This is a genomic window from Niallia sp. MER 6 (genome assembly GCF_023714395.1).
Taxonomy (GTDB): domain Bacteria; phylum Bacillota; class Bacilli; order Bacillales; family Cytobacillaceae; genus Niallia.
The window spans coordinates 230,686-461,371 of sequence record NZ_JAMAUK010000001.1 but is presented as its reverse complement, the minus strand read 5'-3'; the positions used below and the strand labels follow the sequence as shown (position 1 = coordinate 461,371).

Annotated in this window: 208 protein-coding genes, 2 pseudogenes, 4 riboswitches and 3 other annotated features (2 of these 217 running past the window's edge); of the genes and pseudogenes, 151 read left to right on the top strand and 59 right to left on the bottom strand. The window is 39.1% G+C overall.

The window, feature by feature from the left end; translation table 11 throughout:
* The 4 genes from M3600_RS02190 to M3600_RS02175 form a co-directional block, all read left to right on the top strand.
* Positions 1-51: the end of a proline dehydrogenase family protein gene (locus tag M3600_RS02190; RefSeq protein WP_233317121.1), read on the top strand. Its footprint begins 864 nt before the window's first position; only the last 51 of its 915 coding nucleotides appear in the window; the start codon falls outside the window, past its left edge; its stop codon occupies positions 49-51.
* 54 nt (positions 52-105) lie between these two features.
* The gene (pruA, locus tag M3600_RS02185; protein ID WP_237941051.1) at positions 106-1,674 is read left to right on the top strand and encodes an L-glutamate gamma-semialdehyde dehydrogenase; all 1,569 of its coding nucleotides are present in this window, start codon (positions 106-108) and stop codon (positions 1,672-1,674) included.
* Positions 1,675-1,867: 193 nt separating this feature from the next.
* Positions 1,868-3,331 carry a sodium/proline symporter PutP gene (gene putP / locus M3600_RS02180; protein ID WP_251644669.1) on the top strand — a complete coding sequence of 488 codons (1,464 nt, stop codon included), beginning with the start codon at positions 1,868-1,870 and terminating at the stop codon, positions 3,329-3,331.
* Positions 3,332-3,475: 144 nt separating this feature from the next.
* The gene (locus M3600_RS02175) at positions 3,476-5,143 is read left to right on the top strand and encodes a sigma-54 interaction domain-containing protein (RefSeq protein WP_251644668.1); all 1,668 of its coding nucleotides are present in this window, start codon (positions 3,476-3,478) and stop codon (positions 5,141-5,143) included.
* Positions 5,144-5,196: 53 nt separating this feature from the next.
* Here M3600_RS02175 and M3600_RS02170 read toward each other — a convergent pair whose 3' ends face one another.
* Positions 5,197-6,036, bottom strand: a complete 840-nt coding sequence (locus M3600_RS02170) for a TetR/AcrR family transcriptional regulator (protein ID WP_251644667.1) — start codon at positions 6,034-6,036, stop codon at positions 5,197-5,199.
* 101 nt (positions 6,037-6,137) lie between these two features.
* Between M3600_RS02170 and M3600_RS02165 the strand changes: the two genes are divergently transcribed.
* The 12 genes from M3600_RS02165 (at position 6,138) to M3600_RS02110 (ending at position 21,446) form a co-directional block, all read left to right on the top strand.
* Positions 6,138-9,227, top strand: a complete 3,090-nt coding sequence (locus tag M3600_RS02165; RefSeq protein ID WP_251644666.1) for an efflux RND transporter permease subunit — start codon at positions 6,138-6,140, stop codon at positions 9,225-9,227.
* A 940-nt stretch (positions 9,228-10,167) separates the two neighbouring features.
* Positions 10,168-11,496, top strand: coding sequence for an ABC transporter substrate-binding protein (locus M3600_RS02160; protein ID WP_233317115.1), 1,329 nt, complete (start codon positions 10,168-10,170; stop codon positions 11,494-11,496).
* A gap of 59 nt (positions 11,497-11,555) precedes the next feature.
* Positions 11,556-12,503, top strand: a complete 948-nt coding sequence (locus M3600_RS02155) for a carbohydrate ABC transporter permease (protein ID WP_233317114.1) — start codon at positions 11,556-11,558, stop codon at positions 12,501-12,503.
* Between the two features lie 15 nt (positions 12,504-12,518).
* Positions 12,519-13,355 carry a carbohydrate ABC transporter permease gene (locus M3600_RS02150; RefSeq protein WP_127735451.1) on the top strand — a complete coding sequence of 279 codons (837 nt, stop codon included), beginning with the start codon at positions 12,519-12,521 and terminating at the stop codon, positions 13,353-13,355.
* Positions 13,356-13,375: 20 nt separating this feature from the next.
* Positions 13,376-14,638 (top strand): arabinan endo-1,5-alpha-L-arabinosidase, encoded by a 1,263-nt coding sequence (locus M3600_RS02145; RefSeq protein ID WP_251644665.1) that lies wholly within the window; start codon positions 13,376-13,378, stop codon positions 14,636-14,638.
* Positions 14,639-14,641: 3 nt separating this feature from the next.
* Complete coding sequence (locus M3600_RS02140; protein ID WP_233317112.1) at positions 14,642-15,280, top strand: YesL family protein; 639 nt, start codon at positions 14,642-14,644, stop codon at positions 15,278-15,280.
* Between the two features lie 9 nt (positions 15,281-15,289).
* The gene (locus M3600_RS02135; protein ID WP_396953773.1) at positions 15,290-16,261 is read left to right on the top strand and encodes a glycoside hydrolase family 43 protein; all 972 of its coding nucleotides are present in this window, start codon (positions 15,290-15,292) and stop codon (positions 16,259-16,261) included.
* A gap of 297 nt (positions 16,262-16,558) precedes the next feature.
* On the top strand, positions 16,559-17,539 hold the full coding sequence (locus M3600_RS02130) for an aldo/keto reductase (protein ID WP_233317110.1): 981 nt from the start codon (positions 16,559-16,561) through the stop codon (positions 17,537-17,539).
* Between the two features lie 204 nt (positions 17,540-17,743).
* Positions 17,744-19,264 (top strand): glycine betaine uptake BCCT transporter, encoded by a 1,521-nt coding sequence (locus M3600_RS02125; protein WP_237941060.1) that lies wholly within the window; start codon positions 17,744-17,746, stop codon positions 19,262-19,264.
* A gap of 83 nt (positions 19,265-19,347) precedes the next feature.
* Positions 19,348-20,085: a tRNA pseudouridine(38-40) synthase TruA gene (gene truA / locus M3600_RS02120; RefSeq protein ID WP_251644664.1), complete on the top strand. Its 738-nt coding sequence runs from the start codon at positions 19,348-19,350 to the stop codon at positions 20,083-20,085.
* Between the two features lie 186 nt (positions 20,086-20,271).
* Positions 20,272-20,517, top strand: a complete 246-nt coding sequence (locus M3600_RS02115; RefSeq protein WP_233317107.1) for a YuzB family protein — start codon at positions 20,272-20,274, stop codon at positions 20,515-20,517.
* A 41-nt stretch (positions 20,518-20,558) separates the two neighbouring features.
* Positions 20,559-21,446 carry a pirin family protein gene (locus M3600_RS02110; RefSeq protein WP_233317106.1) on the top strand — a complete coding sequence of 296 codons (888 nt, stop codon included), beginning with the start codon at positions 20,559-20,561 and terminating at the stop codon, positions 21,444-21,446.
* 84 nt (positions 21,447-21,530) lie between these two features.
* Here M3600_RS02110 and M3600_RS02105 read toward each other — a convergent pair whose 3' ends face one another.
* A complete protein-coding gene (locus M3600_RS02105; protein ID WP_233317105.1) occupies positions 21,531-22,157 on the bottom strand; it encodes a helix-turn-helix transcriptional regulator in 627 nt (208 codons plus the stop codon).
* A 246-nt stretch (positions 22,158-22,403) separates the two neighbouring features.
* Between M3600_RS02105 and M3600_RS02100 the strand changes: the two genes are divergently transcribed.
* Together M3600_RS02100 and M3600_RS02095 are read left to right on the top strand one after the other, a co-directional pair.
* Entirely contained in the window at positions 22,404-23,024 is a 621-nt protein-coding gene (locus tag M3600_RS02100; RefSeq protein ID WP_233317104.1) for a superoxide dismutase, read from the top strand.
* Positions 23,025-23,092: 68 nt separating this feature from the next.
* The gene (locus M3600_RS02095) at positions 23,093-23,632 is read left to right on the top strand and encodes an NADPH-dependent FMN reductase (RefSeq protein ID WP_251644663.1); all 540 of its coding nucleotides are present in this window, start codon (positions 23,093-23,095) and stop codon (positions 23,630-23,632) included.
* Positions 23,633-23,678: 46 nt separating this feature from the next.
* On the opposite strand, the gene M3600_RS02090 is transcribed toward M3600_RS02095, so the two are convergent.
* Positions 23,679-24,638 (bottom strand): ribose-phosphate diphosphokinase, encoded by a 960-nt coding sequence (locus M3600_RS02090; protein WP_233317102.1) that lies wholly within the window; start codon positions 24,636-24,638, stop codon positions 23,679-23,681.
* A gap of 210 nt (positions 24,639-24,848) precedes the next feature.
* Between M3600_RS02090 and M3600_RS02085 the strand changes: the two genes are divergently transcribed.
* The 4 genes from M3600_RS02085 (at position 24,849) to M3600_RS02070 (ending at position 29,912) form a co-directional block, all read left to right on the top strand.
* A complete protein-coding gene (locus M3600_RS02085) occupies positions 24,849-25,532 on the top strand; it encodes a response regulator transcription factor (RefSeq protein ID WP_233317101.1) in 684 nt (227 codons plus the stop codon).
* Positions 25,533-26,549 carry a sensor histidine kinase gene (locus tag M3600_RS02080; protein ID WP_251644662.1) on the top strand — a complete coding sequence of 339 codons (1,017 nt, stop codon included), beginning with the start codon at positions 25,533-25,535 and terminating at the stop codon, positions 26,547-26,549. It begins immediately after the preceding gene.
* Between the two features lie 85 nt (positions 26,550-26,634).
* Positions 26,635-27,318: an ABC transporter ATP-binding protein gene (locus M3600_RS02075; protein ID WP_233317099.1), complete on the top strand. Its 684-nt coding sequence runs from the start codon at positions 26,635-26,637 to the stop codon at positions 27,316-27,318.
* Positions 27,315-29,912 carry an ABC transporter permease gene (locus M3600_RS02070; RefSeq protein WP_251644661.1) on the top strand — a complete coding sequence of 866 codons (2,598 nt, stop codon included), beginning with the start codon at positions 27,315-27,317 and terminating at the stop codon, positions 29,910-29,912. Before M3600_RS02075 ends, M3600_RS02070 begins: the two co-directional genes overlap by 4 nt.
* A gap of 39 nt (positions 29,913-29,951) precedes the next feature.
* Here the strand turns inward: M3600_RS02070 and M3600_RS02065 are convergent, their stop codons facing one another.
* Together M3600_RS02065 and M3600_RS02060 are read right to left on the bottom strand one after the other, a co-directional pair.
* On the bottom strand, positions 29,952-30,548 hold the full coding sequence (locus tag M3600_RS02065) for a YflT domain-containing protein (RefSeq protein ID WP_233317097.1): 597 nt from the start codon (positions 30,546-30,548) through the stop codon (positions 29,952-29,954).
* 196 nt (positions 30,549-30,744) lie between these two features.
* Positions 30,745-31,002 carry an excalibur calcium-binding domain-containing protein gene (locus M3600_RS02060; protein ID WP_233317184.1) on the bottom strand — a complete coding sequence of 86 codons (258 nt, stop codon included), beginning with the start codon at positions 31,000-31,002 and terminating at the stop codon, positions 30,745-30,747.
* Positions 31,003-31,305: 303 nt separating this feature from the next.
* On the opposite strand from M3600_RS02060, the gene M3600_RS02055 reads away from it, so the two are divergent.
* The 4 genes from M3600_RS02055 to M3600_RS02040 all read left to right on the top strand — a co-directional run bounded on the left by M3600_RS02055 (position 31,306) and on the right by M3600_RS02040 (position 34,739).
* On the top strand, positions 31,306-32,220 hold the full coding sequence (locus M3600_RS02055) for a LysR family transcriptional regulator (protein ID WP_233317096.1): 915 nt from the start codon (positions 31,306-31,308) through the stop codon (positions 32,218-32,220).
* Positions 32,221-32,329: 109 nt separating this feature from the next.
* The gene (locus M3600_RS02050; RefSeq protein WP_233317095.1) at positions 32,330-33,445 is read left to right on the top strand and encodes a 5-methyltetrahydropteroyltriglutamate--homocysteine S-methyltransferase; all 1,116 of its coding nucleotides are present in this window, start codon (positions 32,330-32,332) and stop codon (positions 33,443-33,445) included.
* A 110-nt stretch (positions 33,446-33,555) separates the two neighbouring features.
* Complete coding sequence (locus M3600_RS02045; RefSeq protein ID WP_233317094.1) at positions 33,556-34,227, top strand: HAD family hydrolase; 672 nt, start codon at positions 33,556-33,558, stop codon at positions 34,225-34,227.
* A gap of 23 nt (positions 34,228-34,250) precedes the next feature.
* Complete coding sequence (locus tag M3600_RS02040) at positions 34,251-34,739, top strand: methylated-DNA--[protein]-cysteine S-methyltransferase (protein ID WP_233317093.1); 489 nt, start codon at positions 34,251-34,253, stop codon at positions 34,737-34,739.
* A gap of 16 nt (positions 34,740-34,755) precedes the next feature.
* Here the strand turns inward: M3600_RS02040 and M3600_RS02035 are convergent, their stop codons facing one another.
* Positions 34,756-36,468: a methyl-accepting chemotaxis protein gene (locus M3600_RS02035; RefSeq protein WP_251644660.1), complete on the bottom strand. Its 1,713-nt coding sequence runs from the start codon at positions 36,466-36,468 to the stop codon at positions 34,756-34,758.
* Between the two features lie 360 nt (positions 36,469-36,828).
* Between M3600_RS02035 and M3600_RS02030 the strand changes: the two genes are divergently transcribed.
* Positions 36,829-37,524 (top strand): glycosyltransferase domain-containing protein, encoded by a 696-nt coding sequence (locus tag M3600_RS02030; protein WP_237941077.1) that lies wholly within the window; start codon positions 36,829-36,831, stop codon positions 37,522-37,524.
* A gap of 47 nt (positions 37,525-37,571) precedes the next feature.
* On the opposite strand, the gene M3600_RS02025 is transcribed toward M3600_RS02030, so the two are convergent.
* Entirely contained in the window at positions 37,572-38,816 is a 1,245-nt protein-coding gene (locus M3600_RS02025) for an MFS transporter (RefSeq protein ID WP_251644659.1), read from the bottom strand.
* Between the two features lie 335 nt (positions 38,817-39,151).
* Here M3600_RS02025 and murQ point away from each other — a divergent pair, with 335 nt between their 5' ends.
* The 3 genes from murQ (at position 39,152) to M3600_RS02010 (ending at position 42,567) form a co-directional block, all read left to right on the top strand.
* Positions 39,152-40,069 carry an N-acetylmuramic acid 6-phosphate etherase gene (gene murQ / locus M3600_RS02020; protein WP_233317089.1) on the top strand — a complete coding sequence of 306 codons (918 nt, stop codon included), beginning with the start codon at positions 39,152-39,154 and terminating at the stop codon, positions 40,067-40,069.
* Between the two features lie 120 nt (positions 40,070-40,189).
* Entirely contained in the window at positions 40,190-41,551 is a 1,362-nt protein-coding gene (locus tag M3600_RS02015) for a PTS transporter subunit EIIC (RefSeq protein WP_251644658.1), read from the top strand.
* Positions 41,548-42,567, top strand: coding sequence for a MupG family TIM beta-alpha barrel fold protein (locus M3600_RS02010; protein ID WP_251644657.1), 1,020 nt, complete (start codon positions 41,548-41,550; stop codon positions 42,565-42,567). Before M3600_RS02015 ends, M3600_RS02010 begins: the two co-directional genes overlap by 4 nt.
* Before the next feature lie 190 nt (positions 42,568-42,757).
* Here the strand turns inward: M3600_RS02010 and M3600_RS02005 are convergent, their stop codons facing one another.
* Positions 42,758-43,228: a hypothetical protein gene (locus M3600_RS02005; protein WP_233317086.1), complete on the bottom strand. Its 471-nt coding sequence runs from the start codon at positions 43,226-43,228 to the stop codon at positions 42,758-42,760.
* 171 nt (positions 43,229-43,399) lie between these two features.
* On the opposite strand from M3600_RS02005, the gene M3600_RS02000 reads away from it, so the two are divergent.
* The 3 genes from M3600_RS02000 to thrS all read left to right on the top strand — a co-directional run bounded on the left by M3600_RS02000 (position 43,400) and on the right by thrS (position 47,835).
* The gene (locus tag M3600_RS02000; protein ID WP_237941083.1) at positions 43,400-44,161 is read left to right on the top strand and encodes a GNAT family N-acetyltransferase; all 762 of its coding nucleotides are present in this window, start codon (positions 43,400-43,402) and stop codon (positions 44,159-44,161) included.
* A 25-nt stretch (positions 44,162-44,186) separates the two neighbouring features.
* Positions 44,187-45,086, top strand: a complete 900-nt coding sequence (locus tag M3600_RS01995) for a PhzF family phenazine biosynthesis isomerase (protein WP_237941084.1) — start codon at positions 44,187-44,189, stop codon at positions 45,084-45,086.
* Positions 45,087-45,157: 71 nt separating this feature from the next.
* Positions 45,158-45,377: a binding site (T-box leader), on the top strand.
* 32 nt (positions 45,378-45,409) lie between these two features.
* Positions 45,410-45,617, top strand: a binding site (T-box leader).
* A gap of 31 nt (positions 45,618-45,648) precedes the next feature.
* Positions 45,649-45,857 (top strand) — a binding site (T-box leader).
* 55 nt (positions 45,858-45,912) lie between these two features.
* Positions 45,913-47,835 (top strand): threonine--tRNA ligase, encoded by a 1,923-nt coding sequence (thrS, locus tag M3600_RS01990; protein ID WP_237942259.1) that lies wholly within the window; start codon positions 45,913-45,915, stop codon positions 47,833-47,835.
* Between the two features lie 81 nt (positions 47,836-47,916).
* On the opposite strand, the gene M3600_RS28820 is transcribed toward thrS, so the two are convergent.
* On the bottom strand, positions 47,917-48,042 hold the full coding sequence (locus M3600_RS28820) for a hypothetical protein (protein ID WP_267913469.1): 126 nt from the start codon (positions 48,040-48,042) through the stop codon (positions 47,917-47,919).
* A 187-nt stretch (positions 48,043-48,229) separates the two neighbouring features.
* Here M3600_RS28820 and M3600_RS01985 point away from each other — a divergent pair, with 187 nt between their 5' ends.
* Positions 48,230-49,243, top strand: a complete 1,014-nt coding sequence (locus tag M3600_RS01985; RefSeq protein ID WP_233317883.1) for an asparaginase — start codon at positions 48,230-48,232, stop codon at positions 49,241-49,243.
* Positions 49,244-49,284: 41 nt separating this feature from the next.
* On the opposite strand, the gene M3600_RS01980 is transcribed toward M3600_RS01985, so the two are convergent.
* Positions 49,285-50,490, bottom strand: coding sequence for an MFS transporter (locus tag M3600_RS01980; RefSeq protein ID WP_251644656.1), 1,206 nt, complete (start codon positions 50,488-50,490; stop codon positions 49,285-49,287).
* Between the two features lie 237 nt (positions 50,491-50,727).
* On the opposite strand from M3600_RS01980, the gene M3600_RS01975 reads away from it, so the two are divergent.
* The 3 genes from M3600_RS01975 to M3600_RS01965 all read left to right on the top strand — a co-directional run bounded on the left by M3600_RS01975 (position 50,728) and on the right by M3600_RS01965 (position 54,217).
* Positions 50,728-52,707 carry a methyl-accepting chemotaxis protein gene (locus tag M3600_RS01975; RefSeq protein ID WP_237941085.1) on the top strand — a complete coding sequence of 660 codons (1,980 nt, stop codon included), beginning with the start codon at positions 50,728-50,730 and terminating at the stop codon, positions 52,705-52,707.
* Between the two features lie 218 nt (positions 52,708-52,925).
* Entirely contained in the window at positions 52,926-53,786 is an 861-nt protein-coding gene (locus tag M3600_RS01970; RefSeq protein WP_251644655.1) for a histidine kinase N-terminal 7TM domain-containing protein, read from the top strand.
* Between the two features lie 5 nt (positions 53,787-53,791).
* Entirely contained in the window at positions 53,792-54,217 is a 426-nt protein-coding gene (locus M3600_RS01965) for a GGDEF domain-containing protein (protein ID WP_251644654.1), read from the top strand.
* Positions 54,218-54,249: 32 nt separating this feature from the next.
* Here M3600_RS01965 and M3600_RS01960 read toward each other — a convergent pair whose 3' ends face one another.
* Positions 54,250-55,452 carry an MFS transporter gene (locus M3600_RS01960; RefSeq protein WP_237941087.1) on the bottom strand — a complete coding sequence of 401 codons (1,203 nt, stop codon included), beginning with the start codon at positions 55,450-55,452 and terminating at the stop codon, positions 54,250-54,252.
* Between the two features lie 331 nt (positions 55,453-55,783).
* Between M3600_RS01960 and M3600_RS01955 the strand changes: the two genes are divergently transcribed.
* From M3600_RS01955 to M3600_RS01855, 21 genes and pseudogenes are all read left to right on the top strand, one after another.
* Entirely contained in the window at positions 55,784-56,743 is a 960-nt protein-coding gene (locus tag M3600_RS01955; protein WP_233317871.1) for a S8 family peptidase, read from the top strand.
* A 142-nt stretch (positions 56,744-56,885) separates the two neighbouring features.
* On the top strand, positions 56,886-57,812 hold the full coding sequence (locus tag M3600_RS01950; RefSeq protein WP_251644653.1) for a TRM11 family SAM-dependent methyltransferase: 927 nt from the start codon (positions 56,886-56,888) through the stop codon (positions 57,810-57,812).
* 181 nt (positions 57,813-57,993) lie between these two features.
* Entirely contained in the window at positions 57,994-61,095 is a 3,102-nt protein-coding gene (locus M3600_RS01945; RefSeq protein ID WP_311315871.1) for an SNF2 helicase associated domain-containing protein, read from the top strand.
* 22 nt (positions 61,096-61,117) lie between these two features.
* Positions 61,118-61,402 carry a DUF3219 family protein gene (locus M3600_RS01940; RefSeq protein ID WP_233317866.1) on the top strand — a complete coding sequence of 95 codons (285 nt, stop codon included), beginning with the start codon at positions 61,118-61,120 and terminating at the stop codon, positions 61,400-61,402.
* A gap of 20 nt (positions 61,403-61,422) precedes the next feature.
* Positions 61,423-62,418, top strand: coding sequence for an LLM class flavin-dependent oxidoreductase (locus M3600_RS01935; RefSeq protein ID WP_233317863.1), 996 nt, complete (start codon positions 61,423-61,425; stop codon positions 62,416-62,418).
* Between the two features lie 288 nt (positions 62,419-62,706).
* Complete coding sequence (locus M3600_RS01930) at positions 62,707-64,473, top strand: sensor histidine kinase (protein ID WP_251644652.1); 1,767 nt, start codon at positions 62,707-62,709, stop codon at positions 64,471-64,473.
* Positions 64,452-65,237 (top strand): response regulator transcription factor, encoded by a 786-nt coding sequence (locus M3600_RS01925; RefSeq protein WP_233317860.1) that lies wholly within the window; start codon positions 64,452-64,454, stop codon positions 65,235-65,237. Before M3600_RS01930 ends, M3600_RS01925 begins: the two co-directional genes overlap by 22 nt.
* A gap of 131 nt (positions 65,238-65,368) precedes the next feature.
* Positions 65,369-66,638 (top strand): annotated as a pseudogene (locus M3600_RS01920) (extracellular solute-binding protein).
* Positions 66,639-66,698: 60 nt separating this feature from the next.
* Positions 66,699-67,577 (top strand): carbohydrate ABC transporter permease, encoded by an 879-nt coding sequence (locus tag M3600_RS01915; RefSeq protein WP_251644651.1) that lies wholly within the window; start codon positions 66,699-66,701, stop codon positions 67,575-67,577.
* A gap of 18 nt (positions 67,578-67,595) precedes the next feature.
* A complete protein-coding gene (locus tag M3600_RS01910) occupies positions 67,596-68,492 on the top strand; it encodes a carbohydrate ABC transporter permease (RefSeq protein ID WP_233317857.1) in 897 nt (298 codons plus the stop codon).
* Positions 68,493-68,514: 22 nt separating this feature from the next.
* Positions 68,515-70,635 carry a glycoside hydrolase family 52 protein gene (locus tag M3600_RS01905; protein WP_233317854.1) on the top strand — a complete coding sequence of 707 codons (2,121 nt, stop codon included), beginning with the start codon at positions 68,515-68,517 and terminating at the stop codon, positions 70,633-70,635.
* A gap of 20 nt (positions 70,636-70,655) precedes the next feature.
* Entirely contained in the window at positions 70,656-71,288 is a 633-nt protein-coding gene (locus M3600_RS01900) for a YesL family protein (protein WP_251644650.1), read from the top strand.
* 402 nt (positions 71,289-71,690) lie between these two features.
* Complete coding sequence (locus M3600_RS01895) at positions 71,691-72,653, top strand: ABC transporter permease (RefSeq protein ID WP_233317849.1); 963 nt, start codon at positions 71,691-71,693, stop codon at positions 72,651-72,653.
* Positions 72,654-72,665: 12 nt separating this feature from the next.
* Complete coding sequence (locus M3600_RS01890; protein WP_251644649.1) at positions 72,666-73,541, top strand: carbohydrate ABC transporter permease; 876 nt, start codon at positions 72,666-72,668, stop codon at positions 73,539-73,541.
* A gap of 83 nt (positions 73,542-73,624) precedes the next feature.
* On the top strand, positions 73,625-75,253 hold the full coding sequence (locus M3600_RS01885; protein WP_251644648.1) for an ABC transporter substrate-binding protein: 1,629 nt from the start codon (positions 73,625-73,627) through the stop codon (positions 75,251-75,253).
* A 62-nt stretch (positions 75,254-75,315) separates the two neighbouring features.
* Positions 75,316-76,005: a DUF624 domain-containing protein gene (locus M3600_RS01880; protein WP_233317843.1), complete on the top strand. Its 690-nt coding sequence runs from the start codon at positions 75,316-75,318 to the stop codon at positions 76,003-76,005.
* Between the two features lie 26 nt (positions 76,006-76,031).
* A complete protein-coding gene (locus tag M3600_RS01875; protein ID WP_233317840.1) occupies positions 76,032-78,044 on the top strand; it encodes a beta-galactosidase in 2,013 nt (670 codons plus the stop codon).
* Between the two features lie 62 nt (positions 78,045-78,106).
* The gene (locus tag M3600_RS01870) at positions 78,107-78,778 is read left to right on the top strand and encodes a GntR family transcriptional regulator (protein WP_233317838.1); all 672 of its coding nucleotides are present in this window, start codon (positions 78,107-78,109) and stop codon (positions 78,776-78,778) included.
* 67 nt (positions 78,779-78,845) lie between these two features.
* Positions 78,846-79,955 (top strand): mannonate dehydratase, encoded by a 1,110-nt coding sequence (gene uxuA, locus M3600_RS01865; protein ID WP_233317836.1) that lies wholly within the window; start codon positions 78,846-78,848, stop codon positions 79,953-79,955.
* A complete protein-coding gene (locus M3600_RS01860; RefSeq protein ID WP_251644647.1) occupies positions 79,939-80,784 on the top strand; it encodes an SDR family oxidoreductase in 846 nt (281 codons plus the stop codon). Before uxuA ends, M3600_RS01860 begins: the two co-directional genes overlap by 17 nt.
* Before the next feature lie 35 nt (positions 80,785-80,819).
* A complete protein-coding gene (locus M3600_RS01855; protein WP_251644646.1) occupies positions 80,820-82,880 on the top strand; it encodes an alpha-glucuronidase family glycosyl hydrolase in 2,061 nt (686 codons plus the stop codon).
* A 240-nt stretch (positions 82,881-83,120) separates the two neighbouring features.
* On the opposite strand, the gene M3600_RS01850 is transcribed toward M3600_RS01855, so the two are convergent.
* The gene (locus M3600_RS01850) at positions 83,121-84,302 is read right to left on the bottom strand and encodes an ROK family transcriptional regulator (protein ID WP_237941097.1); all 1,182 of its coding nucleotides are present in this window, start codon (positions 84,300-84,302) and stop codon (positions 83,121-83,123) included.
* 261 nt (positions 84,303-84,563) lie between these two features.
* Between M3600_RS01850 and xylA the strand changes: the two genes are divergently transcribed.
* The 3 genes from xylA to M3600_RS01835 all read left to right on the top strand — a co-directional run bounded on the left by xylA (position 84,564) and on the right by M3600_RS01835 (position 88,473).
* Positions 84,564-85,895, top strand: coding sequence for a xylose isomerase (gene xylA / locus M3600_RS01845; protein WP_237941098.1), 1,332 nt, complete (start codon positions 84,564-84,566; stop codon positions 85,893-85,895).
* 76 nt (positions 85,896-85,971) lie between these two features.
* Positions 85,972-87,468 carry a xylulokinase gene (gene xylB, locus M3600_RS01840; protein ID WP_237941099.1) on the top strand — a complete coding sequence of 499 codons (1,497 nt, stop codon included), beginning with the start codon at positions 85,972-85,974 and terminating at the stop codon, positions 87,466-87,468.
* A gap of 21 nt (positions 87,469-87,489) precedes the next feature.
* On the top strand, positions 87,490-88,473 hold the full coding sequence (locus M3600_RS01835) for an aldo/keto reductase (protein ID WP_233317826.1): 984 nt from the start codon (positions 87,490-87,492) through the stop codon (positions 88,471-88,473).
* A 48-nt stretch (positions 88,474-88,521) separates the two neighbouring features.
* Here M3600_RS01835 and dpsA read toward each other — a convergent pair whose 3' ends face one another.
* Positions 88,522-89,382 (bottom strand): dipicolinate synthase subunit DpsA, encoded by an 861-nt coding sequence (gene dpsA / locus M3600_RS01830; protein ID WP_233317824.1) that lies wholly within the window; start codon positions 89,380-89,382, stop codon positions 88,522-88,524.
* Positions 89,383-89,638: 256 nt separating this feature from the next.
* Between dpsA and M3600_RS01825 the strand changes: the two genes are divergently transcribed.
* A complete protein-coding gene (locus tag M3600_RS01825) occupies positions 89,639-91,231 on the top strand; it encodes an ATP-binding protein (RefSeq protein WP_237941100.1) in 1,593 nt (530 codons plus the stop codon).
* Positions 91,232-91,288: 57 nt separating this feature from the next.
* Here M3600_RS01825 and M3600_RS01820 read toward each other — a convergent pair whose 3' ends face one another.
* Positions 91,289-93,259, bottom strand: a complete 1,971-nt coding sequence (locus tag M3600_RS01820; protein WP_251644645.1) for a methyl-accepting chemotaxis protein — start codon at positions 93,257-93,259, stop codon at positions 91,289-91,291.
* A gap of 295 nt (positions 93,260-93,554) precedes the next feature.
* On the opposite strand from M3600_RS01820, the gene M3600_RS01815 reads away from it, so the two are divergent.
* The 4 genes from M3600_RS01815 (at position 93,555) to nadD (ending at position 97,138) form a co-directional block, all read left to right on the top strand.
* The gene (locus M3600_RS01815; RefSeq protein ID WP_233317817.1) at positions 93,555-94,352 is read left to right on the top strand and encodes an NUDIX domain-containing protein; all 798 of its coding nucleotides are present in this window, start codon (positions 93,555-93,557) and stop codon (positions 94,350-94,352) included.
* Positions 94,353-94,482: 130 nt separating this feature from the next.
* A complete protein-coding gene (locus M3600_RS01810; protein WP_237942261.1) occupies positions 94,483-95,049 on the top strand; it encodes a cysteine hydrolase family protein in 567 nt (188 codons plus the stop codon).
* 4 nt (positions 95,050-95,053) lie between these two features.
* On the top strand, positions 95,054-96,505 hold the full coding sequence (locus tag M3600_RS01805) for a nicotinate phosphoribosyltransferase (RefSeq protein WP_251644644.1): 1,452 nt from the start codon (positions 95,054-95,056) through the stop codon (positions 96,503-96,505).
* Positions 96,506-96,523: 18 nt separating this feature from the next.
* A complete protein-coding gene (gene nadD / locus M3600_RS01800) occupies positions 96,524-97,138 on the top strand; it encodes a nicotinate (nicotinamide) nucleotide adenylyltransferase (protein WP_233317811.1) in 615 nt (204 codons plus the stop codon).
* A 54-nt stretch (positions 97,139-97,192) separates the two neighbouring features.
* Here the strand turns inward: nadD and M3600_RS01795 are convergent, their stop codons facing one another.
* The 3 genes from M3600_RS01795 to M3600_RS01785 form a co-directional block, all read right to left on the bottom strand.
* Entirely contained in the window at positions 97,193-99,199 is a 2,007-nt protein-coding gene (locus M3600_RS01795; RefSeq protein ID WP_251644643.1) for a metallophosphoesterase family protein, read from the bottom strand.
* A 100-nt stretch (positions 99,200-99,299) separates the two neighbouring features.
* A complete protein-coding gene (locus tag M3600_RS01790) occupies positions 99,300-100,115 on the bottom strand; it encodes a hypothetical protein (protein ID WP_251644642.1) in 816 nt (271 codons plus the stop codon).
* 103 nt (positions 100,116-100,218) lie between these two features.
* Positions 100,219-101,124, bottom strand: coding sequence for an AraC family transcriptional regulator (locus tag M3600_RS01785; protein ID WP_233317801.1), 906 nt, complete (start codon positions 101,122-101,124; stop codon positions 100,219-100,221).
* Positions 101,125-101,294: 170 nt separating this feature from the next.
* Here M3600_RS01785 and M3600_RS01780 point away from each other — a divergent pair, with 170 nt between their 5' ends.
* From M3600_RS01780 to M3600_RS01725, 12 genes are all read left to right on the top strand, one after another.
* The gene (locus M3600_RS01780) at positions 101,295-102,002 is read left to right on the top strand and encodes a ThuA domain-containing protein (protein ID WP_267913468.1); all 708 of its coding nucleotides are present in this window, start codon (positions 101,295-101,297) and stop codon (positions 102,000-102,002) included.
* A gap of 25 nt (positions 102,003-102,027) precedes the next feature.
* Positions 102,028-103,059 carry a Gfo/Idh/MocA family protein gene (locus M3600_RS01775; RefSeq protein ID WP_233317796.1) on the top strand — a complete coding sequence of 344 codons (1,032 nt, stop codon included), beginning with the start codon at positions 102,028-102,030 and terminating at the stop codon, positions 103,057-103,059.
* A 29-nt stretch (positions 103,060-103,088) separates the two neighbouring features.
* Positions 103,089-104,057: a sugar phosphate isomerase/epimerase family protein gene (locus tag M3600_RS01770; protein ID WP_237941105.1), complete on the top strand. Its 969-nt coding sequence runs from the start codon at positions 103,089-103,091 to the stop codon at positions 104,055-104,057.
* A gap of 24 nt (positions 104,058-104,081) precedes the next feature.
* Complete coding sequence (locus tag M3600_RS01765) at positions 104,082-105,140, top strand: Gfo/Idh/MocA family protein (RefSeq protein ID WP_233317789.1); 1,059 nt, start codon at positions 104,082-104,084, stop codon at positions 105,138-105,140.
* A 352-nt stretch (positions 105,141-105,492) separates the two neighbouring features.
* The gene (locus M3600_RS01760) at positions 105,493-106,110 is read left to right on the top strand and encodes an SGNH/GDSL hydrolase family protein (RefSeq protein ID WP_251644641.1); all 618 of its coding nucleotides are present in this window, start codon (positions 105,493-105,495) and stop codon (positions 106,108-106,110) included.
* Positions 106,111-106,130: 20 nt separating this feature from the next.
* Positions 106,131-107,129, top strand: coding sequence for an L-glyceraldehyde 3-phosphate reductase (gene mgrA, locus M3600_RS01755; protein WP_233317785.1), 999 nt, complete (start codon positions 106,131-106,133; stop codon positions 107,127-107,129).
* 97 nt (positions 107,130-107,226) lie between these two features.
* Complete coding sequence (locus tag M3600_RS01750; protein WP_233317783.1) at positions 107,227-108,450, top strand: sugar efflux transporter; 1,224 nt, start codon at positions 107,227-107,229, stop codon at positions 108,448-108,450.
* A gap of 452 nt (positions 108,451-108,902) precedes the next feature.
* The gene (psiE, locus tag M3600_RS01745; protein WP_396953772.1) at positions 108,903-109,343 is read left to right on the top strand and encodes a phosphate-starvation-inducible protein PsiE; all 441 of its coding nucleotides are present in this window, start codon (positions 108,903-108,905) and stop codon (positions 109,341-109,343) included.
* 37 nt (positions 109,344-109,380) lie between these two features.
* Positions 109,381-109,809 (top strand): MarR family winged helix-turn-helix transcriptional regulator, encoded by a 429-nt coding sequence (locus tag M3600_RS01740; protein ID WP_233317776.1) that lies wholly within the window; start codon positions 109,381-109,383, stop codon positions 109,807-109,809.
* 124 nt (positions 109,810-109,933) lie between these two features.
* Positions 109,934-111,553, top strand: a complete 1,620-nt coding sequence (locus M3600_RS01735; protein ID WP_251644640.1) for an MFS transporter — start codon at positions 109,934-109,936, stop codon at positions 111,551-111,553.
* Positions 111,554-111,573: 20 nt separating this feature from the next.
* Positions 111,574-112,209 (top strand): biotin/lipoyl-containing protein, encoded by a 636-nt coding sequence (locus M3600_RS01730; protein ID WP_251644639.1) that lies wholly within the window; start codon positions 111,574-111,576, stop codon positions 112,207-112,209.
* Between the two features lie 141 nt (positions 112,210-112,350).
* Positions 112,351-113,628 (top strand): MDR family MFS transporter, encoded by a 1,278-nt coding sequence (locus tag M3600_RS01725; RefSeq protein ID WP_233317886.1) that lies wholly within the window; start codon positions 112,351-112,353, stop codon positions 113,626-113,628.
* Positions 113,629-113,643: 15 nt separating this feature from the next.
* On the opposite strand, the gene M3600_RS01720 is transcribed toward M3600_RS01725, so the two are convergent.
* Complete coding sequence (locus M3600_RS01720) at positions 113,644-114,408, bottom strand: DeoR/GlpR family DNA-binding transcription regulator (protein WP_237941109.1); 765 nt, start codon at positions 114,406-114,408, stop codon at positions 113,644-113,646.
* 315 nt (positions 114,409-114,723) lie between these two features.
* Positions 114,724-116,268 (bottom strand): DHA2 family efflux MFS transporter permease subunit, encoded by a 1,545-nt coding sequence (locus tag M3600_RS01715; RefSeq protein WP_233317768.1) that lies wholly within the window; start codon positions 116,266-116,268, stop codon positions 114,724-114,726.
* A 264-nt stretch (positions 116,269-116,532) separates the two neighbouring features.
* Between M3600_RS01715 and M3600_RS01710 the strand changes: the two genes are divergently transcribed.
* The 8 genes from M3600_RS01710 to M3600_RS28815 all read left to right on the top strand — a co-directional run bounded on the left by M3600_RS01710 (position 116,533) and on the right by M3600_RS28815 (position 122,762).
* Positions 116,533-117,429, top strand: a complete 897-nt coding sequence (locus tag M3600_RS01710) for a TetR/AcrR family transcriptional regulator (protein WP_233317766.1) — start codon at positions 116,533-116,535, stop codon at positions 117,427-117,429.
* Between the two features lie 144 nt (positions 117,430-117,573).
* Entirely contained in the window at positions 117,574-118,425 is an 852-nt protein-coding gene (locus tag M3600_RS01705) for a GRP family sugar transporter (RefSeq protein ID WP_233317765.1), read from the top strand.
* Positions 118,426-118,441: 16 nt separating this feature from the next.
* Positions 118,442-119,227, top strand: a complete 786-nt coding sequence (gene gdh, locus M3600_RS01700) for a glucose 1-dehydrogenase (protein ID WP_237941110.1) — start codon at positions 118,442-118,444, stop codon at positions 119,225-119,227.
* Positions 119,228-119,351: 124 nt separating this feature from the next.
* Positions 119,352-119,792, top strand: coding sequence for a MarR family winged helix-turn-helix transcriptional regulator (locus M3600_RS01695; protein ID WP_237941111.1), 441 nt, complete (start codon positions 119,352-119,354; stop codon positions 119,790-119,792).
* 115 nt (positions 119,793-119,907) lie between these two features.
* Positions 119,908-120,357, top strand: a complete 450-nt coding sequence (locus M3600_RS01690; RefSeq protein ID WP_251644638.1) for a hypothetical protein — start codon at positions 119,908-119,910, stop codon at positions 120,355-120,357.
* Positions 120,358-120,495: 138 nt separating this feature from the next.
* Positions 120,496-121,524, top strand: coding sequence for an NADH:flavin oxidoreductase/NADH oxidase (locus M3600_RS01685; protein WP_233317756.1), 1,029 nt, complete (start codon positions 120,496-120,498; stop codon positions 121,522-121,524).
* Between the two features lie 105 nt (positions 121,525-121,629).
* A complete protein-coding gene (locus tag M3600_RS01680) occupies positions 121,630-122,520 on the top strand; it encodes an NAD-dependent epimerase/dehydratase family protein (RefSeq protein ID WP_251644637.1) in 891 nt (296 codons plus the stop codon).
* A gap of 107 nt (positions 122,521-122,627) precedes the next feature.
* Positions 122,628-122,762: a hypothetical protein gene (locus tag M3600_RS28815; protein ID WP_267913467.1), complete on the top strand. Its 135-nt coding sequence runs from the start codon at positions 122,628-122,630 to the stop codon at positions 122,760-122,762.
* A gap of 32 nt (positions 122,763-122,794) precedes the next feature.
* Here M3600_RS28815 and M3600_RS01675 read toward each other — a convergent pair whose 3' ends face one another.
* Positions 122,795-124,153 carry an amino acid permease gene (locus tag M3600_RS01675; RefSeq protein ID WP_237941114.1) on the bottom strand — a complete coding sequence of 453 codons (1,359 nt, stop codon included), beginning with the start codon at positions 124,151-124,153 and terminating at the stop codon, positions 122,795-122,797.
* A gap of 262 nt (positions 124,154-124,415) precedes the next feature.
* Here M3600_RS01675 and M3600_RS01670 point away from each other — a divergent pair, with 262 nt between their 5' ends.
* The 4 genes from M3600_RS01670 to M3600_RS01655 all read left to right on the top strand — a co-directional run bounded on the left by M3600_RS01670 (position 124,416) and on the right by M3600_RS01655 (position 129,173).
* Positions 124,416-124,709 (top strand): Dabb family protein, encoded by a 294-nt coding sequence (locus M3600_RS01670; RefSeq protein ID WP_233317750.1) that lies wholly within the window; start codon positions 124,416-124,418, stop codon positions 124,707-124,709.
* A 494-nt stretch (positions 124,710-125,203) separates the two neighbouring features.
* Positions 125,204-125,635 (top strand): helical membrane plugin domain-containing protein, encoded by a 432-nt coding sequence (locus M3600_RS01665; protein ID WP_127735207.1) that lies wholly within the window; start codon positions 125,204-125,206, stop codon positions 125,633-125,635.
* Between the two features lie 39 nt (positions 125,636-125,674).
* Positions 125,675-126,859: an NAD(P)/FAD-dependent oxidoreductase gene (locus M3600_RS01660; RefSeq protein WP_233317748.1), complete on the top strand. Its 1,185-nt coding sequence runs from the start codon at positions 125,675-125,677 to the stop codon at positions 126,857-126,859.
* A gap of 227 nt (positions 126,860-127,086) precedes the next feature.
* A riboswitch (cyclic di-AMP (ydaO/yuaA leader) is annotated at positions 127,087-127,238 on the top strand.
* A 108-nt stretch (positions 127,239-127,346) separates the two neighbouring features.
* A complete protein-coding gene (locus M3600_RS01655) occupies positions 127,347-129,173 on the top strand; it encodes an APC family permease (RefSeq protein WP_233317746.1) in 1,827 nt (608 codons plus the stop codon).
* Between the two features lie 40 nt (positions 129,174-129,213).
* Here M3600_RS01655 and M3600_RS01650 read toward each other — a convergent pair whose 3' ends face one another.
* Positions 129,214-129,987, bottom strand: coding sequence for an acetoin reductase (locus M3600_RS01650; protein ID WP_237941116.1), 774 nt, complete (start codon positions 129,985-129,987; stop codon positions 129,214-129,216).
* Between the two features lie 190 nt (positions 129,988-130,177).
* On the opposite strand from M3600_RS01650, the gene M3600_RS01645 reads away from it, so the two are divergent.
* Complete coding sequence (locus M3600_RS01645) at positions 130,178-130,663, top strand: nitroreductase family protein (protein WP_233317741.1); 486 nt, start codon at positions 130,178-130,180, stop codon at positions 130,661-130,663.
* Between the two features lie 37 nt (positions 130,664-130,700).
* Here the strand turns inward: M3600_RS01645 and M3600_RS01640 are convergent, their stop codons facing one another.
* Positions 130,701-131,045 (bottom strand): helix-turn-helix domain-containing protein, encoded by a 345-nt coding sequence (locus tag M3600_RS01640; RefSeq protein WP_233317739.1) that lies wholly within the window; start codon positions 131,043-131,045, stop codon positions 130,701-130,703.
* A 179-nt stretch (positions 131,046-131,224) separates the two neighbouring features.
* Here M3600_RS01640 and M3600_RS01635 point away from each other — a divergent pair, with 179 nt between their 5' ends.
* From M3600_RS01635 to M3600_RS01625, 3 genes are all read left to right on the top strand, one after another.
* On the top strand, positions 131,225-132,223 hold the full coding sequence (locus M3600_RS01635) for an asparaginase (protein ID WP_233317737.1): 999 nt from the start codon (positions 131,225-131,227) through the stop codon (positions 132,221-132,223).
* Entirely contained in the window at positions 132,193-133,080 is an 888-nt protein-coding gene (locus tag M3600_RS01630) for a YitT family protein (RefSeq protein ID WP_233317735.1), read from the top strand. Before M3600_RS01635 ends, M3600_RS01630 begins: the two co-directional genes overlap by 31 nt.
* 330 nt (positions 133,081-133,410) lie before the next feature.
* Positions 133,411-136,404 carry an SH3 domain-containing protein gene (locus M3600_RS01625; protein ID WP_237941118.1) on the top strand — a complete coding sequence of 998 codons (2,994 nt, stop codon included), beginning with the start codon at positions 133,411-133,413 and terminating at the stop codon, positions 136,402-136,404.
* 34 nt (positions 136,405-136,438) lie between these two features.
* On the opposite strand, the gene M3600_RS01620 is transcribed toward M3600_RS01625, so the two are convergent.
* On the bottom strand, positions 136,439-137,560 hold the full coding sequence (locus M3600_RS01620; RefSeq protein ID WP_233314695.1) for an NAD(P)/FAD-dependent oxidoreductase: 1,122 nt from the start codon (positions 137,558-137,560) through the stop codon (positions 136,439-136,441).
* A gap of 422 nt (positions 137,561-137,982) precedes the next feature.
* On the opposite strand from M3600_RS01620, the gene M3600_RS01615 reads away from it, so the two are divergent.
* The 4 genes from M3600_RS01615 (at position 137,983) to M3600_RS01600 (ending at position 142,197) form a co-directional block, all read left to right on the top strand.
* The gene (locus tag M3600_RS01615; protein WP_251644636.1) at positions 137,983-139,275 is read left to right on the top strand and encodes a coiled-coil domain-containing protein; all 1,293 of its coding nucleotides are present in this window, start codon (positions 137,983-137,985) and stop codon (positions 139,273-139,275) included.
* Between the two features lie 336 nt (positions 139,276-139,611).
* Positions 139,612-140,583 carry a metal ABC transporter substrate-binding protein gene (locus M3600_RS01610; protein ID WP_251644635.1) on the top strand — a complete coding sequence of 324 codons (972 nt, stop codon included), beginning with the start codon at positions 139,612-139,614 and terminating at the stop codon, positions 140,581-140,583.
* Positions 140,584-140,692: 109 nt separating this feature from the next.
* On the top strand, positions 140,693-141,400 hold the full coding sequence (locus M3600_RS01605) for a metal ABC transporter ATP-binding protein (RefSeq protein WP_233314692.1): 708 nt from the start codon (positions 140,693-140,695) through the stop codon (positions 141,398-141,400).
* Positions 141,346-142,197, top strand: a complete 852-nt coding sequence (locus M3600_RS01600) for a metal ABC transporter permease (protein ID WP_233314691.1) — start codon at positions 141,346-141,348, stop codon at positions 142,195-142,197. The genes M3600_RS01605 and M3600_RS01600 overlap by 55 nt, the downstream gene beginning before the upstream one ends.
* 44 nt (positions 142,198-142,241) lie before the next feature.
* Here M3600_RS01600 and M3600_RS01595 read toward each other — a convergent pair whose 3' ends face one another.
* The 5 genes from M3600_RS01595 to M3600_RS01575 all read right to left on the bottom strand — a co-directional run bounded on the left by M3600_RS01595 (position 142,242) and on the right by M3600_RS01575 (position 146,875).
* Positions 142,242-143,204 (bottom strand): D-2-hydroxyacid dehydrogenase, encoded by a 963-nt coding sequence (locus tag M3600_RS01595; protein ID WP_251644634.1) that lies wholly within the window; start codon positions 143,202-143,204, stop codon positions 142,242-142,244.
* A gap of 114 nt (positions 143,205-143,318) precedes the next feature.
* Positions 143,319-144,122 carry a phosphonate ABC transporter, permease protein PhnE gene (gene phnE / locus M3600_RS01590; protein ID WP_237941123.1) on the bottom strand — a complete coding sequence of 268 codons (804 nt, stop codon included), beginning with the start codon at positions 144,120-144,122 and terminating at the stop codon, positions 143,319-143,321.
* The gene (phnE, locus tag M3600_RS01585; protein ID WP_237941124.1) at positions 144,119-144,937 is read right to left on the bottom strand and encodes a phosphonate ABC transporter, permease protein PhnE; all 819 of its coding nucleotides are present in this window, start codon (positions 144,935-144,937) and stop codon (positions 144,119-144,121) included. The genes phnE (M3600_RS01590) and phnE (M3600_RS01585) overlap by 4 nt, the downstream gene beginning before the upstream one ends.
* Complete coding sequence (gene phnC / locus M3600_RS01580) at positions 144,934-145,704, bottom strand: phosphonate ABC transporter ATP-binding protein (RefSeq protein WP_233314687.1); 771 nt, start codon at positions 145,702-145,704, stop codon at positions 144,934-144,936. The genes phnE (M3600_RS01585) and phnC overlap by 4 nt, the downstream gene beginning before the upstream one ends.
* Positions 145,705-145,948: 244 nt before the next feature.
* Positions 145,949-146,875 carry a phosphate/phosphite/phosphonate ABC transporter substrate-binding protein gene (locus M3600_RS01575; protein ID WP_233314686.1) on the bottom strand — a complete coding sequence of 309 codons (927 nt, stop codon included), beginning with the start codon at positions 146,873-146,875 and terminating at the stop codon, positions 145,949-145,951.
* A gap of 339 nt (positions 146,876-147,214) precedes the next feature.
* Between M3600_RS01575 and M3600_RS01570 the strand changes: the two genes are divergently transcribed.
* The 6 genes from M3600_RS01570 to M3600_RS01545 all read left to right on the top strand — a co-directional run bounded on the left by M3600_RS01570 (position 147,215) and on the right by M3600_RS01545 (position 153,472).
* A complete protein-coding gene (locus M3600_RS01570) occupies positions 147,215-148,774 on the top strand; it encodes a bifunctional metallophosphatase/5'-nucleotidase (protein WP_251644633.1) in 1,560 nt (519 codons plus the stop codon).
* 146 nt (positions 148,775-148,920) lie between these two features.
* Entirely contained in the window at positions 148,921-149,637 is a 717-nt protein-coding gene (locus M3600_RS01565; RefSeq protein WP_233314684.1) for a gamma-glutamyl-gamma-aminobutyrate hydrolase family protein, read from the top strand.
* A 214-nt stretch (positions 149,638-149,851) separates the two neighbouring features.
* Positions 149,852-151,783 carry a BglG family transcription antiterminator gene (locus tag M3600_RS01560; protein WP_251644632.1) on the top strand — a complete coding sequence of 644 codons (1,932 nt, stop codon included), beginning with the start codon at positions 149,852-149,854 and terminating at the stop codon, positions 151,781-151,783.
* A 22-nt stretch (positions 151,784-151,805) separates the two neighbouring features.
* A complete protein-coding gene (locus M3600_RS01555) occupies positions 151,806-152,150 on the top strand; it encodes a PTS sugar transporter subunit IIB (protein WP_251644631.1) in 345 nt (114 codons plus the stop codon).
* 153 nt (positions 152,151-152,303) lie between these two features.
* The gene (locus tag M3600_RS01550) at positions 152,304-152,570 is read left to right on the top strand and encodes a phosphocarrier protein HPr (protein ID WP_233314681.1); all 267 of its coding nucleotides are present in this window, start codon (positions 152,304-152,306) and stop codon (positions 152,568-152,570) included.
* 116 nt (positions 152,571-152,686) lie between these two features.
* A complete protein-coding gene (locus M3600_RS01545; protein ID WP_251644630.1) occupies positions 152,687-153,472 on the top strand; it encodes an ABC transporter ATP-binding protein in 786 nt (261 codons plus the stop codon).
* A gap of 57 nt (positions 153,473-153,529) precedes the next feature.
* On the opposite strand, the gene M3600_RS01540 is transcribed toward M3600_RS01545, so the two are convergent.
* Complete coding sequence (locus M3600_RS01540) at positions 153,530-153,835, bottom strand: hypothetical protein (RefSeq protein WP_233314679.1); 306 nt, start codon at positions 153,833-153,835, stop codon at positions 153,530-153,532.
* 274 nt (positions 153,836-154,109) lie between these two features.
* On the opposite strand from M3600_RS01540, the gene M3600_RS01535 reads away from it, so the two are divergent.
* Positions 154,110-154,622 carry an NfeD family membrane protein gene (locus tag M3600_RS01535; RefSeq protein ID WP_251644629.1) on the top strand — a complete coding sequence of 171 codons (513 nt, stop codon included), beginning with the start codon at positions 154,110-154,112 and terminating at the stop codon, positions 154,620-154,622.
* 48 nt (positions 154,623-154,670) lie between these two features.
* Positions 154,671-156,158: a flotillin lipid rafts scaffold protein FloT gene (locus tag M3600_RS01530; protein ID WP_251644692.1), complete on the top strand. Its 1,488-nt coding sequence runs from the start codon at positions 154,671-154,673 to the stop codon at positions 156,156-156,158.
* A gap of 240 nt (positions 156,159-156,398) precedes the next feature.
* On the opposite strand, the gene M3600_RS01525 is transcribed toward M3600_RS01530, so the two are convergent.
* Genes M3600_RS01525 through M3600_RS01515 form a run of 3 tightly spaced genes read right to left on the bottom strand, consistent with a single transcriptional unit; the run spans position 156,399 to position 159,365 of the window.
* A complete protein-coding gene (locus M3600_RS01525) occupies positions 156,399-157,277 on the bottom strand; it encodes a glycine betaine ABC transporter substrate-binding protein (RefSeq protein WP_233314677.1) in 879 nt (292 codons plus the stop codon).
* A gap of 4 nt (positions 157,278-157,281) precedes the next feature.
* Positions 157,282-158,127, bottom strand: coding sequence for an ABC transporter permease (locus M3600_RS01520; protein WP_233314676.1), 846 nt, complete (start codon positions 158,125-158,127; stop codon positions 157,282-157,284).
* Positions 158,127-159,365, bottom strand: a complete 1,239-nt coding sequence (locus M3600_RS01515) for a quaternary amine ABC transporter ATP-binding protein (RefSeq protein WP_233314675.1) — start codon at positions 159,363-159,365, stop codon at positions 158,127-158,129. The genes M3600_RS01520 and M3600_RS01515 overlap by 1 nt, the downstream gene beginning before the upstream one ends.
* A 351-nt stretch (positions 159,366-159,716) precedes the next feature.
* Here M3600_RS01515 and M3600_RS01510 point away from each other — a divergent pair, with 351 nt between their 5' ends.
* The 4 genes from M3600_RS01510 (at position 159,717) to M3600_RS01495 (ending at position 164,664) form a co-directional block, all read left to right on the top strand.
* A complete protein-coding gene (locus M3600_RS01510) occupies positions 159,717-160,256 on the top strand; it encodes a GbsR/MarR family transcriptional regulator (protein WP_233314674.1) in 540 nt (179 codons plus the stop codon).
* Between the two features lie 243 nt (positions 160,257-160,499).
* On the top strand, positions 160,500-160,601 hold the full coding sequence (locus M3600_RS01505; protein ID WP_233314673.1) for a YjcZ family sporulation protein: 102 nt from the start codon (positions 160,500-160,502) through the stop codon (positions 160,599-160,601).
* 36 nt (positions 160,602-160,637) lie between these two features.
* Entirely contained in the window at positions 160,638-160,775 is a 138-nt protein-coding gene (locus tag M3600_RS01500; protein WP_233314672.1) for a YjcZ family sporulation protein, read from the top strand.
* Positions 160,776-161,121: 346 nt separating this feature from the next.
* Positions 161,122-164,664 carry a CheR family methyltransferase gene (locus M3600_RS01495; RefSeq protein ID WP_251644628.1) on the top strand — a complete coding sequence of 1,181 codons (3,543 nt, stop codon included), beginning with the start codon at positions 161,122-161,124 and terminating at the stop codon, positions 164,662-164,664.
* A 9-nt stretch (positions 164,665-164,673) separates the two neighbouring features.
* Here the strand turns inward: M3600_RS01495 and M3600_RS01490 are convergent, their stop codons facing one another.
* Entirely contained in the window at positions 164,674-165,279 is a 606-nt protein-coding gene (locus tag M3600_RS01490) for a hypothetical protein (protein ID WP_251644627.1), read from the bottom strand.
* Positions 165,276-165,953 carry a cobalamin B12-binding domain-containing protein gene (locus tag M3600_RS01485; protein ID WP_233314669.1) on the bottom strand — a complete coding sequence of 226 codons (678 nt, stop codon included), beginning with the start codon at positions 165,951-165,953 and terminating at the stop codon, positions 165,276-165,278. Before M3600_RS01485 ends, M3600_RS01490 begins: the two co-directional genes overlap by 4 nt.
* A 142-nt stretch (positions 165,954-166,095) precedes the next feature.
* Between M3600_RS01485 and M3600_RS01480 the strand changes: the two genes are divergently transcribed.
* Positions 166,096-166,443: a hypothetical protein gene (locus M3600_RS01480; RefSeq protein WP_233314668.1), complete on the top strand. Its 348-nt coding sequence runs from the start codon at positions 166,096-166,098 to the stop codon at positions 166,441-166,443.
* 36 nt (positions 166,444-166,479) lie between these two features.
* On the opposite strand, the gene M3600_RS01475 is transcribed toward M3600_RS01480, so the two are convergent.
* The 6 genes from M3600_RS01475 to M3600_RS01450 form a co-directional block, all read right to left on the bottom strand.
* Complete coding sequence (locus tag M3600_RS01475; protein ID WP_251644626.1) at positions 166,480-167,253, bottom strand: TatD family hydrolase; 774 nt, start codon at positions 167,251-167,253, stop codon at positions 166,480-166,482.
* Positions 167,237-167,998: an ABC transporter ATP-binding protein gene (locus M3600_RS01470; RefSeq protein WP_233314666.1), complete on the bottom strand. Its 762-nt coding sequence runs from the start codon at positions 167,996-167,998 to the stop codon at positions 167,237-167,239. The genes M3600_RS01475 and M3600_RS01470 overlap by 17 nt, the downstream gene beginning before the upstream one ends.
* Positions 167,999-168,760 (bottom strand): ABC transporter permease, encoded by a 762-nt coding sequence (locus M3600_RS01465; protein ID WP_251644625.1) that lies wholly within the window; start codon positions 168,758-168,760, stop codon positions 167,999-168,001. It lies immediately after the preceding gene.
* Positions 168,760-169,050, bottom strand: coding sequence for a thiamine-binding protein (locus tag M3600_RS01460; RefSeq protein ID WP_233314664.1), 291 nt, complete (start codon positions 169,048-169,050; stop codon positions 168,760-168,762). Before M3600_RS01460 ends, M3600_RS01465 begins: the two co-directional genes overlap by 1 nt.
* Entirely contained in the window at positions 169,050-170,051 is a 1,002-nt protein-coding gene (locus M3600_RS01455) for an ABC transporter substrate-binding protein (protein ID WP_233314663.1), read from the bottom strand. The genes M3600_RS01460 and M3600_RS01455 overlap by 1 nt, the downstream gene beginning before the upstream one ends.
* 157 nt (positions 170,052-170,208) lie before the next feature.
* A riboswitch (TPP riboswitch) is annotated at positions 170,209-170,317 on the bottom strand.
* Between the two features lie 72 nt (positions 170,318-170,389).
* A complete protein-coding gene (locus M3600_RS01450) occupies positions 170,390-170,797 on the bottom strand; it encodes a YkvA family protein (protein ID WP_233314662.1) in 408 nt (135 codons plus the stop codon).
* A 159-nt stretch (positions 170,798-170,956) separates the two neighbouring features.
* On the opposite strand from M3600_RS01450, the gene M3600_RS01445 reads away from it, so the two are divergent.
* The 8 genes from M3600_RS01445 to M3600_RS01410 all read left to right on the top strand — a co-directional run bounded on the left by M3600_RS01445 (position 170,957) and on the right by M3600_RS01410 (position 180,008).
* A complete protein-coding gene (locus tag M3600_RS01445; RefSeq protein WP_237942265.1) occupies positions 170,957-171,673 on the top strand; it encodes an NAD-dependent deacylase in 717 nt (238 codons plus the stop codon).
* 114 nt (positions 171,674-171,787) lie between these two features.
* Positions 171,788-173,371 carry a peptide chain release factor 3 gene (locus M3600_RS01440; RefSeq protein ID WP_233314661.1) on the top strand — a complete coding sequence of 528 codons (1,584 nt, stop codon included), beginning with the start codon at positions 171,788-171,790 and terminating at the stop codon, positions 173,369-173,371.
* Positions 173,372-173,913: 542 nt separating this feature from the next.
* The gene (locus M3600_RS01435) at positions 173,914-174,984 is read left to right on the top strand and encodes an amino acid ABC transporter substrate-binding protein (RefSeq protein WP_233314660.1); all 1,071 of its coding nucleotides are present in this window, start codon (positions 173,914-173,916) and stop codon (positions 174,982-174,984) included.
* An 87-nt stretch (positions 174,985-175,071) separates the two neighbouring features.
* The gene (locus M3600_RS01430; RefSeq protein WP_251644624.1) at positions 175,072-176,244 is read left to right on the top strand and encodes an amino acid ABC transporter permease; all 1,173 of its coding nucleotides are present in this window, start codon (positions 175,072-175,074) and stop codon (positions 176,242-176,244) included.
* Positions 176,245-176,253: 9 nt separating this feature from the next.
* The gene (locus tag M3600_RS01425; protein ID WP_233314658.1) at positions 176,254-177,456 is read left to right on the top strand and encodes an amino acid ABC transporter permease; all 1,203 of its coding nucleotides are present in this window, start codon (positions 176,254-176,256) and stop codon (positions 177,454-177,456) included.
* 16 nt (positions 177,457-177,472) lie between these two features.
* Positions 177,473-178,252, top strand: coding sequence for an amino acid ABC transporter ATP-binding protein (locus tag M3600_RS01420; RefSeq protein ID WP_245399848.1), 780 nt, complete (start codon positions 177,473-177,475; stop codon positions 178,250-178,252).
* Between the two features lie 200 nt (positions 178,253-178,452).
* On the top strand, positions 178,453-178,905 hold the full coding sequence (locus M3600_RS01415) for a hypothetical protein (protein ID WP_311315870.1): 453 nt from the start codon (positions 178,453-178,455) through the stop codon (positions 178,903-178,905).
* Positions 178,906-179,017: 112 nt separating this feature from the next.
* Positions 179,018-179,186, top strand: a riboswitch (yybP-ykoY riboswitch).
* A 54-nt stretch (positions 179,187-179,240) separates the two neighbouring features.
* Positions 179,241-180,008 carry a TerC family protein gene (locus M3600_RS01410; RefSeq protein WP_233314656.1) on the top strand — a complete coding sequence of 256 codons (768 nt, stop codon included), beginning with the start codon at positions 179,241-179,243 and terminating at the stop codon, positions 180,006-180,008.
* A 112-nt stretch (positions 180,009-180,120) separates the two neighbouring features.
* Here M3600_RS01410 and M3600_RS01405 read toward each other — a convergent pair whose 3' ends face one another.
* Positions 180,121-180,315, bottom strand: coding sequence for an alpha/beta-type small acid-soluble spore protein (locus tag M3600_RS01405; RefSeq protein ID WP_233314655.1), 195 nt, complete (start codon positions 180,313-180,315; stop codon positions 180,121-180,123).
* A 201-nt stretch (positions 180,316-180,516) separates the two neighbouring features.
* On the opposite strand from M3600_RS01405, the gene M3600_RS01400 reads away from it, so the two are divergent.
* The 3 genes from M3600_RS01400 (at position 180,517) to M3600_RS01390 (ending at position 182,286) form a co-directional block, all read left to right on the top strand.
* The gene (locus M3600_RS01400) at positions 180,517-181,872 is read left to right on the top strand and encodes a TrkH family potassium uptake protein (RefSeq protein WP_237942267.1); all 1,356 of its coding nucleotides are present in this window, start codon (positions 180,517-180,519) and stop codon (positions 181,870-181,872) included.
* Positions 181,873-181,984: 112 nt separating this feature from the next.
* On the top strand, positions 181,985-182,143 hold the full coding sequence (locus M3600_RS01395) for a hypothetical protein (RefSeq protein WP_233314654.1): 159 nt from the start codon (positions 181,985-181,987) through the stop codon (positions 182,141-182,143).
* A gap of 2 nt (positions 182,144-182,145) precedes the next feature.
* Positions 182,146-182,286 (top strand): hypothetical protein, encoded by a 141-nt coding sequence (locus M3600_RS01390; RefSeq protein WP_233314653.1) that lies wholly within the window; start codon positions 182,146-182,148, stop codon positions 182,284-182,286.
* A gap of 33 nt (positions 182,287-182,319) precedes the next feature.
* Here M3600_RS01390 and M3600_RS01385 read toward each other — a convergent pair whose 3' ends face one another.
* The gene (locus M3600_RS01385) at positions 182,320-183,345 is read right to left on the bottom strand and encodes an acyltransferase family protein (protein ID WP_251644623.1); all 1,026 of its coding nucleotides are present in this window, start codon (positions 183,343-183,345) and stop codon (positions 182,320-182,322) included.
* A 359-nt stretch (positions 183,346-183,704) separates the two neighbouring features.
* Here M3600_RS01385 and M3600_RS01380 point away from each other — a divergent pair, with 359 nt between their 5' ends.
* The gene (locus M3600_RS01380) at positions 183,705-185,576 is read left to right on the top strand and encodes a PAS domain-containing protein (protein ID WP_233314651.1); all 1,872 of its coding nucleotides are present in this window, start codon (positions 183,705-183,707) and stop codon (positions 185,574-185,576) included.
* A 104-nt stretch (positions 185,577-185,680) separates the two neighbouring features.
* A complete protein-coding gene (locus M3600_RS01375) occupies positions 185,681-186,262 on the top strand; it encodes a DUF2087 domain-containing protein (protein WP_233314650.1) in 582 nt (193 codons plus the stop codon).
* A 28-nt stretch (positions 186,263-186,290) separates the two neighbouring features.
* Here M3600_RS01375 and M3600_RS01370 read toward each other — a convergent pair whose 3' ends face one another.
* Complete coding sequence (locus M3600_RS01370) at positions 186,291-187,079, bottom strand: carbon-nitrogen family hydrolase (RefSeq protein ID WP_251644691.1); 789 nt, start codon at positions 187,077-187,079, stop codon at positions 186,291-186,293.
* A gap of 186 nt (positions 187,080-187,265) precedes the next feature.
* On the opposite strand from M3600_RS01370, the gene M3600_RS01365 reads away from it, so the two are divergent.
* On the top strand, positions 187,266-188,438 hold the full coding sequence (locus M3600_RS01365; protein WP_237941137.1) for a pyridoxal phosphate-dependent aminotransferase: 1,173 nt from the start codon (positions 187,266-187,268) through the stop codon (positions 188,436-188,438).
* A 375-nt stretch (positions 188,439-188,813) separates the two neighbouring features.
* Positions 188,814-189,074, top strand: a complete 261-nt coding sequence (locus M3600_RS01360) for a Spo0E family sporulation regulatory protein-aspartic acid phosphatase (protein ID WP_251644622.1) — start codon at positions 188,814-188,816, stop codon at positions 189,072-189,074.
* 446 nt (positions 189,075-189,520) lie between these two features.
* Here M3600_RS01360 and M3600_RS01355 read toward each other — a convergent pair whose 3' ends face one another.
* Positions 189,521-191,008 (bottom strand): PAS domain-containing sensor histidine kinase, encoded by a 1,488-nt coding sequence (locus M3600_RS01355; RefSeq protein WP_251644621.1) that lies wholly within the window; start codon positions 191,006-191,008, stop codon positions 189,521-189,523.
* 252 nt (positions 191,009-191,260) lie between these two features.
* On the opposite strand from M3600_RS01355, the gene M3600_RS01350 reads away from it, so the two are divergent.
* A complete protein-coding gene (locus M3600_RS01350) occupies positions 191,261-191,704 on the top strand; it encodes a MarR family winged helix-turn-helix transcriptional regulator (protein WP_233314645.1) in 444 nt (147 codons plus the stop codon).
* 201 nt (positions 191,705-191,905) lie between these two features.
* The gene (locus M3600_RS01345) at positions 191,906-193,603 is read left to right on the top strand and encodes a M3 family oligoendopeptidase (protein ID WP_237941140.1); all 1,698 of its coding nucleotides are present in this window, start codon (positions 191,906-191,908) and stop codon (positions 193,601-193,603) included.
* Positions 193,604-193,646: 43 nt separating this feature from the next.
* Here the strand turns inward: M3600_RS01345 and M3600_RS01340 are convergent, their stop codons facing one another.
* Together M3600_RS01340 and M3600_RS01335 are read right to left on the bottom strand one after the other, a co-directional pair.
* Positions 193,647-193,874 carry a YuzF family protein gene (locus M3600_RS01340; RefSeq protein ID WP_251644620.1) on the bottom strand — a complete coding sequence of 76 codons (228 nt, stop codon included), beginning with the start codon at positions 193,872-193,874 and terminating at the stop codon, positions 193,647-193,649.
* Between the two features lie 199 nt (positions 193,875-194,073).
* Positions 194,074-195,204: a CamS family sex pheromone protein gene (locus tag M3600_RS01335; RefSeq protein ID WP_251644619.1), complete on the bottom strand. Its 1,131-nt coding sequence runs from the start codon at positions 195,202-195,204 to the stop codon at positions 194,074-194,076.
* A 391-nt stretch (positions 195,205-195,595) separates the two neighbouring features.
* Between M3600_RS01335 and M3600_RS01330 the strand changes: the two are divergent.
* Positions 195,596-195,868, top strand: a pseudogene (locus M3600_RS01330) (SF0329 family protein); the annotation flags it as partial.
* Positions 195,869-195,904: 36 nt separating this feature from the next.
* Here M3600_RS01330 and M3600_RS01325 read toward each other — a convergent pair.
* Positions 195,905-198,052 carry an ATP-dependent Clp protease ATP-binding subunit gene (locus M3600_RS01325; RefSeq protein WP_251644617.1) on the bottom strand — a complete coding sequence of 716 codons (2,148 nt, stop codon included), beginning with the start codon at positions 198,050-198,052 and terminating at the stop codon, positions 195,905-195,907.
* A gap of 247 nt (positions 198,053-198,299) precedes the next feature.
* On the opposite strand from M3600_RS01325, the gene M3600_RS01320 reads away from it, so the two are divergent.
* A complete protein-coding gene (locus tag M3600_RS01320; protein ID WP_233314636.1) occupies positions 198,300-199,340 on the top strand; it encodes a YkvI family membrane protein in 1,041 nt (346 codons plus the stop codon).
* A 27-nt stretch (positions 199,341-199,367) separates the two neighbouring features.
* Here the strand turns inward: M3600_RS01320 and M3600_RS01315 are convergent, their stop codons facing one another.
* The gene (locus tag M3600_RS01315; RefSeq protein WP_237941145.1) at positions 199,368-200,729 is read right to left on the bottom strand and encodes a PFL family protein; all 1,362 of its coding nucleotides are present in this window, start codon (positions 200,727-200,729) and stop codon (positions 199,368-199,370) included.
* Positions 200,730-200,746: 17 nt separating this feature from the next.
* Positions 200,747-201,022 (bottom strand): ACT domain-containing protein, encoded by a 276-nt coding sequence (locus tag M3600_RS01310; protein WP_233314633.1) that lies wholly within the window; start codon positions 201,020-201,022, stop codon positions 200,747-200,749.
* A gap of 246 nt (positions 201,023-201,268) precedes the next feature.
* Positions 201,269-201,344: riboswitch (glycine riboswitch) on the bottom strand.
* 187 nt (positions 201,345-201,531) lie between these two features.
* On the opposite strand from M3600_RS01310, the gene M3600_RS01305 reads away from it, so the two are divergent.
* On the top strand, positions 201,532-201,636 hold the full coding sequence (locus M3600_RS01305; RefSeq protein ID WP_233314632.1) for a DUF6254 family protein: 105 nt from the start codon (positions 201,532-201,534) through the stop codon (positions 201,634-201,636).
* Positions 201,637-201,689: 53 nt separating this feature from the next.
* On the opposite strand, the gene M3600_RS01300 is transcribed toward M3600_RS01305, so the two are convergent.
* Complete coding sequence (locus M3600_RS01300) at positions 201,690-201,863, bottom strand: YkvS family protein (RefSeq protein ID WP_233314631.1); 174 nt, start codon at positions 201,861-201,863, stop codon at positions 201,690-201,692.
* A 448-nt stretch (positions 201,864-202,311) separates the two neighbouring features.
* Between M3600_RS01300 and M3600_RS01295 the strand changes: the two genes are divergently transcribed.
* The 4 genes from M3600_RS01295 (at position 202,312) to M3600_RS01280 (ending at position 206,085) form a co-directional block, all read left to right on the top strand.
* Positions 202,312-202,506, top strand: a complete 195-nt coding sequence (locus M3600_RS01295) for a hypothetical protein (RefSeq protein WP_233314792.1) — start codon at positions 202,312-202,314, stop codon at positions 202,504-202,506.
* A 451-nt stretch (positions 202,507-202,957) separates the two neighbouring features.
* Complete coding sequence (locus tag M3600_RS01290; protein ID WP_127735011.1) at positions 202,958-203,224, top strand: phosphocarrier protein HPr; 267 nt, start codon at positions 202,958-202,960, stop codon at positions 203,222-203,224.
* The gene (ptsP, locus tag M3600_RS01285; protein ID WP_233314630.1) at positions 203,224-204,942 is read left to right on the top strand and encodes a phosphoenolpyruvate--protein phosphotransferase; all 1,719 of its coding nucleotides are present in this window, start codon (positions 203,224-203,226) and stop codon (positions 204,940-204,942) included. The genes M3600_RS01290 and ptsP overlap by 1 nt, the downstream gene beginning before the upstream one ends.
* 264 nt (positions 204,943-205,206) lie before the next feature.
* Positions 205,207-206,085, top strand: coding sequence for an NAD(P)-dependent oxidoreductase (locus M3600_RS01280; RefSeq protein WP_251644616.1), 879 nt, complete (start codon positions 205,207-205,209; stop codon positions 206,083-206,085).
* 43 nt (positions 206,086-206,128) lie between these two features.
* On the opposite strand, the gene M3600_RS01275 is transcribed toward M3600_RS01280, so the two are convergent.
* Both M3600_RS01275 and M3600_RS01270 read right to left on the bottom strand, forming a co-directional pair.
* Positions 206,129-207,277, bottom strand: a complete 1,149-nt coding sequence (locus M3600_RS01275) for an aminotransferase A (RefSeq protein ID WP_233314627.1) — start codon at positions 207,275-207,277, stop codon at positions 206,129-206,131.
* A 129-nt stretch (positions 207,278-207,406) separates the two neighbouring features.
* Positions 207,407-207,574, bottom strand: coding sequence for a hypothetical protein (locus M3600_RS01270; protein WP_237941148.1), 168 nt, complete (start codon positions 207,572-207,574; stop codon positions 207,407-207,409).
* 319 nt (positions 207,575-207,893) lie between these two features.
* Between M3600_RS01270 and M3600_RS01265 the strand changes: the two genes are divergently transcribed.
* Both M3600_RS01265 and M3600_RS01260 read left to right on the top strand, forming a co-directional pair.
* Positions 207,894-209,195, top strand: a complete 1,302-nt coding sequence (locus tag M3600_RS01265; protein WP_233314624.1) for an MFS transporter — start codon at positions 207,894-207,896, stop codon at positions 209,193-209,195.
* Positions 209,196-209,652: 457 nt separating this feature from the next.
* Positions 209,653-210,558, top strand: coding sequence for a chemotaxis protein (locus M3600_RS01260; RefSeq protein WP_233314623.1), 906 nt, complete (start codon positions 209,653-209,655; stop codon positions 210,556-210,558).
* A 57-nt stretch (positions 210,559-210,615) separates the two neighbouring features.
* Here M3600_RS01260 and M3600_RS01255 read toward each other — a convergent pair whose 3' ends face one another.
* Complete coding sequence (locus M3600_RS01255) at positions 210,616-211,083, bottom strand: YkyB family protein (protein ID WP_233314621.1); 468 nt, start codon at positions 211,081-211,083, stop codon at positions 210,616-210,618.
* Positions 211,084-211,364: 281 nt separating this feature from the next.
* Between M3600_RS01255 and M3600_RS01250 the strand changes: the two genes are divergently transcribed.
* Complete coding sequence (locus tag M3600_RS01250; RefSeq protein ID WP_251644615.1) at positions 211,365-213,500, top strand: EAL domain-containing protein; 2,136 nt, start codon at positions 211,365-211,367, stop codon at positions 213,498-213,500.
* Positions 213,501-213,597: 97 nt separating this feature from the next.
* Here the strand turns inward: M3600_RS01250 and M3600_RS01245 are convergent, their stop codons facing one another.
* Positions 213,598-214,305, bottom strand: a complete 708-nt coding sequence (locus tag M3600_RS01245; protein WP_251644614.1) for a C39 family peptidase — start codon at positions 214,303-214,305, stop codon at positions 213,598-213,600.
* A 209-nt stretch (positions 214,306-214,514) separates the two neighbouring features.
* Here M3600_RS01245 and M3600_RS01240 point away from each other — a divergent pair, with 209 nt between their 5' ends.
* Together M3600_RS01240 and M3600_RS01235 are read left to right on the top strand one after the other, a co-directional pair.
* Positions 214,515-215,732, top strand: a complete 1,218-nt coding sequence (locus tag M3600_RS01240) for an EAL domain-containing protein (protein ID WP_233314616.1) — start codon at positions 214,515-214,517, stop codon at positions 215,730-215,732.
* A gap of 175 nt (positions 215,733-215,907) precedes the next feature.
* Positions 215,908-216,528, top strand: coding sequence for a DUF3993 domain-containing protein (locus tag M3600_RS01235; RefSeq protein ID WP_237941152.1), 621 nt, complete (start codon positions 215,908-215,910; stop codon positions 216,526-216,528).
* A 57-nt stretch (positions 216,529-216,585) separates the two neighbouring features.
* Here the strand turns inward: M3600_RS01235 and M3600_RS01230 are convergent, their stop codons facing one another.
* The gene (locus M3600_RS01230; RefSeq protein WP_251644613.1) at positions 216,586-216,819 is read right to left on the bottom strand and encodes a glutaredoxin family protein; all 234 of its coding nucleotides are present in this window, start codon (positions 216,817-216,819) and stop codon (positions 216,586-216,588) included.
* 266 nt (positions 216,820-217,085) lie between these two features.
* Here M3600_RS01230 and M3600_RS01225 point away from each other — a divergent pair, with 266 nt between their 5' ends.
* The 6 genes from M3600_RS01225 (at position 217,086) to M3600_RS01200 (ending at position 221,194) form a co-directional block, all read left to right on the top strand.
* Entirely contained in the window at positions 217,086-217,322 is a 237-nt protein-coding gene (locus M3600_RS01225) for a YkuJ family protein (RefSeq protein ID WP_127734982.1), read from the top strand.
* A gap of 121 nt (positions 217,323-217,443) precedes the next feature.
* Positions 217,444-217,587 (top strand): hypothetical protein, encoded by a 144-nt coding sequence (locus M3600_RS01220; RefSeq protein WP_233314612.1) that lies wholly within the window; start codon positions 217,444-217,446, stop codon positions 217,585-217,587.
* Between the two features lie 69 nt (positions 217,588-217,656).
* Positions 217,657-218,091 carry a cyclic-di-AMP-binding protein CbpB gene (gene cbpB, locus M3600_RS01215; protein ID WP_233314611.1) on the top strand — a complete coding sequence of 145 codons (435 nt, stop codon included), beginning with the start codon at positions 217,657-217,659 and terminating at the stop codon, positions 218,089-218,091.
* 133 nt (positions 218,092-218,224) lie between these two features.
* Positions 218,225-219,139 carry a transcriptional regulator CcpC gene (locus M3600_RS01210; protein WP_237941153.1) on the top strand — a complete coding sequence of 305 codons (915 nt, stop codon included), beginning with the start codon at positions 218,225-218,227 and terminating at the stop codon, positions 219,137-219,139.
* A 115-nt stretch (positions 219,140-219,254) separates the two neighbouring features.
* Positions 219,255-219,965: a 2,3,4,5-tetrahydropyridine-2,6-dicarboxylate N-acetyltransferase gene (gene dapD / locus M3600_RS01205; protein ID WP_233314608.1), complete on the top strand. Its 711-nt coding sequence runs from the start codon at positions 219,255-219,257 to the stop codon at positions 219,963-219,965.
* A 95-nt stretch (positions 219,966-220,060) separates the two neighbouring features.
* On the top strand, positions 220,061-221,194 hold the full coding sequence (locus M3600_RS01200) for an N-acetyldiaminopimelate deacetylase (protein ID WP_267913303.1): 1,134 nt from the start codon (positions 220,061-220,063) through the stop codon (positions 221,192-221,194).
* A 60-nt stretch (positions 221,195-221,254) separates the two neighbouring features.
* Here M3600_RS01200 and M3600_RS01195 read toward each other — a convergent pair whose 3' ends face one another.
* On the bottom strand, positions 221,255-222,112 hold the full coding sequence (locus tag M3600_RS01195; RefSeq protein ID WP_251644612.1) for a mechanosensitive ion channel family protein: 858 nt from the start codon (positions 222,110-222,112) through the stop codon (positions 221,255-221,257).
* A gap of 275 nt (positions 222,113-222,387) precedes the next feature.
* Between M3600_RS01195 and M3600_RS01190 the strand changes: the two genes are divergently transcribed.
* From M3600_RS01190 to M3600_RS01170, 5 genes are all read left to right on the top strand, one after another.
* A complete protein-coding gene (locus tag M3600_RS01190; RefSeq protein WP_251644611.1) occupies positions 222,388-222,930 on the top strand; it encodes a peroxiredoxin in 543 nt (180 codons plus the stop codon).
* 60 nt (positions 222,931-222,990) lie between these two features.
* A complete protein-coding gene (locus M3600_RS01185; RefSeq protein WP_233314604.1) occupies positions 222,991-223,449 on the top strand; it encodes a TlpA family protein disulfide reductase in 459 nt (152 codons plus the stop codon).
* Between the two features lie 199 nt (positions 223,450-223,648).
* On the top strand, positions 223,649-225,394 hold the full coding sequence (locus tag M3600_RS01180; protein WP_237941156.1) for an ABC transporter ATP-binding protein: 1,746 nt from the start codon (positions 223,649-223,651) through the stop codon (positions 225,392-225,394).
* A 22-nt stretch (positions 225,395-225,416) separates the two neighbouring features.
* Positions 225,417-227,243: an ABC transporter ATP-binding protein gene (locus M3600_RS01175; protein ID WP_233314601.1), complete on the top strand. Its 1,827-nt coding sequence runs from the start codon at positions 225,417-225,419 to the stop codon at positions 227,241-227,243.
* Between the two features lie 111 nt (positions 227,244-227,354).
* The gene (locus M3600_RS01170) at positions 227,355-228,014 is read left to right on the top strand and encodes a potassium channel family protein (RefSeq protein ID WP_233314599.1); all 660 of its coding nucleotides are present in this window, start codon (positions 227,355-227,357) and stop codon (positions 228,012-228,014) included.
* A gap of 40 nt (positions 228,015-228,054) precedes the next feature.
* On the opposite strand, the gene rnjA is transcribed toward M3600_RS01170, so the two are convergent.
* The 3 genes from rnjA to def all read right to left on the bottom strand — a co-directional run.
* Positions 228,055-229,722 (bottom strand): ribonuclease J1, encoded by a 1,668-nt coding sequence (gene rnjA, locus M3600_RS01165; RefSeq protein ID WP_233314598.1) that lies wholly within the window; start codon positions 229,720-229,722, stop codon positions 228,055-228,057.
* Entirely contained in the window at positions 229,722-229,934 is a 213-nt protein-coding gene (locus tag M3600_RS01160; protein ID WP_233314596.1) for a DNA-dependent RNA polymerase subunit epsilon, read from the bottom strand. The genes rnjA and M3600_RS01160 overlap by 1 nt, the downstream gene beginning before the upstream one ends.
* Before the next feature lie 669 nt (positions 229,935-230,603).
* A protein-coding gene (gene def, locus M3600_RS01155) for a peptide deformylase (protein ID WP_251644610.1) crosses the window boundary here: on the bottom strand, positions 230,604-230,686 show its 3' end. The gene runs 472 nt beyond the window's last position; only the last 83 of its 555 coding nucleotides appear in the window; the start codon falls outside the window, past its right edge — the gene reads right to left on this strand; its stop codon occupies positions 230,604-230,606.

The following is a 230,686-nucleotide window of genomic DNA, read 5'->3' as shown; positions in this document are numbered from 1 at the left end:
GCAGAAAGGCCGGCTAATGTTTGGTTTATCGTCAAGAATTTCTTTAAGTAAGCTTAAAGTTTAATAGTTTTATCCAAAATATACAAAAAAGGAGACTGAATTATTATGACGACAACTGCACCTTACACAACTTTCAAAAACGAGGCATTAACTGATTTTACAGCAGAGGAAAATAAAACGGCAATGTATGCAGCAATAGCTAGGGTCAAAGAGGGGCTTGGGAAGAAGTATCCAATTGTGATCGGCTCGGAAAAACTTTTTGTTGAGGAAGAAACAGTCTCAGTGAATCCAGGAAATGTGGACGAAGTAGTTGGCACTGTAAGCAAGGGATCTACTAAGCTGGCAGAAAAAGCTATGCAAACAGCATTAACAGCATTTGAAACGTGGAAAAAGGTAGCTCCGGCTGAACGTGCAGCCTACTTGTTCAAGGCTGCTGCATTGATGAGAGAGCGTAAGCATGAATTTTCCGCCTACCTTGTTTTGGAGTCAGGGAAAAACTGGGTAGAAGCAGATGCTGATACGGCAGAAGCTATTGATTTTCTGGAGTTTTATGGAAGAGAAATGATTCGTTTGAGCGAGACGAGTATTCATCAGCCGCTTACGCAGATTGCTGGTGAAGAAAATAAGATTACGTATATTCCGCTAGGTGTCGGCATTGTTATTTCACCGTTTAATTTTCCATTGGCAATTATGGCTGGAACGACTGTTGCTGCTATCGTCTCAGGCAACACGGTTATTTTGAAGCCGGCTGATGCTACACCGGTTATTGCTGCTAAGTTTGTCGAGTTGATGGAAGAGGTAGGCTTGCCTTCTGGAGTATTAAATTATTTGCCTGGTGATGGTATTGAAGTTGGTGAGTATTTAGTTGAGCATCCGAAAACACGCTTTATCTCGTTTACAGGTTCAAGAGCAGTTGGCTGCAGAATTTATGAAAAAGCTTCAAAAGTTCAAGATGGTCAGCTTTGGTTAAAACGTGTGATTGCTGAAATGGGTGGAAAAGATGGTGTGGTTGTTGATGAAACAGCTGATTTAGATGCTGCTGCAGCGGCAATTGTTGCTTCTGCTTACGGATATCAAGGCCAAAAATGTTCTGCAGGCTCCCGTGCAGTTATCGTAGAGTCTGTCTATGACGAAGTGGTCAGCAAGGTAGTACAATTGACAAAAAATCTTTCAATCGGCTTGCCGGCAGAGAATCATCCGGTAGGACCTGTTATCGATCAAAAATCATTTGACAAAATAATGGGCTATATTGAAATTGGCAAACAGGAAGGAAAATTGCTTGCTGGAGGAAAGAGAGCGGATGGAAACGGGTTCTATGTGGAACCGACAATCTTTTCAGATGTTGATCCACAGGCACGTATCATGCAGGAGGAGATATTTGGACCTGTGCTTGCGATTGCAAAAGCTTCCGATTGGCAGGAAGCGATTGACATTTATAACAATACGGAATACGGACTGACAGGTGCATTTCATTCGCAAGATGACAGCAGAATAGATTATGCCCTTGAAAATATGCATTGTGGAAATCTTTATGTAAATAAAAAATGTACAGGTGCACTTGTAGGTGCCCATCCATTCGGCGGATTCAATATGTCTGGGACTGATTCAAAAGCTGGCGGCTATGATTATTTGCTATTATTTACGCAAGCGAAGTTGACATCTAGAAAAAAATAATATAAAAATAATAGACTAGGAGATGTACTTTTTCATTGTGCATCTCCTGTTTAAGCGAAAAACATATAAAAATACATATTCGCTTAAATATTTATTGATTTTTGCTTATAAAAGAATGAATATTCGAAAATTTGGCAAAGGATCAAAATGGGGATAAAAGGACTTCTTAGATTAGAGAATGGAGGATGGGGACTTGAATACACAAATTTTAATTTCGATTGCTATTTATATGGCTGGAATGCTTGTTATTGGCTACTTCGCCTATAAACGTACATCCAATCTAGAAGATTATATGATTGGCGGAAGGTCGCTTGGTCCTGCTGTTACAGCATTGAGTGCAGGAGCAGCTGACATGAGCGGCTGGCTGCTTATGGGGCTTCCGGGAGCAATGTACACCCAAGGGATAAGTGCCTCATGGATTGCAATCGGCTTGACGATAGGAGCTTATTTAAACTGGCTATATGTAGCTCCGCGCCTTCGGGCATACACAGAAGTGGCCAATAACTCTATGACTATTCCAGCATTTTTGGAAAATAGATTTAAAGATAAGTCCAATATATTGCGTCTGACATCAGGGTTAGTCATCATTATCTTTTTTACGTTTTATGTTTCATCAGGAATGGTGTCAGGCGGGGTTTTATTTGAAACTACATTCGGCTTGCATTATCAAACAGGACTTTGGATTGTAGCTGCAGTCGTCATTGCCTACACATTGTTTGGCGGATTTTTGGCAGTAAGCTGGACAGATTTTGTGCAAGGATTGATTATGGTTGTTGCATTAATACTTGTACCAATCGTGACCATTATGGAGGTTGGAGGTCTAGGATCCGGCTTTGACACAATAAAAGAAATTGATCCAAAGCTGTTTGATATTTTCAAAGGGACGACTGTTCTGGGCATTATATCGTTGGTTGCTTGGGGACTTGGTTATTTTGGTCAGCCGCATATTATTGTACGGTTCATGGCGATTTCTTCGGTGAAAGAAATTAAAAAGGCAAGACGTATTGGAATGGGCTGGATGATCTTTTCTGTCGGCGGCGCCATGTTTACAGGTTTTTTAGGTCTTGCCTATTTCTCTCAGCAAGGATTAGAAATAAAGGATGCGGAAACAATTTTTATTAAATTGAGTGAAATACTGTTTCATCCGCTCATTACCGGCTTCCTCCTTGCTGCAATACTGGCAGCTGTTATGAGTACGATTTCTTCACAGCTGCTCGTAACAGCAAGCTCCCTGACAGAAGATGTTTACAAAACATTCTTCAGACGCAAGGCAAGTGAAAAGGAGCTGTTGTTAATCAGCAGACTTGCCGTGCTTATAGTATCTATTGTTTCTGTACTTCTTGCTTTTAATAAAAACGGGACGATTCTCTCCCTTGTAGGATATGCGTGGGTAGGCTTTGGTGCATCCTTTGGCCCGGTCATTCTGCTGAGTCTTTCCTGGAAAAGAATGAACAGATGGGGAGCCCTCGCTGGAATTGTCGGCGGAGCGGTGACAGTTATCATCTGGGCAAGCATAGACGTTCTGAAAGAGAATCTTTATGAAATAATCCCAGGGTTTATTGTCGGTCTGCTAAGCATCTGGATTGTCAGCCTGCTTACAGAAGCACCGAACGCTAAACAAGTGGAGAATTTCAACGAATATAAGCAATCTGTATAACAGTCCGTGACTAAAGAAAAAGCTGATTTTGTAAACACACAACAATCAGCTTTTTCTTTTCTATGTATTTTCTTTATATCTAGCAGTAGAAAGTTAAGCCTTTGGTATGGTAAAGTTAGTAAAAAAGCTTGAAAGGGTAATAGTATGTTCGAACATGCACAAATACAGCTTGACCGCTCTTTTGCGGTTGCAGATAAACAGACGCCGATAGCTGAGATAAAATCGAAACTTCTTGAGTATAATTTTGTCGTTGTGACAGGCGGAACATACTTTATAATCGGCAATTATGAGTACGAAATAATCGCGTTGGCTCCACCGACTGCTCCAATAGGTGAGTGGCTCAAGCGGCTTGAATGGATTCCGTCCTTCGCAGCATTTGCAGAAAGGCTCCCGTATAAAGCTGATTGGCGCCGTCCTGCACTGTGGCTGGAGGATGGGATTCCCGCTGGGATTATAACGGAGAGTACTTGGGTAAATATGCTTGAAGCAGAGCGCCGGCAAACTACTGCTTATTTTCATACATTGGCTGAAACGATCAACGATTCGGTAACTGCTGTTGATGAGGAAGGAATTGTTGTTGGCTGGAATACAACAGCAGAGGAAACCTATAAAATAAAAAAAGAGCATATTATCGGAGCAAAACTCGCTAGTCATTTTAGTGATGAATCACTTGTACTAAAGCGCATTCTAAACGAAGGCTATCCAGTGAGAGGGCAGTATCACAGACCTAATGCGGATACTCATGTGCTGATAAATGCAACACCAGTCATTTTGGATAATAAGATTATAGGCGGGATTGCCTCAGAGCATGATATTACAAAAATGATCAGGCTTAACGAAGAGCTGGACTCTGCGTCGACATTGCTTGTTCAGAAAATAAATCCGTTTTTATCCTTCGACAGCGGAAGTCCGAAGTTTCAGGAATCGCTGAAAGTAGCGCAAAAAATGGCTCATGCAGACATCCCTGTTTTAATTACCGGCGAGGCCGGCTCAGGCAAAGAAATGCTTGCCCAAGCGATTCATTACGGCGGTTCAAAGGCTACTGGTCCATTTGTTAATATCAATTGTTCCGTTATTCCGCCAGGGCTGTTAGAAATTGAGCTTTTTGGCATTGAAAAAGCATCGTTTACCGATGAAAAGCAAAATGTTATCACAGGAAAAATCGAACAGGCTGCAAATGGCACTATCTTTATTGAAAATATTGACAAGATGCCGTTGGCCCTGCAAGAAAAACTGCTCCTGTACTTAGTGGAGAATGCCTTTTACCGAGTGGGAGGGCAGGAAGTGATTTCCTCTTCCACAAGAATAATCGCCTCAGCGTCAAGGTCTGTGGAAAGTCTTCTCAAAGATGGAGAACTGAATGAGAAGTTATTTTATAAACTGTCAGTCATTCATATTTATATTCCCCCGTTAAGAACGAGACGTGAGGATATTGCAGCACTTGTTGAAAGATTTTTAGAGGAATTCAGTGTCAAATATACTAAGCATGTTCCTGTTGTTGATGACGAAGCAATGGCTTTGTTTGTAAACTATGAATGGCCAGGAAATGTGCGGGAACTGCGAAATACAATTGAACGAATTATCATTTTGCATGATACGAAAAGAATTACGCTAGCTCACTTGCCTGATAATCTTATCGAGAACAACGAAGTGGATAATTCCTTCCTATCTTCTCATGCAAAGATGGATGAAGCGCAAGAAATAGAAGAAGCACTCAAGAAAACATATGGCAACAAAAGTGCAGCGGCAAATCTGTTAGGAATTTCCCGGGGAACGCTTTATAATAAAATAAAAGAATACGGATTAAGCTGATAAAAAACACGAAGCAAAGAAGAACAAATAGTCCTTCTTTGCTCCGTGTTTTTTTATGTCTCTAGCTGGAAGAAACGCCGCAGCAAATACGCAAGCCATTTTCCGTTATGGATATGGCGAATGTTTTCAATAAGCCCATTAATAACAGCAGGGCTCATTGTCTGGTTGTTAGCCTGCTCGATCAACAAATGAAGAGACTCCTTCACATATTCCCCATTACAAGCTTCAGTATTCGAGATTAGAAGCTTAACGATTGTTTCCTTATCTAATGAAGCGTCTTGCGGTAACTCTATCAGATAAGATAATTCCTCCGTTATAAAAGGTATTGTTTCATGAATGGCAAGCAGGTTTGTTTTCTCTGCTAAAGATTTTGACAAAAGGCAGACATCTAAAGGGAGCTTTGTAAATACAAATAGTTCAGAGTAAGTTTTTAAAAAGCCTTTGATGCAATACAGCAAATCATATTTCACCTGGTCAGCAGATTTTCCGAAAACTTTTTCTATCAAGAGCAGAATCGTGCTGTTTATCAGCTTATCATAGTGATGTAATTTCTTAATAAGATCTGGGCTGACAGAAAAATTATGCTCGTTCATAAATATCTTTCCACGATCAGAATCTTTTTTAAAAGTGGAAAAAACCGAGTGATAAAAGTTATACAGGAAATTGTCATCTACAGGCGTATGTTTGACTTGGTAGTCAAGATTAGAAACTAACTGCTTCATGGCGTCGTCAATCAGTTCGAGAATCAACTCATCCTTTGATTTAAATGATAGATAGAATGCCCCTTTGGAAATCCCGCAGCTTTCTGTTATTTGCTGAACGGAGGTTGTGGCGATTCCTTGCTTGGCGAACAATTCTAATGCAGTGTCCATAATTAATTGTTTTTTAACCATACTCTATTTTAGCTCCTAGCTATAAATAATTTGACAAATGACTGGCTAGTCAGTATTATATGTAATTAGTTCGACAAAGTCAATAAAGGGTAGGTGCAAAAGTGAAAGGGATAGTTAATTTCGTACTGAAGAATAAACTGGCGGTTTGGTTATTGACCATTATTATCACAGCTTCAGGTATTTATTCTGGTACACAAATGAAAACGGAGACGATTCCGGATATTTCGATACCGTACTTAATGGTAACGGGTGTATATCCAGGAGCAACTCCTGAACAAGTAATGAATGATGTATCGATGCCGATTGAACAAGCAGTGGAAGGACTAGAGGATGTTAAGGCCGTCTATTCTAATTCCAGCTCAAGTGTGTCAAGCATACAAGTAGAATATGAGTATGGCATTGACATGGATGAGAAAAAGAGACAGCTTGAATCTGCATTAGATAATGTAACACTTCCAGAAGATGTGGATGCACCGACTGTGTCTGCAATCAGCATGAATATGATGCCGGTTGTTGCATTGTCCATAAGCAGCACAGAAGAGGATATTGTTGATTTGACATCAACAGTGGAGGATGTAATCCTTCCTGATATTGAAAAGCTTGATGGTGTTGCTTCAGCAACTATTTCCGGCCAGCATGTAGAAGAAGTTGACTTCGCCTATAATAAAGAGAAATTGGCTGAGCTGAACCTGACAGAAGATGACGTAAAACAAGTTATTCAAGCAAGCGATATGGCTACATCTTTAGGTCTTTATGAATTTGAAGAAGGTGAAGAGGCTGTATCTGTTGACGGGAAGCTTACATCAATAGATGAATTGAAAGATATGATGATTCCGGTAACACCGACTGCTGAGAACCCTTCACCATTTGTGAAGCTTAGCGATATTGCTACAATTGAGGCTGTCGGCAAGGAAGAATCAATTTCCCGTACAAATGGGGAAAACGCGATTGCTATCCAAATCGTAAAAGGCCAGCAAGCTAATACAGTTGATGTAGTAAACGCTGTTAAGGATCTTGCTGAAGATGAAAAAGATAAAATTGACGGTTTAGTCATTGACGTAACACTTGACCAAGGACAGCCAATTGAAGATTCTGTCCATACTATGATTGAAAAAGCAGTATTCGGCGGATTGATCGCAGTTCTAATCATCCTGCTGTTCTTGCGTGACATTAAATCTACCATTATATCGATTGTTTCCATTCCGGTATCCATTTTCATGGCATTTTTGCTTCTGCATTGGATGGATATCACACTGAACATTATGACGCTAGGAGCCATTACAGTAGCTATTGGTCGTGTAATTGATGACTCCATTGTTGTAGTTGAAAATATTTACAGACGTTTGCATTCTAAAGAAGAGAAGCTTTCAGGGCGTGCGTTAGTGCGTGAAGCAACAATTGAGATGTTCAAGCCGATTCTTTCGTCTACATTAGTAACTGTTGCCGTGTTCGCGCCACTTATTTTCGTGGGCGGTATGGTTGGTGAACTGTTTGTGCCGTTTGCATTGACGATGACATTCGCTCTTGGTGCATCATTGATTGTTGCCGTTACAATCGTACCAGCTCTTTCACACTTCTTATTTAAAAAGAAATTATACAGTGAGAAGACAGAAAGCGGACATAAAGAAGTTGGAAAGCTCGCTTTATGGTATAAAGGATTATTAGAAAAAGCATTAAACCATAAAATCATTACGTCTGCCATTGCAGTAATACTTCTTGCAGGAAGCTTGGCACTTACGCCATTGATCGGATTCAGCTTCATGGGCAGCGAAGAAGAAAAAGTCATGTACTTGACGTATACACCAGAAGCTGGTGAAACAGAGAAGCAAACAGCAGATAACATTCAAGTTGTTGAAGATGAAATGCTGAAGCGTGATGATATTGATACAGTTCAAACATCTATTACCGACAGCAGCAATGCAGACATGACCGCTGCGATGATGGGCGGCGGCGCTGGCGGCGGACTTATGTACCTGATCTTTGATCCAGACATGAAAAACTTCTCTGAAGTAAAAGAAGATATTGAAACATATATTGCTGATATTGGCCAGACAGGAGAATGGAAGAGCCAAAACTTCACTTCTATGTCAGGGTCTACAAATGAAATCAGCTATACGTTCTATAGTGAGGATTTAACTAAGCTTAATGAGTCAGTAAAAGAAGCTGAAGATATTATGAAGGATAATGACGGTCTTAAAGATGTATCTTCAAGTGCAGAAGCAGCATATGTAGAACATACATTAAAGGTTGATCAGGAAAACCTTCTGCAGTACGGATTGACTACAGGTCAAATCGTTATGGCATTAAGCAATCAAGGTTCAGATGAAGTTCTGACAACTGTTGAGAAAGACGGAAAAGAGCTTGATGTTATTGTAAAACAAGAAGAGAAAGCTACTCCGAAATCACTTGATGAATTGTTGGATACAGAGATAGCAACAGCAACTGGAACGACAATGAAGCTTGAAGATCTTGTGGAAATTGAAGAAGGAACAACACTCAATACACTTGATCGAAGCAAGGGTGAGTATTATGCGACAGTTACTGGAACTATTACAACAGATGATATTTCTAAAGTGACAGCTGAAGTAGATGAAAAAATCAATGATATTGACTTGCCTAGCGGCGTAACGATGGGCGTAGCTGGTGTGTCTGCTGACATGACAGAAACGTTCACACAGCTTGGAGTTGCGATGATTGCTGCAATTGCGATTGTATACTTCATCCTTGTTGTTACCTTCGGTGAAGGTGCTGCACCATTCTCCATTCTATTCTCGTTGCCATTCGCAGTGATTGGCTCGTTCGTAGGATTGTTAATTGCAGGTGAAACAATCTCCGTTTCCGTAATGATGGGTATGCTCATGTTGATAGGTATAGTTGTAACAAACGCGATCGTATTAGTAGACCGAATCATCCATATGGAAAGAGAAGGTATGAACTTGCGTGATGCGATTCTGGAGGCAGGCGCAACCCGACTTCGTCCTATCCTGATGACGGCAATTGCCACAATCGGTGCATTGATTCCACTTGCAATCGGTAACGGCGGAAGCGGAATTATCTCTAAAGGCCTTGGAATTACCGTAATAGGCGGTTTAACAAGTTCGACATTGTTAACACTTCTTATCGTTCCAATCGTCTACGAAATTCTGTCTAAAATGTTTAAGAAAAACCGCAAAAAAGTCGAAGAAAATTAATCGACAGAGGGCAGCCGTGATTGGCTGCCCTTTCTTTATTTAATAGGATGAAAATAGGTGCGGAGTGGTGAGTGTCATACGGGATTTGTAGATAAGTCCGAGGGCTCACACGAGATAGGGCGGAGTATTTTGGCACTAGCTGTGTGAAGGTGAAACCATGCAGCGGAATTCAACAGTCTATTCTAAGCTAGACGCTCTTTTTTTTGCTAAAATTCGTGCTATTAAGACAAAAAGCAACAACAGAAAGGGAATCAATGGTACTTATCCTTTTCGTTATGAAAAAATAGAGTAAACAGCTAAAATAACTCTTGATTTTAATGATTTAATTAATTAAGTTGTTTCGAAAACCACAAAATTAACAAAAGTATAAATAATTAAACCTTAGTTTACGGAGTATAAAATATTAGTTAATGTTTTTGTTAATTAAGATATAAAAATATATTGTTAAATTTATATAATAGTTATTGACAGCGTTTTCAGCTTATTGTATAAATAACATGTAAGGTATTTTCTTATAAAAAGGAGGCTCTGATCAAAGTTTAATAGAGCAATTAATTTATCGATTACGTTTTTATATAGTTAATATCAAATACATAAGCAGAAAGAGAAAGGCAATATAGTGATGTGCTAAGAATGATGATTTTCAAGCATTCTCCTTAAAACAGCACAAAACATTTACTGTGCCTTATCGGTACTGTTTGAAAAGTTGCACGTTTATTGCTATATGAACAAATCGATAAAATGCGGCATAAAACTTGTTTTGGTTATAGGGAGAATACAATATATATTTTTCCTGCTGTTTTCTTATCTGTTGCACCAAATGGTTAAGAGGGAGTGGGTTGACGAAAGTGTCAGGATAATCCACTGGATCTTCTGGATTTAAATTTTTACTAAGAGTATATACATGGCAGTACAAAAAATAATTGGGGGAGTACTGATTATGAAGAAACTGAATTTAATGCTGGCTATTTTGTTGGTTGCAAGTATGTTTCTAGGTGCATGTTCAAGCAAAAGCAGCGGAAATAGTGATGAAAAAGAAATTACTTTTATGTTTAGAGGCGGCGAAGATGAAAAAGCGGCTTATACTGCAGCCATCAAAAAATTTGAAGAGCAGCATGAAGGTGTTAAAGTAAAAATCATCAATACAGATGCTGACCAATACTCTACTAAACTATCTGCAGCTGTATCTGGCGGCAATGTGCCTGATGTGTTCTATCTTGATTCAGGAAGCATTGCAAACTATGTAGATAATGGAATTATCAGAGACATTACCGAGGATGTAGAAAAAGCAGATTTCGATTTGAACAGCTTATGGCAGTTTGGAGTAGACATTTACCGCTATGATGGAGATACAGCAGGTAAAGGAGCACTTTACGGATTACCGAAGGATGTTGGACCTTTTGCTTTAGGATATAACAAAGATATGTTCGAAAAAGCAGGCATTCCAATTCCAGACAAAGATAAAGCGTATACATGGGATGAATTCCTGAAAGTCAGCCAGGAATTGACACAAGATACAGATGGTGACGGAGAAGTAGATCAATGGGCGAGCGGATTTAACGCAACATGGTCATTACAGTCATTTGCATACAGCAATGGCGCTTCTTTCCTAAATGAAGCAGGAGATAAAGTAACAGTGGATACTCCTGAATTTGCAAAATCTCTGCAATTCTTCTCAGATTTGTCAAACAAATATAATACAACGCCAAATTCATCTCAAGCAGAAACACTGGATACTTACCAAAGATGGATGAATGGCGAGCTAGCTTTCTTCCCAGTAGGTCCTTGGGATATGAGCACATACGCTAAGCTTGACTTTGAATATGACTTAATGCCATGGCCGTCAGGTGATGCTGGCAAGTCTGTTGCTTATGTTGGTTCATTAGGACTTGTAGTTTCTGAGATGACTCAATATCCGGAATTGGCTACAGAGTTAGCTATCTACTTATCAGCTGATGAAGAAGCACAGCAAACATTGCTTGATGCACAAGTTCAAATTCCAAACCTTGTCGATATGGCGGAAGAATGGGCTGCTGATACAGAGTCAGTTCCAAACAACAAACAAGAGTTCCTTGATATTGTCCAAGATTATGGTGTGCCTTATCCAACATTTGCGACATACAATTCCCAATGGTTAGATGAGTTCTGGACAAATATTACACCAGTTGTTCAAGGCAAAAAGACGGCAGAAGAATACTTGAAAGAAATTCAGCCGAAAATGCAAAAGCTTCTAGATGAAGCAAACGAACAAGCGAAAATGTCAAAATAATAGATTAATAGGCATCTGTGGCAAGTCGCAGATGCCTATTGCTAAAAGGGGTGAAAAGCATGTCTGGCATTAATCCGGTTGTCGGTACTAAAGATGTAAAGCCGACAAAACCAAAAAAGCAAAAATCCAGCGCACTATATAAGCAGGAACATCGAGTTGCCTTTTTATTCGTACTCGCTCCTGTTATAGGTTTCCTATTATTCTCTGTATATCCGTTTGCCTACTCCATATACGCTTCTTTTACCGATTGGAATGGGTTAAACCGCATGAATTTCGTCGGCTTAGATAACTTTGTTAAACTGTTCCAAGATCCGTACTTTTACCAAACGCTCTATAATACGGTCTTTTATATGATTGGTATTCCAATTGGCCTTGGTTTGGCATTGCTGTTGGCTATTGCGCTAAACAGGGGCTTGCGCGGCACTACATTTTTCAGAACGGTTTACTACATACCAGTTATATCTTCCCTTGCAGCCATTTCCATCATGTGGGCATGGGCATATAATGGGGATTTCGGTTTAGTTAACCAAGTGTTGGAGATTTTCGGAATTCAAGGGCCGAACTGGCTTGAGAATAAGTCAACAGTTAAGCCGGCCATTATTTTAATGGCAGTATGGAAAGGTCTAGGATATTCTATGCTGTTGTATTTGGCTGCTATTCAAAGTGTTTCTAAGTCATTTTATGAAGCAGCAGACTTGGATGGAGCTAACTCATTCCAGAAGTTCTTGAACATAACCTGGCCGATGGTTAAGCCAGTTACATTCTTCTTAGTTATCACAAACATTATCGGCGGTTTCCAAATCTTCACGGAAATCAATATTATGACACCGACTGGCGGCCCTGAATACAGTGCTGCATCCATCGTTTGGTATGTATGGCAAAAAGCCTTTAAGTATTATCAAATGGGTTACGGTTCTGCCATGTCATTGATCTTGTTTATCTTCATTTTCATCGTGACAGTCATTCAATTCTACTTAAATAGAAAATCAGATTATAGCTTGGACTAGGAGGTGTGTTAGTGAATGAAAAAGCAAAAGAGAATTACAGACATAATCGTTTATGTAATCCTGTCGCTTGGTTCAATCTTGATGATTGGTCCTCTGCTTTGGATGATTTCTACTTCGTTAAAGGATAAAACAGGTGTATTTGCCTTACCGCCGCAATGGATACCAGATCCTTTCCAGTTTGATGCCTACACGAAGCTGTTTCAGCTGGACACTTTAGGATATGGGATAAAAAATACCATTATTGTTTCATTGTCTGTAACAATAGTTGGAACCATTACATCAAGTATGGCTGCGTTTGCCTTTGCAAAGCTGAGAATGCCATTTAAGGATTGGATATTTCTAATTTTGTTGGCATCTATCATGATTCCATATCCAATTATCATGATTCCACAGTTCGTTATGTTCTCAAAAATCGGTTGGGTTGATACACTCCTTCCGCTTATCGTGCCAGGATTGTTCGGTAATATCACGATGATTTTCTTCCTGCGGCAATATTTGGCCAATGTGCCATACTCGCTTATTGAAGCCGCGAAGGTGGATGGAGCCGGATACTTGCAAATATTCTTTAAGTTGATATTCCCGGTCATTCGCCCTGCGGTCGCAGCACAGTTTATTCTTTGGTTTATGGGTGTTTGGAATGACTATTTGGCGCCATTAATTTATTTGAACAGCCCAGAGAAGCAGACATTACAGGTTGTTATCGCGAATTTAAAAGCAACCTATGCGATACAGACAGATTATCCGTTAATCATGGCTGGCTCCGTTGTTTCCTTGCTGCCTGTGCTGATTGTATTCCTGATATTCCAAAAGCAAATTATCGAGTCAGTTGCTTTATCTGGTGTAAAAGGATAAAGGTTAAGGGGGCTTATTAGTTGAAGGAGAATACAAAAAGATGGTTGGAGACTATTCAATCCTATCAATGGGGTACACTTGGGGCACATGACCCTACAATCGTAAAGGAAGATGGCATTTACTATATGTTTGCAACAGACACCTTCTTTGAGGAAAAGCCTACACAAGGGGTGCCGATTAGGAAATCTAATGATCTTGTCCACTGGGAGTTTGCAGGTACTGCATTGGCAGGAATTCCGACAGAGGCGAATGCTTGGTCGAATGCCCGCGGCCTGTGGGCGCCGGAGGTTATTCGTTATAAAGACAAATATTATATGTATTATTCTGCTTCAACATTTGGCAGCACAGTGTCATGCATTGGTCTTGCAACTGCTGAGCATCTTTTGGGGCCATGGAGCGATCAAGGAATTGTTATTAAAACAAATCCAGACTTAGCCAAACATAATGCGATTGACGCTAATATTGTTGTGGATAAGGATAGAAGGTACTGGATGTGTTATGGCTCTTTCTTTGGCGGCATTTATATGACCGAGCTTAATATGGAGACAGGACGTCTAAAAAATGAACAAGATTATGGCACGCTGCTCGCAAAGCGTCCTAAATCTGTTGATACAGCAATTGAAGGTGCTTTCATCTATTATCATGAAGAATTGGATTATTATTACTTGTTTACTTCCTATGATAGTTTGAATGACAGCTATAATGTGAGGGTGGCAAGGTCAAGGGAAATAACAGGACCTTATTTAGATATAAATGGGAACAGTATGTTAGAAACAGAAACCCGGCCGGACTCTATTGGTGTAAAGCTTGTTGGCAGCTATCAATTCAAGGAGGATATCAGCTGGATTGGTCCTGGCCATAACTCTATTTTTACAGAGGGCAAGAAGGATTACATGGTTCACCATGTACGGATTGAAGAACGTTCTCCGTATCACTTTGCTTTCATTCGGGAGATATTTTGGCTGAACAATGGCTGGCCTGTTGTTTCTCCTGAGCATTATGAAAAAATGGATGCGCATTCGTTGTCAGATAAAGATTTGCTTGGAAAATGGGAGATTATCGCTTTTGATGATACAACTACGATTAAGGAAAGCGAGTTTTTTAACATAAACGAAAGCAACCTGGCAGAGTTCGAGCCATTGGGAGAACAGCAATATCTTCATAAAAAAAGTGGTACTATATTCATTGTTTTTACATGCAAAAACTGGAAAGAAGATAAAGAAGGAATTGGGTTCTCCGGATTAACTCCAAACGGAAACACAATTTTTGGAAAGAGGGTTTAGTATATGGCGTGGTCAAATAAAATCATGATTTATCTGGATAAAGCGGTAAATATCATTTACTTGAATCTGCTTTGGGTTGCTGGCGTGTTGCTTGGACTTGGCTTTTTTGGGGTGTTTCCTGCCACATATGCCTTATTTCATCTGCAAAAAGATGAGGCATATAAAGCGGATTATCCGTCCTATCTGCAAATTGCCAAAAGCTTTTTCACTGCATATAAGAAAGGCTTTATGAAAATGAATGGCTTAGCCCTCATTTATGGAGCGATTCTTTATGTGCTGTGGATTGATATGCAGCTTGTCAAACAAATGGCTATTGGATTGGCAGTGCTCTATTATCCGCTTCTCTTTATCATGATTTATGTTTTGGCTGCCATCGTTTATACATTCCCTGTTGCCATACATACGGAAGGGACATTTAAGCAAAAAGCGAAATTGGTGCTGGCTTTGCCGCTGCTTATGCCATTCCAAAGTATTTTCAGTCTGCTGTTTTTCTTAGTACTGCTGGCAGCAGCTTATAAATTCAGCATTATTCTCCCACTATGCTTCGTTAGCATCTATATCATCTGCATTGAAAGGTTCATATCAGGTGAATTAGTGAAAAAAGGAGCTATTAAAGGAGAAATAATCAAAGAGAACATTTAAAGGGAGATAATGACGATGATTGAGACAACATCTAAATATAATAATCCAATAGTTTTACAGCGTGCAGATCCTTGGGTTTATAAGCATACAGACGGTTATTATTATTTCACAGGCTCTGTTCCTGGTTATCAAGAAATTGAAGTGAGAAGAGCAAAAAGTTTGAATGATCTTGAAAACAGTGAGAAGGCGACTGTTTGGAGAGCACATGAAGAAGGGCCGCAAAGTCAGTTAATCTGGGCACCAGAGATTCACTTCGTGCAAGGCAAATGGTATGTTTATTTTGCGGCAGCACCAAGCAGCCATCCGAAAAACCATATTTTCCAGCATCGCATGTTTGCAATTGAATGTGGTGATGAAAATCCTCTTACAGGTAAATGGGAGGAAAAAGGGCAAGTGAAAACACAACAGGAAAGCTTCTGTCTTGACGCTACCGTGTTTGAACATAATGAAAAACTGTACTATGTTTGGGCACAGAAGGAGCCTGCTATCCCTGGAAACTCTAATCTGTATATTTCTGAAATGGAGAACCCATGGACATTAAAAGGCAAACAGCTTTTGCTGACAATCCCTGAATTTGGCTGGGAAAAAATCGGTTTTCTAGTGAATGAAGGTCCAGCAGTAATAATCCGCAACAATAAAATTTTTATCACTTATTCTGCAAGTGCAACAGATGGAAACTATTGCATGGGTATGCTTTGGGCAGATGCAGATGCAGACCTTTTAGATGGCTACTCGTGGACTAAATCGAAAGAACCTGTTTTCAAAAGTGCGCCAGAAAACGGTCAATTTGGTCCAGGCCATAACAGCTTTACTGTAAGTGAAGACGGTCAAGAAGATATCCTCATTTATCATGCCCGTCCATATACAGAAATGGATGGAGATCCGCTTGATAATCCAGATCGTCATGCCAGAGCACAAGTGTTTACTTGGGATGAGAACGGTTTCCCTGTATTCGGAAAACCGATAGCTAATAATAACTAAAGGTAAGCAAAAAGACAACTAGAAGACCTAGTTGTCTTTTGCCTAGTATCTTGTGTAAATCGATTACAAGAAATTGCATAAAAATAGTACCAGCTCCACCTGCGCTAGGTACCGATGATGACCACGAATGTCATCCAACCTAAAAACAGTATAAATGAAAACGTTTACAATGTCAAACGAAATAACCATATGTCAATGGAAAAATAATCAATGGATAAAAAAGCCATAATCTTTGTCCAAATGCCCATAACGGTTATATACTTATATATAATTCTTTAGAAAGAAGGTGCACATACTTTGGAATATGTTAAATTAGGCAATACTGGCATGGATGTATCTCGACTTTGTCTCGGCTGTATGAGCTTTGGAGTCCCAGAAAGAGGCAGTCACACTTGGGTATTAGATGAGGAGGGGAGCCGTCCGATTATTCAGAAGGCCCTCGAGCTTGGCATTAACTTCTTCGATACAGCAAATGTGTATTCAGATGGAACAAGTGAAGAAATTGTGGGAAGAGCATTAAAAGATTTTGCAAACCGTGATGAAGTTGTCCTTGCTACGAAGGTTCATGGCCGAATGCATCAAGGTCCTAACGGTGCAGGACTCTCCCGCAAGGCAATTATGAGTGAAATCGACAATAGTCTAAGAAGGCTAGGAACAGATTATGTGGACCTTTATCAAATACACCGTTGGGATTATGACACTCCTATTGAGGAAACGATGGAAGCCCTTCATGATGTTGTTAAGGCAGGAAAGGCACGTTATATCGGTGCATCCTCCATGTATGCTTGGCAATTCTTAAAGGCACAGCATGTTGCCGAAAAAAACGGCTGGACAAAATTCATCACCATGCAAAATCATCTTAATCTATTGTACAGGGAAGAAGAACGGGAGATGCTTCCGTTATGCAAAGAAGAAAAAATCGGCGTCATACCGTGGAGTCCTTTAGCAAGAGGCAAATTAACTCGCAACTGGGAAGAGACAACAGCCCGTTCTGAAACGGATGAGTTTGGCAAGTCACTTTATGCTCAAACAGCGGCTGCTGACAAAATAGTTGTTGAACGGGTAGCACAGATTGCAGAAATACATGGAGTATCACGTGCCCAAATCGCACTTGCTTGGGTATTGCAAAAAGAGACAGTCGCATCTCCAATTATTGGATCAACAAAAATGTCTCATTTAGAGGATGCAGTTGCAGCGCTCGCAGTAACATTATCACAGGAAGAAATTGCCCAGCTTGAAGAACCATATATTCCTCATCCTGTATTAGGATTTAAATAAAATATGAAAGAAACCATTCTTGTTGATGGTTTCTTTTTTTAGTGTAAGGGAAATGAAATACTGATAATAAGAACATACTAACACTACCTATACGAGAAAAGCTTACTTAGCAAAAGGTTTAACTTACTAGATAAAGGGTATAAGGCTAAGGTTGATTTTCTTTTCAAAAGGCATAAAGGGAAAAGTTGGGAGTAATTTATTTTTATGAAAAAAGTTTCAATAGTATTTTATATTTCGACAGCATTATTGCTGCTGCTTGTTCTCGTTGGGATTGCAGCACCATCTCTGCTTGAGAATTTAACAAACTCGGTACAAAGCTTTATTACAACTAGTTTTGGCTGGTATTATTTAATTGTTGTATCGTTTTTCCTAGTTGTCTGCCTCTATTTATTAGTTAGTCCAGCAGGACGCATCAAGCTTGGAAAACAGGATGATAAGCCTGAGTTTTCGAGAATATCTTGGCTTGCCATGCTGTTTAGTGCAGGCATGGGGATTGGACTAGTGTTTTATGGGACAGCAGAACCGATAAGCCATTATGCGATAAGTTCACCAACTGGAGAGATAGGGACAGATCAAGGCATGAAGGACGCAATGAGATATACCTTTTTCCATTGGGGCATTCATGCATGGGCGATTTACGGGCTTGTTGCCCTTTGTTTAGCATACTTTACTTTTCGCAAAGGGAATGTTTCATTAATTAGTGCCACTATAAAGCCTATTATTGGTAAAAGGTCAGACGGGATTGCAGGTAAAGCTGTTGACACGATTGCTGTTATTGCCACCGTACTTGGAGTTGCTACAACACTTGGTTTTGGAGCGGTTCAAATCAATGGAGGACTTTCCTTTGTATATGGTGTACCTTCAAGTATAATGACACAATTCATTATTATATGTATTGTAACAGCCTTGTTTATTTATTCAGCATTGAGCGGTCTTGGAAAAGGAATCAAAATCTTAAGCAATGCCAATATGATTTTAGCTGGTATTTTGTTTTTGCTGTTATTTCTCGTTGGGCCAACCTTGTTTACATTAAATCTATTTACAGATACTTTAGGATCGTATCTACAAAATCTCGTGAATATGAGCTTCCGTATTGCTCCTTTGAACCAGGAGAATAGAACATGGATTAACAGTTGGACGATTTTTTATTGGGCGTGGTGGATTGCATGGTCGCCATTTGTTGGTGTCTTTATCGCAAGAATCTCGAAAGGAAGAACAATCAGAGAGTTTGTTGCATATGTATTGTTCATTCCAGCAGTAATTGGTTTTCTTTGGTTCTCGGTATTCGGAGGGACTGCGATGCTGTTGGAGCATGATACACCTGGATTAATTTCTGGGCTGGCAACAGAAGAATCATTATTTGGTGTGTTAGAGAATTATCCATTAAGCAGAACCCTTTCTATCTTGGCGATTGTATTAATTGCTGTGTTTTTCATCACATCTGCTGATTCTGGAACCTTTGTTCTTGCGATGATGACTACTAATGGCTCTCTTAACCCGAGTAATCGTCTAAAGGTAATTTGGGGAGTTTTATTAGCAGCAATGGCACTTGTGCTCCTTTATTCTGGTGGCCTGCAAGCATTGCAAAATACGATGATTATAGCAGCATTGCCATTCTCGATTATAATAGCGTTAATGGCAATAAGTTTATTGAAGTCAGTCAATCAGGAAGTTAAGGAGTTCAGGCTCGCTAATTTAAAAAGTAAAAGCAATCCTAAAGGATAGGATTGCTTTTTTTTCATAAAAAGTTGTGCTTCTTGTTCAGACAAGCTACACTTTAGAAAGATTATGAAAAGCAAGGAGATACTATGAACAATTATAAAATGATCATTCAATATGATGGCGGCAGGTACAGAGGATGGCAGCGCCTCGGCAACGGAGACAGCTCCATCCAAGGGAAAATCGAAAACGTTCTGACTGAGATGGCTGGTGAAGAGGTGCAAATAATTGGCTGCAGCAGAACAGATGCTGGCGTCCATGCAATGGAGCAAATTGCGAATTTTAAAATAAAAACTTCGATGAGTGAGTTACAAATAAAGGCGTATATAAACAAATATTTGCCGAACGATATAAGTGTTCTTCATCTAGAAACAGTTCCTGACCGTTTTCATGCCCGCTATAATGCGAAGGATAAAACATATTTATATAAAATTTGGAACGAGGAGCATACGAACCCTTTCATGCGCAAATACAGCATGCATGTCGACCAAAAGCTCGATATCTCGAAAATGAAAGAAGCGGCCAGCCATTTTTTAGGAAGTCATGATTTCACTGCTTATTCTAATGCGAAAAGCAAAAAAAAATCAATGGTCCGCGAAATATACGCTATATCGATAGAAAAAGAAAACGGGTTTCTCCATATAAGAGTAAGAGGCGATGGCTTTTTATACAATATGGTAAGGAAAATCGTCGGCACATTAATTGAGGTCGGTTTAAATACAATAAAGCCTGATCAAATTCCTGCTATCATTGAATCAAAAGAAAGAGTCCAAACAGGCCTAATGGCAGAAGCAGCCGGCTTATATTTAGAAAAAGTTGAATTTTAATGTTCGAAAGGAAGCTATGATTATTAGCTTCCTTTTTTTGCCTTGATAAGCATAATGATTGCTTTTTACGTAGGATTGGAGTAAGGTTATGTTCGTTAATTATACCAATTGGTATAAAAAGTGAACTTATTTTATCTTATTTATATAGATTTTTATTTTATTAGGTGATTAGGGGGGAAACAAACAATGGGGATTGTAGTTGTGGAAATATGTGATGGCAGCTTAATCACTGCTGTCCCACTTGAGGAAATCCTCGAATCAGAATATCCAGAAGTAGCAGTGATTGAGAATACCTGTCTTTCTTTCTGTGGCATGTGTGCAAAGAGACCTTACGCTATCGTTAACGGTAAAAGAATTTTTGCGAAAACTGCTGAAGAATGCGTAGCATTAATTAAAAACCAGATTGAAGCAGAGTTAGCATTATATGCTTAACATCAGAAGTACTGACATATAGTGAAAAAGGGGTGGGAGAAATGGAAAAAGAGTTAGTAGATCAACAAAAAGAGGTTTTTCAAAGGGATGTTAAGGAACATTGGTATGTTCAATATGAGGAAGCAGAATTCCCAGCCATTCAGAAAGGGTGGGTGCTGCCTGTAGAAAGATGGAAGGATTTTGACCCATTTATTTTAATGGCAGAGGATTGGTTTAAAAGGGGAACATTCTCAGACCATCCCCATCGCGGCTTCCAAACCATCACATATGTTGTAGACGGAAGATTAGAGCATATTGATAATGGCGGAGGACGAGATATTCTTGAACCTGGGGATGTGCAATATATGAATGCTGGCTGGGCGGCTAGACATGCAGAAGAAGGGGTGGGCGATGATATTGCTCATACATTGCAGTTATGGCTGAATCTGCCGAAGAATCTAAAGCACAGTGAGACATTTTATCAAAATGTATATAGTGAGGATGCGCCTACTGTTGATTTCAATGGCGGAAAAATAAAGGTGTTTTCAGGAGATATCGCAGGCGTTCAAGGTCCCCTACATTCTCTTGTTCCTATTACATTGTCAGAAATAACTTTAGAAGAGGGAGCAAGCTATGTTCATCACATGCCAGAAAACCATAATGCTTTTTTATATGTGTTGTCAGGTGATATGGATTTTGGTATTAATCGTGTGAATTTACAAAAGCATGGTACAGCTACATTGACTTATGCTGAACATGGAACAGCAGACAAGCTGAGTGAACTTACCGTTAAAGCAAATCAACGAAGATCAAAGGTGCTTATTTATTCAGGAGCACCAATAAACGAAGAAATTGTACCATACGGTCCATTTGTTATGAATACGATGGAGGAGATAAAACAGGCCTTCCGCGATTTCCATCACGGGGAGTTCGGACCGCCGGCTAAATGAGCGAAAGGAGCATAGCTAGTGCTATGCTCCTTTATATTTACTAAAAAAGGAGACAACCTCTGTATGTCACAGAGGTTGTCTTTTTTAAAACTTAACAAGAAATCTGCAGTGGCTGTCGCCATCTGTTCTGCAGCAAGACCTGCTGATATTTTCTGTTTTGAGGACATCTTTAAACATTTCTGTTTCACATTTGCAGGCAATTTTAAATTCCTTCGCAACCTCAAGAATAGGGCAATTATATTCAATCAGCTCATATGTGTTTTCCTCGAGCTGGTTTAACTCTGCCATATAGCCTTTTTCATTTTGGATTTTTGTGATTTCCTTCATCTTTTGAAGTGGTTCCTTACTGTCCATTCTGACAGCATATTCGTGAATAAGCCGAGCCTCTCTTTTCTCAAATAAGCGCTGAACGGAGCCATCGCCATACAGTTCCTCGATATCCCGCAAAAAACCAATGCTGATTCCTTCATAATTTTTCGGGAAATGCATTTCAGCCTTTTCTGTTAGAGAGTATAGCTGCATCGGTCTTCCCATGGATTGCTTGAATTCCTTCGTTTGAATCATACCATCCTTTTCCATGATAGTAAGATGCTTGCGAACAGCCATATGGGTAATTTCAAGGCGCTTAGTTAAGTCACTAACAGTGAGTGAGCCTTCTTTTTTTAGAAGATGAAGTATTTTGTCTTTCGTATTTTTTTGTTTTGTGTCCATCTATATAACCTCCATTAACCAGTTGGAGTAATCCTTCCTTGTGAACGACAAGCAAAGCAGCCGATTTTATTAATTATACCATAAAGTATAAAATGTTAACATTTTTATGATTAACAGCATAGAATGGGCAGATAAGGTGAAAAAAGTGGAAAAAATCAATTGCAATTTTGTGGTTGATAGGTTATTCTTTAACTATACTTTTTATACTAATAAGTATAAATACTACATATTTAGGGGGATTACAAAATGTCAAAATATGAACTGCCAGCATTAAACTATGATTTTTCTGCATTAGAGCCTCAAATCGACAAAAGTACAATGGAGATCCATCACGGCAAGCATCACCAAACATATGTGAATAACTTAAATGCTGCTTTAGAAGGAAAAGCTGATTTACAAGAAAAATCTCTAGAAGAATTGTTAAGTAATTTAGATTCAGTGCCAGAGGAAATTAGAACTGCTGTAAGAAATAACGGAGGCGGCCATCTTAACCATACTTTGTTCTGGGAAGTAATCGCACCAGCAAAAGAAGGAAATGCGCCTTTAGGGGAATTGGCTGAAGCAATTACAGAAGCGTTTGGAAGCTTCGATGAGTTCAAAAAAGCGTTCGCTCAAAGTGCGACTACTCGCTTTGGTTCAGGCTGGGCATGGCTTGTTGTTAATGAAGAAGGAAAGCTTGCAGTTACTAGCACTCCAAACCAAGATAACCCAATTATGGAAGGCAACAATGCAATCCTAGGCTTGGATGTTTGGGAGCATGCTTACTACTTGAACTATCAAAACAGAAGACCTGATTATATTTCCAGCTTCTTTGAAATTATTAATTGGGATGCTGTTGCAGAAAAATACGCAAGCTTTAAAAAATAAGCTTGAATTGTGAGATGTCCTTTTTAGTGAGGGCATCTTTTTTCAAAAATAAAAGGGAGGCAATCAAGATGAAGCTTGTCGGTATCTCCGGTTCTCTTGTCGGAACCAAAACAGCAAAAGCAGTCTATGAAGTGCTAGCAGCAGCAAAATCTGCTGACCCAAGCATAGAAACAGAGCTGATAGACCTTAAGGAATTTGAGGTTGAATTTGTAAAGGGAACTCCGCTTAGCTATTACAATGACGACACGATAAAAGTAGTGAAGACTGTATTGTCTGCAGATGCTTTAGTTATTGGCAGCCCTATTTATCAGGCATCTATACCAGGTGCTTTAAAGAATCTGTTTGATCATTTGCCTGTTGATGCGTTTAAAGGAAAGGTAACAGGTATTGTTATGACTGGCGGTACGGATAAGCATTTCTTAGTGGCAGAACATCAGCTAAAACCCATTCTCAGCTACTTAAAGGGACTTATCCCAACAACGAATGTGTTTGTTCATAATGATGATTTCAATCAGGATAATGAATTGGCTAGTAGCGAAGTGTCAGCTAGAATAAAGAGCTTAGCGAGTGAGCTGATTGCACTGCAAAAAGGCTATGCCGGGAAATAAAAAAGAGATGTAGGGGGAATACTCCCAAACATCTCTTTTTTTGAACTTATTTAAAAAGCACGCTGACAGGCTTTTGCTCGTAAACCCGAGAAATAGCGTCGCTTAATAACGGAGCGATTGTCAGCTGTGTGATTTTGCTGATTTTTTTCTCTTCTGACAGCGGAATGCTGTTTGTAACAATCAATTCTTTCAGATGTGACTCTGTAATGTTTTCGATTGCCCGCTCTGACAGCACAGGATGTGTGCAGCATGCGTAGACTTCCTTTGCACCATTATCAAGGAGTGCTTTTGTAGCGGTTGTGATTCTATATGCTGTGTCGATAATGTCATCGACGATAATCGCTGTTTTTCCTTCAATGTTTCCAACGATATTAACTTCACGAGATTCTCCAAAATCCCTAGGGCCCCGTTTATCAATGATAGCAATTGGAGCTTTCAGGCGGTCTGCCAATTCCCGTGCTCTAGTCGTGCTTCCATGATCTGGTGCAACAACAACGACATCATTAGCAAACTCTTTTGTTAGTAAGTATTGCGCTAATATCGGCATTGCGACAAGCTGGTCAACTGGAATATTAAAGAAGCCTTGTGTTTGCGGTGCATGGAGGTCCATTGTAATGACGCGGTCAGCTCCCGATTTCTGGATGAGGTTTGCAATCAGCTTCGCAGTGATTGGTTCCCTCGGCTGAGCTTTTCTGTCTTGGCGTGCATACGCATAATATGGCATAACAACATTGATGCATTTGACAGAAGCCCGTTTAAGGGCGTCAATCATAATAAGCAGCTCCATAATACTTTGGTTTACAGGGTCGCTTGTCGGTTGAATAACAAATACATCACAGCCGCGCACGCTTTCTTCTATATTGATTTGAATTTCTCCATCACTGAATTTTTTAACAGAACATTTTCCAAGCTCTGTTCCCAAATTTTCGACAATTTCTTGTGCTAGCTCTGGATTGGCGTTTAAGGAGAATACTTTTAACTTAGATCCTTTATATGTATTTGGCAACTCGGTTTCCTCCTATAACAGTTCATTATTAGTAGTATGTGCAGCGTTTTCAAAAAAAACTGCCTCTATAAAGTATTGTAGGGTACTGGATGTGTCAATGCAACCAGTTATGTGAATATTTCCTCCTAATAGTCTTCTTTGACTAAAACTGTCAGCATCAACTAAGATAATAGGAGGTTATGGCGTATTTTGGCAAGGGATGTGTATAAATTGAAAATATTATTAGTGGAAGATGATAGAACAATCGCAGTTGGCCTTGAATACAGTTTAAATCAAGACAATTACGAAACAATTGTTTGTCATACTGCAGAAACGGCCAAACAAACAATGCAAGATGGTCTGGACCAAATAGATTTATGTATCTTTGATTTGTCATTGCCAGATGGCAGCGGCTATGAACTATGTGAATTCGTAAAACAGCGCTGTGACAAGCCTGTTATTTTTTTAACAGCATTAGATGATGAAGTGAATGTAGTTATGGGACTGGATATGGGAGCAGATGATTACATAACAAAGCCTTTTCGCGTTCGTGAATTACTTTCTAGAATTAAATCGGTGTTACGCAGATATAACAAGCATGCACAAACAAAGCCTGTTATTGATATTAATCCTATTTCTATTAATACATTGGAAGGCAAGGTATACAAAAGTGGGGAAGAAGTATTAGTGACTGCGTTAGAATACCGGTTACTCCTAATATTGGCTAATCATGCCGGCCAAGTGCTGACAAGATCTCAGCTGCTTGAAAGGATTTGGGATGTAGCCGGGGACTTTGTCAATGACAACACATTGACGGTCTATATTAAAAGACTGAGAGAAAAGCTAGAGGATGATCCACAAAAGCCGGAACTTATTAAAACAGTTCGCGGCTTAGGATACAAGGTTGGTGATTAAATGCTTCGCAACCGAGAATTGCTTATTAACTTACTGATCCTTTCTGCCATAGCTCTGATGTCTACTTTATTTTTCTATTTGTTCATTTCTCGAGCTGCCGCGATTTATGTATTTGCAGTTAGTCTGCTTTTCATAAGTGTCCAGGTTGTGTTTACCTATTGGCGCTACCGGGAAATCGCCCGTCTAAGTAGCTATTTGCGTAGAATAACGAATGGAGACTACCAGTTTGACATAAGAGATAATCATGAAGGAGAGCTGAGCATTTTAAAAAGTGAGATATATAAAGTCACATTAATGCTCTCCCAGCAAGGCTCTTCCTTAAAAAAAGATAAGTCAACATTGACAGATGCCATTTCGGATATTTCCCATCAATTAAAGACACCATTAACCTCGATGATGGTTATGGCAGATTTATTAAGCAGTAAAAACTTAGACGAGGAAAAACGAAATGAGTTTACAAGAAATATTCGTATTCAGCTTGAGCGGATTGACTGGCTCGTATCCTCTTTATTAAAGCTGTCCAAAATAGATGCCGGTTCTATTTCCTTTAAGCAAGAAAAGGTATCTGTTGTACAAATGCTTGAGAAAGCTGCTGAAGCTGTTCTGATTCCTATGGATATTAAGCAGCAGACATTAAAGCTTTCAGGCAAAAAGGATGTGAGCTTTCAGGGAGATTTAAATTGGACGGCAGAAGCACTTCTAAATATCTTGAAAAACGGGGTTGAACATACGGCAGAAGGCGGGGAAATTGCTATTTCCTTTATGGAGAATGCTCTGTTTACTGAAATATCCATTTATGATAATGGGAAGGGCATACCAAAAAAGGATCTTCCCTACATATTTAAGCGTTTTTATAGAGGAGCTAATGCCGGCGAAGATAGTGTTGGGATTGGTCTTGCCATGTCATACAGTATCATTTCCGCGCAAAACGGAGATATAGAGGTATCAAGTAAAGAAGGCAAGGGCACAACATTTACTATTAAATTTTATAAGCAATCCACAAAAAGCGTTAAGTGACTAAATTGTCACTTTCTTAGTCACCGCTATGTCATTTTAGGCAGATAAACTAGCAATAAATCAACATATGAAAGGGGTACTGAATATGGAAATCTTAAAAATAGAAAATCTGTCTAAAGTGTACGGAAAAGGAGATACGGAGGTGAAGGCACTTGATGATGTGTCTTTTACTGTAAAAAAGGGAGAATTCGTTGTAATAATTGGCCCATCTGGTTCAGGTAAATCAACATTGCTTCATCTCCTTGGCGGCGTAGACAGACCAACAAGCGGAAGAGTATTAGTTGATGGAACCGATATATATGGATTAAACGAAACGAACTTGGCGATTTTCAGAAGAAGGCAAATTGGTCTTATCTATCAATTCTATAATCTGATTCCGATTTTGACTGTTGAAGAAAACATTACATTGCCCTTATTGCTGGATGAGCATCAAGTGGACGACAATAAATTGGAGGATATCATCCGGGTTCTTGGCCTTAAGGACCGCCTCAAGCACCTGCCAAACCAGTTATCAGGAGGTCAGCAGCAGCGTGTTTCCATCGGTCGTGCTCTTATCAGTAATCCAGCTATTGTACTGGCAGATGAGCCTACAGGAAATCTGGACAGCACAAACAGCAAGGAAATAATGGAATTATTGAAGATGTTCAATAAAACGTTTAATCAAACCTTGATTGTCATTACTCACGATGAAAGGATTGCCTTGCAGGCAGACAGAGTCATTGCGATTGAAGATGGAAAGGTCGCCAAGGATGAGGTGATTCGTCCGTGAATATTATTCAAAAGCTTACAATAAGACATTTAAAGGAGAATAAGCGGCGTACGATTGTTACTCTTATTGGTGTCATTATTTCCACGGCAATGATAATGGCGGTCGCAACACTTGGTGTTTCCTTTCTCGACTTGATTATCCGCCAGTCCATTTCTCAGGACGGGGAATGGCATTTGAAATATGAGGATGTTAATCAGACCCAAATAACGGAAATAGAAAAGGATGACACTACGAACAAGCTTTTCCTTTCAAAGGATTTAGGATACTCGGAAATAAAAAACCCCACAAACGCATACAAGCCATATATTTTTTATAAGGCATTTAATGAAGCCGGTTTTAAAGCTTTTCATATAAAACTTAGTGAAGGGCGCCTTCCTGAAAATCCTAATGAAATTATCCTTTCAAAGAGTATGACAGATAAGGCGGAATTATCCTATAAAATTGGAGACAAACTTACAGCAGACATTGGCCAAAGAGCTGAAATCGGGAATGAGCAAGGCGCCAAGGAGTTGACACAGCAGTTTAGCATTCTTATGGATGAGCAGGGAAAGCGGACGGAAGGTGTAATAAATACTACTGAAAAATCCTTTACGGTTGTTGGCATCATGGAAGACCCGACCTGGGCGTATACATGGGAGCCAGGCTATACTGCGATAAGTTATATCGATTTTACTTCACTTGCCAAAAATGATAAAGCAAATGCAGTTATCGTTTTAAATAAAGTAACAAGCTCTCTTTTCGATGATGCAGAGGCACTTGCGAAAAGGTTAAATATAGACAAAATCACCTATAATGAAGAATTGCTGCGCTACTATGGTATAACAGATAATGACAGCTTACGAACAACATTTTTTGGTACAGCTGCCGTCATCATTGCTGTTATTATTATTGGTTCTGTTGCATTAATCTATAATGCATTCGCAATCAGCGTGTCAGAGCGGGCAAGGCACTTAGGGATGCTTTCAAGTGTGGGAGCAACAAAAAAACAAAAAAGAAATGCTGTGTTTTTTGAAGGTGCAGTGATAGGAGCAATCAGTATCCCAATTGGGATTCTGGCGGGAATTGCTGGTATAGGTGCAACATTCCTATTCCTAAATTCGTTCATTGAAGGGGCTTTAAACGTTACAGTGAAATTGAAGCTGGTCGTTACACCTTATTCTATATTAGCAGCTGTAGCACTGTCTGCGTTTACTATTTTTATATCAGTCTATTTGCCTGCTCGCAGGGCCTCTAAGATTTCTGCTATTGATGCGATTCGCCAAACACAGGATGTGAAGCTAACAGGTAAAGCAGTGAAAACATCCAGGCTCATTAGAAGGTTGTTTGGAATAGAAGGAGAAATAGGCCTGAAGAATTTAAAGCGGCATAAACGCAGATATCATGCCACTGTCTTTTCATTAATAATCAGTATTGTACTGTTTTTGTCTGTGTCGTTTTTTACATCAAATATAAAAAAATCAGTTCAGATGTCACAGGAAAATGTTAATTTTGACATTCAAGTATTTAGTTCGCTACAAAAGGAACCGAGTGATTATCTGCCCTTAACGAAGCTTGCGTATGTCACAGACAGTACAATTACAAGAGAGCTGTATGCTTTAAGCACGAGGATTGATGAATCCAAAATTGCAGCTGAACTGAAGGAAATGGTAAAAGAGGACAAGAGTCTTCTTACAGACGGAAAGTTAGCTTATGCCGTCCATCTTGTCAGTCTTGATGATAAAAGCTTCCAAAGTTATGCAAAGGAAGCTGGTGTTTCCTTAGAAAAGCTTCAAGCAGAAGATTCCTATACGGGAATTCTAGTAAATCAAATTACTTATCAAAACCCTGATACTGGAAAGTTTGTAGAAACGAAAACGGTTCATGCAAAAGAAGGAGAAAATCTGGAGTTGTACTATAACGACGGGGAGGAAGAATCAAAAGTTAGTGAGGTACAGATTGCTGGTATGACGAATAAGCTCCCCCGTGGTATTCATACAACAGGAGTAGGCGGCATTGATATTATCGTCTCAGACAAGACGTTAACCGATCTCTCAAAGAACGAGCAGATGAAGGATTTTATCGAGACATCACTTTATTTGAACAGCTCTGATCCACTTGCAACACAGAAAGAACTAGAGGACATTATACAAGCAGATATGTATGTTTATAATGTTTTCCAAAACAAGGAGAAGAACGAACAGTTGCTGTTGTTTATATCTGTTTTCACGTACGGTTTTATCATCCTCATCTCGCTTATTTCAGTAGCGAATATCTTTAATACTATCAGCACAAGCATAAATTTAAGAAAACGGGAATTTGCCATGCTTCGGTCTGTCGGAATGACACCGAAAGGCTTTAACAAAATGCTGCAATATGAAAGCATGTTTTATGGGATGAAAGCATTGCTTTACGGTCTGCCAATCAGTATTGGTGTTATGGTGCTTTTATATATGTCTATCAGACAGACATTCGAGTACGGCTTTGCTTTGCCATGGTTGAGTATTCTCTATTCAATTGTTGCTATTTTTGTCATTGTAGCTTCTGCCATGATGTACTCTACTAGTAAGGTTAAAAAGGAAAACATCATTGATGGATTAAAGCAAGAAAATATCTAAAAAAGCGCCGGATTTGTTTTGTCAAATCCGGCGCCTTCGTTATTCTTTTGTTAAGTGTTCATTGCGGGGGAAGGAACGTTTATCAAGAATAACTTCATCCGCCGCATCCCTGTTTGTAGTTCCTTCGCCGCGCCTTTCTAAAATCGGTGTATCTGGTGTATCTTGAAATACGGGATTTCTACGTTCATAGTCTTCATTAGGTCCAAGGGAAATATTCATCCCCTGTTCTTTCCCATTTAATGGGGGCATTTCTGGATAGTCGGTAGAGATATTAGCATTAAACTCTTTTGCCTCTTTTTCAACTGCCAGCAAGAATTTTCCTTGTTCCAGTTCAGTGGAAAATTGATCAAGCTCTGCTGCCGGAATATCCAAGTTTGCTGCTTTCGTATTTTCATTTGTGCCGAAACCAAGGTCTTCCATTGTAAAATAGCTTTTCAATTTCTCAAAAAAACCAGCGGATTCATTTGTATCACCAGATGCAATGCTTGCGTCAGTATTAGCTTCCAAATAATCAGTATCTGTTCTGTTCGTCACGACAGAAAAATCCTCTGCAACATATCCTTTATTCGTCAGTCTTTCAATTGCGTTAATGGTCTCTTCTGGAGTCTCGTAAACAGCTACAATACTTTTTGCCATTTTTATTCCCTCCTTGAAAAATCGAATAAACATCTATGTTCATCCTTTTCCCCTCATACAAAGATATAAACGGAAAGATGATTTTACCAATTAAGGAATGAAAAGGTTATGTTATTAGAAACGTGATTTTTACAGTCTCTTTAAGCGATCACAGGAAAAAACCAGAACAATTCGAAAGAGTTCTGGTTTTTATCATTTAACGTTCGCAAGCAATCAAATCTTTATCTCTGTCGCTTTTTTTGTTGGCATCATAAAGAGCTTTAGAAACGTATGGCTTGTATTTTGTTTTCCCGCCTTTATTTTTCACATTGGCAGCACGGGCCACTCCGCCCTTGTATTTTTTGTTGAGCTCTGTGCAGTTTTTATAGGTAACTACTTTTGTGGCAGCTTCTGCCTCGTTAACCGTACTAAGTGTGAAGGTAAAAAGCAGACCTGCTGCTATAGCAGCTTTCATGATTGACTTCATAAAGATTCTCCTTTGAATGTTACATTAGAATTAGCGTATTTATTGGGAAAAATAGTTATTATTTTCTAATATACTTCCAATCCCTATATGATAGTATCTTAATCCTCTTATACTAGCAATAAAAATATGATATTATGTATAAAATTAATTTCTAAGAAATTAGTCAAGGGAGGATCGAGTGCTTAAGGACTTAAGGGGACCGCGGGAAATGGAGCCTGACGTTGGCATGCTTTTTGCCTTGGTTATGGTATAAAAAGAATTCTAGATAAGACATAAAGGGAGGAACTTTTCATGACACTCCAGCAATTGAAATATGTGGTGGAAATTGTACTGTGCGGTTCAATAAATGAAGCGGCAAGACGTTTATACATGTCACAGCCGAGTTTGTCAAAGGCAGTTAAGGAGCTGGAAAAGGAGCTCGGTTTTGAGATTTTTCTGCGGACCTCAAAAGGAATAACCTTATCAAAAAACGGGGCTGAGTTTCTCGGTTATGCCCGTCAAGTAGTGGAGCAGTCGGAGCTGTTAGAGCGCAGATATTTTAACAGCGCACCTTCTCAGCAGCTGTTCTCTGTTTCCACACAGCATTATGCATTTGCTGTCAATGCATTTGTCGAAATGATTAAAAAACATGGTGCAGATGAATATCAATTTACGTTGAGAGAAACGCGGACATATGAAATTATTGAGGATGTTAAAAACTTCCGCAGTGAAATTGGCATTCTGTATGTAAGCTCCTTTAATGAAAAGGTCATGCTGCAAATGCTAGAACAGGAAGGGCTTGATTTCCATTCTCTTTTTGAGGCAGGGCCCCATATTTTTGTGAGTGCCCAAAATCCTCTTGCGAAAAAGTCATCTGTAACGCTCGGGGATTTAGAAGCATTTCCTCGTCTGTCCTTTGAACAGGGAGAGTTCAATTCCTTTTATTATGCGGAGGAAATATTCAGCACGATTCCAAGAAAGAAATCGATACAGGTGAGTGACAGAGCGACATTGTTTAACTTGCTGATTGGCTTAAACGGATATACGATTTCTACTGGTATATTAAGCTCTGATTTAAATGGATCTGATATTGTATCGGTTCCCCTTGCTGAGGAGGAAACAATTTCTGTCGGATGGATTGTTCATAAAAAAACGAGACTTAGCCGGATTGCTAATCTTTATTTAGAGGAGCTTAAAACATTCGTAGATTTTTATGCGAATAAGTGATATAGCTTTTAGTTATAACGGACGATTACTTTTATCAGTTACTCTATACCCTTTTAATTATGCTAATATACAGACAATAATGAGGACAAAGGGAAAAGAGGGAAAGTACATGCAAACGATTGATAAATCAACACAGAAAAAAGCACCATTTCGTGCAGATCAAGTAGGAAGCTTACTTAGATCGGAGGCAATCAAGCAGGCTCGTCTCCAAAGAGCTGCTGATGAAATTACAGCTGAGCAATTAAGAGAAATAGAAGATACAGAGATTGCAAGAATTGTGGAAAAGCAAAAGGAAGTTGGCTTGCAAGCTGTAACAGACGGTGAATTCCGCAGAGCATGGTGGCATTTCGATTTCCTTGAGGACCTTCAAGGCGTGACAGGCTATCAAGCAGGATCAGGCATTCAATTTAAACAGAAACAAACAAAATCACGTTCTATTAAAGTTACTAGCAAGCTTGGGTTTGACAAACATCCATTTTTGGAGGATTTTAAATTCTTGCAGCAAGCAGCAGGTGATCATACAGCAAAAATGACAATCCCAAGTCCAAGCATGCTGCATTTCCGCGGTGAGGTGGACAGTGCTGTCTATCCGGACCAGGATGAGTTTTTTGCAGATCTTGCGCAAACTTATAAAAAAGGACTGCAAGCATTTTATGATGCCGGCTGCCGTTACATACAGCTTGATGATACATCATGGGCTTATCTATGCTCAGAAGAACAGAAGGAACAGCTTCGCGCAAAAGGATTGGATCCTGACTATTTAAGCAGAAAATATTTAGAAACATTAAATGCAGCAGTTTCTGACCGTCCAGATGATTTTAAAGTGACTATGCATATTTGCCGCGGGAATTTCCGTTCCACATGGATTTCTTCTGGAGGCTATGAGCCGGTTGCAGAAAAATTGTTCGGCCATCTGAATATCGATGGATTCTTCCTTGAATACGACAATGACCGTTCTGGAGGATTTGAACCGCTTCGCTATGTGAACAGACCTGACTTAAACATTGTATTAGGATTGATTACATCTAAATTTGGCGAACTAGAAAGCAAGGATGTCATTAAGCGCCGAATTGAGGAAGCGTCTCAATATGTTGACTTAAATCAATTAGCTTTAAGCCCGCAGTGCGGCTTTGCTTCAACAGAGGAAGGCAACCTGCTTACAGAAGAGCAGCAATGGGACAAGCTGCGCCATGTTGTGGAAATTTCTAAAGACGTGTGGAAGTAATAGTTAATACAAAAAAACTGGTTGAAATTAATTCAGCCAGTTTTTTATTGTTTTACAATAGGATAAAGCAGTAGTCTATAATGGAAGAAAAGGAAGGAGCTAAATGCTTCATGATAAAAGCTGTTTTGTTTGATTTAGACGGAACTTTATTGAATAGAGACGAATCAGTCCTTCGCTTTGCTGACCGGCAATATGAAAGATTGAAAAAGTGGACAGGACATATACCGAAAGATACGTATATTAATAGATTCATCGTATTGGATGCGAAAGGGTATGTGTGGAAAGATAAAGTATACAGGCAGCTTGTTGAAGAATTTTGCCTGACTGGCATTACCTCACAGGAACTGCTGCAAGACTATTTAGATGAGTTTTCCTACAGCTGTGTTCCTTTTCCTAATGTAAAAGAAATGCTGGAAGAGCTGGCAGCAGCAGGGTATAGACTTGGAATAATTACAAACGGATTTGGTAAGTTCCAAATGGGAAATATAGAGGCATTACGTATAAGAGGCTATTTTGATGCTATATTGATATCAGAATGGGAAGGTGTAAGAAAACCTGATCCTGCCATTTTTTTGCGTGCACTGCAAAGAATGGATACAGTTCCTAATCAAAGTATATTCGTCGGTGATCATCCGCAAAATGATATTGCTGCAGCTAGTCATGTTGGCATGGTGAGTGTATGGAAAGAAAATGCGCAGTGGAGCGGGGGAATTGCTGATTATACAGTGACGGATTTAGGTGAGATCCCAAACTTACTTCATGATTTAAAAAATAATTCCTAGAATAGTTGTTGGGAGGCAATTATATGAATGAAAGGTTTATTATCGACTATCAATCGCCAATCGGCCTTATCGAAATAACAGGTACAAAGGCTGGAGTATATTCTGTTTTGTTTACAGAAAGAGACAGCTTGCAATATCCGCTGACAGAGGACATACCGAAACCATTAACAGACTGCTATGAGCAGCTTGATCAGTATTTTAATGGCGAGCTTGAAACATTTAGTTTTCCCTACATTATAGAGGGAACTAATTTTCAAAAAAATGTGTGGACAGCATTAATGGACATTTCCTACGGAAATACGGGTTCCTATAAAGAAATTGCCGTCAGTATCGGCAATGAAAAAGCAATCAGGGCTGTCGGCAGTGCAAATGGCAGAAATAAGCTATGTATTGTTATCCCTTGTCACCGGATTATCGGCAGCAACGGAAGTTTAACCGGATATGCAGGTGGGTTATGGAGGAAGGAATGGCTGCTTGACCATGAAAATAAAAAACATGTCCCGAAGCAATAAGCTCGGGACATGTTTTTTATATTTTAAACTGCTTAATGATTGTTTGCAGATCATCTGCTAAAAGAGCAAGTGCCTGGGACGAAGAAGTGATTTCTTCCATAGAAGCAAGCTGTTCCTGTGTAGCAGCAGAGATATTTTGGGTGATGGCAGCTGAATCTTTCGCGACATCACTTACATCAAATATCGATGCATGGACAGTTTCGGTTCCTTTTGCAAGCTTATTCAAGGCTTCTGATATATCTTCAATTTGGGATACAACACTATTTACGGCAGTTTCGATTTTTTGGAAAGAGGTGCCGGCAGAATGAACAACATTCAGTCCTGAATGAACCTCGTGAGATGCTCTTTCCATTGTTTCCAATGTATGCTCAGTATCCTTTTGAATTAATTGAATCAATTTTGAAATTTGTTCTGTTGAATTAGTTGATTCCTCTGCAAGCTTTCTGACTTCATCTGCGACAACAGCGAAGCCTTTGCCGTGCTCACCAGCTCTAGCCGCCTCAATGGCAGCGTTTAATGCCAACAGATTTGTTTGCGCTGAAATGCCAGTGATAACATTTGTGATTTCTCCAATTTCATTTGAACGTTCCTTCAAGCTTCTGACAGCTTCTGATAAGCTGTTAACATTTGCATAAATAGAATTCATTTGTGTGTTAACTTCTGCAATTGCTTCGTTTCCTTCAGTAGACACTTGAGATGCGTGCAGAACATCTTTTGTTATTTTTTCCGTGTTATCAGCAATTGTTTTCGTATAAGCTGTTATGTCACTGATAATATGTGCACTGTCTTCCACCTTATCTACTTGTTTGTCTGTTCCAGCGGAAAGCTCTTGTACAGTAAGAGTTATATGCTCGCTTGCTTTGCTGTTTTCCTCCGCGCTAGCACTTAATTCCTCTGAAGCGGCTGCAACCTGCTGAGAAGAATCATATACAGTGCTGAATACAGATTGCAGCTTTGATGTCATATGATTAAAGGACTCTGACAGCTGACCAATCTCATCACGTGATTGATAACTGCCTTTTACTGTGAAATCTCCGTTTTCAGCAAGAGAAAGAAGCTCTTTTACTTCCTTCACAGGATTGATAATCATTCGTCCAATCAGAATACTTAATCCGATTAGCAGCAGTAAGCCGACAATGATGACTGCAGCAACAAAAATCGTAACTGTTTTTAAGCTATCTTTGCTTTTGCTGTAAATATTTTCTGCATACTGTGTTTTTGTGTTTGCAAGTTCTTTAAGCGTATTATTAACCTTCGCTCTGTTTGGTTCTACTTCTTTTAAGTAAAGGTCATAGCCTTCTTCATTTTTGTTGGCAAGGGCCAATTCGACAACCTTATCTCTTGCGGCAGATAATGCAGTGATTTGTTCTTTAAACTGCTCGAGCAGTTTTTGTTCATCAGACATTAAGTTTCCGCTCTCAATTTCCGCAACAAGTGCATCAATTTCTTCCCAAGCAGAAGTAATTTCCTCGTGCAATTCTTTATTTTTGCTTTCGTCAGTCGTCAGCAGCAATTCTAATGTATATGCGCTGCTCGCCCTTGTATTTATCCTGATCTGCAGCATGTCTGTTACTGGCAGTAAATTCTCCTTGTACATAATCTCTGTGTCCTTTGCCATGACACGGATATAATTTAATCCTAAAAAGCCGACTGATCCGAGTGCAAGAGCACTTACTAAGATGATAATGAACAGCTTCTTTGTAATAGATAAGTTCTTAAGCAGTTTCAATGTATATTCTCCTTTTAAGTAAGATAAATTCCTGAAGCTAATACATATATCGACAGAGTTAAATTAAAATATAGAGGTGTAATTTTTCCTCTTTTTTCCTTAAGGCGATTGTCCATGCATGGAGTTCCTTCTTCTTGAATAAATACTTGTAAGGGGTGAAAAACTGGAGGAATTTGAAAAATAAAAAAGAAGTTTCGCTCTGTGAATAAACGGTTAATTACTAGAATCAGTATGAAAAAAAGATTCTGGAATAAAAAGGCTACATAATAGTGCAAAAAAATCAATTATGCTATAATAAGTGATTAATTGAATATTGAGAAATTTTTCGTTGTTTTTAGTAGAAAGGGAAGGAGAAGGCAAATGAAAAAAAGGGTGGTAATCTATACAGCGATAACGAAAGGCGATGACGAATTAAAGGAGCCGGCAATTAAATCTAATCAGTGTGACTATATATGCTTTACAGATGATCCAGCACTTATTTCATCTACATGGCAAATAAGGCCTCTTCCTCCAAGCGACTTGGATATTGAAAGGCAGTGCCGGCAGGTTAAAATCATGCCGCATTTCTTTTTGCCTGAATATGAATTCAGTATTTGGGTAGATGGGAGTATGGAGATAACTGGAGATATCGATGAGCTGATTGAGCAGTACTTTCTGCTAGGCGACAGACCGCTGTATACCTTTAAGCATCCACTAAGTGACTGCATTTATGAGGAAGCGAACGAGTGTATAAAGCAAGGGTGCGACAATGAAGAAATTATCAGGGATCAGCTGGCGAAATATAAAGAGGAGTATTACCCTAAACATAACGGCTTGATTGAAAGCAGTGTAATCCTTCGAAAAACACATTCTCCTGACGTGATGCAATTAATGGAGCAGTGGTGGAAGCTGGTGAAGAATTTCAGCAGAGCAGACCAGCTTAGCTTCAATTATGCAGCATGGGTATCAGGATTCTTTTATGGATATTTGCAAGGAGACAGCAGAGGAAACAGTAAATATTTCCGCCATGTTCACACAGCAGCTGTGCTGGAAATGGAGCTGCCTGAACTAGTTTAATAGGTAATTTTTAAGGGAGGCATGGATATGCCTCCCTTTTTGTTGCTTTAAGCGGGCAGCTTTTTCGATATGAGCTTGAATACATAGAAGTAAAGGAACACACTAACAAGTGCTGAGAGAAAGATTAAACCGAACACAAGGATAGGCATCATCCAGTCTGCAACAATTACAGCAAAGGGAGCTAAGAACCTGCCAATGGTAAATTGCAATTTAGAGGCTCCCATATATAAGCCGCGCGATTCTTGGGGTGCATATTCACTCACAAAATTATTCATCACAGGAGAGCGAATAATTTCTCCGAAGGTAAAGATAACGGTAAACAGCATTAAAAGCCAAATATTTGTTGTCAGCCCGACGGCGAACATTCCAATGCCTGCTAAAAAAGAGGAAAGCATAAAAATATCGCGGTCTTTCCAATCTTTAAGCCATTTGGCAGATGGAAGAACAAAGAGGACAAACATCAGCCCGTTTAAGCCGAGCATCCAGCCGAAGGCTTCTGTGCCAGACAGTGTAAAGGACCAGTCATTGACTGACAACACCGTTTGGAGGTGCACAAACTCTGTCACATAAATTGCTAAATAAAGATCAAGCTGCATAATAGCTATAATCGCAAAAACTCCTGCTGCAATATAAAGCACAAATACTTTGTCAGAGAGTAAGGTCCTGTATGCTTTCCACTGGTTAAGGAATGTATTCCAAATACCTCGAGAACCTTGATGACTATTTGCAGCTGCCGGCACAGTTTCTTTTATGGCATAAAAGATGGCAACACTGTAGATGGCCATAATGAGCATACAGGCCCATAGTAATTCTGTTCTGTACTGGAAAAAAAGGGTTGCCCCGATTGCAGGTCCTAATACAGCTCCAATATTGTTAGCTGTGATAAAGACAGCAAATACTTGACGCCTATTCTTCTGTGTAGTCAAATCCGCTACCATGGCATCACTTGCAGGACTATAAATTGCCCCGCCGATTCCGATGCCAATAAAACAAAGATAGTCTAGCCAGTGGGAGGAGGATAAGGCAAAAACAGCAAACATGAGCGCTTTTAAGCAGCACCCTGTAAGCATTACAGGCTTTCTCCCAAAACGGTTGGCTAAATCACCGCCAATCATGCTGAATGCAATTGCTGTAAGGGGAGGAACTGTCATAAGCAACCCTGCTAACTGACTGCCAAGTGCGCTGCTGAAGTAAACAGCGATAAAGGGAAAATACATCCAGTACAATAAGTTGAAAAGAGCTTCTCCAAAAAGCCGTATTTTTAAATTGGCATTCCATACAGTTATGTTCATTTCATTACCTTTTCCTTTTATTTAGTTTCCGGCCGGTATATTTATCCTAAAATAATAAAAAAATTAAATATAGACTTATATTTTGATTTATTTTATAATAATAGTATGAAAATTTAGAATCTTCATCTCTTCGTTTAAGTGCGATAAAAATCGAACATATGCTTCATTTAGCTGTACGGTACTTTCCAAATGAACATAAGAAACTAGCCATCTATGCTAGTTTCTTTTTTTTATGACATAAATTGAACTAATGTTTTATAAAAATAAATTAATTATTGAAATTAAGTTTCAATAATCCTATAATAAAATGGTAACCAAGAATGGAGGACTAACGTATGGATCAGAAGCTCAAGTTACTAACTACAGAATCTCGAAATGATCAAACAATGCATATAGACACAGCAAAGACGATAGATATCTTGAAGCTTATGAACGAAGAGGATCAAAAGGTTGCCCTCGCAGTACAGCAAGTGCTTCCAGATGTTGAAAAGGCTGTTCAATTTGCCTGTGAGTCTATTAAGAATGGCGGCCGCCTTATTTATATTGGGGCCGGCACAAGTGGTCGACTTGGTGTTTTGGATGCAGTCGAATGCCCGCCGACTTTCAGTACTGCCCCAGGGTTAGTTCAAGGGATAATAGCCGGAGGGGAAAAGGCATTTGTCACTGCTGTTGAAGGAGCAGAGGACAAAGAGGAGCTTGGAGCACAAGATTTAAAAGATATTAGCTTAACAGCCTATGATACAGTGATTGGAATTGCTGCGAGCGGACGTACTCCATATGTAACAGGTGCGCTCTTGTTTGCGCGAAGTGTTGGAGCGAAAGCAATCGCGCTCTCATGCAATAATCAGTCCGTTATCAGCGAGGCTGCTGACCACAGTATAGAAGTGGTCGTAGGGCCGGAAGTGCTCACTGGTTCGACAAGACTAAAAGCAGCAACCGCACAAAAGATGATATTGAATATGATTTCAACAGCTACAATGATTCAGCTTGGGAAAGCCTATGAAAACTTAATGGTAGATGTGCATGTGAGCAATTATAAATTAAAAGAAAGAGCAATTAACATCATCTGTAAAACTACAGGGGCAAGCTATGATCATGCTAAAGAGGCACTGGAAAACGCCCAAAACGAAGTGAAAACGGCAATTGTGATGCTAAAAACGAATAAAGAATACAAAGAAGCGAAGGAACTTCTCGGCACAGCGGGCGGTTATGTAAGAAAAGCGGTTAACTTAGCAGGTGGCAAGGAAGAATAGCACAACTACGCTACCGAGTGAATAATATTGAGACGGCAACAAGGCTGTCTTCTTATACGAGAAAATTAAAGCGGTTTCATTTTTAGTTGTTTCAAATGAGAATAAAGAGGGGGAACTAAAATGTCCGGGGAAAATCATGTTTTAGCGCAAAAAATCTTAGAACAGCTGGGCGGTCCTGCTAATATAGCAGCTTATACACACTGTATGACTCGCCTGCGTGTAACGCCTGTTAATTTTGCTGTTGTAGATAAAGAAGCAATAAAAAAAATCGCTGGTGTATTAGGGCTGGTTGAGGATGAGACACTGCAAATCATTATAGGACCTGGGAAAGTTAATAAGGTTACTGAAGCATTTGGAAAGCTTCTATCCTCATCAGGCGAAGTAAATCTAGAAGAGCTAGCAGCACAGAAAAAGTCAGAGTTAAAAGCGAAAAACGCTACTCCTGTCAAACTGTTCTTACGAAAAATCGCCAATATTTTCATTCCGCTAATCCCCGCCCTTGTAGCATCAGGATTAATTACAGGAATTACGAAAGCTGTTGTACAAGGCGGCTGGCTTGCGGCAGAGTCGCAATTTGCGCTGATATTAACAGTGATCGGAGGCGGCTTATTTACCTATCTAGGCATTTTAGTCGGCATAAATGCAGCGAAGGAATTTGGCGGTTCACCTGCATTAGGGGGAGTTGCCGGCATTTTAATCATTAATCCGTCTGTCGCTGGAATAACTCTTTTTGGAGAAGAACTGCTGCCTGGACGGGGCGGATTAATTGGTGTTTTGTTTGCAGCCATCTTCATTGCCATTGTCGAAAAACATGTCCGCCGCTTTGTGCCGCAGTCCCTTGATATTATCATAACTCCAACAGTAGCTTTATTAATAACAGGAATTATCACCTATCTCGTGTTCATGCCAATCGGGGGCATTATCTCAGATGGAATTACAAAAGGCTTGCTCGCTGTTTTGGATATGGGCGGAGTTGTAGCCGGCTTTGTGTTAGGAGCTGCATTTTTGCCGTTAGTTGTAACAGGCTTGCACCAAGGGTTAACTCCTGTTCATCTTGAACTAATAAATGCAATTGGGGATGATCCTCTGCTGCCGATTTTAGCAATGGGCGGAGCAGGCCAGGTAGGTGCAGCATTTGCCATCTATTTAAAAACGAAAAAAACACGCTTAAAACGAGCGATTGGCGGTTCCTTGCCGTCCGGTTTGCTCGGTATCGGGGAGCCGTTGATTTTCGGGGTGACACTTCCCCTTGGCAGGCCATTTTTGACAGCTTGCCTTGGAGCAGGAATAGGCGGCGCATTTCAAGCTTATTTTAAAGTTGCTACCATTGCTGTCGGCGTTTCCGGATTACCGCTTTCCTTTCTAGTTCATGCCGAACAGATTTTACTATACTTGGCCGGGTTAATCATTGCTTATGCAGCAGGGTTTGCTTTCACATTTTTATTTGGATACAAGGATGAAATGGCGAGTGAATTCGAATGATTGGGATTTCCTTTTATTTAAATGATCCTCTCGCTGAACAACGATTAATAGAAGCAAGTATGCAAGGAGTTAAAAAGGCATTCACCTCATTGCATCTTCCTGAGGAACAGGGGCATCTTGCTAGCAAGGTAAAAAAACTGCTTGCAACAGCCAAAGCTAATGGAGTCGAGGTTTATGCAGATGTGTCTCTGAAAACCCCCAGCCATTTAGGAATAGCAAATTTAGAACAATTGAGGGATCTTGGCATAGCAGGAATTCGACTTTACGACTTTGATTCGCATAGGATTATTAAGCTGTCAAAGCAATTCCACATTGCCCTTAATGCAAGTACAATTTCAAGGATAGAGCTTAAAAGTTTGCTTGCAAATGGACTAGAGAGTGAAAGGCTGATTGCTTGGCATAATTTTTATCCTCGCCGTGAAACTGGCTTAGATGAAAACTTCTTCAAGAAGCAAACCGCTTTATTTAAACAATATAATATTCCAGTATGTGCCTTCATACCAGGAGTAGGGGAAAAAAGAGGCCCCATCTTTGAAGGGCTTCCAACGCTGGAAAGCCATCGTGATATAGATCCCTTTATAGCAGCAGTTGAGCTGTTGAAGGTGGGAATAGATGATGTGTATATAGGAGATCCAGCATCAGGTAAGGAACTTTTAGCGAAGCTGATGAAATTTCATTCAGATCGCATCCTCCCACTTCGTATATATTCCTCCGTTCTCCAAGGGGGAATTTATCGCATCCGTCCCGATTTTGCCCGCGATGTGCTGCGCTTAATGGATACAAGGAATGATGAATCTGCAGCTCCTGAATATACAGGGGAGCGGCTTCGGGGAATGATTACAATGGACAATGACTTATATGGGCGCTACCGAGGGGAAGTTCAAATTGCCTTACGAAATCTTCCTGCAGATGAACGGGTTAATGTCATTGGTCAGGTTATCGAGGAGGATCTCGAGCTACTGTCACATATTCAACCAGGTCAACAGCTGGAGTGGAAAGTATTGGGGTCATACTAGAGCGAGTACAGAGCAACATGTAACAAAATAATAGTGAGCTTGTGCCCTGTTATATTTTTAACAGGGTTATTCTTATGTTTTAATAGAGTAATAATTGCTAATTTTATGATAAACTAAAGCAGTAAAGAAATAACTTACAGGAGTTTTCAATAAAAAAGAATGCAGCTTAGCTTGGACAGCAGCATTCTTCCTAATGATTGCTTCTGTTTTTTAGCAGCCATGCTTTTGCAGCAAGTCCAACTGCTAAACCGGGTATGACACAGAGAATCGGCATAAATATCGGTCCAATCAAGATGCCGAATAAGGTCCATCTCTGTGAATAAATCAGCCCGATGGTTACAAAAATCGTACATGATACGTAGGGAAGAAAGGCGTAAGGTGGAGTAGAACCTTCCTTATATGTATCTCTTACAGCATCCCACATGGCAAAAAAATACAGACATGGATAAAACATAAGCCATTGAAAGTGAATATATTCCGTTGCTTTATCAAAATGACCATTGAAGCTGGAAATGATCGCAAGATTAAAATTGGATTGGCGGTTAATGACCATTTCCATCAAAATAAAAAGCAGTGATTTTAAGATTTTGTGATTTAACAGCTGGCCAAAGCCAGGAAAAGCAATCGACCATAACAATCTTTCCAATGTTACTTTATTCAATTTAGGATCAGCCTGCTTCCTATTTGTATATTGGTAATTGGTATATAGAAAAAACAGTAACTTGTCATAATGCCGCTGTTTCTTATTATTACACATAGCATTTTAAATATTAATTTTTTTACAGAATTTGTATAATTTTATCGCGCGAATATTAGAGGTAGGTGCAGAAGTTTGAAGGAAATAACATATATGGACATACATAAAGAAGGAGAAGTAGTTCTTGATACTGCTAGGTTTCGCCATTATCATGATCCGAAGATGCTCAGTCGTTATGACAGTAATTTTATTGCATTTAAGGAAATGCCAAATAAGAAGGAATTCAGCGATACAGAAAAATATCTACAGGAATATCATGTTGCAAGAGGGCAAAAACATGTAAAGTTTGTGTTTCCGCCGAATGAAAAGCTAGATGATTCATTATTAACTAATCTTTCTAGTGAAGGCTATGACACTGGATTTACGGAGTTGTATAAAATAAATCCGCGAGATTTTCCAGGATATGAGATGCAAAAAGAAATAGAAATTGCTCATGTCGGAGCAAATCAGCTTGAGGATTTTTTAACATTAAACTATCAGCAAGACCTTGTCTTCGGGAGTGCGTTTGCGTCAATGAAGCAGGAAAATAATCGGAGTCACTTTAAGGATTCTGCTTTTGGGCAGGTTATCGCTTATTATAATGGAGTGCCTGCTGGCGGATTAGTAGCAATCCTGAAAGAACAAACAGTCGAGATTGATGGTTTGTTTGTGCTGCCGGAATTTCAACGAAAACAAATCGCGGCACATCTCCAGCAATTTGTGATGAAGTCCTTTCCCGAAAAGACGGTTATACTGCTTGCAGATGGTGAGGATACACCAAGGGAAATGTATAAAAAGCAAAATTATGAATATGTCAGTTTTCAGTATGAAACAGTGAAGGTATTTGAAGAGGATTAAATCTATTGCAAAGGGGATGAGCAGCGTGAAATCAGTTAAAGTTTTTCATTATGATGCATTCAGCACCATGCCGGACAAAGGCAATCCTGCTGGAGTGGTTTTCACAGGAGATTTATGCAGTAAGTCGGAAATGCAAGAGATTGCCTTTAAGGTTGGATTTAATGAAACAGCATTTATTGCCAGCTCTGACAAAGCAGACCTGAAGATAAATTACTTCACACCTGGCCATGAAATGGATTTATGCGGACATGGGACGATCGCCTGTTTATACGGCCTTTACGAACAGAGATTATTGCCTCCGAAAGAGGAGTTAACAATAGAAACCAAAGCTGGCATACTACCGATTAAACTAAAGGTAGATAATTCAGGAAGAATGTACATAACGATGAAGCAAGCACAGCCAAAGTTTATGGAATTTCGAGGTTCCCAGAAAGAGCTAGCCTTGGCAATTGGTTTAAAAGAAGATGATTTATCGGAAGAGCTGCCAATTATGTACGGCAGTACAGGAATATGGACACTGCTTATCCCTATCAGGAGCTTATCTGCGTTTAAGAAGATGAAGCCGGACAATCAATTGTTCCCGAAAATTTTGACAGAGAATCCAAAGGCATCCTTGCATCCTTTTTGCCTCGAAACAGAACAGGAAGGCGCTGATATGCATGCCCGCCATTTTTCTTCGCCATTTTCTAAAACAGTGGAAGATCCTGTCACAGGCACCGCCTCTGGAGTGATGGGTGCTTATTATGCTTCTTATATTAAAGAGCAGGCTAAAAAGCCATTGCATTTAATAATAGAGCAAGGTTTGGAAATGAACCGTGCAGGCACAGTGTTAGTAACGGTGTCAGAGGGAGATAACGGACTTGGCATAGAAGTTACAGGAACAGCAGTGTATGTGAATGAAATGGAAATAAATATTGGTCATTAAAAAAAATGGGCTGGAAAAAATAAAATAGATATTGCAACGTTTGGGAATATACGGTAATATGTTAAATAATTATTAAAGCGAAGATAAGGACATGAGTTGTTTAAAAAAGTTGACAGAGAGGGAAGTGCAAGCTGGAATCTTCCTAACAGATTTTAACATCTTACCACCTTTGAGCTGTGTTGGGGAAATATAGTATCCAATGCCGTCAATGCTGCGTTAAAGCACAATAAGCCGCAAAGTTTTTGCGGGAAATTGGGTGGAACCACGGGTATAAGCACGCTCGTCCCTTGCTAGAGGGATGTAGTGTGCTTATTTTTTTATATAAAAAAGTGATGAAAAGGACATGAATTATTTTTACGGTCTACAGAGAGGGAAGTGCAAGCTGGAAACTTCCTGGCTTAGGAAAATGATTTACCGCCTTGGAGCAGTGCCTTAGAAAAGGTACCGTTAGCTGCGTTAAAGCACAATAAGCCGCAAAATTTTTGCGGAAAATTGGGTGGAACCACGGGTATAAGCACGCTCGTCCCTTGTTAGAGGGATGAGTGTGCTTATTTTTTTATATAAAAAAGTGATGAAAAGGACATGAATTATTTTTACGGTCTACAGAGAGGGAAGTGCAAGCTGGAAACTTCCTGGCTTAGGAAAATGATTTACCGCCTTGGAGCAGTGCCTTAGAAAAGGTACCGTTAGCTGCGTTAAAGCACAATAAGCCGCAAAATTTTTGCGGAAAATTGGGTGGAACCACGGGTATAAAACGCACTCGTCCCTTGTTAGAGGGATGAGTGTGTTTTTTTTATACAAATTTTTAATAGGAGTTGATTGATTGATGAAGAATCAATGTATCAGAGTGAAATTTCCGGATGGGAAATGGAAGGAATATAAAAAAGGAGCTACAGCAGGGGAGATTGCAGAAAGTATTAGCTTAAGTTTGTGCAAAAAAGCAGCAGCGGCAAAAATAAATGGTCAGCTGCTAGATTTAGCTACTCGACTGGAGGAAGATGCCGAGCTTTCGATTATCACTGTTGATTCTATCGAAGGGCTAGGAGTTTTGCGCCATACTGCTGCACATATTATGGCACAGGCATTGAAAAGATTATATCCATCTGTCGAGTTAGCAACAGGTCCGGTCATTGAAAATGGTTTTTATTATGATGTGAAAAGCGAGGTACCGTTATCACTTGGTGACTTGTCAGCTATCGAAGCAGAAATGAGGAAAATCATCGACGAAGATTTGCCGATTGAGCGTATCGAAGTTTCCTTTGATGAGTCAGAAAAAATTTGGCGCGAAAGGAAGGAATCCTACAAGTTAGAATTATTGAGTGCAATACCAAGCGATGAAATCATTTCCATTTATAAGCAAGGAGAATTTATGGATCTATGCCGTGGTCCTCATCTTCCGCAAACAGGGATGTTGAAGTTTTTTGCGTTAACAAATGTTTCTGGAGCCTACTGGAAGGGAGATAGTCAGAATGAAGCCCTTCAGCGTGTATATGGAACAGCATTTGCTCATAAACAGGACTTAGCGGATTATATGCACTTTTTAAAAGAGGCAGCGAATCGGGATCATCGTAAATTAGGAAAGCAGCTAGGCTTATTTATGTTTTCTGAAGAAGCTCCAGGCATGCCGTTTTATTTGCCTAAAGGGCAGCGGATTCGCAATGAGCTGGAAAAATTCTCAAGAGAATTGCAGCAGGAATCGGACTATGAGGAAGTACGCACTCCTTTTATGATGAATCAAAGACTATGGGAACAATCAGGACACTGGGATCATTATAAAGATAATATGTATTTCTCTGATGTCGACAATCAATCCTTTGCACTGAAACCGATGAATTGTCCTGGTCATATGCTTGTTTACAAAAATAATTTATATTCATACAGAGATTTGCCAATCAGGCTAGCTGAGTTCGGCCAAGTTCATCGCCATGAATACAGTGGCGCCTTGAACGGGATGCTTCGAGTCCGTACATTTTGCCAAGATGATGCCCATATTTTTGTGCGGGAGGATCAAATTCAAACAGAAATCAAAGACATAATTGCGCTGATTGATAAAGTATACAGCACATTTGGATTTGATTATAGTGTGGAGCTGTCAACAAGACCGGAGGATTCTTTAGGAGATGACAGCCTTTGGGAAGCGTCAGAGCATGCCCTTGAACAAGTGCTGGATAATTTAAACATCAACTATGTGGTAAATGAAGGCGATGGAGCATTTTATGGACCGAAGATTGATTTTCATATTAAAGATGCATTAAACAGAAGTCATCAGTGTGCGACAATTCAGCTAGATTTTCAAATGCCGGAAAAGTTTGATCTTGTCTATATAAATGAGAACAATGAAAAGGTTCGGCCAGTTGTTATTCACAGGGCAGTTTATGGAAGTCTGGACCGATTCTTTGGCATTCTAATTGAACATTTCAAAGGAGCTTTTCCAGTTTGGCTTGCACCACTCCAAGTGAAAATCATTCCCGTTTCACATGTACATCTGGACTACTGTTTACAAGTTCAATCCGCCTTGAAGCAAGCTGGTATTTCTGTTGAATTAGATCAGCGGGAAGAGAAGCTAGGCTATAAAATCCGAGATGCCCAGCTGCAAAAGATTCCTTATATTCTTGTATTAGGTGACCAAGAAGCGCAAGCAGGAACTGTAAATGTCCGCAAGTTTGGCAGCAGGGACATAAAGGAGCAATCGCTCATGCAATTTATCGATGCTGTAGGCAAGCAAATAAAAGATAGAAGCTTATCATAATTTCATAAAAAAAGCCTGTCTTGCTAGTCTATACGACTAGTTTGACAAGGCTTTTTTTATATTTCAGGCAAAGAAGTATCTTTAAACACTTGGAACCGCAAACAGCTTCAAAAAGCCGTTCAGCTTATAGGCAGAATGATTTAATAAATAATCTAATCTCGTTCGCAGCCTGATAATTGTATAGATAATGGTTACAAGTATCGCCAAGAAAATCCCTCCTGAATATGGTTCTGCCATTTAATTATGGCTTTTTTAGTGTTTCAACATATAAAAATATTATTCGTACCAATAAATTAGAGAGCAAAGAAGAATTTTTATAATATTTCGACACAAAAGAGTGAGCTTGTATTAAAATGACTATACACAGGCATTAGAGAATGGAGGCGTATGGAAGGTGGAAGCACCGATTTTAGTATATAGAGGCACATATATTGAAAGCACACATGATATTCATATAGCTGTAGTCAATAGAGATGGAGAATTGATTTACTCCTATGGAGATCCGAACAGATTGACATTTCCACGGTCATCCATGAAACCGTTCCAGGCTATTCCCCTTATAGAAACTGGTGCAGCAGACCGCTTTGCTTATGATGGTTCTGCACTTGCACTAAGCTGTGCTTCACACAGCGGTGAGAGCTATCATCGCCACACTGTCCTTGATATTTTAGACAAGCTTGGTTTGAAGGAAGATGCCCTCCAATGTGGGACACATACACCTTGGGATATGGCGAGCTATAAAAAATTACTAACAGCAGGCAAAGATGTTACACCAGTTTACAGCAACTGCTCTGGCAAACATTCTGGCATGCTGGCAACAGCGGTCCATATGAACGAAGACATTGCATCCTACCGCGAGATTACCCACCCTGTTCAGCAGCGGATTCTTGAGGCAATCGAAGCAGTATGCTCCTATCCAAAAGAGCAAATCAGAATCAGTGTGGACGGATGCGGGGTGCCTGTCCATCAACTGCCTTTACTACATGCAGCACTTGGTTATGCGAGGCTTGCCAAACCTGATGCTTCAAACAAAAGAGAAGGCGCTCTTGAAAGAATAAGGGATGGGATGATAAATTATCCGGAAATGGTTGGCGGAACGAAACGGTTTGATACAGATTTAATGAAAGCATTTGGAAATCAGATTGTTTCAAAGGCAGGAGCAGAAGCGGTTCAATGTCTTGGTTTAACGATGGAGGGAATCGGCATTGCTGTTAAAGTGGAAGATGGAGGGACAAGAGCTGTCAGTGTTGCCACAATGGAAGTGCTCAGGCAGTTAGGGGTAGGTAATGAGCAAATTTTTAAACAGCTGTCTAAGTATATAGAAGCGCCTGTTTATAATGCAAGGAAGGAAAAAATCGGCGCAGTGAAAGCGAACTTTGTTCTTAAGAAAACGCAGGGGGAAATATAAATAAACAAGGAGACAGGATGCCCCTGTCTCCTTGTTTGTTATTATTTGCTTTGTGCTGGTGCTGCTGATCGAAGGAAGAAGGATACCCCAAGACCAATCAATAAAAACACACTAAGAATGATGAAAGACATTGTCAGCATTCCTGTTTTTAACAGCTGTACAGATACGATTGGACCAGCACTTGCTCCAAGAAACAGAATGAAAGCATTAAATGAGATAGCTGTTCCTCGCGCATTGCCTGCTTTTTGGCTGATTAAAGATATAATGACAGGTGAAACTACTGCAATTCCGGTCACAAACAAAACACTCATAATGACAACTGCAGGCAGAGAGGTGCAAAAACCTAACAAGAATAATCCAGCAGCGGAAAGGCCAAGGCCAGCTCTCATGACGTTCAATGCCCCAAACCGCTTGGAAATGGATCCGACAAAAAAAGCAATAAGCATCCCAATAATTCCAACTGCTCTTACATACAAAATCTGGTCACTAGATAAACCGAATTTCGGAGAGGATAAATAGCTGCCCAAAATAGTGTACATACCAACTAATGTAAATAACAGCATGAACGTAACCGAGAAGCAAAGCAGGAGCTGTGGCTGATAAAACAGCTTTTTTATCTGCTTAAACTTGCTCCAAATATGCTCGGTTGATTTTTCCTGCTCCTCTTTCGGCAGAGCTATAATGACAAGCACGGCAGAAAACAGATAAACAACACCTAAAATAAGAAAGATTGCATTCCACCCGAGCAGTTCATTAATAATGCCGCTAAAAAGCTGCCCGATGATGCCGGCCATCAATAATCCAGTACTGATAAAGCCAACGACTGTGACCCTTTTATTAGGTGGAAACATTTCGCCTGCATAAACAAGGGAAATGGGTGCAAATGCAGCAGCAACAAGTCCTTGTATTGCCCTTAAAACCACGAGCGCATGATAGGAATGGACAAAGCCAATCATAAATGTAATAACAGTTAATACACTGATGCTGACTACCATAAGAACCTTTCGTCCATATTTATCGGAGATAGGTCCATACAGTAAGCAGCCAAGAGCATAACATAAAGAAAACGAACTGCCTATCCAGGATGTCTGGTCTAAAGTAATGTGGAATTCCTCTGAGAAGACGGAGGTTAAGGGAATGGTAATGTACATACTTGTTAACAAGGTAAGTCCGCACCAAAATAGAATAAATGTTATAAAGGGATAATTCCTTTTTTGACTTGCCTCGTTAATAATTACGTGACTCAATTTCAGCGCTCCTTTTATTGTTAGTTCTCTCCTAAAGATGAGGAGATGATGAAATCCATCTGATTATATAGCCTTTCTAAAAGGTATGCAATGATAGGGATTTTATCCGAGTTCTCAAAGAATGAATGATTACCAGAGACTTAATAAAAGAAATAGGAATATTTTCTTATATATTTGCCAAATTACTTGTCGATATAGGGGGTAGAAAGATATAAAAAGTTAAGGACAGGAGACATCATGGGGAATTTAAAGAGAATAAAGAAGATGAAAATGACGATTCAAAAGAAGCTATTAATCACCTTTTTGCTGTTAGTCATTATACCTGTACTAACAATAGGAGCAGTCTCCTATTTCAGTGCAAACAAGGCGATTTCAGACCAAATCTCGTATGCATCAGAGGCGAGTGTAAACTTGTTAAACGAATATATAGACAGTACAGTAGAGCCAAAGGTGAAAGATGCTGAATTTTTTGCTGAAAACATTGCGGTAAATAAAAACAGCGTAAAAGAGAATTCAGATTTACGCAAACGGCTTGATGAATATGCATCCCTCCATCCCGAGACTGCCAGCATCTATGTAGGCACCGCGAATGGAGAGATGATTCAATACCCAGTTAAAAAGCTTCCGGACGGTTATGACCCAAGGGAAAGAGATTGGTATAAGAATGCAGACCCAACAACAGAAACAGTGATTTCTGATGCTTACTTATCAGCTTCCGGAGAAATGGTTGTTACCATCTCCAAAAAGCTTGCTGATGGATCTGGTATCCTTGGAATAAATTTAAAGGTTGATTCGATAAAAGAAGTTGCTCAAAAAGTGACAATCGGTAAAGAAGGCTATGGCTTTATCCTTGGGAGGGGAAAACAATATATTTATCACCCATCGAAAGAGTCCGGCTCTGAGGCAAAAGACAGCTTCATGTCTGCACTGTATGAAAGTGAATCAGGACATCAAAACTATGAGCTTGATGGTGAGCTGAAAAGCATGGCATTTACAACGAACAAATTAACTGGCTGGAAAATTGCCGGGACGATGTATAAAAGTGAAGTGGATAATGCATCAGCATCTATTGTAAAGTCATCGTTAATTATTCAGATTTTTGCTATCCTAGTTGGCATTGCTGTTGCAATTCTTGTTACACGTTCAATCATCCGCCCGCTTCAGAAGCTGAAGAATAGTGCACAGGTTATCAGCAAGGGAGACTTAACAGCGCCGATTGAAGTGTCTTCACATGACGAAATTGGCGAGCTTGGCACAGCATTTTCCGATATGAAGGAATCACTGCGGGGGCTGATTTCACAAGTAGATTCAAATACAGAGCAGGTGGCAGCAGCAGCTGAAGAGCTGTCAGCAGCTTCAGAAGAAACAAAAACAGCAACTGTTCATGTTGCCTCCTCTATTCAACAGATTGCAAGTGGTGCAGAGGTGCAGACTACTGGCATGGAAAAAACAGCAGCAGCTATTGAAAAGGTAGGACAAGGCATAAATACAATTTATAATAATGTGGAAATGGTCAATAAGGAAGCAAGATTGACAGCAGATCATGCAATAGAGGGCGGAGAGTCTGTCAAAAAAACAGTGGACCAAATGACCACTATTTATAACCATGTGAGCGAATCAGATCAAATGATAAAATCATTAAACGATCGCTCTAAGGAAATAAATGAAATAAGCAATGTAATCAGCGGAATCGCTGAACAGACAAACCTGCTTGCACTTAATGCCGCAATTGAAGCAGCAAGGGCTGGAGAGCAAGGCAAGGGATTTGCTGTCGTGGCTGAGGAAGTAAGAAAGCTTGCAGAACAGTCGCAAACATCTGCTAAACAGATTACTGGTTTGATTAAAGATATTCAGACAAGTACAGAACAGACTGTTGATAAAATGAAGCAGGCTGCTGAAAGTGTTGAAACAGGAATCGAGGTTTCACAAGAAGCAATCGTCAAGTTTAATGCCATTATTGAAGGAATCAAAAATATGGCACCAAAAATGGACGAAGTCTCTCATATCGTTAAAGGTGTTAATGGAGAAATACAGTCCGTCACTGCGACTTCATTTAACTTAGCAAATATCGCTAAAGAAAACACTTCTGCATCAGAAAGTGTTGCAGCAAGCACAGAACAGCAAATTGCTGTCCTTGAGGAAGTTACAGCTTCAGCTAAATCACTTGCAAACATGTCAGAGGAACTGCAAGAGCTGATCCGCAAGTTCACTGTGTAATTAGGCAAATAAATCCAATTGTTGGAACGGTTTTTCTTTCAGCTAAGAAAAGCTGCTGTACCAATGATAAGACCGCTTTTGTCACAAAACAGAAGCGGTCCTTTTTTTCTATCCTTATTGCCGGGATATAGAATATAATGGAGAAAGGAATGCATCGCCATAAGGAACCAAAAGGCTGTTGCACCAATCTTTAGAAAAGATGGAGAAGAAAACTTAAAATGTCAAATGAACTATTCCTTTTTTCCTTTATTGATATTTGCGGTGGGTTATTGAGCGCTTTGCTATGCATTTACGCCTTTTTTAATATACGCCATGCTCCTGGGGGCATCTTCTATATTTTAGGGACTTTTTGTTGCTCGCTGTTTACGTTCTTTTATGTTTTTGAACTGAACAGTCAATTACTAGAGCATGCAAAAATCTGGCTGCGACTAGAATATTTAGTTTTGCCCTTCATCCCTGTCTTTACATTATTTATGTGCATGGAGTATGTCGGAGTAAAGTGGAACCGGCATTTGTATTACTTTTTTTTCGGTCTGCCACTGCTGACAATACTTGTTCACTATACAAATGATTTTCACCATTTTTACTATAAATCGATGAGTATGGACACATCTGGACCTTTCCCTGTTTTGAGCTTAGAAGGAGGACCATGGTTCTATGTTCATTCCTTTTTCCTGTATGCCTGTGTGTTAGGGAGCATTGTCCTCTTGCTTGCGCAATTTAGAAAGGGCAGAGCAAGCCGCTTTAAGTGGCAGATAGCCACGATGACTGCAGGACTATTTGTGCCTGTGCTAGGGAGTGTTTTGTATTTAACTGGTTTAAGTCCAAATGGCATTGATTTAGGACCAATATCAATGAGCATCTCTTTTATTTTCCATGGTGCCGCCATTATATCCTTGCAGATGTTCAGCGTTGCACCAATTGCTAGAGAAAAGGTGTTTGACAGTATGGAGGAAGGGGTTTTAGTTTTAAACCATAACAACATAATTGTAGATTTTAATCCAATTATGCAGCAGATGGTGCCGAAAATCAGCCGTGCCATTGGCAAATCGATTAACGATATCCTCAAGGGTATTTGAAAAGCTTGAGCATCATCATGTTTGATGTGGACTATTTTAAAAAAGTAAATGATACTTTTGGTCATAAAGCAGGAGATACCATCCTAAAGCAAGTGGTTAAACTGGCTAAAAAGCATATGAGAAGATCTGATATTATTGGCCGGTATGGCGGTGAGGAATTTATCATCTGTCTGCCTGATGCTTTCATGCAGGAAGCAATTGTTATTGCCGAAGCAATTCGCAGAGAAATCGAAAGAACACACGTCGATGTAGATGGAAAAGAAATCAAGGTGACGACAAGCTTCGGTGTTGCAAGTGCTGCTGCTAACGACCAAAAAAACAGCAAGCTTATCGCCTCCCTTATGGATGAAGCCGATATGGCACTATATACAGCGAAAAATAACGGCAGAAACTGTGTTCGGTCATTTGAAGACCCGGTTGTCATTCACTAAAAAATGTATCCTGTTAACAGGATACATTTTTTTTATGCAGGGCTTTTCTGCCGATATATTTGGCTTGCCCACAACAAATACATTCCCCCGAAGAAAATATATAAAAGCCCATTGGCCGCACCTAATGCTCGCGGTTCAAATACTTCAAGCAGCAGACCTGTAACGAACATGGATAAACCTAAGCTTGTATTGCCGATTGTGGCAGATAAGGCAAAATAACTTCCTTGGTGCTTTTGCGGCATGGTTTTCATCACAACTGTATCAAGCAATGCATTTCCGACACCTCCAAAAACCGTCAATATCCCAAACAGGACGGCAATCATTGCAAACGAGTTCACCTGGCTTACAATCAACAGAATAATTCCCTCAATGATCATCGCGAGATAAGCAAACAATAAGAAGTTTCCCTTAATTAATCGAGTGAAAAAGGGGCTGATAATAAAGCCAACTCCCAAGACGCTGTATAGAATGCCTACTCCTAGATCTGCAGCAGGAAAGGTGTCTATCGCATAGATGCTTATAAGGACATTTTCTATCCCGTTAGCTAAAGGTACAAAAATATCAGCACTTAACAGCATGATAAATAAGGAGGAAGAGAAAATTACGGCTATAAGCTGATTACCTTTCTCCTTCGTTGCTGGCTGATGAGCTGTATGCCGAACAGCATCATCTATTTTTGCAATTCTGCTTATAAATGCTGCTGCAGTCAAGAAGGATAAGATATTGACAAAAAAGGCAGCTTTTTGGCCAAATAGCAGGGAGATGATTCCGCCGGAAAATGCGCCGATAACAAGGACGAAGCCCAACTGGACTTGTTCCCACCCGTTTACTGCTTTCATACTTTCCCCATTTATTAGTGCTGGAATGCTTGCCTTCCGCACAGGCGCATAGAGGGCTTCACCGCTGGCCAAAAGAAACGAGGCAACATAAATAATCCATATATCTTCTTTGCTGTTTACAAATAGAAAGGATATGGCAATGAAAGCCCGGACTATGTCTGTATAAAGCAAAACTTTTTTTCGAGACCATTTAGCAGCAACCATACTGCTAAGTGGCCCAAATAGTAAGAATGGCAGCATGCGCAAAGCCAGTGTTATGCCTACAGACATACCCGATGCAGACAATTGTAAAAGAAGCGACAGAGAAGCTACTTGACTGAATCTGTCTCCGATGCCATTGATAAGGCCAGAAAAAAACAACTTCTGATATTCCTTTTCTTGCGACAGAATAGACATGATTGATCACCTTCTAATTAGATTGATATCTAATTAGATGATAATCTAATTTAAGTAACTTGTATAGATATAATGATTAATAAATTTAATAGCAGCCATAAAGCCTTATCTTTCATCCGGAAATTTTTTACTGCATTCCCCTCCAAAAGCCTTGCTGTTCCTAGTAATTGTTGGGTTTTTGGTGATTCATTTCTAGTAGGGGAGGATAACAGCATCCGTATATTTTCGCGAAACATGTGTTCTTATATGAGTCGAAAGGCACTTTTTATGAATATACTAAATTGTTAAACTATTTGGTGTAAACTACTAATCCTACAGGAGGGATCATATTATGAGACCAGAAGTGAAGGTAATACCTTACAAAGTGGAGCAAGTGGTACAAATGGCGAATGAGGTGCCGACAGGAATTCAGCAAATTCAAGCACCTGCATTATGGAACAAATCAAAAGGAAAGGGTATTAAGGTTGCAATCCTTGATACAGGCTGTGATACGACACATCCTGATTTGCAGGAACGTATTATCGGCGGCTATAACTTTACAGACGATGATAATTCAAATCCAGATATTTATAGTGATTATAATGGACATGGCACACATGTAGCCGGAACAATTGGAGCAGTGGAAAACAACGATGGAGTGGCAGGTGCTGCACCACAAGTGTCTCTTTTAATCGTAAAGGTTCTTAATGGACAAGGTTCAGGGCAATATGATTGGATTACTAACGGAATTCATTATGCAATTGAACAAAATGTTGATATTATTTCCATGAGTTTAGGAGGACCGGATGATGTCCAAGCACTTCATGATGCTGTGAAAAGGGCGGTTGACAACCAAATTTTGGTCGTTTGTGCGGCTGGTAATGAAGGAGATGGACGTGAGACGACTGAAGAGCTGGCATACCCTGCAGCATATAATGAAGTAATTAGTGTTGGTTCTGTCGATTTTACAAGAAACTCCTCCGAATTCTCCAACTCTAACAGAGAAGTGGACCTTGCTGCACCTGGAGAAAATATTCTGTCCACATATCCAGGCGGCCAATATGCCAGACTTAGCGGTACATCTATGGCAGCACCTCATGTAAGCGGCGGACTTGCCCTAATTAAGGCAATTGCAACGGATGAATTTGACAGACCTCTGACAGAACCGGAGCTGTATGCACAGCTCATCAAACGGACTGTTCCACTAGGATTCTCTCCAAAACTGGAAGGGAATGGGCTTCTTTATTTAACAGCCCCAGAGAAGCTCGCAGAAGCAATCCAGTCAAGTGTGACGAAAATGCTGTCTGTCTGAGTATGATAGAAAACAAGACGCTTCCTTTACGGAAGCGTTTTTTTGTTGGCAGTCAGAAAGAAGTTTAAAGCAGCTGTTTAATAGTAATACATCTCTAAGTCCATTATAATAGCAACATAAAACGTAAAATGAGGGTTATTAATTGAAAACACAAGAATTTATATACACGATTTCTTATCACGAGGATGAGGCAGATGTTTGCCAGCTGGAGATGCGCTCGCTTTTTTCAGCAGAAAATATTACGAATTTCGTGGAAAGCACACTCGAAATTGATCCAAGCAGGAGCCCGTTTATCAAGGGAAGAATCGATATTAAAGCAGCAAACGAAAGCTTTGAAGAGCTGCTGACAGATGTTCAGAAAATCGGACTGGAGGAAGACTCCTATAAAGTTGTGTTTATTAAAGGAACTGGAAATATTCCCTTTACCGAGAGAAAAAGAATGGAAAGAGTCGCAGGCGCTTGTATTAAAGGTAATGTGAATCTGCATAACCCTGACAAAATATATGCCATTATGTTTGGCAATGGCCGCTGGATATTTGGCGATTATCAGGAAAGCACATCCGTTTGGCTTGCACATCAAGGCAAGCCGAATCAATATTCAACAGCGTTAAGCACAAGATTGGCAAGAGCTGTTGTCAATATTGCCGTACCACATCCTTCAGGAACTAAGGCAATTGATCCTTGCTGTGGTATCGGAACGGTGCTCATCGAAGCATTGTCAATGGGTATCGATATAGTTGGCAGTGATATAAATCCACTTGTTACAGGCAAGGCACGAGAAAATATTGCTCATTTCCAACTGAACGGAGAGGTTCTGTTACAGGATATCAAGGATGTGACAGGAAAGTATGATGCCGCTATTATTGATATGCCTTATAATCTTTGTTCTGTTCTTCCATATGAAGAGAAGCTGTCTATGCTTAAGAGTGCAAGACGATTTGCGAAAAAGGCTGTTATCGTATCAATTGAAGAAGTAGACGATGCAATTCTTCAAGCAGGATTTACAATTGTCGACCGCTGCATTGCTAAAAAAGGCAATTTTAAAAGGCATGTTCTAGTATGTAGCTGATGGTTATTTTTGGTGGTGCACAATGTTTGTTGCCTATATCTCTACAGTGTTAGAATAAAAAATATAATATATAAGTTACCCTAAACTTGAAGAAGGAGAAAGCCAAATGAATGTAAAGCTTACGAAAAACATCATAAAAGAAATGTGTGGCAATGTCTCCTTCAAGCGAGGGGATTCTTTTGTGAGAAATAAAAAAGTCACATTTCAACTCTTTCATTCACATACATGCAAAGCGATTGTACATGGAGCAGATGATTTTATGGTGAGTATAAAAGCAGATGCTGCAGGGAAATTGGAGGCAGAATGCTCTTGCCCCAAACTGGCGTCCTTTCAAAAGGACTGTCAGCATGTGGCCGCTGTTTTGCTTGCTGTTTATGAGCAGCAGCTGAAAAAAACTGCTCCGCAAGTGGTGCAGGGTGGTGAAATGCTCGCAATGGAGCTTTTGTCCATTTTTGATGGTGCGCCTGCAAGAAAGAGCGCTCATCAGCGCCATTTTGAGAATCGAGATATTCAGAAGGCTGAGTTTATTTGTCATGTAACGGAGTCTCACGGGAAAAGAAAAACCTTTGCAGTTGAAATGACCATAAATGGCACAGCCTTGCCGGATATTTATGCGTTTTTACAGGCATGGAAAGTAGGAACCCCTTATACAGATGGAGAAATTTCCTATAATCCAGCTACACAATGCTTTTTGAAGGAAGCCGATGATGTGTTAAGCGGGCTGTTTGCAATCGGTGAGGATGAAAAAGTCAATCAGACAGCAAGCGGTGCCGGAATTGCAGGAGAAGAAAGACAGCTGTTGTACTTATCGCCTTCTTCCTGGCCTACTGTTCGTCGCCTGCTTTCGAAGGCACCATATGTACAATTACAGCATAGAGGCGAGTTATTTTCTGATTTCCGCCTTTCCAACAACCAGCTGCCGTTAACATTCTCATTCGAGCATGAAAACTCAGGTTCCCATAAGCTTGCTATAGCAGGAATGAACCATATAGAATTACTGCCCTTATATGATTCGGTAGTAGCAAACGGAATAATATATGAATTAGACAGCCAGGATATGCAAAGGCTGTCCGAATTAAAAGGCATGCTGGAGCAGACTGGCACAAATCAAATTCCAATCCGCCCGAACCAGGCGGAATTTTTTCTTGAAAAGGTAGCGCCTAATTTAAGAAAACTCGGCAAGGTGAATATAAGCAGCCAATTTGTGCGGACGCCGCTTGAAGCAAAGCTGTATTTGGACCGTGTCAACAACCGGCTGTTAGCAAGCCTGGAGTTTCACTATGGGCCTGTAATGCTTAATCCTGTTGAAAACAGGGATATACCTGCAAAAGGCTTTTTTGTCAGGGAAGAAGAAAAGGAAAATGAGATCCTTAAAATCATGAAAAACAGCTCGTTTGCACAAACTGACAGCGGCTATATTCTTTATAATGAAGAGCTAGAGTATGAATTCTTATATAATACTCTCCCAGAGTTGAAGAAAATGGTGCAAATATATGCAACAACAGCAGTGCGCAACCGAATCTTTAAAGGCAACAGCTTCCCGAAATTCAGAGTGAAAATAAAAAAAGACCGCATTAATTGGCTGGAATTTAAGTTTGAAATGGATGGCGTACCAGAAAGAGAAATTAAAGAGCTGCTGTCTGCACTTGAAGAAAAACGAAAATACTACCGGTTGAGAAGCGGATCACTCTTGTCTTTACAGACTAGAGAATTCGAACAAATCCAGCATTTTTTAAAGTTTCCAGAGCTAGAGCTGAAGGAGGAAGTTGATATTTTTGAACTTCCCGTTACAGAAGGTTTGTCGTTATTTTCAGATGGAGAGCAGGGCATTATCGAGCTGGACAAATCGATGAAAGAGCTTATGCAAACAATCCGTCAGCCAGAAAAAACAGACATTGAAGTGCCTGCCAAGCTGCAGCAAGTCTTGAAAGAATATCAGAAAACAGGATTTAAATGGATGAAAACCCTTGCTAAATATGGGTTTGGAGGAATATTGGCAGATGATATGGGGCTTGGGAAAACATTGCAAAGCATCACATTTATCGCCTCAGAGCTTTCCAATATCAGAGAAAGAACACAGCCTGTATTGGTAGTTTGTCCATCATCCTTAACATATAATTGGCTTCAGGAAATAGGGAAGTTTGCTCCTGATATTCAAGCACTTGTGATTGACGGCGCTGCTGCTGACAGGAAGCAGCTGCTGAAAGAGCTTGCTGGCATTGATGTTGTGATCACTTCTTATCCGCTGCTGCGCAAGGATATTCATTTGTATGAAACAATCGCCTTTCATACGGCATTTTTTGATGAAGCACAAGCCTTTAAGAATGCAGGGACACAGACGGCAAAGACAGTGAAGCGAATTCGTGCAGACCAGCGCTTTGCCTTGACAGGAACTCCGGTGGAAAACTCACTTGAAGAGCTTTGGTCATTATATTATATTGTTTTTCCGCAGCTGTTCAGAACATTGAAAGAGTATGCGAATTTGTCGAAAAAACAAATCTCGCAGAGAATTAAGCCATTTTTGCTGCGCCGTCTTAAAGAGGATGTCTTAATGGAACTCCCTGGTAAGGAAGAATGGGAGGAAGCTGTTGATTTGCTGCCAGAACAGAAGAAGCTTTATGGTGCATATTTAGCAAAACTTCGCCATGATACACTTAAACATCTAGATAAAGCAACACTTCGAAAAAATCGCATACGAATTTTAGCAGGCTTGACGAGATTGAGACAAATCTGCTGCCATCCTGCCTTATTTGTCGACGGCTATAACGGTAAATCGTCCAAGCTGGAGCAGCTTATGCAAATCATAGAGGAGTCAAAGCAGGCAGGCAGGAGAGTACTGATTTTTTCTCAGTTTACTAAAATGCTCGAATTGATTGGAAGAGAACTCGCAATAGAAGGTCTGCCGTTCTTTTATCTGGACGGAAACACTCCCTCTGAAGAGCGAGTTGACTTGTGCCGCCGCTATAACGCTGGCGAAAGAGATTACTTTTTAATCAGCCTGAAGGCAGGTGGAACAGGCCTCAATTTAATGACAGCAGATACAGTCATCCTTTATGATACTTGGTGGAATCCTGCTGTTGAGGAGCAGGCTGCTGACCGCGCCCACCGGATTGGTCAGGAAAACGTCGTCCAAGTAATCAAGCTGTTAGCAAAAGGAACCATTGAAGAGAAAATACATGAGCTGCAGGAAAAGAAACGGCATTTAGTCGATGAAATAATCAATACAGACGAAGCGGTGCTCTCTTCCATTACGGAAGAGGAGTTGCGAAGCCTGCTTCTGTGAAAAAACGAAGGGAATGGTAGAAATGGCAAAACAAATCAAGCTGGATGATACTATAATCCAAGTAAAAAGCTATACAGAAGAGATCCAAAATGATCTGCATTCAATCAAAATTATATTTGATGTAGCAAGCGACGATTATCATGAAATTACTACCCTTCTTTATAAAGGAGCATTCCATGTTACAGTCGCAGAAAAAGATTTAGCATTTCACGCTGCTATCCAGCAATATTCCACCTCTATAACCAATCTATATGAAAAAGGAAATACAGGTGAATTTACGTTAACTCTACTCGAGACAAGGAACTAACTTAGAAAGAAGGCATCGCCATGAGATTAGGAATATTAGATCAATCGCCGATTTCCACTAATCAAGAGGCACAGGATGCTTTAGCTGCCTCTGTTAAATTGGCGCAAGCCGGAGAGGAATTTGGATATGTTCGATATTGGCTTGCTGAACACCATGATTTGCCAGGCCTTGCTTGTTCGGCACCAGAAGTGATGCTGAGCTATATCGGCGCTAACACAAGAACCATCCGCATCGGCGCTGGTGCGGTGCTGCTGCCTTATTATCGTCCGTATAAAGTAGCAGAAGTGTATAACATGCTGGCAACCTTAATGCCCAATCGCGTTGATTTAGGAATTGGACGGGCACCAGGAGGTTCTGCAGAAGCAAGCAATGCATTATCCCCAAACTTCCTCCAGCAGGTTTGGGCAATGCCTGACAGCATAAAGGAGCTGCTCTTATATTTGGATGATGAATATAGTACAAATAATGAGCATGCAACATTATCAGCAGCACCAGTTCCGAAAATCCCGCCTGTACCATGGCTGCTTGGCACAAGCAAAAAAAGCGCAATCTTAGCAGGCCAGCTCGGGCTTTCCTACACATTCGGCCATTTTATGAGCGATAAAGACGGCCCGGAAATTGTCCGGCAATATAAAGCTGCCTTCAAGGAACGAAAAGAGGGACAAAAAGCAGGAACGATTGTCGCCGTAGCAGCCTTTTGTGCAGAAACTACAGAAAAAGCGGAAGAAATCGCCTTAAGCTCCTTCATATGGTCACTGCAAAGAGCAAAAGGAGCAGGAGAAGGAGTCCCTTCAATTGAAGAAGCAAAAGCATACAAGCTAACCGATGAAGAAAGTCAAACACTTGCTTCCATGAAAAATAAAGCTGTTATTGGGAACCCGAAAGAGGTTAAAGAGCAACTTTTAAGCTTAAAAGAAGCGTACGGTGCAGATGAAATCATGATTGTCACAATCACATATAATCCAGTTGATAAGATCAATTCATACAGATTGATTGCAGAGGAATTGTTATCTTAAGAAAAGGAGGCGCGTTAGTTTCGCGTCTCTTTTCTTTTTTTGTCCAGCTAATTTTCTGGCTGAATTATGATACTCTCTATATCCTCCTGCTTGAAAAGATAGTATAATTCGGATTAAGAAAGGGCTTACAAAAGATTGAAGAAGCAGAAAGCTAAACTTAATAATAAATAGATTTGCCTAGTTTGTATATTGGATAAACTAAGTAGGTTAGTAAACTTGTAAAGGAGAGAGGAAATAATCAATTACGGCTTATAAGTGGAAGAAACTTCGCAAATAAGGGGGAAGTATATGCTTAGGTTGTTAAAAAACTGGAATACGATGCGAAATCAAATATTAATTGTTTTTCTATCTGTCATGTTTATTGTGTTATTAATTGTAAGTATCTTAATATTCAACCAAGTATCGTCTCTGTTAAAAAACAACGCAGAAAAACAAATCAAACAAGTGGCTGTGGAGGCTAATGGAAGACTTGAATCACTGTATGAGCAGATTAACATGGCTTCAAAGCTTGTTGTTACAAACGACAAAGTGCAAAAGCTGCTGACGAAGGAATATGACAAAAAGGAAGTGCCATTTTTAGAGCTGCAGCAATTGATGGGAACAGTTAACACCATTACAGCAAACTCTGATGGCATTTTTTCGTTCCAGCTTTTCACGAATGAAGAGCATCGTATCCTGCCTCTTGATGACGCAAATGCTCCCCTTAAATTAAGGGATATCTGGGTGGAGATGGCAAAGAGAGAAAAGGGAAGACTAGTTTGGATCGGTGAGGATCCGAATGACCCTAATTATTTTCTTGCAATCAGAAGAGTTAATTTAATGGACAGGAATTATGCAAATGGCGGATACATCCTCATCAGCATTTATAAAGAGTATTTTCAGTTCGTCAACAAGGATTTAACTAATAAAACAAACCAGTATTCCTTACTGCTTGATAAGTCTCTTGAGCCTATTATAACCGATTATGATAAGCCGCTTCCGTCCATCATACATAATGAAAAATCAACTGTACAAATAAATAGTCGGGATTATATGGCAACAAGAGAGGTATCGGAAATCACTGGCTGGACAGTCCTTATCTTAACACCTGTAACTGCCTTAACAAGCGGAATTTCTGTTCTCCGTTCAAGTATCTTAATCTCAGGGTTGATTGGTCTGCTCGTTTTTTTTATTTGCTCGTTATTTCTGTCTACCATTATTACAAGACCAATAAACAGGCTGACAGAAACGATGAGACATGCTAGTAGTGAATCTCTTGCGTTAAACCCAAAGTTGCCCTCTGTTAACGAAATAAATGAATTGAATAGTACCTATAACCAGCTTGTGAATGAGACAAACCATTTGATAAAAATGGTATATCAAAAGGAAATTATCAGAAGCCGCAGTGAATTGAAAGCTATTCAAGCACAGATTAACCCACATTTTCTCTTTAATACGTTGAATGCCCTTCATTGGTCGCTGGAGGACAAAATGGAGGATGAGCTTGCAGAGACTGTCGTTGCAATGTCCAATCTCTTTCGTTATACAATTACGAACAGTCCAGATGACGAATGGGTTTACTTGAAGGATGAACTAAATCATATCAACGATTATATGGAAATCATGAAAATGCGCTTCGGAGACGATTTAAAATGGCGCATAGAGATGGATACAGTATATGAACTGGTTAAAGTGCCTAAATTCTTGATACAGCCATTAGTAGAAAACTCTGTTATTCATGGTGCAGGAAACAAAATAGGAGTTTGCACCATTATCATAACTGTTACATTAGCAAGCAACAGACAAGGTTTGTTGGTTACTGTAGAAGATGACGGTATGGGAATCACCGAAGAGAATCTAGAGAAAATCAAGACAGGGATGGACATTGGAGGGATTACCTCCATTAACGGCAAAGGAATGGCGATTTCTAATGTCCATAAAAGGCTTAAGCTCTATTATCAGGAGGATGGACAGAAAGGAATGGAAATAAAGAGTAAGCGAAACAAAGGGACAGTTGTTTCCTTTGAAATTCCGATTGTAGGGGGAGACCAGGAATGTATACAAAAACTATCCTAATTGTTGATGATGAACCAATGGCAAGGCAGGGAATAAAGAGGACGCTTGATGCTTGGGCAACTGAAGAATGGCAAATACTTGCTGCATCAAATGGGATTGAAGCGATTGAGCTTGTCAAAAAACACAAGATTCATATATTAATAACAGATATTCGTATGCCCCAAATTACCGGCATTAAACTTTTGCAGGAAATAAAAGTACAGAACTTAACACCTGTAGCTATTGTCATCTCTGCCTATTCTGAATTTGAATACGCACAGGAAGCACTCCGTTTAGGTGTCATTAATTATTTGCTCAAGCCTGTCAGCAAAAAGAAATTGATTGATGCAGTGGAAGATGCCATCCAAAGAGAAACAAAGCAAACAAGAGCAGAGATAATGGAAAAAGTTATGGACGAAAAACTCCTCAAAATCAACATGAAAGAAAACACAGCAAAGGAACCAGTCAGAGAAGCTGTCCGCTATATTGACAAAAATTTAAAGACAGAGCTGAGCTTAAAGTTAGTTGCTGAGCATGTCCATTTAAATCCAAGCTATTTAAGTGTCCTTTTCAAGGAACAGATGAAGGTAACTTTCAGTGAATATATAACAAGACGCAGAATTGAACATGCTAAAGAAATACTGATTGCTACTAATCAACCAATCACAGATATTGCGGAGGAATGCGGCTATAAAACTTCTAAGTATTTCATTAAGATTTTTCGTGAGTTAGAAGGTGTCACACCAAGCATGTACAGACGGACAAATAGTGTAAGAGCTTTCTAAAAAAAGTAGTATTATTCCTAATGACAGTGACCTTTCAGGGCAATAAGTAAAGGTGGTAGACTAACTAGTGTAAAGAAACTAATAAAAAAGGGGGCAATACAGTGTTTAGACGCAAATCTATTTTCGTAATAATGTCCATTTTCATGATAGTTGTCTTAGCATTAGCAGGTTGTTCTTCGTCTACAAATGAAAGCGCTTCAAGCGATGGAAAAACCGTCATTAAATTTATGCATCTATGGCCAGAAGGATCTTCAAAGGCACAGTACACAATCGTCAATAGCATCATCAAGCAATATGAAAAGGATCATTCAGATATAAAAATCCAAACAGAAATTCTTGGAAATGAACAATACAAGGATAAAATCAAAGTTTTATCCGCGTCAAACGAACTTCCAGACGTTGGGGTAACATGGGCTGCTGGCTACTTAAAGCCTTTCGTGGAAGGAAATATGCTTGCACCATTAGATGAAAAGCGATTTTAAAGATTCGTTTGTTGCAGGGACGACAGAAGCATATGCAGTAGATGGAAAAACATATGGTTTGCCACTAGAGCTTAATATTACACCAGTCTACTATAACAAAGAAATCTTCGAGAAATACAATCTTGAAATCCCAGAAACATACGATCAGTTTTTAGAAGTAGTAAAGACTTTAGTAGATAAAGGGGTTACACCTATTACGCTTGGAAACAAGGACAGATGGACTGGATCGATGTGGTATATGTATCTTGCTGACCGTATTGGCGGGCCAGAGGCATTGGCTAATGCCATTAACCGGTCTGGAAGCTTTGAAGATCCAAGCTTGCTTAGTGCGGCTGAGGAAGTGAAGAAGCTAGTTGATATGGGAGCATTTGTGAAAGGCTTTAATGGTTTATCAAATGATGAGGCAAAAGGCTATTTCATGAATGAACAGGCAGCCATGTATTTGATGGCGACTTGGGAATTGCCGAACTACACAACAAGCCCTGATGTAACGGATGAGTTTAAGGAGAAGGTGGGCTACTTCAAGTTTCCGACATATGATGGCGGTAAAGGAGATATCAACAGCTATGTAGGCGGACCTGGAGTCGGGTTGTTTGTGTCAGAGAACTCAAAGGTGAAGGAAGAAGCAAAAGATTTTGTTTCCTATCTTGTCAAGGAGTGGGGCAAGCATTCAGTCACAGATGCTGGAGTGATTCCTGCTACTGTTGTTGACACTTCCAATACAGACCTTGACCAAATGTATATTGATATACTCAATGATTTAGGCACTGCTTCCAACTTGACTTTATATGCAGACGTACAAATGAGTTCAAGTGTTGCACAAGTCCACTTGGATATGATTCAATCCTTGTTTGGCGGTCAGGCAACTCCAAAAGAATTTGTGAAGAAACAGGAAGAAGCTTTAGCGGAAGAAGAGTAAGCAAGCGGGGGCAATTTCTTTTTGCCCCTAAACTAAAGTCAAAGGAAGGAGGAATAGGTAATGAAAACAGTCATGTCCAATAAAATCGCGATTTGCTTATACGTGCTGCCTGCCTTGCTCCTAATACTTGTGCTGATATATATTCCGATTGTCCTGACAGGTTATTACGGGCTGATGGATTGGGATGGCATCGGGGCAATGAAATTTATCGGGCTGGATAATTATTTACAGCTCATAAAGGATAAGATGTTCTGGACCAGTACGTATCATTCTGTCTTATTGGCTTTATTTTCAGCAATAAGCCTAATATTCTACTTAGTCATTTCTATTATCCTTGCCAGCAGGATTAAAGGAGCAAATCTGCTTCGGAAAATTTATCTAATTCCAATGCTGTTATCGTCTGTTGCGATTGCCCAGCTGTGGCTGAAAATATTTGATCCGACAAATGGGATGCTTAATAAATTGCTAGAGCTGCTCGGTGTAGAATATACACCAATATGGCTGGCAGATCCTAATCTTGTACTTATCGCTATCTTTGTTCCGATTATTTGGCAATATGCAGGCTTTTATATCATTATCTACTATGCCGCATTAAAAAACGTGCCGGAGGAAGTGATTGAAGCGGCAAGAATTGATGGTGCAACACCATTGCAGATAGCCTACAGAATAAAGCTGCCGCTCATTTCAGGTGTTATTAAAGTAACGATTGTCCTCGCCATTGTCGGCTCCCTAAAATATTTTGACCTTATTTATGTCATGACAGGAGGCGGACCAAACGGCTCCAGTGAAGTAATCGCATCCTATATGTACAAAGAGGCCTTTAAGACATATAACTTTGGCTATGGCAGTGCGATTGGCTTTGCCTTACTTATCTTATGCCTTGTTATGACATGGCTTATCCAAAAATTAACGGCATCAAAAGACGATGTCCAGTATTAAGAAGGGAGGAGTGAAGATATGAGTGAAATTACAGCACAAAAGAGAACGAAGACCATTCCTCACACTTCGCCTAAAACAAAAGGCTCGATAAGCTCGAAAGTAGGCTTTGGGTTTCTTTATCTGATTCTAGGTATTATTGCTGTATTTCAAATCTATCCGCTAGTTTGGCTGTTCTTTTTTTCCTTGAAAACAAACCAAGAAGTATTTGGTTTATCTCCATTTGCTCTGCCGAAGGACCCGCAATGGGGTAATTACGTAAAGGTCTGGACACAAGGAAATATCAGCCTGTATTTCTTTAACAGTGTTTGGATAACGGTTGTAGCAGTAATGTTAACTGTAATCTTAGCAAGCTTTGTCACCTTTGCGATCACAAGGATGTACTGGAAACTAAGCAAGCTTGTTCTCGGACTGTTTATGGTAGGCATTATGATTCCATTGCATTCCACACTTATTCCATTATTCAGCTTCTTTAACAACTTGCATCTAATTGATAATCCTATCTCCATCATTATTTCATATACGGCTTTTAATCTGCCATTAACAATTATGATTCTATTAGGCTTCTATCAAACACTTCCTAGAGAAATCGAAGAGGCAGCCGTAATGGATGGCTGCTCCATACACAGAATCTTTTTTCAAATCACCTTGCCAATGACCACCCCCGTCATGGCAACAATCATTATCATCAACATGATTTATAACTGGAATGAATTTGTATTCGTAAATACTTTTATCAGTTCAGATAAGTGGAAGACATTAACGGTTGGTGTCAATAATTTCGTCGGTCAATATTTGACAGATTGGGGAGCGATTGGGGCAACGTTAATGATCAGCATTATTCCGATATTAATTGCGTTCATCGCATTGAGCAATCGTATTGTTGAAGGATTGGCAGCAGGTTCTGTCAAAGGATAAAAAAGAAAAGGAGCTGTGATTTATGCCGGAAAATATGTTTTTTAATGCACATCACTCCCCAATTGGGGCATTCGCAAGCTTTACACTCGGATTTCCAGCAGCAGGCGGAGGGCTTGATTTGGAACTGGGCCGTTCACCAAAAAAGAATGTTTATATTGGTGCGGAAAGCTTAGATAAAGAGGGGATTTACGAGGCATTTCCGTTTTTTGATTATCAGGAAGATGACGAAAGCAAACGCTATGATATTGAAAATATGGACCCTGATCCAGACAAGCCAAATATTATTTTCCCGTTTTCAAAGGAGAAGGTAACAAGAGAATTTAAGCTTGGAACAGATACATGGAAAGCAGGGGACTTAACCTTCAAAGTTTATACACAAGTAGAATCTGTACCAGAACCGGGGAAGGGCAATGAGGAGGAAATGAAGAGGATTCTTCTTCCGGCAGTCCTCGCAGAATTGACGGTTGATAATACAAAAGGAACAAAAGCTAGGCGGGCGTTTTTTGGGTATGAGGGCAGTGACCCGTACAGCTCTATGAGGCGGCTCGATGATACGATGGACGGAATCGCTGGAATCGGCCAAGGCAGGCTGACTGCAATCGCCGCAAGTAATGCAGATATTAACTCCGCTATGCATTTCAGCATGGAAAATATCTTGACGACACCGCAAGAAGAAAACTGGACATTTGGATTAGGTCCGCTCGGTGCACTAGTCGCAGATGTTCCTGCAGGAGAATCGAGGACATACCGGTTTGCTGTCTGTTTCTATCGCGGTGGAATTGTTACTGCCGGCATGGATACATCTTATTACTATACGAAGTACTTTAAAAATATCGAGTCTGTCGCAGCCTACGCGTTGGAACATTTTGATGAGATTGCAAAAAGAGCAGAAGCTGCGGATGACCGCCTATTAGCTGCTAACCAGTTATCTGCAGACCAGCAGTTCATGCTGATTCACTCGATTCGCAGCTATTATGGTTCCACACAGCTCCTTATTTGTGACGGTGAGCCGTTCTGGGTTGTCAATGAAGGGGAATACAGAATGATGAACACCTTTGATTTAACTGTTGATCAAATATTTTTTGAGCTGAAAATGAATCCTTGGACAGTAAAAAATGAGTTAGATATGTTTGTGAAGCGCTTCAGCTACGAAGATAAAGTCCGGTTCCCTGGCAGTGATACGGAATACCCTGGCGGCATCAGCTTTACACATGATATGGGTGTTGCCAATACAATCTCCCGTCCGCATTACTCTTCATACGAACTGTATGGGCTTGACGGTTGTTTTTCCCATATGACACATGAACAACTTGTAAACTGGATTTTATGTGCTGCTGTTTACGTGTCACATACAGCCGATGAAGCTTGGCTAAAAGAGAATATGGAAATGGTGGAGCGCTGCTTTGAAAGCATGGTAAACAGAGACCACCCAATTCCAGAAAAGAGAAACGGCTTGATGGGACTGGATTCCTCCCGAGTAATGGGCGGGGCTGAAATAACCACATATGACAGCTTAGATGTCTCGTTGGGGCAAGCGCGAAATAATATTTATCTCGCAGGGAAAATTTGGGCATCTTATGTCGCCCTTGAAAAAATATTCAAGGAACAGGGAAAAGAAGACTTGGCAAAGCAAGCAGGCCTACAAGCAGAAAAATGCGCAAATACGATTGTGGAGAATGTGACAACAGAAGGCTATATCCCAGCAGTAATTGGAGAAGGCAATGATTCTAAAATAATTCCAGCAATTGAAGGGCTTATTTTCCCATACTTCACAAACTGCCAGGAAGCGCTTGAAGAGACAGGACGGTTCGGCCCCTATATTCAGGCATTGAAAAAACACCTAAAAACAGTAATGACAGAAGGAGTTTGTCTGTTTGAAGACGGCGGCTGGAAAATATCTTCAACAAGCAGCAACTCATGGCTCAGTAAAATTTATTTAAGTCAATTTATCGCTAGAGAAATCCTTGGCTGGCAATGGGATGAAAAGGGAGCGAAAGCAGATGCCGCTCATGTTAAGTGGCTGACACATCCCGTTCTTTCCGTATGGAGCTGGAGCGACCAGATTATTGCAGGGGAGATTGCGGGCAGTAAGTATTATCCGCGCGGTGTGACAAGCATTCTTTGGCTTGCAGAAAGCAAGTAAGAATAATAAGAGGTGGGAATATGTGGGCGAAATCGATGGGAAAGCTGTTCACTGTTTGTGAGTGGATCACTAGAGGTGCTTACCTTAATATCTTATGGATGGCATATACAGCTGCAGGTTTGTTTGTATTCGGGTTCATGCCTGCGACTACAGCTATGTTTGCGGTGATAAGGAAATGGCTGAGAAGAGAAAAGGACATTCCTGTCTGGAGGACATTCCATGATGTGTATAAACAAGAATTCATTAAAGTAAATATATTAGGAATTATCCTAATATTACTTGGCATGATTCTTTGCTTGGACTATTGGTTTCTCCAGTTTACAAATGGTGTAATAAAAGGGATGATGACAGGACTGTTACTTTTGCTGTCAGCTGTTTTTCTAACATTGCTAGCATACTTTTTCCCAGTTTATGTCCACTATGACTTGAAGCTTGGCGACTATCTTAAATATGCTCTAATCCTTGGAGCGTATCATCTGCATATTACATTATTCATGCTAATTCTTACAACAGTGACAGTTAGTCTTTTGTTATATATGCCTGGCGTTATTCCATTTTTCGGAGGTATTTCACTTGCCTGGATTTGGATGGCGGGAGCGAATTACAGCTTTATACAGATTGAGAAAAGAGGAAAGAAAAGACTGGCTGTTTAATGAAGCAGCCAGTTTTTTTAAAGGTAAATTAGAACAATGGAAAATTTCAGAAAATACTTAGTTTGTGCATTGCACTAACTAAGTAACGGTGCTATACTAAAACTACATTATTAATGAAACCGCATACATTTCTGTAATAGCAACGTTTATCAAACACATAATTAAAACTCCGCAGCATTTGCTCGCATCCTGACGGCTCTAAAACATCCTATGAACATTAATCACCAATCTACTTAAATAAAGCATTTCTCACTAAAATAACATTTATTAAACAGATCTTGCTGACGGCAAACTACCATACTAGTATTCCGTTTAGTTAGTTTGTGAACACTTTAGTTTATGAGTGTATTCATTTTTTGAGTGCACAGCTTTATTCCATCCTAAAAGATGAGGGGGATTTTAATGGAGACAGAAATAGTGAAACGAACAAAAAAGGCATCAGTTAAGACGAAAAAAAGCAAGATAAAGATATCCCTTATTGCGATTCGCAAGGATTGGCAGTTATATTCCCTGTTGATTTTGCCCATTATTTATCTATTGATTTTTAAGTACGGCCCAATGCTTGGAAATGTGATTGCCTTTAGAAGGTATATGCCAGGTGGAAAAGTTTACGGGGAAGAATGGGTTGGGCTTTACTACTTCAAGATGTTTATTAATGATCCAGTTTTTTGGAATGTTTTTAAAAACACATTCATTTTGGGTGGTTTAACCTTGCTGTTTTGCTTCCCAATGCCAATTCTGTTTGCATTGCTTCTAAATGAAATCAAATCAACTAAATTTAAAAGATTTGTACAGACTGCATCCTACTTGCCTCACTTCTTATCAATTGTCATTATCGCGGGAATGATCCTGCAATTGACAGCACTTAATGGTTCTATTAATTCTATTGTTGAGTTTTTTACAGGTGAAAAGGTGAATTTTATCCAAAGTGCAGAATGGTTTCGCACGATATATATTAGTTCAGAGATATGGCAAGGAATGGGATGGGGAGCGATTTTATATTTAGCTGCACTGACCACTATTGACCAGTCACTTTATGAAGCAGCGAAAATCGATGGAGCAAACAGGTGGAAGCAAACGCTCCATATCACAATACCTGGAATATTACCCACCATTGTTACTTTATTGATTTTAAATACTGGCAGCTTTCTAGCGATAGGCTTTGAAAAAATTCTCCTTCTTTATAACCCTTTGACATATGAGACATCAGATGTGATTTCTACCTACTTATATCGTGTCGGTCTTGAATCGAATAATTTCAGTTATGCGACAGCAATTGGGTTATTTGAATCAATAATTGGGTTGGTGCTTGTCTTGACTGCCAATTCGATTTCACGAAAATTAACAGAACGAAGCTTATGGTAGGAGGGAAAAAGCATGAAAGAATCCAAGCAATACAAGATATTCAAGGTATTTAATGTGTTTGTCCTGTTGATAATAATAATTGTCTTTTGTACCCTATATCCATTTATTAATGTTATTGCACAGTCATTCAGCAGTGAAGCTTACATTAATGCAGGTAAAGTCAGCTTGCTACCTAAGGGCTTTAATATGGAAACATATAAAAAAGTTGTTTCCGATAAAATTTTCTGGATCAACTATAAAAACACGGTAGTTTATACCGTTGTAGGCACATCCATTTCCATGTTTTTAACAACCATTTTTGCTTATGCCCTTTCGAAAAAAAGGCTTGTAGGCAGAAAGTTTCTCACTGTTTTTGCCGTCTTCACCATGTTTTTTAATGGGGGCTTGATTCCAAATTATGTCTTGATTAATAGTTTAGGTTTCAATAATACAATGTGGGCGATTGTAATACCTGGAGCAATCAGCATTTATAATATGCTGATTATGAAATCCTTTTTTGAAAACATGCCAGAGGAACTCGAGGAAGCTGCATCCATCGACGGGTTAAACACTTACGGAATTCTCCTGAAAATTATATTGCCTCTAAGCAAAGCTGTTATCGCAACAATGATTTTGTTTTATGCAGTTTCGTATTGGAATTCCTGGTTTTCCGCTTTCCTCTATTTAGATAAAAAAGAGCTGTTCCCAGTGACCATTTATTTGCGGAATATGATTGCAGGAGCAACGAGTAGTATGGCAACAGGGGCAACATCAGCAGATAATTTGACGCAGATTTCTGCAAATATTAAATCAGTTACAATGGTGCTCACCATTTTACCGATTCTTACTGTCTATCCTTTTGTACAAAAATATTTTGTTTCTGGCGTCATGCTGGGCTCTGTCAAGTAATGCTAAAGCGGTCTTTAGTGCAGTGAGCTTGTTGTATAAAGAATTCAATGCACTTTTTAATAAATAGATGGGGAGGAAAAAAAATGAAAAAAAGCTTAAAAAGATTAAGGCTGTTGTTTGCTTTATTATTGGTGTGTGTCATTGTTATTGCCGGCTGCTCGAAAGATAACCCTGCCAGTTCAGATGGAAAAGTATCTTCTAAAGGGGCGATGGAATCCTATCAGGCTGGAGAATTATTTAAAGCAACAGAAGAGTTTGATTTATCGATTCTTTATTCTGACCATCCAAACTACCCTTATAAAAAGGATTGGTTGTTTTGGGGAAAACTAAAGGAAATGACAAATGTTACATTAAAGCCTACAACTGTTCCGATGAGTGATTATCCGCAAAAAAGAAGCTTATTAATGAGTTCTGGTGATTCGCCGTTAATCATTCCGAAAACCTACCCTGGAGAAGAATCAGCTTTTGTTTCATCAGGAGCAATATTGCCTGTAAGCGATTATATTGATATGATGCCTAATTTTAAAGAAAAAGTGCAAAAATGGAAACTTGAAGATGAATTGGAAGGCTTGCGGCAGAATGATGGGAAATACTACTTATTACCAGGCTTGCATGAAGAGGTTTGGCCAGATTATACCCTTCTTATGAGAACAGACATATTGGAGGAAAATAATCTCGAGATTCCTACGACATGGGATGAATTATATGAAACGATGAAAAAGCTGAAGGAGATATATCCAGATGTTATCCCGTTTTCTGATCAATTCACTTTCAACAGTACATTAAATGTTGCTGCTGCAGGCTTTGGCACAAAAGCAGGATGGGGATTTGGCAATGGATTAAGCTATGATCAAAGTAAGGATGAGTTTGTTTATGCTGCAACGACAAATGAATATAAAGATATGCTTACCTATTTTCATAAATTAGTAGAAGAAGAGCTGCTGGATAAAGAAAGCTTTACACAAACGGATGACCAGGCCATTCAAAAATTTGTGACAGGAAAGTCATTTATCATCAACGGCAATTCACAGACAATTAATTTGCATAGGGTAGATATGGATAAAACAATTGGGAAAGGAAAATATAAAATCCAAAAAATCACTGTTCCCGGCGGACCGGCTGGCCAATTGATGGGAGGCTCCAGGCTTGAGAATGGTGTGATGATTTCTTCGAAAATAAAAGAAAGCGATTACTTTAAAGCGATCCTACAGTTTATAGATTGGCTGTACTACAGCGATGAAGGGCAGGAATTTGCAAAGTGGGGAGTGGAAGGCACGACATATACGAAAAGTGATGGGACACGCAAGCTTACGGAAGATGTTAATTATAACGGTTTAAATCCGACTTGCACAAAGGACTTGCGTGTTGATTACGGTTTCTCAGGCGGCGTGTTTGCATATGGAGGGACGACAGAACTTCTTCATTCTATGATGAGTGAGGAGGAGATAAAATTCCAAGAAAACATGGCTAATACAAAAAAGGTGATACCGGCAGAACCGCCAATTCCTTATACGACTGAGGACCGGGAAAAAGCGACACTATTGAGCACACCTTTAAAGGATTTCACTGATCAAAATACACTTAAATTTATAATAGGGTCACGCAGTTTGAGTGAATTTGACCAATTTGTAAAAGAATTGAAAACACAAGGGTTGGACCAGTATTTGGAACTTTCTAATAAAACGTATCAAGATTATAAAAAGAACAACTGATAACGATTGCTGCCTCACCAATATTATTGGAAGAGGCAGCTTTTAAAAAGGGGGGCAGAGAGTTGGAAGGGAAGAAGGAATTTGGCGAGGGTATACTGTTTACCTTTACGAACTATGTCTACTCACTGCTTTTAGCCAATTTTTTATTTGTTTCAGTCAATGCTGTTTTTATTTTTTTCTTTATGGCATTAGAGCCTTCATTTTCAAACATTCTTATCTATATGATTGCACTGATTCCAACAGGACCCGCCATATCAGGATTGCTGTATGTATTGGAAAAGTTGTTGAGAACAAAAGAGGCTATTACTGTTTCGGATTACTTCTATGGTTATAAAACAAATATTAAGAATACGTTACTTCTATGGTGCATGATACTCGCCGTTTTTAGTGTTTTATTAATAGACCTGCAATATCTAAATCAGACAGCTTTACTAATAGAGCAACTAATTTCCATTGTTCTTTATATCCTGTTTTTACTTGCTGTTTTAATAAGCATAAACATGCTTATTCTTAATGCAAAGTTTGAGTTCAGAAAAAAAGATATTTTCAAACTGTCCATTTTTTATAGTTTTACACATGTAAAAGCATCGCTTGGAAATATTTTTATTCTGCTGTTAATTGTTTTCGTCACAATGCTGACATCTGATTTTATCCTATTGTTTGTTGCAAGTATTATTGGCTTACTTCTTATCAAGAACGCCCGCCGATTGCTGACAGACGTGGAAGCTACGTTCATTAAACGAGATAAATAGACTTTAAAGAAAGGTAGGTATTAGTCATGCAAAAAGTTCTTTACGGAGGCGATTATAATCCGGAACAATGGTCTCAGGATGTATGGTCAGAAGATATGAAGCTGTTTGAAGAAGCTAATATTGATACATTGACTGTCGGTGTTTTTTCTTGGTCCATCATCCAGAAGGATGAAAATACGTTTGATTTTACTGTTTTTGACAAGGTGATGGAACTGCTTCAGAAAAAGGGCAAAAATATTTGTCTTGGAACGGGAACAGCAGCGCATCCACCGTGGCTGGCCAAAAAATATCCCGAAGTGACTCGAGTCGATTTTGAGGGAAGAAAGCATAAGTTTGGACAGCGGCATAATTCTTGCCCGAATAGTCCTATCTATCAAAAATATTCACGTTTAATGGCAAAGAAAATGGCGGAAAGATACGGCCATATGGATATTAGCGCCTGGCATATTAACAATGAATATGGTGGTACCTGCTACTGTGAAAATTGTGAAAAAGCATTTCGTGTTTGGCTGAAACAAAAATACGGAAGTCTTGAAAAATTGAATGAAGCTTGGAATACGATTTTTTGGTCTCATTATTTTTATGATTGGGATGAAATTGTTGCTCCTAATGCTTTAAGTGAACATTACGGCAGAGAAAATGTAACAGCTTTTCAAGGCATAACATTAGATTATATGCGCTTTAATTCTGACAGTCTCTTAAACAACTTTTTAGGTGAGAAAGCAGAATTAAAGGCAGTAACACCTTCCGTTCCTGTAACAACAAATTTTATGGGGATGTTTAGACCTCTAGATTATTTTAAGTGGGCAGACCATCTTGATTTCATTTCATGGGATAATTATCCGCCTGACATGCACTCAGAGGCAAGGATGGCTTTGACACATGACTTGATGAGGGGCTTGAAAAAAGGCAAGCCTTTTTGGCTGATGGAACAAACACCGACAACGACAGCATGCAGGGATATTAATCCTGTGAAAAGGCCTGGAGTAATGCGCTTATGGAGTTATCAGGCTATTGCCCATGGTTCTGATTCTGTTCTATTTTTCCAAATGAGACAATCAAAGGGAGCCTCTGAGAAATATCACGGTGCGGTTATTAACCATGCCAGTCGCAACGATACAAGGGCTTTTAAAGAAGTGAAGAAGTTGGGGGAAGAATTGTCTGCTGTTGGAAATCAGTTTATTTCAGCAGAAACAGCGGCAAAAGTAGCATTCGTATTCGATTGGGACAGCTGGTGGTCAGTGGAAATATCAGACGGTCCTACGCGTTACATGAACTACCAGCAAACAATGATTCATTATTATCAGGCCTTTTTTTCGCAGAATATTGCTATTGATATGATCAGCATAGATGGTGATCTTGAGAAATATGATGTTGTTGTAGCACCGTTACTGCACATGATTAAAGATGACTTTCATAAAAAAGCAGAGCAATTCACTGCCAATGGCGGATGCTTCATCACAACCTATTTAAGCGGGATTGTTGATGAAAATGATAATGCTATTTTGGATGATAATCCGGGATTACTGAAGAACTTGCTTGGAATCCGCATTGATGAGACAGATACATCGATGCCAAACGAAAGGAACTCCCTTGTTGTCAGCTATGGCGACTGGAAAGGTAATTATGACTGCAGCTTAATTTATGATGTTATTCAGACAGAGGGTGCGGAAACTATTGCCGAATATGGACAGGATTTTTATGCAGGCATGCCGGCTGTAACAAAAAATAAATTTGGAAAGGGAGAAGGCTGGTACATTGGCAGCCAACCAAATCGGCAGTTTCTTGAGAAGCTATTTGCATCAATACTAGAGTCCAGAGGAATCAGCTGTATGATTCAGGCTGATTCTGGTGTTGAAATAACAGAGCGCAAGAAGGATAACTATATCTTTTCCTTTGCTATGAACCATGGGGACGAAGAAAAAGAAATCATTATAGATGATGCCAGCTACTCACTTTTAGATAAAAAAATATACAAAAGCGGTGACAAAATAACGATTGATGCAAAGGACGTCATCATTTTAAGACGCGAGATATGACATTAAGCAGAAATCTGGATTCCTATAGTTGGCACCACAGCTAGGAAGATAGGAGGAAACCTATGCCGGTTAAAAAAGGCACTGGTTCAACAAGAGACTTTTCTTACCAGATATTAAAAACAAAAATACTCAATCTGGAATTAAAGCCAGGCACAAAAATCTCTGAAAAGGAGATAGCAGATGAACTCAGTGTAAGTAGAACACCTGTGAGAGAGGCTTTTATGATGCTTGCCCAAGAAGACCTTCTTGATGTCATACCTCAGATTGGCACAATTGTTTCAAAAATAAACTTGGAGTATGTAGAGGAAGGGCGATTTATAAGAGAAAAAATAGAAAAAGAGATTGTTGCACTTGCGTGTGAGCTATTTCCTGATGAGTACAAAAACAAGCTGGAAAAAAATATTGCCTTACAAGAGCTTTGCGCCAAACACAACAACCATCATGAACTGTTTGAATTGGATGAGGAATTTCACCAGTTAATCTTTAAGGGCTGCAGAAAGGAAAGAACATGGAGAATGCTGGAGTTACTAAATAGCCATTTTAATAGATTAAGGCTTTTAAGGCTCACAAGTAATTCTAATTGGGAAATTATTATTTATCAGCATAAGAAAGTCTTTCAGTTTATAACCGAGAGTAAGAAAAAAGAGGCAATGGAAATAATGGAGCAACATCTTCGCCTTGTTGTAATTGAACAAAATGACCTTAAAGTTAAGTATCCCGATTATTTCATATAAGTGAATTTATTGGCAGTGCTGATTATCAGCAGCATATAGAAACTTTAAAAGCTTGGAGGAAAAAAGTGTGAAAGTGACATTTAGGTGGTTTGGGGCAGAGGATGACAGTGTTTCTTTAGACCATATTAGGCAAATTCCCGGAGTGGAGGGGATAGCTGGAGCTTTATTTGACATTCCTGTCGGGGAAGTTTGGCCATTGGAAAAGCTGCTGGCATTAAAACAAGAAATCAACGGCAAAGGACTTCAGCTTGAAGTAATTGAAAGTGTGAATATTCATGAGGACATTAAACTTGGCCTTCCCTCGCGCGACAAGTATATAAGCAATTTTCAAGAGACAATCCGCAACTTAGCAGCAATTGGTGTAAAAGTGATTTGCTATAATTTTATGCCAGTTTTTGATTGGACACGAACAGATCTTGCTAAGGAGCTGGCTGATGGATCCAATGTACTTGCTTATGAAAAAAATAAACTTGCTGATATGGACCCCTTCTTCCTTGTCAAGAAAATAGCTGATGGTTCAAAGGGATTTTCACTTCCAGGCTGGGAACCAGAGCGTCTTGCCAAGCTTGAGGAACTGTTTCGCTCCTATAGTGCTATAACGGAAGAAGACCTGTTTGCACATTTGAAATATTTTCTGGAGAAAATTATTCCTGTTGCAGATGCCTGCGGGATTAAAATGGCCATTCATCCAGATGATCCGCCATGGCCAGTGTTTGGGCTGCCTAGAATTGTTGTCAATAAAGAGAATTTAGAGCGGATTGTCAAACTTGTCGATAATCCAGCAAATGGACTCACCATCTGTTCAGGGTCATTAGGGGCTAATCCAGCTAATAATATTCCCGAAATTATGGCTCATTTTTTGCAGATGGATCGTGTTCCATTTGTACACATCCGAAATGTGAAGATATTCGAAAATGGTGACTTTGAGGAGTCCTCCCATCGAAGTGCAGATGGTTCTCTTGATATTTGTGAAATTGTAGAGGTTCTTCATGACGGAGGATTCTCCGGTTATTTCCGTCCAGATCACGGTCGCATGATATGGGGGGAGCAGGCTCGTCCAGGTTATGGCTTATATGACAGGGCTTTAGGAATAATGTATATTCTGGGCATTTGGGACAGTCTTGAACAAAGAAAACAGAATATAAAAAGGAGTGCATTAAATGCTTCCAATATATGAGGGATTAACTGGTAAAGTAGCAGTTGTGACTGGAGGCGGAGGCGTTCTTTGCAGCTGTATGGCCAAAGAGTTGGCGAGACAGGGAATGAAGGTAGCGATACTTAATCGTACGTATGAAAAAGCGGCAGCTGTTGCAGATCACATCATAAAAAACGGTGGAGAGGCGATTGCGGTACAATGTGATGTTGTCCAAAAAGAGGATGTAATACAGGCAGAGAAAAAGGTGTTTTCGGCATTTGGAGCTTGCGATGTACTCATTAATGGGGCAGGAGGGAATCATGCCAACGGAATTACCTCTAAAGAGACATTACAGCTTGAGGACCTTCAGGATAAAACATTGACTAGCTTTTTCGATTTGACCTTGGAAGGTTTTTCATATGTTTTCGATCTTAACATTATCGGGACATTGATTCCAACGCAGGTTTTTTCGAAAAGAATGGTTGGCAATAAAGGCACTATCATCAATATTTCCTCGATGAGCGCACCAAGTCCAATGACAAAAGTGCCTGCATACAGTGCAGCAAAAGCAGGCATAGAGAACTTTACGAAATGGCTCGCCGTTCACATGGCCGAAAGTGGTGTCAGAGTGAATGCTATTGCTCCGGGATTTTTTTTGACAAAACAAAATGAAGCACTTTTAAAAAATGATGACGGCAGTTATACAGAAAGAACAAACAAAATCCTTGCCCATACACCGCAAAAAAGGCTTGGCAAACCGGAGGATTTATTAGGCACCTTGTTATGGCTTGCGGATGACTCATCAAGCGGGTTTGTAACAGGCATCAGTATCCCAGTTGACGGCGGATTTATGGCGTATTCAGGTGTTTAGGCTAAGATGTATGAAACTTGAGAGGAGAGCTAAGTATGGGTGCTTCGCAGACTATTGAAAAGGATTATGCAGAATATTGCTGCTGGCTTCAATATGAAAGAAATCCAAAAGTAAAGAGAGCTTTTTTTACGAATATTAATGTGTCCGAATACAGTAAAACAGATGTAACACAAACAGCGGTTGAAGAGCTGTACAGAGGCTTATCAGCCATTGTCGGCACCCCGCCAGCAATCAATCAAAGACAAACATCAGCCATTGTTTTAGCAACAATAAACAGCCCTGAGTTACCAGCGGAAATAGATGTAGCGCAGCTGAGCTCTCAATTGAATGAAGAAGGATTTTGCATACGGATGGACAATAAGGAGGAATGCTTATATTTAATCGGCAAAACAGATAAGGGTATTCTTTATGCCGTATTCCATCTATTGCGAATGCTTCAAACTGGTACAAATATAAACATGGAAACAATAGAGAATCCAACAAACGAATTTAGGATGATTAATCATTGGGATAATATGGATGGCTCAATCGAGAGGGGCTATGCAGGAAACTCTATTTTCTATAAAGATGATCAAATCCTAGCTGATTCAGAGAGAATAAAAGATTATGCCAGACTTTTAGCTTCTGTAGGCATTAATGCCATAGCTGTAAATAATGTCAATGTACATAAAACAGAGACAAAGCTAATAACAGATCAATATTTGCCGGAAGTGGCGAAACTAGCATCAGTTTTTAGGAAGTATGGAATTAAAACATTTTTGAGCATTAATTTTGCCAGTCCGATGGAGCTTGACGGCTTACCCACTGCAGATCCATTAAATCCGCAAGTGCAAAACTGGTGGAAGGAAAAAGCGCAAGAGATTTACAATGAAATAGCAGATTTTGGTGGCTTTCTCATTAAAGCGGACTCTGAGCACCGTCCAGGTCCATTTACTTATAACAGAAATCATGCAGATGGTGCTAACATGCTTGCAGAAGCTTTGCAGCCATTTGGCGGTATTGTAATTTGGCGCTGTTTTGTTTATAACTGCCTTCAGGATTGGCGGGACAGAAAGACAGACCGGGCTCGTGCGGCATATGATCATTTTAGGCCGCTAAACGGTATGTTTTTAGATAATGTAATACTGCAAATCAAAAATGGGCCAATGGATTTTCAAGTGAGAGAACCTGTTTCGCCACTGTTCGGAGCAATGCCTGACACGAATCAAATGTTAGAGTTTCAAATTACGCAGGAATATACAGGGCAGCAGAAGCATGTATGTTATCTTGTTCCCCAATGGAAGGAAGTACTGGATTTTGACACCTATGCGAAAGGGCAAGAATCTTTTGTCAAAAGATCTGTCGATGGCTCCCTTTATGGAAACAAGCATGGTGGAATAACAGCAGTAGCGAACATCGGCGATAATTGGAACTGGACGGGACATACCCTTGCACAGGCTAATTTGTATGGTTACGGCCGCCTTGCCTGGAACCCTGACTATTCGGAGGAGATGATTACAGAAGAATGGGTCGCTCAGACATTTGGAACGGATGAAGCAGTTATGCTGCAGGTATGCGATATGCTGCGTAAATCGTGGAGTATATACGAAGCATATACCTCACCCCTTGGAGTCGGCTGGATGGTAAATCCCGGCCATCATTATGGGCCGAATATTGACGGATATGAGTATTCGGTTTGGGGAACCTATCATTTTGCTGACTGCAATGGAATCGGTGTCAATCGTACAGCTAAAGACGGAACAGGCTACACGTCCCAGTACTTTAAGGAAAACTATAAACTATATGAATCTATGGAAACATGCCCTGATGAGCTGCTGCTTTTCTTTCACCATGTTCCCTATAAGCATGTGCTTCAATCTGGTGAAACGGTAATTCAGCATATTTATAACACCCATTTTGAGGGGGTTGAACAAGTAGAGAGGCTGATGCAAGACTGGCAAAAGCTAAAAGGGAAAATTAATGAAGAGAGATTTACAGGAGTTCTCCACCGATTAAGTGTTCAGCTTTCTGATGCCAAGGAATGGAGAGATATTGTCAACTCCTACTTTTTTCGCAAATCAGGGATTGGCGACAACAAGCATAGAACCATTTATTAGAAAAGTATTCGACTTAGGCTTGGAACATAGTTGCGTATTGGAAGTTCATGCAAATTCGTAGCAAGCATTCGGAAGAATGAGATTTCCTGATAAAGATTATTCCCAATTATCATAATAACGTCTGTGCGCACAGGAGACGGGTGTTACTATGATATGTTTTGGAATGGAATATGGATGTTTTGCCGCAAATAAGCTGTAAAAAAAAGCGTGAACCGTTTTTGGTTTACGCTTTTATCGTGTTTAGCTTTGAAGCTGTGCCTTCAGAAATGCTTCTGCTGAAAAAGCAGACGCTCCTAATGCAGACACTGGCAGAGACAAATCGGAGAAATCAATTCTGATATCTGTCTGGTTAAACGGGGAAGTATATGCTTTGATAACTTCCTTTACCTTTGGTTCAAGCCACTGTTTACAGGAAGCAAGCCGATTTCCGATAATGATTTGTTCAGGATTGAAGGCATGGATGATATTAATGATGCCGACAGCCAAGTTCTCACCAATTTCTTCTAATATATTTATTACTTGTTCGTCCTCTTTTTTTGCGAGCAGTAAAATATCATCTAAACAAATGTCACTTTCCTTTTTAAGATTCTTGCTGTTTGCTTTTGATAGTAAAGCCTGTTCTGAAGCGTAAAGCTCCCAGCAGCCTTTGTTGCCGCATGTACATTTGGCTCCGTTTCGATCAATCGTCATATGCCCGACTTCACCAGAATAGCCGTTAAATCCGCTGTAAAGCTCACCGTTAATGATAACTCCTGCACCAATACCAATGCCGGCGCTGATATAAATCAAGTTATCAGCATGCTGACCCGCACCAAACCGCTTTTCTCCGTAGGCACCAGTGTTCGCTTCGTTTTCAACAATTACAGGTACTTGAAAGATTTTCTCCAGTTCTGATTGAAAATGAATATCGTGCCAGCCTAAGTTTGGGGCAAGCAAAAGTGTTCCTTTCTTATCGACGATACCGGGTGCGCCTACTCCAATCCCAACAATACCATAAGGAGAGGCTGGGGCAGAGCTTATTAAGGCGGTGATAATTTCCACTAGTCGGCTCATTGTATCTTCATAGGAAATATTTTTGTATGCTACATTCTTTTGTACAATAATATTGCCGCTGAGATCTGTCAGGACGCCAAGTATATAATTGACACCGAAATCTAGACCAATTGTGTATCCTGCCCCGTGGTTGAAGTGGAGCATTACTGGTCTCCGGCCACCGCTTGATTCGCCTGGACCTGATTCATTAATAAATTTTTCCTCTAACAGCTCCGCTACAAGCGAGGAAACGGTTCCTTTATTAAGGCCAGAACGCTGTGCGATATCTGCACGAGACAGTGGAGTATGATTGATAATTTGTGAAAGTACGAGTGACTTATTTTCCTTTTTTACAAGCTGTTGGTTCCAAGTGATTGGCATAAACGTCATTTAGCCCCCTTTTTGTCAAAAATAATATTCCCATTTTATCATTAATAACGGAAAACATTAATAATATTGAATTAAGTTTATCTAATAAACAAACAAAGTGCAACAAACTTAATTTATTCAATAGACAAACTAAGTTTGTGCTGATATAATAGCTTCATAGCTAACAAGAAGATAGAGAGAGAAATGAATATAGGACTTTCTTTTTCTTTTATTTTGTAAGCGATATCAAAATCGATAATTTTAATGAGGAGGCAGTTAACAATGGCGTATTTTGAAAACATCAATCAAATCAGGTATGAAGGTCCAGCATCGAAAAATCCCTTTTCCTTTAAGTACTATAATCCAGAAGAGATAGTAAATGGCGTTTCCATGGAAGAGCAGCTCCGTTTTTCGGTAGCTTATTGGCATACATTCACAGCAGATGGAACGGACCCGTTTGGAAGCGGTACAGCCATCCGCCCTTGGAATCACTTAAAAGGTTTAGATTTGGCAAAAGCCCGTGTGGAAGCAGCTTTTGAATTATTTGAGAAACTGAACGCTCCGTTTTTCTGCTTTCATGATTCTGATATTGCACCAGAGGGAAATACATTAAAAGAAACATATGATAATCTTGACCCGATTGTAGCGATGATCAAGGAATATATGAAAACAAGCAAAACGAAATTACTTTGGAATACAGCTAATATGTTTACACATCCAAGATATGTGCACGGTGCAGCAACTTCCAATAACGCCGATGTGTTTGCGTATGCTGCAGCAAAGGTGAAAAAAGGCCTTGAAATTGGCAAGGAGCTTGGTGCAGAGAACTATGTGTTCTGGGGCGGCCGCGAAGGTTATGATACATTGCTGAACACTGATATGAAACTGGAGCAGGATAACTTAGCCCGTTTCTTCCATATGGCGATTGACTATGCACAGGAAATCGGTTTTGATGCTCCATTCTTAATCGAACCAAAACCAAAAGAACCGACAAAGCATCAGTATGATTTTGATGTGGCGACAGGATTGGCATTCCTGCAGAAATATGATCTTCAGGATCACTTTAAGTTTAATATTGAAGCAAACCATGCGACGCTTGCCGGTCACACTTTTGAGCATGAATTGAGAGTAGCGAGAATTAACGGCATGCTTGGATCTGTTGATGCTAACCAAGGTGATACATTGATTGGCTGGGATACAGACGAGTTCCCGACAGATTTATACAGCACAACTTTAGCCATGTATGAAATCTTGCTGAATGGCGGACTTGGCAAAGGCGGTTTAAACTTTGATGCGAAGGTGCGCAGAGGCTCTTTTGATGCGGAAGATCTTTTCCATGCACATATTGCAGGGATGGATTCCTTTGCAATCGGCCTTAAGGTTGCCAATAAGCTAATTGAGGATAGAGTTCTAGAAGACTTTATTTCTGACCGCTATGCAAGCTTTAAGGAAGGAATTGGCCTTGATATCGTCGAAGGAAGAACTAACCTCCATAAACTGGAGCAACATGCTCTTGCAATTGGTGAAGTGACAAATAAGTCTGGCCGCCAAGAACGCTTGAAGGCGATTGTGAATCAATATTTGTTGGAAACATTAGCGCAAGTACGCGTATAAAAGAGAGAATGTGCTGGGGATCATACCAGCACATTTTTTAACAGGTAAGGTAAATGACTAAATGAGGTGATCTGACATGAAGTATTGCTTTGGAGTAGATTTAGGTACAAGTGCTGTAAAGATTTTACTTGTTGATAAAAACGGAAATGTCGCTCATGAGGTATCAAAGTCGTATCCTTTGATCCATGAAAAATCAGGCTACAGTGAACAAGACCCTGAGGAGTGGGTGAACAAAACACTTGAGGGCTTCACTGAAATCATAGAAGTGTTCGAAGGGGAGAAAGAGGATATTGACGGGATAAGTTTCTCAGGTCAAATGCATGGCCTTGTCCTGCTCAATAAGGAAAATCAAGTATTGCGAAACGCGATACTTTGGAATGATACGAGAACAACAGAGCAGTGCCGGTTAATTGAGGAAAAGGCTGGTGAAAAATTGCTTTCTATCACAAAAAATCCGGCATTAGAAGGCTTTACTTTGCCGAAACTGTTATGGGTTAAGCAATATGAAGAAGATCTTTTCAAACAAGCCGCTGTTTTCATGCTGCCAAAGGATTATCTCAGGTACAGGCTCACTGGCAGCATACATACAGAATACTCCGATGCTGCAGGCACTCTTTTGTTAGATATAAGTAAAAAAGAATGGAGTGCAGAGCTTTGTGAATTGTTCGGCATTGATGCCAGTCTTTGTCCGCAGCTTGTTGAATCACATGCACTTGTTGGAACTGTCACAGCAGAAGTTGCGGAGAAAACAGGGCTGTCTCCTGAATGCAAAGTGTTCGCCGGCGGTGCGGATAATGCTTGTGGAGCAATCGGCGCAGGTATTCTGGCGAGTGGGAAAACACTTTGCAGCATCGGCACATCTGGTGTTGTGCTTTCCTATGAAGAAAAAGCAGAGAAGGATTTTCAAGGAAAGGTACATTACTTCAATCATGGAGAGGAAAATGCCTATTATACGATGGGAGTGACATTAGCAGCAGGTCACAGCTTGAGCTGGTTTAAAGATACTTTTGCCGAGCATGATGGTTTTGAGGAAATGCTGGCAGAAATAAATCTTGTTCCAATTGGGTCAAACGGACTGTTATTTACCCCATATTTAGCAGGTGAGAGAACACCATATGCAGATGCATTGATTCGGGGCAGTTTCATAGGAATAGATGCAACACATAAACGCCGAGATTTTGTTCGTGCTGTACTGGAGGGTATTACCTTTTCCTTAAATGAATCAATTGAGATTTTTCGAGAGCACGGTAAGACAATCGACACAATTATCTCAATTGGCGGCGGAGCCAAAAATGAAGCGTGGCTGCAGATGCAGGCAGATATCTTTAATGCAAAAGTCCTGAAGCTATCAAGTGAACAAGGGCCAGGGATGGGAGCGGCCATGCTTGCAGCAGTTGGAGCAGGGTGGTTTTCGTCATTAGAGGAGTGTGCGAACACGATGTTGCAGACTGTGAAGGAATATGAGCCTATTCAAGAGAATGTAAAAAGGTATGAAGAATTATACCGAATCTACAAGAAGGTCTATGGTCAAACCAAAATGCTGTCTGAAGAGTTAACACAGTTTCGAAAATAATGGAAACAAGGAGGCTCTAATATGAAGTATAGAGAGCTGGGGAAAACAGGTCTGAAGATAAGCGAGGTCAGTTTTGGAACATGGGCGATTGGCGGTTCATGGGGGAAAACGGATGATGAAGAGGCACTGAAATCGCTTGACAGGGCAATAGGGGAAGGGGTGAATTTCTTTGATACGGCCGATGTCTATGGGAATGGACACAGTGAGGAATTGCTGGCTAAGGTGTCTAAGGGGAAGGAAGAGGATATTCACATTGCGACAAAATTTTGCCGAGGCGGAGATATTCATGCAGCCGACACCTACACTTATGAAAATGTTCGAACCTTCTGCGAAAACAGCTTGAAGCGCTTGAACAGAGAAGCAATTGACTTATATCAGATTCATTGTCCGCCCCTTGAAATCCTTCAGGACGGTAAAGTTTTTGCAGTGCTGGACCGTTTGAAGCAGGAAGGGAAAATAAAGCATTATGGTGTCAGTGTTGAAACAGTGGAAGAGGGATTGCTGTGTCTTGAGCATGAAGGGGTAGATTCACTGCAGGTTATCTTTAATATCTTCCGTCAAAAGCCTCTAGAGAAATTGCTGCCAGAAGCAAAGCAGAAGGGAACGGGTATCTTAGTTCGCCTGCCGCTGGCAAGCGGCCTGTTAACAGGCAAATTTACGCAGGGGCACCGCTTTGAAAAAGATGATCATCGCGCATTTAATGAAAATGGGGAGTCCTTTAATATCGGAGAGACTTTTAGCGGACTCGGTTTTTCAAAGGGTGTTGAGCTCACGGAGCAGATTGCGTGGATTGGTGATAGACGTCAATCGATGGCATCTGCTGCCTTAAGATGGATACTTGATCATGAGGAAGTGTCCTGCATTATCCCAGGCTTCAAAAATGAAAACCAAATTCTTGCAAACTTAGCAGCGCTGGATGAAGCACCTTTTACACAGGAGGAAAAAACGCGGCTTAACCATTTTTATCAACAGAACGTAAAAAACAGCATCAGAGGACCGTATTGAAGGAAAAGGGGCACTGCCCCTTTTTTATTATTTTCCTAACTTTATAGATTATTCTAGTATGATATCTGCAATAATCTCACCAGCTGTAACGGGTGCAACCTTTGCCGGCAGTCCAAGGGCATGGATTGCAGATATTCCTTTTTCCTTTGCATAAGCAAAATCGGTTCCGCCAGGCCGAGAAGCGAGATCGATGATTAATGTTTGGTCTGACAGCTTATCAAGCAGCTGTTTTGTCAAAACATGAAAGGGAACAGTATTAATCAGAATATTTTGCTGGTCAAGCTCATCAGGTAAATGTTTAAATAAGACAGGTGTTAAGCCCATTTCCTGAACACGTGCTCTGTCAGCAGACTCTCTTACAGCAACACTGACAACAGCGCCGAGATTTGAAAAGAGACGGGCAACAGTCATTCCTACTCTTCCAAACCCAAGAACTAATACATGAGAGCCATGAATCGTGTAATCCGTTTCTTCAATGGCGATTTTTAAAGCTCCTTCGGCAGTCGGGATAGAGTTTAAGATAGCAACATCATCTCTTGCAAAAATAGCCACAATGTTTCGTCCGGTTGTTTTTTTTATGTATTCTAAAAAGGGAGTGATAATGCCAGAATAAATGCAGCAGTTTTCCTTTGTTTTGCGGAACATATCCTCCGTCAAATAAATGTCTTCACTGGAAAACTTGGATTCTGCTTTTCCATCATTGCCGATACCTGGGATAGGCAAAAGGATGCTGTCCAAACTGCTGAAGTCAACTTCTGAGATATGCTGTTTGCATACATTGGCATACTCAAGCTGTACATTTTCAAAACCTGTTAATATAATCTGTCCAGCTGATTTGGCAAGCTTTTCGATTACATGCAGCTGACGCTGATCACCGCCGATAATCAGAATTGTATGTTGGTTAATCATCTAATCCCTCCTGAAAATTAAATTAGCACACTACTAATAATAATAGCCAATTGTAAAAAATAGTCCTGTAGTTATGATAATATATATTTTCATAGAACAAAGTTTTTTCAAATTTTTGTTAGAAATTATAGAATTTATCATCTCCATGTGGGATTTTTTTTGTTATGATATAATTTTAGTGAAGTGTGAGAAAAGCACTATTTATTGTGATAAATTAACATTTAATATAAAAGGATGGAAACAGGAGCAATTTATAATGGAGAAAGCAGCTATTGATTTTAATTTAATGAAAGCTAAGTTCCGCGAAAATGGCTTGCAGCCTACCGCTATTACTGTTTTTTCGGAAAGATTAAATGAAGAGGAATTATTACAAAAGCATATGCAGTACCAGGAAATCTTGGATGTGGTCATCTATTTTCTCGATAAATTCCTCGATTCGTTAAAAGAGATGCCTATAATCGCTTCTGTCTGTGATGCAGAGGGGTATCTGTTAAAAAATCTTGGTCATGAGCAGAGCATGCGGGATGCTGAAGCTCTCGGAATTAAAGAAGGAGTTCGCTTTACAGAAGAGGATTGCGGCATTGATGCGATTTCCTTGACGTTAAAGCACAAAAAAAGTGTAGAAATCGTAGGAACTCAGCATTACCATGAATATCTCCATCGTAAAGCCTGCTATGCTGTGCCGATTATCGACTGGACAGAGGATAAGGTTCTTGGAACGATTTCCATTATGACTGATATCGAGCATGCAAGCCCTCTTATGCTGACCCTTTTGTCAACGGTCAACCAAACGATTGAACGGGAAATTGATTTAATCAGACAAAACCATGAGCTGAACATATTAAACAAAATAATTATGGATACAACAAGAAATGGAATATTGGTTGCCGCTCAAAGCGGAAAGCTGATTGCCTTCAATGCATATGCTGAACATATAACAGGCTGGAAAAAGGAGAACATTATTGGTGCAAGCCATTTAACCCTGGAGTATTTCGGTGAATATTTGCAGAATGTCTTGTTAACAAAAAGGCCGTATACAGATATAGAAATAACCTTTACACGGGAAAAAGATCAGGAAGCTCTAATTTTTTTGCTTGATTGTTTTCCTATTTTCTTGAATAACGGCACACTTGTTGGAGCTTTTGCCCAATTCAGAGATTATACCGAAAAGAAGAATACAGAAAAGCTGCTGCTAAATTCAGAAAAGCTGACAGCTGTCGGCCAAATGGCTGCAAGTGTTGCACATGAAATCCGCAACCCGCTGACAACTATTCAAGGTTTTATTCAATATTTGGAAAAAGACTTTCGGGAAAAGTCGCATTATGACCTTATCATGTCAGAGCTAAAGCGCATTAACTTTATTGTTAGTGAGTTTCTGATTTTGTCCAAGCCGCACGCTGTCCATTTCATTAATCAGGATTTGCAGAAAATTATGGATGAGACAGTTTCTCTCTTTCAGGCGAGTGCAAACATGAACAATATACTAATAGAAAAAAACTATGCTCAAGATAATATCTTTGTCCAATGTGATGAAAATCAATTAAAGCAAGTCTTCATGAACGTCTTCAAAAATAGTGTAGAAGCATTGCCTTATGGGGGAAATATTAAAATTCGCACAAATGTGACAGAGGATAAAGAAGCGATTATTCAAATAGAGGATAATGGGATTGGCATGACACCAGCACAAATAAAAAGACTCGGCCTTCCGTTTTATACGACAAAGGATACTGGCACTGGCTTAGGGTATATGGTGATCATTAAAATCATTGAACAGCATCAAGGCCATCTTCATATTGAGAGTTCTGTGAATAAAGGAACGACAATTGAAATCAGGCTCCCGCTTAGTTAATATAACAAACTATAATAAAGACCGCCGCAGATTGCGTATCTGCGGCGGTCTTTATTGTTAATATTTATATTGCTTAATTATTTCATGAAGTTCATCTGCCATGACAGACAGAGTGTGAGAAGCTGACGTAATCTCCTCCATTGCTGCAAGCTGCTCTTGTGTAGAGGCAGCAACTTCTTCTGATGAGGCTGCATTGCTTTTGGCAATATCTGAAACTTCATAGGCCGTTCCTTCCACTACTTGAACAACTGTAAGCATAGTCTTAATCGTGTCAGCTACAACGTCCATTTTCGGATTGATATCTTTCATACTGGAAAGAATATCGCTGAATTTTTGAATGGCATCCTCCGAAACAGACAACCCGCTTTGCACATTGTCAACAACGGTAGACATTTTTTGCACAGTATTTTCTGTGTCCTGCTGGATTGCCTTAATTAATTCGGAAATCTGGCTTGCTGAATTCTGAGACTGTTCAGCGAGTTTGCGAACTTCTTCTGCTACAACAGCAAAACCTTTCCCAGACTCACCAGCCCGAGCTGCTTCTATAGCAGCATTCAAAGCAAGGAGATTTGTTTGCTCTGATATTGCTGTGATAACACCAAGTATGGAGCCAATTTCTTTAGAACGGTCATACAAGGAACGTATTACTGTATTAGAATCTAATACAGAGGCATGAATTAGGTTCATTTGATCGACAGTCTGCTTAACAGAATGGCCGCCTTCTTCTGCTTTTTCTGTAGTTGCTCTCGTTAATTCCGAAACAGCTGCAGTACTTTCAGCAATAGATGCTGTACCAGCAGAGATTTTACCTACTGACATAATATTTTCATCCATTCCAGCTGTCTGCTTTTCTGCATTGCTTGCTACCTCTTGGATGGCATCTGCGACTTGTTCTGTTGCTTCACTTGTTTGGACTGCGCTTGCATTCAGCTCTTCTGCTGAGGCGGCAACATGTACTGCATTTTGTTCAACGTTTCTTAACAAACCGCGCAAGCTTGTCTGCATGTCAATGAAAGTCGAAGTAAGGTCGGCGATTTCATCATTTGATTTTACGTGAATTTCTTCTGTTAAATCACCGCTGCTGATTTTCTGTGCTGTTTGTTGGAGTGATTTCACTCGAATAACAATCGATCGTACAATCAGCATGACGATGGCTGCGCCAACAATCACTGCGGCAGCAATCACGAGGAAGGTCGTGTTTAGGATTGGGGCAGCAGCGTCCTCTGTTTCAGATGAAAACATTGTGCCTGCCACTTTCCAGCCTGTCAGCTTATTTGTTGTGAAATACATAACGCTTTTTTCGCTGTCAGCAGTATAATTTATAATACCGCTATCTGATTCGAACATCTTCTTATAATAGCTTTGCTCCGCTTTAGCACCAGCCTCCTCAAGCGGATTCACAATGAACAGTTGCTGTGTATCAAGCAGGATAGCATAACCATCCTCACCGATATTTACGCTTTTTGCTGTTTCCTCGAGTTTTTGAATGTTGATATCAATCGCGACAACACCGCTTGAGTCAGCAATCTTTTTCGTTACTGTTACAATCATTTCTCCAGTGCTTGCATCTTTATAAGGACTTGTAACAACAACATCATTATTGTTCATACCATCTTGATACCATGGTCTTTCACGCGGGTCAAAATCGCTTGGCAAATCCGTTTTAGGATATGAGATCATCTGACCATCCGTTGTGCCAATATAGATGGTTTGCACCTCCGGATGTAAGCCGATATATTGAGTAAACTTTTGCAATGCTTCAGAATTATCTCCGCCTTCATACATATCAGTATTCAGCAGATCAGCAAAAAAGCTTGCATCATGTATCTTTGGGGAAAGGGTATTGTCTATATTTGAATTAAGAAGCTTTACATTTTCTTCCGCACTTTTTAATAAACTGTTTTCCAGTTCATGTTTTGCGCTGTTATAGGAAAGGAATCCTACTAATACTGTTGGAAGTAAAAGAATAACAGCAAAAGCAGTGTATAGCTTAGATCTTAAATTCCATTTGAAGTTCATTTTTTTCATGATGCTTCTCCTTAAGTGAAATTTAGATTACTTGCAACTATTTAACGTTGTTAAGCAATCTTATTAAGATTTATTTCGGCACATCAACATTATAGTTAAGCACTGCTTCTGAAAAATTTTAATTAGTGCCAAAATTCCTAAAATGAAAATGCTTTATTTGTAAAAATTTTAATTTTGTGGATATAAAATAAATGATCTGATTTTAGGCTTGCATTTGGAAGGAAAAGGAGTTATATTATCATTAACAAGTAATTATGGAATTACAAATTACTGATTGATAAGAGGGTTTATAAGCATGAAATATAAAACAGAAAAAGAAGTTCTGGCAAACTATGATTCGGCAAAGTACCGAACTCCAGACGGCTATACTGCTGATATTGCCATTTTCACAATCGTCTCAGAAAGAAAAGAAGAAAAGGCACCTCCAATAATGACATTAAAACTGTTACTCATAAAGCGGGCAGACGCGGATAACGACGGAAACCCAAATATTGAGGGCGGAAAATGGGCTCTTCCTGGGGGCTTTGTTGATGCAATCAAAGGAGAAACAGCTTTAGAAGCTGCGAAAAGGGAATTAAAGGAAGAGACAAATGTTGATGGTTTGCATATTAAGCATTTTGGTGTGTATGACAATGTCACAAGAGATCCACGGGGCTGGATGATTTCCAATGCTTTTTACGCCATTGTTCCTGAGGAATATATTCAAAAGCGCGAGGCGAACGATGACGCAGCAGAAGTGGAGCTGTTTGATATGGAAGAGGTAACTCAGTTGAAATTAGCTTTTGATCACGAAAAAATTATTGCAGATGCCCATATGTTTATAAAACGTGACATGATTACCACAACTGCAGCAAAAAGCTTCTTGCCAAAGGAATTTACATTGTCTGAGCTGCAGCGCGTTTTGTTGACGGTAGGAGAAGACCCTAGAATCTCAAATGATTCCGTTTTTTTCACAAAGGCGCCAAAGCTTCCGTTCATTGAAAAAGCATTAGATGCAGACGGAACGCCGAAAAAAACGAAAAGGAATTCATTCAGACCATCACAGCTGTATGTTTTTAATGATTTTGAAATAGTGGAATCCATTTATCATTAATATCTGAAAAGAAGGAAAGAGAGCAGCTTTCCTCCTTCTCTTTAAGGTTAGTAATTTGTAAATTGTTAATTACAAATAACTTTAAAATTTTAAATCAGCAAATTTTTAGTTAAGGGAGGAATAATCTATGGTGAATAAGGCGTTAATAAATATTGACTATACATTCGATTTTGCTGCCGTGGACGGGCGATTATCTTGCGGGGAAAAGGGGCAATTAATAGAAAGAGAAGTTTCAGCCATTACGGAAAGATTTATACAAAACGGTGATTTTACAGTGTTTGCAATTGATGTTCATGAATTAAATGATCATTATCATCCAGAGCGAGCATTGTTCCCCCCACATAATATTAGGAACAGTGCGGGCAGAAATTTATTCGGCAGTTTACGGGAAGTTTATGAAAGAAATAAACAGTCTCCACATATTTATTATCTAGATAAAACAAGATATTCAGCATTTGCAGGGACAGATTTGGAGTTGAAATTAAGGGAACGAGGGATAACAGAACTTCATCTTGTTGGGTTATGCACAGATATATGTGTGCTTCATACGGCTGTGGATGCATATAACAAAGGCTTTAGCATAGCAGTTTATGAGGATGCAGTTGCCTCCTTCTCCCAACAAGGGCATGATTGGGCAATGGAACATTTTAAAGCGGCATTAGGAGCTACGATAATCAAGGGAAAAGGAGTGTGTTAAATAAATGAAATATTCAGATGACAGTTTAATGCTGCATACAGACTTATATCAAATCAACATGGTGGAAACATATTGGAAGGATAATATCCATGAACAAAAGGCAGTGTTTGAAATGTACTTCCGCAAGCTTCCTTTTGGTAATGGCTATGCAGTCTTTGCAGGGCTCGAGCGGGTTTTACAAGTTATTAAAAACTTTCATTTCTCTGATACAGACATTCAATATTTGCGAGAATACGGCTATGCAGAAGATTTTTTAAGCTATCTCAGCAAGCTAAGCTTTACTGGTGATATTTACTCGATGAAAGAGGGGGAAATTGTCTTTGGAAATGAACCGCTGCTGAGAGTGGAGGCCCCTTTGGCAGAAGCTCAGCTTTTAGAAACAATTCTCTTGAATATCGTAAACTATCAAACGTTGATTGCGACAAAGGCCTCCCGCATTAAGATGGTCATTGGAGAAGATACTGCAATGGAATTCGGCACAAGAAGAGCACATGAGCTTGATGCTGCTTTATGGGGTACTAGAGCAGCCTATATCGGCGGGTTTTCGGCAACAAGCAATGTCAGAGCAGGAAAACTTTTTGATATTCCAATTGCCGGAACTCATGCTCATGCACTTGTGCAAGCATACCGGGACGAATACAAAGCTTTCAAAAGCTATGCCAGCAGTCACAAGGATTGTGTCTTCTTAGTAGACACTTATGACACCTTGCGTTCAGGTGTGCCTAATGCGATTAAAGTAGCAAAGGAATTTGCAGGCCGCATAAACTTTAAGGGAATAAGATTAGACAGCGGTGATTTATCGTATTTATCAAAACAGGCCAGAAAGCTTCTTGATGATGCAGGGTTCAAGGATACACAAATCATTGCTTCAAACGATCTTGATGAAAAAACAATCATGAATGTTAAGGCGCAAGGAGCAAGAATCGATGTGTGGGGAATCGGGACAAAGCTTATTACCGCATACGATCAAGCCGCATTAGGCGGTGTTTACAAGCTTGTATGTATTGAGGAAGCGAATGGACAGATGACAGATACGATAAAAATATCAGCTAATCCTGAAAAAGTGACTACACCAGGGGAAAAAAGACTGTACCGAATCATTAATAATGGAAACGGCCATGCAGAAGGGGACTATATTGCTCTTGCTAAAGAAGAGGTGCACAAAGAAAGACTGAAAATGTTCCACCCAGTTCACACATATATAAGCAAATTTGTGACAGATTATACAGCTAAGGAACTTCATGTAGCTGTTGTCAAAGAAGGAGAAGTCTGCTATGAACTTCCGCCTCTCCAAGAAGTGCAAAGCTATGCGAAGAGCAGTCTGAAGCTATTTTGGGATGAGTACAAGCGGATGTTGAATCCAGAGGAATATCCTGTTGATCTCAGCCAGGAATGCTGGAACAATAAAATGACACTTATCAAAAAAGTGCAAGAGGAAGTCGAAAACAGTTTGTAAGGAAGGGAGAGCTTTACAATGGGGAAAATCGGAATATATGGGTCATCTTTTGATCCTGTCACGAATGTCCATTTGTGGACGGCGAGCACTGTCGCACATCGCTGTAAGCTTGATAAAGTTATTTTCCTGCCTTGCTCAAGCAAGCGTCGTGACAAACAGTTACATGTTGAAGATCAGCATCGCTGGAGGATGCTGGAGCTTGCAATTGATAACAATCCTAAATTTGTCGCAGATGATTATGAAATGAAACAAGAGGCGTGGAATATTTATACGTATAACACGTTGAATCACTTTAAAGAAGTATTTCCTGAAGATGATATTTACTTTATTATGGGTGCAGATTTGCTCGTTGATATCGGCAAAGGAAAGTGGACGAAGGGCGAGGAGCTAATTTCAGAAAATAAGTTCATTGTAATGGCAAGAAACGGCATTGATATGCTGCAGGCAATAAGTCACTCGCCTATTTTAAGAAATAATGATGATGGTACGACATTTCACCTTCTTGATAAAGGGCTGGCTATGGAAATCAGCTCTACCTACATTCGCGAGGAATTGGCAATGGGCGGAGAACCGCGCTATTTACTGCCAGACTCCTGCTACAGCTATATTAAAGAGAATAGGCTATACGAATAGGTAAAAGCAGCCGTATGAAACATCAGGACGAAGATGTTTCATACGGCTTCCATCCTATAAAAAGCTGTTATTAATTTCGCAGCCTGTAAATTCAATCAGACCAATATTGTTAGTCGTCTTAATGAGAAAGCCATTTTCTAACGTCTCATGTCGGATTGTTTCCTTCCATATACAAGCTGTGCTTGGTTCTCCCTCACTCAAGAGTTGACTGTGATCATAATAACGATGCGTAATATTCTTTTTGATAACTTGATTGCTTAAGAATAAAGATCCTTTGATTGCAAGATTGGCCAGTCCGCGAAATGATTCATTTTTAATCGGACTGCTTGTGTATTGGTGAATAGTTCTCTTGTCATGAGGAAAAAACTCGACCTCCGATTTTAAGGCGAAAGCCATATGTGCATCACCAGAAAGAATAACACACTCAGAAGGGTTCCACTTAGCTATTCTTGTATGAAATTCATGGAAACCGCGACTGTTGAATTTCCACCATTCTAAGTCCATTGCCTCCTGCAGTTTTGGGATATTTTTTGAAACAGGCAGGACAATCTTTTTTAAGAAAGTCTCAATCAGGTCGACGCCGTATAAAGGAGTTGCAGACAAAAGGATAAGAGGTTCCCCTTCTTGCCAGCCAGATTCATTAAGGCTTGATTCAAGCTGGTCCCATGCGTCCTTGTTAATCAGATTGGGGCCGTTTGTCCGGCTGGTAAGGAATGGTGTAATCATCCGTTGTTTTGTGTCAGGATAGAAGCGCTGTGTTCTAGTATCGAGGACAAGTGTAATTGGAGTAGACGGGATCGTATAATGCCAGTTGGCATAGGTCCACATTGCAGAAATCCAATTCTCATATGGAGTTGTTTTATAATTTAAGCCTTGAAGACGGGAATTAACAACAGCTAAAAAAGGGGCAGAAAAAGAATCAGGTGCATTGCCCCAGCCTTGGAAAGCCCAGTAGGCGGTCAGTCCATTTGCGACGGAATGACGGCCAAGAGGGGCAGACCAAACATTTTCCATCCAGTCAGCGGAAATGTTCCAGTCATCTGTTATATCATGATCATCAAAGATCATATAAACAGACATGTTGGCCAACACTCTGCGAATATGAGGGGTGGATGCTGCAAATTGTATCAGGCTTTTGGATTGTTCTTCATATTCTTTCCGTTTTGTGTGCAAAGCTTTGTCTGACTGTAATGATTTGTCGACAAAATACTTATTTTCAGCTAACAGATGATCCAAATTAGGGATTGCTGCTTTTTGTCCGGCTGCTTGCCAAAGAGCGGGACTCCAGCTCAAAAGGTACATCGCTGCATATTCCCCTAACGATAACAAATGATTTGCTGCTTTTCTGGAGGTAAAGCCGCACAGCTCTTTTGTCAGTTCCCCACGACCGTTCACTTGATACATTTTAGTGCTGTATTTTTGGTCAAGCTCCACAGCTAAATCTTGGAGAGGTTCCTTCTTGCCGATCAATATTTCTCCAAGACTTTGAATGAATGGCGTGATTGGGTCTGCGACATCATCAGCATAGATTTGATCTCCAAGAAGGAAGAGAGAGGATGGCCTTACTTGTAAATCAGACCAGAATTCTGTAAGCAGGCTGTCTCCTTTAATTAATGCATCATTGCCTGTGCCATGCAGCTTTTGGCAAGATCCGTACATAAAGGTGCTTTTATTTTCAGGAATAAAAAAAGAAGGCAATGGATAGTCACCGTATACAATGGAATACGGATTATGTGAATCAAGCATTTGGTAGTCACCAAGATGCCATTCTTTGCTTCCATCGCTAAAAAATACATTATAGCCAAGCAGCTGTCCTGTTGGAAAGCTTCCTTCTGTTGGTTCAGCCTTCATTAAATATATAAATAAGTTTTTTCCCATTTTGACAAGGGTTGTTTCACTATGAGAACTTATACGTTCTAGAAAGCAAGCATCATTAGACTGCTGAACAGCAAACACTTCGGTTCTTGCTTCCATTGGCTTGCTTAATGCAATCCAGCAGTACAGCTCTTTGCTTTCTGTTCTTCTTAAGATTGGTCCAGCGAGGATATCAGGTAAATGCAAGATAAATCACCGCCCCCTTTTTTGTTATAGGCTATTCACCTAGCACAAAAAGGTGATAACGAAAGGGTGACAATAAATGCCACCCGTTTTCTTTGCATTATTAATAGAAAGAAGTGCTAATAGAAGCACTGCTCGTTGCTGTAGTATTCGTGCTTGAACCTGGCTTCCAGTTAAAGGGAGGCAGTGAGCTTCCAGACAGCTGTATACTGTTTGGGAAGGCTTCAGAGATAGTTTCACTAGTAACACTTGATGAACTGTCAGCATTGCTCTGCTCTTCATTTAGTTCTTGCAGTATGCTCTCGAAAATGTTAGCAATCTGTTCATCCGAGGCCGATTCTAAATCGAAGCCTGCAAGCTGGCCAGACAGATCACTAGATAATGAATCTGTAATAATGGAAGCTTCCGCAGTATCCTCCGTGTTTAAGCTGCTGATTATATTGGAAAGGAATTGACTCATCTGGGCAACAGTGTATTCCTCGCTCATTTGTGAAATCACTGGTGGAGGCATTGTTCCTATAGACATCACCCTTTGAGGCTTAGCACTTTCCAAAGTGTCTGATACTTGTTCAAAAAGGGAGGAGATTTCGTCTTCTGTACTTTCTTCTGTGTCAAATTCTGATAAGAGACTGCTGATGGTTGTATATGCTGTTTGCAAGCTGTCTTGCAGGGTAGTATCTGTCAAGCTGCCGCTCTCTTCTGCCTTCGGTTGCATATTTTTTAGAAATGCTGTTTTTTGTTCAGTTGTTAATGCTGGTAAGTCCTTTGTGCTTGTGACGGGCACCTCGCTTCCTTGGCTGCTTGCTGTGAGCATATCTTGGAATGAAGCGATAGAGTCATCTTGAGCAGTGACTGTTTGCACTGCTGATTTTTGCAGCATTTGCAAATAAGCAGAAGCATTACTTACTGATATGGACATAAAAAAACTTCCCTTCTAATAAAAATTCGGAATCTAGTAGTATAGATAAATCCGTATTAATAGTAGAGAGGAAAGCTTAAGATATGCTTAAATTTCTTTTTGTTTAAACTGCAGCATTTTGCTGCATGCGAAGACGATATTCCTTTGGAGAGCAGAGATTATGACGTTTGAACAGCTTATAAAACTGGGCAATATTGCTTATGCCAACATCAAAACTGATTTCCATAATGCTTTTTTCACTTGTTAACAGCAGCAGCTCTGCTCTTTTAATTCGTTTAAGATTCACATAGTCTATAAAGGAAATTCCCATGCTTTTTTTGAAATACTTAATGAAATAGTGATAGCTTAAGTTTAAGATAGAGCAGGCTTCCTCGACAAAAAGCTTATCTTTTAGATGATCTTCAATATAATCTAGCACTGGCTTTAGCCGGGTGAAGCTTTCCGCATCGGCAAATTTCAGCAAATTTTGCTCGTCGTTTCTAATGAGCAGCAGCAAAAGCTTTTTTATGGCCGAATTGATGGCAATCTCATATCCTTTTTCCTTTTGCTGTGCCTCCATATAAATCTCCATAATCAGGCTGTATACCTGTTTTTTTACTTGTTCATTTTTTTCAAAAATATAATTTAAATGCTGCAGCGGTGTTGTGACCTCAGAAAAGCAATGCAAATAGGGCAGGATGCTCTGGTCAAAATGCTTCACTAAGTCTACTTGAAACACAATATAGCGCAGATTTCCTTTAGAAGGTTTACATGTCCGGTGGGGCTGGGATGCACCCATAATATAAGTGTCCCCACTTCCAATCACAGTGGATTGATATTGGTGCTGAATCGCTAAATTGCCTTCCATGATTGCGAGAAATTCGACTTCCTTATGAAAATGCCATGTCTCCTGCTCGATAAGCGCAGTATAATCCGGCTCATCATTAATTTCCCAAACCTTTAAAGATAATAACGGATTTTCATAATGAACCACTTCATTAACAGGTTCTTCATATGTATTTTTAACCATTCTCTAAGACCCCCGACAAAAGATATAAATGCATCATCCATTATGGAAGTGTATTTTTTTATTTTCGATAAATGACACAATTGAATAAAAAGAAGCCAATTTTGAGCATTTATTAAATCGCTTTCATTTTTTATAATGATACCATAAATCGGTATTGGAGTGTGGCTAACTTGATAACTATATGGAACGAAAATCGCCATGAAAAAATAAATCCTGTTGTAGCGGAAATTTACCCTGATGGTATACACGGCTGTATTGACAGCGTTCTAAAAAATGCAGGCTTTGATACAAAAACGGCAACCTTGGATGATCCGGAGCACGGCCTGACAGATGAGGTGCTGGAAAACACAGATGTTCTTGTCTGGTGGGGGCATATTGCGCATGGAGAAGTAAAGGACGAAATTGTAGAAAAAGTGCATAAGCGTGTTCTAGATGGAATGGGACTTATCGTCTTGCACTCCGGCCATTTTTCGAAAATATTCAAAAAGCTAATGGGAACAAGCTGTGATTTGAAGTGGAGAGAAGCGGATGATAAGGAAAGGCTGTGGGTAGTTGCTCCAAGTCATCCGATTGCTGAAGGAATCGGTGAATATATCGAGCTAGAAAAAGAGGAGATGTATGGCGAGCATTTTGATATCCCAGCACCAGATGAGCTGATTTTTACAAGCTGGTTTACAGGCGGAGAAGTGTTCAGAAGCGGCTGTACATACCAAAGAGGGAACGGAAAAATATTTTATTTCAGACCGGGACATGAAACGTATCCTACATATCATCAGAAAGACATTCAACAAGTCATCATTAATGCAGTGAACTGGGCGAAGCCGGTTGCCAGAACACGTCCTGTATACGGGAACAGTCAGCCTTTAGAAAAGTTATAGAAAAAAATCATAGGGGGAAAAAAACATGAGTACATTAAAAATTGGTGTAATTGGCTGCGGGAGCATCGCTCAGCACAGGCATCTGCCTGAATACAGCTGGAATAAGAATGTGGAGATAGTCGCTGTTTGTGATATTAATGAGGAGCGCGCTCTTGAGATTGGCAAAAAATATGGTGCAAAAGCATATACAGATTATACAGAGCTTCTTGCTGTTGCAGAAATCGATGCGGTAAGTGTATGTACACCAAACTATCTGCATGCACCAATTTCTGTTGCTGCATTGAATGCAGGCAAACATGTGCTGTGCGAAAAGCCGATGGCAACCTCATCTGAAGAAGCAGCCCAAATGATAGAAGCAGCCAAAAAGAGCGGAAAAAAATTAATGATCGGGCATAATCAGCGTTTTGTAAAATCACATCAAAAAGCTCGTGAACTAATTAAATCAGGTGAAATTGGCAAATTATACAGTTTCCGCACAGCATTCGGCCATGGTGGTCCGGAGCAATGGAGCGTGGACGGCAAGGGAAGCTGGTTCTTCCAGAAAGAAAAAGCATTCATTGGCGCAATGGGAGACTTAGGTGTTCATAAAACAGACCTTCTCCGCTATATTCTAGGGGAGGAATTCGTTGAGGTTGGAGCCTTTGTGGAAACAAATGCGAAGGATTTTGCCGATGTGGATGATAATGCTGTGTGCGTATTGAAGACAGAAAGCGGAGTAATCGGAACATTGGCGGCAAGCTGGGCTTACACGAGCAAAGAAGATAATTCGACGGTGATTTACGGTGAGAAGGCAATCTTAAGATTGGAAGATCATCCTCAATACTCTTTAATCGTGCAGTATGCTAATGGGGAAACAGTAAACTATGAGCTTGGTAAAATCCAATCAAATGATGAAGGCGGCCAAAATGCAACAGGTGTGATTGATCATTTTGTCGCTTCCATTCTAACGGACAGTGAACCTTTGATTACAGGAGAAGAAGGCAAAAAATCTCTGGAAGTTATATTAGGTGCGATTAAATCAAAAGAGACAAAGCAAATCGCAACAATAAATCAATAAAATATATAGATTAGAAGGAGAGAATGGCAATGAAACTAGGAGTCTTTACAGTCCTGTTTGCGGATAAATCGTTTGAAGAAATGCTTGATGCAGTAAAGGAAGCCGGCCTGCAGGCTGTTGAAATCGGCACAGGAGGCTATCCGGGCAATGCACACTGTGATTTGGACACATTGCTGGAGGATGAAACAAAGAGGCAGGAATATATAAAGAAAGTCGAAGACAGAGGATTAATGATAAGTGCGTTCAGTTGTCACGGCAACCCAATTTCTCCTGAGAAGGAGTTCGCTTTGAAATCTCATGAAACTTTGATGAAAACAATCAAGCTTGCCTCCCTTCTAAATGTGCCTGTTGTTAATTGCTTCTCTGGAACAGCTGGTGATCATGAAGGAGCGAAGTTTCCGAATTGGCCAGTCACTCCATGGCCAACTGAATACAGTGATGTGAAAACATGGCAATGGGAGGAAAAGCTGATTCCTTACTGGAAGGAAGTAGGACAGTACGCAAGTGATCACAATGTGAAAATTGGTCTTGAACTGCATGGCGGATTCTTAGTTCATACTCCATACACACTTTTGAAGCTGCGCGAAGAAACATGTGATGCAATCGGAGCCAACCTTGATCCAAGCCATTTATGGTGGCAGGGCATTGATCCTGTGGGAGCCATTAAAATATTGGCAAAAGCAAATGCAATCCATCATTTCCATGCTAAAGATACGTATATCGACCAGGATAATGCGAATATGTATGGATTGACAGATATGCAGCCATACGGAAATGTACAGTCAAGGGCGTGGACTTTCCGGTCTGTCGGCTGCGGCCATAGTGCTGCAGAATGGTCTGATATGATGAGTGCATTGCGCACATACGGCTATGACTATGTTGTCAGTATCGAGCATGAGGATCCACTTATGTCTATCCGTGAAGGGCTGGCAAGAGCTGTTTCAACACTTAAGTCAGTTGTTATCGAAGAAGCACCATCTCAAATGTGGTGGGCATAAATACCAATTTAGGAGGATTTAAGCATGACTTCATATAAAGTAGGGATCGTAGGGTGTGGCAATATTTTTCCGATGCATGCACAATCAATCGTAACAAGAGAAGATGCTGAGCTTGTTGCAGTTTGTGATGTAAAAAAAGACCGGGCAGATTCAAAAGCGGCCATTTATAATTGTGCCAGCTACACAGACTATGAAAAGATGTTTGAGCAAGAGTCTCTCGATGTTATCCATATTTGTCTGCCCCATCATTTGCATGCGCCTGTTGCCATTGCTGCAGCAAAAAGAAAGATTCATGTGCTGACAGAAAAGCCGATGTCTATCAGCTTAGAAGATGCAGAAGAGATGGTAGCAGCACATCAGGAAAATGGCACAACATTAGGCGTTATTTTCCAGAATCGTTATAATCCAGGCTCTCAGCTTATTAAGAGGATGCTTGTAAACGGTGAATTGGGTGCGATTAAATCAGGAAAATTATCAGTAACATGGGATCGCTCTGATGAATATTATCAAAAAAGTGATTGGAAAGGTACGTGGGAGAAAGAAGGCGGCGGCGTTATTATCGACCAGGCGATTCACACATTAGATTTGATGAGATGGTTCATTGACAGTGATATTAAATATGTCGATGCAACCATCAGCAACAGAGCTCATGAAATAATTGAAGTAGAGGATTCTGCTGAAGGAGTAATTTCCTTTCAAAACAATGTTGTAGCAGCTTTTCATGCCATCAATTACTACACATATGATGCACCTGTGGAAATAGAGCTGCATTGTGAACAAGGAATTGCTAAAATGGTTGCAGACCGTGCAACTGTTCGTTTGATGGATGGCAGAGAGTTTATCGCTGACAATAATCCGCAAGAAACATTCCATTATGATAATGGTGCAAAGGGCTATTGGGGTGTAAGTCATGTCAAGCAAATCAACAATTTCTATGAGTCTCTAAAATCAGGAGCAGCCCCTGATATTACGGGAACAGATGCATTAAAAACACAAAAAATGATTTGTGCTATCTATGAATCTGGCAAGAAAAGAGAAAGAGTTGTATTCCAACAAAATACATCGCAAAAAGAATTGGCTTAATAGACGAACCTTTGTGAAGACTCAAAGGTAGCTGAAACACTCTGCAATGACATTTGCCAAAAGCTATACTAAATTAATTGACTTGATTAAATGAAAGTCAAAAAACAAATTTAGCAGCCATTGTCCAAGCAGAACGTGAATAAATATGAAGAGGATTCCTGATTGGGGGTCCTCTTTCTTAGCTGTCAACAAAAAAAACATGTTTTTCAATTTTTGTAAATAGAAAAAAAGGGTTTGCAAATAGAATAAGAGAATGCTAGTATTGGTGCGAACAATGTGATGAAAGCGTTTGAACTATTAATATATACATGTAGAACACTTAAACTTTTGTGAGGGAAAGAGGTTGGTCAGCTTGAACAAAAAGGATCTATTGCTGTTCATTGGTGACAGCATTACAGAAGCAGGCAGATATGAAGATCCGGAACAGATTGGTTTCAGCTATGTCCGTTATATTAGAGATTATATGGCGATTAATCGGCCAGAGTCTCTCCCAACAATCATCAATAAAGGGATTGGCGGCAATAGAGTCCCTGATTTGGCGGAGCGCTGGGAAGCAGATGTACTGAATCTAAAGCCAGATTATGTATCGATATCAATTGGCATCAATGATGTATGGCGACAGCTGGATTCCCCGCATCAAGAGTCATTGTCGCCAGAACAATTTAAAGAAGTTTATGCTAATTTGATTGAGCAAGTTCGCGCCCGCACAAATGCCAAAGTCATTTTAATGGAGCCGACTGTAATCCAAGAGAATGTAGATGCCCAAGGAAACAGGCTGCTCATACCATATGTAAAAGCAGTACAGGAACTGGCTGAAAGCTATAATGCCGTACTTGTGCCAACACATACAGCATTTATTGCATATCTTCAAAAAGAGAATCACCAAGTGCTGACAACAGACGGTGTTCATATGAATACAGCTGGAAATATGCTGATGGCACAAACATGGCTTCAAGCCGTCTTAAACTAAATCGAAAAGGAGATAACGAAATGGTGTATACAGCGAATGAAAACCGTTATGAATCGATGAAATATAATCGAGCTGGAAACTCAGGTCTTTTGCTCCCAGCCATCTCTTTAGGGCTTTGGCATAATTTTGGCGGTGTGGATACATATGAAAATGGCCGGGCTATTTTAAGGAAAGCATTTGATTTGGGCATCACCCATTTCGACCTGGCAAATAATTACGGGCCGCCGCCTGGAACAGCGGAAGAGATGTTCGGAAAAATGTTAAAGGATGATTTTGCGCCATATCGGGATGAAATGGTTATTTCCACTAAGGCAGGCTATCATATGTGGCCAGGTCCATATGGTGACTGGGGCTCAAAAAAATATCTTGTTTCCAGTCTTGATCAAAGCTTGAAAAGACTGGGACTTGAGTATGTGGATATCTTTTACTCGCATCGTCCAGATCCAAATACGCCTTTAGAGGAGACGATGTCGGCTCTTGACCTCGTTGTTCGGCAAGGGAAAGCTATGTATGTTGGAATCTCTAACTATAGTGCAGAACAGACTGCAGAAGCAGTCAAAATTCTCAATCGCCTTGGCACTCCGCTGCTTATTCATCAGCCGAAATATTCTCTTTTGGACCGCTGGATAGAAACAGGGCTTCAAGACGTATTAGCAGAAAACGGTGTTGGTTCGATTGCCTTTTGTCCGCTGGCACAAGGTTTGCTGACAAGCAAATACGCAAACGGCATTCCGGAAAATTCAAGGGCTGCAAAACCACAAAGCTTCCTGAAGAAAGACCAGGTTACCGAGGAGTTGGTAGATCGCGTGATGAAATTGAATCAAATTGCATCAAACCGCGGTCAAAGCCTTGCTCAAATGTCATTAGCATGGGTTCTTCGCCATGGGAAAGTTACTTCTGCTCTCATCGGTGCAAGCCGAGTTAGCCAAGTTGAAGAAAATGTCGCAGCACTGAACAACTTAGATTTTTCGGAGAAAGAGCTTGCAGATATTGATTATATTTTAACTGCTTCCTTCTAGCAGTTACAAAATAACATTGCTGTCTAAATGGCAGCAATGTTTGTTTGCTAAAGACAGAATACAACTGTATTGATAGAAAAAAGGAGAGGAAATCATCATGATAAAAAAACTGTTGTTTGTGTGGAGAATCCCATCATTTCCAATTCTTTTTTTAGCGAATTTCATATTTGGCTTGTCTATGTCATTTTTTGCCCCATTCTCTTCCCTTTTTGGAATTGATGAGGTTGGAATGAGCAATATCGGATTTGGGGTATTTATGACAATTATGGCAATTGGCGGTGTCGTAATCAGCACCATCATTGCCAAAAAATCAGATGCACAATTAAGCAGAAAGAAAATTTTATTATTTACAAGCTTTACAGGCATGCTCGGCTATATAGGCTTTGCCTTTGTCCGGGATTATCTCTTTTTGGCAGTGATAGCCTTTGTTCTGCTTGGTTCGGCAGCTGCCTCTGTGCCGCAGCTGTGGGCCTATGCGCGGGAGGCGCTGTATCATTCTGATGTTCCGAAAGAACAGGTGCCGTTTGTAATGAATGTTTTCAGGATGTTCTTTGCCCTTTCCTGGACAGTAGGACCTGCAGCAGCAGCATGGCTGCTGGCAATAATAGACTTCAAAGGATTGTTTCTGTTAGTTGCAGCAAGCTATGGAATAGGAATGATTGTAATACTGCTTTTCTTGAAGGATATTCCGAAAATTGTTGGTGAAAAGAAGGCTGTCCCTACCGGGGTGAGCTCTTATGTCCGGAAGCCTCATATATTCGGAAACTTGGCTGCTGCTTTGCTTTTAGCAGCGGCAACATCAATTCATATGTTGAATGCTCCGCAATTTGTTACTAAAGTGCTTGGTGGCAGCGAGTTTGATGTTGGATTAATATTCAGTGTGCCGCCGATTTTTGAAGTACCGATGATGATTGCTGTCGGAATCTTGGCTACAAAGCTTGATAACAGTCTGCTCATAAGGATAGGCTTTGGCATTGCTGCCATTTATTTTACTCTATTCTTTTTTGTTGGCGAACCTTGGCAGATCTATCCACTGCAAATATTAAGTGCTGCACAAGTTTCCATTACTTCAGGAATTGCCATTTCTTATTTTCAGGATTTTATTCCTCAAGCACAAGGAACGGCAACAACACTGTATATGAATTCTACCCAAATCGGCAACACGGTTGGTTATTTACTGTTTGGCGTTTTAGCAGAAGCGATGAGCTATGGCAATGTCATTATTATTTATGCGATTTTCGCCATTGTTGCCTTACTATGTCTAATCCTTTTCGGAAAGGAAAAGCAAAAAGCACAAACAGCATCGTTTCGGATGGAATAAAGTTTTATGAAAAAGGCAGAGACATAAGTATGTGAATTTGTGTAAAAACCGATCTATTAATCATGTATTGATTAATAGATCGGTTTTTGTGTTTTAGTTTTAATACACTAATTAAAAATCTTATTGGAATGGAGCGGAGGACACTCAACTCCTGTGGGAAATAGAGGAAAGGATGAGACTACGCAGGCGAAGACGAGGAGGCTCATCTTCCTCCCCGCGGAAAGCGAGTGGCTGGAGCGCAATGAAACGAACTAATTTTAAAGCCGTAATTTAGTCACAAGCTTTATTTTTCAAATTGTAATCTTATTAATCGTGTTTAGACTGGTTATCTTTCGTTTTATCTCAACCTGTTTTTTTATAGCCAAATAAAAATTGCAGTAAACTCATAGTAAAAAAATAAATTTATGTATAAAATAAAAGAATCGTTTGAAAATATCCTCAAGCTAGGAGGAGTGTTGTTGGAGTCTCGAAAGGAAAAAGAGAAAAAGCAAGTAAAAAAACAGCATTTGCTGCTTGCCAATATCTTGCAGCAAATTTTGAATATTTCCTTGATTTTGCTTGCGTTAATGCTAAGTGTTTTATTATGCAAAGAAATCATTTACTTTGTCGGACATGCAATGGAGCTCCATCAGATAAGCAGCAATTATGAACTGCTTGAAAGAATATTGGTGTTCTTTTTGTACTTTGAGTTTATTGCCCTCATAGTGAAATATTTTCAAGAAAGCTATCACTTTCCATTAAGATACTTTCTTTATATCGGCATCACTGCAATGGTCAGACTTATCATTGTCTACCACGATAATCCATTGCACACACTGCTGTATACCTGTGCTATTCTTGTATTAGTTATCAGCTACTACATAATCTCGGCAGCATCATCAAGGAAACATTAGAAATAGTAAAGAGAAGCTTCAAAGGGGGAGGATGCAAATGAATAGTTCACTTCAGTCGATAGAATATGAAGTTGCACTTCTGGTTCGTTTAATTACGGCAAGCAATCCAAAGCTTGGGAGTCTTGATCGATCCGAATACTTAATATTAAGTGAATTACAGCAAAAAGGGCCGATTGGAATTAATGAAATAGCACACCAGCTGCTGTTAAATATCTCAACTGCCAGCAGACAGGTTAGTAATCTCGAAACGAAAGCTTATATTAAAAGATACCCTGATGCGAATAATGGACGGATAAGCCTGATTGAAATAACAGAAGAAGGACTTGAGGTTCTAAAACGAGTGCAAAAGGCACGCCGTACAGTGTATGGGGATATCTTAAAAGACTGGAAACAGGAAGAAATCGGCCAATTGGATAAATTAATTAGTCGCCTTAATGCTGATTTTAAGAAGTGGGGGCAAGATTGAAAGGGATTCTTACAAAGAGTCTCTTTTTTTCTGCCGTAAAAAAAGATTGATTATTTATTTATATATTGTATAATACAACTTGTTGTATACAATATATAAATAACCACAAAAAGGGGGAGGGAAAATGAGTCAGCAAGTTAATACATCTGCATCTGAATCAGAGAAGGTGGCAGTTCCTCCATATTTAATCATTTCCATCTTGACAATATTCGCCATCGGTTCACAGTATTTTTCCAATCTTTCTTATATATTAAACCAAGGTGTGATACAAAATGGTTTGCAGCTTGGAACAAGCAGCCTATTGCTGCCTTCGACCTTATCTAATCTTGGGTTTGCATTTGGTGTGCCTATAGGACCAGTGTTGACAAGGAAATTTGGTTTACGAAAGAACTATTTGCTGTTTACATTTATTTTTCTGATTGGCTCCATTATGGCAGTCCTTACAGAAGATTTATTGTTTCTTATCATCGGGAGGGTTGTCCAAGGAATCAGTGCAGGATTTTTGTTTTTAACGATCTTGCCTGCCAGTCTAAAGTCGTTTCCTAATAAAATCAGGAACACGTTTTTGCTGATGATCATCACAGGTCTGTTCGGTGCTAGCGCTTTAGGTGCTTTATTTGGAGCCGTATCCTTACAGGCCGGCGCTTGGCGCTGGCTGTTTGTGCTGAATGTTATAGCTTCTGTTCTGTGTTTATTGGTTGGCTTTTTCGGTTTGCCAAAGCTAGAGCAGAAAGAAGAGCATTTGCCACAGGACAAAACAGGCATATTCCTATGGACGGCTTTGCTAGCGGTGCTTGCCGTTCCATTATGTAATTTAGTGGACAAAGGCTTTTCATCAATCTATGTTTGGCCATTTTTACTAGCAGCTTTCATACTGATGTGCCTATTTATTGTTGTTGATAGAAAGGCCGAAACCCCATTAGTGCCATTTAGAACATTAAAGGCATCAAAGCCTATCTCAGGCACAATCATGGCCATCGCTTCTCATCTGGCATTAGTTTTTGCAATTGCTGGTATTAATGGGTTCTTACGCAATAATTTAGATTTGCCGTTTGTATACTTGTCCTATTTTTATTTCTGGTTTTTCGTCGGTATAGTTGTGACAGCTGTTCTAAAAACGGTTTTATATGACAAATTAGGAGCAGGTATCCTTGGTATTATTGGTTCAATTGCCGTTATTTACGTAAGCATTCAATGGAGAACGATTGATTCAGCAACCTCCTTGCATGAATTATATTTTCAAGTCGCCTGCCTAGGAGCGGGGGTAAGCATGGTATTAGTGGGTGGAGCATTAGGAACTGCTCTTGCAGGAGACATTCACCAAGCCTCCATGCGGTCTGTCACGTTACATTCTATGCGTAACTTTGCCGGTGCCATTGTTTCCCCGTTACTCGCATGGTTTTTAACAAAGCAAAACGCCGTCAATTATGAAATGCTTCGATGGAGCCTGCAAAGTGACAGTTCAGAGTTTAAATTGGAAATGGCAAATTGGACGCGACGTTTAATGGAGCAGGGGAATTCTGTTGCAGATGCAAAATCATTGGCATCTTATGAACTCGTTGTTCATGCCAAAAAATCTGCTATTTTAGGAGCCTACCATCAGCTTTTCACAATACTGCTAGTTTTAGGTGTAATTATGCTGCTTTCTTCCATCGGTAAAGTTGCCACAGGCAAGGGCAGATCACTTGTTCAAAAACCGTCAAAGGAAGCTGTAAATCACAAGGCGGAAAACATTAGAGTCTAATCAAGATTGGAGAGAAACAGATGAGCAAAGGGAAAATATTATTAATAAACTTCATCGGACTTGTTGTTATATTAGGTCTGATTGCTTTAGGAGCTTATTTTTATTATCAAAACAAAAATTATGTAAAAACAGATGATGCTGTCGTTTCAGCAGATATTACGGAGATTATGGCGCCAACTTCAGGGGTTCTAACGAGCTGGAACGGGGAAGCTGGAAAAGATATAAATAAAAAGGAATCAGTAGGAAAGGTAAGCAGTGGGAAGACTGCAAGTAACGTAAACAGTATGGAGGCTGGAACGATTATTAAAAATGAAGCAAAGGCAAATGAGCTTGTTCAAGCAGGGCAGGTGCTCGCTCAAACAGCAGATATGGATCATATGTATGTTTTAGCGAATATTAAGGAAACCGAATTAAAAGACATTGAGATTGGTGATAATGTTGATATAACCGTGGACGGTGATTCAGATGTAATGTTTGACGGAAAGATAGAAGATATCAGCTATGCGACAAACTCTGTCTTTTCTGCATTGCCTTCGCAAAATGCAACAGGGAATTATACGAAAGTGACACAAAAAGTCCAAGTGAAAATTTCCATTCAGAATCCGACAAAAAAAGTGCTGCTCGGTATGAATGCAGAGGTAAAGATATCTATTTAAGAAAAAGGGCAAATCCTAAGAAACTAGCTTAGGGTTTGTCCTTTTTCGTTTTCTTAATATAGTAAAATTAACTTGAGGATGCATGTAAAAGATTGGTATTATAGAAGAAGATTATAGAAAGAGAGAATGCTTCGTATGAGTATGCGTCTAAGAGATTGGGATCAGAATTTAAAGATCCGCCTTGCAGGGGAATCTGTTGTTAATATTACATTTTGGATGTTCTTCCCTTTTTTAGCTATATATTTTACTGATTCCTTCGGAAAATCAACAGCTGGCCTGCTGTTAATATTATCTCAAGTTGTTTCCTGTGCAGCCAATTTGCTCGGAGGCTATTATGCAGATAAATACGGCAGGAAAAGAATGATGGTGCTGTCAGCATTTGCCCAAGGAGCTGCATTCACCGTTTTTGCCTTCTCAAGCTCCCCTTGGCTTGACTCAGCACTGCTAGGGTTTGTGTGCTTTACTGTTGTAAGTATGTTCGGTGCAGTGTATTGGCCGGCAAGTCAGGCAATGATAGCGGATGTAGTGGAAGAGAAGGATCGCAGCGATGTATTTGCGATTTTTTATACGTCGACAAATATTGCAGTCGTGATTGGCCCTATTATTGGCGGTATTTTTTTCGCTGATTACCGATTTGCATTACTGCTGATGGCCGGCGTGCTGAATCTTGTTCTCGGCATTGTTCTTCATTATAAGATCACAGAGACTGCACCCGTTTCCAAAATGGAGGAGAGCGGGCAAGCAAGTAATTGGATTTCTGTGCTCGGCGATCAGCTTAAAGATTATAAGGTAATCATGAATGACCGCATTTTTTTGCTTTTCATCATCGCAGGCGTGCTTGTCGGACAAACCTTCATGCAATTAGATCTCCTGTTTCCAGTGTATATAAATGAAGTGGTGACAGACCAGCCTTTGCTTCAATTCGGTAATTGGTCTTATGTGGTGGAAAGCACACAGGCATTTGGTCTTGTGCTCGCAGAAAACGGCTTGTTAGTCGCTATCTTTACAATTACAGTTACAAGATGGATGAGTAAATACAAAGAACGGAATGTGTTTATCATATCTTCGTTTATTTATGCCGCTTCTGTGCTGTTATTTAGCCAAACTTCATGGATTTGGGGGCTGCTGCTGGCGATGCTTGTGTTTACGCTGGCAGAGTTGATGACAGCTGGCATACAGCAAGGGTTCATTTCCGAGCTTGCACCAGCTGATAAAAGGGGGAAGTATTATGCCGCTGCAAGTCTGCGCTACACCTTCTCGAAAATGATTGCACCATTGTCCATTCCGATGAGTGCATGGGTGGGCTATACGTGGACATTCTTCTTTATCAGCTTGTTAGCCATATTAAGTGGTGTAATTTATTACCGGCTATTTGTTAAATTCGAACAAAGAAAAATGGAAACAGCTCCTAAATGGTAATTTAGGAGCTGTTTTTTATGCTTCTTTTTGAGCAATGACAAGCTTAATATTGTTTTCACTTGCGAATGCCTGATATTCCTTTGGAGGCTCGGCACCTGTTATTAAGTAGTCAATATCATGTAGAGTGCAGTATGTCATTAATGCATATTTATCAAACTTATGATGGTCAACAAGCAAGTAAACCTCAGCACTTCTTTCGACAACATTCTTTTTAATTTCGCTTTCTAATGGGGAGGAGTTTGTGACACCATTACTGATGGAAATCCCTGTTGATGCCATAAAGGCCTTATTGATGTTATAGGATTTGATAACATCTGTGCTTTGGATGCTTGCAAAGGATTTCGTTTTTCTTTCTAGCACACCGCCAAATGTTATAATATGAAGATTTTCATATGGCAGTGCTTTAATGATGAAATCGAGATTATTTGTAATAATGGAAAGCTGTTTTGTTTTAAGGTACTCCAGCATTTCCAATGTGGTTGTGCCTGAATCAATAAAAATTATATCACCGTCTTGAACGAACTCGGCTGCGTTCTTACCAATCAGCATTTTCTCATCCTTATTGCGTATTTGCCGATCGTTAAAAGAAACGAGTGTCGCATGGTTAACGGCAACCCCGCCATAGACTTTTTTAAGCTCTCCTTCTTCAACAAGCTCCTGTATGTCTCTGCGAATCGTATTTTTAGAGACATTAAATACTTCTACCAGTTCATCTAAAGAAACAGTTTCATGTTCATGCACATAATCCTGAATTTCCTTGATTCGTTTATTCTTCAGCATTTTTCTAGCCACCTTTTATTATTCCGCTATCTTTTATTTAAGTCTGTCTATTATCAAAGCTGCCCTGAAGTTACTTGAATACATTATTAATCCTGCATCCGCAGTTAAAATATGAAAGTCTAGTAACAGAATTTTTTTATTAACTTAGCTAAATTATACCAAAAACTAACCAAGAGTTCACCATAAAAATTAGAAATTTTCTTGTTCGTCACGAGCAAATCTAGGGGGGGATTCAGTTTGGAAAAGGAGGTTGATATATTGATATAAAAAAACCAAGCTGATCATAATCACAGCTTGGCTTTTTGTATCTATTTATTAGTTTTCTGCAAGTTTAGCAGAAGTTTTTTGCTGCACTTTGTTTGGATTGCTTTGAATATCTTCAGCAGGTGTTGCTCGTTTCATAAAGAATGACAGGATTAAAGCAAGAACAACGACGCCGACAGAAATAAGGAATGCATCATTAATTCCTTCCATCATTGCTTTCATCGCAAGCTGCTCTTTAGCTGCCGCAAGTGTTGCCGCATCTGGCTGTACTGTGCTGTTAGCCATAGATTTCATTGCATCTTCTGCCAATTCATTTGCATGTGTTGTAGTGCGGTTGGACATAATGGTGATCATTAATGCAGACCCGATTGCGCCAGAAACTTGCTGCAATGTATTGTTCATTGCTGTGCCGTGCGGATTCAAACGTCCAGGCACTTGATTTAAGCCGTTTGTCATTACTGGCATCATAACCATTGACATCCCGAACATACGGAAAGAATAAATGATGATTAGAGTTGTATAAGATGTGTCCATTGTTAATTTGCTGAACATATATGTTGTAACAGCTGTGATAGCCAACCCGGTTACTGCTAAAATACGGGCACCATATTTATCAAAAAGTTTACCAGTAATTGGCGACATAATTCCCATAATGATTGCCCCAGGTAAAAGCAGCAGTCCTGAATCTAGTGGAGAGATACCTCTAACTGTTTGAATGTACATAGGCATTAACAGCATCGCAGAAAACATGGCAATATTAACTACAATAGAAATCGCTGCTGATAATGCAAATAACGGATATTTAAAAATCCTGAATTCAAGCATTGGATTTGGAATTTTAAGCTGTCTTACAATGAAGAGAACTAAACTTAGGAAACCGATAATCAATGTTCCATAAACATACGGGCTGTCCCAGCCTTTGTTGCCGGCAGTGCTGAATCCGTACAGCAGACCGCCAAAGCCTAATGTTGACAGAATGACAGAAAGGGTGTCGATAGAAATATCTACTTTATCCTTTTTATCTTTTAATTTCACAATGGCAAGTACCAATACAAGAATGGCAATTGGTGCGATTACACGGAATAAAACATGCCAATGGAAGTGCTCTACGATATAACCAGACAATGTCGGACCAATTGCTGGTGCGAAAATCATAACTAAGCCGAATACTCCCATTGCACTTCCGCGTTTTTCAACAGGGAAGCTTGTAAGCAGGAAGTTCATCAATACTGGCATCATAATCGCAGAACCAGAAGCTTGGACCATACGTGCTGCCAACAGAACCGGGAACGATCCTGAGAAGCCTGCCACAAGTGTACCAATGGTAAACAATGACATCGCTGTGATAAACAGGCGTCTAATGGAATATCTTTGAATTAAAAAAGCCGTTGTCGGAATCATAATTCCGTTAACGAGCATGTAGCCTGTAACGAGCCATTGCCCGACAGAAGCATCAATATCAAAGTCCTTATTAATAGAAGGCAATGCTATATTTAATAATGTTGAGTTTAAGATAGCAACAAAAGCCCCGGCCATCAGAATGGCGATAATGCCATATGGTGGCTTTTTCGTATTTTGTGTTGCTGTGTTGTTCATGAAATGTTTTCCTCCTTATGAACCTTTAGTTCATTTTTTATACAATTGTTCTAGGCTTAAATAATAATATACTGGCAGTATAAATTTTGCAATAAAAAATGTTTAGGTTTACTAAAAAATAAATTTTGTTGGATTATTTTTCCTGTTGGATAGCGAGAGCAAGGCTTAATGGTAACGTTTTCTTTGCTGATTTCTTGAAATTATTTACCGAATAGGTTAGTATGTTTTTTGAACTGTCAGTATAATTTCCCTAAGGTGATGAATATGAATAACCGGAAAAAGCATGTATTGAATAAAGCTCATGAGCTATTTATTGAAAAAGGATTCCAAGCCACATCCATTCAAGAAATTCTAGAAAGTAGCGGAATCTCGAAAGGAACCTTTTACAACTATTTTTCAAGTAAAAATGAACTGCTGATTTCTATTTTTAAGGATATATACACTGAACTTGGCGAGAAGCGCAAACAGCTTATGATTGGTCAAGATAAAGCTTCATTGGCAATTTTTATTCAGCAAATTGAATTGTTAATTAACACGAACAACCAGTATAAGATTATCTCTCTTTTTGAAGAAATTTTATTTACGAATGATCCGGAGCTCAAGCAATTTTTGAACAGGAGGAGAATTCAGGAATTAAACTGGCTGTATAAGCGGCTAATGGATATTTGCGGAATTGATAAAAAACCGTATCTGCTTGATTGTGCCGTCATGTTGACTGGCAACCTTCATAATATGATCTTTTTCTATTCGTTAGATCAACAGCGGCAAATAGATGTTCATAAAATTGTACAGTACAGTGTTAATAGAATAATTGCGATGACAGAGGATGTTGCGAAGACTGGCGAACGAGTGCTTGCTCCTGAATTGCTGTTAAAATGGCTGTCAGACAGCGCCGAAAGTGACAGGCATACAGATAGTAAAAATATTTCCTGTATGATTGAATCTTTAAAGCTAATGGTTAGAAACAGTGTGCAAAATGTGGAAGATCAGAAAAAATATGAGGAATTAATCGATTTTGTGGAGGAAGAGCTGGCAGAGCCGGAAAATCGCCGCAAGCATCTTGTCGATATGGCAATAGGTGAGTTAAAATCTTCAATCAGCGACAGTGAATGCCATAAAGCAGTTTGTTTACTAGAAGAAAAAGTGCTGACAATGGAATAAGCAATGGAGTGGCCTGAAATCCGCAAATCGAGATTTTAGGCTTTTTTTTATTAAGTTACTTGCTTTATTAATAAATATGCTGATTAGATTTTGCACGATTAGGGAAATTTAAACGATATAACAAGAAAGTGGGTTTGATTTAAAGTGGAGTTTTTTTTAGCAATTCTTCCTGCTCTGTTTTGGGGCAGCATCGTATTAATTAATGTGAAAATAGGGGGCGGGGCATACAGTCAGACATTAGGTACAACAATTGGTGCACTTCTTTTCTCTGCTGTAGTTTATTTGATTGCAAGACCGGAGCTGTCCCTTCTTATTCTTATTGTCGGTATATGTTCAGGTATCTTTTGGGCAATTGGGCAAAGCAATCAATTTAAATCAATTGAATATATTGGGGTTTCAAAGACAATGCCAATTTCAACTGGTTTGCAGATTGTATCAACAACCTTGTTTGGTGTCCTAGTATTTCGTGAGTGGACAACTGCTACTACCATTATTCTTGGCATTATTGCCATTCTTTGTATATTAGCAGGGATAATTTTAACTACATATGATCAGAAGAGAAGTGCAGATGAGTCTGCCAAACTGAAAAAGGGGACAGTTACCTTACTGATTTCTACTTTAGGGTATTTAGGCTATGTTGTAATCGCAAGACTGTTTTCTGTTGATGGCTGGTCAGCACTCTTCCCTCAGTCAATCGGAATGGTGATTGGCGGACTTGTTATTACATATAAACATAAGCCATTCAATCTTTATGCATTAAAGAATATATTGCCTGGTTTGTTTTGGGCAGCTGGAAATATGTTTTTGTTTATTTCGCAGCCAAAGGTCGGCGTGGCAATCAGCTATTCTTTATCCCAGACAGGTGTAGTTATTTCTACCCTAGGCGGAATCTTCTTATTAGGAGAAAAGAAAACAAAGCGCCAGCTTGTCTTTGTTGCGGTTGGGATTATCCTCATTATTGCAGGGGTCATCTGTTTAGGCATCGCGAAAAAATAACAAGGAGGAACTTTCCGTGTATACTGACTTAAAAGGTAAAGTAGTGGCAATTACAGGAGCATCGACGGGCTTGGGCCGTGCAATGGCAATCAGATTTGGTAAAGAGGGGGCTAATGTTGTCATCAATTATTTTTCTGATGACAACGAGGCATCAGCTGTCAAAAAAGAAGTCGAAGAAGCAGGCGGACAAGCTGTCATTATTCAAGGTGATGTCACAAAGGAGCAAGATGTCATCAATCTTGTTAAAACTGCGCATGACCACTTTGGAAAGTTAGATATAATGATAAATAATGCAGGAATTGAGAATCCAGTGCCATCCCATGAGATGACATTAGACAATTGGGAAAAGGTAATCGGCACAAATTTGACTGGTGCGTTTCTTGGCAGCAGGGAAGCGATAAAGTATTTTGTTGAGCATGATATTAAGGGCAATGTAATCAATATGTCAAGCGTTCATGAAATGATTCCGTGGCCGACATTTGTTCATTATGCAGCAAGTAAAGGCGGGGTGAAGCTGATGACAGAAACACTTGCCCTTGAGTATGCTCCAAAAGGAATACGTGTAAATAATATCGGGCCTGGTGCCATTAACACTCCTATTAATGCAGAAAAGTTTGCCGATCCTGCCAAGCGAAAAGATGTGGAAAGTATGATACCATTAGGCTATATAGGAAAGCCGGAAGAAATCGCTGCCGTTGCTGCTTGGCTTGCATCTGATGAGTCCAGCTATGTGACAGGGATAACTTTGTTTGCAGACGGCGGTATGACAAAATATCCGTCTTTCCAGGCTGGGAGAGGCTAAAATAGTTAACAAACAACACTGATATCCTCTGCATTGACCGTTATACTCCCTGTTGATAGAATGGGAGTTAGTATTTTATAGGAAAGAATTCGGGTTTTGTTATAAGGATATAGGTGGAGATACAATGATGGAAAAACCGGCAAATTCATATACGGAAAGCTGGCTGGCATTATCAAGCTTACAAGGTGCAATAGCGACGGAGCTTGAACATGTCCTGCAGCATCAGCATAAGCTTTCACTTAGAGAGTTTTATGTGCTTCTTTATTTGTCAAAAGCACCAGAGCATAAGCTTAGACTTCAACAGCTTCAAGATATGGTGGGCTTGAGCCAAAGTGCCTTATCAAGGCTTGTGACAAGACTTGAAGCGAAGGAATGCGGAGCCCTGCAGCGACATCTGTGCACAGATGATCGGAGGGGAATTTACACTGCATTGACTGAGTATGGTAAAGACAAGTTTGTGAAAGCAAATGAGACTTTTTCTAACACACTGGCAGCTATACTGGAAAAGACAGAAACAAAAAATGACCTTAGTTCCATATTGCAAATGATGATTGGAAAGAAGTAAAAGCTGATAAGCACATGTCCGCTTTTACTTCTTTCCTTTTTTTATATTTTGTTGTAACTTTTTCCATTCAGTTTTCGCCCTATTAGAAGAAGACAGACTAAGGGGATGTGCTCGTTTGCGAAGGATAATCTTACTGCTTTTTTTCTTTGTATTGCTAATAGGCTGTTCAAACATTCAGCCTGCCATGAATGAACCACCTAGTCTTTTTATTGTTATGGACGATATCCGGCATAAAACGAAGCTTGGCAGCTACTGCTGGTCAAATGGCGGAAGCGGTGTTTGTGCAGATACAGCTGGACCGTTGGAGCTGCTCAAGGATGAAACACCGAAAAAGGTCAAAGCTAATCAAAGGATAAAATTTGAATTTGATTATGAAAATCCTTCTGAAGGGAGCTTACAACAAATACAGTCTGAAAATAAAGAAACAACAGTATTAAAAGCTGGTGGCCAAATGAAGGCTCCGCAAGAAGCGGGAATCTACTATTTTGTGTACTCTGCTTTGTGGACAGATGAGGATAGTCCTAATGGAGATGCACTATATGCTTTTGCTATTGAAGTGGAATAGGTTTGGGAGAAAACGGGTATCTTGTATGTGGAAAAAAAGAGAGAGCTATTTCAAGTTATTTTATTTGACCATCTAGAACAGGAATGATAATTTATATGCATGAGCATGCATTTTGAAAAAGAAAGAAGGAATATAACGATGGAACATTTATTTTCTCCATACTCTTACAAAAGCTTAGAGCTAAAAAACAGAGTTGTTATGCCGCCAATGTGCCAATATTCTGTGACGAAAAAGGACGGAATTGCAACAGATTGGCATTACGTTCATTATGTAAGCAGAGCAATCGGTGGTGCGAGTTTAATCATTATTGAAATGACAGATGTTGAACCAGACGGAAGGATTACTGACTATGATTTAGGATTATGGTCTGATGAGCAAATTGCTCCACTTGCAAGAATAGTGGATGCTTGTCATCAACACGGTGCGAAAGTGGGCATTCAAATTGCTCATGCTGGTCGCAAAGCAGAAGATGCAGAGCTTCCAGTCGCTCCATCGCCAATTCCATTTGACGAAAACTCGAAAACACCTAGAGAGCTAACAACAGATGAAGTAAAAGGGATGGTAGAGAAATTCCGTGCTGCAGTGGAGCGTGCTGTAAAAGCGGGCGTTGACACAATTGAGCTTCATGGTGCACATGGCTATTTAATTCACCAATTCCAATCAAAGCTGACAAATAAACGGGAAGATGAGTATGGTCAAGATCGTACGAAATTTGGTGTGGAAGTTATCAAAGCAGCTAAGAGTGCTATGCCGGAAGATATGCCTTTAATTTTGCGCATTTCTGCGAAAGAATATGTGGAAGGCGGCTACGAGGTGGAAGAAAGCATCGAGTTTTCGAAAGCGTATGTGGATGCAGGTGTGGATATATTCCATATAAGTGCAGGCGGAGAAGGCCCGATTGCAGCAGCAGGAAAACCTGGCACACATGTTGCTTACCAAGTGCCGTTCGCACGAGCATATAAACAGGCATTTAATCTTCCTGTCATTGCTGTAGGCAGATTGGATGAAGCAGCTCTTGCTAATTCAGTTATTGGAAATGAAGATGCAGAACTTGTTGCAGTTGGAAGAGGAATGTTAAGAAATCCTTACTGGGCATTAGAAGCAGCTGCTCAGTTAAGGAAGGAAACAGCAATTCCACAACAATATGTACCAGGGTTCCCAAGATAATTATTCAAAAAGGTGCATAGCTATATGCATCTTTTTTCGTGCAGAAAAAGGATACGCTTCCTGTTTGTAGAATAATATAGTGGCATTACATAGGAAGTATCATCAGTGGAGGGGATATTAGTGGAAAAAGCGCTTGTGATCGGTGGAACAAGGTTTTTTGGTGTGCATCTTGTAAGGTCATTATTAGACATGGGTGTTCATGTAACAGTAGCAACTAGAGGGATGGCGGCAGATCCCTTTGGAGACGAAGTGGAACGAATTTTCTTTGACCGCTCTGATTTAACGAACTTTAAGGAATCATTTAAAGATACAAAATGGGATGCTGTTTATGACCAGATTTGTTACTCCTCAGAAGATGCACTTAATGCAATAGAGGTTTTCAGCGGAAAAACGGAACATTACATACTAACATCCACATTATCTGTGTATGACTCTTACAAGCAGCTTTTAAAAGAAGAAGATTTTAATCCATATGAATATCCAATCGTTATAAAATCCGTCAAAGAGGTGACATATCAAGAAGGAAAAAGACAGGCAGAAGCTGTGTTTTTCCAAAAAGCCCCTTTTAAGACGGCAGCAGTAAGAATTCCCATCGTACTTGGAATCAACGATTATACTAAAAGACTTGAATTTCATACAGAAAAAGTGGCAGCCGGGGAAGAAATCTATTTCCCTAACATTCAGGCAGCAATGGGATTTATTGATGAAAAGGAAGCGGGAAACTTTATTGCCTGGGCTGGAGTAAAGGGGATAGAAGGGCCAGTCAATGCATGTGCTGACGGCATCATTCACTTGTCTGAACTAATAGCAATAATTGAAAAAAGCACTGGAAAACAAGCGGTTTTAGCTAATGAGAAGCAGGACAATAATGCATCTCCTTATGGAATTGACTCATTTTGGGCAATGAGCAATGATAAAGCTAAAGGGATGGGGTATCTATTCTCGAATTTGCAAGAGTGGCTGCCAAGCCTTATAAATAGTATAACAAAAAAGTAAAGTGAATAATTGGAAACTAGCCAACCCTGTGCGTATGGTTAGTTTTTTTGCGTAAAGGAAACTTTTTTAACATAATGCATATAAATGGTATTAAAGGAGTGATTTAAATGAATCGAAGCGGACGAGTTGAAAAGAAGATTGCTGCATATTCTTATATTTGCAAAACATTAGGAATTATTAATGAAGCAGAAATGAAACAAATCCAAGCTGGCATCTCTAATAAAAAACGGCAAAATCGCTAAAAGAGGAAAGCTTAGAACGCTTTCCTCTTCATTTAGGTGGTTTCAGGTGAGGACTTTTTATGTTTTAAATGTACGATAAAGGTTGCAATCCCAATCAGTAAAACACAAGCAAGACTTATAAAGAAGCCAGTTCGAATACCTTTTTCTAACACTGTCCCGCTGACAGCAGCAAGAATAAGAAGCAGTCCGATTATTGCCTTTGTCTTATCCCATCCTTTAGGCTTCAAAACTTTAAAGGAGGAGAACAAAATAAATGCCCAATTGTACAGTAACAGTATCCCGGCTGCAGTTGTAATATACTCAAATATCTTCCCTGGCAATAGTAAAGCAGCTAGAACGGATGCAAATAATCCTATTGCTCCTAAAGTTAATGAGGGAAGGGGCAGCTTATGAAATTTCTTTAGCTTCTTTTCGAAAATTTTAGGTGCATCGCCACCTTTAGCCATTGTAACAAGTAATTTAGTTACACCGAATAGCGATGCAGTCATCGTTGAAAACCCAGCAATAATGATCGCCCCATTAAAAACATGAGGGAAAAAGCTGAGCGGATAACCTGCGAGTGCTGTTACAAAAGGACTTTCCTTCTCATTAAATTTATCAAGTGGTACAAGCAATACTGCTAAAGCTAAAGACAGAACATAGATAATCAGCAAAATGATGAGCATATTAGTACCAGCTTTTGGTGCATCCTTCTTGTCCTTAAGCTGCATCGCCATCATTCCAATAACTTCTATCCCTCCATATGCATAAAAGGCATAGATAAGAGATGTCCAAAATCCTTTATAACCTTTTGGGAAAAAAGCATCAAGGCTTTTAGGGGTCTGCATAGCATGATCTCCGCCATGAATCCAGCCAAATAAAGCTGCAGCTCCTAAGATGATAAACATAACAATCGCTGCTGTTTTTATAACAGCTAAATAATTCTCAACCTTATCAAAGCCGTCTGTGCCCAAGAAAACGACAAATATCGATAATACAGCAAAAATACAAGCAAATACCCAAAGAGGTATTTTGGGAAACCAAAATTGTGAAAGAAGAGACAGGGCGGTAAGCTGGCTGCCCATAATAAGAATATTGGAACCCCAATAATTCCAACCGCAGCTAAAGCCGGCCCAAGAACCAAAAGCCTTGTTAGCGTAATAACAAAAGGACCCTTCCTGGGGATCTTCTGCTGTCATTTTTGCCAATAAATTAAAAACAATATAAGTTCCAATTGCCGCAATCATGAAAGATAATACAATCGCTGGACCTGTTTCAATGATTCCCAGGCTGGAACCTACAAAGTAGCCAGTGCCAATCGTACAGCCGACACCAACAAGTGATAATTCATACCATTTTAAATTACCTTGCTTATTTGAATCCTTCTGATTGTCTTTTTCTTGGCTGCTCATAATAACTCCTTCTTAAATAATAATAAAAATGGTTATATGTCTTAACTTAGTATGTATCGTTTTCATTGAAATATTTGCGGAGCGCTGATTTTCATCATTGATGGAAAAATATGTGTAAAATTAAGCGGCAGACCCTGTCTAAGCACTACAAAGGACTCAGGAAAAATAAGTCCATTTACATAACTTTGCTAAAAAATTTGCTGCTTGTTTAAAATTCCGCTAAAATGAGAACGAAAAAAGTATGCCAGAAAGAGGTTCAAGCATGATAGATCATATTGTCCTTGTCAAATTTAGTGAAACAACAACAGAAGAACAGCTGCAGGAAGTGATTAAAAGGTTCCGCGCCTTAAGAAACAAAATCATGGGAGTTGTAGACCTGCAGGCAGGACTGAACTTCGCCCAAAGCAGTAAAGATTATCAGGTAGTCCTGAAGGTTCGTTTTGAAGACAGGGAGGCCCTTGCATTATATGGACCAAATCCCGAACATCAAGCAGTAGCAACATATATTCGCGAAGTCGGCAGAGTCGACAGCATCGTCGTGGATATTGAAATATAAAAGAAAAACAGGCCGAAATTGGCCTGTTTTTTGTATTAGATGGATCAAAAGAAATTATCTCCACACATTAAAAATAGAATGCATAGCGGCAGGTTGATACGTGAAGACTATGATTAAATCGACAAATATTTGTAAAAAGTTCTCACTGAAGCATAACTAACGTATTTATAATAACAACGCATGACATCAAGGTTTTTTCCTGGTAGGTAAGAGCAAGGATTGGATGGAGTCGCTGTGACATATCTCACACAAAACAAAAAAATCTTTAAAATTTTGCGGTTCTCACATTTATTTTTAATAAAAAAGTGGTATTATATTAAAGGAGTTAATGAAGGGTTGTTGTAGAAACTTTAGAATTACTAGTTTTGTATAACTACATACCTTATTATCAATGTATCCAAATTATTAGTCTACGAACTATTGTGCAAAAATGCACAATAGTTTGATATTCAAAAAAACATTAGGAAAATGCCAATAGCAAAGGAGAATCAGTTATGTCAGAAACAACTACACAAACAAGTGCTGAACTGACAGCTACATCTACTAATAGCCAAGACTTATTGGATCAGCTTTTAAAGCCTGAGGTACAAGAGTCATTGACTACTTTAATCGAACAGCTGCCAAAATTAACAGAAGTCGTTAATACATTGACAAGCTCATATGATCTTGTTCAAGGCCTATCAAAAGATGAGGTCTTCATGAGTGATATGGTCAATGCAACAACTGAAATGCTTGAACCAGTCGTTCATTCAGCAAAAGGTATGGCTTCAGCTGTAATTGAAGCGAAGGATCGTGCTGAGCAAAGCAATGAAACAATCGGTGTATTCGGATTGCTTAAATTACTAAAAGATCCTCAAGCTCAAAAAATGCTGCGTTTTACACAAAGCTATCTTCAAATCTTGAACGAACGCGACCAACAAAAATAAGTTCAACAATTGAATAGAACGAAGGACGGAGGATATACCATGGCAAAAAATATAGTTATTTTAGGTGCAGGCTACGGCGGTCTATTGGCAGCTCAAAATGTACGCAAATATTACACTAAATCACAAGCGAATGTAACGGTAATCAATAAATATCCAACACACCAAATCATTACGGAATTGCATCGCCTTGCAGCAGGAAACGTTCATGAAAAGGCTGTAGCAATGCCTCTTGATAAGCTTCTTAAAGGTCTTGATGTTGATATTAAGATTGCAACAGTTGAATCTTTCAACGTAGATAATAAAGAAGTAATCCTTGCAGGCGGATCTAAGCTAAGCTACGATGCACTTGTTGTTGCATTAGGAAGCGTAACAGCTTACTTCGGTATTCCTGGATTGGAAGAAAACAGCATGGTTTTAAAATCAGCTGAAGATGCAAACAAAATTTTCAAGCATGTGGAAGAACGCATCAGCGAATATGCTAAAACGAAAAAACCAGAAGATGCTACTATTCTTATCGGCGGCGGCGGATTGACTGGTGTTGAACTAGTTGGTGAACTAGCTGACATCCTGCCTGCAATGACAAAGAAATACGGCGTTGACTATAAAGAAATCAACCTATCTCTTGTTGAAGCAGGACCAAAGATTCTTCCTGTTCTTCCAGATGATTTAATCGACAGAGCTACTAAAAGCTTGGAAGCTCGCGGCGTTAAGTTCTTGACTGGACTTGCAGTAACAAATGTAGCAGGCAATGTTATTGACTTGAAAGATGGTCAAAAAATCGTTGCTAACACATTTGTATGGACTGGTGGGGTTCAGGGTAACCCTCTAGTTGGTGTTTCTGGTCTAGAAGTAAACCGCGGACGTGCTACAGTTAATGACTTCTTGCAATCAACTTCACATCCTGAAGTATTTGTTGCAGGAGACAGTGCTGTATACTTCCCAGCTGATGGAGATGGCCGTCCAGCACCTCCAACTGCACAAATCGCATGGCAAATGGGTGAATTAATCGGGTACAACCTTTTTGCTTACCTTGAAGGTAAAACACTAGAAGGATTCAGCCCAATCAACTCTGGTACACTTGCAAGCCTAGGCCGCAAAGACGGAGTTGCTATTGTTGGCGGAAGCTCTACACCGCTTAAAGGCATGCCTGCATCATTGATGAAAGAAGCTTCTAACATCCGTTATCTTTCACATATTAAAGGCTTGTTCAGCTTAGCATACTAATATTTTTTCTAAAGGAAGGGTTGTCTTAACGACAATCCTTCCTTTTTTATTTTTTATTTTATAAAACGATGAATTAACGAGAAAAACAGCAAAAAACAGAGAATTGGTTAGATGAGGACGAGTAATTTGCATTGCCTGCGTCTTTTAGCGTTTTTTTGTTCTTTTTTGCTCTTTTTCCTTCATTTACTTTTTATCTTTTTGGGAGTAATATCTTCAAGTAAATAATATTTCGTAAATCGCTTAATCCATTTTTGGAGCGGGGGACCCAATTTTTATGTGCCGTGATAATGGCGCTTGGGGTGAATCCTATTGCAGGAGGGGCAACTCTCAGATGTCCCAACCCGACAGCTAACTCCGCAAGCGTTTAGAGAGAGGAATAATCTGATGTTCGATTTGACACGATCGACCACGGGGTATCCTCGTGGTTTTTTTGTGTGCAAAAATTGGGATATCGCCTAGACATTTTACGAGAAAGCTGGAGGGTAACATGAGCGGTTCAATTTTGAAACGAATTTTAATTGGGAAGCCACTAAAAACAAGTGCATTGGGGGAGCAAAAATTAAATAAGCTTAAAGCATTGGCGATTCTTTCTTCTGATGCACTTTCATCGGTTGCATACGGAACAGAACAAATACTGCTCGTATTAGCAGGTATTGGTATTCTCGCATACTGGTATTCTATACCGATTGCCATTGGGGTACTTGTGCTGCTTGTAGCACTGATATTATCATATCGTCAAATCATCTACGCATATCCTCGCGGAGGCGGTGCTTATATTGTTTCAAAAACAAATCTAGGGGAAAATGCCGGCTTGATTGCAGGAGGCTCCTTGCTCGTTGATTATATCCTGACTGTTGCTGTAAGTGTATCAGCAGGTACAGATGCAATTACATCAGCATTTCCTAGCTTACATGAACATAATGTGCTTATAGCCAGCTTGTTTGTTATATTAATTACTATTTTGAACTTAAGAGGAGTCACAGAATCAGCATCTATTCTGGCTTATCCAGTGTATCTGTTTGTTATCGCCTTAGTGGTTCTGATTCTTACAGGTTTATGGAAAATGGTCACAGGTGATGTTGGCAACGCGGTGCATACACCAATTGGTACAGCTGTTCCTGGATTGAGTATTTTTCTATTATTGAAGGCATTCTCATCTGGATGCTCAGCGTTAACAGGGGTCGAGGCTATTTCCAATGCTGTACCGAACTTTAAAGAGCCTTCAGCAAAAAATGCAGTCCGAACATTAACGCTGATGGGAGTTATACTGGGAGTGCTCTTTTCCGGTATTACCTTACTTGCCTATTGGTATGGGATTTCGCCAAAAGCAGAAGAAACGGTTGTATCACAAATCGCTTCAGAGGTGTTTGGCCGGAATGGATTTTATTATTTCATTCAAGTAACGACAGCGCTTATTTTAATATTAGCTGCTAATACTGGCTTTGCTGCGTTTCCGTTGCTTGCAGTCAACCTTGCTGTTGATAAGTATATGCCAAGAATTTTTACAATTCGTGGTGACAGATTGGGCTATTCGAATGGAATTGTTACATTAGGAGCGGCATCTATTCTATTAATTATTCTTTTTAAAGGGAATACAGAAATGCTTATTCCGCTGTATGCAGTAGGTGTATTTATTCCATTTACACTATCCCAAAGCGGAATGATTAAAAAATGGTGCACAGAAAAACCGAAAAACTGGAAGTGGAAAATGAGCATAAACTTGGCTGGGGCATTAATAACACTAACTGTGCTGCTTATTTTATTCACGACAAAGTTTTCTCAAGTATGGTCTGTGCTGATATTCCTACCGATAATCGTCTTTATCTTTCATAAGATTAAAGGGCATTATGAGGATGTTGCCAGCCAGCTCCGTATGGATGAACATCATAAAGCAGAAAAGCCAGAAGGTAATATTGTTATTTTGCCTGTTGCTGGGATAACGAAGGTTGTCGATAATTCTTTAGCATATGCAGAAACGATTGGACAGACGATTATCGCTGTATATGTTGCCTTTGACAGAGAAAGCGAAAAACGGATGGAGGAGAAATGGAAAGCATATAGACCGGATATCCGCCTTGTGACAATCCATTCCCAATATCGCAGTTTAGTGAGACCATTAAGGAGATTCATAGATGTAATTGAAGAAAAAGGAGCAGAAAATAACCATAGTGTCACGGTTATTATTCCACAGTTCATAACGAAAAAAAGCTGGCACAATATCCTGCATAATCAATCCAGCTTGCTTCTTAAAGCCCATCTTCTTTACAGACGAAATGTTATCGTAACTACTGTGCCTTTCCGGTTTAAAAAGTAACAGAGAGAAGGGGGCTCATAAACATGAGCCCCCCTTTTTATTAGCCGTAAAGAATACCGCCGTCGATTAATACTGATTGTCCTGTCATATAGTCTGAATCTTTAGAAGCGAGAAAGGATACAAAATTGGCTACATCTTCTGGTTCCTGTGTGCGGCCTAATGCTATAGATTTAGAGAATTGTTCAAAGGCTTGCCCTTTTTCGAGATTCATATACTCAACCATGCCCTCGTCAATTCTGTCCCACATGCTGGTGCCGACAATGCCTGGGCAATATGCGTTAACTGTTATTTTGGCAGAAGCGAGTTCCTCAGCAGCAGCTTGTGTCCACGCTTTGACTGCAAATTTAGTGGCAGAATAAGCACCTAGTAAGGAATAAGCTCTGTGCCCTGCGATGCTGCAGGCATTAATGATTTTTCCGCCAGTTCCTTGTTTTTTCATTTGCACTGCGGCTGCTTGGATACCGTACAAGGTTCCGAACACGTTGACTTCAAAAATTCTTTGTAAATCCTCTTCCGAAATATTAAGAATAGAATCAACTTGATCTATACCTGCATTGTTTACAAACACATCTAGCTGTCCGTATTCTTGCACCGTTTGTTCTACTAATGCTTCTAGCTCTTGTTTTTTGCTGACATTTGCTTGAATTGCAATCGAATCGATGCCTTTCTCTATCAGTTCGATGCTGGTTCTGTTTGCACTTTCTTCATTAATGTCACTGACTACAACCTTGAAACCATCTTTGCCAAGGCGTTCTGCAATCGCTTTGCCAATCCCCATTCCAGAGCCTGTGATTACTGCTACTTTTTTATCCATAATGCTACTCCCTTCTATTACTAGTTAATTACCATCCTAATTCCCTGATAGAAAGGCAGTGAAACAAGCAAAACCTTATTTAACAGATTTCCTGGGAAATTTGTCGACAGGATAAAAGTAGTTAAAATAACAGAAAAAACTTGCATTCATGTATAATAAAAGAGACTAAAAAGCAAAGGGGATATGAGAGATGAGTTTGGCTACAATTATTAAGGAAAGAAGAACCTTTAAGAAGTTTAAAACAGAAGCTATTGATTTGGAAACAATTAAAGAGCTGCTGCAAGTATCAGCATTTGCTCCAAACCATAAATTAACAGAACCGTGGGAAATCGTATTTATCGGGGAAGAAACAAGGGCTAAGTTTAATCATAAAATCAATTTCGGAGATGCGCCAATTTTATTTGCTGTTTTATCTCACAAAGGAAAGACTGCTTTAGAAAGGGAAGAAAATACAGCTGCGGTGTCTTGTTTTATCCAAAACTTTCTATTGCTGGCATGGGAGAAAGGAATCGGAACTTTTTGGAGTTCTGTAGGCGCTTCTGAGAACGGTAGAAATATTTTAGGTGTGACAGAAGACTATGATGTGATTGGTGTAATTGCAGCTGGGTATCCTGATGAGACGAAGGACGCAAAGGAAAGACAATCGATCGAATTAAAAGTAAAACATTTGAATTAGGGATTTAAAAAACTTGATTTTATTAAATCAGGTTTTTTTATTGAGCAATTTCTTCCTTATCCAGCTGTCTTCTGACTGTTGTAAATGCAACGATATTTGCAATTTCTTCTTTTGTAAGCGGCTTTCCATCTACTGTCAGCACAAGGTTGTCCATTTTCGGAATAGACCCAATTTCTACTTTTGTTGTCTTATTCTTGCGGGAAAGAATTACATCAACAGAAACATCAAACAAGTCTGCTATTTGAATGAGGGCTCTTAATGATGGCTCGCGGTAGCCAGATTCATAGCCGGCATAAGTGCTTTTAGCAATTCCTAAAAGTTCAGCTGTTTCAGCTTGAGACCAGTTTTTGTTTTTCCTAAGTTCACTTAATATTTGCAGCAACTTTAATTCCTCCTTTTACTCTATATTTGGAGTATAGCATGTCAATCCTCGTTTTAAAAGAAAAAATACGCGAATTGAATACATATATTGCTTTATTAATAGGAATGGTACTATAATACAAATAAATAAATACGCGTAACGCATATAAAGAAATGATGGAGGAAGTAGGAGGAACACTCATGAAAAAAATATTGCTGCTTGCAACAGGTGGTACAATTGCTTCTGTAGAAGGAAATGAAGGGTTAGTTCCTGGCATGTCTGCGGAGCAGTTATTAGAGCATTTTGAAGGAGATTCTCAGACTGTTGATGTCACATGTGAAATACTGATGAACAGAGACAGTACGAATATGCAGCCAGAGCATTGGAAAGTGATTGCTGAGGCAATCAGCAACAATTATAACTTATATGATGGTTTTGTGATAACACATGGAACAGATACGATGGGCTATACTTCTGCAGCATTATCATACATGCTTCAAGGATTAGACAAGCCAGTTGTTATTACAGGATCTCAAGTTCCGATCAGCTTTAAACAGACTGATGCAAAGAAAAATGTGGCAGACAGTATCCGTTTTGCAACAGAAAACATCGGCGGGGTATTTGTTGTCTTTGATGGCAGGGTTATCATTGGCACGCGTGCAGTGAAGATGAGAACGAAAAGCTATGATGCTTTTGAGAGTATAAATCATCCGTATGTTGCATCCATTCAAGACAATCATATTCATTATTACTGGAAGCCTGGCAAAGCAGAAGGTTCTTTTAAGAAGGATACTAGCCTGTGTCCAGATGTGTTTCTGTTGAAGCTTCATCCAGGTACGAAGCCGGAAATATTCGACTATTTAAAAGACAACTATAAAGGCATTGTTATTGAAAGCTTCGGCAATGGGGGCCTGCCTTTTGAGGGAAGAAACCTGCTTCCTAAGCTTCAGGAAATGGTAGAGTCAGGAGTGGCTGTCGTCATCTCCACCCAGTGCCTAGAGGAAGGACAAGACTTGTATTTATATGAGGTAGGAAGAAAGGTTGCGCAATATAATGTTATCTTATCGGCGGATATGAACACAGAAGCTATTATCGCCAAGCTGATGTGGGTATTAGGAAAAGCAGATAATGTTAAAGAAGCAAAAGAATGGATGGAGAAGCCGATCGCATGGGATCTTTCAGTGGATTGGGAAAAGTGAAGGTAATTTCGTTTGAGAAGACAGCAAGCTATATTTGGCTCCATATAGGGGTATTGCTTATGGCCGTTAATATTCATTATTTTATGGCGCCAAACCAGTTTGCTTCTGGAGGACTCGGAGGTTTGAGCATTGTCCTTCAAGCGGTGTTCCCTAATATGCCTCTTGGCGGGCTGATGGGTTTGCTCAATATAATATTCTTCCTGTTAGGGTTTGCGTTTTTAGGGTTTCAATTTGGCCTTAAAACAATCTATGCTAGTTTTTTGCTAACGTTTTTTGTTTGGGGATTAGGAGAACTAGATCCTGTAAGTGCACCGTTAAGTCATGATCTTTTCATCCAGCTTGTTGTCGGTACTTTAATCGCGGGCTTTGGGTTAGTGCTTGTATTAAAGCAAAATGCATCTACTGGTGGGATGGACTTAGTTGCCATGATACTCAATAAATATTTTTCCATTGAAATAGGCAAGGCCGTACTTATGGCAGATTGTCTTATTTCTGTGGCTGCACTGTTTGTTTTCGGTGTGGAAAAAGGATTGTACGCCTGCTTTGGAGTTTTCTTGAGAGGAATTGTAGTGGATTACTTCCGCAACCAGCTGCAAATGACAAAAGAGGTAGTTATCATTAGCGAGAAATGTGAATTCATTAAGCAGTATATTATTGAAAACCTTCATCAAAGCGCAACACTGCACTCTGCCAAAGGGGCATTTTCTAATGACGATAAAGAAGTTATTACGATTGTATTAGAAAGACAGGATTATATAAAATTAAAAAAATTTATCTATAAAATTGATAAGAGAGCCTTCATTACTGTACATAATATGAACGAAGTGATGGGCAGTAATTTTAATAATGTTGTTTAAACAGGCATGTAACAGGGTAAGTATTTCTACCCTGTTTTTTTTATGTCTTTTTGAGGGGTCAGCTTGATTTTTAGGGATTTTTTGTCTGCTGGCAGTGGAAAAACACGGAAAAATATCTTAATAACTGAAAAAACCATCCGATAATACATAGTATAAAAAGCATTTCTTCATTGTGATAAAACGTGACTATAGTATTATATACGTATAATCGCATAAAGAATAATATAGGTAATATACAGTAAATATATGAGAACAAATTACATAATGGAGTTTTGTAGGTCAATAGAATCATATTGTTGGATGTGATTCTAGTAATAAGGAGGTTTTAGGATGAAAAAAGTAATTGTGCCAGGTGTGTTTTTTACGGCATTATCAGCACCTGTCCTTATTCAAGAAGCACAAGCAGCGTCAAATGAGGCTGTTGTAAAGTATGTCAATGTAGAAAGCAACTCTTCCCTTAATGTGAGAAAAAGCGCGTCATCTAGCGCGGCTGTAGTAACAACGTTAAAAAAAGGAAAAGAAGTAACTGTTCTGTCTGAAAGCAATGGATGGGCAAAAATATCTGTTGATGGGAAGACTGGCTATGTAAGCACTGCCTATCTTTCTGAAAAAACTAGTAACTACATAAAATATGTGTCTATTGATCAAAATTCTACTCTGAATGTGCGAAGCGCACCGAATACTTCTTCGTCTGTTGTTACAAAAATAAAAGTGAACACTAGTGTGGAAGTTTCCTCAACATCTAATGGCTGGTCAAAAATAAAAGTGAACGGAAAGGAAGGATACGTAGCTTCTAAGTATTTAGCTGACAAGGTAACAGCAGTAAAGGATAATTCTTCGGAAAGCTCTTCTTCCAAACCAAACACAGCTGCTGAAGCAAAAACAACTACGATGTATGTCAATGTTGACCAAGGTTCAAGCTTAAACATGAGAAACAAGGCTTCAAACAGCGGGTCTGTAATCGTGAAGCTTGCCAGGGGAGTGGCGGTAACATCTTACGGAGATTCTAATGGCTGGACAAAAATAAACGTTTATGGAAAAGAAGGATATGTTTCCACACAATATCTATCAAAAACAAAACCTTCAACATCTACTGCTGACAGTGGTTCAACCAATGTTGTGAAAACTACAACGAAATATGTAAATGTTACAAAGGGTTCCTCATTAAATATGCGTTCTAGCGCCAGCACAAGCGCAAGTGTAGTGTCCAAGCTTGCAAGAGGGACAAAGGTGACAGTAACTTCTGAAGCAAACGGCTGGGCGAAAATTACAGCAGGCGGCAAAACAGGCTATGTGAGTACAAGCTATTTGTCCTCATCAAACCCAGACAGTCAAAGCAGCAACAATGGCAACTCCGGCAATACAGATACAGGCAAAGAAACAGCTGTAACAAAGTATGTGAATGTGGATAAAAATTCAACGTTGAATATGCGTTCAAGCGCCAGCACAAGTGCAAGTGTAGTGTCCAAGCTTGCAAGAGGGACAAAGGTGACAGTAACTTCTGAAGCAAAGGGCTGGGCGAAAATTACAGCAGGCGGCAAAACAGGCTATGTGAGTATAAGCTATTTGTCCTCATCAAACCCAGACAGTCAAAGCAGCAACAATGGCAACTCCGGCAATACAGATACAGGCAAAGAAACAGCTGTAACAAAGTATGTGAATGTGGATAAAAATTCAACGTTAAATATGCGTTCAAGCGCCAGCACAAGTGCAAGTGTAGTGTCCAAGCTTGCAAGAGGGACAAAGGTGACAGTAACTTCTGAAGCAAAGGGCTGGGCGAAAATTACAGCAGGCGGGAAAACAGGCTATGTGAGTACAAGCTATTTGTCCTCATCAAACCCAGACAGTCAAAGCAGCAACAATGGCAACTCCGGCAATACAGACACAGACAAAGAAACAGCTGTAACAAAGTATGTGAATGTGGATAAAAATTCAACGCTGAATATGCGTTCAAGTGCCAGCACAAGCGGAAGTGTAGTGTCCAAGCTTGCAAGAGGGACAGCTGTTACGGTTATTTCTGAAGCAAACGGCTGGGCAAAGGTGACAGCAGGCGGCAAGACTGGCTATGTTAGCAGCAGTTATTTATCTGCAAGCAAATTGGATGACAGCACTGGCTCTGAGTCTAAACCTGATACAGGTACCGGTACTGATACAAGCACTGGCAACGGTGAGCAAGGAACAACAAAGTATGTAAATGTCGACCAAGGATCAAGTCTAAATATGCGCAGCAAGCCATCTACTTCTGGAGCGGTTGTTGCAAAATTAGCAGCAGGTACAGCGGTCATTGTCTACTCAGAAGCAGATGGCTGGGCAAAGGTGACTGCTAATGGTCAAGAAGGCTATGTCAGCAGTTCCTATTTAACGACTAAACAAGCGGAAACTCCAGGTGTGAGCATTGGGGATACAGTTAAGACATACGTAAACTATGATATGACATTGAATGAAATGGCTGATATCCAAATGAAGGCAAACCCGCAAACCGATAAGGTTTACAATGTCTATATAAGAGAAGATGCTATTGCCTTTAAATCCTCTGATTCGACAAAAGGAACTGTTTTAGGAAGCGGATGGAGATTAAGAGGCGGTGCAGGTACAGAATACCAGGTCGTCAATTCTGTTCAAAACGGTCAAGTGCTGACAGTCACTTCAAAAGTGAAGGGTTCGGACGGTTATTATTGGTATAAAGTAAACAGCACACAATCATGGGTAAATGCAAGCAAAGAAGATACTACGTATTATTTGGATCCAAATAATTTCCTTAACACCACTGTGCAGTCCATGCAGTTTCTTAAACTGTCGGCTAAAGCTGACATTAATGACGCAGAAGTGAATGAACGCATTCTTGCGGGGAAAGGGGTTTTGGCTGGAAAAGCTTCCTCGTTTATCACGGCAGCGAATGCTTATGGTGTGAACGAAATTTACTTAATTTCTCACGCCTTGCTGGAAACTGGCAATGGTTCATCTACATTAGCGAAAGGTGTCCAAGTGAACGGCAAAACTGTTTATAATATGTATGGAATTGGCGCATATGATGGCAGTGCAATTTCAAGTGGTGCTCAATATGCATACAATGCAGGCTGGTTTACACCTGAAGCAGCAATCATTGGTGGAGCTAAGTTTATCGCACAAGGATATATTAATGCAGGACAGGATACGCTTTACAAAATGAGATGGAATCCGGGCGCTGCAGAAAGCACTGGGAATGCAACACATCAGTATGCAACAGATATCGGCTGGGCGTCAAAACAAGTAACCCAAATTCATAATCTATACAGTCTGTTAAACTCTTATACGCTGAAATTGGAAATACCAGTGTATAAATAACAAAAATGCTGACCCAATTATTTGGGTCAGCATTTTATTTTTCACTGATAAATTCATCCAACGCGTAATCTGCTGCGGGGATATCCAGCTCTTTATCTAAAGCAAGCTTAGCAAGCTGCTGGCCGAGATAAGGTCCCATTGTTAGTCCTGATGCACCTAGACCGTTTGCGAAAATAACACTGTCCTGCCCAGGAATTCTTCCGAAAATAGGCAAAAAATCTGCGGTGAATGGCCTAAAACCTACTTTTGCTTCCAAAAATGTACTGTTTAACAGTCCTGGAGCAAACAATAGCGCTTTTTCCATTATCTCTTTCATGCCGCCCATTGTCAGCCTGTAATCAAGGGCTTCATCATTTTCATGGGTTGCTCCAATTACAATGCGGTTCCCATTTAAGGAAAGGATATACTGATCATGTGGCGGCATTACAACAGGCCAATCGTCGCTGTTTACTTCAGGCATTTGCAAGTGAATAATCTGACCCTTTTGAAAGCTTAAGTCAATTGCCAGCTTTAATGGCTGAAGAAGCTCATTCGCCCATACGCCGGCAGTAATAATAACTTCATCTGCCAGAATTGTTTCATGTGCTGTTTTAATGCCGATAACAGTGCCGTTTTCCATTAGCAAGCTGCAATCTGTTTGAAGAAATATCGCATCTAGTTTTTGAGCAGCAGATAGCAGAGAGTTTCTTAATGCCCAGCCATCAACTCTGGCAGCACCGCTCACATAAACAGACTGGTAGCCGTCCGCTAAAGGAGGGAAGAGCCTCTTTGATTCTTGTTCTGATAGAATCGTAACATCTCCGATTTCTGGTGCATCTTCTTTGCGTTTTAAAGTTCTTTTTACCATCGCTTCTAGTTTGTCTATATTATTGTGCGGGCTGATAGCCCCGACTTTTTTATAGCCTGTGTTAAATTCCCCGCTCGCCTGCAGCTCTTCCACTAAAGCGGGATAATATCTGGCTCCCTCCATCGCAAGCCTGTACCAACGCTTGTTGCGTCGCTGTGATATCCATGGACAAATAATTCCCGCTGCAGCTTTTGTTGCCTGTCCAGAATCCTCTCTGTCCACAATAGTTACTTGCGCACCTTGCTTAGCTAATTCATAGCCAACAGACGCTCCTAGAATTCCAGCGCCTATTATTACTGTTTTTTTCATTATAGTCCCTGCCTTACTAGTTATTAAAATGTGCAAAGTGTTACGTTTATGTGACATAACCTAATATAGGTTGCAGACTGTCCACAAAAAAGCGTACTATTATTTTAAGCTTTTACTAGGATAGATTTCAATCCATGCTATTTTAGGTACTGTATTTCAAGAAAATTACTAGATTAATATAAAATTGAAATATAACTGTAACATTCCTATTACTTAAATGACAAAATGTGATGCTATACTACTAATTGTTGGCGAAAGTTGTACAAAGAATAGAAGTTTCGTCGAAAACTAATCGAACGGCTTACAAAAATGGGCCTTTCCTAATATAATGATGGGGTAACCCCATAAACTTTACTAACTACATAAATTACTAGACAGATAATAATAGAACGTACATTAGACCAGTGCAGGGGGAAAATGAAATGTTAAAAAAGAAATTAGTAGTTTTAAACACAACAATTATGCTTGGACTTGGAAGCTTAGGTATTCCGGCAATCAGCGCAAAAGCAGAAACATCTGCATCTATTGCAAGTGAGCGTACTGCATTACAGGATAAAATTTCTGATGCTGAGTATAAAATTATTGAAGCGCAAGAGAAGCTTGCTGACTTAAATGCACAAATCAAACGTGTAGACAGTGCCGTTGAAGATAATAAAGAGCAAATTGAAAAGACAGAAAAAGATATTAAAAGCACGAAAGAAGAAATTGCTTCATTAGAAAAAGAAATTAAAGACCTTCAAAACAGAATTGAACAACGCAATGAAATTTTAAAAGAGCGTGCTCGCACATATCAAGAGAATGGCGGAAGCGTTGATTATATCGATGTTTTGCTAGGATCTGCTAGCTTCAAAGAGTTTGTTGACCGCGTTGGTGCTGTTGCAACAATCATGGAAGCGGACAAAGATCTTATCCAAAGCAATGAAGCAGATAAACAAGATTTAGAGAAAAAGCAATCAAGCGTTGAAGAAAAGCTATCAGGCTTAAAAGATATGCAATTAGATTTGGAAGAAATGCAAAAGCAAAACCTTGCTAAACAAGAGGAAAATGAAAAAGCGAAAGCTGAATTAGAAGAGAAGCAAAAAGAAAATGAAGCGGCTAAAGCAGAGCTTGAAAAGGAAGATAATTCTCTTGCAGCTAAAGAAGAAGAAATCAAGAAAATGATTAAAGAGAAAAAACAAGAGGATTTAGACAATTTAATCAGTACAACAACTCAAGCAACTTCAAGCTCAAGTTCTGATTCGAGCTCTAGCTCTAGCTCAAGCTCAAGCTCTTCTGCTAAGAAAAGCACATCTACAGCAAAGAAAAGCAGTTCAAGTGAACAAAAAGCAACAGGTGGAAAATCTGCTGTAATTACTGCAGGCTATAAATATATTGGAAACTCAACATATAAATTCGGTGGCGGAAGAACTGCTTCTGATATTGCAAATGGATTGTTTGACTGTTCTGCATTCGTAAGCTGGGCTTACTCTCAAGGCGGATACAGCATCCCTGCAAGCACTGATGCATTGAAAAACTACGGAACACAAGTTTCTTACAGCGATATTCAACCTGGAGATTTAGTATTCTTTGATACTTACAAAAAGGACGGCCATGTAGGTATCTATATCGGCGGTGGCAAGTTCATCGGATCTCAAAGCTCTAACGGTGTTGAAATTGTTTCTATGTCTAACAGCTACTGGAAATCTGTTTTCAACGGAAGAGTAGTACGTATCTAATTTGAACTATTAATAGAAAGCATTACTCGGTGGTTAAAATCATTGGGTAATGCTTTTTATTCTTCATTAAGTATATACCCTTATTTTTAAGCAATATTCAAATATTGTTTGAAAATTTTAAAAATGGCAAGAATGATCATAACAGACAGAAAAGAGTTAATTAGTTTATAAAAAACTATTGATTTATTCATCCATATAGTTTAAAATCAATAATCGTAATCGTTCTGATTTGAAATAATCTTTTATATTTATAGTTTACATGTTTTATAATCACTTATAAATCGTAATCAATCCGAAATAATCACAGATCATAATGAAAGAAAAGGAGCAGATATAATGTTAAATACATATAAAATACTGATTATGTCGCTAATTGTCCTTGTTATCGCGGCAGGATGCAGCAATGGCAATGGAGAAACGAGTGAAGAGAAAGACAGCGACAAGCTGAAAATTATCACTACTTTTTATCCAATGTATGAGTTTACGAAGAATGTAGCCGGTGATAAAGCAGATGTTGAGCTGCTGATTCCATCGACTATTGAACCACATGATTGGGAGCCAACTCCAAAGGATATCGGTAACATCCAAAATGCAGATTTATTTGTTTATAACAGTGATGATATGGAAACGTGGGTTGCTGATATTGAAGCAAGCATCAATAATGACAAAGTATCTGTTGTTGAAGCAAGTAAAGGCATTGAATTGATGGATGGTGAAGAAGAAGAGCATGAACATGAAGAAGAAGGACATGAAGAAGAAGAACATGAACATGAGCATAGCCATGAAGCTGATCCCCATGTTTGGCTAAGTCCAGTTTTAGCGCAGCACGAAGTCCAAACAATTACGGATGCAATCGTCAAGGCAGATCCAGATAATAAAGAGTACTATGAAACAAAAAGCAGCGAGTATATCGAACAGCTGAAAGCACTTGATGAGAAATACAAAACAGAGTTAGCAGATAAAACGTCAAATGAATTTATTACACAGCATACAGCATTTTCATACTTGGCAAAAGAATATGGACTTGTTCAAGTGCCGATTTCAGGGATTTCTCCTAGTGAGGAACCAAGTGCTGCCAAATTAGCAGAGCTTAAAACTTATGCCCAAGACCATAAGATAAAAGTGATTTATTTTGAAGAGCTCACTTCTAGCAAAGTGGCTGATACTCTTGCAAAAGAGCTTGGGGCTGACACAGAAGTATTGAATGCATTAGAAGGTTTGAGTGATGAGCAGCAAAAAGCTGGTGAGAATTATATTACAGTTATGGAAGATAACTTAGAGCAGCTGAAAAAATCTCTTTTTGAGTAAAGATATGCTATAATCATTAAGGCGTATGTGAAGCATGTCATCACATACGCTTTCTATGTGAAAAAGAGGATAGTTAAATAGATAATAAAAAACGAAAGGGGAGATTGAGATGGCACTTGCTTCTATTAGAAATATAACATTTGGTTATGAACATCTGCCCTCATTAGAAGATGTTTCTTTCGACTTAGAAAGCGGAGAGTTTGTCGGAATCACCGGCCCGAATGGTGCGAGCAAATCGACGCTGTTAAAGCTAATACTTGGCTTGTTGAAGCCTTGGAGTGGAAATGTTGTTTTAAGCAAACAGAACAGTCAAGGGAAAAAATTGACGGTCGGCTATGTTCCGCAGCAAATATCATCTTTTAATGTCGGCTTTCCGAGCACGGTCTTAGAACTTGTTCGCTCTGGAAGATACCAAAAAAAGAAATGGTATAAGCGGCTTCAAGAAAATGACCATAAGGCAGTCCAAGTTGCATTGGAAATGGTCGGCATGTGGGAGCACCGTAATAAAAAGGTAGGAGATTTATCTGGCGGTCAAAAACAGAAAATCATTATTGCTAGAGTACTGGCATCAGAGCCGGATTTGCTCGTATTAGATGAACCGACGACAGGTATGGATGCTGAAAGCCGCAAAGGTTTTTATGAGTTTATGAGGCATCAAGTTGTATCCCATAACCGAACTGTCGTGATGGTAACACATGAGCAGGACGAAGTAGAAAGCTACTTAGATAAAATAATTCATATTGAGAAAGGAGAGAAGGGAGGATGGAGATGTTTGACCTTGAATTCATGCAAAGAGCATTTTGGGCAGGCGGATTAATTGCTATCATTGCACCGATTATTGGTGTGTTTCTTGTGTTAAGAAGACAGGCCCTGATGGCAGACACTTTGTCCCATATCTCGTTGGCGGGTGTGGCAATCGGCTATTTCTTTCACACTAATCTGACTTTCTCAAGCATTCTTGTTGTTGTGGCAGGTGCTTTAGGAATTGAATATATGAGACGGGCATATCACTCTTATTCAGAGGTTTCTGTTGCTATTTTGATGGCTGCAGGTTTATCCTTTGCCCTCTTTTTAATGAGTATTTCAAGCGGGGGAATGTCGACGAGCATGGATCAGTACTTGTTCGGAAGCATCATCACAATCAGCGAGCAGCAAGTTCTTGTGTTGGCTGCAGTAACTGTTATTATATTGCTATTTTTCATCATTTTTAAACGGTCTATGTATTTAATGACGTTCGATCAAGATACAGCAACAGCTAGTGGTGTGAATACAAATCTATTATCGATATCATTCAGTATTTTAACAGGAATTGCGATTTCGGTGATTATTCCAACAATCGGTGTGCTGTTAGTGTCCGCATTGCTTGTATTGCCAGCTGCGTTTGCAATCAAGCTCGCAAAGGGTTTTAAAATGGTGTTCATCGTGGCAATCCTTATCGCCTTGTTCAGTATTTTCACTGGTCTTTTCTCATCCTATCAATTAGGAACTCCACCAGGAGCGACAATTACATTGCTGCTTGTCATACTATTAGGTTTTGGTTTCCTTATTCAAAAAATAGTGCTGCACTTCATGCGCTACCATAAACAAAAGGAATACCGAAAAAACTTCGGATAAATAAGAAAAGGAGCTTTCCAAAATGAAAGCTCCTTTTCGTATACTTAATAGCCTTTCTTGTAATCTACAACATTGATTTCTAATTTCTTTTCAGCAAGGAATCTTTTTAAGTTCGGGATGAATATATCTTCGACTACTCGTTTATCATAATGCTCTGTGGAACCGGAAGTGTGTGGAGTAATGATGACATTATCCATTTCCCATAAAGAGCTCGACTCTTCTAATGGTTCTTTCTCAAATACATCCAGGCCGGCTCCTAAAATTTCTCCTGCAGAAAGAGCGGCTGCCAAGTCAGCCTCTTTAATGATTTCTCCTCTTCCAATATTGATAAGGAAGGCACTGTTTTTCATAAGTTGAAACTGCTCTTTTGTAAACAGATGGTAAGTATCCTCTGTTAGGGGAAGCGTGATAACAACGTAGTCACATTCAGGCAGAACTTCATTAAGCATATCTGTTGTGTACATCTCATCAACATAGTTCTCTGGTTTACCTGAATGGCGGATACCGATAACTTTCATACCAAAAGCTTTTGCTAATTTAGCTGTTTCTTTTCCGATTGCTCCGACTCCGATTACACCAACTGTTTTGCCATGCATCTCTAGCTTAATATCTGCTCCGTCCCACTTTTTCTTTACTTGGTTTTTAATATAAGTATGTATATTGCGGGTTAATGACAGCATCAGTGCGAAAACAGTCTCGGAAATAGGAAAGCTATGAACGCCATTCGCGCTTGTTATCGTGATGTCTTTTCCTTCTAAATCTTTTAACGGAAGGGAGTTAACACCAGCACTCCATGTTTGAACCCATTTCAGCTCATCAAGAGCATTCATGCTACTGTCTTCAAAGAATTTTCTCCAGCCAAGTATGATCGTTGTATCTTGCACATGTAGCTTCCATTGCTCCGGCTCGTTTGTCATAATAATATCCCAATCAGGTATTGCTTCTTGAATTTGTTTCACTAAGTTATCCTCTATTTGGCGAGTGATAAGCAGTTTTTGTTTTTTCATCCTATTGCACTCCTTTATTGGATAATAAGTATATTGTAACAATATACAAAAAATTTAACATCTGTTAGATGTAAAAAACCAGCAGACACCTTCATGTACTGCTGGTTTTTCCAATTAAATAATTCTTTTGCGCAAAAAACTGGAAATGGCGTCGATAATGGTAACCATTACGATAATTCCTAACAAGATGATTCCAACTCTGTCCCAATCCCTTGAATTTAACGCGAAAATCAAAGGTGTACCGATACCGCCTGCCCCAATGACACCAAGGATGGCAGCAGCACGAATGTTAATTTCAAATCGATATAAAGTATAGGATAAAAATCCAGGCAATACTTGTGGAAGCACAGCGAACCACAATACTTGCATGCGGTTTGCACCTGTCGCTGTTAATGCTTCAGTCGGACCCATATCAAGACTTTCGATTTCTTCTGAGAACAGTTTTCCGAGCATTCCGATGGAGTGCAATCCTAATGCAAGAACACCAGCAAAAGAGCCAGGGCCTACTGCCTTGATGAACAGAATAGCCATAACAATTTCAGGGAAGGTACGGATAAAGCTCAGCACGAATTTTCCTGAGGATGTAATTGCTTTGCCTTTGCTCATATTGTTTGCTGCCCAGAAGGCGAAGGGAACACAAAGAATTCCAGAAATAAAGGTACCAAGAATGGCAATAGCTAATGTATCCAGAAGGCCGCGCAATAAATCCTCGCCTTCAGGCAAATATACATAATCCCAATCAGGATGAAAGATTCCGGAAAAAATTGCTTTTGAGATTTGTCCTGCTGTTTCTTTAATATCATTTACAGGCATGCCGGCAAAAGCCCAAATATACACTAATGCGAGCAAGATAAAAATGACTGTCCTAAAAAGGTATTTTTTCTTTGGCTTATTAACTTTAGTGGATAGTTGGCTCATAATAATTTCTCCCGTAATTTCGTGCTAATATAATCAATCACTAACACAACAACTAACGTCATGATAATGATGGAAGCAGTCTTATCGTATTCAAGGAATCCAAGCGTTTTATCGTAATATTCCCCGATTCCACCAGCGCCGACCAGTCCAAGGATGGCAGCAGCCCGGACATTTACTTCAAATGTATATAAAACATAGGAAGTGAAATGAGCAGTTACTTGAGGAATAACACCAAAAAACACCCATTGCACCTTATTTGCTCCTACTGCTGTCATCGCTTCAAGCGGACCTGGGTCAATAGACTCGATAGCTTCATACAGCAGCTTTGCAACTAAACCAATAGAAAATATAGACAGTGCGATAATACCTGGAAGGGCACCAAGACCGAAAATAGCAACAAATATACTGGCAAGAAGCAGATCAGGTATTGTCCGGATTAAGTTAAGGATAAACCGGAATGGATAGACTATCCATGAGTTACGGATAATATTGCTCGCACACAGCAATGCAAGCGGGACAGCAATGATTGCTCCAAAAGTGGTGCCGATAACAGCCATACGGATTGTTTCAAGCATCGGCTCTAATATGTTCTCGAAATAATGCCAGTTTGGCGGCCACATTTGTACAAGCAAATCAAACATGTTAGGAAAACCGATTGTTAAGTCAGCAATCGAAGATTCTGTTTTAAAGGAGCTCCACCACAGTAAAGCCACTACTAAAATGATCGTGAAAATCATCTTTGTTTTGGCAGGCGGTTTTGGGGCATTTCTTAGCCCTGCTTTTGGTTCATTAATGTTCGGTTCGTTTATGCTCATACTGGTTCACCTAACAGCTCGTCTTTTTTGATTGGTCTGCCGTAAATTTCTGCAAACACTTCATCTGTGGCAGCTTCAACAGGTCCATCAAAGACTACTTCACCTGCCCTTAAACCGATAATTCTAGTCGCATACTCGCGGGCAAGATCAATAAAGTGAAGGTTAACTACTGTTGTAATGCCATCTTCTTCATTAATTCGCTTTAAGTCGTCCATTACTTGTTTTGTTGTTAATGGGTCAAGGGATGCGACCGGTTCATCCGCTAATATTACTTGCGCCTCTTGTGCGAGTGCGCGTGCAATCGAGACACGCTGCTGCTGTCCGCCTGAAAGCTCGTCCGCACGAGAATAAGCTTTTTCTAAAATATTAACCCTATTTAAGGCGTTTAAAGAAAGTTCGACATCATCTTTTGGAAAAGCCCCGAGAATCGTTCGGAATGTGTTATGATAGCCAACACGTCCGGATAGTACATTTTTTAATACGGTAGAGCGTTTTACAAGATTGAAGCTTTGGAAGATCATGCCGATATCACGGCGGATTTTTCGGAGGCCGGAGCCTTTTGCTGCAGTGATGGATTTGCCGTCTATCAAAATTTCGCCTTCTGAAATTTCATGCAAACGATTGATAGAACGGAGGAAGGTTGATTTTCCGGCACCAGAAAGCCCGACAATTACAACGAATTCACCTTTTTCAATCGTAATGTTAATGTTATTCAAACCCTTTGTACCATTCGGATAAATTTTCGTAACATTTTTAAACTGTATCAATTGCCTACCAACTTTCTCTTAATTTTAGAAAAAGAACCTAAACAACAAGCTTCTTTTTTCTACTAAACAACGGAATTTACTAACTCCGATGCTTAGTAGAGAAAATAAGTCCAACCACCTAGTATTTTTACTAGATGGTTGGTTGAATAGATTTATAGTGATTAAAAGAACTTGAATTGCATGTATGTAAAAGAATTTTCTTTAAACATTTAGAAATCCATGCACTTTTGTCCTAATATATATACTATTCAGTCTTTACTTTTTCTGCATATTCACGTACAACATCGAAATTGCTGTCATCAGAAACAACATATCCTTCATGTGTGTAAATTTCTCTTATGATTTCATGGCCTTCATCACTTTTACCGATGGCAATAAATGCATCTTGTAATTTCTTTTTCCATTCGTCTGTCATGTCAGAGCGTACAGATACTGTATCGTTAGGAATTTCCTCTGTAAAAGAAATAACCTTTGTATCCTCAAACACAGTTGGGAAATCTGCTTTTACAATGTTACGAGCATCTTGGAAAACAGCTGCAGCATCCACATCACCATTAAGTAGAGAGATGATTGCTTGGTCATGACCTTTTACTGTAATACCTTGTACATCTTTAAGTGGGTCAAGATCATTATCCATTAATGTAGCCGCAGGCCATACATACCCAGCAGATGATGTAACATCTTGGAATGCGATTTTTTTGTCTTTTAGATCAGCAACGGAGTCGATGCCAGAATCGTTTTTCACTACGAAAATAGATTTATAGAAATCTACCAATTCGTCTTTTTCTGAACCATCATCATTAATACCTTTACGTTGTGCTTGAAGAATTACATCAGCAGCATCTTTTTCTTTAGCTAATACATAAGCTGTTGGAGGCAAGAAGCCAACGTCAACTTGTTTAGAAGCCATTGCTTCAATAATTGTGTTGTAGTTAGTAGAAACACTTACTTTCACTGGAATGCCTAGTTCATCAGATAGCAAATCTTCAAGCGGTTTTGCTTTTGCTTCAAGTGTATCAGCACTCTGAGAAGGAACAAACTGAACGGTTAATTCCTTTGGTTCATATCCCTCTGACGCGTTTGAGCCAGTTTCATTTGATGATCCACAGCCAGCAAGAACACCTGCTGCTAACGACAAAGATAGACCGAATGTTGCAATTTTTTTGAACATTATTTTACCTCCGAAAGATGTTATGTGTTATTACATGTAAAAATATAGCATATAAAATTGTAAAATAGTGAAAATTTTGTATAAAAAAATTATTATTTTTTTGTAAATAGTAACTATTGAAATATTCTGATAATTATTGTAAAACTAGTTATGTCGGCGTTTTTGAAAGAACAATGAATGGACAAATGTTTATTATTTTCCAGAAAATATTATTGTGAAATATCGCACTAAATAGATAGAATTCTATTTTCTGAAAAAAAAGAAAGAAAAAATGATACTCTTCTACTATAATAAAGCATGCAAGCGAGTGTACGATTAAAGATATAGGAGTGGAGAAATTTGACAGATACAAATGTAACAATACTATTTACTAGCGATGTGCACGGGAATATTTATCCTCTTCTTTATGGCAATAACCAGCCGGCAAATGTTGGTCTCGGAAAAGTAGCAGCTATTCTTGCAGAAGAAAGGGCGAAAAATGAGCATACAATTGTTATAGACAATGGGGATTTAATTCAAGGAACACCATTAACTTATCATTATGTGCATGCATTGGCTGATAAAAAAAACCCAATGATCCAAATATTAAATAAGCTCCAATATGATGGCGCAGTTATAGGAAATCATGAATTTAACTATGGACTCGATATTCTCCGCAAAGCAGCCTCAGAGTCAGAGTTCCCTTGGTTATGTGCAAACATAATCGATGAAACGGCAAATCAACCTTTTCTTGGCAAGCCATACATAATCAAGAACGCTGGCAATATCAAAATTGCAATACTTGGCATTACTACACATTACATACCAAATTGGGAAAATCCATCAAATATAAGCGGACTTCGCTTTCATGATGCATTAGAAGAAGCAAAGTATTGGGTCGAGAAAATAAAAGCAGAAGAGCAGCCTAATTGCATCGTTGTTTCCTATCATGGCGGGTTTGAAAAAGATATAGACACAGGAGAGCCGACAGAAGCTCTTACTGGGGAAAACCAGGGCTTTAGCATGTGTGAACAAATCCAACATTTAGATGTACTGATAACAGGTCATCAGCACAGAACACTGACAGGCAACATCAATGGTATTGAAGTTATTCAGGCAAGCAACAATGGCCAGCTAGTCGGTAAAATCACGTTAACGTTCACTGAAAATGGAGAGCTTGCAGCAAAGAAATCTGAGCTGCTTTCGACAGAAGGAGTCGACGCAGATCCTGACATTTTGGCGCTTGCTACTAGCTATGAACAAAGCACACAACAATGGCTGGATACACCGATAGGCTTTATCGACGGAGATATGACTGTCTGTGATCCAATGGAAACCCGCTTGTCGGACAGCCCTTTAATTGAATTTATTAATAAAGTTCAAATGGAAGCAGCCGGTGTAAAAATCGCTAATACAGCACTGTTCAACAATGATTCACCTGGCTTCAAGCCGAATGTGACAATGAGAGACATTGTTTCTAATTACATTTATCCAAATACGCTGAAGGTTCTGGCCATCTCTGGCGAGGATATAAAGGATGCATTAGAGCAAAGCGCGAAATACTTTGAAGTCGACGAAAACGGTAATCCAGCCGTAAATAAGACATATCTATATCCAAAACCGCAGCATTATAATTATGATATGTGGGAAGGAATTGAATATATATTAGATATTTCTAAGCCAGTCGGACAAAGAGTCACGAAGCTGCAATATGCAGGCAAGGATATAAAGAAAGACGAACAGTTTGAAGTAGTTATGAATAATTATCGGGCCGGCGGGGGCGGTAACTACTTCATGTATCAGAATAAGCCTGTTTTAAGAGAAGTGCAGTTTGACATGTCTGAGCTTATCGCTGATTATATTACGGAAAGAAAAACGGTCAAGGCAACATGCGACCATAACTGGAAAGTTGTCTGGTAAGAGGAATACATCTTCATAACTAGGAAAGAAGCATTGGCAGCAATGCTTCTTTTTCATACAGTAATATTTCATTGACATTCCTTTTTTACTGCTATAGTCTTAATATTAAAAAATTAATTTGTACTATTGGAAAGGGATGAGAAGCTTTGGCAAACAGGCCTGTAATCGGGATAACAGGTGCGTATGTCCTTCATAATAAATTTATGGAGGGGACATATGTTCATCATGATTATCAAAAAACAATCCATGCAAATGGCGGACTTCCGGTCATTTTGCCTTTTGTCAGCGCAGAGCTGGCAGAAGAGATGGTCGATCATTGCGATGCGATTCTGTTAAGCGGCGGAGAGGATGTAGATCCTCAGTTTTATCATCAAGACCCACATCAAAAATTGGCAAGCACGATTCCCTTGAGAGATGAAGTTGAACTCGCGCTTATAAAAGCAGCGATGGAGAAACAAAAGCCGATACTGGCTATTTGCCGCGGTGTTCAGATACTTAATGTTGCTTTAGGTGGTACATTGCTTCAGGATATTCCAAGCCAAGTTAGTGACAGCATTCAGCATACCCAAACAGCAGAGCGCAGCAGAGATACTCATTGGACAAGCATTGATGCGAGCAGCAAACTTTATGAAATAATGGGAGTAGAGTCGGAAAGAGTCAACAGTCTCCATCATCAGGCAATAGACAGGCTCGCAGAAGAATTGATCGTGACAGCAAAAAGCTCTGATGGCATTATTGAAGCAGTTGAACATAAGGATTATGGTAATTTTTTATTAGGAATACAATGGCATCCAGAGTCGATGGCTTCCACCAATGAAAGAATGAATCGGATTTTCACTGAGTTTATCGCTGCGGCAAAATAAACATTAGTTTAAGCCGATAGAGGGCAGCAAACAGCAGCCCTCTTCTGGTTTATTCTTTTAGAGAGCATGACAATTGTTTATTTCCCCTTTTTTATAGAGAACATATGAGAAAAGTGCTAGTATGTTAAGTAGATGAAATATTGTTTTATTGGTAAAGCAAACTTGAAAGATCGTAAACCCAAGCGATTGAAAAGAGTATACTGGGGTGAAATAGATGCTAGAAAATCGCACAGGAAATCTTTTAAAGCAGCTAATGGCTGCAGAGGACCTAATAACAAGTGAACAATTATCGAGAGTGCTTCATGTTACATCAAGAACCATACGCAATGATATGAAGGAACTGGAATCATTGCTAGCGGCAAATGGCGCGAAAATTAAATCTGTGAGAGGACAAGGCTATAAATTAGTAATTGAAAGTGACCAGCTTTTTCGGAAATTTCTGCAAGAAAGTTTTCATGAGGGAAAAGACGATATTATTCCGACGCTGAAAGGCGGAAGAGTTCACTACATTATTAACAGGCTTTTGCTGACAGATAAAAACTTAAAGCTGGAAGACTTGGCAGAAGAGCTGTTCATAAGCAAATCGACGATCCAAAATGACTTGAAAGAGGTGAAAGAGCTTCTTTTAGTTTATGATTTAAAAGTCGAGAAGACAGGAAACAGTGGACTAAGAATAAAAGGGGATGAAGTTAATCTTCGCTTTTGCATGTCAGAATATCTATTTAATAGAAAGCTTGATCAGACAGAGCTGACATATGATCCAGCAGCCCTCTTAGTAAATGAAGAGTTAGCAGCTATTCGCAATATCATTCTCGAAGAAATCAGGGATGCTGGCATCACCTTATCCGACATTAGCTTGAATAATCTCGTTGTTCATATTGCAATTGCTTGTAAGCGTATACGGGAAGGGAATTATATTTCCGCCATTCCGAAAGAAAAAAATGAAATACTAAAGGAAAAAGAGTATGCAGTTTCTGAAAAAATTGTTCGAACAATTGAAGAAGAGCTTAACGTAGCATTTCCTGAAACAGAAATTGCTTATATCGCCATCCACCTTCTAGGCACAAAATTGCTGACTCATCATGAGCTAACAGATGGGGAAGTGCTTGAATTTATTGATGAAAGCATCATGGATTTGACCAAAAAAATACTCGCTGAAACGGACGAAAAGATGGACCTCGGCATTAAAGAAGACAGAGAGCTGTTTACAGGATTGTCTTTGCATTTGAAGCCAGCGATTAACAGATTTCGTTATAAAATGAATTTGAGAAATCCGTTGTTAGACGATATTAAATCTAATTATCCTATTCCTTTTGAAGCAGGAGTTGTGGCTGCAGGAGTTATTAATAAGGAATTAGGCTATGACATTCACGAAAATGAAATTGCCTTTTTGGCTCTGCACTTTGGAGCAGCAATGGAAAGAAAAAAAGTCAGCAGTAAAAAGAAACGGTGCATGATTGTCTGTGCATCAGGAGTGGGAAGTGCCAATCTGCTTTATTATAAGCTGAAGTCTCAATACAGCTCAGAACTTGAAATGATCGGAACAACAGAGCTTTATAAGGTGAAAGAAATCAATTTTGCAGAAATTGACCTTATAATCAGCACGATTCCCATTAAGGAAGAAGTGCCTGTTCCTGTTATTGAAGTAAATACGATTCTTGGAGACAGAGATTTTGAGAAAATCAATGGAGCATTATATTCTAAGAAGGCAAAAAACAAAGCTGATTCTTCTATTAGAAGCGAGTTAGTCTTCTTACAGCAGCCTTTTGATAAAAAGGAAGAGGTATTTGCCTTTTTAGAGGCAGAGCTTTTGAAGTTAGGCTTAATTGACGAAAGCTTTATGGATAATGTGAGAAAGCGCGAAAAAGTGTCACCGACATGTTTTGGGAATTTAGTCGCCATCCCGCATCCAAATACGCCGCAGACTGAGGAGACTTTTTGGGCCTTTTGCACATTGCAAAAGCCAATTGACTGGGGCGGAAAGAATGTTCAGTTTGTTTGTCTGTTAAGTGTTCAAAAGAACAGTACAGGAGATTTTCAGAAAATGTATGACGTGCTGGGAGATGTTCTTGACAGTCCTGCCATTATTCAGCATATGCTGAAATGCAAAAGCTTTCCAGAATTTAAGGCTGTTTTTCCTTCATAAGAGAGTTAAGGGTGAGGATATCATGAGAATATTATTATGCTGTGCTGTCGGCATGTCTACAAGCTTGCTTGTGCGCAAAATGAAGAAATATGCAGAGACCAATAATATAGATTGCACTATCTGGGCGATTCCTGCTGAAGCGATCAACCATCATTTAGATAAAGCAGATGTTATTTTGCTTGGACCGCAAGTTCGGTTTCTGCTCCGTGATGTTACAAAAATGGCAAGCAAAAAAGAAATTCCTGTTTCCATCATTAATACGGTGGACTATGGAAAGTTTAATGCAAAGGAAGTTCTTGACCTTGCTGTGAAACTGGTTTCAGAAAAGAAAAACAGCGGGCTGGCCTTTTTTGATGGCCAGCAATAAGCTTTCCAAACACGCAAAAAAACATGAATAGTTTTCTGACTTTATCAAAAGATAGAAGAAGAACGGAAAAGAAAAGAAAAAAAGTTAGTATTAACATTGAAAATCAGCTAAAATAGAAAGGTAACACATATTTTTATTTGGAGGTATTTTACTATGAGCGAAAAAACTTTTACTATTATTGATGAAACTGGAATACATGCAAGACCAGCTACATTATTAGTAAGCACTGCAAGCAAATTCAAATCAGACATGCAAATTGCATATAAAGGCAAATCTGTAAACTTGAAATCCATCATGGGCGTTATGTCACTTGGTGTACCAAAAGGCGGAGAAATTACTATTTCTGCTACTGGTGAAGACGAAGCAGAAGCTGTAGATGGTTTGGAAGCAGTTCTTAAAAAAGAAGGCCTAGTAGGCTAATCCAAACAAAATACATACTAAAGGCCCCCTATACATTAGGGGGCTTTTAGTTTTCACAAGAATTATTATCCAAATATTCCGATTATCATGTAAAATGGGAATGGGAGGGAAAACTAATGGTTGTAAAGGCAGAAGGTATTGGACTTAAAAGGAATGGGAAATGGATTTTAAAGGATATTAATTGGGAAATTAACCGCGGAGAGCATTGGGTGCTATATGGCTTAAATGGAGCAGGAAAAAGTGCGCTGCTTAATATGATTTGCGCTTATTATCATCCAACAGTCGGAAAGCTGACTGTGCTTGACAAAGAATTCGGTGCATCAGAGCTTGGTGCTAATTTAAGAAAAAGAATCGGCCTTGTATCGAGCAGGCTGCAGCAAAATCTTTATGTATCAGACAGTGCCTATGAAATCATTTTGAGCGGTGCTTATGCAAGCATCGGTTTATATGAAACACCTACAGATGAAGTCAGGGCTAAAGCAATCCGCCTTCTTAGAGAGCTAGGCTGTTATGAATATGCCGACAGGGCATACTCCAGCTTATCGCAAGGAGAGAAGCAGCGTGTTTTAATTGCCCGTGCACTTATGCTCGACCCAGAGCTGGTAATTCTTGATGAGCCGGCGACCGGCCTTGATTTTTTAGCAAGAGAGCAATTGCTTGAAACAATTCAAACCTTGGCGCAAATGGAAGCGGCCCCGACGATTATTTATGTGACACATCATCTGGAAGAAATTTTGCCAGTATTTTCTTCCACATTGCTTTTGAAGGAGGGGACTGTTTTTGCTAAAGGAAAAACGGAAGAAATTATGACAAGTTCTAGCTTAAGCGAGTATTTCTCCTTTCCTGTCGATGTTATCTGGAGTAATGGACGGCCGCTTTTGGCTAAACATGTAACTCAATGACTTAAGAGATGGAATAAGGCTGGCCAAATTTCTGGCCAGCCTAAATCATGTGCATGTTTAATCCCAATCCTCGTAAACAACAACACCGCCAGTTAAATCAATGGTGTTTCGTTCCCCTTTATATAATAGCTTTCCGTTTTCCTCGACAATCAGATTCTCATAAGTAAATACTTTTTTGCCAGTTGGAAGGGTAATGATTACTTTGTCTCCTAGGTTTTGGTCATTGGGCTTATCTGCAAAAAATAGCTCTGTGAAAATAAAGCCGCCGATAAAAAGAAGAAGTAAGACACCACAGCTAATAAGGTATAATTTTTTTTTCCCCTTTTTATGATCCTGGTTTGCATGTTTTTCTAATCGATTCATCTTTTCCTCCATACTTGCATTGTTCAATAAATATTTAAAAATTCCCTTATTAGTAAAATATGAGATTTTCAAAAAAAGATGATTAATAATCGTAATTTAGAAAGATAGTAAATAATAAAAATGTGAATGATTAAAAAAATTAATAAATAGTGAAACTTCTCCGCGCTTTCTTCGTAAATAAGTTATCAAAACATTTAGAAAGGATAGGTGGTGAATGGTTTAGTTTGGGAGAGTGTTTTTTATAAATAAAACTTTAGAAAGTGAATGATGCTAAATGGAGCTATTCGGAGTTAGTATAATATCCATTTATCTCGCTGTATTAGTGATTTCAGCGGTGCTCATTTTGTTCTCCATCTTTTTTTCCGATATTATTCATGCAGATATCGGCATCCTTAATCCTACATTATTGCTTTCCTTTTTGACGATTTTGTCAGCATGCGGATATTTATTAGAACGCTATAGTGGTATGAACAGTCTGTTAATTCTTGGACTGTCGGCGATAGCGGCCTTAATTGCGGCAATTTGCTTCCACTTTTTTGTATTAATTCCATTATCTTCTGCAGAGGAGTCGCTCGTGTACAATGAAGAGTCTTTAAAGGGAAGAATCGGAAAAGTAATAACTGCAGTTCCAAAGGATGGTTTCGGGGAAATAATGATTGAAAGCACAAGCGGACATATTTCAAAGACAGCGGCCAGTTTTTACAATGAAGTTATCGAAAATGGAACAGAAACAATTGTGGTGGAGGTGAGAGACCGGATTTGCTATGTCGTCCCGTATGACGGCTGAAATGATTTACTTACAACATAAGGGAAAGAAGGAGGAACAATGATGGGAATTGCTCTAGAAATTTGGATTATTATCGGAATTGTACTTATTTTGTTTATTGCGTTAGTAGGTATTTTTATCGCTAAATATAAAACAGCAGGGCCTGATGAAGCACTTATCGTTACAGGCAGCTATCTAGGTTCGAAAAATGTTCATGTAGATGAATCAGGAAATAAAATTAAGATTATTCGCGGCGGCGGTACATTTATTTTGCCTGTGTTTCAGCAGTCAGAGCCGCTAAGCTTGCTGTCAAGTAAGCTAGATGTATCCACACCAGAAGTTTATACAGAACAAGGTGTTCCTGTTATGGCTGATGGTACGGCTATTATAAAAATTGGCGGATCAATTGGCGAAATTGCAACTGCAGCCGAGCAGTTCCTTGGAAAATCAAAAGGAGATCGGGAAAATGAAGCAAGAGAAGTGCTGGAAGGGCATCTTCGCTCGATTTTAGGGAGTATGACAGTCGAAGAAATCTATAAAAACAGAGATAAATTCTCTCAAGAAGTGCAGCGGGTTGCGTCACAAGATTTGGCAAAGATGGGCTTAATGATTGTTTCCTTTACAATAAAGGATGTAAGAGATAAGAACGGCTATTTAGATTCTCTTGGTAAGCCTAGAATTGCCCAAGTGAAAAGAGATGCAGACATCGCTACAGCTGAGGCAGACAAAGAAACAAGAATTAAAAGAGCAGAAGCAGATAAGGATGCGAAAAAGGCAGAATTGGAGCGGGCTACTGAAATAGCAGAAGCGGAAAAGGAAAATCAGATGAAAATGGCTGATTTCAGAAGAGACCAGGATATAGCGAAAGCTCGTGCTGACCAGGCATATGATTTGGAAACTGCACGTTCTAAACAAGATGTAACAGAGCAAGAAATGCAAATTCGCATCATTGAAAGACAAAAGCAGATTGAACTGGAAGAAAAAGAGATACTAAGAAGAGAAAAGCAATATGATTCGGAAGTGAAAAAGAAAGCCGATGCAGACCGTTACGCAGTGGAGCAGTCAGCAGAAGCAAATAAACGCAGACAGATGGCAGAAGCCGATGCCAATCAATACAGAATTGAGTCACAAGCGAAGGCAGAAGCCGAAAAAGTTCGTGTCGATGGATTGGCTAAAGCGGAAGCTGAGAAAGCAAAAGGGGAAACAGAAGCAGAAATCATCCGCTTGAAAGGTTTAGCAGAGGCAGAGGCGAAGCGGAAGATTGCGGAAGCATATGATATGTATGGCCAGGCAGCTATGTTAGATATGGTGTTGGAGATGCTTCCTGAGTATGCGAAACAAGTGGCAAGCCCGCTTGGCAACATCGAAAAAATTACAGTTGTCGATACAGGCGGAAACGGCAGCTCTGGTGCAAACAAAGTATCAGCATATGCGACTGATTTAATGGCAACAATGCAAGAATCTTTAAAAGCATCTGCTGGGATTGATGTGAAGGAGCTTCTGGATAATCTTTCAGGTAAGAGAGTCGACGCGCTCCCTTCAGAAGTAAAGGAATAAGATGAAAAGGGTATCCTGATTCGAGGATACCCTTTCGTCTGTAAACAAACTTTAAAGAGGAACTGTATTCATTCTATAAATAATCGAAATGGATGGGGACTACAGAAAAAACTGCTCGCTTTGAATGCATCATATCATTTAAATGTCCTGCTAATCTTTAAAGCAATATTTATTCTTAATTCCTTTTTTTCTTAGCAAACTAAAAGGGCATCCTATTTTTTAGGATACCCTTTTGATGGATTATTCTGCTTTCAAGTCTTCAATAGAATCAATATCCATATAACTTGGAACTACAAAACCAAGCTTTGTGCCTTCTAGGTTTGCACCTAGATCTTCAAACTTGCCTTTATACTTAGTAGCATAATCTTCATGTGTTATTGGCAGCCAGCCTGCAACATGTGCATCAAGGCTTCCATCTGCCACTCCAGTCCACATTGGACCTGCTTCAACTTGGCTTAATGTAACGTCATAACCTAGGTCAGTCAAAACTTTGCCGATAACATTTGTACTGGCAATTTCACTGTCCCAAGCAACATAGCCAAGCTTAATTTTATCGCCATTTACTTTTGAAACGCCCTTCGTCCATTCACTTACAACATCGGCATTATCTTTCACCCATGCAGCAGCTGCATCTTCAGGTTGTGTTCCATCATAAATTTCCATCATAACTTCGCCCATTGCATCTGTATCCCAATGGAAGTTATCAAGCACTTGATATGCTTCTGGCATATCTTCTTTTAAACCGTTGCGAACAATTGTATGAATGTTTTCATCTTCGCCGAATGAACCTTTAGGATCATCTAAATATTTCAGATCATATGCATTAAACATCCAATGCGGAGTCCATCCTGTAATAATGATTGGCTCTTTTTTATCATAAGCTTTTTTTAATGTGGCAGTCATTGCCGCACTTGAACCTTCGACAATTTCCCAGTCAGACAAATCATAATCTTCCTTGGCTTTGTTTGCTGCCTTCATAATTCCTGCACCAGGGTCAATTCCGATAATTTCGTGATCTACCTGCTCTGCGATGGGAGCATTCTCGTCTGCTTTAGAACCGCAGGCAGCAAGAGCGAAGACTAATGCTGCTGTAAATACTAATGTTATTAATTTTTTCATGTGTTTAAATTCCCCCTCGTTTTTTTGTACCAAGATTTTGTGTAATTCTATCAAGAATGATTGCAACCACTACAATTGCCAAACCGGCTTCAAAGCCACGTCCGATTTGGATTTGAGTAACTGCTCGGTAAACGTCAGCACCTAACCCAGGAGCTCCGACCATTGCAGCGATTACTACCATGGATAGCGCAAGCATAATACTTTGGTTAATACCGGCCATTATTGTCGGCATGGCAAGGGGAAGCTGAACCTTCAATAGTTTTTGTGCTGTGGTGCTTCCGAAGGACTCGGTCGCTTCCGTAATATCAGCAGGTACTTGCTGAACACCAAGAATCGTTAATCGAATAGTAGGTGGCATGGAGAAGATAACAGATGCTACTACACCAGGAACGACTCCTATATTAAAGAAGAAAATAGCAGGAATTAAATATACAAATGCTGGCATTGTCTGCATAAAGTCTAGTACAGGAACAACTATTTGCTTCACAGTATTTTTTTGCGATGCCCAAATTCCAAGCGGCACCCCTATGATAATCGAAATAATGACAGCTGACAGCACAAGTGCTAATGTGTCAAGCATTGGATCCCAATACCCAAGATTATCAACTAGAAATAAACCAACTAAAGTAAATAATGCGATTTTCTTATTTGCTAATTTCCATGCAATCAATGTCATAAGAATAATAAAGATATAGGAAGGGATAAAAGCAAATACAGCTACCAATGAATCTACTACAACTTCAAGACCTTCGCTGATACCGTCGAATGCTACTGCGAATGTGGTAGTCAGCCAATCTACAAATGTGTCAATCCAATCTGCAACCGGAAGTTTTGGAAATAGATTTTCCATTAGTTAAGCACCTCCGTTTTTTGTGTTTCAATCATTTCTAATGAACTGTTAATATTTTCATTATTGCCGGCAAGTGCACCGATAACAGCACCTCTGACAAGCATGCCTTTCAAGCGATGTTCCCCGTCTGTTACTGCAACAGGTATACTTGCAGTTGAAACTTTATCGAAGAGGTCAACCAGCAATGTTTCACCGCTTACTGTTACTGTCTCTTCCAATATTTCATGCAGAGGTATGTTGCTTTCAACCGCTTTTTTAGCTGCATCTGCTGTTACAGCACCAAGCAGCACTCTTTTTTTATTGACTACATAAATGCTGGATATTCCGAGGTCTCTCATCATTTGGAGAGCAACACGAGGCCCTTTGTCTACGTTAACAGCTTCTGCACGTTTCATAACATGGTTTGCTGTTAATACTTTCGAAAGATCAACATCTTCGACAAAACGCTCGACATAGTCGTTAGAAGGATTCATTAAGATTTCCTCTGGTGTACCTACTTGGACAATGGTTCCGTCCTTCATTAAGGCGATACGGTCACCAATACGTAAAGCTTCATCTAAATCATGTGTAATAAAGATGATTGTTTTTTCCATATTTGATTGCAAATCAAGTAATTCATCCTGCATATCTTTACGGATTAACGGGTCAAGTGCACTAAAAGCTTCATCCATCAGCAATACGTCTGGATCATTTGCAAGTGCTCTCGCAAGACCAACCCTCTGCTGCATTCCGCCGCTGAGCTGATCTGGATATTGGTTTTCATAACCTTCTAAGCCGACTAGTTTAAGAGATTCTAAAGCACGCTGTTTTCTGGCAGCTTTATCGATCCCTTGTATTTCCAAGCCAAACTCTGTATTTTCCAGAATCGTGCGGTGCGGAAGAAGAGCGAACTTTTGGAATACCATGCTAATCTTTTCTCTTCTGACTTTACGTAGTTCTTCCTTAGACATTTTCACAATGTCCTTGCCATCAATGTAGATTTTCCCTAGTGTCGGATCAATAAGTCTGTTCAGCAAACGGACTAGTGTTGATTTACCGCTCCCTGATAATCCCATAATGACAAATATTTCGCCTGCTTTAATTTCAAAGCTTGCTTTGTTAACACCGACAGTTGAACCTGTCTTTTTTAATATTTCCCCTTTACTCTCACCCTTTTGGAGAAGGGAAATGGCTTTTTTGCTGTTTTTACCGAAGATTTTTGTAACATCTTCAATTTTCACTTTTACGTTGTTTTCCATTCTTTCACCTCGTTTTTTCGGGAACCGTCAAGCTGGCACTCCATAAGTATAGTATTAATTAACTTATTCTCGCAAAGCTTATATTCAGTCAAATTCATTCATTCTGTACGTACAGAAAAAACTGTACGTACTGTAATAGACGTTTCCTTACAATTCCTCTTAAATACTGCCGAATGCTATTGTGATTGTTTCTTTACAAATTTATTAATCATGATAATCTATAAAGGAATAATAATTACTTTGAACAAACGTAGATGCGAAAAAGTGGAGAGTTGCCACAAAGATACAAAGCATCAGTTTCTCCGTTTTTCTTCTATATAATGAATGATGAAATTGGATGTGAATATAGCAATGGAAGGTAAAGAACAACTGGAAAGGGCTCGAGAAAGAGTAATTGACGTAATTGCTCAAAATATGGACTTGTATGGCGTAACAGATTCAATCGGCAGACTATATGGAATGTTAATGTTTCAAGAGCAGCCAATGACACTGGATGAAATGAAAGAAGAGCTCGGCATGAGCAAAACGAGCATGAGTACATCTGTCAGAACTTTATTGGAATTGAAGATGGTCGATAAAGTATGGAAAAAAGGGGTAAGAAAGGACCTATACAAGGCAGAAAGTGATTGGTACCAAAACTTTGTTGATTTTTTTGCAATTAAGTGGAGAGCGGCTATTTCGGAAAATGAAACCGAAATGAAAAAATCACTGACTGAATTAAACAAGCTATTGGACCGGGAAGATGTCGACGAAGAAGTAAAAGAAATGGCGAAAAGCGACATCCAAAAACTCGAGTACGCTCTAAATTACTATGATTGGCTCGAAAGATTTGTAGACAGTCTGGAATCAAAGGAAATCTTTAAGCTTATACCTATGAAGGAAACAGAATAACAAACTAAAAGGCCTCTCTATAATTTAAGAGAGGCCTTTTTAGTTTTTTAGAAAAAATATTTCACTAAGAGAATGTTGATTGGAACGAATAGGTGAGACAGCAGCTGTGCTCCTTTTTGCAATGAGAAAAAGTGCGGGTGCCTGCTTGTACTAGTCAAAAACCTAAAAAATGTGCATTTGACTATCGCACATTCTGGGGGTTTTGAATAGGATATATGGAATTTAAAAAAGGAGGAGTTAATTATGGGTGAAGTAGGATACGGCGGAGGTTTCGCTCTATTAGTAGTTTTGTTCATCTTGTTGGTAATCATTGGCGCTTCTTGGGGCTACGGCGGACTTTACTAAGAGATAAAAATAATTAATTATAAGGAGGAACACTATATGTACGGATATGGTGGATGTGGTTATCCTAGCTACGGTTATTCATGCGGAGGACATGGTTACGGCGGAGGTTTCGCGTTAATCGTTGTTTTGTTTATTCTTTTGATTATTGTAGGTGCAGCTTGCTTTAAATGGTAAGTATATGGAGTAAGCCTGATTCCAGACGTGGAATCAGGCTTTTTCGATAAAAAAAATAAAAAAAACGATAAAAAATGTTTAGAGCCTAAAAATAACGGGTAAAGAATACTAAAAAAATTTTTTGAATTAGGGACGTGAGGGGACATGCAAAGAAGATGGGTTATTTACCGTTTGACAGCAGAGGAAAAATTCAATTAAAACATAGTTACATATCATGAATAAACCATTGTCACTTTTTACCATATATTACAATAGGTGTTGGAGTAGTATAATTATAGACATATAACATAGGACATCAATTTATATCTTAAAAATACATATATTCTTTATAGAATCGGGGGAAATTATGACTGAAAACATCTCTACCCATTCATCGGAGCATACTGATAGGATGAATGACTATTATGTGGTCGGAATTGGGGCTTCGGCTGGCGGACTGGAAGCAATTGAACAGTTTTTTGCCAATATGCCTTCAAACACAGGTATGGTCTTTGTCATTGTACAGCACCTTTCATCCAAGTATAAGAGTTTTATGCCGGAGTTGCTCGCCAAAAAAACGAACATGAATATTTTACGGGCGGCAAAAGGAATGCAGTTGGTTCCTAATACGATCTATTTAAATCCTCCGAATCAGTTCTTAACAATTAAAGAAGGAGTTTTTGAGCTGGAGGAATATGAGAAAGACAAGCATTATAACTTTCCAATCGATACATTTTTCAGGTCGCTTGCCTATGAAAAGCAGCAGAAGGCAATAAGTATTGTTTTTTCAGGTAATGGAACAGATGGGACAGAAGGTATTCAGATCATAAAAGAGAATGGAGGAATTGTGTTTGTTCAGGAAAAAGATACAGCTAAATTCCATAACATGCCAAAAAGTGCAATCACTTCAGGAGTTGCTGATTATGTAGAAGCTCCTTCTGACATTCCTGTAATCATCCAGACAATTACAGATCCATCCAGCTTAAATTATAGTGAAGAGTCACTTAAGCATATCTTTAATATTTTGCTGAAAAAAACAGGTATTAACTTCTCCTATTATAAAAAAAGCAGTGTGCTGCGCAGAATCGAAAGAAGAATGAAGGTAATTAAAGATCCGCTGCATTCATTAGATGCGTACCGTGATTATTTGTTTAAGGTTCCAGAGGAGATTGATTTACTGCAAAAGGATCTTCTTATCGGTGTAACTCAATTTTTCAGAGATCCAGAAGCCTTTAAGGAAATCGAGAAGCTGATACCAGAGCTTGTAGAAAGAAAAATAAAAAATGGTGAAGAAGAAATCCGGGTGTGGACTGTAGGCTGTTCAACAGGACAAGAAGCGTATACAATGGCTATGCTTATTGATCAGTATATCGAGACAATTGAAGATTCAATTGATTTTCGTATTTTTGCAACAGATGTTGATAAAGATTCTATAAAGACGGCTAGCCAAGGGATATATGATAGTGAACTGTTAAGCGAAATTCCGTCATACATAAAAGAAAAATACTTTGAGCCTGCCGGTGAAAAGTACCAAGTTAAGAAAACAATCAGAAAGAAAATTGTGTTTGCTCCCCATAATATTTCAAAAGACTCCCCTTTTGTAAATATTGACTTAATCAGCTGCCGCAATATGATGATTTACTTCCAGCCTGAATTGCAGCAAAGAATCTTGTCGCTTTTCCATTTTTCCCTGATTGAGGATGGAATACTATTTTTAGGATCAAGTGAAACAGTTGGCAAGCTTTCTGGCTTTTTTGAGCCTATCCATTCTAAATGGAAAATCTATCGCAACAAGCAAAGTGATAAATGGGATTTGAAGGAGCCTGCAATTCATTCCAAAACGAAGGCGAAGGAAACCACAAATTCCGATGTGCATGTACCTACCACATTCTTTGATGCACTGCCAGGACGAAAGGTAGACTTGCTTTATCAAAAGCTTGTTAATGATTTTATTAATCCATGCATCATTTTAAATGAGCAGAATGAAGTGGTGCTCACCTCGAAAAAGGCGAATCGTTTTTTATCGGTTCCGATTGGTGAAACGAATTACAGTATTTTTAAAATGGTTCCAGCCCATCTGTCGGTCATTATTGGAACAGGTTTAAAAAAACTAAGAGAAAACGAATCAGAAGTAACGTATAAAAATGTGCTGTTAGTCATTGACAAGGAAGAAAAATATTTCGACTTAACGATTAAAAGATTTCTTGATAAAGATGCTCTTTCGATTCTTTTGTTTCATGAGGAAGAAGAAAGTAAAGGAATTATTTCCTCACCTATCTATTTTGACCATGACAGCACAATCAGTGAAAGGGTCATCGATTTAGAGCAGGAATTATTCTATACGCAACAGAATCTGCAGACAACAATAGAGGAGCTTGAAACGTCCAATGAAGAGCTGCAATCAACGAATGAAGAGCTGATTGCCTCTAATGAAGAGCTGCAATCGACCAATGAGGAGCTGCAATCTGTCAACGAAGAGCTTATAAACGTTAATAATGAATACGAGAATAAGATTGCCGAGTTAACCGATTTAACGAATGACTTGGATAATCTATTAATAAACACAAATATAGGAACGATCTTTTTAGATAAAGGTTTCAACATTAAATTATTTACACCAGAAGTGCAGAAAATCGTCAATGTGCTGGACATGGATATTGGCCGTCCGTTATTTCATATCTCCCATAATTTAGAGTACGGTTCCTTACTTGAGGACGCAAAGGAAGTATTGAAAACGACATCTAAAGTGGAAAGAGAAATTCGCAGCTATGACGGCAACTGGTATGGCATGAAGGCAATGCCTTACCGCACGAGCGATAATATTGTCGATGGTGTTGTTATTACTTTTACCGATATTACAGAAATTAAAACCTATAATCAAAAGCTGAGTCTGACCTCCAGCGTGATTGAACAGAGTCCGACAAGCATTATTATTACCGATAAAGCTGGTAGAATTGAATATACAAATGAGCGCTTTAAGCTTCAGACTAAGCAAGAACTCGATTGTATAGGCCTGCATATATTAGATGTGTACGAGCAATACTTAAATGCAGAGGGATTTCTAGCAGTTTGGGAAGCTATTAAAGCAGGCAATGATTGGGAAGGGAATATTACTTACCGTTTGGATGATGGTATTGAAAGATGGGAGAATGTCAGTTTTCATCCGATTAAAGATTCTTATGGAAATTTAGTTAATATTCTTCGCACATCTGAGGATATAACGGAAAATAAAAAATCAGAAGCCATGCTGAAAAAATCAGAAATGCTTTCTGCTGTCGGCCAGCTTGCCGCAGGTATTGCCCATGAAATTCGAAATCCATTAACTTCACTGAAAGGCTTCTTGCAGCTGATGATGCAGAGCAATACATATAACAAGGAATATACGGAAGTGATGTTCTCAGAATTCAATAGGCTGGAGTTGATTATCAGTGAATTCCTAGTATTGGCAAGACCGCAAGCTGTTGCATTTAAAGAGCAGCAAATAGAAGGAATTCTAGAAGATGTCAATGTATTGCTGAGTACTCAGGCAATCTTAAAAAATATCAGTCTTGCACTAGACTATGAACTGAATATGCCTCCTGTTTATTGTAATGAAAAAGAGTTGAAGCAGCTGTTTATCAACATGATTAAAAATGCAATGGAAGCAATGGATTCAGAAGGTGCAATCTCTATTTCTGCCCGAATGGAGACAGAAGGTCAGCTTCTTGTCACAGTGTCAGACCAAGGGAAGGGAATACCGAAGGAGCAGCTAGAAAGAATGGGCGAGCCTTTCTATACAACAAAGGAAAAAGGAACTGGCTTAGGATTGATGATCAGTCAAAAAATCATTGATAACCATAAAGGCACACTGACTTTCCATAGTGAAGTAGGAGTAGGTACAACTGTTGAAATGAGATTTCCTGTCAAATGAAAAAAACCCTTAGTAAAGGGCTTTTTTCATTTCATCAACAAGAGACTTTATTTCATACAGCTCATCATAAATCATTTCCGAATATTCCCCTTTTCCATCTTCAATAATGAGCGGGGAAATAACACCGAGCAGGTCAACTATTGTGGAAGTTGACCTTTTAACTTTATCCAGCTTTTTCTTTGTATCGAGATTTTGAAGATGATCAAGACTTTCTTTATCCTGCTTTAAGACTGGAGGCATAATTTTTATATCCTGCCCAGCCTGCAGTTTGAGCAATGCTTCTCTTAGCTGGTTTAGCTCATAGGAAAGATTGATATATTGGCTGTCTATGAAATGACAAACGATATAATAATGTTTGTTAGCTGAATCATATGTATATTGAATCTGACATAGAGCCAAACCTTCACTTGTTTTCATATTCGCTTCCATTGATGTTTTTCCATGGCTGTCTGTAAGAAAGGCAATCGTTTTTTCGCAGCTTTCAAGATCAACGAGCTCCAGAAAACTATCAGCAGCAAAAAACCTCGCTTTGCTTGCATTAGATCTTGCTAATATGGAATAGCGGTCGTTTATTAGGAAGAATGGCATTGGCATCAAAGATAAATCTACCATCATAAAGAGTCACCTCTTGCAGAATGAATAAAGCTGCTTTCTTCATTGTAATCTTTAAGCCAGTATTTCAACTGTGATTGTTCTGATATAAAGATGGTTGCAGGACTTGCATATGGTCTTAAATTATAATCATGAAGCAGTCTGCTTCCGACAATTATTGCAGGCTGTGGTGTTAGCTCTTCAAGCTGTTCAATATATGGGCGGAGAGTTGGAATTGAATAAGACATCGACAGGGACATGCCAATTACATCAGGCTTCCATTTCTGTGCCATATAAACAGCGTGTTCAAGCGGAAGGTTAGCACCGAGGTTTTTGACATCCCAGCCAGCTTCTTCGAAGGTCGAAGCTACCATTTTTAGCCCTAGCGTATGGTGTTCCCCTTCTAGGCAAAATAATAATGCCTTTTTTGCTAGTGCATCGTTCTTTTGGATATTCAGCATAAAATGAGAGAGTATGATTTCGCAAATACCTGTAGCTAAATGCTCATCTGCAACACTTATTTCGTTTTTTTGCCATAATTCTCCGATATAATTCATGGCAGGTGTAATTAATTCATCGTAAATAAAAGAAGTATTATAGCCTTGATAATCAAGTTCCTGAATAATTGCCATGCTTTTTTGTATATTGCCTTCAAGTAAAGCGCCAGCAAGCTCTTTAGCCGAAACGAAATGCGTCACTTTGTATTGTCACGTCCAATCTGGAATATTGTCTTCGTTATGAATGAAGTTTCGAAATTGTAGTAAATAAATTATACTATAAATACTGGATCAGTTAACTAGAAAATCATAGAAGGGATAAAGAGATAAAGAGATGAATCTTTTGGATAAAGAAAAAATCGTCGAAAAACTGTTTGTTAAGTTTTATGAACAGTATCCTGATTTAGTAAGGTTTGGAGAAAATGGGAGAAAACGAACAAGAGAGGATATAAACTATCATTTTCAGTATATGGAAACGGCCTTTTCTCTTCAAAATAAGCAGATATTCCATGATTATATCATCTGGTTAAGTGAGGTCCTTGAGACAAGAGGAGTAGGTAAGCATTTACTTTATATAAACTTGGAGTGGATTGCTAGTGAGCTTCGCGAATTAGAACAGACAGATGAAATAATCTTTTATCTGGAAATCTTGGCTGAAGGGATGGTAATCATTAAAGCAGGCAGTCAATAATGAAGGAAAACTCCAGCAGATTTGCTGGAGTTTTCCTTATTCGATATTAAAATAGAAAGCTTTCGTATTAGCCAATAGTTGATTATATATTTGTTTTGCTGGCATATTCTTTAGTTTTGATAGTTTCTCCATTGTGTGATGAATCATGGCAGGCATTGTTTTATGGTTATGAAAAGGGCCTTCAAAGGGCCATGGTCCATCGGTTTCTGCCATGATCTTTTGCAGAGGATATTGTGCCGCAATACGTTGGATTTCCTCTTCATAAACAATATCAGGTGTAAAGGAGATATAGCACCCGTTTGTCTTCATCCGCTCTAATGTAGTTTCGCTTCCTTTGAACCAATGAAAGTGGGCTTCCATATAGCTGTGTTTTTCTAATAATTCCAAAGCAAGCGGTGCTTCATCATAAATGCAGTGCAAAATGATTGGTTTCTTCACTTCCTTGGCGAGCAGGATAAATTGCTCAAGTACTTCAAGATACGGCTCAAGAGGATAACTTTGTGGGTCTTTTTGTCTTTCATAATGAGGAAGACCAACTTCGCCTATTGCAATCATATCTTGCTGATGCAGCCTAATCCATTCAAATAAGTCTGCGAAGTCTCTATCCTTTAGGAGCGGCTGTTCTGGATGAAAGCCGAATGCCGGGTGAACGAAAGAGAAATTTTTGCTTAATTGCCGATTGCGGATGGAGGAAGCTTTGTCCATTGATACAGCAATAAGAGCAGCTATCGATTCATCTCTTTGGATATTGGCAATTTCCTCCTCGGAATATTGGTCAAGATGAATATGAGCATCAATTATTCTGTTCAATCTGCTTTACCTCCGAAGGTTTAAGTTTATAATAGATATCTTTCTTCCATTCTAAGAATTCCTGATTGAGCCAAAGATCGTCTGCTCTCGGCCGAGGAAACGGCACCGTTGCTTCCATAAGCTTATCGTTTGGATTAGAAGGAAGGATATAAATTCTATCCGACAGATACAAGGCTTCATCAATATTATGAGTAATAAAGAGAACCGTTCTTTTATCCATACTCCATAACGATAAGAGCCATTTCTGCATTTCCAATCTCGTCAGCTCATCAAGGGCGCCGAACGGTTCATCCAAAAGAAGCAGTGGCATCGGACTCATTAAGGCTCGAACAAAGGAAACACGTTGTTTCATCCCTCCTGATAGTTCAGCAGGAGTGGCATTAGCATAGGAGGATAAGCCTGCTTTTTTGAGCATATCTAGTGCAAGCGCCTTATCCTTTTTGCCGTTAATTTCTTGGGTAATCAATACATTTTCCAATACAGTCCGCCAAGGAAATAAGGAGGGTGCTTGAGGCATATAGCTGATATGGCCTTTTTGTCCAGTAATATCCTTGCCGTTTTGCATGATGTTTCCTGCATCAGGCTTTAGCATCCCGCCGATGAGATGGAAGACGGTGCTTTTACCACTCCCCGATGGTCCTAATATAGAAACGAATTCTCCTTCTTGAACCGTCATATTTAAATCTCGTAGAACAGGTTTTTTTTCAAATGACATGCTTATATTTTTTAATTCCAGTTTGCCCATTTACTTCTCCTCCTTGCTTTGGCCGCGGATGCACCATTTCTCAAGCAGTTTAATGACAATGAAAAAGAGCAAGCTTAATGCCATAATAGCAAAAATCGCCACAAATACACGGTCTGTGCGGAATGATTTGGATGCCATAGTCATATATACTCCAATTCCTTCTTTCGAACCAAGCCATTCAGAGATAACGGCACCCATAACACTATAGGTAGCTGATATTTTTAATCCAGAAAAAATCGACGGCAGGGCATAAGGCCACTCCAGCTTCCAAAACATTTGCCGTTTTGTGCTGCCTGACATTTGCATAAAGTGTTTAAGCTCTGGAGATGTTTGTCTGAATCCGTCAAGACAGGCTACTGTAATCGGAAAAAAGCATACGAGTGTAATAACAATTAGCTTCGGCATAATACCAAAACCAAACCATACTACAAGCAGTGGTGCAAGCACGATAGTTGGAATGTTTTGAGACAGAATCAGCAGAGGATACACAGCTTCCCGGAAAAAAGCCACCCGATGCAATGTGACAGCAATCAGTAGTCCGACTGCACTACCAATCAAAAACCCGATAACAGACAGCTTTGTAGTGGCAATCAAGTGAACGAAAAAAGTATCCCAGCTTGCATTCGCTTCCGTGAGTATCGCCGAAGGAGAGGGAAGCAACCAGTTCTCGATATGAAAAAACCTTACAGCAGCTTCCCAAAGTCCAAATAAAAGAAGGAGAACCAGTAACGGTCTCCAAAATGTTAATAAAAATTTATTCATTAGCGATATTTCCCCGTTAAGTCTTCCATTGTAATTCCGTCAGGCTGATAAAGAACTTTAATTTGGGTAATAACATTGCTCGATCCAATGTCTGTCATCTTTTTGTTCATGGAGCTGATAATTTGAAACAGCTCATCCATGTCACCTTCCATCGTTGTTTCTAACGGATGGACTTCATATTTAACACCAGAATCTTGAATAATTTTAATTGCCTCATCCACATAGGGAATTACATTTTCCCCGTTTTTTGTTTTTGGAATGATTTGTACACTAATTAAAGCATTTGCCATTATTCGTCTCCTCCTTCAGGCAGAAATTCGTTTGTAAATGCTTTGTCTGCATCAAGCTGCTTTTCTAACAGCTTATTGTCATACATCCAATCAGCATAGTTCTTCCAAACAGACAGCTTTTGTTCCCCCCAGCGAGGTGCGTCATCTTGGTATTTAGATGCCAGCCACTCTTGGCTTTTTTTCACTAGCTCCTCATCTAAATCTGGTGCATGCTTTAACAGGATGGAAGCTGCATCGTCCGGGTTATCTATTGTGTATTCATAGCCCTTTGTTGCTGCTTTCAGGAAAGCTTTGACGGTTTCTGGATTATCTGCAATCATACTTTCGTTTGTGGAAAGTACAGGTGTGTAATAATCAAGCTTATCACTGTAATCAGTTAAGTAAATCATATTAATCTTTTCGCCGCGAAGCTCTGCCTCCACTCCGGTCCAGCCGTAATAAATCCAGGCGAAATCAATGTTTTGCTTCATTGCCGTGAAATAGTCAGCATCTCCGATATTAACAATATCAACATCTTTAACATCCGTATTTTCCTGCTTCATCAGGGAAGAGATGACAGAAGCTTCGACTTCTGAACCCCAGCCTCCATATGTTTTACCTGCAAAATCCTTAGGTGATTTGATGTTATTTTCTGCAGGTGAAGCAAATCCGGATGTATTATGCTGAATGATTGCTGCGATTGATACGAGTGGCACACCTTGAACTCTTGCTTGTGTAATTCCTTCTTGATAGCTAACGCCAAAGTCTGCTTTTCCGGATGCGACTAAGGAATCAGCACCAGCTTCACCAGGTGTGATGATATCAACATCAAGTCCTTCCTCTGCGAAATAACCTTTTTCCTCTGCTGCATAAAGTCCTGTATGATTAGTGTTTGGTGTCCAATCCAGAACAACAGTGATTTTTTGCTTTTTGTCTTCCCCTTGCTCCTTGCTGTTTTCTGATGTGTTGCTGCAGCTTGCTAAAAGCAGGACTGCGGCAAAAGCCATTAAAGCTTTTTTCATAATGCTTCCTCCTGTAGTAAGAAAAAAAGTTAGGAACCTGTAACGAAGTAGGAGAGTTGCTGCACTATAACTTTAAGTTAAAAGTGAGCCGGCAACTGTTATAAAAACGAAAAAAAAGTTCAAGTTACATGAACCTGAACGCTTTAAATACAAAGGTATGTAAAGAATGTCCGTTTCCTACGCTGGCATTAACCAGATCAGGTTCAAAGGGTTTTTATCTTTCGGATAACTCTCAACCAGCAACACTGGTTCCCCTAGTAATTCTTTTTTTCTCATTCTGTTTTCCTGCTTATTATAGCAGATATATAAGACTTGTCCTATATCTTCCATCATATAAATCAAATTTGGCTGTTTTTCTTCCATTTTTCAAAAGCAATCAGCTCCTGATTAACAGCAGAAAGGACGTATTTTAAGACAAGTGCATCGTCGACAATTCCAATGCCAAAGATAAAATCCGGAATAATATCTAATGGAGACAAAAAATATAATAATCCTGCAACAATCAGCACCATTGATTTTTTGTTAATTTGCCGATATGTGCCGTTTTGGTATGCCTTGACTAACGAAAGCAGTAACTGAAGCTTGTCCCAAAGAGACGATAGCCACTTTCTGTTAGAGGTTGCTTTTGGAACAGCCTTTTTTAACAGCTCTGTTAGTCTGGAAGGCTGTTCCACAAGTGCAGCCGCTTTTTTTTCATGTTTTTTATATCCTGTTTCTATTTTATCTTTTTTAAATAACAACATCATCAACTCCGTATAAAGTGTACTGTATAAATAATGTTTGCTTCTTTACCATTCATTAAACATTTCCCTTTATATAGGAGATAAAACTAATAAGGAGAAATTTACTTTCTTTTCGTATGGTTGTTACAATGAAAGTAAAGATTAGAACTGGAGCTGATCATGATGTTGGAAGAATGGATTAAAAATGCAAACCACCTTGTCGTTTTTACCGGTGCAGGTATGTCAACCGAAAGTGGTTTGCCCGATTTTCGGTCTGCAGATAAAGGATTATGGACAAATGAACAAAAATCATATTTATCAAGCACAGATGCACTGAACCATCATTTAGAAGATTTTATCGCCTTTTACAGGGAAAGAGTATTAGGAATTTCTGAATTTAAGCCGAATAAGGGCCATTTTCTGTTGGCAGAGTGGGAGAAAAGAGGTTTGTTAAAAGGGGTTATAACCCAAAATGTAGATGGATTTCATTTTCTTGCAGGAAGTAAAAAGGTGTATGAGCTGCATGGGACTCTGCAAAAGCTCCATTGCCAAACATGTAAAAAAACATATTCGTGCAACGAATATCTGCATGAGGTTTATGTATGTGAATGCGGCGGCACATTGCGTCCATCCATTGTTTTATTTGGAGAAATGCTGCCGGAAAAACCGTTTCTTCTTGCAGAAAAAGCAGCTATTGCATCAGATGTGTTTATCGTGCTAGGCTCTTCACTGAGTGTGTCACCAGCGAATCAAATCCCCTTGCTCGCTAAGCAGACGGGAAGTAAATTAATAATTATTAATAACGAAGAAACAGAGTTTGATTACCTTGCTGATCTCCTAATCCGCGAAGCAATCGGCCAAACGCTTGAATGTGCAGAGGCAAAGCTTAACAGCATATAAAAAAATGCAATCTTTGCAAAAACTAGGGTATGGGGAAGGGATTGCAAACTTTTGTGTATCGAGCTATTATTAAGAGATGAGCATAAATGAAAGTGCAAAAGAGAGGAATAAAACATGTCTAAAACATTTCAAGATGAGGTATTGTCCCGACGTACCTTTGCAATAATATCCCATCCGGATGCCGGTAAAACAACGCTTACGGAAAAATTACTGTTGTTCGGCGGAGCAATTCGCGATGCTGGAACAGTAAAGGGGAAAAAGACCGGGAAATTTGCAACAAGTGACTGGATGGAAATTGAAAAGCAAAGAGGTATTTCCGTAACATCAAGTGTTATGCAGTTTGACTACAACAATGCGAGAGTTAATATTTTGGATACACCAGGACACCAAGATTTCAGTGAGGATACGTATCGAACATTGACTGCCGTTGACAGTGCTGTCATGATTATTGACTCTGCAAAAGGGATCGAGGAACAGACATTAAAGCTGTTCAAGGTTTGTCGTATGAGAGGGATTCCGATTTTTACATTCATCAATAAGCTTGACCGTCAAGGGAAGGCGCCATTAGAGCTTCTTGCGGAGCTAGAGGAAGTAATGGGAATTGAGTCGTACCCGATGAACTGGCCAATTGGTATGGGGAAAGAATTCCTAGGTATTTATGATCGTTACTATAACCGAATTGAGCAGTTTCGTGTAGAGGAAGGCGATAAATATATCTCGTTAAATGAGGATGGGGAAATTGAGGGGGAACATCCGATTAAAAAGGATTCCCTGTATGACCAGACGCTAGAGGAAATCATGCTGCTAAATGAAGCAGGCAATGAATTTTCAGCAGACAGAATTAACAGCGGAGATTTGACACCAGTATTTTTCGGTAGTGCTTTAGCGAACTTCGGCGTACAGACTTTCTTGGAAACTTATTTGGATTTTGCGCCATCGCCGCAGCCAAGAAGCTCTACTGCAGGAAAAATTGATCCGTTGTCAGAAGAATTCTCAGGATTTATCTTTAAGATTCAGGCAAATATGAACCCAGCACACAGGGATAGAATTGCTTTCTTAAGAATTTGTTCAGGTAAGTTCGACAGAGGAATGACTGTCAATTTGCCAAGGACAGGTAAGCAAATTAAACTGGCCCAATCCACTCAGTTTATGGCGGATGACAGAAGCACTGTCAATGAAGCGGTAAGCGGTGATATTATTGGATTGTATGATCCAGGATTTTACCAGATTGGCGATACATTGACAGTAAACAAAAACACCTTCCAATATGAAAAGCTTCCGCAATTTACACCAGAGCTTTTCGTGCGTGTCACAGCTAAAAACGTCATGAAGCAGAAGCATTTCCACAAAGGAATTCAACAGCTTGTTCAAGAAGGAGCAATCCAGCTATATAAAACAGTAAAAACAGAGGATTATCTTCTTGGTGCAGTTGGACAGCTGCAATTTGAGGTGTTCGAGCACCGCATGAGAAATGAATATAATGTAGATGTGCTTATGGAGCATGTTGGTTCTAAAATTGCCAGATGGACAGTGGATGAGGAAGTAAACGAAAACTTATCGAGTGGCAGAAGTCTGTTGGTTGAAGACAGATATGGGAAAAAAGCATTCTTGTTTGAAAATGAATTTGCATTGCGCTGGTTCCAGGATAAAAATCCTGATGTTAAACTTTATAATCCAATGGATTCAGAAGAATCCTAACAAAAAAAACAGGCGATTATCTTAATCGCTTGTTTTTTTTGTATCTAAATGTTAGTTTTCTTAACTTATTATGGGAGTTGTAGCGAGGGTGAACAAATGTTTAAAAGGAATATTTGGTATTTTTTTATATTAGTATAATATCAATGTTGATTGATGGTGTAAGTGTATCCTAAAAAAGAAAGGATTTCTATTAAATTACTTGAAACTATACTATGGTAAATGGATTATTTCGCTTAGCTAAAATTAAGCATAGCAAGGTTTTTTTGTTGTATTTATATAATTTCTAACTGTTTAGATTTTTTAAAAAAGTTAAAACTTTCTAAAAAATAATTGTAATCGACTAAAATTTAGGTATAATAAAACCATGTTGTAACAAATAGTAACAAACCTATGTTATATATATTAACATTTGAAGAGAAGGACAATTTTGGTATGAGTATCATTTTAATTAAGGAAAAAGTCTCGGATAGTAAGGTTAATTATCTGAATATTCTTTTAAGTTAAGATGATATTTTTATAAAAAAAATATAGGGGGAACAAGGATGAAAAAGAATCTATCAGTAATATTCAGCATGCTGTTAGTGCTTATATTAGCATTGGCAGGGTGCTCGGGGAATTCGGAAGAATCCAATACGAATGCAGATGAGAATTCAAAGACGTCAAGCTTGTTAGATACGGTCATTAAGAGGGGAACGCTGAAAGCTGGAGTCAATGACGCCCTTCCTGGATTTGGATACATAGATTCTGATGGGAAAAACACTGGATTTGATGTTGATTTTGCGAGAGCAATTGCAGCAGGTGTCTTAGGAGATGCTAGCAAAATCGAATTCCGTCCATTATCAGCGACGGACCGGTTTACAGCATTACAATCGAAAGAAGTTGATGTGTTAATCCGCAATTCTACTTGGACAACAAACAGAGACGCTGAAGTTGGGTTAAGTTTTGCACCGGTCACCTTCTATGACGGTCAAGGAATTATGGTTCCGAAAGACAGCGGCTGGACTTCTTTAGAAGATTTAGAAGGAAAAACAATCGGTGTTGAAACAGGAACTACAACTGAATTGAATCTTGCGGATCAAATGAAGGCTGCTGGAGTAAGCTATACCCCGCAAACATTTGATAATGCAGATGCAGTCATTGCCGCATACGAATCTGGCTCTATTGATGCGTGGACTACAGATAAATCTGGTCTAGTGTCACGTCAATCAATGCTGCAAGATCCTGATGCACATATCATTTTAGATGCTACTCTTTCGAAAGAGCCTTTAGCACCAGCAGTCCTTGATAATGATGAAAAATGGAAAGATGCTGTAAGCTGGATTGTTTATGCAACAATTCAAGCAGAAGAGTTTGGTATCACTTCTGAAAATGTCGATGAATTCCTGGAGAGTGAAAATCCTGAAATTCAGCGCCTGCTCGGTGTCGGCGGTAATAATTTAGGAGAACAGCTAGGATTATCAAATGATTTTGCGTACCAAGTAATCAAGCAAGTCGGCAACTATGGAGAGATTTATAACAGAAACCTTGGCCCAGACACTGTGTTCAAGCTTGAAAGAGGGCAAAACGCATTATACAGTGATGGCGGACTGTTATATTCTATCCCATTCCGTTAAAAAGATGATGATTTTATAACAGTTTGGAAGGCCTGCTGATATTGCTTTTCTAGCAGGCCTATTCTTTTAGCTAAGGGAGGCATACAAATGGAGAATAAAAGAACTGCAGCAACCCCCCTGTGGAGAAACAAAAAGATGTTACCAATACTTATCCAATTACTATTTGTGGTAATTGTCGGATTTGCTATTGTCTTTATGGTTCGGAATGTTCAATCTGGCTTAGAGCAAATCGGATTGAAGATAGGGTTGGATTTTCTAAATCTGAAAGCTTCTTTTCCGATTGCAGAATCGCTGATTTCCTATACACCTGAGGACCCTTATAGCCGAGCAATTGTTGTTGGCTTGTTAAATACCCTGAAAGTGTCATTTTTTGGAGTAATTATTGCATCTATACTTGGAGTTCTTATGGGAATTGCCCGGCTATCCTCTAACTGGCTTATTCGTAGTCTTGCAACTGTATATGTGGAGGTGTTCCGTAATACACCATTATTAGTGCAAATTTTCATTTGGAACTTTGCAGTATTCTTACCAATGCCAAAAATTGATAACGCAGCGTCAATCGGTTCCTTCTATTTTTCAAATAGAGGTGCAGCTATTCCTTGGTTTACAACCTATGATAATACACTCATATGGATTGGTGTAATTGTCATATTGGCAGCAGTTTCCATTTTCTTGTTTAAAAAATTGACATCGTTAACTATTAATAATGGTAAAAATACACATCCACTCTTAACTGCTATTGGCTTTTTAATTTTCGGCTTTATCATCTCTTATTTCTTATTAGGCAATGGGCCATTTGGTATTTCCGTTCCGGAATTTGATGGCAATGCTTTTGTCGGAGGTACATCCTTATCTATAGGTTTCTTGTCCATGCTTGTCGCCTTGTCCATTTATACATCAACATATATAGCCGAAATTGTACGTGCCGGTATCCTAGGTGTTCCGAAAGGACAGACAGAGGCAGCCAAAGCCCTTGGCTTTAAGAGCCCTACAGCATTAAGATTAATTATTTTTCCGCAAGCAATTCGCATTATCATTCCTCCGTTGACGAGCCAGTACTTAAACTTAATCAAAAACTCAAGCTTAGCGATGGCTGTTGCTTATCAGGATATTGTTGGAATCGGCAATACAATCATTAATCAGACAGGGCATACATTTGAAATCATCCTTATTATGATTGCTGTTTATTTACTGTTCAGCTTAGGGACTTCACTGTTTATGAACTTCTTTAATAAAAAATTCCAGTTGGTTGAAAGGTAGTGATGCAAATTGGATAATGTACAGCTTAATAACAGTGAAAGAAGAGTAGAATCAACTTCGCTCAGCAGGCTAGTAAAAGTACAGCTTTGGCTGAAATCAAATCTCTTTAAGGATTGGAAAAATGCGATACTCACCATAATTGCTGCGATGTTTACGGGTGCGATCATCGTCAAAGTTGTTGGATTTCTAGCAAGCAGTGACTGGAGTGTAGTAAGTGCAAATCTGCGCCTCTTAATGGTTGGTCAATTTCCGATGGAGGAGATTTGGAGACTTTGGGTCGGAGTAATCCTCATCTCGATATTATTTGGGACATCATGGGGATTATGGCGAGGTGTCATTGGGCATGTAGCCATTACCTTGTCAGTTATCATGCTTATTTTTGCGGTTGTCCCTTACACTGAACCTATTACAAAGGCCTATTTAGGTGCCAGCATCGCTGCCATTTATTTATGCTATGCCCTTGGCAGAAATCTTTCTGTTTTAAAAATACCAGTATTAATTCTTTGGATTCTCATTATACCGATAGCAGTTGGAATTATTAACGGATTTGGCATCCTTGAGCCGGTGAGCACGAATGTTTGGGGCGGGTTTTTGCTTACACTCGTGCTCGCATCGGTCGCAATCATTTGCTCCTTTCCAATAGGACTTTTACTTGCTGTCGGCCGAAGAAGCAAGTTGCCTGTCATCAAATATACATGCATTGTTTATATTGAAATCATCCGTGGCATGCCGTTGATTATGGTGCTGTTTATTGGGCAATTGCTGCTCCCGATGTTCCTTGGCGGCGAAATCCAAATGGATAATGTTTTACGAGCAATGATTGCCTTCACACTTTTTAGTGCTGCGTATTTGGCAGAAAATATCAGGGGCGGGTTACAGTCTATTCCCCGCGGCCAGTTCGAAGCAGCTCAAGCATTAGGATTAAATAATTTTAAATTGATGGTTTTTGTCATTTTACCGCAAGCCTTAAAGGCAGTAATCCCCGCAATGGTCGGTCAATTCATTTCTATATTTAAAGATACATCATTAGTTGCCGTTATCGGTTTAGCAGATTTTCTTGGTATGGCCAAAAAAGTCGCAGCAAATCCAGAGTACTTAGGTAAGTACATGGAATTATATGTGTTCATTGCATTAATGTATTTCATATTCTGCTACTTAATGTCACATGTCAGCAAAGCTTTGGAAAAATCACTAGGGGCAGGCAGCCGCTAATAGGGGAGGACTAACAATGGAGAGTGTATTTTCTGTAGAAAAGCTTTCAATACCGGTAGAGCAAAGAGAAGATATCATCAAAGTGAAGGGTTTGAATAAATGGTATGGCGACCATCATGTTTTAAAGGATGTTGATCTGCAAGTAAAGCAAGGAGAGGTGATTGTTATCCTCGGACCTTCTGGCTCTGGCAAGTCTACCTTTATCCGGACAATCAATGCGTTAGAAGAGTTTCAGAAGGGTTCTATTATGGTGGATAATATTGCCTTGACAGATGATTTGAAAAATATTGAAGAAATAAGAAAGGAAACAGGCATGGTTTTTCAGTCCTTTAACCTATTTCCTCATATGACAATATTAAAGAATATTTCTCTGGCACCGATATGGGTGCGGAAATGGAAAAAGAAAAAGGCAGAGCAAATTGCGATAGAGCTTCTCGAAAGAGTAGGTATACCAGAGCAGGCACAAAAATATCCTGGTCAGTTATCCGGCGGGCAGCAGCAGCGTGTGGCTATTGCTAGGGCATTAGCGATGCAGCCAAAGATTATGCTGTTTGATGAACCGACATCAGCACTTGATCCAGAGATGGTAAAAGAGGTCCTTGATGTTATGAAGACACTAGCAGAATCTGGGATGACTATGCTTGTCGTTACACATGAGATGGGTTTTGCTCGTCAGGTGGCTGACAGAATCATTCTTTTTGATAAAGGGGAAATCGTCGAAATGGGCAAACCGGAGGATATTTTCGATAATCCACAGCATGACCGCACAAAACTATTTCTTTCACAAATCCTGTAAAAAGAGCCAAATACGGCTCTTTTTTTTCGGTTATTTTTATCGTTTCAGCTGACAGTTTATTGCTCTTGTAAATTTCTTTTCAGCAACATGAACGGATACTGTATAAAAAATGCAGTTTAGCTAAAAATGAAAAAATGAAAAGGTATATAAGAAGTAGATGGTGATAACCTATGAGGGACCTAAGTAAATTAGAGGCTGTTATGTGGAGCATAGCACTCCCTGGCTTCAGTCAACTATTGATGAAACAGTATTGGAAAGGTACTCTTTTAGTGGTGCTGGAATTTATTATTAATGTGCAAAGTAATTTCAATTATGCAATCATGCAAAGCTTTTTAGGTAATTTTGAATCTTCCATAGAAGCCCTTGATTTTCAATGGATCATGTTTTATCCCTGCTTATATTTGTTCGCAATGTGGGATGCATATAAGTCGACCATGAAAGAACAGGATGAATATGCATTTTTGCCGTTTGTATTTTGTGCTTATTTTGTTACAGTAGGGGTTATGTATTCGACGCGGTTTAAGATATTTGGTATTTTTCCAGGTCCTATATTTACACCGATGCTCTTTTTGATTCCAGGTATTTTAAGCGGTTTTTTAGTGAAGTATGCAATATTGTATTTTAAAGGTCAGTTCAATCCGAATAAAGAATAAACAACGATACTAACTTTCGAAAGTAAAAAATAGTCAGGTCTTGTTTATTTTTTTTCGGTTTTTGATTGTCAAGAAAGAATCTTTCGTATATAATAAGCTTATATCAATCGTATATCTACTCAAAGGGGAGTAGCTTTTAGGATATTTTATCCTAAAACAAAGTCGTCAGTTCGTGGTCTAGTACCATCGGCTTTGTTGGCACTATTAAAAAGTGCTTAGCAAGACCTTTGCCTATTGGCAGAGGTCTTTTTTGCGCTTTTTTGTACATATAAGACAATCCTGTCAATAGGGGGATACCTGTGGGTATACAAAAACTATTGATAGGAGGAGAAAATATGGATTTTGCATTACTGTTAGAGTATGGTTGGGTGCTCCTGATTCTAGTAGGGTTAGAGGGGATACTGGCAGCTGACAATGCGGTTGTTATGGCAGTTATGGTTAAGCATTTACCGCCAGAGCAGCAGAAAAAAGCATTGTTCTATGGTTTGTTCGGTGCATTTATATTCCGTTTCGCGAGTTTGTTCTTAATTTCTGTTCTAGTAGACGTTTGGCAGGTTCAAGCGCTTGGTGCTATTTACTTACTGTATATTTGTATCCACAATTTATATGGAAAGTTCTCACCAAAGGAGAAACAGGAGAAAGAAAAGGAAAGGAAAAAATCTGGCTTCTGGATGACTGTTTTGAAAGTAGAACTTGCTGATATTGCCTTTGCAATTGACTCTATGCTAGCAGCAGTTGCATTAGCAATCACGCTGACACCAACAGGCTGGTTTGATATTGGAGGCATTGACGGAGGACAATTTACAATCATGCTATTAGGTGGAATCATCGGACTAGTTATCATGCGTTTTGCAGCAAACTCGTTCGTAAAACTTCTGCAAACAAGACCTTCCCTGGAGACAGCAGCCTTTTTAATTGTCGGCTGGGTAGGTGTGAAGCTGGCTGTATTTACATTGGCACATCCAGAAGTTGGTCTTCTTGATCAGCATTTTCCTGAGTCGAAAGTTTGGAAATTCTTCTTCTGGTCTGTATTGTTAATCATTGCAGTAGGCGGCTATATTATCTCTGGTCGAAAAGCACAGAAAACGGTGGAAGATAACTAAATGTTAAAAAGGAAATAATGTTTGCTTTAAAACTTTGCAGGTGCCAAAGTGAGCAATCATTATTTCCTTTTTTATTTTTTCTTTGAGCATTGATAATTTTAAGGTATAGTTATTATTGAGTTTTGCCAGACAGCTCTGCTTGAGCTTGCTGAACTAGGCGTTTTGTAATCTCTCCGCCAACAGAACCATTGGATCTGGCAACTGTTTCAGAACCTAAATTAACGCCGAACTCTTGAGCAATTTCATATTTAATGCTATCTAAATATTGTTCAATACCAGGAACTAATAATTTGTTTGAACTAGCCATAATGTCAGGGACCTCCTTGATAAATAAAATACAGAACTTATATACCGTTAACAAAAGGCTATTATGCTGATAATAGGTAAGTTGTTTGGCAATATTAATTTCTGTACTTATAATATGCGGGGTTTTCATTCATTTCATGAGTGGTAATGTTTGTGTAATGGGGAGATAAGAGGAAGAGCAATAGAAGGGATTTGTATGGACATGAAAAGAACGGTAAGGGATTTGCTAAATAAATTTACCCCGGCCCAAATTATTACAGGATATTATTTGCTGGCGGTCAGCGTATCTGTCTTGTTGTTAAGCATACCAGCTGTTCATAAAGAAGGTGTGCATGTTTCCTTTATGGACACTGTTTTTACGGCGATAAGTGCAGTGAGTGTCACTGGTCTGACTGTAATAAATATATCCGATACTTATAGCACATTAGGCATTTTCATATTGATGTTTGTCCTTCAATTCGGCGGAATTGGAGTCATGACTTTAGGAACGTTTTTTTGGATGCTGCTCAGGAAAAAAATCGGTTTAAAGGAGCGGCAGCTGATAATGCTTGACCATAACCAATCACATCTTTCTGGACTGGTCCAGCTTATCAGGGAAATCATCAAGCTGATCTTAATTATAGAGCTTGTTGGGGCAATCGTGCTGACACTGCAGTTTCATCAATACTTCCTATCATGGAAGGATGCAATCATTCATGGACTGTTCGCCTCGATTAGTGCAACAACGAACGGGGGATTCGACTTAACAGGGACCTCCCTAATGCCTTATAAAGATGATTATTTTATTCAGTTGGTACATATTATTCTAATCACCCTTGGTGCGATTGGATTTCCAGTTTTAATTGAAGTGAAGAATTATCTATTCCCGAAGAACCCTGGAAAAGTTTTCCGGTTTTCTCTATTTTCGAAATTGACATCTTTAACATTTGGACTGCTGTTATTTTTTGGTACTCTCAGCATTATTTTGATTGAATCAACAAATTATTTTGCAGGAATGACTTGGCATCAAATCTTTTTTAATGCATTTTTTCACTCGGCTTCAACTAGAAGCGGTGGGCTTGCGACAATGGACTTGAATGACTATTCACTCGGAACACTGGTGATTTTTTGTATTCTGATGTTTATCGGTGCATCCCCAAGCTCTGTCGGTGGGGGAATTCGGACAACTACGTTTGCATTAAACTTAATGTTCATTTATCATTACGCGAACGGCAATCGGCATATTAAAATTTTTAAAAGAGAAATCCATGAAGAGGATATTATTAAATCGATGGTCGTCACAATTTTAGCTTTTGCCTTATGCTTTACCGCAACAGTTATTTTGTGCATCACCGAAAGTGCTCCGCTCATAAAAATATTGTTCGAGGTTTGTTCTGCATTTGGAACAACAGGCTTATCACTTGGTTTAACTCCTGATTTGTCCAATGTAGGCAAATGTGTCATCATGGTACTTATGTTTATTGGAAGAATAGGGCTAACTTCCTTTATCTATATTATTGGAGGAAAAGAGAAAAAGGATAATTTCCATTATCCAAAAGAGAGAATAATCATTGGCTAAGGCGTATTCCGCCTTGGCTTTTTTTATGGTTGGATTGTCATATCATGGTACGGATACGTTCCTGTAATTTGCAAAAAATAGGTTTGTACCATCCATTAAAGGAGACGATCATATGGCGAAAAGAAAGGCAGAATTCAATGCTGTTGAAAAATACAGCAAAACTCCTAAAAAGAACATCCAGGAAACAGAGTTCTCCGCTGAATTCATTCGCGGCGAGGACCCGATGAAGAATGCTAATCGAAACTCCAAGCATGGAAGAGAGGGGAGATAATAATGGCAAAAAAAGCGAATAAAAATAAAAAAGAACAAGCTAATGTAGAATTTGGCCAGGAGTTTGGCGATCTTAATGCAAGCAAACTTTATGATACAGGGGCTTTGACTAAAGACAAAGTAAAAAGCGGCAAAAGAAAATAACGGTATTGTCATAAGCTAAAAAGAGAAGCCTCTTTAAAAGAGCTTCTCTTTATAGCTTGTTTTTGTAGACCATTTTTGCATTTTAGTTGTCCTGAATTCTATAAATGGCTGTGCTAGTGATGCTACCAAGTTGGTTGACAGTACTAATGTTAGCAGAAAAGCCATTAGCACGATGAGAAAATAAGATTTCGGTGTAGTGAACGCTTCCTGCAAATCAGTTGACCGAAAAATCCGGATAAAGAAACCGTGTAATAAATAAACATAAAGCGTGTTTTTACCAAATCGAGTAAAGAAATATTGCTTCTGCGGCACACAGGCAAAAAAGCAGAAAATCATTAAAAAGCTCAATAAGTAGAAACCAAGTCTGACTAATATTGCTTCAAACGAAGAAGAAGCTAACACATCATATGGCTTCGATCCTAATAGCCATTGGTGATTTATATCTGGGAAATTATAAAATACAGCAAAACAACTCACGAAAATAAGAATGGCTCCTATTTTGAAAGGCTTTGCTCTGACCCACTCAAAATGTTTTTTGTTCATATAATAGCCTAATAAAAACAAGGGAAAGAATACAAATGTTCTTGTAAGGCTCAAGTAGCTGGAAGTCCAATCAACAAATCCGATTGCAAGGCCGAAAAACATTGCTATTGACAAGCCATAAATTGGCTTCAGCTTGGAAAAGCCCAGCAATAGCATATTCCAGAAAAATAAGCTGATTAAAAACCAAAGTGACCAATGCGGACTTAATGGATCAACCGTTAAGCTTGATTTTCCGTAAAGATAAAAATAAAAGATACTGTATATAACCTGAAAGATAATATATGGTAATATCAGCTTCTTTACATACTTTTGTACATAACCTTCCCCGTAAATCCCTTTCGCAAAAAATCCGGAAACTAAAATAAATGCCGGCATATGGAAAGTGTAAATGACTTTATACAAACTATAAATACTATTGCTGTCACTATTAAAAGATTGAATAAAATGACCGAATACAACGAAAAAAATCAACAGAAACTTTGCATTATCAAAGTAATAATCTCGGGTTTGCTTCATATTGTTCTCCCTTCTTTGCAAGCTAACCTTTTAGCAGCAATGCCATTTCCAAATATAGTCAATCGGAAAACGTTTCAGGCAGATGATTGGCTGTTTAGCCACTATTATTTATAGCACATATAAACAATAGCTAAACTGTTTTTTGCAAGTTGTTAACTAAATATCTACTTATTAATAAAAGTGAAATATTTTTGTAAATAAACTTTTTTAATTGAAAATTTAAGGTTAATACAAGCATCTGAAATTTTCCTTAACTTGGTTGACTAACTTTATGATTAATTTATTTTGTAACTGTAAAGGATTTTCTCGAATTTTGTAGAATAAATAATGCACCAAGTTTTACGAGAGGCGGGAAATCCTTGTCTGGTGAAATCTATACAAAAGAAATGCAGCATATCCAGCAGCTGAAAAAGAAAATCAGCTTTTTGGAACAAGAGAATAAGCGGCTGAAGGATGAAAAGAATTGCAGAGAAATGGTCGAGGAGCTGAAAACAGCGGCCTTTGAGAATTCCAGTGAAGGAATGGTCATACTGGACGAAAAGGGAGTAATCCTGGAAGTAAATTATGCAATAAAAGATATATTTCACATCCACAAAAAAGATATGGTTGGGCGTAACCTTACTCACTATCTTCCGCAAGAGTACAGAGATGATTTGAGGAACTGGATCAGCTTACAGTCTTTCGAAAAAGACGCAAAAACAGCTGTTCTGTCAATGGCAAATCCCGCGAGAGACTCCTTTTCTGAAATCCATATATCCAGAATAACTAAGTATCCATATTTTTTAGCTGTTTTAAAAGATGTCACGTATTTGCGCAATTTAGAAAGAAGGCAACGAAAGGATGCTGCTTTATTTCACGATTTCTTTACAGAAGCACTAGATGGAATCGTTCTATGGAAGGAAAACGGCGAGATTGTCTCAGCAAATAAGGCAGCTTTGGCTATCTTTGAAAGCAGTCTGGAAGAAATGAAACGGAAAAAAATCAGTGATTATGTCTATAAAAAGGACGACAGCTATATTCATATTATTAAAAGCTTATGCAGCAAAAACTCCCATCGGGATGAGCTGATGTTTTTGATGCCGAATGGGCAAAAAAAGCTGCTAGAGTTCACAACAAAGCTTCATTCTGTTGAAGGTCTTCATATGAGTATTTTTCGCAATATTACAGAACGCTATAATATGGAACTGGAGCTGCTTGACAGCAAAAGCATGTTTGAAACAATTTTTGAGGAAGTATTTGATGGTGTTATTCTATGGGACAGGGATTATAACATAAGTGATATTAATAAAGCCGCATTGCGAATGCTTCAAAAGGATAAAGAAAGTTTGCTTGGCTTAAACCTGATTGATTATTTGCCAGAAGGGAAATCAATTGGAGAAGAGATTAAGCCAAAACTTCTTTCATTAAGAGAGGAAGGGCAGAACAGAGGTATCTATACTGCCTCCTTTAACGGAGATGATTGGACACAGCTGGAATTTCGGAACAAGTATAATATATATTCTGGCTTTAGCATAACCGCTCTAAGAGATATAACAGAGAACGCGATACTCGAGGAGCAGATAAGAAAGTCCTCCACCCTTCATGTTATCGGGGAGCTTGCAGCTGGAATTGCCCATGAAATCAGGAATCCAATGACTGCATTAAAAGGATTCATACAATTACTGGAAAGCAGCAATGACAGTGAAAAGCATCCGATGTATTTCACTGTTATTAAATCAGAGCTCAGCAGGATTGAGACGATCATCAATGAATTCCTGCTGCTGTCAAAACCGCAAAACGTTAAGTTTGTTAAAGCGGATTTGCAGCAGATTATGAATGAGACACTAGACCTTCTCAATGCACAAGCGGTCTTATATAATGTTCAATTTACAAGAAATTATACAAATTCCCTTACAGAAATGTTTTGTGAACCAAACCAATTAAAAAAAGTCTTTATTAATATTGTCAAAAATGCGATTGAGGTGCTTGAAGTAGGAGGAGAGATCAAGACAAGCATAAAGTCCACTCCGGAATATTTTCATATCACAATTGAAGACAATGGCAATGGGATGAGTAAAGAGAAACTAGCAAAGCTCGGAGAACCATTTTATACAACGAAGGAAAAGGGCACAGGCTTAGGCTTGATGGTTTCCTTCAAAATTATTAAAGAGCATGCTGGGAAAATTGAAGTAGAGTCGGAAGAGGGGGAAGGTACGAAATTTCATATTTATCTTCCGCGCAAAAAGCAATGAAGCTCAAATCAACATAATTTTACGTAATAAAAAGACTTCTTGACAGCACAGAAGTCTTTTTATTATTATCTAATTAGATGATTATCTAATTTAGGAGTGGTTATATGCAGTTAGACAGGCTGGTCGCTTTCCACAAAACAATCGGTGATCCAACAAGAATCAGAATTATTGCTTTACTAGCAGCAAAGCCGTGGAATGGTACTGCTCTTGCAGGCAAATTAGGATTGACAGCACCTACTATCACACACCATTTAAAGAAACTGCGAGAAATAAATGTAGTGTATGAACGAAGAGAAAAAAACACGATTTATTTTTATTTAAATAAATCAGTCATTTCCCAACAGGCAGAAGCGCTTGTTAAATTGTCTCTATTGGAGAAAGGAGAGCAGTCGTTGGATATGAATAGGAATAATGAAGAAGCAGCTAAGATTATCGAGAATTTTATCGGTTCAGACGGAAGGCTCAAGAATATCCCTGCACAAAGAAAGAAGAAATTAATCATCTTTCGCCATATCATAAAGGGGCTTAAAGAAGGCATAAAATACGAAGAGAAAGAATTAAATGAATATATCAAAAGGTTTTTTGATGATTATGCGACGATTCGCAGAGAATTTATCATTAACCATTTCATGTATAGGGAAAATAATATTTATGAATTGAACCCGGAGGAAATGTGGGCAAAATGATAGGGATAGAATCATCTATCCCTATTTCTTATCCATAATATTCTGGTCTTCTATCAGAGAAAATTGGAATCATGTTTCGTACCTCGGATACTTTAGCTAGGTCGATGGTCCGTGCTAGGATTTCACTGTTTTCTCCTGCTTCTCCGACAATTTCTCCCCATGGGTCAATTATCATACTATGGCCTGCGAACACATTTGCAGGATCAGAACCGCTTCTATTGCATGCGACCACATAGCACTGATTTTCAATAGCTCTGGCAATTAAGAGTGCTCTCCAATGAGCAAGCCTTGCAAGCGGCCATTCTGCTGATACAAACAGCACATTAGCTCCTTTGGAAGTGTGTGTACGGACCCACTCCGGAAATCTAATGTCATAGCAAATCAGACCTGCTGCCGTTTCTCCATTCAGCTGAAAGAGCCCAGTTGCTGTTCCGCTTTGTAAATAAAGATGTTCATCCATGAGTTTAAATAAATGGAGCTTGTCGTAAGTATGTATTAACTCTCCTTCTTTATTAATGACAAGAAGTGTATTAAAAATCCCATCCTCCTTTTTATTGGCAACAGAACCTCCGATAATGTGAACTTGATAGCTCCTAGCGAGATGTTGCAAAAAGCTGATTGCCTTCTCTGCATGTTTATCTGCAATAGTGTCAAGCTGTGGCAAATCATAGCCTGTCGTCCACAATTCTGGCAGAATGACAATATCTGTCTGCTTTCCTGCACAGGCTTCTTTAATCCATTTTTCAGCAGCAAGAAAATTCTGCTTTGGATCACCAAAAACAATATCCATTTGAATGATGCTTATGTTCCATTCCAGAAAAATCACCCTCTATTCATCTTGAATTTTATCGCTTATAATGAAAAACAACATTTACGTTTACTTCCCTTGCTTCTTTTATAACATAAATAATTTGAATATTATATATTTTCTAGGTGAAGTGCATCAAGAAAAAAGACGACTGTATTAAAATACGTGTATTAATTTAGAAAGAAGGTAGAAGGAATGAAGGAATATCGTCAATCAGCCTTGTTAGACAGACTCCCAGTTCAATTTTTTGCATCTCTTGTAGAAAAGGTAGCGTCGTACACCGAAAAGGGCTGTGATGTAATTAATTTAGGTCAAGGCAATCCTGACCAACCAACACCTGAGTATATTGTTAAAAGCCTGCAGAATGCTGCAGAAAAGCCAATCAACCATAAATATTCCCCTTTTAGAGGCTATCCTGCCTTAAAAAAAGCGGTTGCTGAATTTTACAAGCGAGAATACGCCGTAGATTTAGACCCGGAAACAGAGGTGGCTGTTTTGTTCGGAGGAAAAGCTGGTTTAGTGGAAATACCTCAATGTCTTCTTAATCCAGGTGATACGGTGCTGCTGCCAGACCCTGGCTATCCTGATTATTTGTCAGGTGTGGCACTTGCACAAGGTGAGATGGTAATGCTGCCTCTTGAAGAGAAGAATCAATTTCTTCCAGATTATAGTAAGCTTTCTAATTCTGTGCTGGAGAAAGCAAAATTGCTGTTCTTAAATTATCCCAATAATCCGACTGGGGCTACGGCGACGAGTGAATTCTTCCAAGAAACAGTATCTCTAAGCCTTGAACATGATATTTGTGTAGTTCATGATTTTGCTTATGGAGCAATTGGATTTGACGGAAAAAAACCAATCAGTTTTCTCTCCGCCCCGAAAGCGAAGGATGCCGGCATTGAAATCTACACCTTATCGAAAACATTTAATATGGCAGGATGGAGAGTAGGCTTTGCAGTAGGAAACAAAAGTATAATCTCTGCACTAAACCTTTACCAAGACCATCTGTATGTCAGTTTGTTCGGAGCAGTACAAGAAGCAGCTATCACAGCTCTGACCAGTTCCCTTGAGGAAGTAGACAAGCTAAACAGCATGTATCAACGAAGAAGGGATGTCTTCATCAATGGATTAAAAAGTATCGGCTGGAAGGTGGAGGCGCCGAGCGGCTCGTTTTTTGCATGGCTGAAGGTACCTGACGGCTATACTTCTGAGCAGTTTGCAGACTATTTATTAGAGAAGGCTCATATTGCTGTAGCGCCAGGAACAGGATTTGGAGAATATGGAGAAGGATATGTCAGAGCAGGCTTGCTCACATCAGAAGAACGGCTTTTAGAGGCTGTAGAACGGCTCAGAAAGCTGGCTAATGAATAACTTGCAAAAACCCGTCGTAAAGTAAAGCAGGCGGGTTTTTCCTTTTCTGAAAGAAAACGTCGAAAATAAAGGCTAAATAATGTAAAATTTTGTATGGTGATTTAGCGATAAAAAGCACTTAAACAATAATATTTTTCAAAAATAAAATGAAAGCGCTTCATGTTTTTGGGGGGTTATGGAGGTTTTTGAAGGTTTATTTGTCGAAAATCCAGTTATTTTTTGACTATTCTAATTCCAAATACCTATTTTAAAGAAAAAAATGTCTAATATTGCGATTCTATTTACTTTTATTTATTTTCTTGTAATAATTCATCAAGTAAACGTGAATTTGTCTTTACAAATAATTAATATAAATACGATTAGGAGGAAAAGAAAGTGCAACCGAGGAAACAAGAATTACTGCTTGCTATCCAAAAGAAGAGAGAGGTGATGATTGAGGAAGCGCAACGTTCAGGGTATACGAGTGAGGAAACAGTCGAATACAGTCAGGAACTCGATGAGCTGATTTTTCAGTATCAATTGCATGTGCGGCTGCAAAAGACAAAGATGAATTTTGTGAAAAAATCCTATAAATCAATGATCGTATGGCCAAAGCATCTCGTCTACCAGCACAAAAAGATTTCAGAGATACTATGAAACATTTACAACATTGCCTTCCATTTAAAAAAGAATACGTTAATGGCTGAAAGTCAATATCCTTTCTTCTCGCCTCCTTGGGACAATCTGTTATATTCCAAATATAAAAGACAACGAGAGTTTCTTGTAACAAATCAGGTAAAGTCATTTCGATTTTGCGCCATGCATTATTTTATCTGGAAAAGTAACGATGTTTTTGTACATAAGGAAAGTTTTCTTTTATTAAGAAAAACAGCATGAAGGATGATGACAAAACAAAACCTTCGATTAATGCTGAAGGGTTATGGACAGTTTACGCATTTAAGATTAGCATCTATCACTATATCCCTTCTAAGAGTTTTTAATAAAGTATGAAAGCAAGAGCCATCGTCGCCTCGCCTCATTAAGAAATGTAGAAAGCCCTTATATAGATAAGGACTTTTTGCTAAAGGCTCTGATATGTTTTGTTATGAATTTAACGGCAGGATAATATCCACTTTCGTACCTTTGTTTTCCACACTTGAAAGATATATCTCCCCATTGAATGATTGAATAATTCTTCTGCATACGACAAGACCTAAGCCTGTTCCAGATGACTTGGATGTATAAAACGGTTCAAACAGCTTTTTCAGTTCTGTTTCAGGAATACCTACACCAGTGTCATATACCGTAATGCTGACACGATTATTCAATTCTTTTAATTTAATTGTCAGTGTACCGCCGTTTTCCATTGCTTCTAATGCGTTTTTCGTAATGTTTAGAATGACCTGTTTCATTTGATCAGCATTGCAATATACAAACAGCTTTTTTTTGGCAATTTCAAAATGACATTCTACGTTATAAAGATTTGCCTCTGAGAGGATCAGGGGCTTTAATTCTGTAACAATGTTTTCAATGTTTAAAAGCTGTTTTTTAAGTTCTGTCGGTTTGCCCAAAATCAGAAACTGGCTGACTATTTCATTAATTCTATTAATCTCTTTTTGAATAATCGAGAAGTAGAATTGATCTTCCGCATCCTTATGCTTTTCACTTAACAGCTGTACGAGGCCCTTGATGCCAGTTAAAGGATTTCTAATTTCATGTGCAGAACTAGCGGCCATATTGCCGACCAGTTCGAGCTTATGCAGTTCATTTTCTTTATTTTCTTGGTCTGCTTTCTTTTTGTGATGATAAAGAATGATGACAAAATACAGTAAATGAAAACATATAAAGAAGATGAGCAGTAAAGGCCAGTTCTTTGTTATGATTTTTTCGGTTTTAATTTCTTTTTGCTCTACAATTATCTTCCAAGGTAAGCTGTTCATAGGCAAGGCAATTGTGGAGCTGCTTAGAGATATTGGTTTATTCATACTTAATATAGTTTCTTTTTCTTCGCTAATAACGGCAATATTGCTTTTGGGTGTGAGCATTTCCATCACATTCGATAAATAATCGACCCTTAAATAAGCAATAATTAAGTTCACCACATGCTGCTGATCATCTAAAACTGGCTTGGCAAGACCGATTACTTTTTGTCCATCGACAAGGTAATCTGTTTTGTTTGAGACGGTTGCAATTTTTGCTTTAATGGCTTCTTTTACATAATCTTCTTGAGGGATAGCCATTTCTTCAATTTTCCTGTCTGTTCCAGCAATTCTATTGCCAGCAGGATCGAGTATGTAAATTCCTCCATACATTTGCTCCTGTAACAGGAGCTTTTTCAGGAAGATATTTTGTTTAGCTTTATCCCAATTACCTGAAGAGGATTCCAGCATGATGCTGACAGTATTCAATGAGTTAATCGTTTTATTAATAAAATTATCCCATTGCCTTTGATGAACAGAAGCAATTCTGTATGCATTTCTCTCATGCTTTGCGACTTCTTCCTTTTCTTTTGTAAACAATAATATCCCTGCTGCCAGAAGAAACGGGAAGATGGCAACAGTTATATATATTAATAATTTTTTAACAATCATACACATCTTCTCCATTAAAAATAACCAATTTATGTTTTAAGTAGATTTGTTTCTAAACTTATAATATACCATAAATTCCAAAAGAAGTAAGCAACTAGATGCCTATCTTTCGATTAAACAAATTGTCTGTAAACAATCCTGTTGATTCATTCGGAAAAAAAGGGTATGGTAAGAAGAGAAATTGACAAATACAAGGAAAAAAAGTATAATTAATTTGAATTCGAGATATTTTTATATAAAGGAAGAATAAATATGGGCAATGAAGAAACAAATCAATCATTAAAATTATTTATTGTGCTGTCAAGAGCATATCGAGCAATTAACGAAAACGTCAATAAACTTATTCACACATATGGATTGAATCCAACAGAATTTGCTGTTTTAGAACTGCTGTATCATAAAGGTGATCAGCCTTTGCAGCAAATTGGCGGAAAAATTTTATTGGCAAGCGGAAGTATCACGTATGTTGTGGATAAACTTGAGGAAAAAGGCTATTTGAAAAGGGTTGCCTGTCCTACTGATAGAAGGGTGACATTTGCATCCATTACCGACAGCGGAAAAGAAATGATCGAAACAATCTTTCCAAGCCATGAACAAAGAATTCATGATCTAATGTCTGAGCTTTCCACTGAAGAAAAGGAAACCGTCATACAGCTTGTAAAAAGATTAGGTCTTTCTGCCAGCGGAAAAAAATAACCAATTTGTTTAAAGAGGGGAGATACCCCTCTTTTTTTTATACTAATAATATATTAGTATAAACAAGTTTTACTAAGAATGCAGGAATATAGAGGCTCGCTGTATAATAAGAATAGATGGATAAGAAATTAGATTTATTTCCGTTATACAACTATAATTATGAAAGCTTTGTGAAAAATAAAATAGCTTGGAGGAACATACGTGAAATTTTCAGCATTTACATACGAAAGACCAGATGTAACTAGCATAAAAAAAGAGATGGGCGCATTATTAGAAACCTTTAAAACTGCTGAAAATCTCGAACAGCAGATTGCAGTAATTGAAAAAATCAATAAGATCCGCAACAATGTTTCCACACAGTTTAATATTTGCTATATACGCCATTCGGTTGATACTGCTGATGAATTCTATCAACAGGAGCAGGATTATATTGACGAAATCTCTCCTGAAATAGAAGGGTTAGAAACGAAGTATTACGAGGCACTTGTGCAATCGAAATTCAAGGATGAGCTTGAAGCGAAATGGGGCAAACAATTATTCGCTTTAGCAGACGCTCAGCTGAAAGTCTTCTCCGAAGAAGTAATGTCTTTGCTGCAGCAGGAAAATAAGCTGTCAACAGAATATACAAAGCTTATGGCTTCTGCAAAGATTCATTTTGAGGGTGAAGAAAGAACATTGGCACAAATGGAGCCTTTTACTGAATCGAAAGACCGTGCTGTCCGGAAGGATGCAAATGAGAAGAAGTTTGCCTTTTTAGCGGAAAATGAAGCACAGCTTGACCGGATTTATGATGATATGGTTAAGGTCCGCACCGAAATCGCAAAGAAATTAGGATACAATAATTTTGTTGAGCTTGCTTACTACCGTATGTATCGCACAGATTATGATGCAGAGATGGTTGCTAAATTCAGAGAGCAGGTAAAGGAGCATATTGTTCCCCTTGCATCTAAGTTAAAAGAAAGACAGAAGAGCCGAATTGGCGTAGAAGAACTAAAATTTTATGATGAGCCGTTCAATTTCTTATCAGGTAATGCAGCGCCTAAAGGTGATTCAGAATGGATCCTTGAAAATGGCCAAAAGATGTACAATGAATTGTCAAAAGAAACAGGCGAGTTTTTTAAACTGTTAAATGAAAATGAACTGATGGATTTAGTCGCTAAAAAAGGAAAAGCCGGCGGAGGGTACTGCACTTTTATTGAGGATTATAAGGCGCCGTTTATCTTTTCTAACTTCAATGGAACTTCCGGTGATATCGATGTATTGACACATGAAGCAGGACACGCATTCCAGGTGTATTCAAGCGGTGCTAATTTTGATATCCCAGAATACTACTGGCCGACATATGAAGCGGCAGAAATACATTCAATGAGCATGGAGTTTTTTACATGGCCGTGGATGGACCTGTTCTTCCAGGAAGATGCAGATAAATATAAATTTTCCCATTTAAGCTCCTCCTTGCTTTTCCTTCCATACGGAGTGTCTGTTGATGAGTTTCAACATTGGGTTTATGAAAATCCGGAAGCAACACCGAAGGAAAGAAAGCAGGCCTGGAGAGAAATTGAACAAAAATACTTGCCGCATAAAGATTATGATGGAAATGACTATCTAGAAGGGGGCGGCTTCTGGCAAAGACAATCCCATATTTACACATCTCCGTTCTATTATATTGATTATACGCTTGCCCAGATTTGTGCCTTCCAATTCTGGAAGCGATCAAGAGAGAATCAGGAGGAAGCTTGGGCTGATTATGTGAAACTATGCCAGCTGGGGGGAAGCCTGCCTTTCACAGAACTGGTGAAGGAAGCAAACCTGATATCTCCATTTGAAGATGGCTGTGTGGAATCAGTAATTGGAGAAATTGATGCATGGCTTCAATCTGTTGATGACAGCAAGCTTTAAAGAGGAAAAGAAGACCACATCATTATGATGTAGTCTTCTTTTTTTAAAGACGTTTTAGAAATAATCTATGGCTTTCCGACAAAACGATGTGCGGATAGCGAATATGATAATGAGCATCGCCGGCAGTTAATGGAATATGGTCAATCGCGACCCCGCTCCATACTTCATCTAATGCTCCCATTGTTATAATAACGCGCAGGTTTTTGTCTAATAGGTGATCAAGAAACACAGGCTCTGCTGAGACAGTATAAGCAGGGGATAATTGCTTCATTATATCGGGAAATTGTTTAGAAATGTATAATGGAAAGGGGCAGTTTCGTTTGCTGTTGCCATTGCTGGAATGGCTGCATTAATGAATCAACTCCTTTATTACTAATAAAGTATGTTAAGCATTCATAAAGGTGCTAAAGTCAGAGAATGAAATATAGGAAAAAAAACCGGCAAGGAATACTCCTTGCCGGTTTTTTCGTTTACTCATATATTTCTGTTTTAATTTCTTTTTCAGAAGGGTCCCATATCATAATTGCTTTTGATTCTTCATTTGTTCCAGACAGTTGAACAGTAATCGGTAAATAATCCGGAAGTATTTGTGATTCAATTTTGCCGCCGACATACTCTATCATGGCTGTTGTTTCAGAAGAGGTGATATTAGGTGCTTCAATATCAAGGGTAATATTGGACAGCTCGTCTTCTTCATAGAGAAGCTTTCCGGTCATGATAATGTTCAATGATTTAAACTGTGTTTGTATATCTTCTTCCAGCGTCGAAAGAACATTCGATAACGAGCGGTCTAAGCTTTCAAATGTACTCGAAGGGAAGGCGATATACTTTCTGTTAATGTCATTCCATTTAGCAATAGTATTGTCGTTTTTGTCAATATAAGAGGAAGCTAAAAACTTACCTGGCACGATATTGCCTTTATTTGTTTCTTCATAAAGAGTTAAAAATATTGGAACATCTGGGATATCGCTGTTCGCTCTTATTCTCTTCAAAATCGTTTCTGCAATTTTTTTCCCTTGTTCTTCGACTTCGTTTTTACCGTTTTCTGTTTGATCTACCTTTATTTCGTCTGTATAAACCAATCCTGCATCATCTGTTGCTCGAATATAATAGATTTTATTTAAGGAAACAGCTAAAGAGATGCCTTGAATCTTTCCTTTGCTATTCACATAATCTTGTTCGAGCACATGTGAAAGCACCTTCGGATTTTTCTTTTCGTCCTTTAATATGTCGCCAGTATCTGTTAACGATGGGTTTAAGCCATTTTTGTCATCTGACTTTCTTGCAATCCAGCTGTTTATCGTTGCTGAATCCAAATATTGCCCTTCTTGCAGATAGTAGTTATCTGTTGGGAATTGGTCTGTTGATAAATCCATCAAGCCCATTTCCAACTCTTTAATGTCGACTAGATTATCGACATTGTTTACTATTGCGCCTCTTGCAATATTTACTTTAACAGGCTCTGCAATTCTGTAAATTTCTTTGTTTTGTATGACAGTAGTTGGAACAGTTTCTTCTGTGCCTCCATTGCCAGTGTCGTTATTACAAGCAGCGAGCAGTGTCACTAAAACCGTACTCAGTAATAATTTCTTGTAGTTCATTAAAGTAGCTCCTAACCAAGTAAAAATATGTAGAAAAAATGAATACCATTTATATGGTAACATGTTAATGTCTTATTAAATTACAAAAATATAGAGTGTAAAGCCAATGTTTATTCTACCATGTAGATTTTCTTTAGTAAAATGATGTCTGATTTGTAGGGGAGCTAAATGAAAATAGTATCTCACCTTCTGGATATTACAGCTCTGTTTTTGTTGTATATGTTAAAATGAAGGAAAAAGATGTAAATTATCCGTTGGAGGTTTAATATGTTTGCACCGAAATGGAGTAAAGTAAAAAAGCATTTACAAAGCTTTATAAGTCCAGCGAAAAAAATTAGAGAATGTCAGAACATCAGTTAACGTATATGATTTAGATGGTTTTGTCAAAACAACAGCGAGAGGGGACTTTGCTCATAAACGCATGAAGGAGGAGAGCTTTGCCCAAGCTGATTTTTTTGATGGGCTGCAACAATACTTCAGCACACAAATTCACGTATCCTTGCAATCAAGCAATATGCTGATAAAAATCTTAGCTCTGCTTGATAGACGTGTCGGTAAAAGGACGTTAATACGCCTTTTTGACACTATCCAAACAGAATCGGAACTTGTGCAATTCTTTTACAAGCTAAGATGTGAAGCTTGCGGGATAAATGTTTATAAGTAAAAAAAACGCTCAGAAATGTTCTGAGCGTTTAAGCATTTATTGGACAACCGTGCTGCTGTTCACTTGTTTAATGATGATGTTATCATCTTCTAATACGGCAGTAAGTTCGCCAGCCTCTGGTTCATCTAAGATAAAGTCAGCAAGGCTGTCTTCGAGATGCTCTTGAATGACTCTTCTTAGCGGGCGTGCACCAAAGTCTGGGTGTGTTCCCAGTTCTACCAGTTTTTCTTTTGCTTCAGCAGTAACAGTCAAAGTGATATGCTGTTCTGCCAGTGCATCTGAAAGGTCTTCTAATAATAAATCAGTAATTTTTAGCAAATGTTCTTTTTCTAATGATTTAAATTCAACGATTGCATCAAAGCGGTTTAAGAATTCCGGTTTAAAGAAATTGCCTAATGACTGAAGCAGAGTGCTTTCTTCTAATGCAGCGTTATTCTCAAAACCAACGACGATGCGTTTATGGCCGATGCCGGCGTTGCTTGTCATGATGATAACACTGTCTTTAAAGCTTACTGTTCTGCCTTGGCTGTCAGTCAATCTGCCATCCTCTAAAATTTGCAGGAAGATTGACTGAACGTCTGGATGTGCTTTTTCAATTTCGTCTAACAGAATGATGCTGTACGGATTGCGACGTACTTGTTCTGTTAACTGACCTGCTTCTTCATGGCCGACATAACCGGGAGGAGAGCCGATGATTTTGCTGATGCTGTGTTTTTCCATGTATTCACTCATATCTAAGCGAATCATGCTGTCTTTGCTTCCGAATAATTCATTCGCTAATGTTTTTGTTAATTCCGTTTTACCAACACCAGTCGGTCCGACGAATAAGAAGCTTCCAATTGGTCTGTTTTTAGATTTCAAACCTGCACGGCTTCGTTTAATTGCTTTCGCCACTTTTAGAACAGCCGCTTTTTGACCGATGACTTTAGCTTCTAAATTATCTGCCAAGTTTTTCATTTTTTGCTGTTCATCCTGTTGCAGCTTGCCGACAGGAATGCCAGTTTTCTTCTCAATCAGCTCTTGAATCAGCGTAACATCTACAACAGGTTTTTCTGTATTTGGATTATTTAATGCTTTTTCAAGCTCCTGTTCCTCTTTGCGCAAGCTTGCAGCTGCTTCATAGTTTTCTTCTTTTAACACAGCCTCTTTTTGTTTAGCAATCTCTGCTAGACGGTTATCAATTTCCTCTGTATTTGTGTAGCTTGAAGCTAAGTTCATTTTAGAGCCGGCTTCATCAAGCAAATCAATTGCTTTATCTGGCAAGAAACGGTCTTGAATGTAGCGGTGTGACAATTCTACACATGCTTTAATTGCTTCATCTGTGTAAGCTACTTCATGGAATTTTTCGTATTTATCTTTAATTCCCTCTAGTATGGCAACAGCTGCCGAAACAGTTGGCTCAGCCACTTGGATCGGCTGGAATCTTCGTTCAAGTGCAGCGTCTTTTTCAATTTGGCGATATTCCTTTAACGTTGTTGCACCAATGATATGCAGTTCGCCCCTAGCAAGAGCCGGCTTAAGGATATTTCCAGCATCCATAGAGCCTTCAGCTGATCCAGCTCCCACCAGCTGATGAATTTCATCAATAAAGACGATAACATTTTTTCTTTCTTGGATTTCCTGAATAATTTGCTTCATACGTTCCTCAAACTGACCGCGTATGCCTGTGTTTGTTACTAAGGAAGCGACATCAAGCAAATAGATTTCTTTGTTTTTTAATTTCTTAGGTACATTGCCTTCTGAAATTTTAAGCGCCAAGCCCTCTGCGATTGCTGTTTTACCAACACCTGGCTCACCAATCAGGACTGGGTTGTTTTTATTTCTTCTATTTAATATTTCAATCACTCTGTCGATTTCATTCTCGCGGCCGATAACTGGATCAATCAGACCTGCATGAGCTAAATGATTTAAGTTTTTTCCGAATTTATCTAAAATACCATTTGTTTTATGAGATGGAGCTTCTTGATTTTCCTTGCTTGCCCCTGATTGTTGAAAGTTTTGATTAAATGATTTAAACAATTCATCAAAAGGGGAAGATTGTTGGAAAAACATTTGGTTAGATGTCATTTTTTGTTTTTCTTTTTGATAGCAGCTGTGGCATAGATTTACATTGTTTTCTTCATTATTTAGAACAAAACGCAGGCTCACATTTGCATGGTTAGTTTGGCATATTTGACATTTCATATAAAAATCCTCCTTTTGGAATTTGATCAATTTTGACCTTTTGTAATTATGATTATACTTTGACCTTTTTTGACTTTCAACTATTTTGCCTGATGAAATTATTGGAAATTTAATGGTCCTTTTAAAAATCCACCTAAGAAAAAGGAAAGATTACAGACACTTTAGCGGAAATAAAAGCAGATTACAAAGAAAATGCTCGTCATTGTTTGTCCATTTTGTCATATAGATTAGATAAGGAGGGAAATATGTGAAAAACAAATGGAGTGGAGCCTTTCAGCTTGCAGCTGTATATGTAGGTACTGTTGTGGGAGCTGGTTTTGCAACAGGTAAAGAAATAGTAGAATTTTTCTCTCAGTTTGGCATGATCGGTTTGTTTGGGATACTTGCCTCTGGTCTAATATTCTCTTATTTAGGCTCAAAACTAATGAGAATATCGGTAAAAATAAAAGCGAGATCATATCAGGAATTTACAATATTTCTGTTCGGCAGAATAGCAGGAAGTCTAGTCAATGTCTTAATGCTTATCATGCTTATTGGAGTATGTGCTGTCATGCTGTCAGGGGCAGGAGCTGTCTTTGAAGAGCAGCTTGGGTTAAGCAAATCTTTTGGAGTTATCTTTACCATAATTCTTTCATTAATTGTTATGCTTGTTGGTATGAAGGGATTATTTGCGGTTAATACATTTGTAGTACCTATAATGATAACTTTCAGCTTCATTTTGTTTTCTTTGTCGATTCAGCTGCCTGGCTTTATGGATCGTATTGATGATTACACAATGGTGGATTGGAAAGGGCTGACATCTCCATTTTCTTATACAGCATTAAATCTTTCTTTGGCGATTGCTGTACTTGTTCCGGCAGCTTCAGAAATAGGGGATGATGAAACAGTAAAATGGGGTGGGATAATCGGTGGTATTGCTTTAATGTTTATCCTTCTTTCGAGTCATTTTACGTTAATTATGCTCGAGAATATCGACAGCTACGCGATTCCGATGGCGTCTATTATGAGAAATCTGGCTCCAAATCTTTCTTGGATATATATTCTTGTCATATATGGGGAAATCTTCACTTCTGTTATAGGCAATGTTTACGGGTTGGAAAGGCAATTGAACCAGTATATAAAAATCCCGGGCATCCTCATTATTGCCTTAATCTTTGCAGTATCTTATTTGATCAGTTTCATTCACTATGGAACACTGCTGTCTTATCTATATCCGCTTTTTGGGTATATAAGCCTTGTTTTTTTACTGCTGTTATGGGCAAAGCCGATTCCACAAAAAAATGTCTGACTCCAAAGAGCCAGACATTTTTACTTGTTAGTTAATAAGCGCTTGCAGTGGGGAAGGGATGCGGCCGCCGCGGTCAACAAGCTTTTGAGAGCTGTACGGATTAACACCCATAACTGGAGCTCTGCCAAGCAAGCCACCGAATTCAACCATTTCGCCTTCTTTTTTACCAGGTACAGGGATTACACGAACAGCAGTTGTTTTTTTGTTAATCATTCCGATTGCTGCCTCATCAGCGATAATTGCCGAAAGGGTGGCAGGTGAAACGTCTCCTGTAAGTGCAATCATATCAAGTCCAACAGAGCAGACACATGTCATTGCTTCTAGTTTTGACAATGTTAAGCTGTCATCAAGAATTCCGCGAATCATACCATTGTCTTCGCTGACAGGAATGAACGCTCCGCTCAAGCCGCCAACATAGGAGCTTGCCATTGCGCCACCTTTTTTCACAGCATCGTTCATAAGTGCAAGTGCTGCAATCGTTCCGTGTGTACCGACACGTTCAAGACCGATTTCTTCCAATATATCAGCAACACTGTCATTAATAGCATTCGTCGGTGCTAAAGACAGGTCCATAATTCCAAATGGAACCCCTAGGCGTTCTGCTACCACTCGACCAATCAGCTCACCAGCACGGGTAATCTTGAAAGTTGTCTTTTTAATAATGTCAGAAACCTCTCCTAAATCTGCATCAGGATATTTTCGCAATGCATTAAGCACAACACCAGGTCCGCTGACGCCAACATTAAGAACAACTTCTCCTTCACCAGCTCCATGGAAAGCACCAGCCATAAATGGATTGTCCTCAACAGGATTACAAAAGACAACTAGTTTTGCACATGCTAATCCGTTTTGGTCTTTCGTCCGTTCCGCTGCGTTTTTAATGATAATTCCCATTTGTTTCACAGCATCCATATTGATTCCAGTCCTTGTAGTAGCAACAGAGATAGATGAGCATACTCTTTCTGTTACAGCAAGCGCTTCAGGCAGTGCATCAAGCAGTGTTTGATCACCTTTTGTGATGCCTTTATGAACCAATGCAGAGTAGCCGCCGATAAAGTCAACATTCAAGTCTTTTGCTGCTTTATCCAAAGTTTTTGCCAGCTCAATTGCTTGTTCTACTGTTGCATTTCCAAGAATTTCAGCAATTGGAGTAATAGAAATCCGTTTGTTGATGATAGGGATCCCATATTCTTTTTCCGCTGCTTGGGCAACCTCTGTAAGCTTGCTTGCATAAGTAGTGATTTTTTTATAAACAGCGCTGTTCATTTTATTGAAATCAGAGTCAGCACAATCATACAGGCTTATCCCCATTGTAACTGTACGGATGTCCAAATTCTCCATTTGGACCATATTGATGGTTTCCATCATTTCATTCAATGCAATTTTCACTTTTTTTCCCTTCTTTCTTAGACACGGTGCATGGATTGGAATATGTCTTCTAATTGGATATTAATTTTTAAACCAAGCTGATTGCCCAATTCATCCAGCTGCTGGCGCAACTCATCGAGATTTTCTTTTTGAGTAATATCGACTATCATCATCATCGTAAAAAAGTCCTGTAAAATCGTTTGGCTAATATCCAAAATGTTGACATTGTTTTCTGATATGATAGTAGTCACCTTGCTGATAATTCCTACTTGATCTTTACCTACTACACTTACAACGGCACGTCGTTGCTGCATGATATCACCTCATTATAATGATGGTCTTTTGTTAAGAACGCCTTACAAAGTTTTAGTTGTTACTGCATATTCTGCTGCTACCCCCTAAAATTATGTAAGCTTAAGGTAGTGGTTCTTATAAAAAAGACAATTACAATTTGTACACGTTAAAAGAGAGAAAACGTTCCTTCCTAAAACAAAAAAGAGATTGGAATTCCTCCAATCTCTAGTCCAAAGAATAACGAATACACTATAAAAGTATAGATCAGTTACTCTCCTGTCCTTTTACCTGAGATTGTGAATCCTTCGGTGCCTTGAAAAAGGTCTCTCCAGAAGCTGCTCCTGCCATAGTGTAATCCATGACATTCAACGCACGCTATTCGTATATAAAATTATATTTGTGATGTTATCAGTTTTTTTTGATTTGGTCAACAACATTTCTTCCAGCAAGAATTACTGGCAAATAGGTTGACGCTGGATAATTTTAAAAACTCCGCTCATGCTAACAATAGCAAGAAAGGAGGTGCACTATGTCTAAGGCAAAACGAGAAGAAGAAAGAGAGTGGACTGTCCGTAAGCAGAAACAGAAGCCGCACGGAAAGGTCAAAACAAAAAAAGAGCTTGCTGAAGAGTAGAAGCTACTTATACTTAGAGTAAATAACAAGAAGCCGGCATAGCCGGCTTCTTGTTATTTAATTATTTTATAATTTTTATGATTAACGACCGTACGTTGTTCCAGCTCAAGGTCGCGATAATTATCCATATATGTCAAATCTACTATTACCGAATTCTCATTTACTTTTTCTACAATTCCTTGCAGGCCTCTAAATTCAATGATATTGCCAACCTCAGCTCTCTTCATTTGTACTCTCTCCTTATACGCCAAATTTATATAATTCTGTATTTTTAGTTTGCACTAAAAAAACTTTCCCGTAAAGAAATATGGATATATGATGAACAAAGAAGGCATTTGTTTATATCCATTTCGTGCAGTTTAAAATTAAACCGCTTACCTTTTGGGGTAATCCATTAATCGATGCAGTTAATCTAGGCTAACTTTTGCATCTTAGAAGTAGGATATTAGGCTTATGCACACGTTCAACAGCTTGGACAAAAGTTTATTCGTATGAATGAAGTTATTATAACATAGTTTTCAGTAATTGGTAATTATATGCACATTCATATCTTATAGACATTGTATGCAAGGATGAACAAATTTGTTTCCAGCAATCATGTGTGATAATAATATTTATATGTGCATTGTTTAAAGAAATGATAGGTAATAATGAAAAGGCAGGTAATTGGATTATATGTTGCAGGAAGAAGTTATACATGTGTTAGAGCAATTAAAATCTGGAGAACTTAAGGAATATAAAGTAAGCAAAGCCGATTTTCTCGCTTTCCGTCTCGAACTCGTTAAGAGGGAGGATTTTAAGCATTACCGGGGAATTGCTCAAAGAGGCGGCGATGTTATTTATCAATACCTCGAAGAACCGAGAAGCTAGTTGGTAGGAAAAGACTAGTTGTAGGTAATTGGTACGAGGTATGTGCGTACAAAGCTTTTTTATGTTTGTGCGATATTTTTCATTGTCTCATCGGAAAAGAAATGCTATCCTACTTTTGAGATGTCTTTTTTAAAAATAACTTAAATGCCTGATAATTATCATTAATTTACATTTTTTCTTATGCTTTTGGAAAAAACTATAATGGTCAAATAATATATATAAAAATGTTGATTTTACAGTAAACACAACAATCCAGCAAGTCTTGTACGCTTGATGGCTATTCGGACAAGTTTAAAATTTACATCTTTTATACTTTCAGTTTACAATAGTAGCTATTAAATTATATATTAGTTATGGATAAACAATTTTCTTGACTATTATATAGGGTTGTTTAAGTTGAAAAGGCTTAATGCATCTTATTTATTATTTGAATGAAGGAGTTTGATTTTTAATGGTAGAAAAACAATTTAAAGTTATCGCAGATACAGGGATTCATGCCCGTCCAGCAACTCTTTTAGTACAAGCTGCAAGCAAGTTTGACTCTGAAATTAACTTAGAGTTCAAAGAAAAAAAGGTTAACCTTAAATCTATCATGGGTGTTATGTCTCTTGGAATCGGCCAAGGCGCTGACATTAAAATCATTGCAGAAGGCAGTGACGAAACAGAAGCTATTAACGGTTTAGAAGAAACATTGAAAAAGGAAGGACTTGCTGAATAATGAGTTTTTTACAAGGAATTGCTGCCTCTAGTGGAATTGCCATTGCTAAAGCATATCGTTTAGTAGAACCGGATTTATCTTTTGAAAAGAAAACAGTAGAAGATGCTGCTGCTGAAATTAACCGTTTCCAAGCTGCTCTTTCTACTTCTAAGCAAGAGTTGGATGCTATTCGTGAAAAAGCGAACAAAGAATTAGGTGCTGATAAAGCAGCGATCTTTGAAGCGCATCTTTTAGTATTAAGCGATCCAGAATTAATCGCTCCAATTGAAGACAAAATCAACACAGAATCTGTAAATGCAGAAGTTGCTTTGAAAGAAACAACAGATATGTTTATCAACATGTTTGAATCAATGGATAATGAGTACATGCAAGAGCGTGCTGCTGATATCCGTGACGTTACTAAAAGGGTTCTTTCTCACTTGCTAGGTGTACACTTGGCTAACCCAAGCATGATTTCAGAAGAGGTTGTAGTGGTAGCGGAGGACTTAACTCCATCTGATACAGCTCAGTTGAACCGTCAATTTGTTAAAGGCTTCACAACAGATATCGGCGGAAGAACTTCTCACTCTGCTATCATGGCTCGTTCTTTGGAAATTCCTGCAGTAGTTGGAACGAAAAAAGCGACAGAAGAAATCTCAAACGGTGATTTAGTAATCGTTGACGGATTGAAAGGTGAAATCCATATCAATCCAACTCCAGAAGTAGTAGAAAGCTACAAAAAAGTTGCTGCAGAATATGAAGAGCAAAAAGCTGAGTGGGCTAAGCTTGTTAACGAGCAAACTGTCAGCGCTGATGGTGTGCATGTAGAATTGGCTGCAAACATCGGTACTCCAAACGATTTAGAAGGTGTTACTTCTAACGGTGGAGAAGCAGTAGGTCTATACAGAACAGAATTCCTTTACATGGGCAGAGATCAGCTTCCAACAGAAGATGAGCAGTTCGAATCTTACAAAGCTGTTCTTGAAGGAATGAAAGGTAAGCCGGTTGTTGTTCGTACATTGGACATTGGTGGAGACAAAGAGCTTCCATACCTTGAACTTCCTAAAGAAATGAATCCATTCCTAGGATTCCGTGCAATTCGTCTATGTCTAGAAGAAACTGGAATCTTCCGTACGCAATTAAGAGCATTGCTTCGTGCAAGCTCATATGGAAACTTGAAAATCATGTTCCCAATGATTGCAACATTAAACGAATTCCGTGCTGCTAAAGCATTGCTTGAAGAAGAAAAAGCAAACTTGACTGCTGAAGGTGTAACAGTTGCTGATAAAATCGAGCTTGGAATTATGGTTGAGATTCCTTCAACAGCTGTATTGGCAGACCAATTTGCGAAAGAAGTTGATTTCTTCAGTATCGGAACAAATGACTTGATCCAATACACAATGGCTGCTGACCGCATGAACGAAAGAGTTTCTTACCTGTATCAGCCTTACAACCCATCCATTCTACGTCTTGTTAAGATGGTTATTGATGCTGCGCATAAAGAAGGCAAATGGGCTGGAATGTGCGGAGAGATGGCTGGAGACGAAACAGCAATTCCGTTATTGTTAGGTTTAGGATTGGATGAATTCTCTATGAGTGCGACATCTATCCTTAAAGCAAGATCACAAATTCTTAACCTGTCTAAAAAAGAAATGGAAGAGCTTGCTGAAAAAGCATTGCAAATGTCCACAACAGAAGAAGTTATGGAAGCAGTTAAAGCTGCAGCAAAACTTTCTTAATCAGGCAGAAAAAATAAATAAATTTTTTAATAAAAAAAGTGAGGATTCATGTTTAGAATTGCTCACAGCGGGTAAAAATAAACTAAGCACAGGCACTTAAAGTTTTTTAAGTTTGCTAAGCTATTCTCATTTTCCCCTTATTGACTGACTAGTAGCCTAGTCAGTCCTTTTTTTGCTTCTTTTTCTCATGTCCTGTTAATGAATTATTTTAAGCCTGTATGGTATGATTGAGGAGCAAACGAAGAAATTGGGAGGGAGAATGGAATGCTTTCTAAAGAAAATACGGTAATTGGATTTATCGGCATCGGTGTAATGGGAAAAAGCATGGCGCGCAATCTCATGAAAAAAGGGTATTCTGTTGTGGTGTATAACCGCACGAAGGAAAAAGCAGCAGATTTGCTGCAGGAAGGCGCAGCTTGGGCTGCAAGTCCGAAAGAAGCAGCGGAAAAAGCTAATGTTATCATTACGATCGTTGGCTACCCTAAAGATGTGGAAGAAGTGTATTTAGGGGAGAATGGAATCATAACAAACGGCAAAGAAAATACATATGTGATTGATATGACAACATCAACTCCAAGCTTGGCTAAAAAGCTTTTTGAAGAAGCTAAGAGCAAACAGATGCATGCATTAGATGCACCTGTTTCTGGCGGCGATATTGGCGCTAGGGAGGCTAAGCTGTCGATAATGGTCGGAGGAGACAAGGAAGCCTTCCATGATATGCTGCCAATTTTCGAAATCTTGGGAACAAATATCGTTTACCAAGGTCCGGCAGGCTCTGGACAGCATACGAAGATGTGCAATCAGATTGCCATTGCTTCGAATATGATAGGAGTTTGTGAAGCGATTGTTTATGCTGAAAAAGCAGGCTTAAACCCGGAAAATGTTTTGAAAAGCATTTCGACAGGAGCAGCGGGCAGCTTTTCGTTGACTAACTTGGCTCCGAGAATGATTAAAGGAGACTTTGACCCAGGTTTTTATATTAAGCATTTTATTAAAGATATGGAAATTGCCATGGAAGAAGCAGAAAAAATGGGCATGGAAACACCAGGCTTGACGCTGGCTGAAAGCTTGTACAGCAGACTGTCTGCTTTAGGTCAAGACGAGTTGGGCACACAGGCATTATATAAATACTGGCAGCAATAAAAAAAGGAACTCTCCTTAAGCACAGGAGAGTTCCTTTTTTTGTTTAATGGGAGGCTAAATATGCTGCAAGTCTGTCACATGCCTCTTTTAATGTATCAAAAGAATAAGCGAAGGAAATGCGGAAATAGCCTTCTCCTAAAGCTGAAAAAGCGCTGCCTGGAACAACTGCTAAATTGGCCTTTTCCACTAAATCCAAGCAAAAGTCAAAGGAGCTTGTGCCTGCTACAGGTATCTTAATGAAAAAGTAAAAGGCGCCGTCAGGGTTTATCACTTCTAAGCCCATATCTGCCAGGCGGGAGTAAAGATAGTCCCGTCTTTTTTTATACTCCTCTTTCATTGCTAAACTGTCATTAATGCCGACAGTTAATGCCTGTAATGCTGCTCGCTGGGAAACAGATGACGCGCATGTCACGTTGTATTGATGAACTTTCAATATTTGCTGGCAAATGCTTTCAGGAGCAAACAGAAAACCAATTCTCCAGCCTGTCATGCTGTGAGATTTAGATAGACCATTAATCACAATCGTTTTTTCTCTTAAAAAACTGCCAATGGATATATGATCAGCATCAAAGAGTAGTTCGCTGTAGATTTCATCTGCCAGTACGAATATATCTTTGTCTTTAAGCAGTTCAGCTATAGCCAAAAGTTCCTGCTTGTTAAGGCTGACACCTGTCGGATTGCTTGGATACGGCAAAACGATGCATCTAGTCTTATTTGTTATGTATGGTGCAATAAGCTCTGCAGTAAAGCGAAACCCATTGTCTTTAATATCCACATAAACTGGATCTGCCCCGCAAAGGCGAACTATCGGCTCATATCCAGGATAAACAGGTCCTGGAAGTATCACTTCGACACCTTCGTCTAATATGGTCCGGAAGGCTATATCGATTGCTTCACTTGCGCCTGCAGTTACAATAACCTCTGATTGGGGATTATAGTTTAAGCCGTATTTTTGGTTGACAAAGTTACTTGCTGCCTCTCTGAGTGAAAGATCTCCTGCATTATGAGTATATGTCGTAAAATCCTCATCAATTGCTTTTTTGGCAGCTTCTTTAATATGATCTGGTGTAGGAAAATCAGGCTGGCCGATTGTAAGGGAAAGCATGTCTTTTTTGCCTGCAACCATGTTGGAGAATTTACGAATTCCGGATATTTCAATATCCTTTACTTTTTTGTTTATCAAATATTCCATGTTTTCCACCTTATTTTTTATTTTCTGCTTATTATTAGTATCATAACAAATCCGTGTTATCTTGAAAACATTAGCCTGACCATAAAAAAAGAAGCACTTTGAAAAAAGCGCTAAAGTTTATTGCAAAGATTAATAACCGTAGTCCCAATCTATATCATTTTTGAGAAAAACGATGTCTCCATCCGCGGGCGTAAGAATGAAATTTATTTCCTCTGTGACAGAAGTGTCTGCAATTTGTATATTTTCAACAATGATGATAGATGAATCAAGGTTAAAGAAAATGGCTGTACTATTCATCGGTTTACTTCCCCCCTTATACGCTCCATCTTAAGTTACTGATGCCCTATACAATATCCTATTCGCAAAGGATATTTTCGATTAGATTTTAGCTCGAAATTCACAAAGTTGTGCTTTTTTAAAGCGTATGGCAGAACACTTAAAGTTTTACGATTACAGTTTATTTACATAAAAAGGGTTGTTTCCTTTAATTTCAGCAGATAAGATGGAAAAGGAGGAGGTTATTACCATAAATGTATGGATAATGGGGGTAATCTTCATTTCCTTTCATATAATGATAAAACAAGTTCTGTTTGATTGAAGGAGGTCAATTTATAGAATGGAACAACGAAAAATCCAAACGAAAGATTTACGAGGGCCCGCACTGTATTTTTCATTGCCAATACTCGCTTGGGCTCTATATGATGCAGCAAACACGATATTTTCTTCCAATATTAACACGATATTTTTCCCTTTATATTTAAAAGAGGTAATTGGCTCAAATGAGGTTCAAGACCAAATAGCCAGCACGTTAATATCGTATTCTAACGCACTAGCTAGCTTTTTGTTAGTTTTATTCTCCCCTTTGTTTGGCGTGCTTATGGATAGAACAGGGAGGAAAAAGAAATATATTATCATTTTTACGATCATAACAGTTATTTCAACTGTTCTGATGGGAGTTTTCGGAGGAATCACATTCCAAGACTCTATCATAGGCATACCTATGTCATTATTTATCGTTATATTATTATTCGTTTTTGCAAAGTTTACTTACCATTCTAGTCTTGTATTTTATGATGCGATGATTTCAGATCTTGGCACAAAAGAACAGCTGCCGCTTATTTCTGGATTTGGTGTGGCAGTTGGATATATGGGGACATTGATTGGCTTGCTTGTATACATATTTGTTGGAGATGATAACTTTCATCAATCATTTATCCCGACAGGCTTGCTGTTTTTATTATTGTCTCTACCGCTTTTCTTTATTATTAAAGATACTCCAAAACAGACTGCAGAAAAACAATCCTTTCTGTCTGGCTATAAGGAAATCTATGAAACATTTAAGCAAGCAAAGAGCTACCGTAATATCTTTACTTTTATGATTGCTTATTTCTTCTTAAATGATGCAGTGGCTACGACAATTGCGATGATGGCTGTTTATGCACAAGCCATAGTTGGGTTTTCTACGGGCAAGTTTATTGTTTTATATTTAGTCTCGACACTATCAAGCATAATAGGCTCTTTTATTTTTGGTTACATTGCAAAAAGAATCGGTGCTTATCAATCAATCAGAATTGTGGGGTATCTATTAGTTGCTGCCTTAATTATCGCAACAGCTGCTTGGAATGAGCTGATGTTCTGGATTGCTGGAAGCATGTTTGGTATTGCTCTTGGCAGCATGTGGGTTACTTCTAGAACGTATATTGTTGAAATTACCCCCGAGGAAAAAAGGGGCCAGTTTTTTGGTTTATTTGCCTTCTCAGGTAAAGTTTCCTCTATTGTTGGTCCGCTTCTATATGGAAGCATCACCTTAATTTTTGCCGATTTAGGAGATACAGCGAGCAGGATGGCATTAGGGTCACTAATCATCCTAACTATAATTGGTTTGATCGTGCACGGAAAGGTACAAACAGATAAATAACGAATAAATAGGCTGAAACATAAGGACGTCAATCTCTAATCAAAACCAAACTATTAACGATTAATAGTTTGGTTTTTTGCATGAATATAATAATGAAAAGTCTTAGCAGAATGGAGCGGAGGACACTAGACTTCTGCGGGTAAAAGAGGACACTTTAGCTTCCTCCCCCCGAAAAAAGCGATTGGACGAGAGCTAATGAACCGAACAATTTATTCGTATTTAGATAGGCTATCTTTTGTTTTGTCTCATCTCCTGTTGGGTTTATGAGACACATCTGTGCAAATTATTTTTTTAGCACTCTTCATAGATTTTAAAAGCGGCCGATATAAAAAAAGAATCAAGGCAAAGCTTTCATCTGAACAAACTTTTGCCAATTATAAAATAAATGTTTAAGTTTACAATAATTGCAACGATATAACGAGTAAGCAGATTATGTTTAGTAGGAAGGACGAAAATAATGAACAACGATAAAGGAATCTTACTAGAGACAGGTACAAATGAATTAGAGATTGTAGAATTTGGTGTAGGCAAAAATAAATTCGGGATAAATGTTATTAAGGTAAAAGAAATTATTAACCCTGTACCTATTACGTCAATTCCCCATGCCCATCCTAATGTTGAGGGCATTATGGAATTGAGAGGAGAAGTGCTGCCAGTCGTAAACCTTGCAAATGCTTTAGGTTTGCCGCCTTCAGAGGAGCCGGAGAAAGATAAATTTATTGTTTCTGAGTTCAACAAAACAAAAATTATCTTTCACGTACATAATGTCTCCCAGATACATCGTATCTCTTGGGAAGACATTGAAAAGCCTTCTGAAATGTACCAAGGTGCAGAAAGTCAAATCATTGGTGTAATTAAGCTGAATGGCGAAATGATTTTGCTTCTTGACTTCGAACGCATTGTTGTTGATATTAATCCAGATTCAGGTATTAATGTTCAGCAAGTGAAAAGATTAGGAACACGTGAAAGAAGCAATAAACAGCTTATTGTAGTCGAAGATTCACCATTGCTAAGAAAACTGCTTGAGGATACGCTAGCAGAGGCAGGCTATGAGAAGGTGCATTTCTTTGAAAATGGCCGAGAAGCATTGGAACATTTGCAAGGAGTCATTGATTCTGGCAAAAAGATAGAAGATGTTGTCCAATTGGTGATTACAGATATTGAAATGCCGCAAATGGATGGACATCATTTAACAAGAAAGATTAAAGAGGAAGCTAAGCTGAGCCATCTTCCAGTTATCATTTTCTCTTCCTTAATTACGGAAGATTTAAGACATAAAGGGAAACGTGTCGGAGCGAATGCACAAGTAAGCAAACCAGAAATAGCGGAATTAATTCTGTTAGTTGATGAGTATATTATCTAAAAAAGAAAGACTGCATGAATGATGAATTCTTGCAGTCTTTTTGCTATATGCATTTAACTAATAGCTTTCCCCAAGTCTTTTGAAAACAGGCTTAACATATCGTTTGCTTGGCGGCTTGTTTTGATCTTGGTTGTCTTCTTTTAAACCAGTATATGCAATCAACAGCTTTTTTGCCTGGTTAAGAGAGAGGGTAGATTTTGGATTCCTGACGTTTTGGTTTAAAGAACCAAGATGAGGCAATTCTTCAAAATCTTTTTTTGTTGGCGGCAAGTGAAAGGTATATTCCCCACATTGAACCAGGATATCAGACTGCTGCTGGCTGTTTCTTGGATTGCTGGAAAAGTGAAGCCCTACCTTTTTTGCTTTCCCTTCACTCAGCAGTTTTTGCAGACTTGCCTGTTTCAGCTTATAAAGAAATTTCGGATCTGTTGCTGTTTTAGCATGGCGATTTACTACTGAAATGGATTGAGAGAGGTTTTCGATCGTTGGATGCAGTTGCGGCATTTTTGATGGATGCTTGTGCATTATCTATAAACTCCTTTCTAGTAGAGAATGAATACAAGCTATTATACTATTTTTCCAATAGAAAAGGAATCCTAATCTAAAAGCATCTTCTATAATGGAATGATTCCTTTTTAAAAGGTTATTATAAACATTTCTTACTAATTGCCGATAATTATACTAAGAAAAACGTAGATATATTATTGATTCCATTATTGTAGACGAACAGCCTGGGATTTATACATTTTAGCGCATGGCTAATTTTGAACGAAAAGCAATAAAAGAAGTAATTAAGGATGATACAAATGAACGGATTTTTTGAGAGTATTAAGGACGAACAGCATCTAGACCCTAATATGAAAATAGAGAGAATCATATTTGAAATCATTTTTAATCATGTTAATGATCTGGTATATATCATGAAGGCAGAGCCTGGTCCTGTTTTTCGCTATGTATTTGCCAATAAGGCAGGCTATATTCATGCGAAGCTCACACCTGATTATATCGGGAAATCATTGCAGGATGTTCTGCACCAAGGTGTATATGGTGGCCTGCAGCTAGAATATGAAAAGGTGTATGCGGAAAAAAACATCCATGTATTCTCTGATGAAGTTATGTTGCCAGAAGGAATTAAAAGATATGGTGAATCTGTCTTAACACCTATACTGGATAAAAATAGGGATGTTAAATTCATCGTTTCTGTTACTAGAGATGTGACAAAACTGCAGGAAGAAAAGCAGAGACTGATTGAAAGAGAGCAGGAAATTCGTTCCATCGTCGATCATAATCTAGACGCCATTTTAGGGATTGATTTAAATGGCTTGGTCCAAACGATTAATCCGGCAGCTGAAAAGTTAATGGAATATCCTTTAGACAAAATAAAAAACAGGTCAATCTTTGATTTAATAGAAGAAGTAAGCCATACATCCTTTAAGGATCAAGTTAGGAAATGCAGGTTGACTCACCTATCTCAGTCACTCGACAGCATGCTGAAAATGAAGAATGGCCAAGTACTTAATGTTCATATTAAAATCATCCCCATTCTAATTAGTAGTACTGCAAAAGGGCTGTATATCATTTTAAGAGATATGTCTGAGAAAACAGAGACTGCCGAGAAAATTAGATATATGGCTTTTCATGATCAACTGACAGGTCTGTATAACAGACGCGCTCTTCTGGAAGATTTAAATATTGAAATAAACAAGGCGACTAAAACCGGCCAAGAAATCGCGCTATTGACAATTGACCTTGATCGGTTTAAATACATTAATGACACATTTGGCCATATTGTCGGCGACCAGATATTGATAAAGGTTGCTGAAAGGCTGTTAGAATTCAATAACCAAGATTGCCATGTTTACAGGCAAGGCGGAGATGAGTTCATTATTATGCTATCTAACACAACAAGGCAGAAAACGAGCGCCTTTGCTCAAGCAATTTTGTCGAGGTTTGCCAGCTCTTTTTATCTAAATTCACAAGAATATTATATAACGCCAAGTATCGGCATCAGCATGTATCCTAACGATGGGAAGGATGAAGATACACTTATCAAAAATGCGGATGAAGCACTTTTCCGAGTGAAGGAAAGAGGAAAAGCTCATTCTCAATTTTACCGGTCTGATATGAATGTCGCTTTAACAAATATCGTAACATTGGAAACTAACTTGCGAAAAGCGGTGCAAAATAAAGAATTGACCCTTTTTTATCAGCCGCAGATTGATTTAAAAACTCAGAGTATTAAAAGTGTTGAGGCGTTGCTGCGCTGGGATAGCCCTGTCCTTGGAATTATTTCTCCAGGTGAATTCATCCCTCTTGCAGAGGATACTGGACTTATCATCCCAATTGGCAACTGGGTGATTGAAACAGCTTGTCAGCAAATCAGCAAATGGTTGAAGTCATTTAATGATGGTATTCGAATTGCCGTCAATATTTCACCAAAACAGTTTGAACAGCCGAATTTTGTTGATATTATCAAAACAGCCATTATAAAAAATGATATTCCGCCGCACTTGCTGGAAATTGAAATAACAGAAGGGGCTATGCATAATTCTAAAGATGCTATTCCTATCCTTCGGAAATTAAAGGAGCTTGGGGTCATTATTTCTGTTGATGATTTCGGGACAGGATACTCCTCACTCAGTTATTTAAAACAATTTCCGATTGATATTTTAAAAATTGACCAATCATTTGTCAGAGATGTGCTAAAGAATGTAAAGGATGCGGCTATAATTACAACCATTATCCACTTAGGAGAGAATCTGGGCATGGATGTCATTGCAGAAGGAGTAGAAAGCCGGGAACAGGCTGATATTTTAAAGGCAGCTAACTGTCATAAAGCGCAAGGATTTTATTATTCCAAGCCGCTCCCTGCTGAGGAAGTTGAACGTTTTTTACAAACAAAAATCAGCATTAATAACAGGAATGAACTACCTGGTTTGTGAATAAAATGATAGTGGATTATAGGAAACATAGGCAGGGAATCTGGCTATTCTCTTGTTTTTAACGGCCATCCTTGGATATTTCCGAGGATGGCATTCTTTATCTATAGCTGACAGCTCTATGCTTTAATGCTGTCCAAGATTCAATAAATCGTGACTTGCTTACTTTTACTTTTTTTCTTCCTGACAGTGGATCGTTTAAATAAACATATTTATCATCATACCCAACGAGGACAACAGCGTGCAAATCAAGTGGTGTTTTGATTGTTCTGCCATTATGCTGCCATGATTCCCATCTGTCTGGTAGTCGGTAGTCTCCTGTAGTCCATACTACAACGGGGTATCCGTCAGAAACATGCTTTTCAACAGCGGAAAAAGAAAGGTTAGTTAAATTAACGGCCCTTTCAGGCAAATAATTATTTACTAAATCTTCTATTGGCTGGTCAAACACAGCGTAGCCGCTCGTTTTGCCTGTCATATCTCCTACAAACCCTACAGCCGGGTCACCCCAGCTTATGATGTCCCCTCGTTTTTTAACAAGAGGGTCAGTATCCTTAGATACCTTTTTATATAAATCCATTTTCGTTACTTTCACCCCAGCATATTGCAGTACCATAGCAAGACTTGTGACTTCACACCCATATTTAAGCTCAGGGTTTTGCTTGATCAGCGGCACATTAAGCATGATGGACCTTTTCTGCGTGGAGGCAGCGTGTGTTTTTTGACTTAAGGCAAATTCCATTCCTATTTGTGATTGTTGGAAGCAAGTGATAAGCACCAACAGAGATAAAAGTCTAAATATACGCATTAGCAACCTACTTTCGATTGCCGGCTCCTATGGTAATTAGGATATGTGTTTATTTCCTGTTTATAAGTATCAACACTTTCCAGTTGAATGAACGATTTGCTTATATGCTCAATATTCAAAATAAATACGTTTCATGGCTATATTAAAGGGAAAAAGTCTAAATTTTTATGGTATAATAAGTCATTATTTATAGGGAGGCTGATCAAAATATGGACGCTTTAGATATTTTGACAGATCTAGATAATGTCATCCCTTATTTCCAAGCCATTTTTAGTGCTGACGAACATACCGTTATTGGATATGAAGTATTAGGAAGATATACTGGAATAAATGGAACAGAAAGCTTAGGCCCGTTTTTTTTAGATGAGTCGATTCCAGAAGAGTATAAAAATGAAGTAGACAAAGTAGTGCTAACAAAAGCATTAGACAGAGCGATAGAGCTTGATGATAATTTCCTGCTATTTATCAATCGTGATGCAGATCTTCTTATGTATGATGACGGCGAGGATTTCTTGCAAATGCTTATGTCTTATGAAGAAAAAGGCTTTGATTTAAATCGGATTGTACTGGAGATATCGGAACGAAATTATACCGGACAATCAGAGCATCTCGATCATTTGCTTGTCTACTATCGAACATTTGGAATTAAAATCGCTATTGACAAAATGGGAAGCGAAAGCAGTTATGTTGACAGAATTGGAGAATTGGCTCCTGATATCCTGAAAATTGACCTATTGGCTCTTCGTTCCACTTCCACTTCCCATATGTACCAGAATGTTCTCTATTCCTTATCAATGCTTGCTCGAAAAATAGGGGCGAACCTTTTGTTTGAGAATATTGAAATGGTACATCAGCTGCAATTTGCTTGGAAAAACGGCGGCAGATTTTATCAAGGCTTTTATTTGCATCATCCAGAAGAACATTTTGTGGAACCAACCATCCGGCAAGCCAAATTAGGGGCAGAGTTTCATGAATTTATCTCTTATGAAAAGAAAAAGCTGACATCAATCCTTCAATTAACAGATAAATTTCAAACGAAACTTCATGAGTTGCTGCAGAAATATCGTAAATATTCAAGCTATGAAGAACTGTTAAAGAACTTGTCTAACGAGTTGACAGATGTAGCCTTTAGAATGTATGTCTGTAATGAAGATGGATTTCAAAAATCAGCTAATATTTTTTATGATAACAGCAATTGGGTACTGCAAAGGGAGTATGTTAATAAAAACTGGAGCTGGCGCCCATATTTTCTCGAAAATATCATTAAGATGCAAAATGAAAAAAAGGGCATCTTATCGGACTTGTACAGTGATATTGAAACAGGCGGGACAGTCAGAACATTCTCCTATCCTCTTGATGCTAACGAATTTCTTTTTATTGATCTGTCCTATAACTTCCTTGATAAGATGGAAGTGCTTATTAATTAGACCCGCTATGGGTCTTTTTTATTTTGGGTGTCAATCTTTAGTTATTTCGGTTGTTTTTCGGGTATATGTATAATATCGCAGAAAATTGTCAAAGCATCACAGAATTTAACGAACGAAAAATCGAATACTGTGAATAGATTATTGTTATCATTAGAAAGAGAAAGGGGAGACGGCAATGAAGAAAACGATGCTTTGCATTTTTTTATTAATACTTGCCTTTGGAAATGCCCAATTTACCTATGCTATGGAGAAGGACAAGCTGTCTGAAAGAAAGGATGTACTCTTATTTTTAGAGGAAGCCTTTCATGCACAGGTACATTTAAGTGAAAAGCATAGAGAACTCTCTGAAGTTAACGCATTGTTAACACCATATTTTTCTGACGATTATATTAATAAGTTTCTAAAAGCAAATCTAGTCAAAGAAAACGGAAAGTATATAATCTACGGCAGTGATTTTGCACCATACTATATTCCGTACTTTCAGTTTTCAGAAAATACAGAAATAGATATTCATTCTCAAAAGATTTATGTATACGAATATTTTGAATCACCAGATGATGGCCCTCTATATTATGAGGACCACTATGAAGGAATGCTACTGGAGAAAATAAATGGTCAATGGAAAGTATCAAAGCAGCTTTCCGATGAAGAAATAACGAAGTATTTGTCAAAGAATGCGAAGAATGAAAATAGTGAAGTGGAAAAGGTGTCTAGGTTGAACAAACTTGCAGACTTACAAGTTTTCGCACAATTAAAAGTCATCTTTAGTCTTCCTTTTGCACAAAATGGACGATAAATAATGGGAGTTGTTTGCATATTAAAAGCTGTACCTTGTTGGTACAGCTTGCTTTCTTTAAAATTTAAGAACCTCTTGCAGCTTGTCATGGTCAAAACCGGCAATAACTATTTCACCGATTACAAAAGTAGGAGTAGAAAAGCATTGATATTTTTGCACAAGCTCTTTTCTAGCTTTGGCATCTTTCTGAATATCCCTCAAATCCAGTTCAAATCCCTTTTCCCGTAAAAACGTCTTCGCATATTCACAAGGCGGGCAATCAGGCTGTGTATACATCGTTATTTTTTTCAAAAAAAAATTGCCTCCATCTATCTGAAAATTTCGCTATCTATAATATATATATTGCCTAATCATAGCACATTTTAAGGGTCTGAGAAAAAAGATTTGCTCATTCTTCAATTTTACTTGGACAAACACTCCGCAATATTTTATTCTGTTATTATTGGCATTTACACAAAGCAAGAACGCTTGCTTTAATTTAAAGGGAAAGTGTATAGAAACATGCTAATAGTTAAACCTATAAGTAATATATGGGTTTGTTTGAAAGGAGAGAGAGCATGTCACAGCTTCAAGGCATATTAACACGTTTAAAAAATTTACAAGAACAATCAACAGGGGGAGAACCTTCCCAACGTTTTTTTGAGGTAAACGGCGAAAGAAAATGTCAAGTTACATTCCATCCTAAAACAGAAACGTATGAGTTGGAAGTATACAATGATAAAGAAAAGCCAAAAAGATATCAATTTGACAATATCGATATGATTACAATCGAAATCTTTGATCTTATTCAATAATCACTAAAAAGGAGCCGTATTCTTACGGCTCCTTTTTCTGTCATTAATCCTTGCATAATTGCTTAAATAAATTAACAGTCTAATAACAGAGTCACTCTAAAAGAAAGGAGATGGAGTTTGCATGCAGATTGCAGTAACATGCCCTGAATGTCAGCAACAGGAGTTGTTAGAGAATGTACTGACAGCCCAATCAAATCAGAATGTCATCTACACTTGTCCTAACTGTGGTTTTAATCAGCGCAATATCGAAACGAGCAAGGGTTAAATGAGCAAATGGCCGAAAACTATGGTAAGATAGTGGAGTAGAAAATAAACTATTGAGGAGTTTTCGGCTATGACCAGCATACACAACGGAGAATTTTTAGACATTACGGTGAAAGAATTAATGATTCCTTCAGAGCGTGTTGCCCATGTGCAAGTTGGTAATAATTTAGAACATGCCCTTTTAGTACTGACAAAAAGCGGCTATTCTTCCATACCGGTTTTAGATCCCTCCTACAAGCTCCATGGTTTGCTGAGTACGCCCATCATTATGGACAGCATACTCGGACTTGAGCGGATTGAATTCGAAAAGTTAGAGAGCATTAAAGTGGAAACAGTAATGAACACAGTTGTTCCTAGAGCAAATTCAAATACATCATTCAAGGATATGATGGAACTTTTAACGGATAATCCCTTCATTTGCCTGGAGGATAATGAAGGCTATTTTGATGGCATTTTGACAAGAAGGTCTGTGTTAAAAAGGCTGAATACGTTTTTGGAAATATAGAGAGTTTTTTCATGGCTTCGTTTTAACGTGCTTCCTTAAAGTTATTCCCCCTACGTAACACATCTGTTTATTCCATCTAATTGCAATACTGCTTACCCGGCAAAAAGAACAACAGGAAAAAGAAGGGAAATATATGTCAACAATATCTGAGCTGCAACTATTAAAGGTCCTTGCCCAAGAGATGAATATGAGAAAAGCTGCAGAAAAGCTGTTTGTGTCTCAGCCTGCCCTTTCACAGCGGCTGCAAAATATTGAGAAAGAATGGGGCGCCAAATTGTTTATCCGATCCCAAAAAGGGCTTTCTTTAACGGCAGCAGGAGAACTTGTTGCGCAGTTTGCAATAGAAACAATAAACAAGGAAGATAGTGTAAAAGAGTCCATCCATGCGTTAAAGGGAGAAGTTCATGGAACTTTAAGTATTGCAGCCGCCAGCATTGTCGGACAGAACTGGCTGCCTGGAGTGCTGAAGGAGTTTATTAAGACATATCCCCAAGCTAAAGTATCATTGATCACTGGCTGGAGCAGCGAGATTTTAAAATCGATGACTGACGGCAGCATTCATCTTGGCATTATCCGGGGAAGTGCTGATTGGAAAGGGGCCAAAAAGCATTTGTTTGACGATCCCCTATATTTGGTTGACAGCCAAATTTCCAGTTTGGATCAGCTGATGGATACTGACAGGCCGTTTATTCAATTTAAAAGCGATTCGAGCTATTATGAGGAAATCCAGGAATGGTGGCACAGACAGTTTCCTGCGCCTCCCAAAAATACAATTTATGTCGATCAAATCGAAACATGCAAGCAATTGACCTTTAACGGAATAGGCTACAGCATACTTCCAGCCATCGCTCTTAAAGAGGCGAATCAAAACCTCTTTCAAGTGCCTTTGCTCGATGAAAAAAATCAACCGATTTTCCGAAGCACGTGGCTGATTGGCTATGAGGCGGCGTTTCAATTAAAGCAAGTGCAGGCATTTTTTGAAATTATTGAAGAGTATGTAGCTGGAGAAAAGCGGGCGATAAGAGAAGGAAATATTCACCCGCAGTGAATGGCTAAAAGGCAGGCAGAAAGATAGACTAACCGTTATTTTTGCTTGTCTTCTATGCTTTTGTTTGGTAAAGTAATGCTTAGTGTTATATATACATTATTGGAGGTAACTAACAATGAAAATGATGGATGCAAATGAAATTATTTCATTTATTGCAAATAGTACAAAATCTACACCTGTAAAGGTTTATGTTAAAGGAAACTTATCTGAAGTTAACTTTGGCGAAAAGATTCAATCTTTCATCAGCGGAGATGCAGGGGTTGTATTCGGTGAGTGGTCTGATATCAATGAAGTGATTGAAGCTAACAAAGGCAGCATCACTGATTTTGTAATCGAAAACGACCGCCGCAACTCAGCGATTCCTCTATTGGACATGAAAAATATTAAAGCTCGTATTGAGCCAGGCGCAATTATTCGCGACCAAGTAGAAATCGGTGATAATGCTGTTATCATGATGGGTGCTGTAATCAATATCGGCGCAAGCATCGGTGAAGGTACAATGATCGATATGGGTGCGATTCTTGGTGGACGAGCTACTGTCGGAAAAAACAGCCACGTAGGTGCAGGCGCAGTTCTTGCTGGTGTTATTGAGCCGCCATCTGCTAAGCCGGTTATCGTTGAAGACGATGTTCTTATCGGTGCAAACGCAGTTGTAGTTGAAGGTGTTACAGTTGGAAAAGGTGCTGTCGTTGCAGCAGGAGCAATCGTTCTTGAAGACGTTCCGGCAAATACATTGGTTGCAGGAGCTCCAGCACGCATCATCAAAGAAATCGATGAGAAGACAAAATCTAAAACAGAAATTATGCAAGAGCTTCGTAAACTATAATGTTAAAAAAAGCGTGGAAACTTCATTCCGCGCTTTTCCTTTTAGCCTGCAATTTATAAGCAGGAGCTATATTTACATTAAGCTGGAGGAGAGAAATGGTGGCAAATACAGACTATGTACAAATCAGAAGAGAGCTGCACCAAATCCCTGAACTTGGGTTTCAAGAATTCAAAACACAAACATATCTGTTAAATTATATTCATGCATTACCTAGCGAGCGGATTGAAATAAAGACTTGGAAAACCGGGATATTTGTAAAGGTGAAAGGCAGAAAGTCTGCAAGACTTATCGGTTATCGTGCGGACATTGACGGTTTGCCGATTACCGAAGAGACAGGCCTTCCCTTCAGCTCTAGTCATGAGCAGGCAATGCATGCATGCGGACATGATTTTCATATGACAATTGCCCTCGGTGTATTAACAAATATAGTGGAAACTCCAATTGATGATGATATGCTGTTTATTTTCCAACCGGCAGAGGAAGGGCCCGGCGGTGCTGAACCAATGCTGAAAAGTGATATCATGCAGGAATGGATGCCTGATATGATCATGGCCCTGCATGTGGCACCAGAGTATCCTGTCGGCACCATTGCAGTGAAACCTGGTCTCTTGTTTGCCAATACTTCAGAGCTTTTCATCGATCTGAAAGGTAAAGGCGGGCATGCTGCCTATCCGCATCAGACGAATGATATGGTTGTAGCAGCTTGTTCCTTAGTAACACAGCTGCAATCAATTGTAGCAAGAAATATCGATCCTCTAGACAGTGCTGTCGTCACAATCGGTAAGATTACTGGAGGCACAGTTCAGAATGTTATCGCAGAGTCAGCGCGATTAGAAGGGACGATGCGGACGCTTTCTGCTGAATCCATGACCAAGGTTAAGGATAGAGTTAAAGCGCTCGTTAAAGGAATTGAAGCAGGGTATGAATGTGAATGTACAATCGATTTTGGAAGCGGATATTATCAAGTTTATAATGAAGAAGCAGTCACGAAAGAATTTATGGACTTTATTAGACAAAACACAACGATTGAGCTGATTGAATGCAAAGAAGCAATGACAGGTGAAGACTTCGGTTATATGCTGAAGGAAATCCCTGGGTTTATGTTTTGGCTTGGTGTCCATTCTCCATATGGTCTTCATCACAGCAAACTGAACCCAGACGAAGATGCATTGCAAACTGCTATTACTATGATTACTTCCTACTTACAGTTTAAAGGCAATAACAACTGAGCAAAAAAAATCCTCAAAGACTAAAGTGTGCATTTCAGTCTTTGAGGGTTTTTAGTTTATTTACTTATTGCCGTTTTCTAAAGCTAAACTTGCCGGTGATGGCAATTTAACTCCTTTTTCCTCCAATGTTTCCTGAACTCTTTGCCGCAGTATTCTTTCGACACCCCATTGCTCATTATTAAGTGTTTTGGCAATAATGCGGATAGTCAAGCTTGTCCCAGCAAACGATTGAATACCAATAACATTCGGACCATCTGTGATTACATCACTTTCCTTACGGATAGTATCACAAACATCCTGGAGTATTTCCAAACAAGCCGGGATGTCATTGTCATTAGAAATAATAACGTCAACAAGTGCCTGCATATCTCCCCTAGAGTGGTTGCTTAAAATTTTAATTTCCCTGTTAGGTATGAAATGAAGGGTGCCATCTGGAGAACGGAGCTGTGTTGTTCTTAGTCCGACTTGTTCCACAGTGCCTGAGAAGGTGCTTGTAGTAATAGAATCACCGACATCGAGCTGTTTTTCTAATAATAGAAAAAAACCTGTGACAATATCACTGACAAGTCCTTGGGCACCAAAGCCGACGGCAAGACCAACAATACCAGCACCAGCAAGGATAGCGGTAGCATCAATCCCGAATGTTTGAAGAACAGTGACTGCCAAAATAAAAATAAGGATATAGGACAAAATATTCTTGGTTAAACTTTCTAATGTTGAAGCTCTCCCTGTTGAGATGGAATGCTTCTTCATATAAGAATCAAAAAGCTTGGATATAAATAATAAGCAGATTTTTTTGATGATAAAATAGAGACAGAATATCAGCAGCAGCTTAAGTAAAATTAATCCTGTGCTGACAAGGAGATTTGCCCAATTAAAGTTTATAAAATAATCTTGCATATCTGTAATTGTATTCATACTGCACTTCCTTTATATGTATTGCTGCTATTAAAAACTTTTTTAATGTATTCCCTAAAAAATAAATTGTAAACTTTTTGGCTGACTAATTATTCCTAAGTATTTTAACCGATTTTTGTAAAAATATTATTAATAATTATTATTAATTTATATTTAATATTACGTGTATTTGACTGGTGAAAATATAGTGTTTATAATTAGAATAATAAGATTATTCTGTTCGTCTCGTTACTAAGTATTCTCAATTAAATCAGTTTTTTTGGAGGTAATTAATAATGCCGGAACGTATGGTAGGCAAGCAAGCGCCAAAATTTGAAATGGAAGCAGTATTAGCAAATAGAGAATTTGGAAAAGTTAGTCTCGAAGAAAATATGAAAAATGACAAATGGACAGTACTGTTTTTTTATCCAATGGACTTTACCTTTGTATGTCCCACTGAAATCACTGCACTTTCTGCCCGTTATGACGAGTTTGAAGATCTTGATGCAGAAGTAATTGGTGTTTCTACAGATACAATACATACTCATTTAGCGTGGATTAAAACAGATCGTAAAGAAAATGGGCTAGGGGACGTAAACTTCCCGCTGGCAGCAGATACGAATCATGTAGTATCAAGAGAATACGGCGTTCTGATTGAAGAGGAAGGGATTGCTCTGCGCGGTTTATTCATCATCAGCCCTGAAGGGGAATTGATGTATTCAGTTGTGAATCATAATAATATCGGCCGAGATGTTACTGAAACATTGCGCGTACTCCAAGCACTGCAAACAGGCGGACTTTGCCCGGCTAATTGGAAGCCTGGCCAAGCTACTATATGATCTGGTTAAAGAATAAGAGAATATATACTTAATGGAGAACCAATTGGGGGAGAAATCAAAATGAAACTACGAGAGCAGATGCCTGAATTAACAGGTGCCACAGCATGGCTGAACAAAGAACAATCAAAAGCCGATTTGATTGGTGACAAACCAACTTTGATTCATTTTTGGTCTGTAAGCTGCTACTTATGTAAAGAAATAATGTCCCAATTCAATGCGTTTAGGGACGAATACAGTGAAAAGCTTCATTTTATCGCCGTGCACATACCAAGGGTAGAGCAGGATTTAAATATGGATACAATCAAAGCAACAGCTGAAGAATATGGCATAACACAGCCAATTTTTATAGATAATGAGCATAAACTTGCTGATGCCTTCGAAAATGAGTATGTCCCTTCCTATTATGTATTTGATCTGACCGGTGAATTGAGACATTTCCAGGCTGGCGGAAGCGGTATGAAAATGCTGGAGAAACGTGTGAATAGAGTGCTTGATGAGCCGATTAAGAAGGGTGATTAAGCAAATTTAAAAAGCATAGATTTTAATCTATGCTTTTTATTATGCAGTAAAAAAACTTTGAATCATTTTGTTTTCAAAAAATTGCTAAAAATCTTATAAAAGCAGTAGATTAATATTTCGAAAACCGTTATATTAATAGTGCAACTTTTTTTGCTCTTAAAAAATGGAGTCTGTTAGGGAAGAAGAGGGGGAGCGGTATTTGGAGACATTTCAGAAGTTAAAGTCGTATTATTTGCCGTTTAAAAAGTATTTTATGGTTTCGATTTGTTTTTTAATTGTGGTGACTGGCATTACCGTTGTGTATCCGATTATTTTGCAGATCACCATCGATGAAGTCGTATTGCAAGGCAAGTATGATTGGATACCGTATTTGTCAATCGGATTTATCGGGGTGATGATTATTAAAGGAATTGCAACATATATTTACCAGTACACAGGTGATATGTTCGGTATCAGCTCTGTGTACTTATTGCGGAATGGGTTATACAAAAAGCTGCAGTATTTGCCTTTTTCCTATTATGATAATGCAAAAACTGGTGATCTGATGTCGAGGCTGACAGCAGATGTAGAAGGATTCCGCTTTTTCTTATCAGCAGGCTTCTCTGAGCTGATCCGTTTTATCTTGTTAATCGCAGTAAGCTTTACTGTAATGCTGAATTACTCTGTATCTTTAACGTTTGTAACTTTGGTAACGCTTCCGTTTTTAGCTGTAGTTACATACAAGTTCGATAAAGCAGTTCATCCTGCGTTTAGAGGAATCAGGAAATCCTTCGGTGTCCTCAATACAAAGGTGCAGGAAAACATCAGCGGCATTAATACAGTGAAATCACTTTCCAGAGAGGATTTTGAGGTCGGAAAGTTTAATAGAGCGAACGGTGACTATAAAGATCAATATTTATTCACTTCAAGTATTTGGTCAAAATACTTCCCATTAATGGAGTTTCTGGGAAATGCCAGCATTGTCCTGCTTATTTCTTACGGCGGATATTTAGTTATTGAAAACAAGCTGCAGCCAGGTGAACTTGTGGCATTTTACAGTCTGCTTGGGTATATTATGTGGCCAATTATGAACTTGGGATTTGTTGTTAATCAGTTTTCCCAGGCAAAGGCCTCTGGTGAAAGACTTTTAGAAATTTTGGAAAAGGACTTTATTATCGAAGATAAACAGGATGCTAAATATGCACAAAAGCTGGTTGGGGAAGTGGAATTCCGCAATGTCAGCCTTAAGTATGCAACAAAAGAAGGTTTTGCCCTACAGGACATCAGCTTTTATGCACAACCTGGCAAAACAATCGGCCTGATCGGCGGAACAGGCTCCGGCAAAACAAGCATTACCCAGCTGCTGACAAGATTTTATGAAGCAACAGAAGGCGTTGTTCTTGTTGACGGGCATCATGTGGAAGAGTATGAGATTGAGTCGCTTCGGGGCAATATCGGATTAGTGTCACAAGAATCGTTTTTATTCTCCTCTTCTATTAAGAGCAATATTGCATATGGCAAACCGGAAAGTACAATGGAGGAGATTATCCATGCTGCTAAACGGGCTCAAGCACATGATTTTATTATGGAGCTGCCAGACGGCTATAATACAATGCTTGGGGAGCGCGGTTTAGGACTGTCTGGAGGGCAAAAACAGCGTATCGCTATTGCGAGGGCTATTTGTATTAACCCTAGTATTCTTATTTTAGATGATGCAACAAGCGCAGTTGATATGCAGACGGAATTTACTATTCAGAAGGAACTGAAAGAAGTAATGGACAATAAAACGACCTTTATTATTGCCCATCGGATTTCGTCTATTAAGCATGCTGATGAAATAATCGTGCTTGATGAAGGGCGGATTGTAGAAAGGGGCTGTCATGAGGAGCTAATTACCCAAAATGGGCAGTATCGAAGAATATATGATATTCAATTCCAAGATAAAAAAAAGATAATAAATGCTTAGGGAAGCAAGGGGGTAAGAAACTTTGAGTAAACAGAAAACGGAAAATAAAGATACCCTAATTTTAAACAGGTTTGAATATACGACAGAAGAAGTAATTGAAAAGCCGTTTAACTGGAAGCAAATGTGGCGCTTGCTGAGCTATATGAAACCATATCAAAAAAATCTATTGCCGTTGTCCATTATCACTGTTTTGATAACAACAGCTGTAAGGCTGATAATTCCAATCCTGATTGGTGTTTATGTCCTCGATCAAGCTATCACAAATAAGGATGGCAGCCAGTTGACAACATTTGTACTGCTAATCGGAGCGATGTATGCCGTTTCCTATGCAGCCAATTTCTATCGAATCAAATGGATGAACGAATTAGGTCAAAAGGTAATCTATGATTTGCGAAAAGGCCTATTTACACATGTGCAAAAGCTGTCACACCGGTTTTTTGATGAGCGGTCTGCCGGTTCTATACTTGTTAGAATATTAAATGATATTAATTCCCTACAAGAGCTATTTACAAATGGTGTTATCAACCTATTAATGGATATCATCTTACTGATTGGAATTTTTGTAATCCTGCTAACATTAAGTCCAGAACTGGCTTTAGCTGTATTAGTGGTCATTCCTGTCATGTTCTTTATCTCTACAGCGTTAAGACGGAAAATCAGGAAATCATGGCAAATTGTTCGGCTTAAACAATCTAAGCTGAACTCGCATTTAAACGAGAGCATTCAAGGAATTAGGGTTACCCAAGCTTCTACTCAAGAAAAGCCAAATATGATGTTCTTCGATGGCTTGAACAATGAAAACTTTGAGAGCTGGAAAGATGCTTCTAAGCAGAATGCTATGTTCCGTCCGTTTGTGGAAATTACCAATGCCATTGGTACAGCAGTACTCATCTGGTATGGAGCGTATTTAATCCAGCACGGAATGACAATAGGTGTTTTTGTTTCCTTTGCGTTTTATTTAGGAATGTTCTGGGAGCCAATATCCCGACTAGGCATGGTATATAACCAGCTTTTAATGGGAATGGCTTCCTCGGAGCGGATATTTGAATTTTTGGATGAGAAGCCAAATGTTTCAGAGGCGGACGATCCTGTCACCCTTCCAGAAATGAAGGGGCAAGTTTGCTTTAAAGAGGTGGAGTTTGCTTATACAAGTAATCGCAAAGCTTTAAATGGAATTAATTTGACCATTCAAGCTGGTCAGACAGTTGCTCTTGTTGGCCATACAGGTTCTGGAAAAACCACTATTGCCAATTTAATCAGCCGCTTTTACGATCCGACAAAGGGAGAAATTTTCGTAGATGGTATCGAAATAAAAGACATCTCACTGAAATCGTTACGAAGTCAGATCAGCATTGTGCTGCAAGACACGTTCATCTTCTCAGGAACCATTATGGAAAATATTCGCTTCGGCCGACCTGATGCAACAGATGAGGAAGTGATTTCTGCGGCGAAGGCAATCGGAGCTCATTCATTTATAGAGGCATTGCCTAAAAAGTATGAAACAGAAGTAGAAGAACGAGGGAATATCTTATCTGTCGGCCAAAGGCAGCTTTTATCCTTTTCAAGAGCACTTTTGGCAAATCCACGCATATTAATTTTAGACGAAGCGACAGCAAGCATTGATACAGAAACGGAAGTCAAAATCCAAGAAGCATTAAAGACCCTACTCAAGGGAAGGACTGCCATCATGATAGCACATAGACTTTCTACGATTCGAGATGCGGATAAAATAGTTGTTCTTGACCACGGCAGCATAATGGAAGAAGGCTCACATGAACAATTGATGGAACAAAACGGTATATATTATCATCTCGTAGAAGCGCAATTTAAGATGTTAAATGCAGTATAGATCTTAAAACGAAAATGGTATTCCTTTTAGTGACAGTATGGGTATAGCTGGTAAAATAGTAGCTGTTCCTTTATTATTATAGAATAAGGTACTAAAACTGGAGGAAATACAGTGAAAAAGGAATTTGCAGTAATCGGACTTGGCCGCTTTGGCGGAAGCATATGTAAAGAATTAATGGAGCTTGGTATGGAAGTGATGGTCATTGACAAAAATGAGGAACGTGTCAATGAGTATGCTAATATTGTGTCACATGCAGTTGTCGGCAACTCTGTAGATGAAAATGTACTGAAAAGCCTAGGCATTCGAAATTTCGAGCATGTGATTGTGGCGATTGGCGACGATATCCAGGCGAGCATTTTGACGACGCTTATCTTAAAGGAGATGGGTGTCAATAACATTACCGTTAAAGCCCAAAATGATTATCATGAAAAAGTGCTAAAGAAAATTGGCGCAGATTCAATTATTCATCCAGAGCGGGATATGGGGAAAAGAATTGCCCATAATATCGTTTCTAATAATGTCCTCGATTATCTCGAGCTGTCTGACGAACATAGTATTGTCGAAATCAAATCAAGCAGCCGTTTGGCGGGACATACAATGGTTGATCTTGATATCCGTGCCCGCTACGGTATTACAATTGTAGCTATCAAGCGAGAAAATGATATCATTGTTTCTCCGCAAGCGAATGAACCGATAAAAGAGGATGATGTTCTCATCGTAATTGGGGCCGATTCTGATATTAACCGGTTTGAGAAAAAAGTAATGTCCTAAATAAAGAAAAGAGGTCAGCGATTAAGCTGGCCTCTTTTTATTAAACTTCCATAATGATAGGAAGTATCATTGGTCTTCTTTTTGTTTTTTCGTATAAGAATGGAGATAGGGTATCAATAATCTCGTTTTTAATTTCAGACCATTGCGTTGTTTTACGCTCCATTACTTTGTTTAAATGCTTGTTAATCAATGATTGCGCATCGTTGATTAAGTCGCCAGATTCTCGCATGTATACAAAACCTCTGGAAATAAGGTCAGGTCCAGCGGAAATCTTGAAGTCCTTCATATTAATGCTCACTACGACAACAACAAGGCCTTCCTCTGAAAGAATGCGGCGGTCGCGCAAGACGATATTGCCGATATCCCCGATGCCGCTTCCATCAATGTAAACAGAACCGGACGGAATTTTCCCTGCTACCTGTGCTGTATCGCTTGAAAGAGCAAGCACTTCACCATTATCCATGATAAAGCAGTTTTCTTCTTCCACACCGCAGTCAATTGCTGTTTGTGTGTGGATTTTTTGCATTCTGAATTCTCCGTGAATAGGCATGAAGAATTTAGGTTTAATTAATCGCAGCATAAGCTTTTGCTCTTGCTGTCCGCCGTGACCTGATGTATGAATATTGTTTAAAGGTCCGTGGATAACTTCGGCACCAGCGCGGTAAAGCTGATTAATTGTTTTATTGACACTTAATGTATTCCCAGGAATCGGGGAAGATGAAAAGACAACTGTATCTCCAGGTATGATCTGGATTTGGCGATGTGTGCCGTTGGCAATTCTAGACATCGCTGCCATCGGTTCTCCCTGGCTTCCTGTACATAGAATCGTTACTTGATTTGCAGGTAAACGATTGATATGGTGCGGTTCAATAAACGTTTCTTTCGGAGCTTTAATAAACCCAAGCTCAAGACCAATATTGATTGCAGCTTCCATGCTACGTCCAAACACGGCAACTTTACGGCCAAATTCTACTGCTGCATCTGTAACTTGCTGCAGTCTGTAGATATTTGAAGCGAAAGTCGCGAAAATCAAACGTCCGTCTGCTCTGCGGAAAATATCTTGAATGCTTTCGCCGACTTTTCTTTCAGACATAGTGAAATTCGGCACTTCACTGTTTGTGCTGTCAGACAGTAGGCAAAGCACGCCTTCTTTTCCAATTTCAGCCATTTTTGTTAAGTTCGCAGGTTCGCCGACAGGAGTAAAGTCAAATTTAAAGTCTCCTGTATGAACGATTTGCCCTGGCGGTGTCTTAACGACAATCCCGTAAGAATCAGGGATGCTGTGTGTTGTCTTAAAAAAGGAAACAGATGTTTTTCTAAACTTAATCACATCATCTTCTTTAATTTCATGCATAGTTGTTTGTCTTAATAATCCATGCTCTTCAAGCTTATTGCGAACAAGAGCAAGAGCAAGCTTTCCGCCATAAAGAGGAATATTTACTTGTCTAAGCAGGTAAGGAATACCGCCAATATGGTCCTCGTGACCATGTGTAATGAATAATCCTTTAATTTTATCTGCGTTTTTCACAAGGAAACTATAATCAGGAATTACATAATCGATACCGAGGAGCTCGTCCTCAGGAAACTTAATTCCAGCATCAATAAGTATAATTTCATCTTGGAATTGCACACCATATGTGTTTTTACCGATTTCCCCTAGTCCACCTAGAGCAAATACAGCTGTTTGATCGTTTTTAACAAATTTCATTATTCAATCTCCAATACTGTAAAATCTTCATTTTGTTTTTCATAGTCTAGGTAAGCTCCATCTACTGGGCGTACAAATTCAATATTGTAAGGTTTTTCAGCTAGTTTAGTACGGACATCTCTTTCTGATATACCTTCAACGTAAATTGTTTTTGTTTTTTCTCTTACTGGTACCTCTGTTTTTAATTCTTGGAAGTAAACTTTATAAACCATTTGAATCGCTCCTTAAAAAAATATTATCTAATTTTTATTATATAAAAGATTAACATGTTTTTCATGTTTTTCTATATAGAAATCGCTTTAATGTAAAGATATGTAAATTTGTAGGTTTCAATCTTTCCTGAAATCCTGCTTATTTTAGAACAATGATAATCGTATCATAGCATTATTTTCCCATAAATAATATAGATGAAACAGATGTTCACAAGCAAGTCCATGAAAAAAATAAAAGGCCCAACCCTCTGATAAGTGTACATGCATATAAAGGGCCATTCGACAGCCGTGCTTTATATACGTGTTGGCAAAATGAGGTCAGACCCTAATGGAACAATCGGTTAGTTTTTAAGCAATTGTTTTTTTACGCAACAAATCTTTCCACTGTCTACGAAGCTTTTGACGAAGCTTTTTTAACATAGTGGATCATCTCCTTACTTCCTATTTTAAACCATTCTTGTACAAAGTAAAGCCTTGCTTCTTAGTATATGGTGTATTTTGTCCTGAAAAGAGAAAATTATGTCTATAGTGGAGAATATTATAGGAGGAAAATTAGTAATGACTCTATATTGTTAGTATATGTAACACTAGTTAAATCTTTTATGTCAGGAGAGGTTTTTTTGAAAATGGGCGACAGAAGGCACTGCCTAATAGCAGCGCCTTAACCCATTATCTATCAATTGGAATCGCGTTTTCAACCGGTGTATACGGAGCTTCTAAATTGATATGGTCATAGAACATTACACCGTTCA

What these genes read in the sequence shown, in the direction of transcription:
- M3600_RS01660 (WP_233317748.1), top strand. Translation starts at nt 125,675, where the DNA reads ATGGCAAAAAATATAGTTATTTTAGGTGCAGGCTACGGCGGTCTATTG.
- M3600_RS01190 (WP_251644611.1), top strand. Translation starts at nt 222,388, where the DNA reads ATGCCGGAACGTATGGTAGGCAAGCAAGCGCCAAAATTTGAAATGGAA.
- M3600_RS01775 (WP_233317796.1), top strand. Translation starts at nt 102,028, where the DNA reads ATGAGTACATTAAAAATTGGTGTAATTGGCTGCGGGAGCATCGCTCAG.
- M3600_RS01405 (WP_233314655.1), bottom strand. Translation starts at nt 180,315, where the DNA reads ATGGCTAGTTCAAACAAATTATTAGTTCCTGGTATTGAACAATATTTA.
- M3600_RS01335 (WP_251644619.1), bottom strand. Translation starts at nt 195,204, where the DNA reads ATGAACTACAAGAAATTATTACTGAGTACGGTTTTAGTGACACTGCTC.
- M3600_RS02175 (WP_251644668.1), top strand. Translation starts at nt 3,476, where the DNA reads ATGTTCGAACATGCACAAATACAGCTTGACCGCTCTTTTGCGGTTGCA.
- M3600_RS02040 (WP_233317093.1), top strand. Translation starts at nt 34,251, where the DNA reads ATGAATGAAAGGTTTATTATCGACTATCAATCGCCAATCGGCCTTATC.
- M3600_RS02110 (WP_233317106.1), top strand. Translation starts at nt 20,559, where the DNA reads ATGGAAAAAGAGTTAGTAGATCAACAAAAAGAGGTTTTTCAAAGGGAT.
- M3600_RS01710 (WP_233317766.1), top strand. Translation starts at nt 116,533, where the DNA reads ATGAATAACCGGAAAAAGCATGTATTGAATAAAGCTCATGAGCTATTT.
- xylB (WP_237941099.1), top strand. Translation starts at nt 85,972, where the DNA reads ATGAAGTATTGCTTTGGAGTAGATTTAGGTACAAGTGCTGTAAAGATT.
- M3600_RS02105 (WP_233317105.1), bottom strand. Translation starts at nt 22,157, where the DNA reads ATGGACACAAAACAAAAAAATACGAAAGACAAAATACTTCATCTTCTA.
- M3600_RS01290 (WP_127735011.1), top strand. Translation starts at nt 202,958, where the DNA reads ATGGTAGAAAAACAATTTAAAGTTATCGCAGATACAGGGATTCATGCC.
- M3600_RS01825 (WP_237941100.1), top strand. Translation starts at nt 89,639, where the DNA reads ATGGAGAAAGCAGCTATTGATTTTAATTTAATGAAAGCTAAGTTCCGC.
- M3600_RS02075 (WP_233317099.1), top strand. Translation starts at nt 26,635, where the DNA reads ATGGAAATCTTAAAAATAGAAAATCTGTCTAAAGTGTACGGAAAAGGA.
- M3600_RS01925 (WP_233317860.1), top strand. Translation starts at nt 64,452, where the DNA reads ATGTATACAAAAACTATCCTAATTGTTGATGATGAACCAATGGCAAGG.
- M3600_RS01275 (WP_233314627.1), bottom strand. Translation starts at nt 207,277, where the DNA reads ATGGAATATTTGATAAACAAAAAAGTAAAGGATATTGAAATATCCGGA.
- M3600_RS01465 (WP_251644625.1), bottom strand. Translation starts at nt 168,760, where the DNA reads ATGAATAAATTTTTATTAACATTTTGGAGACCGTTACTGGTTCTCCTT.
- M3600_RS01855 (WP_251644646.1), top strand. Translation starts at nt 80,820, where the DNA reads ATGGGTGCTTCGCAGACTATTGAAAAGGATTATGCAGAATATTGCTGC.
- M3600_RS01260 (WP_233314623.1), top strand. Translation starts at nt 209,653, where the DNA reads ATGAACAACGATAAAGGAATCTTACTAGAGACAGGTACAAATGAATTA.
- M3600_RS01600 (WP_233314691.1), top strand. Translation starts at nt 141,346, where the DNA reads ATGGAGATGTTTGACCTTGAATTCATGCAAAGAGCATTTTGGGCAGGC.
- M3600_RS01560 (WP_251644632.1), top strand. Translation starts at nt 149,852, where the DNA reads ATGCTAGAAAATCGCACAGGAAATCTTTTAAAGCAGCTAATGGCTGCA.
- M3600_RS01325 (WP_251644617.1), bottom strand. Translation starts at nt 198,052, where the DNA reads ATGAAATGTCAAATATGCCAAACTAACCATGCAAATGTGAGCCTGCGT.
- M3600_RS01930 (WP_251644652.1), top strand. Translation starts at nt 62,707, where the DNA reads ATGCTTAGGTTGTTAAAAAACTGGAATACGATGCGAAATCAAATATTA.
- M3600_RS01685 (WP_233317756.1), top strand. Translation starts at nt 120,496, where the DNA reads ATGGAACATTTATTTTCTCCATACTCTTACAAAAGCTTAGAGCTAAAA.
- M3600_RS01715 (WP_233317768.1), bottom strand. Translation starts at nt 116,268, where the DNA reads ATGAACAACACAGCAACACAAAATACGAAAAAGCCACCATATGGCATT.
- M3600_RS01510 (WP_233314674.1), top strand. Translation starts at nt 159,717, where the DNA reads ATGGAAGGTAAAGAACAACTGGAAAGGGCTCGAGAAAGAGTAATTGAC.
- M3600_RS01495 (WP_251644628.1), top strand. Translation starts at nt 161,122, where the DNA reads ATGACTGAAAACATCTCTACCCATTCATCGGAGCATACTGATAGGATG.
- cbpB (WP_233314611.1), top strand. Translation starts at nt 217,657, where the DNA reads ATGACCAGCATACACAACGGAGAATTTTTAGACATTACGGTGAAAGAA.
- M3600_RS01815 (WP_233317817.1), top strand. Translation starts at nt 93,555, where the DNA reads ATGAAATATAAAACAGAAAAAGAAGTTCTGGCAAACTATGATTCGGCA.
- M3600_RS01355 (WP_251644621.1), bottom strand. Translation starts at nt 191,008, where the DNA reads ATGATTGTTAAAAAATTATTAATATATATAACTGTTGCCATCTTCCCG.
- M3600_RS02140 (WP_233317112.1), top strand. Translation starts at nt 14,642, where the DNA reads ATGGCGTGGTCAAATAAAATCATGATTTATCTGGATAAAGCGGTAAAT.
- M3600_RS01300 (WP_233314631.1), bottom strand. Translation starts at nt 201,863, where the DNA reads ATGAAGAGAGCTGAGGTTGGCAATATCATTGAATTTAGAGGCCTGCAA.
- M3600_RS01975 (WP_237941085.1), top strand. Translation starts at nt 50,728, where the DNA reads ATGGGGAATTTAAAGAGAATAAAGAAGATGAAAATGACGATTCAAAAG.
- M3600_RS02125 (WP_237941060.1), top strand. Translation starts at nt 17,744, where the DNA reads ATGAAAAAAGTTTCAATAGTATTTTATATTTCGACAGCATTATTGCTG.
- rnjA (WP_233314598.1), bottom strand. Translation starts at nt 229,722, where the DNA reads ATGAAATTTGTTAAAAACGATCAAACAGCTGTATTTGCTCTAGGTGGA.
- M3600_RS02025 (WP_251644659.1), bottom strand. Translation starts at nt 38,816, where the DNA reads ATGAACATAACTGTATGGAATGCCAATTTAAAAATACGGCTTTTTGGA.
- M3600_RS01915 (WP_251644651.1), top strand. Translation starts at nt 66,699, where the DNA reads ATGAAAACAGTCATGTCCAATAAAATCGCGATTTGCTTATACGTGCTG.
- M3600_RS01235 (WP_237941152.1), top strand. Translation starts at nt 215,908, where the DNA reads ATGAAGAAAACGATGCTTTGCATTTTTTTATTAATACTTGCCTTTGGA.
- M3600_RS01270 (WP_237941148.1), bottom strand. Translation starts at nt 207,574, where the DNA reads ATGAATAGTACAGCCATTTTCTTTAACCTTGATTCATCTATCATCATT.
- M3600_RS01455 (WP_233314663.1), bottom strand. Translation starts at nt 170,051, where the DNA reads ATGAAAAAAGCTTTAATGGCTTTTGCCGCAGTCCTGCTTTTAGCAAGC.
- M3600_RS01820 (WP_251644645.1), bottom strand. Translation starts at nt 93,259, where the DNA reads ATGAAAAAAATGAACTTCAAATGGAATTTAAGATCTAAGCTATACACT.
- M3600_RS01255 (WP_233314621.1), bottom strand. Translation starts at nt 211,083, where the DNA reads ATGCACAAGCATCCATCAAAAATGCCGCAACTGCATCCAACGATCGAA.
- M3600_RS01750 (WP_233317783.1), top strand. Translation starts at nt 107,227, where the DNA reads ATGATAAAAAAACTGTTGTTTGTGTGGAGAATCCCATCATTTCCAATT.
- M3600_RS01860 (WP_251644647.1), top strand. Translation starts at nt 79,939, where the DNA reads ATGCTTCCAATATATGAGGGATTAACTGGTAAAGTAGCAGTTGTGACT.
- M3600_RS01575 (WP_233314686.1), bottom strand. Translation starts at nt 146,875, where the DNA reads ATGTTCAAAAAAATTGCAACATTCGGTCTATCTTTGTCGTTAGCAGCA.
- M3600_RS01615 (WP_251644636.1), top strand. Translation starts at nt 137,983, where the DNA reads ATGTTAAAAAAGAAATTAGTAGTTTTAAACACAACAATTATGCTTGGA.
- M3600_RS01460 (WP_233314664.1), bottom strand. Translation starts at nt 169,050, where the DNA reads ATGGCAAATGCTTTAATTAGTGTACAAATCATTCCAAAAACAAAAAAC.
- M3600_RS02115 (WP_233317107.1), top strand. Translation starts at nt 20,272, where the DNA reads ATGGGGATTGTAGTTGTGGAAATATGTGATGGCAGCTTAATCACTGCT.
- dpsA (WP_233317824.1), bottom strand. Translation starts at nt 89,382, where the DNA reads ATGATTAACCAACATACAATTCTGATTATCGGCGGTGATCAGCGTCAG.
- M3600_RS01470 (WP_233314666.1), bottom strand. Translation starts at nt 167,998, where the DNA reads ATGGGCAAACTGGAATTAAAAAATATAAGCATGTCATTTGAAAAAAAA.
- truA (WP_251644664.1), top strand. Translation starts at nt 19,348, where the DNA reads ATGAACAATTATAAAATGATCATTCAATATGATGGCGGCAGGTACAGA.
- M3600_RS01340 (WP_251644620.1), bottom strand. Translation starts at nt 193,874, where the DNA reads ATGAAGCAATTATCCCCTGCTTATACTGTCTCAGCAGAGCCTGTGTTT.
- pruA (WP_237941051.1), top strand. Translation starts at nt 106, where the DNA reads ATGACGACAACTGCACCTTACACAACTTTCAAAAACGAGGCATTAACT.
- M3600_RS01805 (WP_251644644.1), top strand. Translation starts at nt 95,054, where the DNA reads ATGAAATATTCAGATGACAGTTTAATGCTGCATACAGACTTATATCAA.
- M3600_RS01310 (WP_233314633.1), bottom strand. Translation starts at nt 201,022, where the DNA reads ATGCAGCAACGACGTGCCGTTGTAAGTGTAGTAGGTAAAGATCAAGTA.
- M3600_RS01555 (WP_251644631.1), top strand. Translation starts at nt 151,806, where the DNA reads ATGAGAATATTATTATGCTGTGCTGTCGGCATGTCTACAAGCTTGCTT.
- M3600_RS01415 (WP_311315870.1), top strand. Translation starts at nt 178,453, where the DNA reads ATGTGGAGCATAGCACTCCCTGGCTTCAGTCAACTATTGATGAAACAG.
- M3600_RS01250 (WP_251644615.1), top strand. Translation starts at nt 211,365, where the DNA reads ATGAACGGATTTTTTGAGAGTATTAAGGACGAACAGCATCTAGACCCT.
- M3600_RS01240 (WP_233314616.1), top strand. Translation starts at nt 214,515, where the DNA reads ATGGACGCTTTAGATATTTTGACAGATCTAGATAATGTCATCCCTTAT.
- M3600_RS01885 (WP_251644648.1), top strand. Translation starts at nt 73,625, where the DNA reads ATGAAAAAAAGCTTAAAAAGATTAAGGCTGTTGTTTGCTTTATTATTG.
- M3600_RS01895 (WP_233317849.1), top strand. Translation starts at nt 71,691, where the DNA reads ATGGAGACAGAAATAGTGAAACGAACAAAAAAGGCATCAGTTAAGACG.
- M3600_RS02150 (WP_127735451.1), top strand. Translation starts at nt 12,519, where the DNA reads ATGAAAAAGCAAAAGAGAATTACAGACATAATCGTTTATGTAATCCTG.
- M3600_RS02095 (WP_251644663.1), top strand. Translation starts at nt 23,093, where the DNA reads ATGAAGCTTGTCGGTATCTCCGGTTCTCTTGTCGGAACCAAAACAGCA.
- M3600_RS01280 (WP_251644616.1), top strand. Translation starts at nt 205,207, where the DNA reads ATGCTTTCTAAAGAAAATACGGTAATTGGATTTATCGGCATCGGTGTA.
- M3600_RS01960 (WP_237941087.1), bottom strand. Translation starts at nt 55,452, where the DNA reads ATGTCTATTCTGTCGCAAGAAAAGGAATATCAGAAGTTGTTTTTTTCT.
- M3600_RS02060 (WP_233317184.1), bottom strand. Translation starts at nt 31,002, where the DNA reads ATGAAAGCTGCTATAGCAGCAGGTCTGCTTTTTACCTTCACACTTAGT.
- M3600_RS02135 (WP_396953773.1), top strand. Translation starts at nt 15,290, where the DNA reads ATGACGATGATTGAGACAACATCTAAATATAATAATCCAATAGTTTTA.
- M3600_RS01265 (WP_233314624.1), top strand. Translation starts at nt 207,894, where the DNA reads ATGGAACAACGAAAAATCCAAACGAAAGATTTACGAGGGCCCGCACTG.
- M3600_RS01670 (WP_233317750.1), top strand. Translation starts at nt 124,416, where the DNA reads ATGATAGATCATATTGTCCTTGTCAAATTTAGTGAAACAACAACAGAA.
- phnE (WP_237941123.1), bottom strand. Translation starts at nt 144,122, where the DNA reads ATGAGCCAACTATCCACTAAAGTTAATAAGCCAAAGAAAAAATACCTT.
- M3600_RS02100 (WP_233317104.1), top strand. Translation starts at nt 22,404, where the DNA reads ATGTCAAAATATGAACTGCCAGCATTAAACTATGATTTTTCTGCATTA.
- xylA (WP_237941098.1), top strand. Translation starts at nt 84,564, where the DNA reads ATGGCGTATTTTGAAAACATCAATCAAATCAGGTATGAAGGTCCAGCA.
- M3600_RS02170 (WP_251644667.1), bottom strand. Translation starts at nt 6,036, where the DNA reads ATGGTTAAAAAACAATTAATTATGGACACTGCATTAGAATTGTTCGCC.
- M3600_RS01765 (WP_233317789.1), top strand. Translation starts at nt 104,082, where the DNA reads ATGACTTCATATAAAGTAGGGATCGTAGGGTGTGGCAATATTTTTCCG.
- M3600_RS01210 (WP_237941153.1), top strand. Translation starts at nt 218,225, where the DNA reads ATGTCAACAATATCTGAGCTGCAACTATTAAAGGTCCTTGCCCAAGAG.
- M3600_RS01900 (WP_251644650.1), top strand. Translation starts at nt 70,656, where the DNA reads ATGTGGGCGAAATCGATGGGAAAGCTGTTCACTGTTTGTGAGTGGATC.
- M3600_RS01970 (WP_251644655.1), top strand. Translation starts at nt 52,926, where the DNA reads ATGTCAAATGAACTATTCCTTTTTTCCTTTATTGATATTTGCGGTGGG.
- M3600_RS01295 (WP_233314792.1), top strand. Translation starts at nt 202,312, where the DNA reads ATGTTGCAGGAAGAAGTTATACATGTGTTAGAGCAATTAAAATCTGGA.
- thrS (WP_237942259.1), top strand. Translation starts at nt 45,913, where the DNA reads ATGAAGAATCAATGTATCAGAGTGAAATTTCCGGATGGGAAATGGAAG.
- M3600_RS01385 (WP_251644623.1), bottom strand. Translation starts at nt 183,345, where the DNA reads ATGAAGCAAACCCGAGATTATTACTTTGATAATGCAAAGTTTCTGTTG.
- M3600_RS01410 (WP_233314656.1), top strand. Translation starts at nt 179,241, where the DNA reads ATGGATTTTGCATTACTGTTAGAGTATGGTTGGGTGCTCCTGATTCTA.
- M3600_RS02080 (WP_251644662.1), top strand. Translation starts at nt 25,533, where the DNA reads ATGCTTCGCAACCGAGAATTGCTTATTAACTTACTGATCCTTTCTGCC.
- M3600_RS01790 (WP_251644642.1), bottom strand. Translation starts at nt 100,115, where the DNA reads ATGTCCATATCAGTAAGTAATGCTTCTGCTTATTTGCAAATGCTGCAA.
- nadD (WP_233317811.1), top strand. Translation starts at nt 96,524, where the DNA reads ATGGGGAAAATCGGAATATATGGGTCATCTTTTGATCCTGTCACGAAT.
- M3600_RS01875 (WP_233317840.1), top strand. Translation starts at nt 76,032, where the DNA reads ATGCAAAAAGTTCTTTACGGAGGCGATTATAATCCGGAACAATGGTCT.
- M3600_RS01540 (WP_233314679.1), bottom strand. Translation starts at nt 153,835, where the DNA reads ATGAATCGATTAGAAAAACATGCAAACCAGGATCATAAAAAGGGGAAA.
- M3600_RS01305 (WP_233314632.1), top strand. Translation starts at nt 201,532, where the DNA reads ATGTCTAAGGCAAAACGAGAAGAAGAAAGAGAGTGGACTGTCCGTAAG.
- M3600_RS01160 (WP_233314596.1), bottom strand. Translation starts at nt 229,934, where the DNA reads ATGGTTTATAAAGTTTACTTCCAAGAATTAAAAACAGAGGTACCAGTA.
- M3600_RS01440 (WP_233314661.1), top strand. Translation starts at nt 171,788, where the DNA reads ATGTCTAAAACATTTCAAGATGAGGTATTGTCCCGACGTACCTTTGCA.
- M3600_RS01220 (WP_233314612.1), top strand. Translation starts at nt 217,444, where the DNA reads ATGCAGATTGCAGTAACATGCCCTGAATGTCAGCAACAGGAGTTGTTA.
- M3600_RS01735 (WP_251644640.1), top strand. Translation starts at nt 109,934, where the DNA reads ATGAGTCAGCAAGTTAATACATCTGCATCTGAATCAGAGAAGGTGGCA.
- M3600_RS01225 (WP_127734982.1), top strand. Translation starts at nt 217,086, where the DNA reads ATGTCACAGCTTCAAGGCATATTAACACGTTTAAAAAATTTACAAGAA.
- M3600_RS01500 (WP_233314672.1), top strand. Translation starts at nt 160,638, where the DNA reads ATGTACGGATATGGTGGATGTGGTTATCCTAGCTACGGTTATTCATGC.
- M3600_RS01200 (WP_267913303.1), top strand. Translation starts at nt 220,061, where the DNA reads ATGGTGGCAAATACAGACTATGTACAAATCAGAAGAGAGCTGCACCAA.
- M3600_RS28815 (WP_267913467.1), top strand. Translation starts at nt 122,628, where the DNA reads ATGAATCGAAGCGGACGAGTTGAAAAGAAGATTGCTGCATATTCTTAT.
- M3600_RS02015 (WP_251644658.1), top strand. Translation starts at nt 40,190, where the DNA reads ATGTCCGGGGAAAATCATGTTTTAGCGCAAAAAATCTTAGAACAGCTG.
- M3600_RS01525 (WP_233314677.1), bottom strand. Translation starts at nt 157,277, where the DNA reads ATGAAAAAATTAATAACATTAGTATTTACAGCAGCATTAGTCTTCGCT.
- M3600_RS01725 (WP_233317886.1), top strand. Translation starts at nt 112,351, where the DNA reads ATGCGTCTAAGAGATTGGGATCAGAATTTAAAGATCCGCCTTGCAGGG.
- ptsP (WP_233314630.1), top strand. Translation starts at nt 203,224, where the DNA reads ATGAGTTTTTTACAAGGAATTGCTGCCTCTAGTGGAATTGCCATTGCT.
- M3600_RS01390 (WP_233314653.1), top strand. Translation starts at nt 182,146, where the DNA reads ATGGCAAAAAAAGCGAATAAAAATAAAAAAGAACAAGCTAATGTAGAA.
- M3600_RS01550 (WP_233314681.1), top strand. Translation starts at nt 152,304, where the DNA reads ATGAGCGAAAAAACTTTTACTATTATTGATGAAACTGGAATACATGCA.
- M3600_RS01395 (WP_233314654.1), top strand. Translation starts at nt 181,985, where the DNA reads ATGGCGAAAAGAAAGGCAGAATTCAATGCTGTTGAAAAATACAGCAAA.
- M3600_RS01400 (WP_237942267.1), top strand. Translation starts at nt 180,517, where the DNA reads ATGAAAAGAACGGTAAGGGATTTGCTAAATAAATTTACCCCGGCCCAA.
- dapD (WP_233314608.1), top strand. Translation starts at nt 219,255, where the DNA reads ATGAAAATGATGGATGCAAATGAAATTATTTCATTTATTGCAAATAGT.
- M3600_RS01195 (WP_251644612.1), bottom strand. Translation starts at nt 222,112, where the DNA reads ATGAATACAATTACAGATATGCAAGATTATTTTATAAACTTTAATTGG.
- M3600_RS01890 (WP_251644649.1), top strand. Translation starts at nt 72,666, where the DNA reads ATGAAAGAATCCAAGCAATACAAGATATTCAAGGTATTTAATGTGTTT.
- M3600_RS01650 (WP_237941116.1), bottom strand. Translation starts at nt 129,987, where the DNA reads ATGGATAAAAAAGTAGCAGTAATCACAGGCTCTGGAATGGGGATTGGC.
- M3600_RS01625 (WP_237941118.1), top strand. Translation starts at nt 133,411, where the DNA reads ATGAAAAAAGTAATTGTGCCAGGTGTGTTTTTTACGGCATTATCAGCA.
- M3600_RS01445 (WP_237942265.1), top strand. Translation starts at nt 170,957, where the DNA reads ATGTTGGAAGAATGGATTAAAAATGCAAACCACCTTGTCGTTTTTACC.
- mgrA (WP_233317785.1), top strand. Translation starts at nt 106,131, where the DNA reads ATGGTGTATACAGCGAATGAAAACCGTTATGAATCGATGAAATATAAT.
- M3600_RS02055 (WP_233317096.1), top strand. Translation starts at nt 31,306, where the DNA reads ATGACACTCCAGCAATTGAAATATGTGGTGGAAATTGTACTGTGCGGT.
- M3600_RS01610 (WP_251644635.1), top strand. Translation starts at nt 139,612, where the DNA reads ATGTTAAATACATATAAAATACTGATTATGTCGCTAATTGTCCTTGTT.
- M3600_RS01520 (WP_233314676.1), bottom strand. Translation starts at nt 158,127, where the DNA reads ATGGAAAATCTATTTCCAAAACTTCCGGTTGCAGATTGGATTGACACA.
- M3600_RS02045 (WP_233317094.1), top strand. Translation starts at nt 33,556, where the DNA reads ATGATAAAAGCTGTTTTGTTTGATTTAGACGGAACTTTATTGAATAGA.
- M3600_RS01850 (WP_237941097.1), bottom strand. Translation starts at nt 84,302, where the DNA reads ATGACGTTTATGCCAATCACTTGGAACCAACAGCTTGTAAAAAAGGAA.
- M3600_RS01940 (WP_233317866.1), top strand. Translation starts at nt 61,118, where the DNA reads ATGGCAAAACAAATCAAGCTGGATGATACTATAATCCAAGTAAAAAGC.
- M3600_RS01350 (WP_233314645.1), top strand. Translation starts at nt 191,261, where the DNA reads ATGGGCAATGAAGAAACAAATCAATCATTAAAATTATTTATTGTGCTG.
- phnE (WP_237941124.1), bottom strand. Translation starts at nt 144,937, where the DNA reads ATGAGCATAAACGAACCGAACATTAATGAACCAAAAGCAGGGCTAAGA.
- M3600_RS01365 (WP_237941137.1), top strand. Translation starts at nt 187,266, where the DNA reads ATGAAGGAATATCGTCAATCAGCCTTGTTAGACAGACTCCCAGTTCAA.
- M3600_RS01740 (WP_233317776.1), top strand. Translation starts at nt 109,381, where the DNA reads ATGAATAGTTCACTTCAGTCGATAGAATATGAAGTTGCACTTCTGGTT.
- M3600_RS01430 (WP_251644624.1), top strand. Translation starts at nt 175,072, where the DNA reads ATGGAGAATAAAAGAACTGCAGCAACCCCCCTGTGGAGAAACAAAAAG.
- M3600_RS01785 (WP_233317801.1), bottom strand. Translation starts at nt 101,124, where the DNA reads ATGGTTAAAAATACATATGAAGAACCTGTTAATGAAGTGGTTCATTAT.
- M3600_RS01935 (WP_233317863.1), top strand. Translation starts at nt 61,423, where the DNA reads ATGAGATTAGGAATATTAGATCAATCGCCGATTTCCACTAATCAAGAG.
- M3600_RS01245 (WP_251644614.1), bottom strand. Translation starts at nt 214,305, where the DNA reads ATGCGTATATTTAGACTTTTATCTCTGTTGGTGCTTATCACTTGCTTC.
- M3600_RS01545 (WP_251644630.1), top strand. Translation starts at nt 152,687, where the DNA reads ATGGTTGTAAAGGCAGAAGGTATTGGACTTAAAAGGAATGGGAAATGG.
- M3600_RS01905 (WP_233317854.1), top strand. Translation starts at nt 68,515, where the DNA reads ATGCCGGAAAATATGTTTTTTAATGCACATCACTCCCCAATTGGGGCA.
- M3600_RS01645 (WP_233317741.1), top strand. Translation starts at nt 130,178, where the DNA reads ATGAGTTTGGCTACAATTATTAAGGAAAGAAGAACCTTTAAGAAGTTT.
- M3600_RS01695 (WP_237941111.1), top strand. Translation starts at nt 119,352, where the DNA reads ATGATGGAAAAACCGGCAAATTCATATACGGAAAGCTGGCTGGCATTA.
- M3600_RS01770 (WP_237941105.1), top strand. Translation starts at nt 103,089, where the DNA reads ATGAAACTAGGAGTCTTTACAGTCCTGTTTGCGGATAAATCGTTTGAA.
- M3600_RS01655 (WP_233317746.1), top strand. Translation starts at nt 127,347, where the DNA reads ATGAGCGGTTCAATTTTGAAACGAATTTTAATTGGGAAGCCACTAAAA.
- M3600_RS02030 (WP_237941077.1), top strand. Translation starts at nt 36,829, where the DNA reads ATGAAAAAAAGGGTGGTAATCTATACAGCGATAACGAAAGGCGATGAC.
- M3600_RS02010 (WP_251644657.1), top strand. Translation starts at nt 41,548, where the DNA reads ATGATTGGGATTTCCTTTTATTTAAATGATCCTCTCGCTGAACAACGA.
- M3600_RS01630 (WP_233317735.1), top strand. Translation starts at nt 132,193, where the DNA reads ATGGGATCTTTCAGTGGATTGGGAAAAGTGAAGGTAATTTCGTTTGAG.
- M3600_RS02155 (WP_233317114.1), top strand. Translation starts at nt 11,556, where the DNA reads ATGTCTGGCATTAATCCGGTTGTCGGTACTAAAGATGTAAAGCCGACA.
- M3600_RS02050 (WP_233317095.1), top strand. Translation starts at nt 32,330, where the DNA reads ATGCAAACGATTGATAAATCAACACAGAAAAAAGCACCATTTCGTGCA.
- M3600_RS01870 (WP_233317838.1), top strand. Translation starts at nt 78,107, where the DNA reads ATGCCGGTTAAAAAAGGCACTGGTTCAACAAGAGACTTTTCTTACCAG.
- M3600_RS01605 (WP_233314692.1), top strand. Translation starts at nt 140,693, where the DNA reads ATGGCACTTGCTTCTATTAGAAATATAACATTTGGTTATGAACATCTG.
- M3600_RS01435 (WP_233314660.1), top strand. Translation starts at nt 173,914, where the DNA reads ATGAAAAAGAATCTATCAGTAATATTCAGCATGCTGTTAGTGCTTATA.
- M3600_RS01185 (WP_233314604.1), top strand. Translation starts at nt 222,991, where the DNA reads ATGAAACTACGAGAGCAGATGCCTGAATTAACAGGTGCCACAGCATGG.
- M3600_RS01720 (WP_237941109.1), bottom strand. Translation starts at nt 114,408, where the DNA reads ATGCTGAAGAATAAACGAATCAAGGAAATTCAGGATTATGTGCATGAA.
- M3600_RS01635 (WP_233317737.1), top strand. Translation starts at nt 131,225, where the DNA reads ATGAAAAAAATATTGCTGCTTGCAACAGGTGGTACAATTGCTTCTGTA.
- M3600_RS02065 (WP_233317097.1), bottom strand. Translation starts at nt 30,548, where the DNA reads ATGGCAAAAAGTATTGTAGCTGTTTACGAGACTCCAGAAGAGACCATT.
- M3600_RS01420 (WP_245399848.1), top strand. Translation starts at nt 177,473, where the DNA reads ATGGAGAGTGTATTTTCTGTAGAAAAGCTTTCAATACCGGTAGAGCAA.
- M3600_RS01675 (WP_237941114.1), bottom strand. Translation starts at nt 124,153, where the DNA reads ATGAGCAGCCAAGAAAAAGACAATCAGAAGGATTCAAATAAGCAAGGT.
- M3600_RS01955 (WP_233317871.1), top strand. Translation starts at nt 55,784, where the DNA reads ATGAGACCAGAAGTGAAGGTAATACCTTACAAAGTGGAGCAAGTGGTA.
- M3600_RS01620 (WP_233314695.1), bottom strand. Translation starts at nt 137,560, where the DNA reads ATGAAAAAAACAGTAATAATAGGCGCTGGAATTCTAGGAGCGTCTGTT.
- M3600_RS01665 (WP_127735207.1), top strand. Translation starts at nt 125,204, where the DNA reads ATGTCAGAAACAACTACACAAACAAGTGCTGAACTGACAGCTACATCT.
- M3600_RS01595 (WP_251644634.1), bottom strand. Translation starts at nt 143,204, where the DNA reads ATGAAAAAACAAAAACTGCTTATCACTCGCCAAATAGAGGATAACTTA.
- M3600_RS01910 (WP_233317857.1), top strand. Translation starts at nt 67,596, where the DNA reads ATGAGTGAAATTACAGCACAAAAGAGAACGAAGACCATTCCTCACACT.
- M3600_RS01375 (WP_233314650.1), top strand. Translation starts at nt 185,681, where the DNA reads ATGCAGTTAGACAGGCTGGTCGCTTTCCACAAAACAATCGGTGATCCA.
- M3600_RS01505 (WP_233314673.1), top strand. Translation starts at nt 160,500, where the DNA reads ATGGGTGAAGTAGGATACGGCGGAGGTTTCGCTCTATTAGTAGTTTTG.
- M3600_RS01835 (WP_233317826.1), top strand. Translation starts at nt 87,490, where the DNA reads ATGAAGTATAGAGAGCTGGGGAAAACAGGTCTGAAGATAAGCGAGGTC.
- M3600_RS02160 (WP_233317115.1), top strand. Translation starts at nt 10,168, where the DNA reads ATGAAGAAACTGAATTTAATGCTGGCTATTTTGTTGGTTGCAAGTATG.
- M3600_RS01490 (WP_251644627.1), bottom strand. Translation starts at nt 165,279, where the DNA reads ATGATGGTAGATTTATCTTTGATGCCAATGCCATTCTTCCTAATAAAC.
- M3600_RS01515 (WP_233314675.1), bottom strand. Translation starts at nt 159,365, where the DNA reads ATGGAAAACAACGTAAAAGTGAAAATTGAAGATGTTACAAAAATCTTC.
- murQ (WP_233317089.1), top strand. Translation starts at nt 39,152, where the DNA reads ATGGATCAGAAGCTCAAGTTACTAACTACAGAATCTCGAAATGATCAA.
- M3600_RS01450 (WP_233314662.1), bottom strand. Translation starts at nt 170,797, where the DNA reads ATGATGTTGTTATTTAAAAAAGATAAAATAGAAACAGGATATAAAAAA.
- M3600_RS01535 (WP_251644629.1), top strand. Translation starts at nt 154,110, where the DNA reads ATGGAGCTATTCGGAGTTAGTATAATATCCATTTATCTCGCTGTATTA.
- M3600_RS01730 (WP_251644639.1), top strand. Translation starts at nt 111,574, where the DNA reads ATGAGCAAAGGGAAAATATTATTAATAAACTTCATCGGACTTGTTGTT.